Raw genomic sequence first — 169,551 nt, forward strand, 5'->3', positions numbered from 1 at the left:
ACCGCGCCGCGCTCAGCCGGGCCGCGACCGCGCCGCGCTCAGCCGGGCCGCGGCCGCGCTCAGCGCGTGCCGGGACCACGTTCAGGCCGGCCAGCGACAGCGGGGCGCATGAAGCGGATCGCGGGGCGACCGTCCTCCGACGAGATCGTCACCGCCACCCCGTACACCTCGCGGATCGCGTCCACGGTCAGCACCTCCGTGGGCGTCCCCGCGGCCACCGCCCGCCCCCGGTGCAGCAGCACCACCGAATCGCAGAACATCGCGGCGAGGTTCAAGTCGTGCAACGCCACCACCGACGTCACCGGCAACGCGCACACCAGCGCCAACAGGTCCAACTGAGAACCGATGTCGAGATGGTTCGTCGGCTCGTCCAGCAGCAGCTCGCGCGGCTCCTGCGCCAGCGCGCGAGCGATCTGCGCCCGCTGGCGCTCACCCCCGGACAGCGTCCGCCACGACTGATCCAGGTGCGGCACCAATCCGGTGGCACCCGCAGCCTCCAGCACGGCCGCCGAGTCGACCGCGGAGGGAGCGGAGTAGCCCCGCCGATGCGGCACCCGCCCGAGCGCGATCACGTCCCGCACGGTCAGATCGACGTCGGTTGCGGCCTGCTGTTCCACCACGGCCAACCGCTGCGCTACCGCTCGCCGCGGCAGCTCGGCCAGGGGCCGGGAATCCAGCGTCACGACCCCGGCGGACGGCCGCCGAAGCCCCGCGAGCACGCGGAGCAGCGTCGACTTCCCCGACCCGTTCGGGCCGAGCAACCCCACAGTGGTCCCCGGCGGAGCGTCCAGGTCGACGTCGTCGACGATCAGCCGCCCCGCAGCCGACCAACTCACGCCCTGCGCGCGCAGGCTCATCGAGCCCTCCGCCCCAGGATGATCGCGAACGCCGGAACACCGATCAGCGCGGTCACGACGCCGACCGGAATCTCCTGCGGCTCCAGCAGCGTCCGCCCCAGCGTGTCGACCCAGACCAGGAAGATCGCACCGACCAGCGCCGAGGTCGGCAACAACCGCCGGTGCGTCGGCCCGACCAGCGCCCGGGCCGCGTGCGGCAGCACCAGCCCCACGAAACCGATCGCGCCTGCGGCGCTCACCAGCACCGCCGTCAGCAGAGCGGTGACCCCCAGCAACACTGCTCTCACCACACCGGTGGGGACGCCCAGCGTCGCGGCGGCGTCCGCACCGAACGCGAACGCGTCCAGGGACAGGGCCAGCCCGGCGCAGACGATCAGTCCCACCGCGAGCACGGCGGCGCACAGCGCCACGTCACCCCAGCCCGCACCGCTCAGCGAACCGAGCAGCCAGAACAGGACGCCACGGGTCTGCCGGGCGTCCGCGGAGGAGATCACGACGAACGACGTCACGGCCGCGAACAGCTGGGTTCCGGCGACGCCGGCGAGGATCAGCCGGTCGGTGGTGCCACCGGCGACCCGCGCGAGCGCCAGCACCAGCGCGAACGCCACGACCGCGCCGGTGAACGCACCGAGGCCGAGCCCGACGCTCCCGGCGCCGACGCCCAGCACGAGGACCAGCACCGCACCGGTCGACGCCCCCGACGAGATGCCGAGCACGTACGGATCGGCGAGCGGATTACGCAGCAGCGCCTGGAGCACCGCGCCGCAGACGGCGAGCCCGGCACCGCACACCGCGGCCAGCAGCGTGCGGGGCAGGCGTAGGTCCCAGACGATCGCGTCCCGGATCGTCGAGAGCCCGGACCCCGGCCCACCGACGTGTTCGGCGATCACCGCGGACACGTCGTGCACCGACAGGTCCGCCGGGCCGATCGTGATCGCCACGGCGATCGACACGATCAGCACGCCCACCCCGGCGACACCCCGAGCCCAGAACACCTACTTCATGCTCCGTACCCCAGTGAAGTCAGTCCCGCCGACACTTTCTCCACGGCCTGCACCGTGCGGACACCGGGATCCATGTCGGAACCGCTCAGCACGATGTACCGCTTGTTCTTCACCGCGGTGAGTTTGCTCGCGACCGGGTCGGACTCCAGGAACTTCACCTTCGCAGCGGCGCTGTCACCGTCGTCACCGCGGGTGAGGTCGGCCAGCACGAGCACGTCCGGATCGCGGTCGAGAATGCTTTCCCAGCCGGTCTCCGGCCAGAGCTGCTTGCTGTCGGCGAACGCGTTCTTCGCGCCGACCGCGTCGGTGACCAGGCCCGGTGTGCCGCAGCACCCGGCGATGTACGGCGTCTTCGTGCTGGAGTACCACCACGCCAGCGTGACGTCCTTCGCGTCGAGGCCGCCGGTCGCGGCGGCCATCCGCTGCCGTAGCGACGTGTTCAGGTCCGCGCCGCGGTCCTGCACGTCGAACAGGATGGAGAGGTCGCCGATCTCGCGGTAGAGATCGTCGATCGTCAGCGCGCGGGTCTGGGTGGCGTCCTGCCCGGTGCATTCGCTCGACGACAGGTACGTCGGGATCTTCACCTGGTCGAACTTCGCGCGGTCGGCGACGCCTTCGGCCGTGTAGGTGTACGCGAACGTCGTGTAGACGAAGTCCGGTTCCTCTTCGAGCAGCCGCTCGAACGACGGGAAGTCCTTGGAGATCCGCGGCACCTTCTCGTTGGCGGCCGCGAAGGCGGGCAGCACCGGGTCGCTCCACGAGGCCGTACCGGCCATCCGGTCCTCCAGGCCGAGCGAGAGCAACAGTTCGGACGCCGGTTGGCTGATCGAGACCGCCTTGTCGATCGGCCGGTCGATGGTCACCGTGCGTCCGCAGTTCTCGACGCTGATCGGGTAGTCGCCGTCGGGCGCCGTGGACTCGGCGTCCTGACCGCCGCAGGCCGCGAGGAGCAACAGGCTCGCGGCGAGCCCATGACGTAACCGCATGAGGTACCTCGTAGATCGCGGACCCGATCGCGAGGCCCGTAGCCGATCCGCCGCCCGAGTGGACGTCGGTCGCCAGCAGGTCTTCGGACTCGGGTTCGTCCGACCGCGGCGCCTTCCCAGGCGGGAAGCCCAGTGGCCAGTACCACGGCCGTCCCCCTCACCGCTGCGCGTCAGCCCCGGATTCGCACCGGGTTCCCTGACCCACCTCGTGGGTTGACTGGCTTCCCGACGGTAACACGCACGTCTTCAACGATTCTGTTGACGAAATGCAGGGCGCTTCGAAACGATGGCACCGAGCCGAACGAGGACGGGAGCCCCCGCATGTCCTATGTCCGCAACAAGCCGAGCATCTCCAGCGAAGCGGCAGCCGTGTTGATCGCCGCCGCACGCGCGAAAGCCGACGAGTTGGGCGTCGCGATGTCGATCGCGGTGGTCGACGAGAGCGGGGACCTCAAGGCATTCGACCGCATGGACGGTTCGGTGCACGTCTCCATCCAGCTCGCCCAGGACAAGGCGTTCACCGCGATCGGGTTCGGGCTGAGCTCGGACGGGTGGTACGACTTCATCAAGGACGACGGCCCACTGGCCCTGGGGGCGCCGGCCGCGATCGACCGGCTCGTGACGTTCGGTGGTGGCTATCCCGTGGTTCTCGACGGGGCGATCGTCGGTGGCATCGGGGTCAGCGGCGGCCACTACTCGCAGGACATGACGGTCGCCCAAGCCGGCCTCGCCGCCCTGGGTGACTGACCCCGAACTAGGCGTCAGATGGAGCCGGTGGCGCGGGCGGCGGCCCGCGCCGCCGCTGCCCGTACGGACGGCGCGAGCGCCTCGGCGATGCGGGCATAACCCGCACTGGAGGGGTGAAAACGGTCGGCGCTGAACAGCGACACGTCGGTGGCGAACCCGGCGGAAGTGTCCAGTGCGTGCGCGGCGATCACCGCGCCCGCCGCCTCGGCCGCCCGGATCTGCGCCTCCTGCAGCGCCAGGCTCGCGGCGCGCACCGTCGGACGCATCGGCACCGGCACCCACGGCACGACGCTCAGGTCGGGCGCCGGCGCCACGACGACCTCGGCGCCTGATTCGCGTAGCGCCCCGACCGCCGCCCCGAGCCGGGCGGCGGCTTGCTGCGGCGGCACCAGGCCCGTTAGGTCGTTCGCACCGATGACGACCAGTGCCAGATCCGGCTTCCACGCCACAGTGCGCTGCACCTGCGCGGCCAGGTCCTGGCTACGGGCCCCCGGCACGGCAAAGACACGGACGTCCGTCGGGTGGCCGTCCTCGATCAGACGTCGGGTCAGCCGCGCGGCGACGGTGTCGTCGGCGCGAGCCGCGCCCTGCCCGTAAGCGATCGAGTCGCCCAGTACGGCGAAAGAGAGTGCCACGTCCGGTCCAACGTTCCGCGACGGTCGGAATTGCTTACTGGATCGTGTGAGTTAAAGCTCACAGTACTAGCCGCTCGGCTAGCGGGTAGGCCGGAGGGAAGGCACGATCTGACTTGGTGTCGTCTCCGTTCCGACCGAGGATCCACATTGGCAACCCTGCTGTACCGACTCGGCCGCGGTTCGTTCCGCCGGCGCAAACTCGTGGTCGCCCTCTGGCTGGTGGTGCTCGTCGCCCTGGGTGGTGCGGCGGTTGCCTTCAAGGGCGCGACCACCAACGACTTCGCGTTACCGGGCACCGAATCGCAGCGTGCGCTCGACGCCCTGGCCCGTGAGTTCCCCGCGGCCAGCGGTGCCACCGGCACGATCGTCGTGGCTGCTCCGGAAGGCAAGACGCTCACCGATCCGTCGTTCGCGGCGGCGATCAAGGGCCTGGTGAAGGAGGCCGCATCGCTGCCGGGTGTGGTCGGTGCGGTGGATCCGTACAGCGCGCAGGCGCTCACCCCGGACGGTCGGTACGCGCTGATCCAGGTGCAGTTCGACAAGCGCGCCGACGAGGTCACCGAGGAAGAGCGCGCCGCCTACGAGGAGTCCGGGCAGGCCGCCTTGGATTCCGGGGTGCAGGTCGAGCACGGTGGCGAGGTCATGAGCTCGCCGCCGGAGGTCGGTGGTACCGAGGCGATCGGTGTGGTCATCGCCCTGGTCGTCCTGCTGATCACGTTCGGCTCGCTGGTCGCCGCCGGGATGACGATGCTCAACGCGCTGATCGGCGTCGGCGCCGGCATGGCCGGACTGTTCGCGCTCACCAGCGTGATCGAGTTGAACAGCACGGCGCCGATCCTTGCGCTGATGCTGGGTCTGGCCGTCGGTATCGACTACTCGCTGTTCATCACCTCGCGGCACCGCCAGCACCTGACCGAGGGCCTCGACCCCGAGGAGGCGGCGGGCCGGTCCGTCGGTACCGCCGGGTCCGCGGTCGTGTTCGCCGGCATCACGGTGATCATCGCGCTGGCCGGCCTGTCGGTCGTCAACATTCCGTTCCTCACCGCGATGGGCCTGGCCGCTGCCGGCACCGTCGCGGTAGCCGTCCTGGTCGCGGTGACGCTGCTCCCCGCGCTGCTCGGCTTCGCACGGCTCCGCGTCCTCCCCCGCAAGGCCCGCACCGAACTGGCCGCCGCATCCGGCGCGGGCCCCCACGGCGCCGGCCCGCACGGCGCCGCCACGCACGCCGCGGAACACGCCGCCGTGGAACACGCCGGCAAGCACGCCTCCGGGGAGGTCGCGGCGGCGGACAGCCCCGGCGCGGGGAAGCACGAGAAGCCCGTCAAGGAAGCGTTCGGGTTCCGGTGGGCGCGGCTGATCATCAAGCTGCGGGTACCGGTGATCATCCTGGGCATCCTGGGGCTGGGCCTGCTGGCGATACCCGCCAAGGACATGCGCCTGTCGCTGCCCGACCCGAGCCAGGCCGCCGAGGGCACCCCGGCCCGCGCCGCCGCCGACCTGATCAGCGAGGGCTTCGGCCCGGGCTTCAACGGACGCCTCGCGCTCGTCGTCGCCACCGATTCGCCCGAGCAGACCGGCGCCGCCGTACAGAAGGTGAACCAGGCCCTGGCCGGTACGCCGAACCTCGTCGCGGTCGCCCCGCCGAACCTCAGCCCAGACAGGCAGACCGCGCTGCTCGGCATCATCCCGAAGGACGGCCCGACCGCGGCCAGCACCGAAACGCTGGTGCACGACGTGCGTGACCGCACGGCCGGCATCGACGGTGCAGACGTCTCGCTCACCGGCCAGACCGCGATCGGCATCGACGTCTCCGAAAAGCTCTCCCACGCGCTGCCGATCTACCTCGCGCTCGTCGTCGGACTCTCGGTTCTGCTGTTGATGTTGGTTTTCCGCTCGATCCTGGTCCCGCTCAAGGCGGCCGCGGGCTTCCTGCTCACGGTCGGGACGACGTTCGGCATCACCGTGTGGATCTTCCAGGAGGGCCACCTGGCAGACCTGGTCGGAGTCTCGACGCCGGGACCGCTGGTGAGCTTCCTGCCGATCCTGCTGATCGGCATCCTGTTCGGCCTGGCCATGGACTACGAGGTGTTCCTGGTCTCGCGGATGCGCGAGGATTTCGTGCACGGCGAGGGGGCGCAGGAAGCGGTCGTCAGCGGCATGGGTCACGGTGCGCGGGTGGTCACGGCCGCCGCGCTGATCATGACCAGCGTGTTCGCCGGCTTCGTCCTGATCGACGACCCGACGATCAAGTCGGTCGGGTTCGCGCTGGCGCTCGGTGTCGCTGTCGACGCGTTCATCGTCCGGATGACGATCGTGCCCGCGGTGATCTCGCTGTTCGGCCGGGCCGCATGGTGGCTTCCGCGTTGGCTCAACCGGATCCTGCCGAACGTCGACATCGAAGGCGAGAAGCTCCGCGAGCACCTCGCCGAGGCGCCCGAGAAAGAGCTCGAGAAGGTCTGAGTATGCAGAAGGCCCCCACTGCGGCGGGGGCCTTCTGCGCACGTGGCTCACAAAAGCGAATCGCTGGGTATTCGCGCGGCTTCGAAGAACGAATGAACCGCCCATGCGCGTTCTTACTCGCGGGTAACCTACGCTTCGTGAGCGCGACGTTGCTGCCCCGGCGGTTGGACGCGCGGCGTAACCGTGAAGTGATCCTGCGGGTGGCGGTGGAAGCATTCGACCGCTGCGGCGAACTCGTGTCGCTGGATGAGATCGCGCGCCGCGCGGGCCTCGGGCGCGCCACCGTCTACCGCCACTTCCCGGACCGGAACGCGCTGGGGTCCGCCGTCGCCGCCGAGCGGCTGGCGGACCTCGCGCGCCGGATGGAGAGCGCGTCGTTCCGGGAGTTCCTGCACGCGACGCTGGTCGAGCAGCGCTCGCTCGTCGGGCTCCTCCGCGAGCTGCCGGAACGGGCCCAGCGCCGGTACTCCGACGCCCTGCTCACCCTGCTGCGGCCGGCGTTCCGTCGCGCGCGGGAGGAGGGGCGGCTGCGTTCCGATCTCGAGCTGGCCGACCTGCCGATCGTCTTCGGGATGGTGGAGAGCGCGACCGAGCGGCTGGTTCAGGCCCTTCTCGACGGACTCTTCGAGAAGGCTGCGTAGTCAGGGGCCTACTCTAGGGCGCGTGACTGCGAACCCGGTTTTTCGTCTGGTCGTGTCCGGTGGCGGCACCGGCGGGCACACGTATCCGGCGCTGACCGCCGTGCGCGCGCTGCAGACGCGCCTCGGCGGCGCTGTCGAGGTCCTCTGGATCGGCTCGGCGAACAGCCTGGAGTCGCGGGTGGCCGAGGCCGAGGGCATCCCGTTCGCAGTGGTGGCCACCGGCAAGATCCGGCGCGACCGCAATCCGATCAAGATGCTGTCGGGCAAGAACATGAAAGACATGGCCAAGGTGCCCGTGGGGGCGAACGAGGCCCGGTCGCTGGTGGCGAAGTTCAAGCCCGACGTCGTGCTGGCGACCGGTGGGTACGTGGCCGTGCCGGTGGGCCTGGCCGCGAAGATGACCCGTCGGCCGCTGGTCGTGCACGAGCAGACCGTGCGGCTGGGGCTCGCGAACCGCGTTCTGTCCCGGGTCGCCGCGAAGATTGCTCTGTCGTCGGAGTCGAGTGTGGAGCTGCTGCCGGAGAACGCGCGGGCGGCGGCAGTGGTCACCGGCAATCCGGTGCGGCCGGCGGTGCTCAGCGGTGAGCCGCAGAAGGCGATCGAGGCGCTGGGCCTGCAGGGGTTCGATCCGGCGCTGCCCACGGTGTACATCACCGGTGGTGCGCAGGGCGCGCAGCAGATCAACCGGCTCGTGGCCGAGATCCTGCCGTGGCTGCTCACGCAGGCCAACGTGCTGCACCAGTGCGGTCCCGCGAATCTCGACGAGTTGCAGGCCCGCGCCGCGACGCTGCCGGTGGAGTTGGCCGCGCAGTACCACGTGACGGGGTACCTCGGGAGTGAGCTCCCGGACGTGCTGGCGTTGGCTGATGTCGTCATCTCGCGGAGCGGCGCGGGGACGGTGGCCGAGCTGACCGCGCTGGGCAAGGCGTCGGTGCTGATTCCGTACGCGGCGGCCGCGGGGAACGAGCAGGCGCACAACGCGCAGCACCTGGCTGACCACGATGCCGCGGTGGCGTTGATCGGGGATCTGACGGCGGAGCAGCTCCAGGGCGCGGTGGCGCCGTTGCTCTCTGACCCTTCGCGCCGGCGTCAGGTCGCGGACAACGCCCGCGCGCAGGGCCGCCCCGACGCGGCCGACCGCCTGGTAGACGTGCTGCTGGAGGTCGCGAAGCGGCCTTGAGCCGCCCGGCGGCTCACGGCAGGCGGGTCACGGAGGCCACTCGGCGGAGGAGTTCGGGGACCACCAGTTCGGAGGACTCGGGACTGAAGTGCAGGCCGTCGGGGCGCAGCGTCTGACCGTCGATTTTATCGGGGCAGCTGTCGCCGTCGCAGAGCAGGTCGTTGAGCGAGAGCGCCGTCACCCGGCCGGAGAACTCGTCCGCCACGGACTTCCGCAGCGCGGTGTAGGCGTCGACGACGGCGTCGTTCGCGGTACGGGTGCACTCCGCGTCGCTGTGGCCGAGCCGCCGGCACAGCGACTCGGACATCGGTGTCGTGTCGATCCACACCACCCGTGCGCCGCCGGAGGTCAGCCGCGCCATCGTGAGGCGCAGCTGTTCGGCGACGAACGCCTTGTGTGCGTCGGTGTTCGCGGTCAACGGGTCGCCGTCGGTGCCGCGCACGCGGTAGGTCTCCCAGCGCGAGTGCACCAGGATGACGTCGGGCTGCTGCTCGTCGAGCAGGCGTTGCTGCACGGTGGGCACCACTTCGGGGCAGATCGCCCCGGTGCTCCACGGCGAGCCGTCGGTTTCCACCATGAGCATGCCTTCGACCGAGCAGGAACTCACGCTGGCGTCGGTGTACGACCAGTTCCGTTCCTTCGCGGCCTTCATCAGGCCGGGGGCGAGGCTCTTGATCACCGAGTCGCCGACGGTCGCCAGCCGGAGCTGGGTGGTGGGAGTGGGTCCGACCATGACCCGCGGCGTCGAGAGCGTCTGGACGTCTCTCGGTTCGATCGGCGCCGGGGCGGTGGCGGCTCCGGTGCTGGCGAGCGTGACCGCGACGACCGCGGCGATCGCGGTGGGTGCGGCGAACGCGATCCGGAATCCGGTGAAACGCTTCCCGCGCCGGATCGGTTGCTCCACCAGGTAATACGACGCCACGGCGAGCGCGAGTGTGCCACCGACTTTGATCGCGACCTCGACGGCGCCGGTGGTCGTTCCGGCGTCGTCGACCCAGCAGTAGACCGGCCAGTGCCACAGGTAGATGCCGTACGAGAGCCGCCCGACCCAGACCACCGGGGCGAGCGTGAGGACGCGGGCCGGGTGGTCGATGGTGCCGAGCACGAGCACGGTGGCGACGACCGCGAACGCGACCGCACCACCCCGGTAGAACCCGACCCACTCGTCGGGCATGAACACGAACGCGGCGAGCACGGCCACGCCGGCCGCGCCCGTGAGCCGCCGCCCCGAAGCGGCCCCGCTCAGACGGGCGACAGCTCGCCGCAACGGGACCGCTGCAGCGACAGCCGCGAATGCGGTCCCTATTCGGCGACCGGGAACGCCCCGGAAGGGGACCGCTCCGGCGAGGCGGAGGATGGCGGCCCCGGCGCCGATGAGGAGTTCGTGGACCCGGGTGTCGGTGCCGTAGTAGGCGCGGGACGGGTCGTCGGCGTTGTAGCGGACCGCCATGAGCACGGCGGACACGGTCGCGAGCACGGCGACGACCAGGCCGAGCCCGCGCAGGCCGAGCTTGCGCAGCACGACCAGGGTCAGCAGCGGCCACACCAGGTAGAACTGTTCCTCGATCGCCAGCGACCACGCGTGCCGCAGCGGCGACGGCGCGGCAAAAGCGTCGAAATACGACTGACCGGACCCGATCAGGTGCCAGTTCGCGCCGTAGAAGATCGTCCACAGACCATCCGCCCGCAGCGTGCCGAGCTGCGACGGATCAACGGTGCGCCACCCCACCGCCATCACCGCGGTCACGACCAGCAGCGCCGCCGGCAACAACCGACGCACCCGCCGGAGCCAGAACCGCCCGAGATCGACCCGCCCCTGGGCGCGCCACTCCTCGACCAGCAACGTCGTGATCAGAAAACCCGAAAGTACGAAGAACAGGTCGACGCCGAGAAAGCCGCCGGGGAGCCAGGGCGCACCGAGGTGGTACACGAGCACCGCGCCGACCGCGATCGCGCGCAGACCGTCGAGAGCCGGTTGGTAGCCGAGTGCCCTTCGTTGTGGAACGTGGGCAGATCGGACGAGCGCGGCTGAAGAGGTCATCCTGGCGGACGTTAACCAGCAAACCTGTGGAGCAAACGTTACGTCAGAGCGGTGTATGTCTCAGGTCGTCGGGTCGCGAAGAACGGGAACAGCGTGAGCCAGTCCCGCCGCTGGTCCAGGTCGAGCGTCGCGACCAGCACAGCGTCGCCGTTTCGGGGGGCCTCGACCAGGAGCCGTCCGTACGGATCGGAGATGAACGACGACCCGTAGAACGTGATGCTCCCCTCGTCGCCCCAGCGGTTGGGCACGACCATGAACAGCCCGTTGCTGATGCCGTGTCCGACGATGACGTGCCGCCAGATCGGCGCGGTGTCGAAGCCGGGGTGATCGGGTTCGGAGCCGATCGCGGTCGGGTAGGCGAGCAGGTCCGCGCCGCCCAGCGCGTAGAGCCGGGCGACTTCCGGGAACCACTGGTCCCAGCACGTCGGCATGCCGATCCGGGCGTTCCCGAAGGAGATCGGCGCGTACGTCTCGGAGTCGTTCGGACCCGGCCGGAAGTACCGGTCCTCGTAGTACCCCACTGTCTGCGGGATGTGTGTCTTCCGGCGCCGGCCGAGCAGGGCACCGTCCGGCGTGACCAGAATTGCGGTGTTGTAGCCCAGTTCGTCGTCGCCATTGTTCTGTTCGAAGAGTGAGGCGTGCACGGCCGCACCTGCGGCTTTGGCTGCGGCGGCGGCGAACTGGCGGGTCGGGCCGGTCTCCAGATCCTCGGCGGAGGCGGTGGCGTCCCCGTCGGGGACCGTGTCGGCCGGATAGCGGCTGAGCGTGAGTTCCGGCAGGAACACCACCTGCGCACCGGCCTCGGCGGCGGTGAGCACGCCGTCGAGGAGGACGCTCCGGTGTTCGTCCGGGTCGGGGTGCCAGCGGGTCTGCACCAGACCGACGGTCAGCGGGGTGCGCTCCGGGGCCTGCGTGCGGGCGGGGGAGTCGGTGGCCGGCGCGACCTGAAGATCCATGCCCTACGCCTTCGGCTGCTGCTGCGTGATGCAGTGGACGCCGCCGCCGAACCGGAAGATGTCCCTGGCGTCGACGAGGATGACGTCCCGGCCCGGATACACCTGCGAGAGCACGGCCGCGGCCTTCTCGTCGCCCGGATCGTCGAACGCGCACCCGACGACGAACCCGTTGCCCAGGTAGTGGTTGACGTAGGAGTGGTCGACGGGGCGGCCCTCGAATTCCGCGACGGTCGGCGACGGCAGCTCCACCACGTCCAGGCGCCGGCCCTGGGCGTCGGTGGACGTACGCAGGATTTCGGCGACGTCCTTCATCGGTGCGTGGTCCGGGTGGCCCGGGTCGGGCTGGGTGTGGACGAGCACGGTGCCGGGCTGCGTGAACGTCGCGACGACGTCGACGTGACCGCGGGTGCCGAACTCGTCGTAGTCGGCGGTGAGGCCGCGCGGTAACCAGATCGCCGTGGCGGTGCCGAGCCGCTGGTGCAGTTCGGACTCGACCTCGGCGCGGGTCCAGCCCGGGTTGCGGTCGGGATCGAGCTGCACGGTCTCGGTGAGCAGGACGGTTCCGGCCCCGTCGACGTGCAGGCCGCCGCCCTCCTGGGTGAGCGGTGACCGGTCGACCTCCACGCCGGCGGCGCGGCCGACCAGCGTGCCGAGGTGCCGGTCACGGCCCCAACTGGCCCAGGACTGGGCGCCCCAACCGTTGAAACGCCAGGCGGTCGCTCGCGTCCGACCGTCCTGGTCGAGCACGAAGGTGGGGCCCGAGTCGCGGAGCCAGGCGTCGTCCAGGGCGATGTCGACCAGTTCGACCCCGGGGTCGAGGAGACTTCTCGCTGTCGTGTGGTCGGCCTGGTTGACCAGCATCTTGACCGGCTCGTAGCCGACTATCACGTTGGCGACCCGCGCCCAGGCTTTGCGCGCATCGGCCAGGGAGGGGCTGTCCTCCTCGCCGAACGTCGCGTTCGGCGTCGGAAAGGACATCCAGGTGGCTTCGTGCGGTGCCCACTCCGGGGGCATGCGTACGGGTCTGACAGATGAGTTACGGCGTCGTTTGGGCCTGCGTACCCGTCCGGTCGTTCGTAGCGAGCCGGTGTTCAGCACAGGATCCAGCCACCCCCGCTGTTAGAGCCGGTGCACCTCTGTGACGACCCACGCGCAGGTCGGGTGCGGCGGAACTGATGCTAGGGGGAGCGTGCGGCGTTCGCAGCCGGATCGTGATTTCAATATCACTCTCCGAAGTGTTGTTGCACCTTCGGTTGCTTTTCGGTGCCCGTTGGTCTCATCGATTGCGTGACAGACGTAACTCCGGAGGCCGACGCGCGGCTGCTCGAGAAAACCCTGTTCGAGGTCAAGAAAGTCATCGTCGGTCAGGACCGACTCGTGGAGCGGCTGCTGACCGCACTGTTCGCGCGTGGACACATTTTGCTCGAAGGCGTGCCCGGGGTCGCGAAGACACTGGCCGCCGAGACACTCGCCACCGCGATGGGTGATTCATTCCGCCGTATCCAGTTCACGCCCGATTTGGTGCCCTCGGATCTGTTGGGTACCCGGATTTACCGGGCCAGCCGGGAGAGCTTCGACGTGGAGCTCGGCCCGGTGATGGCCAACCTCGTCCTCGCCGACGAGATCAACCGCGCGCCGGCGAAGGTGCAGTCGGCGCTGCTCGAGGTGATGGCCGAGGGGCACCTTTCGATCGGCGGCCAGACGTACCCGACCCCGCGTCCGTTCCTGGTGCTCGCGACGCAGAACCCGATCGAGAGCGAGGGGGTGTACCAGCTGCCCGAAGCGCAGCGTGACCGGTTCCTGATACGGGTGGTCGTGGGGTATCCGGGCGATCGCGAGGAATCGGCGATCTGGGCGCTGCTCCGCCGCGACACGAACGGCACCACCGCCCGCCTCACCGTCGGTGTCCTCGTCCTCGACACCGCCGAGCACACCGTCGCCCTGAAACGACAACCGCTGACCCTGACGAACAAGGAGTTCGGCGTCCTCGAGTACCTGATGACGCGCCCCGGGCACGTCGTCTCCAGCGAGGAGCTGCTGGAACACGTCTGGGACGCCAACGCTGACCCGTTTACCCAGACCGTCCGCGTCACGGTCGGCACCCTGCGCCGCAGGCTCGGCGAGGGCTCGATCGAAACTGTCGTAGGCCGTGGCTACCGTCTACGCGAGGAGGGATGGTGAAACGACCTGATTTCTTCCGCTCGATCCGTTTCCGGCTCACGGTGATCTACTCGACGCTGCTGTGCGCGCTGGCCGGTGGTGCACTGGCCATCACGTACTTCGCCGTCGCGCAGACCACTGAGCCGCAGCCGGTCACCCAGCGCACCGCGAAGGTCTACGGCGAGGGCGGCTACCTGGGCACCACCACCGTGGCCGAGGTCGAGGAGATCGAGGCGGCGGTCACTACAACACGTTGCAGAATTTGCGTAATTATTCGCTGTACGCGTTCGGTGGGCTGTTCGTCGCCAGCCTCGGCATCGGCTGGGTGCTGTCCGGGCGTGCGTTGCGGCCGGTTGGCGCGATCGCCCGCACCGCGCGTGACATCCAGGCCACCGACCTGTCTCGGTGCATCCACCTGAATGGGCCGCACGACGAGCTGCGCGAACTGGCCGACACGATCGACTCGATGCTCGACCGGCTCGACGACGCGTTCTCCGCCCAGCGTCAGCTGATCGACGACGCGTCGCACGAACTACGCAGCCCGCTCGCGCTCATCCGCACCCACCTGGACGCGTCGCTCAACGCCGACGACGCGTCGCCGGAGGAGCGCCGTCGGCCGGTAGCGGTAGTGGATCGCGCCACCACGCGGATGTCCCGTCTGGTGGAGGACCTGCTCGCGACCGCGCGTCGGGACGCGAACGCGATGACCGACACCGATGTGGACCTGTTTGCGCTGGCCCGCGAAGCGGGCGAAGAATCGTTCCTTCCGGAACGTCCCCTCGGTCTGCGGTACGCGACCCTCCCCGGTCTGCACTGCATAGGCGATGCCGACGCTCTGCGGCGCGCCGCCGGCAACCTGCTGTCCAACGCGGCGCTCACCCAGTGCCGGCGCAGGCCGGTCGGCGGGCCCTGCGCGCCGACCACCCAGCCGTAGAACGGCTCGCCGGGCGTTGCGGGGCGGTGGCCGCGGCGGGTGCTGCCCGGCCGGGAGTCAGGGCATGCAGGGGTACCTCGCCTCAGACGTCACGCGTGCGGAACGCGGCGACCGCGGCGGCCAGAGCTGCCGCCGTGTAGGTGGCGACCAGGGTGAGAGTGGGCCAGGTGCCCTCCGTCGGGGCGGCCAGTTTCTGGAGCGCGGTGGTGGGGGTGGCGCCGGTGATCCAGGGTTCGGCGTCGCCCAGGAGCGGGCCGAACATCGTCGGGAGGAGCAGTAGCGCGGCGATCGCGGTGATTCCGCCGACGGCACTGCGGAGTGCGGTGGCCAGCGCCAGACCCAGCAGTGCAGTCGCGACGTGGCACGCCGCAGCGCCCAGTAACGCCGGAATCGGTTCGCCCAGCGGATGCTCTGCCCGGTCGAGCAGCGCGGCCGCCGCGCCGAATGCGGCCACTGCCGCGACCAGGGCGACAACTCCGACGACAACCGCGGTGACCAGCGCTTTTGCGGCGAACACCAGCCCGCGCTCCGGACAGGCCGTGCACGTCGTCCGAATGGTGCCGGACGTGTACTCGGTGGCCATCGCCAGCGCGCCGAACGCTCCGGCGGCGACCAGGCCGACCGCGCTGTTGCCCAGCGCGGCGGCCACCACGGTCTCGCCGGGGTGCAGGCTTCCGGTGAGCGCCACCAACAGCGCTGTACCGATCAGCACTCCGACCATCGCGATCAGCGTCCACATCGTCGATCGCAGCGTGCGGATCTTCGTCAACTCGCTCGTGACGACGTTCATGCCGCACCAGCCCTGGCGCGGAAGGCGGCGGCGTTCTCGGTGAGCCGGGCGTAGGCGTTTTCGAGCGTGTCGCGGTGCGGGGTCAGCTCGTGCAGGGTGAGGCTGTGCTCGGCCGCGAGCTCACCGATCGTCGCCGCGTCCAGGTCCAGGACCCGCCAGCCATCGGGATCTGGCTGCACTGTCGCACCGGCGTCGCGAAGGACGTCGTGGAGGCGTTCGGACTCCACCGCGCGCACCGTGGCGTACGCCTGCGAATTGGCCGCGATGAACGACTGCATGTCGGTGTCGGCCAGCAGCCGCCCGCCCGCGATCACGACGAGGTGGTCGGCGGTCAGCTCCATCTCGCTCATCAGATGGCTGGACAGCAGCACCGTGCACCCGTCCGCGGCCAGCAGTCGCAGGAGGTTCCGCAGCCAGCGGATGCCGTCGGTGTCCAGCCCGTTGACCGGCTCGTCGAGGATGAGCACCCGCGGATCGCCGAGCAGCGCGGCGGCGATGCCCAGGCGCTGGCTCATGCCCAGCGAATAGGTCCTGGTGCGGCGACCGGCGACGTCGACGAGTCCGACTTGGTCGAGGACGTCGCCGACGCGTCGCCGGGGGAGCCCGTTGGCCTGCGCGAGGTACAGCAGGTGGTGGTAGGCGCTGCGTCCGGGGTGCACCGCGCGCCCGTCGAGCAGTGCGCCGACGGTCCGGAGCGGAGTCCGGAGGTCGCGATACGGGCTGCCGTCGATGTCGGTCGTGCCCGCGGTGGGGGAGTCGAGGCCGAGTACCAGGCGCAGCGTCGTGGACTTCCCGGCGCCGTTCGGTCCGAGGAAGCCCGTGACCAGTCCGGGGTGGACGTCGAACGAGAGGTCGTCGACGGCCACGGTGTCGCCGTAGCGTTTCGTGAGGTGTCGCGTCCGAATCATGAGGCGACGGTAGGAGCGGCGCGGCGGGGGCGAATCCGCCTCGAGGAGACGGCGGCTACTTCGGTGGGAGTACGTCTCCGACGGAGACGAGGCCGGTTTCGTAGGCCAGCACGACCAGTTGCACCCGGTCGCGCAGGTTCAGTTTGGTGAGGGCGCGGCTCACGTGCGTCTTCGCGGTGAGCGGGCTCATCTGCAGGCGAGCGCCGATCTCGTCGTTCGTCAGCCCGCGGGCGACGAGCGCGACGACGTCCCGTTCGCGGTCGGTGAGCACGTCGAGGCGTTCGACGTCGGTGAGCTTGCCGCGCAGGCGCGAGAACTCGTCGACCACCGCGCGGGTGACGGCCGGGTCGAGCAGGCTGCCGCCGGCTGCGACGAGCCGGATCGCGGAGTACAGGTCGTCCGGGTCGACGTCCTTGAGCAGGAAGCCGCTGGCTCCCGCGGTGAGGGCCTCGAAGACGTACTCGTCCAGGCCGAACGTCGTGAGCACGAGGACGCGCGTGCCGCCGAGGTCGGGATCCGCCAGGATCTGGCGGGCGGCTTCCAGGCCGTCGTGGCCCGGCATCCGGATGTCCATCAGGACGACGTCGGGCCTGGTGCGACGCGCACAGGCCACCGCCGAGGGCCCGTCCGCCGCCTCGCCGACCACCTGCAGATCGTCGGTCAGGTCGCACAGAGCCCGAAACCCGGCCCGCACGACCGTCTGATCATCAGCCAACACAATCCGCACCATCACTCCCACCCACCCTCGTTGCTTCGAGGGGGAAGGTCGCCCGTACCCGGAAGCCGCCGTTCGGTGCGGGGGCCGTGGTCAGGTGGCCGCCGGTGGCGGTCACGCGTTCGGTCATGCCTCGTAGGCCGAAGCCGGTGGTGGGCGGTGGGTCGGCGCAGCCCACGCCGTTGTCGGTCACCTCGACGACGAGCGTGTCGCCGTCGCGGCGCACGACGACTGTCGCCGAGGACGCGTTGGCATGCCGGACGACGTTGGTCAGCGCCTCCTGGACGATGCGATAGACGGTCAGCTCGAGAACGGCCGGCAGCGGCGTCGCGTCGGAATGACGTTGCAGTTCTGTAGTGAGGGACGGCGACCGCACGCCCTCGACCAGCTCCGACAGGGAAGCCAAGTCGGGAGGTGGGCCGGCGGTCGCGTCGGAACCGTCGTCGCGGAGCAGCGCGACCGCGGTGCGCAGCTCGGTGAGCGCGCTGCGACTGGCGGCGCGGGCCTGCTGGAGCGCGGCCCGGGCGACCTCCGGACGCCGCTCGACGGCGGCGACCGCGACTCCCATCTGCACCGTGACACCCGCCATGACGTGCGCGACGACATCGTGGACCTCGTGCGCGATCCGCATGCGCTCCCGAGCGATCCGACGATCGGCCTCCTGCTCGCGTTCCGCGACGAGACGCGCCTCCCGAGCGGCCTGCTCGTGCTGGAGCTCGCGGCGGCTCCGAACCACCTCACCCAACAGCAGTGCGACGACCGGCCACGCGACCGCGGTCATCGGGGCGCTGGACGGCTCGGCCGTCCACTGCAGTGCGGCGGACCAGACGACGGTGGACGCACCGATCACGAGTACCCGGCGTTGCGCGGCCACCGTGTAGAGCGCGACCGCAGTTGGTACCCAGAGTGATTCGCCGTGGTAGTCCGTCAGGGACCAGGTGGTGAACGCCGCGGCACAGACCAGGAGTGTCGGCAGTGGCCAGGAGTGGCGCACGAGTAATGCCGCGGCCGACACCGCGACCAGAATGAACCCGAGCGCACCGGGCTCGGGGGTACCGGGCGGGTTCCACCAGACATCCATGCCGGTCAGGACCGTGACCGCGCCGACGGCCAGGACCTGGGTCTTCCTCATCGCATCACCGTAACCGTCGTGCAATTTGCGGAAAGACAGTTGCGAGGATCGGATATCGTGGAGGTGGGTCAGGGTGCGAAGCGCTACAGGGGTCGGTGAGCGCGATGACAGTCCGAGAACGATGCCGAACTAAATCCTTTCGACGACGTCTGCACACCGCTGCGTGCGTGGCGGGCCACGACGCGTGCGGGGAACGAACCGACGCGCGTCGGGTGCTGAACGCGGCGTACCGCGCCGCGTACCGGAGCCATGTCGTGTCCGCGCTGCTCGATCCGATCAAGCCGAAGTAGGGGCTACTCGGTCGGGCGCAGGTGCCAGGTGTCTCCGGTTCTGGCGGCGGTGAGAGTCAGGCGCCAGCCGAGGTCGACCTGGTCGGCGAGGCCTTCGGGGAGGGGGATCGGTCCGAGCGTGCGGGTGTCCGGGGCCTCGAAGGTGATCGAGTCGGCGGCGATGCCGATCACGCGTAGTGGGGCTTCGCGGAGCCATTCGTCGATGGGGTCGGTGGGTGCCGGCTCGTCTTCGAGCCAGAGCTGGAGTTCTTCGAGGAACTCGTCGGTGCTTTCGTCGTGCTCTTCGGGTTCTTCGTTCGGTTGAGCAACGGCGGGGGGCTCGGTGGGCTCGGGGGCCTTGGTGGACTCGGGGGCCTTGGTGGGCTCAGGGGCCTTGGGGGTCGGGATCGGGTCGCCTGCCCGGAAGGGGAGGCTCGCACGTTCGCCGCTGGGGCGGTCGAGGGTGCTGGCGGGTCGCATCGCCGCCGCGAGCTCCGCCGGGAGCCCGCGGCGAGCCGGAGCCTCCTTTTCGTCCGCGGCGCGCGCCGCAGGCGCTTCGCGACGCGGAGCCGCGGCGGGCGCATCGTCGCGCGGCGGCCTCTCGTCGCGCTGGGGCGCAGCGGGGGCTTCGTCGCGCTGGGGCGCGGGCGATGTATCGCGGCGGGCCGCGGGGTGGGGCGCTTCCCGCCGGGGGGCGGCGGGCACCTCATCGCGCTGGGGCGCGGCGGGGGCTTCGTCGCGCTGGGGCGCGGGCGGTGTCTCACGGCGGGGAGGGGGCTCGGGCGTGTTGTTGCGCGGCGGCGCAGCGGGCTCTCCGCGGCGGGGCGCGGCGGGCGCGTCGTCGCGCGGCGGCGCGGCCGGTGTGTCGCGGCGGGCCGCGGTTGGGGGCGCTTCGCGGTGGGGGGAGGAGGCGGCTAGGGCTGCGGCCCGGGTGGCCAGGGCGGCGTCGACTACCACCCACTGCACGCGGTGCTGCTTCACCGCCGCGCCCAACCGCGCCCACAGGTCGGTGTCGCGCGGATCCGACACCGCGCCCTGCGTCCTCGCGGCGACGCCTCGCCGCACGTACTCGTTGTCCGTGAGCACCAACACGGCCGTGGGTCGCGTCAGACACTCCACCGCGCTCACCACCGCGAGCAAGCTCATCCGATCCCGCTCGGCACCGCCCTCCACCCCCGAGAGCTCACGCCGTGACGGCCCATGGGTGAGCAGCACCCCCCACCCACCGCGTGCACCGGACGCGTAGACGACGACCCGCTTGTCGTCGGCGGCAGTGACCTGCTCGACCACGCTGTGCCTCCCGAATGTCCGTGTCCCCGACCATTTTGCCGGGTGCCACGGCCCGGTGCTCATTCGGAACACCACCAGTCTCATCAGAAACTCGTGAAACACGCCGTTCCTGTCCTACGTGGACGCTGGGGTCGCCCCGCTGCGATGACCGCAGAGCCGGGCGCCACCACCTGAGCAATCGGACAGTCATCGGCGCGGTGGCCACCGGCCCACTCGCGGTCGTCACTGGTGGCGCCTCGACGATCGTCGGCACGACCGGCGTCATCGGCCTGGGTCTGATCTACGCATTGATCGCGGCCGCGCTCATCGCATTCAGCCTGGCCAGCCCCGCCGTGGTGAGCCATACCGGCATCGCCGCAGGTCTCCACACGTACGTCGCACGCGGGCGGGGAGCGGCTGGGGCTCGGCGTCGCCGTGCTCATGGCGGTGTCCTACACCGCGCTCTCGGTCAGCTATTTCGGCATCGTCGGATTCGAAACAGCCAACCAAATCAAAGAAGATGCCGACGCCGACGTTCCGTGGCTACTCGTGATCATTCCGGCGGTCGCGCTCGTCGCATTCCTCGGCGTTCGCTCCGTACGAGCGCCATCGTCGGCGCGGGCGTGTTGGGCGTCGTCATTGTTGCGCATTTGCTTTTCGACGTGACGGCGGTCCGTTTTCCGGCGACAGGGGGGTTCAGCGCGGCCACGCTCGATCCGGTCGCGCTGTTCACCGGGGCGGTCGCGGCTGCGGTCGGCTTCTCGGTGACGGCGTATCCGGGCACCGAGACGCCGATGGCGTACGGCGGTGAGCTGCGCGCGACAAGTCGGCAGATCACCAACGCGACGTACCTCGCGGTCGCGATCGCGGGGGTCGCGAACGTGCTCGCGGCGTTGACCGTGACGTCGGCGCTCGGACCGCAGACCGTCGCCGACAGGGGTCTGGAGAGGGGCAGCGAGCCGGTCTTCGCGTTCCTCACCGACCCCCTCGGCGCGGGCGGAGAGGGGCTGTTCGGGATGGCGAACCTGGTCGCGGTGTTCGGCGCGGCCCTGATCCTGCATCATGCGGCGTCGCGCTCGCTGGCGGCGGCCGGCGTGCTGCCGACGGTAATGGCGAAACGTGACGAGCGCAGCGGCGCGCCGGTGAACGCGGCGCAGGCGATGCCCGGCGCGCAACCAGCGCCGCAGGCGTGGTCCGTGCCGCCAACGCCCGCAGGTAGGGGCGCCGACGGCGGCGGAGCGCCGCTGCCCGGGGTGCAGCCGGGGTCGGGCCCGCAAGCGGGGGTGGGGGCGCAGGGGGCGCGGATTCCGGCTCAGCGGGCGCCGGTGCAGGACGAGAGCGCGCCTCGGGGCTGGCCGCCGCAGCGCTAGCGGTCGGTGGAAAGCAGTGCCTCCACCCGCTGAATCAGCTTGCTCGGCGCGAACGGCTTCGTCACGTAGTCGTCGGCGCCGGCGGCGAGACCGGCGTCGACCTCCTCCTGGCCCGCCGACGCGGAGATCATGACGACGAGCGTGTCGCGGAGCTCCGCGTCGGCCCGCACGGTCGTGCAGAAGCTCAACCCCGACGTGTCGGGAAGCTGGACGTCGAGCAGTACCAGGTCGGGGCGCGACGACTGAAGCATCGCCAACCCCTCGGCGCCGGTCCGCGTCGACGCCACCTCGTGCCCGGCCGACTCCAATTTGCGCGCCATCAGCTCACGCATGTCGGGTTCGTCCTCGACGATAAGAATGCGCGCCACCCTCTTATTCTACCTAAAAGTGGCAAAACATCCGCAGCATAGGCTGCTTCGCATGAGTGACCTCTCCGACCTGTCGGCAGCGACCGCGGACTTCGCGGCCGCCCGTGACTGGCAGCCCTGGAACACGCCGAAGAACCTGGTCATGGCGCTGTCCGGCGAGGTGGGGGAGCTGATCACGCTCTTCCAGTGGCTCACACCAGAGGAATCGGCCACGATCATGGCCGACGAGAAGCTGGCGGGCGAGGTGCGTGACGAGCTCGCCGACGTGCTGCTCTACCTCGTCCAACTCGCCCGCGTACTCGACGTCGACCTAGCCGAAGCAGCCAAGGCAAAGCTGGCCCGTAACGAAACCCGCTTCCCGCCGCCGTCGGTTGTCGAATAACCCACGCTCATGGTTGGCAAATTTCGCACCCCATGGCGTAGGTAACACGACAACCACGCTCAGGGCTCGATCAACGCGGCGAGCCCGTCCAGCACCCGCTCGAGTCCGAACTCGTACGCATGCGCCGGGCTGTACGCGGCCCCGTGCGTCTCACCGGCCGCAGCCCCCACCCGAGCGGCGAGCGGATACCGCGACGCGTCGAAAACCAGCTCCAGCAGCGGCTGGTTCGCCGCCCACCACTCGCCGTCGCTCATCGCGCTCTCGTACCGCGCGGCTCGAACGTCCGCCGCGGCCCGGGCGCACGTCTCCACGAACCCGAGGACGAACGTCAGCGCGGCGTCCATCGCGACGTCGTCCAGCCCGAGACCCTCGAACGCGGCCAACTCGTGCTCGTACTTCGCCATCAGGCCTGGCCCGAGCACGGGACGGCTGGTGGAGACGGTGGCCACCCACGGGTGCGCCTCGAACAGAGCGCGATTTTCGGACGCCACAGCCGTGACCCGTGCGCGCCACCCGTCACCGAAGGGTGTTCGTGACATCGAGCCGTACACGTCGTCGAGCATCAGGTCGACGAGCTCGGCCTTGCCCGGCACGTACGTGTACAGCGTCATCGGCGCCACCGCGAGCTCCGTGGCCACTCGCCGCATCGTCACGGCGTCCAGGCCTTCGGCGTCCGCGATCTCCAGTCCAACTGCAACTACGCGGTCGACGCTGAGCGTCGGGCGAGGGCCGCGGGTGCTTTCCCGGTGGGCGGACCCTCGCCAGAGCAGGGCGAGCGTGCGGGCGGGGTCGCCGGCGCTGCTGCGTTCCGTAGGCATCGTGCACCTTCTTCGTACGCCGTATAATGTACTGCGTACGAATAATACCGAGGGGAGATCTGGTGCGAGTCACTGCGTCCGCCGTGTCGCTGAACGTCGACGACGTTCCCGCGTCGAGTGAGTTCCTGCAGAAACATTTCGGGTTCCGGGAGGAGATGTCCGCGGACGGCTTTTCGTCGTTGATGCGGGACGACGCCGCGATGAACGTGATCTATCTGCGGCGCGGCCTGGCTACGCTGCCGAGCGATTTCCGCGATACGGGGGCGTCCGGTGTTCTCGTGGTGTTCGTCGTCGACGACGTGAACTCGGAGGCGTCCCGCCTCCGAGCGGAAGGTGTGATGCTCACGCACGAGCTCACCGAGGAACCGTGGGGTGAGCGGTTCCTGCAGGTCACCGACCCCAACGGCGTGATCGTCCAGCTCGTCGAGTGGGTCACGCCGGCGGCGTGAAGCAGTGCGGCGAGGGGCGCAGTGCGCCCCTCGCCGCGGTGGGCGCGCCTCCCGCACCCGGTCGGAGGCGCGCCCCCGTGCCGCGCCTCCAACCCCGCTCCTCCCAGCCACGCAGGCCGCCACAGCGCCCGTCGGTTCCCGCCCGGCCCGCCTCGCCCGGCCGCGCCCGCACGAGCCTTGCGCCCGCGCGAGCCTTGCGCCCGCGCGACCCGCCTCGCTCCGCCTCGCCCGGCCTCGCTCGCGCGGGCCTTGCGCCCGCGCGGCCTGCGCCTTGTGCGGCCACGCCGCCCGGCCCGCGCCGCCCCCAGCTCAGCGCGTCGGCGACTGCCCGGCTCGCGCCGTGCCCGGCTCGCGCCCGGCTGGCGCCGTGCCCGGCTCAGCGCGTCGGCGTCGGCGCTGCCGGCGAAACAGTGCCCGACGGCGAAACTGACGGCGAAACGGTGCCCGACGGCGAAACAGAGCCCGACGGCGAAACAGAGCCCGACGGCGAAACAGAGCCCGACGGCGTCGGCGAAACAGTGCCCGACGGCGCCGGCGAAATCGGCACACTCGTCCCCGCCGTAGGAACCCGCGGATTCAACCCCGGCAACTGCTCCGCGACCGGCGCACGCCCCGAGTCGCAGTACATCGGATCAACCGACGGATCCACCGTCCGCGGATACACGTTCTCGGCCACCCCACCATCGGTGCGCGTGCGCTGCAACGAAGGGCAGTTCTCCGGCAACACGACCGGACTCCCGTCCTGGTCGAACACCTGCGCATCCCGGATCAGCTGCCCGTCCGGCCCATAGACTCGCAGGTCAGAAGCGTTCTCCAGCGGCCCGCCCGAGTAATAGGTGCCACCGTCGTAGTAATCCGACCCACTAGACGTAGTCACCACCGCCAACCCCACGAGCGCCACGAACACCCCACCGGCGAGCACCGCACGACGTCCCCAGCGACCGAACCCGCCACTGCGCCGCCCGAGCCACACCGACCCGTACACCGCCAACGCCGCGAACACCAGGAACACCACCGCGTCGCTCCCGGAATCCGGCAGCACCCCGGAGAACCCACCGACGAAGATCGCGGCCACGATCACCGCGAAGAAGTAGCCCCGAAGCACCCACCATCCCGGCCGCAACTCCGGCAGGAATGCCACGAACTGCCTATACGCCGGCACCGTCTCCAGCCGCGCACGCACCCGCTCCGAAATATTCCGCAGCCGACTCGACGCGTTCGCCCTCGGCGCGGGAGCCAACCCCGCCGAGGCCCGTAACTCGGCGGCGTACGCCTCGGGCTGCCCGAGCCGCTGCTCGAGCGACGCCGCGGTGAGCGTCTCCGGCGACTCCGCACTGATGTCGGCGAGGTGAGCGGAAAGATCCTCGATCAGCTCGTTCCGCTCGTCCTCCGGAAGATCGGCCAGCGCTGCCCGGACCCGCTGGAGGTACCGGTCCGCCTCCGTCCCCACTGTAGGAGCGGTCATGCCACTGCCTCCCCGGTCAACAGGTCGTCCATGGTCCGGGCGAATCCGCCCCAGATCTTCGTCGACTCCGTCAACTGGAGCCTCCCGGCATCGGTGATGCCGTAGTACTTCCGGTGCGGGCCTTCCTCGCTCGCTACCACGTACGAGGTCAGGCACCCGGCCTGGTAGAGACGCCGCAACGTCCCGTAGACCGAAGCGTCCCCGACGTCCGCAAGGCCCGCGCCCCGCAGCCGGCGCAGCACGTCGTACCCGTAACCGTCCGCGTCCCTGATGACGGCGAGTACGGCCAGGTCGAGCACGCCCTTGAGCAACTGTGTGGTGTCCACGTCCACCTCCTGCGGACGGGACACTACTGCGCATTGCGCTATACCGGCAAGAGGGGTGTGAAGGTGACCATGAGCAATAGTTCCCTAACGTATGGTAGCGACCGGCAAAGGCAAACACGCCGAAGAAATTGCGCCAGTCAATTCGCCGCGCGTCCAAAAAAATTCTTATCGACGCCATTCAAGTCGCATTCGAGGCGGTTGGCACGCGGTATCGGGGCGACAGTCCGATGTCTACGAACGAGTAACGCCCGGACGGCGTGTCGACGTCGTCCGGGCGTGTGGGGAGCGGGCGAGGTGTTCGCGCTACTCCAGCGTCAGCCGGAGAAGGCGGGCTGCTCGGTGTTCGGGGCGGGACGGTTGGCGGGCGCCGAATCGTCGTCGCCATCCTGCTCGGAGAAGTGGCCGCGGTAGCGCTCGATGACTTCCTTGGGCAGGCGCCCACGAGCGTTCACGTCGATACCGCTGGCCTCGGCCCACTCGCGGATCGCGGCGTTCTCGGCCCGGCTGTTCGTCGCCCCGCCGACACTGCTGACCTGCTTGCGTCCCTTGCGGACCGTGGTGCCACCGGTACGGCGACCGGCCTGCACGTATTCCTCGAGGATCTCGCGGAGCTTCGACTGGTTGACCGCACCCAAATCGATTTCGTACTCGACGCCGTCGATCCCGAAGTTCACTGTCGGACGGTCGACAGCATCCGGGTTGATTTCTGAGTTATCGAGGTCATCAGTGAGAATGACCAGTTCTTTCCTCGCCATGCCGGATATAATACAGCACCTTGTTCGGAGTCGAGATAAAGGGGTAGGAAATGCCGACTCCGTGCGCAACACAATTCTCTCGTCCGCGTCAGCTGTTGACTCCTGATTTGTCCGCATTATCGTAGGGGGGTTCGTGCCGCGTCCGAAGGGGGTGCGGCGGGAAGAGGGGGGTACGTCATGGCGAAGAAGAAGAAGGACAAGAAGAAGAGCGGCAAGAAAAAGAAGAAGTAGCCGCTCGATCCGGTGCGGGCGTCCTCCGGGGCGCCCGCACTGTCCTTGCCCCGTAACGGAAGGCACCGATGAGCTGGCACACCCCCGAGCGACAGCTGTTACGGGCCACCACCCGACGCTTCACCGAGCGAGAGATCGTCCCGCACCTGCCCGCCTGGGAAGAAGCCGGCGAGCTCCCACGCTCCCTGCACCGCGCGGCCGCGAAGGCCGGCCTGCTCGCCGTCGGGTTCCCGGAGAGCGTCGGGGGCAGCGGCGGTGATCCGATCGACGTGCAGATCATCGTCGAGGAGATGATCCTCGCGGGTGGGTCGTCCGGGCTGATAGCCGGGTTGTTCACCCATGGCATCGGCCTGCCGCACCTCGTCGCCGCGGGTGTTCCCGACCAGATCGACCGCTTCGTCCGCCCTGTGCTCGCGGGGGAGAACATCGCCGCGCTCGCCGTCACCGAGCCCGAGGGTGGCTCGGACGTCGCCGCGATCCGTACGCGCGCCGTCCGCGATGGTGACCACTACGTCGTCACCGGCGCGAAGTTGTTCATCACGTCGGGCATCCGTGCGGACGCCGTCACCACCGCGGTGCGCACCGGCGGCCCGGGGGCGGGCGGCATCTCGCTGCTCGTGATCGAGCGGGGAACGCCCGGCTTCACGGTCTCGGCGCCGCTGAAGAAGATGGGCTGGTGGTGCTCCGACACCGCCGAGCTGCGTTTCGACGGTGCCCGCGTGCCGGTGGCGAACCTGGTCGGTGCCGAGGACTCCGGATTCGGCCAGCTGATGACGCAATTCGCGGCCGAGCGGCTCGGGCTCGCCGTGCAGGCGTACGCCACTGCGGCGCGGTGTCTGGCGCTCACCGTCGACTGGGTGAAGATCCGCGAGACGTTCGACCGGCCGCTGGCGTCGCGACAGGTGGTGCGCCACAAGGTCGCGGAGATGGCGCGCCAGGTGGATGTCGCGCGGACATACACGCGCGCAGTGATCGACGACTGGCTCGCCGACCCGACCCGCGGTGACCTGGTGTCCCGCGTCGCGATGGCGAAGAACACGGCGGTCGCGGCCTGCGACGAGGTCGTGGACACCGCCGTGCAGCTGCACGGCGGCATGGGCTACCTCCGGGAAACCGAGGTGGAGCGCCACTACCGCGACGCCAGAATCCTAGGAATAGGCGGCGGCACCACCGAGATAATGACCGAGCTGACAGCCCGACTCCTGCTCGCCTGAGCGCTGCACGTCTTGTGCCCCTATGAGGGCACAAGACGTGCAGCGCCCGGCGCGGCGGGCGAGCCGCTAGGCGGGGATGTTCACCTTCAGGGGGGCCTCGGTGGCGGCGATTACCTCGTCGACTGTGACACCGGGGGCGGTCTCGACCAGCTCCAGGCCGTCGCCCGTCACCTCGATCACCGCGAGGTCGGTGATGATCTGCTGCACGCACGCCTTACCGGTCAACGGCAACGAGCACTCCGACAGGATCTTCGCGCTGCCGTCGCGAGCCACGTGCTCCATCACCACGATGACCCGCTTGGCGCCGTGCACCAGGTCCATCGCGCCGCCCATGCCCTTGATCATCTTGCCGGGGATCACCCAGTTCGCGATGTCACCGGTGGACGACACCTGCATCGCACCGAGGATCGCGACATCGATGTGCCCCCCGCGGATCATCGCGAACGACATCGCCGAGTCGAAGAACGACGCCCCGGGCAGCAGCGTCACGGTCTCCTTGCCGGCGTTGATCAGGTCGGGGTCCTCGTCGCCCTCGTACGGGTACGGGCCCACACCGAGGATCCCGTTCTCCGACTGCAGCGTGACGTGCACACCGTCCGGCACGTAGTTCGGGATCAGCGTCGGCAGCCCGATGCCGAGGTTCACGTACTGCCCGTCGCGCAGTTCCTGCGCCGCCCGCGCGGCCAGCTGCTCACGAGTCAATCCCATTGCTCAGGCCTCCGACCGGGGACGAGTGGTGCGCTTCTCGATCTGCTTGCCCTCGGTACCCACCGGCCCGACGACCCGCTGCACGAACACACCGGGCACGTGCACCTGCTCGGGGAGGATCTCACCCGGCTCGACCAGTTCCTCGACCTCGGCGATCGTGATCCGCCCGGCCATCGCGACCAGCGGGTTGAAGTTCCGCGCCGACTCGTGCATCACGAGGTTGCCGTGCCGGTCGCCGATCGCTGCTCGCACCAGTGCGAACTCGGTGACGATGCCCTCTTCGAGCACGTACTCCCTGCCGGAAAACTCGCGGACCTCCTTCGGCGGCGACGCGACCGCCACCGACCCGTCCGAGCCGTACCGCCACGGCAGCCCACCGTCGGCGATCATCGTCCCGACGCCGGCGGGCGTGAAGAACGCCGGGATGCCGGACCCACCGGCCCGCAGCCGCTCGGCGAGCGTGCCCTGCGGCGTCAGCTCCACCTCGAGCTCACCGGCCAGGTACTGCCGGGCGAACTCCTTGTTCTCGCCGACGTAGGAGCCGATCACCCGGGAGATCCGGTGGTCCTTGAGCAGAACGCCCAGCCCCCACACGTCGACACCGCAGTTGTTCGAGACGACCCGCAGGTCGTCGACGCCGGTCGCGTGCAGGGCTTCGATCAGCACGTGCGGGATCCCGCACAGCCCGAACCCGCCAACGGCCAGTGACGCTCCGGCCGGGATGTCCGCGACCGCTTTCGCCGCGGACGACACCACTTTGTTCGCGCTGATGACACACCTCCGCTACCTCGACCGTCTTATATTGCGTGACGCTATCTCACGAGGTCAGTGTGTCGAAAGCACGCCAGATCAGTATCAACGTTGTGCCGTGAACTCTGACGCCTTCACGAACGGTTCGATCGGCCGCGCCTCCGCTCCGGCCACCACCCGGTTCGTGGTGCCGCCCAACAGTTCGACGCTCGTCTCGACGACGTCGCCCGGCGCCAGGGGCGCGTGGAAGTCGCGGCCGTGGCGGCCCCAGAGCTCGGCCAGGCAGCCACCCTGGCAGGTACCGCTACCGAGCAGGTCACCCGGCCGGATCTCGGTGCCCCGCGAGGCGTAGGCGGCCAGCGCCGGGAACGTCCAGGCCATGTTGTCCAGGCGGTCGCTGCCGACCAGCTCGCCGTTGACCCGCACGTCCATCCGCAGGTCGAACGACGACCCCGACGCACGCGGCGCCAGTTCGTCCGCCGTGACGAAGTACTGGCCGAGCGCGGTCGCGGTGTCCTTGCCTTTCGCCGGGCCCAGCTGCAGCCCCATCTCGTGGAACTGGACGTCACGCGCGGAGAAGTCGTTGAGCACGACGTAGCCGGCGATGTGGTCGGCCGCCTCGCCGACGGTCAGGTCGCGTCCGGTCCGCCCGACGACCGCTGCCACTTCCAGCTCGAAATCGAAGTCGACGCAGTTCGGCGGCACCGGGATGTCCGCGACCGGCCCGGTGATCGCGTACGGGTTGCTGAAGTAGAACGTCGGAATCTCCCAGAATCGCGGATTGAGCGTCGCGGCGGGGTCGAACAGCTTGACGATCCCGGCGGGGTGCTCGGGGAACGTCGAGAAGTCGCGGAACGTGGTGGGTTCGAGCGGCGCGAGCAGTTCGGCGTCGGCCTCGGGCGTGACGGTGGCGCGGTCGCGTAGTGCGGCGTCGGTCACGGCGGCCAGGCGTCCGTCGAGCAGCGGGATCAGGTCCCGCTCGCCGGGCAGGTCGACCAGGTCACCGCTCGCGTCGACGACCGCGAGCTGCGGGCCGGACTCGGTGTTCCGCCGGACGATCTTCATCGACGCCTCCTCGGTTCGGTATCGCGATCACGCTAGGACGCCGCCCGTGGGGCACGGAAATAGTCGTTCCGACTAGTGGTGATCGGTGTCCTCGATGGTTCGCATCGACAACATGCATTTCCGCGCGTGCGTTCCGCGACCGTACGGTTTCCGGGTCCCCTTCGCCCTGCGGAAAGGCGCACCGCACCGCGCCGCGCCGCACCGCACCGCGCCGCACCGCGCGGCACCGCACCGCGCCGCACCGTGCCGCACCGTGCCGCACCGCACCGCGCCGCAAAACCGCGCACCGCACCGCGCCGCACCGTGCCGCACCGCACCGTGCCGCACCGCGCCGCACCGTGCCGCACCGCACCGCACCGCACCGCGCCGCAAAACCGCGCACCGCACCGCGCCGCACCGTGCCGCACCGCACCGTGCCGCACCGCACCGCACCGTGCCGCACCGCACCGCACCGCACCGTGCCGTGCCGCGCAACCGCGCGCCGCGCGGTTTGCGGGGGTGTGGGGGCGGAGCCCCACACCCCCGGGGCTACTTGACCAGGGACAGGTCGATTTCGGGGTAGAGGGGGAAGTCGCGCAGGAGGTCGCTCGTGCGGGTGCGCGCCTCGGCCGCAACCGCGCCGTCGAGTTCGAACTTCGCCTTGCTCGAACCGTCGGTCTTCACCGCAGCCAACACGGTCGCGATGACATCGGCGATCTCGGTGATCTGGTCCGCGCCCATGCCGAGCGTCGTCACCGCCGGCGTACCGAGCCGCAGCCCACTCGTGTACCACGGCCCGTTCGCGTCGAACGGCAACGAGTTCCGGTTGAGCGTCAACCCCACCGACCGCAGCGCGCTTTCCGCCTGCCGCCCGGTGAGCCCGTAGCTCGCCGCGACGTCGACCAGCACGATGTGGTTGTCGGTACCCCCGGTGAGCACCTCGACCTTGCGCTGCTGCAACTGGTCGGCCAACGTGCGCGCGTTGTCGACGATGTTCGCCGCGTACTGCGCGAACGACGGCTCGAGCGCCTCGGTGAACGCCACCGCCTTCGCCGCGATCGCATGCGGGAGCGGCCCGCCGAGCACCGTCGGACAGCCCTTGTCGACGGCGTCGGCGAATTCGGACGTGCAGAGCACCATCCCGCCGCGCGGACCGCGCAGCGTCTTGTGCGTGGTGGACGTGACGACGTGCGCGTGCGCAACCGGGTCGTGGTTGCCGGAGAACACCTTGCCGGCGACCAGCCCGGCGAAGTGCGCCATGTCGACCATCAGCACCGCGCCGACCTCGTCGGCGATCTCCCGCAGCGCCGCGAAGTCGATCAGACGCGTGTACGCGCTGTACCCCGCGAGCAGGATCAACGGGCGTACTTCGCGCACCTGCGCACGCACCGCATCCAGGTCGAGCAGCTTCGTCTCGCGGTCGACGGTGTACGAGCGGGCGTCGAACAGCCGCGCCGACACGTTGAACCGGTACCCGTGGGTGAGGTGACCACCCGAGTAGTAGTCCATACCGAGCAGCTTCTGGTCGAGCACCTCGCGACGCAGCTCGGCCCATTCCGCGTCGGTGAGCGCGGACGCGTTCTTGCGCTCGAACCGCTCGATGATGCCGCTCTCCACCCGGGTGGCGAGGATGCTCAGGAACGCGACGAGGTTGGCGTCGATACCGGAGTGCGGTTGCACGTAGGCGTGCTCGGCGCCGAACAGCTGCTTGGCCAGGTCGGCGGCGTGCGCCTCGATCGTGTCGACGTTGTCGCAGCCGGCGTAGAAGCGGTGGCCCGGCGCTCCCTCGGCGTACTTGTCGGTGAACAGGTTGCCCTGCGCGAGTTGGACGGCCAGCGAGCTGAAGTTTTCGCTCGCGATCAGCTTGACGTTCGAGCGCTGGTCGGTGAGCTCCTGGACGACGGACCCGGCGACCGTCGGGTTGACCGTCGAAATCTGGTCGAGGGAGGCGAAGAACGCCAGCGCACCGGGGTCCGGTGTCGCTCCGTCGAGGCTCGCGAGGTATCGGAGGGCGCTGAGCTCGGGCATGGTGAGGGCGTGACCTTCCGGATCGGGGTTGTCGGGCGCCGATGATACGGACCCCCACCGACAACGACCGCCCCCATGGGCTCTCACCTGCAACTTTGGTGATACCGACGTGCTCCTCTACTGCACCTGTGGACATCTCCCCACGGGGTTGTCCGGTGACGTAGCGTGGTGACACTAACCCTGGCGGGGGTGGTCTGCTGTGACAGTCAGTGCGGTGGTCGATGGGTACCGACTCGATGGACTCCGTTCGGCCGATCCACAGGTCGCGGAGATCCTCACTGCGGAGTACGAACGGGTGCGCCTCGGCGTGCAGCTCACCGCGAGCGAGAACTTCACGTCCGCGGCCGTGCGCACGGTGCTGTCCTCGACGCTCGGCGACAAGCACGCCGAGGGGTATCCGGGTCGGCGGTTCTACGGCGGGTGCGAGTACATCGACCAGGCCGAGGAACTGGGCCGGTCACGGGCGTGCGCGCTGTTCGGTGCCGAGCACGCGAACCTGCAGCCGCACTCCGGCACGCTGGCCAACCTCGCGGCCTACGCCGCACTGCTGGTGCCGGGGGACACGGTGCTGGCGATGGAGCCCCGCTACGGTGGTCACTTCACGAGCGGCAGCAGCCGGAACTTCTCCGGGAAGTGGTTCCGCACGGTCGGGTACGGCGTCCAGCGCTCCGACGAGCGGCTCGACTACGACGAGATCCGCGATCTGGCCCGGCGGCACCTGCCGAAGCTGATCGTGTGCGGGCCCACCGCGTACACCCGCTTGATCGACTACGCGGCGTTCCGCGAGATCGCCGACGAGGTCGGTGCCTACTTCCTGGTCGACGCCGCGCAGATCAGCGGGCTGGTCGCCGGGCGGGCCGTGCCGTCGCCGGTGCCGTACGCGGACGTGGTCACCACGACGTCGCACAAGTCACTGCGTGGTCCGCGGGGCGGCATCATCCTCTGCACGCGTGCGCTGGCCCGTCGCGTCGACAACGCGGTGTTCCCGTTTTTGCAGGGAGCGCCGCAGATGAACAACGTCGCCGCGAAGGCGGTCGCGCTGGGCGAGGCTGCAGAGCTGACGTTCGTCGACTACGCGCAGCGGGTACTGGCCAACGCCTCGGCGCTCGCCGACGGACTGGAGAACGCCGGGCTGCGGCTGGTCACCGGCGGCACCGACAACCACATGGTGCTCGTCGATCTGGGCGACGGACGGATCAGCGGCGCGGAGGCCGAACAGCGCTGCCGTGACGTCGGCATCCTGCTCACCAAACACGTGCTGCCGTTCGACCACCGGCTGCCCGAGGAGGCGTCCGGGCTGCGCTTGGGAACGCTGGCGTCCACCACGCAGGGCATGACCGAGGCCGACATGGAGTTCGCCGCCGACCTCATCGTGCGGGCGATCCGCGGAGACGAGTCGGTCGGCGACGACGTAGCGGATCTCGCGGCCCGCTACCCCTGTTATTCACCACACTGAGTGGCATGGATGTGCTGGAGTCGCTGCGGCGGATCTGCCTTGCGTTGCCGGAAGCCACCGAACGGCTCAGCCACGGCTCACCGACGTGGTTCGTGGGCAACCGACGTTCCTTCGTGACGTTCGCCGATCACGTCCACGGCGACGAGCACGTCGCGTTCTGGTGCCCGGCGCCGCCCGGCGTGCAGGAGGAGATGATCGCGACCGACCCGGAGCGGTTCTTCCGCCCGCCCTACGTGGGCCCGAGCGGCTGGCTCGGCGTCCGGCTGGACGTCGCTGTCGACTGGGACGAGATCACCGAGATCGTCACCGAGGCGTACCGCGTCGTCGCCCCGAAGAAGCTCGTCGCCCGCCTCGATCAGCCGTGATCATCATTAATCCGAATTGGTCCCGGTAGGTCACGACTGCGGCTAGGTTCTGACATCACCGTCGGACCGAACCGGAGGCTCCCCCATGTTTCACCGCCGCTCGTTATCCGATCCCCGCCCGAGACGCGTTGCCGCGGTGCTCACCGCCGTCGCGCTGGGAGTCGCCGCCGCGGCACCGGCCGCAGCCGACCCGCCGACGCCCGCCCAGTCCGGCGCCGCACTGTCGAAGAAACTCACGTCGGCCGTGACGGCTCAGGGGGCGCTGGCGCACCTGCGCCAGTTCCAGAAGATCGCCGACGCCCATCAGAACACCCGTGCGTCCGGTACCCCCGGCTACGACGAGAGTGCCGACTACGTCGCCCGGAAACTCGAGCACGCCGGATATCAGGTCAGCCGGCAGAGCTTCGAGTTCCCGTTCTTCCAGGAGCTGACGCCGTCGAAGTTCAGCCAGGTCAGCCCCACCGCGAAGACGTTCGTCAACGGCACCGACTTCGCTACGCTCAACTTCTCCGGCGACGGCGCGGCTCAGGGCACGGTCACCGCTGTCGACGTCAATCTGACGCCGCCGCGAGCGTCGACCAGCGGTTGCGAGGCCAGTGACTTCGCGAGCTTCCCGAAGGGCAAGATCGCGCTGCTCCAGCGCGGTACGTGCGACTTCGGAGTCAAGGCGAACAACGCGGCCGCCGCCGGTGCGATCGGCGTCATCGTGTTCAACCAGGGCAACGGTACCGAAGCGGCGAACCCCGACCGGTTCGAGCTGGTGCAGGGCAACGCCGGTGGTCCGGTGCCGATCCCGGCGATCACGGTGCCGTACGCGCTCGGTGCGCAGCTGGCCGGTGCGCCGACGACTGTCGTCCGCATCGAGACGGACACGCTGTCGGAGACCCGCACCACCGAGAACGTGATCGCGGAGACGTCCGGCGGACACGCGGACAACGTCGTGATGGCCGGTGCGCACCTCGATTCGGTGCCCGAAGGGCCCGGGATCAACGACAACGGCACCGGGAGCGCCGGGCTGCTCGAGGTGGCGTTGAAGTACGCGCCGCTTGCGAAAGAGGTGCCGAACAAGGTGCGTTTTGCCTGGTGGGGTGCGGAGGAAGGCGGGTTGCTCGGATCTGCGCATTACGTGTCCGCGCTGACGCCGGCGCAGGTGGCGGACATCGGGTTGTACCTGAACTTCGACATGATCGGGTCGCCGAACTACCTGCTCGCGGTCTACGACGGTGACAATTCGACGGGTACCGGGGCGCCGCCGGCCGGGTCCGGGGCGCTGGAGACGATCTTCCGGAAGTACCTGGCGAGTCGTGGTCAGCAGGTCGTCGACACGGAGTTCGACGGGCGGTCGGACTACGGGCCGTTCATCGCCGAGGGCGTGGGGATTCCGGCCGGTGGGCTGTTCACCGGGGCCGAGGAGAAGAAGACCGCGGCGGACGTCGCGAAGTTCGGTGGAGTGCCGGATGCCGCGTACGACCCGTGTTACCACCAGGCGTGCGACAGTCTGTCGCCGGTTTCGGACGGGGCGGACGCCGCTCTGTACAAGAAGCTCGCGAAGGCGTATGGGAAGAAGCTCGTCGGGAACGTGAACGTGTTCGCGCTCGATCTGAACACGGACGCGATCGCGGATGCCGTGGCGCGGCTGGCCTGGGACACCAGCGGCATCTCCAAGCCCGGCGACGCCCCCAAGGCCGCCGCAGCCGCCGCCCCGTCGGGCGGCCGTCAGGGCCCGCTGCCGACCAACTGAGCGAATGCACCACCCAGACCGGGCCCCGCGCAGAGCGCGGGGCCCGGTCTGCGCGCGCATCCGCGCGTCTGCGGCCCCGCGTGCCACGCATCAGCGCCCCGCGCATCCAGCGCCCCGCGCATCCAGCGCCCCGCGCGTTCGCGGCCCCGCGCGCCTAGGGTGCCGCGCCTAGGGTGCCGCGCGCCTAGGGTGCCCCGCGCCGGGGCCGCGCGCCGGGGCCGCGCGCCGGGGCCCCGCGCCGGGGCCCCGCGCGTCGGGTGGGTGTTGCGGCGCGTCGGGGGAGGGGTTGTTCGCGTGATCGCGTAATGGGACTAATCTCCTAACTCGGGATTAATCGACGTCATCCCGTGGAGAAGGCATGCGCGTTCGCACCCGCCGCAACGGTCCGACGCGGTCCGTCGGAGTTCTGACCACGCTGGTCATCGCCGTGGTGACCGGCGTCGCCGCCAACCAGATGACCGCAACCGCGACGCCGACCCGAGCGATCCGCCCCGCTCCGGCCCCGAGCGTGCCACCCACGCCCACTCCGCGCGCCACACCGCCCGGCACGCCCCCGGCGACGACCCCGCCCGCCCAAGCCGGCCTGGCCGCCGGACGGGCCATCGCCACCCAGGTGACCGTCGACGGCGTCCTGTCCCACCTCCGCGCCTTCCAGCAGATCGCGGACGGCAACGAGGGGACCCGGGCATCCGGCGTCGGCCACGGCTACACGCGCAGCGCCGACTACGTCGCCGGACATCTGGAACAAGCCGGCTACCGCGTCACCAGACAGAAGTTCGACTTCCCGTACTTCGAAGAACAGCGCCCGACCACGTTCCGCCGCACCACCCCCACCCCCCACAACTACCGCGCGACCACGGACTTCCAGATCCTCAGCTACTCCGGCTCCGGCACCGTCGAGGCGCGCGTCCACCCGGTCGACGTCAAGCTCCAGCTGCCGCGCGCATCGACCAGCGGCTGCGAAACCGCCGACTTCGCCGACTTCCCGCGCGGCGAGATCGCCCTCGTGCAGCGCGGAGCCTGCGACTTCACGGTGAAGGCCCGCCACGCGGTCGCGGCGGGCGCGGCCGGGCTCATCATCTTCAACCAGGGCAACGGCAGCCGCACCACGAACCGCGACCGGTTCGACGCGTTCGGCGGCACCCTGCAAACGCCGTTCCGCATTCCGGCCATCGGTGTCTCCTACGCGATCGGCGCCGAGCTCGCAGCGTCGCCGCGGCGTAGCGTCCGCATGGAGACGGACACGCTGTCGGAGACCCGCACCACCGAGAACGTGTTGGCAGAAATGCCCGCGAAGCGGGCGGGGCGCACGGTGATGGTCGGCGCACACCTGGACTCGGTGCCCGCCGGACCCGGGATCAACGACAACGGCAGCGGAAGCGCCGGAATTCTCGAGGTGGCGCTGCGCTACGCGGAGCTGGCCCGCAAGAGCCCGACGCCGAACAACCTACGTTTCGCCTGGTGGGGTGGCGAGGAGTCCGGGCTGCTCGGGTCACAGCACTATGTGGACGCGCTGACCTCGGCGCAGCGGGAGAAGATCGCGCTGTACTTGAACTTCGACATGATCGCGTCGCCCAACTACGAGCTGGGTGTGTACGACGGCGATCGTGGTCCGACCGGTTCCGGCGCGATCGAGAAGTTCTTCCAGGGGTTCCTCACCGAGCACGGGCAGAAGTCGACGCCCAGTGCGTTCGACGGTCGGTCGGACTACGGGCCGTTCATCGCGAAGGGGGTCGGGATCCCCGCGGGTGGGATGGACACGGGCGCCGAGGGGATCAAGCCGAAGTCGGCGGTGGCGAAGTACGGCGGTGTGCCCGGCATCGCGTTCGACCCCTGCTACCACCAGGCCTGCGACGGTTTGACCGCGGTGAACGACAAAGACCGTCGCGACGACTACCGCCGGCTCGTGCGTGCGTACGGGAACCGGCTGGTCGGGAACGTGAACGTCGTGCCGCTGGATCTGATCAGTGACGCGATCGCGACCGCGGTGGGGCGGTATGCGTTCGACGTGTCGGATGTGGTGGGGGCGGGGACGCCGGCGCCTTAGAGTTCTGGCGCTCGGCGCTTTGGGCGCGCCCTAGGTGAACGAGCGGGCGCTGGGGCGGCCCTGGCCGCCGTCGACGGCGATGTTGGCGCCGGTGATCCAGGAGGCGCGGTCGGAGAGCAGGAACGCGGCGACGTCGCCGATCTCCTCGGGGTGGCCGAGCCGCCCGAGCGGGAACTCGTTCGCGCGGAAGTGCTCGAACCGCTCCGGGTCGTTCGCCTTCAGGTATGCCCAGCCGCCGCCCTCGAACAGGATCGAGCCGGGGCTGATCGCGTTGACCCGGATGTGGAGGGGCGCGAGTTCCAACGCGAGGGTCGCCGCGAGGTGGATCTCCGCCGCCTTTGCCGCGGCGTACGCCGTGCGCGGGCCGGGCTTCACGCCCGTCACGGACGCGACGAACAGCACCGAAGCGTTCCGGGCCTTCTCGAGGTACGGGAGGGAGGCCTTGGTGAGCGCCGCCGCGTGACCGACGTTGAGCGCGTACGTGCCGAGGAAATCGTCGACAGTGCTGTTGCGCAGGTTGCCGTTGCCCTGGGTGCCACCAGCGTTGGCGACGACGCGGTCCAGGCCACCGAGCGACTCCGCGACCTGGTCGACTGCGGCGCTCAGCGCGTCGGAATCGGTCACGTCCGCCACCACCGTGGTGACCGGACGACCGTGGCGACCGATCTTCTCGGCGGCGTCGGCCAGACCGTCGGGCCCACGCGCGATCAGGCCTACCCAGGCGCCTTCGCGGGCCAGCGAGTCGGCGATCGCCAACCCCAGCCCGCGGCTGCCGCCGGTGATCACTGCCCGTGCGCCGTCCAGACCCAGATCCATGGACGCCACGGTATGTGGTTGCGGAGCGTAGTCACAGTGGGGCTGTGGATTCGCCGGGTTCGTGGTGCGTCGCGCCGATACCCTACTTCCATGGCGATTGCCGAAGAGCTCATCGCGGGGGTTGTCTCCAGCGTGCTCGCGGTGCTGCTGGTGGAGATCTACCTGTGGTTACGCAGGAGGTACCGGCGGCGGGCGTTGCGGTGGCTGGTCGGGACCGACACGGTTTCGGTGATCACACCGGTCTATCCATGGGCCGAGAACTCCCATCCGGCGGGGTTGCTGACCACGTACGACGCGATCGGGTTGGCGCACGTGCTGGAGGCGTGCAACCGGGTCGGCACGGTGCCGGTGGTGACGCGCAGTGGTGAGTCCTCGGAGAATTCGCCGCTCGACGTCGTGGCGATCGGTGGGCCGTCGGGCAACCAGGTGACCTCGACGTTCCTCAAGGCCTACTGCCCGGGGTTCGAGGTTCTCACCGATCCGGAGACGGGGTACCTGTCGTACCGCTGCGGCGATCGGGTCTTCGCGCGCACCGAGGACGAGACGTTCGCGTTCATCGTGCGGCTGTCGCCTCGCGAAACAGGGCTGCCGGGCACCGCGCTGATCGCGTGGGGGCACTCGGCGGTGTCGACTGCTTCGGCGGGCTATTACCTGGCGCGGTATGCGCAGTCGTTGCGCAAGGTCGGGAAGGGATCGTTCTTCGTGGCGATCTCGGTGCGGTGGGTGCTGGGGTATCGCGCGTTCGATACCCGGCCGATCGATCTGACGCGTGCGGCGTTCGCGCCGCTGGTGGGGGAGTCGCGCGGGGCGCGGTCGGTTGTGGAGTCTCGGGCGGAGGCGCCGGTTTCGGCGCCGCCGGCGCTTCCGGCTTCTGCGCGGCCGGCGTCCGTGGGTTCGGCGTCCGTGGGTTCGGGTTCGGCTTCGGAGGAGCCGGCGGAGGAGCCGGCGCCGCGGCGGCGGTTCGGTCGGGGGAGTCGGTCGGCGCCGCCTGCACCACCGGCGACCTCGGCGGCGCGGTCGAGCGCGACCGGGCGGTCGCGGGTGGCGGAGGCGCTGGACGACGTTCGCGCGGAGACGACAGTGGTGACGACGCCGGAGCCGCGCGTCGGCGCGGCGGAGGCGGGTTCGGCGCCGAGCGAGCCGGTGGCTACTGGGGCGGAGTCGGAGCGGCTGATCGAGGATCTGCCTCCGCGCAGGGTGTCTCGGTCGGGCGACGGGGTATCCGGCGACGCTCGGCCGGGCGACGCGCCGTCGAGCGCGGCCGAGAATGCGTCGACCAAGCGGCCGCTGAGGCGAGCATCCAGCACCGCGCCGTCCGACGGCACGGACGAGCCCGAACCGCCAGCGCGGCGGAAGAAGTAGCACCGCGGACAGGCAAGATCCGTGTCGGAGGCGCGACAGTCCGTCGGGGTGGCAAGCCACCGCCCGGGGTCGGACGCTAGTCTGCGCTGACGAGGGGGCGGTAGCTCAGTCGGTCAGAGCAGGGGACTCATAATCCCTTGGTCGTGGGTTCGAGCCCCACCCGCCCCACCACCAGGCAATACGTGAGTACTAAGTCCTGCGTAGCGGTGCAACAGAGAAGTATTCTGCCCGCATGGCGGTCACCCCTCGTGCTCCGAGCGTCGCCGTAGATGACCTTTCGGCGCTGCTTCCGGACTGGCAACGACACTTACGGGCGCTCAACCGAGCGCCGTCCACGATCTCCTCGTATCAGACCGTTGGTCGGGCGTTCGTGGCCTACCTCGTGGCTCACGGGATGCCGACGCGGGCGTCCGCCGTGAAGCGCGAGCACATCGAGCACTACCTGGGGCACCTGGTCGCCAATGGCTCCGCGGGGAACGCCGCGAAGCACTACCGAACGCTGCAGCAACTCTTCCGGTGGCTGGAGGAAGAGGGCGAGATCGACGCGTCGCCGATGGCGAAGATGCGTCCGCCGGCTATCCCTGAGCAGCCGGTTCCGGTGTTCACCGAGGCCGAGTTGGCTGCCCTGCTGCGCTCTGCCGACGGGAAGCGGTTCGAGAACCGGCGCGATACCGCGATCATCCGGTTCTTCCTCGACTCGGGCGCGCGGTTGTCCGAAGTGGCGTCGCTGGAGCTGGGTGACCTGGACTTCGACGCGGACGTTGCGATCGTGATGGGCAAGGGCCGACGGGGGCGGGCGGTGCCGTTCGGGGTGAAGACAGGGGAGGCGCTGCGGCGGTATCTGCGGCTGCGGTCTCGGCACGCTGAGGCGAATCTGGACGCCCTGTGGATCGGGCGGAAGGGGAAGATGACCGGGAGCGGGATCACGCAGATGCTGGAGCGCCGTGCGGCGGATGCAGGGATCGAGAACGTGCACCCGCATCGGTTCCGGCATACGTTCGCGCATCGGTGGTTGGCAGATGGTGGGCAGGAGCAGGACTTGATGCGCCTCGCCGGCTGGCGGTCGCGGGAGATGGTGGGCCGGTATGCGGCTAGCGCCGCCGATGAGCGAGCACGTGCGGCACATCGCCGGATGGCGCTCGGAGATCGGCTCTAGCGTGACAGGCCGACTGCTGCGCTTCCGCTATCTGGGCTTACGCCGATGTCTGAGAGGCTCACTCTGATGAGATGGTTTGAACTGCGCGTGCTCCTGATTGGCGTCTTATTCGGGTTCGGAACGAATCTTCTGACGGCTGATCCGGAGCAGTGGTGGGCGCCGTTCAGACTCGTCAACGAGTTCGCGCCGTTTTGGGTGCCGACGGCTCTACTCTCCCTCATCGCCATAGAGCTCAGCGGTCGCTGGTGGCGAAAGCGTCGCATTCACTGGCATAGCGAGGATAGTCCCTATCCGGGGCTGGGCGTATTCTCGTCTGATTATTCGAAAGTCTTCTTCGGCAGGGAGAGCGAGACTGAGGAGATCCTCAAGCGGATCACCCGCAACTCGCACAATGACGAGCGGCGGGCGCTCGCGCTAGTCGGACCCTCGGGCGCAGGCAAGTCGTCCATAATCCAGGCAGGTGTCCTACCGCGTCTTTCAACCAAGTGGGCCGTGGTTGGCCCTATTGTGCCTGGCGCGGATCCATTCCTGCAGTTGGCAATGCTGCTCGGGTCCAAGCAGGATGAAGAGGAAGTCGAGCGTGACAGGACTCAGCAGGACGCACGCCTTCTGGCAGATGAAGCACGGCGCATCGAACTCGGGGACCTGTCGGTGCCGCAGTATTTTCTGTCCCGACTGTCTGTTGCGCGCGCCGGCAAACGAGACTTGGTAGTTGTGCTCGACCAATATGAAGAAATTGTAACTCGATCCGCGCCGGGAACGAGTGATCTATTTTCTGCCTTGATAGTTGCCGGTCTGCGTGCCGACAGTGGTCTCCATCTGTTGGTCGCGCTGCGGCCCGAATACTTAGGCTCGCTAGAGGGCTCCGCGCTCGCCCCGCTAGTCGCGAATCCGTACCCCATAGGCCCTTTGAGTCCTGCTGGCATGCGGAGGGCGATTGTAAAACCGGCAGAGGCCGCCGGACTCACAATTGATCCGAGCCTCGTGGAGACGATGGTAGCTGAGGCGACCGTGGGCGATGCGCTCCCATTGCTTGGACATTTGCTCCGTCGTTTGTATCTAAATCCGTCGACTCGCGGTGCAATCACTCTTGAGACTTACGAGCAGGCCGGTCGTATCAGCGGATCAATAGCAAGGCACGCTAACGAGATATACGAGTCCGTGGTCGCGGTATTTCCCGCGGAAACGGTCGAGCGTCTGCTGTTGCGGTTCGTGGCATGGGACGGTCAAGTCGAGGTCAGGCAACAGGTAAGCCTACGATCTCTCAATCCTGAGGAACTCCGAATCGCTGAAGAGTTCCGCATGGCACGATTGCTCATTCAGGACGCGGATGGTCTATCCTTGGCTCTGGCTCACGATGCTCTGCTCCGACATTGGGACATTCTCATAGATCTCGTTGAGGCGAACCGAAGCCTATTGTTTCGTCGAACGTCGCTGGAGCAGAGGGCGCTTGACTGGGAGCGGCGTGGCAAGAGAGCCGATCTGCTCTCGAGCGAAGCCCTCGCGGACATCGCAGCGGCCGAGGAGCGGATTCCGCTGAGCGAGTCTGCGGGGGAATTCATCCAAGCTTCGCGCGATGCTCTAACGGAGGAGCGCATTAAGCGAGCCGACGAGGCGGCTTCTTGGGCGCAAGAGATAAGTGACAGTGATCCCGAACTCGCCTTGGCTGTGGCGCATGCGGCGGTGACGGAACTAGCGCCTTCTAGGCGTGCGGTAATGACACTCTGGGGACTGACCCACGAACAAAGGACTGACCGAATCGGATTCGGGCCCACGGCCGGTGTGCTGGACATGGTGTGGACCGCGCCAGACAGACTTTTGACCGTGTCCGGGGAGGGATTGCTCTGCGTGTGGGATCGGTCTGGCGCCTTAATCTCATCCACTGAGCTTCCCGATCGCCTTACGCCCATTCGGGCCTCATTTTCCAAAAATGCCAAAATGCTGGCGACGCTCTCAGGCTCGGGGAAACTGGTGGTCTGGAAGGTCGGCAGGACGTCTAACCATCTGGACTTCGTTGGATCGTTAAGTGTCGACGATGCCCGTGACTCGAAGTTCGCATGGTCGCAAGACGGCACTCTTTTGGCGACGCAATTTGGCTGGGGGCCGCTCACTGCTTGGCGAATTTATGAGGACCGGGTTGAAAAACACTCTTTCGGAAAATCTGAAGAAGACCTTCGTCGGGCCGCTCAATTCCAATGGGCACCAGATGGTGAGTTGCTGGCGCACTTTGGCCTGAGTCGCACCGAGTCGATTCTGAAGGTTATCACGCTTGACGGCGATATCGTCGCAAGACTTCCAGTAAAAGGGCTGATGCCGAAGTTTTTTTGGTCCCCCGATTCAGAGTCGGTGCTCGTTATCGATGACACGCGTGCCAGCAAGACGGACCTTTATAAGAATGGTCGTCGTGGCCGTGTCTTCCACGTATCCTCAGGCAAGGTGACGGCGCAGTTCACGGTGAAAGAGACGATAACTGCTGCGGCGTGGCATCCGGACGCGATCCAGTACGCCGCCGCTTCGGGCTATGGACCGCTTTCGCTAACAATCCGCACGGGCAAAGAGATCGTTGCCACTATTGAAGGCGGACGCCACGGTAACGTGGATCTGATGGCTTGGAGCCCAGACGGTTCGTATCTGGCCGTCGGCCAGTCAGTCGGCCCTGGTCTGGAGATCTATGATTTAGAGGGCGAGATACTTAACCACACCGCAAGTGGCTCTATCACGGATATCTCCTGGAGAGGCGACAGAGAATTCGGACTGGCAGGATCGAGTAGTGGCACCTGGCTTGTTGGCCGTTCCTCCGGCGTGCAGCCAAGCTCGATTGACCTAGGTAAAGGATTTCACAGTCTCGACCCAGGAGGCGAACATGCCGCAACGTGGTCCTGGAGTTCCGCCCTTGTGATCCAGGACCTGAAATCCGGAGTGGAGTCGCAAATCGTAGAGGCGCGGGATATGAAGGGCACCCAACTAATTTGGGCTAATGCAGGCGGTGATTATCTAATTCGCCTATTCGATGTGTGGGACGGGAGGACTGAGAGCATCGCGGTCGGGAAGTTGGGCGGGTCGGCGGCGGAGCTAAGAACCTTAAAGAATAGTGAACAGATGCCGCGTAGTTTCGCATGGTCTCCCGCCGATCGCCTAATCGCGGGTGGAAACGAGGCGGGCGACGTCTTTGTGTGGAGTATGGAGACGTCGGCGTGCTCGCAAGTAGCAAAAGTTGATAGTGCGATCGCCTTCGTGCGATGGTCCGCAGATTCACGACGACTGGCAGTAGTCTATGCCGACTCAAAGGTAAGGGTCCTCGACTCGGAAACAGGATCGGAGTTGGCTGAACTCGATGAGCACGGCAAAAAGATCGAACATGCTGTATGGTCGCTCGACGGCCAGTACCTGGCAACGGTGTTTAACGTTCCTGGGGAGAAGATCAGGCTTTGGGATCCAGCAGTCGGGGAGGCTTTAGCCATTCTCACCGTTCCTCGCTCCGAGGGAATACTTGATCTCTGGTGGGAGACGCCTGGATCGCTTGTGGCTTTTACGCGAAGCGCCAAGATTCTCGTTTGGACCTTGCCGACTCGCCTTGATGGTGTAGGTGCGGTTGCTGAGGAGATGCCTGCGATGCGGGAACTTTCGCTGGCCGAAAGGGGCAGGTATGGGCTCCCCTCATATCCTGCGGCTGAACCGCAGTGATCTCTCATCTCGCTCTAGCAAATCGGCGAGTCTTTCTGCGAGCTCATTTGTGATCTTGGAGTTGGTATATGGGGGAGTGGAGAGCATTGAGGTAATCCGCTTCAGGCGCTTCCTAATCCAGGAAAATTGCTGGCTTTCGGGTAGATCGAGGATCGGACGTAGCGCGTCGATGGCGTCTTCCGGCTCTCCGAGTTGAAGGTGTGCCGTTGCGAGGTAGACATGCGCCAGTGCAGCGTCGGAGATCGAACGCTTATGAGGATCACTCGTTGACCACAACTCGATCGCGGTCCGCGCACCGGTCGCGGCGCGGTCCGCATCACGTCCGCCGTTGAGCCAAACGAGGCTGCTTGCAACGTAGTAGTGCTGCTTCTCGATCGCGAAGCCAAAGATCCCAGCCTCGTCGGGAGCGGCAGACGAAGCCACCTCGCCAATAGCCCGATCGAGGAGGTCGTTCGCGGCTCGTGAGTCGCCGGTTACGGCCCGGCACTGCGCTTCTGCGCTGAGTAGGCGACTCAGCGCCTGCCCGCGACGCACGTAGCGCTGGCCATCGATTGCAGCGCGAAGCGCCCCGTCGTTGTCCCCGGTGAACCGGAGGATCAAGCTCTGGGTCCCACGAGTCCACGCCTTCAGCGCACCGTCGTTCGCTAGGTCCGCTGATCGCCACGCGGCTTGGGCGTGCACCTGAGCCGCATCAGGATGTCCCATATCGAGGGTCGCGTACGCGAGGATCCCGGACAATCGGCCCACCGTGGCGAGCGTGTCTGACACATCACGTGGACGGAGATGCCCTCGCTGGAGCGCCGCGTTCGCCTCGTGGCGGAGCTGCACCGCGGACTCAAGGATGGTCGCCGGCGGAGTGCCGAGATACTGAATCGCCAGATGCTGGGTGCGCTCGCCAGCCGTATCAACCGGCGATGGCTCCGCTAGACGCGCGATGTCACGCGACTCCATCAGCGCCGTTTCGAGCAGCTGACTCTTTGCCCGACGAGCCTCCCGACCGCTGGTCGCTTTGTTCCACGCGTCGGTCAGCTGCCCCTGTGCGTTCAATTCCGCATCGGCGATTTCGACAAAACGCTGATCGGGTAGTCGCTTGCCGTTCTCGATATTGCCGATGCTTCCGCGGTGCGTATAAGTGACCGCCGCCAACTGGCTCAGCGAGAGTCCACGTTCCATGCGAAGTGCGCGCAGGAGCTGTCCGAATCGTTGCGCGTCGGCCGCTTCGTGTTCGGCCACGTGGTTCCTTCTGTCGTCACCTGGTCGGTGCCGCGCTTGACGACAGCAACGACCTGTTCGTCAGGTGCTCCGCCTTTCACGCTACTGATGCGGCCAACGAATCGGTCCGGCAATGGAATCACGACTGACGCTCGGAAGAGGTGCGGTCGCATGGCGTATCACGCAGAAAGGCCCGGGGAGGGTTCACTCATCGACGGTGGCCCAACGGCCAACTGTTCCGAGTCCGGCCCGACACTCGCAGACCCGGGCCTGGCTCTGGCATGGCGCAACCGCCGGATCCTCTCGATGCGGCTGGGCTGGCCCGCCGGGGCTGTGGAGGTCTGCGAGCAGGTCGAGCGCGAGTGCCCGGACGGGTACCCGAACTACTCGCTGGGCGGGTCGCGCGAGCGTCCGGACGTGGGCTATTACGCGCTGCCCTGGAAGCCCGAACGCCTGGGCCAACGCCCCGTCTTCGGCATCGACGCGGACGCACTGATGACCGCGATTCGCACCCAAGAGCGGAAGCTAAGGCGGGGAGGCGCACCGTGTCGTTGCCGTTGACGCCGGTCGTCGGCTATATCCGCGCACTGACGCGAGAGGACGGGCAGACCCTTCGCGCCGACCTCGACGCGTACGCCTGCCGGGCTCGACTCCTCGTACGCGACGTCGCACGCGAAGCGCCCGGTGCGTCTGCAGCGATGCTGCCGGCCTTCGCCGGCTGTCTGGAGATGGTCCGAACGGAGATCGTGCGCGGGATCTTGCTGCCGACGTGGGGTCATCTAGCCCCGAACGGCGTACTCGGAATGGCGTTGTTCCGGGCGGCGCGTCAGGTGGGCACGCCTCTCTACGTCGCCGACCTCACCGACATCCCGCACTGGGCGGTGGAGATCGCGGTGTCCGCGCATCAGGTGCAGGCGGACCTGATCGCGACGGCGGGAGGGCCGTCGTGATGCACGGCCTGAGCGCGTCGCCGGCTGAAGCCGACCGGGAGACGCGCGACCTGAGCGTGATGCCGCCGCGGTGGCATCGAACGCTCACCCGCGAGGACGTCGAGACGGCGCGCGGAGTGCTGCCGATGCACCATCCGACGGGCCTGGATCCGCTGCGGCCGGTATGCGCGAGCGCCACCCACCTGATTGTTGTTCAGTCCTGGCCCTGTGAGCAGCACCGCTGGGCGCGGTGGGTGCTCGATGCCGACGACCGCGGGGAGATCACCTGACTGAGTGAGAAGGCCGGACCACCGTGAACCCTGGCAGGCGCGGGTGGTCCGGCTGGGGCGAACCCCGGTGTCGCACGATACCGGGGTAGACCGCACGGTCCGGCGTCGTCGGCCGGGCCGCTGGCCGCTCCCGGGAACGCTTCCGTTCCTGAGTGGAGTTGATGGTGGTGACGACAGAGCCGGGTCTGGAGACCGACGAGCCCTGCGAGGTCCTGCACGAGGGCGTGCCGTACGTGCAGGGCTGGATGGATGCGAATGACGCTTTGACGGCGCTGCGTGAGGCGCTGGAAGGCTGCGGCCTGGCCGAATCCATGCCGTATGCGCGAGCAGACGTCACTGTGGCTGGCATCGGCGTGGTCGAACTCGGTCGAATCACGCCGGAGATCGCCTGGCGTTTGGCCGCGCTACTCGCTCGCGCGCACAAAGCCGACGACGACGCGGATGGTGGGAGCCGCGCCGCGTAGCACTGTGGACTTTCCTGGACACCCGTACCGGCCCGTGTTCGCTGCATTACTGTCGGCTCCGGCGGTAAGCGGCTCCGGGAGGCACAGTTGCGGCAACGCCGCTCGTCGTCGACGACGCTGCAACTGTCGTTGCTGCTGGTCGGCATCCTGCTGGAGATCACCGCCAACTTCGCCGCGAACGCAGCCGAAGACTCCGCGGTGGCCCGAGCCATCCAGAACATCGCCACCCCGAGCCTGATCATCCTGCTGTTCGTCCTCGTCGTCGGTAACGGGGCGGTGCTCTGGTGGGAGAGCCCCCGCACGAAACGCCCGGAGTGGCAGTCCGACCGGGCGCCGTATCCAGGCCTAGCCGCGTTCGACGAAGACGACGCTGCCGTGTTCTTCGGTCGCGAAGCCCAGATCAAGGAACTCATCGGTCGCCTTCACGAGGCAACGGCCGACGCACAGGACCGCTTCGTCTGCGTGACAGGGGCGTCCGGAAGCGGCAAATCGTCTCTCGTCCATGCCGGTGTCGTTCCCCGATTACGGACGAGTCGTTGGAGTGTCCTCCCGACGCTGGTTCCGGCCGGCGAACCACTCGGCGGGCTCGCAGGGCTACTCGTCACGCTCGCCGGAGGCGAGCGGCCATCCCACCTGCACGACCTCCGCCACGATCCGGACGCCCTGATGCGGGCCGTGCGTCAGTGGCGTCGCGAGCACGGCAACCGCTACGGCCGGGTTCTGCTCGTCCTCGATCAGCTCGAAGAACTCGTCACGCTCTCCGGCCCCGCCGACCGCCGTCTGTTCCTTGACCAGATCGTTCACGCCATGACGTCGGACCGGCGTCTGTGGGTTCTGGCCACGCTCCGGCTGGAATTCCTGGACGACTTGCTCGCCGGCGAGCACCCGGAGCTGTTCGGGGCGCCGGTCGCGCTGGGGTCGATCGGCCGGGCGGAGATCGCGACTGTCATCGAGGAGCCCGCTCGTCTGGCTGGAATGACCTTCGACGACGGGCTCGTCGCCCGGATCGCCGACGACACCGGCACCCCGGACGCGCTCCCGCTATTGGCCTACGTCCTGCAAGAGCTGTACCTCGCCACTCGATCCGGCAAGGGGAAGGGTGCAGGAAAGGCGACCCGCGAGACTTATGACGCGCTCGGTGGCGTCGCCGGAGCGCTCGCCCGGCAAGCCGACCTCGTCCTCGCCGAACTCCGCGACCGGTACGACTCCGACGCGATCCTCTCCGCGTTGCTGCGCCTCGTCGCGATGGACGGCACCGAACCGACCCGCCGCCGCGTGCCGCTGGATGAGCTGAACGCCGATCAGCGGCAGATCGTGGAAGCGTTCGTTGACGCGCGTCTGTTGACTACCGACGCCGCCGACGGCAGGGCGTTCGTCCACGTCGCTCATGAAGCGCTCTTCCGCCAGTGGGCGCCGCTGCGGCAGGAGGTTCGGACCCGCGCCGAACACCTGACCCGACGGACCGAACTCGAGCGCTGGGCCACCGACTGGGAACGCGCCGGCCGCAGCGATGACTACCTGCTGACGGGCGAACGCCTCACGCTGGCGGGTCAGTGGCTCGATGCGATGGCCACTGCGGGGCAGGACGTCCCCGGGCCGCGCGCGCTGGTGGATGCCTCCAGGCGGCGAGACAGCGCCTTCCTGCGCCGGGTGTCGACGTCAGTAGGCCGCTACGCCCTGGCCAACGTCGACCGATATCCGGAACTCGCAGTCCTGCTCGCGACGGCGGCGCTGGCCGACTGCGCACGGACGCCGATCGCGGCGCGCGCGTTGATGTCCGCGCTGGCGTTCAGCCATGCCGAGTCGGTGCTGTCCGGCCACACGGACGCTGTCCGTGCGGTCGCGTGGTCTCCGGACGGGACTACAGTGGCCACCGGATCGCGCGACGGAACCGCGCGCATCTGGGATACCTCCACGCGAACCGTCTCCCACGTTCTGGCCGGGCACGACGGGATGGTCGACGGCATCGCCTGGTCGCCGGACGGAGCACAAGTTGCGACCGCGGGTAGGGACGCCACCGCCCGGATTTGGGACGCCACGACTGGCGATCCGATCGCGGTGCTGGAGTGCCCGGACTTCGTGCGCACAGTCGTATGGTGCCCGGACGGACGCGCGTTGGCCGCCAGCAGTCGAGACGAATGCGTCCGGGTCTGGGACACCGACTCGTGGGACCTCCGCACCACGCTGACGGGGCACCGTGGTGACGTCTGGGGGCTGAGCTGGAGCCCTGACTCGACACGGCTGGTCTCCGCGTCCCACGACCGAACCGTCATTGTCTGGGATGTCGGCACCGGACAGCCAGCGGTCACTCTCGTCGGACATCTCGACTTCATCGAAGCGGTCGCGTTCTCCCCGGACGGCCGGTGGATCGCAACCGGATCCGCCGATGAATCCGTGCGCATCTGGGACGCCGCAACGGGCACGGAACGCCGGTCGGTCGGTGGGCATCCGGACATCATTTGGTCGGTGGCCTGGACCCCGGACGGAACGCGCCTCGTCTATGCCCTCGGGGATGCCACCGTCCGAGTCTGGGACACGATTCGGCTCCGCGAAGTCGCCGCGCTCCGCGGCCACGACCAGACCGTGTGGCATGCCGCCGTCAGCCCTGATGGCACGCGAGTACTCACGGGGTCGGCCGACGCCACCGCGCGCATCTGGGCACTCCAACCGCCCGGTGCCGAACGGACGACCCTCGTCGGACACACCGCCCCGGTGACCGCTGTCGCGGTTGACGAGGGCGGAACCGTGGTCACCGGATCCGATGACGGCAGTGTGCGTCGCTGGGCACCCGAAGGCCCGATCATGCACCCGTTCGAGTCACCCGTGGTGGCTGTCGCCCCGTCCCCTACGACAGCCGTGGTCGCGGTGGCGTTGCAGGACGGGACCACGCACCTTCTCGATACGGCCGCAGGATCCGCACGCGTCGTCGCGGACGGTGTGCCGTTCGAATCCCTGTCTTGGTCTCCGGATGGGTCACGCCTCGCCTGCGGAGCCAAAGACAACACAATCCAGGTCCTCGACACCCGCGACCGGACGCCGCTGCTCACACTGCGCGGACATACGGATTGGATCGGAGCGCTCGCCTGGTCACCCAGCGGCCGGTTCCTCGCGTCCGGGTCCGACGACCGCACCGCCCGCGTCTGGGACCTCGAACACCCGGACACACCACTCGTGCTCACCGGACACCAGAACTACGTCGACGGCGTGAGCTGGGCACCCGACGAACAGCACCTCGCGACCTGCTCGGCGGACTGGACGATCCGGCTCTGGGAACCCGGAGCAGGGAATTAGCCGGTCCGAACCATGACGGGGCACGAACGGCGAGTGCGCGCTGTGGCGTGGTCACCGGATGGCCGGAGGCTGGCGTCCGCGTCCGACGACAGGACCGTCCGTCGATGGGACGTCGAGAGCGACGAGCCGGAGCAGATCCTCGGCGTGCACCGCGACGCCGTGACAGCGCTGGCCTGGCTACCCGACGGAGAACGGGTGGTGAGCGGATCGGCGGACGGCACCGCCCGGATCTGGGCGGCCGACGTCGACCTCGACTCGCTTACCCGGACAGCACGTGAACGTGTTTTCCGAGGTCTGACGGCAGATGAGCGCCGGGAGCATCTGCTCCCGGCCGACGACGAGTAGCTACAGCACTTCCTCGACCACGCGCATGTCCTCCTCGACGATGTACTCGGACGGATCGAGATTGAGGTCGTCGCGCTGGGAGGTGGACCAGTAGCGCTTGTTCGCCTCCTCGAAGGTCTCCTCGCCCTCGTAGGCGATCACCCAGATATGCGCGTTGCGCTCCCGGTCGACCCACGACCCGCCGATCTCGAAGCCCAGCTCCTTACGCAGCGGGACGACCTTGGTCCGCCACTTCTCCACCCACTCGTCCAACCGGTCCGGCCGAATCGTGTACGTCCTCAGCTGCACAGTGCGCACGGCGCAAACTTCCTTCCAATCGCCCGATTCGCCTGAGATTAGCGGGCTTAGGAGGAAGAGGGGCCACCTGTCATCGGGTAGAGGAATTCACTTTGATCGGCCGGGACGCGTGTTTCCTCCAGCACTGCGGGCCGACCAGCGACCGCGCACACGCGCGAGACGACCAGCAAGGGAATGCCGGGCTTCGCTCCGAGGGAAGCGGTCTCGTCCCCGAAGGGCATGCGGGCGCGGACGTGGTCCTGAAACGTCAACGAGTGTCCCTGCTCTGCGAGCCACCGGTAGGCCTCCGCCGGCTCGGGAAGGTGCGAGCGCTTCTGCCAAGGCGCGTCCAACTCAGCAGCGACCGGGAACGGCACCGCCAGCCAAGCCGATCGACGCCTATCGTCGTGGGCGTAGAGCGCTTCGCGGGTGAGCATCGGCGTCCCGATGTATGTTCCCGTCAGCAGGTCGGCGTGCGCTGCGGTGGCGTCGACTCGCAGGTAGACCGGCTTGCCGATCATCGTCCACTCTGCTGCGCCAAGCTCGGCGTAGTCGGCGGTCAGACTGCGGTCTTCGGCGTGCGCGGGACGTGCGTGCGGGTCGCGGACGATCGCGCCGAACGGGCGTCGGACTGAGACGAGCCCCTCTCCGGTGAGAGTGGCGACGGCCTGACGGATCACCGGTCGGGACACCCCGAACTCCCCGGCAAGCGCCTCCTCGGACGGTAGCGGCTGCCCGGCCGGGAACTGTCCGGACAGGATGCCGTCCCGGAGATAGTCCGCCACCTGTCGCCAGCGGGGGACAGGCGTGGTGATCCGCGGACGGGTCGCCTTCTCGCGCGGCATGGGCCACACCTTCTCTAGTTGTGTCGTCCCGACGCGGTCCGTCGGCATTCGCGCCGCTGGTCGGCGGTCCGAGCTAGTCCGCTTCTAGTCCCCAGCGCGACGGGAATCGAGGCTCTTGCCGCAACGTAGTACGTTAGTTGTACAACGTCAACGTACTACGTTTACGTTGTACCGAGCTCGACCGATTGGAGACCGCCGATGGTCCGACGCCCATGTGGATTGAACGATCCTCGATGCCTGCGGTGCCACCGCCGACCGGTTCGGGAGCTGCCGCAAGTGCCGCGCTCGTGCCCGTTGGCTCCGCCGAACCCACCGTCCCCGATGACCCACTCGGACGGCTCGGGGCCGCCGGACGTCATGGGACGACTTCCGCGCCCCAAAGACATCCCCAGCATGTCCCACCACGTGGTGATCCCGTCCCGGCCTTCCACGCGATCCTCTACCGCATCCACTCAGCAACTCGCACCAGAAAGGCACACCACGTGACCGCGATGACCACACCCCGGACCGACGCCCTCCCGACCCGCCGGACCGACCCACCGATGAACGGAGGTACACGCTGAACGACACACAGAACACCCCGACGCCCGACGGAGAGCCCGCCCACCGAACCCAGTGCTTCCCTCGCGTCCCGAGCGCCAATGAGTTCGACGATCAACTCACGCGCCTTGAAGAGCGTCTGACCGACCTTCAGCGGCACCACGCAAACCTCGTAGCCGCCGCCCGTGCCGCGCTCCTGGCCGACGCAGAAGGCGAAGCCGATCCGCTCTGGTACCTCCGCGACGAACTCCCACCCGCGCCCATTGGCCACCCGCTATCCGACGAATCCGACCCGCACGGCGGTGAGTCCCGATGACCGGGCGCCACCGCGACCGCTACGGATACGGCCTCGGGATCGGGTTCGTTCCGCCCTCCCTGGTCGGCATACTTCTAGGCTTCGCCTTCTTCCTCGTCGTCAAGACGGTCCACGCGCTTTCGCGGACCGTGTGGCGGTACCGGTCCGAGTTGGCTCCGCTGGTGATCGCCGGAGCGCTCACCGTGGCGGGCTGGTACTGGCACTACACCCATCCGCGCTGGGCGCTGCCGATCGCGGTGAGCGCCTGGGTCGTCGTACTCGTTCTCGTACTACTGCCCTCCCGCTGGGCGGTCGTCCGTCGGTCTTGGTTGCCGCGCCGGATCGAGCGGGCCTACGCGGCGCTGTGCGTCGCGCTCGCCGGAACCTGGCTCTCGGCCACGATCACGGCCGGACCCGGTACCGGACCGATCCCCGGACTCGGCCTGCTGTTCACTCTCGCCGGCGCGGTCCCGTGGTGGGTGCACCGGCGGCGTCGTGCTCGAATCCAGGTCGACCGGATGCTGTCGGCCTGGCCCGGCGTAGCCGACCAGATCGGCTTGACCGGCTCGAAGGTCGCGTCCGCGACCGTCGGCAAGTTCGGGTACGTCGTACGGCTGGCATTGCGCCGTGGCCAGACCGTTCAGCAGGCGGTCCGGGCGGCCGGCGGGATCGAGTCCGGGCTCGGCGCACGACCCGGCTCGGTCCGGATCGAGGCCGACCCGGTACGGGCCGACCGCGCGATCGTCCGGGTGATGCAGGTCGACCCGCTCGCCAGGTCGATCCCGTACCCGGAGCCGACCGGGCGCGGTTCGATCCTGCGTCCGTTCCCGCTGGGCGTGTTCGAGGACGCGACTGCCCTAGCGGTGCGCCTCGCGTACCGCAATGCGCTCATCGGGGGAGTGGTCGGCGCTGGCAAGTCCGGTGTGCTGAACGTGCTGCTGGCTGGACTGGTCGCCTGCCCGGACGTCTTGGTCTGGGGCATCGACCTGAAGGGAGGCATGGAGCTCCTGCCGTGGATGCCCAGCCTCGCCCGGCTTGCTGTGGAGCCGGACCAGGCGGTTCGGATGCTGCGGGACGCCGTAGCGGAGCTGGATCGGCGTGCGGCTGAACAAGCCGCCGCCAGCCAACGGCTCTGGCAACCCCGCCCGGCCCGTCCCGCGCTCGTCCTGGTCGTAGATGAGTGGGCCGAACTCCCCGCCGCCGCCGGGCCGCTGGCAGACTCGCTCGCCCGCCGCGGACGAGCCGTCTGCGTCACGCTGCTCGCCGCAACCCAGCGGCCGACGCAGAAGGCTATGCAAGGCGGCGCGATTCGGTCCCAGATGGACGTCCGGATCTGCCTGCGGGTCCGGGAAGCCCGGGACGTCGACCTGATCCTCGGACAGGGCATGAACACAGCCGGCTGGAACGCCCAGTCCCTCGACGCCCCCGGAAAGCTGCTGATCTCCGACCCCGATCACGTCCAGCCTCGTCCGGCGCGCGCCTATTGGCTGCCCGACGACGCCGTGAGCGGGCTGGCTGCCATTCACGCACCCGTCCGCCCACGTGATCTAGCCGAGCGCCCCCATGTCGAGCAGCCTCCGCCTGAGCCGTCCGCAGTGCCGTCTCCGACGATCCCGGCTCAGCGCGAAAGCAACGAGAAAACGACGACCGCCGAACAGAAGCTCTGCGACGCCCTCGCTGGCGCGCCCGAGGAAGGAACCGAGATCGGCGAGCTGATCCAGGTCACCGGAATGTCCCGGGCGTGGGTCTATCGACAGCTGTCCGCTCTGGCTCGCCAGCGCCAAGCCACCCAAGCCCAGCGTGGCCGGTGGCGCGCTACTCGCTAACGCCGAGTAGTTGTCTCTTGTCTCGCCCAACGTCTCGTCTCCGCCGTCTTGCGCGCCTGCGCGTATGAGACACATCCAGCGGAGACGAGACGAGCGAGACGGAGACGATCACAAGAAGTAACGACGAAAGGAGGAACCGACGGCGGAACAGTCGGATCAACAGCGCGAGGCTCTGGCCCGACAGCGAGCCCTTATTGCCCGCATCGGGGCGTACAGCCTCTGGGCACGGGTCGAAGATCGGACCGCACGAACAGAGGCCGCGCGACGGAAGTTCATGAGCCGCTTCGAACGCGAGGTGGATCCGGACGGCGAGCTACCGCCGGAGGAGCGAGCTAAGCGTGCGTCGGCGGCCCGGAGCGCCTACTTTTCAGCCCTCGCTTTGCGGGCGGTACGCAGGCGCGCTATGCGCCAACCGCGAAGACGCGACGATTGACCGCTTAGGCGGTGCGGCGGCATGAATTGGTCAGTGCGGTAACCGAGAACCGTCCCAGGCGAGCCGACGTCGCGCGGCGCCTGCCTCATGGCGCTCGCTTCCCGCTCCAACCAGAAGCGAAGAAGGAATCAACGTATCGGACATCTCGTCGACAATCCGTGCGAGGCGTCTTGATCACCGAGCACGCCAACGACGCTAATGTCTGCCAACCTCAATCTTCGCGGCTATCTCAACTCTCACACTGATTCAATCGCAATCCCATATTCCACAATCCACAGATGAGCTCGGACTCAACCTTTAGAGTGGCTCCGTCCAGGTCGACCGATCCGCCGTGTCTCTGTTGGAGATGTTGAGGGGGTTCAAGTGGATCGCAAGTTGATCGTGAAGCAGTTCGCGACCGAACCGGGATTAGCGTTCATCGAGGTCATTCGGACAGCATCGACACCGGTCGGGGCACGGGAAATCAAGGCGTTGATTGCGGATGCCGGCGTCGGGCCGGTCGAAGTCGACCGGTGGTGGAAGAGGTCTCAACCCTACCTGCGCCTGCATCCGCATATCGAGAAAACACCGAACAACAGGTATGAGTGGCGGATTGAAGCGGAAGAGTCTGCAGCATCACTAGGAAATTTGGCAGAGATTACTTTAAAGCGGATCCCGTCGTGGCTCACGCATGCGTACGTGGACAACGTTTCAGACAGCCTAGCGATTGCTGAGAGTTCGGGCCCGCGCAGCCAGGGCAGTTGGGCGCGACAACGTGAGCTTGGCAAAGCGATTCTGCTGGCAAGCATTGCGGCAGAGGTTGGAGCTCGCCAGGCCGACGGCGCGAGCGCCGTCGATGTAGTGGATTTCATCATGAAACATGCCGACCGCGCCTACATATCACGGTTCAACCAGCCAGGGGACACGACCAAGTTCGATTCCGATCGGCATGAGTCGATCGATTCCTCGAGACTCAAGGCGGGGGAGCTCGTAACGGTCGCTCGCCCCGGTTTCGTGTGGAATGGAGCGGGTGACGATACGGTGGTTGTCAAAGCTCGGGTTGTGGCGCAGTCGCGGCCTTGATGATGGCATTACTCGCAGGGGGTAGGTCCGGCCATCCGCTAGCAATAGTTAGGGGTGACTCGCACGATATACACGATCTTTTCATGAGGCGACCATTTAGACTGCTCGATTTCCAGCGCGAATACGTCTGGGAGAAGGACCAAGTACAGCGACTCGTGGCAGACTTGGAGCGTAAGTTTACGAGTCAGCACGATTCCCGAGACACCACGTTAGACGTTGCTTCTTATGATCCGTACTTTCTCGGATGTATGATTATCTGGGAGGACGCTGGTTGCACCTATCTCGCCGATGGTCAACAGCGTCTTACCACCCTTTTCATTCTATTAATATATCTCTCGCACTTGACGTCGCAGCGCGATGATTGTGTCGATCAATGGCGAACTCTCGATGGTCTTATTCGAACGGCTAAACTTGGCAACCATTCTTACGCAATTGATCTGGAAGAATATCAGGATCTCTTTGATGCCTTGGTTGCCGGTAGAGGCTATCCCGACGATGGGTCACCAGATATTCATCGCGTCCAACTGGCGTACAGTCACATAGTTGAGAGCTTTCCGATCGATCTGGGTGGCGAGAACTTAGCTCTCTTTGTTGAATGGCTTCTGTATAGGGTTTCTGTCGTGACGCTGTCAGCTGGTGATCGCGACCGTGCACGCGAGATGTTTCAGACTATGAATGGCACGGGCGTGAATTTGACTTCGCTCGACTATCTGAAGACTTACCTCCTAGGCGACGCGCCGGGCACTCAACAAGGACTGGACCGTCAATGGCACAACATGGTGGCAAGTATCGAGCGCGTAAAGAAAGGTGCCGCCTTGTCCTTTCTTCAGTCCGCGTTTCGTGCCCAGTTCCCCGAACTTCAACCTTACAGAGTGGATGGCATCGCACTGGACACGTCAACTCACGATTGGGTGAAACTTGAGGAGTCGAGGCTATGGCCAGAAGGCCGGAAGGGGCAGCGCGCTAAGTTCTTCGCGAAAACATTATTGCCCTTATCCGAAATTTATGTGACCCTTCTCAAGGCTGAAGGACGGCTGACAAAAGGGCTTGAAGCTGTCCGTTATAACTCTTTCAATGGAATCAATTGTCAGTTCGATTTAGTGCTGGCGGCCGTCCAACCTCTCGACTCTAGAGCGACTAAGGAACGAAAGGCGCGGCTAGTAGCTGAGTTTATTGACTTCCTGTTCGTGATGCGCGCCATCGACGATCCAGCAGACCATGAATCGGTTCCTAAGGTCATCGAAAATCTGCTAGGGCGGGCGCGTCTAACGGAATCCGAAGACGGCTTACGCAAGCTCCTAAAGGATGAATCGAGTCGGCACGTGGCCGATGCCCATCGCCTCGACACCCTTCAATATCGCGCTAGTAATCGAAGCTTGGTTCTTTATCTGCTGACCCGACTGACTGCGTGGGTGGAAGCTGGCATGGAAAAAGAACCGGACATTGAGGGTTACTTGGGCAATAGCGAGGTTGTGCGACATTACGAGATTGAGCATCTGTTCACTAGAAAGCCCGGTGTATATGATCCTGGCAGTGGATCGTTGGCGCTGCGCGCACGACTTGGTGCACTAGTTCTGCTGGATGGTCTCGATAATTCTAGTCTTGGCGGTCTTCCGTTCGATAAGAAGACTGCGGCCTATCTTAGTCAAAACACGCTTGCCGCGTCGCTTCACGAAGCCATGTACGATAAGGGACACGCTCGCTTTCTTAGGTTTGTGGCTAATCAAAAAATGAAGAATTTGTTCCAGCCATTCAGGTCTGGGGACGCGGTGGGAGAAGTAGTCGAAAGGCGTCAGGCTCTATACCGTGCTATATTTGAACGAGTCTGGTCGACAGAGAATTTCGCTGTACTCAGCTCGGCTACGGATGCCTCGGCGAAGCGGAACCGACGAAACTACGGCGTAGGCATCGCAGACCTACAACGGGCGCGTTTGATTGCCACTGGTGAGCGTTTAACGGCGCGCCGTCGTGGCAAAACTTTTGAAGCGACCGTGAGAGCGGATGGCCAGCTCGATACTGGAAGCGGAGAGTTCTTCGCTAGTCCGACGGCAGCGCAGAGGGATGTTTTGCCGGCGGGAGTCAAAGGAACGAACGGCTGGGTTTTCTGGTCGGTTGCGCGAACGGGCGAGACGCTTGGCGCCATCCGCGCGCTGTATGAATCTAGGAGGCAGTAGCGCATCGTGGGGGTCCGTACGCCTGCCATTCGACACGGCCGAACACGTCCATGCGTGGGATCGATGCATGACTGAGTCGGTCTACGATGGATTTGGTGAGCGCCCAATAGCGAGGTACTCAACGCTCTACGGCCTGTGCCGATCTGCGTCGTTACTGGTCCGTGTAGGGCTAAACCCATTAGTCCAGATCTTTGGCCGTGGGTTCGAGTTCCACCCGCTGCATCGACGGGCTAGTTTGCGCGCTCCCTGGCAGGGGAGCTTCATCGAGGCTGGGCTCCGGAGGCTCGCTCTGTGACCCTTGATCGGTCCGGTGGGTCCACCTCTCGACGCCGGAATTTACTTGACCTGTCGGCCGCCGATATTTGGGCTGGGGCGTATGCCGAGCCAATGCATTGCGTGCGTGACGAATATGAGAGCGAATGGTAGCCGGATTTTTGCCTAAGAGTTCAGCGATCTCGCGAGGAGCATAACCATCGACGAGATGGGCGAGTATTTGCCGTCGATGATGTGGTAGGTCGTTCAGTAGGCTAAGCACATACTCCTTCTCCTCGTGGAGGCTGCCGTTCTGCGGCGCGGGTCGGCGTCCCAGAGTGGAATAGGCTTCAGACTCACGGAGCCGCGTTTGGCGCATGCGAAAGAACATATGCCGAACGACTGTCTTCGTGTAGGGAACTGGTTCCAGTATGTTGGACCATCCCGTGAGCGTCGCAATCAATGCGTCTTGTGCCAAATCCTGCGCATCATCGACTGATGCTCCCAATGCGATCGCGAAGCGAATCAGGTGTGCATGGTTCGCTCGATAAAAGTCTTCATAGGCGGCGTCGCTTGACGTCGGCGCCTGGATGCTCTCGGGCATGAAGGTGCTTTTTTCCTTCCGATCGTGGAATTTTGCTGAGATACAACGTCTGTCGCATGTTGTCTCCTACTTCATGCCCTGCATGACTAGTTAGTGTCCTCGGGGAGGAGCGGCGTGCAAGCCGCGAGGCAGTTGTCTCCCGCAGGCGCGTTAGTCAGACCTCTGGTCATGGCGATGGTGCCGTTGGCCGAGGTTAGGGGTCGGTGGCCCGACCTAGTGAGGCGCCGTGCGGCGTCGGCCTGTCTCTGCCGGCGCGCAAGTAGCGGATAAGCTGGGTCTCCCTCATAGTGGCTGAACGAGCAGACGAGCAGCTATGTGGCATCGGGCGGTGGCCCTGACGCGGCGATGGTCTTCGGCCCCCTGGAGGCTAAGGGCGGCTGGCGGTCGCCGGAGTACCCCAAGCGATGAAGGTGCTCGCGCCAGAAGCCGGGATGCTGATGACAGCGCTTTCTGGTCATGCACCTCGACCTCGCCGACGTCGAGCAGATGTTGGCAGTGTGGGCCGAGGCTTTCCCCCACGATGATGTGCCGCCAAGGGTGCACCGCATCCTTGGGGACGCCTTCGGCGACAAGTGACTAACGAACCGACTCGCTAGCGCGTCAGTCCGATGTGGATTTCAAGCCCTGCGTTACAGCAAAGTATTCGACGCTCTACGGTGCGCGCCGGCCTACGTCTTCGCTGGTCCGCGCAGCGCTACACCCGTTAGTCCTCATAATCCCTTGGTCGTGGGTTCGAGCCCCACCCGCCCCACCCCCCGTCTCACTCAAGAGGTCGCCTGAGAGCTCGCGCGACATCCAACGCCGCGGCCCACGTTGGCCTCCGAAGTGCGGCACGCCGAAGGCCAACGTGGTCTCAATGGCGTCGCCCCGCCACTACCGCTTCTCCAGCCGCGAGCCGTCGCGGAGAGTGATTGACATTGTGTCGGTGGGCCCGTCGAGCTCCAGTCGGTGCCAACGCCCACGCGGAACGATTACCGCGTGGCCTGCGGACAGCGCTATCGCCGTCTCGGCCTCGCCTGGGCTCTGGGGCCGGAAGTAGAGCTGGCACGAGCCGGCGAGGACCGCGACGAGCTCCTCGGCTTCCGGGTGGATCTCCCAATGGTCGGCATGCGCGTCCGCATTGTTTTCCAGGTGGTAGGCGGCGACCTGCCAGCCGCCGGTTCCCGCGTCCATGACGCGTGGTCCGGCCGTGACGTTTCCGCCGGCGCGGAGATGGATGCCGGTGTCGAACAGATCGATGGAGATGGGGTTCATGACGGAGCTCCTTCCAGGGTGGACGCGGTGTCCGGGACGGGCGGGTTCCGGCGGTGCCGGGTGAGGGGGAGAACGGTTAGGGCCACCACGGTCGCGAGGAGCAGGAACGCGGCCGCTGCGGTCAGCGCGAGGGCATAGGCGTCGGTGAGCCGCGACGGCGTGGGCGTGTGGCCGGCGGAGTGCGCGGCGAGGGTCGCGAGTGAGCTGAGCCCGATGCATCCGCCCAGTTGACGGGCGCTGTTGAGCAGTCCGGACGCCATCCCGGCGTCGGCCGGGCGGACACCGGTCAGAGCGGCCGCGGCGACCGGTCCGAGACACATCCCCAGGCCGACGCTGGTGATCAGCGAGGGGCCGAGCACGTTACCCACGAAGGTTCCGGCGACGTCGATCAGCGAGAACCAGCCGAGCCCCGTCGCTGCCAGCAAGCTCCCGGCGATCAGCGTGCCGCGTGGCGACGAGCCGCTGGTGAGCCGGGTGGCGAGGACGACACCCGCGACGGTTCCTGCTGAGAACGGCAGGAAGGCGACGCCCGTCGTCGCGGCGGACCAGTCGAGGACCTGCTGGAGGTAGAGGGAGACGAAGTAGAACGCGGAGAATTGGCCCGCCGCTGCGAGGAAGACGAACGCGTTGGCGCCGAGCACCCACCGGTTGCTGAACAGGCCGAGCCGGACGAGTGGTTCGGATGCCCGGGTTTCCAGGACGAGGAAGGCGGTGAGCAGCGCCACTGCGGCGAGCAGCGTCCCGATCGTCGGCGCCGACCCCCATCCCAGCCGATCGGTCCGGACGACCCCCAGCACCAGCAGACCACTCCCGGCGGTGGCCAGTACGGCCCCGGGCACGTCCAATCGTCCCCTTCGTGCGGGCCGCGGATCCGTGGACGTGGCCAGCAAGGCCAGCAGCAGCCCTCCGGTCGCGATCGGGACGTTGACGAACATCACCCAACGCCAGCCGACGTACTCGGTGAGCAGGCCACCGGCGAGTACGCCCAAGGCGCCGCCGACCGCGTTCACTCCGCTCCAGAGGCCGAGTGCGCGGGTGCGTGCGGCACCTTCCGGAAACGTGACCGTGAGCATCGCCAGCGCCGACGGTGCGACGATTGCGGCCGCGATTCCTTGGACCGCACGCGCGGTGATCAACTGCCAGGGCTCCTGAGCCAAGCCTCCGAGCCCCGATGCGATCGCGAACGCCGTCAGGCCCCCGAGAAACAGCCGCCGACGCCCGTACAGGTCACCCGCTCGGCCCGCTAACAGTAGGAAACCGCCGAACGTCAGCGCGTAGGCGTGGACGACCCAGGCGAGATCGACCGGCGCGAATCCGAGGGCGGTGCTCATCGACGGGAGCGCCAGGTTCACGACCGCCATGTCCAGCGCAACGATCAGTTGGGCGAGACAGACCGCGAGCAAAGTGCTGATTGGCTTATTTTTATACACGTACATAAACTAGCCCGGGCCCGGACGAGATGTCGAGTGCGAGTGATGATGGGGTTATGCCCGACCTCCCTCCCTCGCCGAAACGCATCGGCCGTCCGGCTCGCATCTCGCGGGCGGCGATCGTCGAAGCAGCGGCGACCGTCATCGCGACCGACGGCTTCGAGAAGCTCACGATGCGACGGCTGGCGCAGGAGGTCGGCAGCACGCCGATGGCCCTGTACCACCACGTCCGCGACAGGGACGCACTTTTGGTCCTGCTACTGGACGAGATCGCTGCGCAGATCCCCCGTCCCAGCCTCCCGTCGGAACCCCTCCGGCGGATCGAGGTGGCGGCGACGGCGATTCACGACACCCTCGTCGGCGTGCCCTGGGTCGTCGAGGTGCTCACCGCCGACGACCTGCTGGGCCGGGCGGCATTGTGGTTCGTCGAGCAGATCATCGACGGTGCCATCGCCTGCGGCGCGACACCGGAGCGGGCGGTGTACGTCTATCGCTCGATTTGGTATTACACCGCGGGCGAGTTGATCATCCGGGCCGCCGCTACCCGCCGCCGCGCGGAGTCGCCGGCGCGGACGCGGCGGGAGCGCATCTTCGCGGACTTGGACCCGGGCGAGCTGCCTCGCCTGGCCGGACTCGGTCCGGACTGGACCCGGCTCACCACGGAGGACACTTACCGAGAAGGGTTGGTGGCCCTCATCGACGGTCTACTGCCACAGGCTCGACACTGAGCGTTTGGCCGGGCTCGTCCGCCGCATGCTCATTGCCGTACTGATCTGCGGAAACGCGCCGGTAGCGGGGTTCCCGACAGTAGGATGGATCGGTCTGCACATTGCCCCCAGCGGCCCACCACCGACGACATCCGTCGTGCGCACGATTTCTTCGCACGCGTGGAGCTATCCGTGGTGGGTAGAGCCGAATTGGGTTTCGTTGAATCATCGCTTATTGCGGATAGATGCAAGCGTCTTGCCCGTGCTTGCCACGAACCAGAAGTCATAGCCGCTTCTGTTCGGCGTAACGCCTGGCTTGAGATTAGCGACGACTGCTTTGGCCGCGCCACTCGGCGAGCCGAACCATGTTCCTGCGAGTGCGCCGGACGTCACGGTCAGCCCAGCTGTCGCGGGGTCGAACAGTCCCTCGACGCGCTCGCCCTGGTAGGTCGCATATATGGCGACGCCAGTTGTCGGCGGCGCTGATGGCTGAGCGCCGTTCGTCGCCGATCGATGGAACTGTTCGATCAGGAAGGCGACGGCCTCACCCAGACTTTCGTTTCGTGACTTCGCTATCAACGTGAGGTCACGAAGCGGTCCGGCTGCGATCTCCATGGATGGCATGGACTCACAATCCTCCTCAGGAGGAGAAGTCTGATAGGAGTATGAGGATTGGGGTGTCGAACCGTCGGACGCATCGCTCTGGTCATACTTGTGACTATGACCATCGTGCCGTTGGCTGAGGTGAAGGCGCACCTGTCCGAGCTGGTCGGACGGGTGCACGACCAGCATGAGCGTGTCACCGTGACCGTGCATGGCCGGCCCTCCGCTGTTCTCATAGCGGTCGAGGACTTGGAACGCTTGGAAGCGACTCTCGAAGTCCTGGGGGATCCGGCGATGCTCCGACGGTTGGCGGAAGCGGACGCTGAGTTGGCGCGTGGCGAGGAAGTTTCGGAGGATGAGTTGGCTGCGGTGATGCGGCAGCGCCGCGCGGCGTGGTGACGGCAGCCGGTGGACGGTACACGCTCCGGACCGCGCCGTCGGTGCGACGGGCGTTGGCGGACGGATTACCGGAGGCGGTAGCCAACGCCGCATATGAATTCATGACCCGACCGCTATGTGAGAACCCCTACCGCGTAGGCAAGCAACTGCTGCTGCCGCCGCTCGATGATCGGTATAGCGCGCGTCGCGGAACCTACCGGATCCTGTATCGCATCGACGACAAGGCGCGTGTCGTCACGGTCGTCGATGTCGCACACCGACGGGACGCCTACCGGACCTGACGGCGCCTGATCCACATTGGATACTCGGGCACTCGCAACAGCAAAGTATTCGACGCTCTACGGTGCGCGCCGGCCTGCGTCTTCGCTGGTCCGCGCAGCGCTACACCCGTTAGTCCTCATAATCCCTTGGTCGTGGGTTCGAGCCCCACCCGCCCCACCTGCGAACACACCCCTCGCGGGGGCCGAGTGGCCGGAGCGGCAAAGACGCACCGGCGACGCACCGCACTAGCCGGATGCGTCCGTCGGCACCCTGTATCGCAGCCGCGTCGAGTCCGCCCGCTGCACCGACTCGACGGTCTCGAGGAGCTCCTCGCCGTTCCAGAACTCGGTCGCGACGACCAGCCCCACACCTGCTCGCGATACCGAGCGTCACCTGCTCGTCGGGGCGGGAGGACCGGGCCGCGACTGTCTGCGGGTCTCACCCGGGAAGCCGATGCCCACCCCCGAACGCAGCCCGGCGGTCTACCAGCAGATCGCCGACCACATCCGCCAGCAAATCGCCGCCGGCCAGCTTCACCCCGGCGACGAAGTCACCTCCGAACGGCAACTCGCCGCCGACTGGAACGTCGCCCGCCCCACCGCTGCCCGGGCCCTCGAGCTGCTCCGCAACGATGGCGTCATCGAATCCCGCCGCGGCGCCCGCTCCTACGTCCGCGAAACCCGCGCCCGTGAAGAACTGCGCGTCCTTGTGCGGCAGTTGAGCGACAATCAGGTGCCGGCGGCCGTCGACGCGGTCCGGCGGATCCTCGCCCAGGTGCCGTAAGCGCCGGCGGCGGGCCCCGGTGCCCGCCCTGGTTACCTGCCCGCTCGAGCAGCCGCCAGCAGGGCAACCGCGCCGACCACAGCGACGCCGATCCCCACGCCTGGGTAGTACCGGTCGGCTGTTCGGCCGGCTTCGATCGCGCCGGCTACCAGCGCCACCCAAAGCAGCCGACTCGCGGTCCAGTCCCGCACCGACACGGGCGGGCGGTGCGCGCTTAGTTCATGCATTTCGGTTCCTCATTTCGTCGTCCGGTCCTGAACCGAGTGCGACGATAGGGGCGGCTGGATGCGAACGGTGATACGCGGTGGGATCGACGTTAATCAGCTGCACAGGCCACCCATGAGGGCCACGGAGTGCAGCGATTTCTGCCGAGCCGATTGATTCTGATACCTCCGCGTATTCGCAACCACAGCTTGACCAGTAGCAGAAGCCGTAGCTTGTTGCCCCCAATTGGTGGTCAGAGGAGCAGTGACCAGCAAGGATGGCGCACAGTGACCATCGCAGGCAGCGGCTACGAAGTAGGTAGCGTGCGGCCAGTCCTGTCGTCCGCGTCCTGAACCAGCGCAGACCCGGTAAGACCGGCGCCCCTTCTCTACCCGCACGGGGGGCGCCGACTACTTCCCTGGCGGGAGTGGCCGAACCTCGAGCCTCTCGACGTTCCCACCTAGGGTCGCGACAACTACGGCCAGCCGGTCGACGTCGATCACCGCCCTGTGGTCGTGGAATGGCTCCAGGCGTCCCTGCCGGAGGCTTCACAGCCGGGCGTCCAGAGCATGCCTCTCAGGGCGCTGCCGGATCTTCACGGCTAGGTGCTTCTCCGGGATGTAGCTGTTTCGGGCGAACAGGCGGCGCCAACCCGGGCTATGTCAGGTGCGCCGAGGCGAATGGATCGGCTGGGAAGCGTCGGCCACGGACCGATCAGATCAGGTCGGTCGCGGGAGGCCAGTAAGCGCACGATCGGCGTTCCCGGATGCGACCCCGGGGCGACCTGCTGACACCCGACAGAGCGCTCCGGGACTGCTCGGCGGAGCCACCGCCTCGGAGGTCGACGACACCACGCCGCAGATCCGACTGAAGTCGCGGCCAATATGCCATTTTGGGGTGTATTTCGGGGTCCGACAGGAGGAGATCGTCATGTCAGGCACCCTGGTCACGCGGAGCAAGCTGAGTCGACGCGCGCTGCTCGGCGGGAGCGCCGCCATCGGATTTTCCGCCGTCCTGATCGGTAATGCGCAGCCAGCCGCCGCAACCGAATACCAGTCCGGCTGGCGCTGGTGTCGCCGATGCCAAGGTCTCTTCTACGGAGGCGGTATCAACGACAGCCGCTGCCCCACCGGTGGAAGACACACCGCAGTGGACAGCTGGAACTACATCGTCCCGTTCGTCGACGTGCCCGGGCTCCAACGGAACTGGCGGTGGTGTCGCAAGTGCCAGGGAATGTTCTTCAGCGGCAACGCCAACACGGGGGTGTGCCCCGCCGGCGGGGGGCACGACGACTATCAGAGCTTCGACTATCGGATCGGTAGAAGCCCCGTCGGGCAGCCCAACTGGCGCTGGTGTCAGAACTGCCAAGGCCTCTTCTACGGCGACGTAGCGGCGAGCAGATGCCCAGTCGGCGGTCGCCACAGCACCGCGGGCAGTGGCAATTACGTGCTGGCCTCTATTAGCTGACCACCACCCTCGCACCCTGAGGGACACCGACGCCCCCCGTGCCGACGGCCGGGGGCGTTGTGCTGCGTTGGCGTGATCCCTGAACGATGGTTGGCCGAAAATCCGAGTTACGCGGCAAAGGGACGAATTCTGCTCAACTTGCTTCGAAGGTTCAGCGTCACGGCGTGACTAACGACGGCGTGACGGCGTTATTTCTCAGATGCCATTCGGGTGCGCCGACGTAGCGGGCAACCCCTACGGAGGAGTTCCCCATGGCCGAAGACCCGCAGATGCGCGGATGGTTTGACCGACTCGGCGACGACAAGCAGCGGATCTGGCTGCGGATCGCGGCCGGCTACGACCGCATCGACGCGACCAGGTTCGAAGATCTACCCGCCGAGCTGCCTCTTTGGCCAACGCCGGGCAGCTGGGTGGCGGGGCCGTTCCACGTGTCGGTTGCGGACCACCCGGGCCTAGGCCGGGCCGGCTACCAGCTGACGGACGCCTTCCGCGAGTTCCTCTGGGCGGAGCTTGATCGACGGAACGGCAACATTTGAGGCTCGCTCGCCACAGTCGTCACTACCTCGAGTGATCGCCTGCGCACACACTGTCCACGCTGGATCATCGGGTGGACGGTCCGGGCGATCGAGGGGGCAGTCATGGCAGACGCGAAACCGGTGCAACTTCAGCTCGTGGACCCCCCTACCACTCCCGCCCGAGCGACACGCCGAGACCCGGGTCAGGTCCAACGGTTGGCCGATCCCAAACCGGTCGGGCGCTCAGCCGATGGAGCCGGTCACCCCTCTTTCTGGAGCCTCGACCGGGCATACGCTCCGAGGATGACCACCACAGCGAGGGATGTGGCGGCTGCCCTTTGTGAGCGTTTGCCGGGCCTAGATGCCGCCAAGATGCACGCCCTGCTCTACTACGCCCAAGGCCACCAGCTCGCGATGCTTGGCCGAGCCATGTTCAGCGACGAATTATCAGCGTGGGATCGAGGTCCGACAGTCGCATCCGTTTGGGGGCGCGAGAAGGACGCGACAGACGGCTGGGATCGACTCGCCAGCGCAGACCTGACGACGATTGAGTACGTGGTTTCCCGGTATGGCGGCCTGACCGCCGGCGACCTTCAGCGGCTCGCCAAGGCGGAACCCCCATGGAAGATCGCGGACGCTGCCCGCAGGCCTGGCGAGAGCGTGCCGATCCGCCTTGAGTGGCTGCGCGAGTTCTTTTCCACGGATGGAAGCTCCCACGCCGGCATGTCGGCGATCAGCTCCGCCGAGCTCGCCGCCGTGCTAGCCGGCACCCGCAGTGTCGTGGAGGAGCTTTGCCGGGACGAACAGCCAGATCAGGCCTGCGGAGCAGTAACGGGCTGACGCGGTGCCGAAAGGCCCGCCCTTCGATCTCGTCAACTTCCAAGGCATCTTGAGGAAGTGGATCGAGGACGAGGAGCCCCCACCGCACATCGCGGACTACGTGCGCGCCTGGATTGCCCTGCTGAAGAACGCACTACCGTCCGAACGCACCCTCCGGCTGCCGGACGGTGACACCCCACAGGTGGGCGAGTTCTGGTATGCCGACATCCCTGCCAGCGACTACAACGGCCTCGTGGTGCGATGCGGGTACTGGAACAATCCACGATCAAACCAGATCACGTGTGCTTGGATCGCGTCGTGTCGGCCGCTACCGCCCGACTTGAACGACCCCTACCCCTGGCGCAGCCCTCATCAGCCCCGCTAGTCCCGCCAATTTCCAAACGCTGGTCTGACGAGAGAACCACGGCCTGTCATCAGGTCCTGACCACTATGCCCTCGCCGCCCGCCTGATCGCCCATGCCGACTACGTCAAAGAGCCCGGCATCAGCGACGTGATCTTCGCCCTCCGAGCTGTCGCTGCGGCGCAACTGGCTCAGGCGGCGGCAACAGCAGCGCTAATTGAGGACGAGAAACTCCGGAAGCCGTGGTCGCGGGTGATCGGGTGGTGAGCGAACGTAGCGCCGAATAGCTGTCGCGCTGGTGCGGCGCCGGCTATGCCGTGCTCGCACTCGACGGCGCCAATGCCCCCGACTGGTCCGACCCGCGGAAGGAGGGCCCATGCATGCAGCCGGGCGTCCACTGGTTCGGCGTGCTGCTCGATGACAGCAAGTTCGCTGTGCGGTTCTGGCTGTGCGACGAGCACCTCGAGCAGTTCCGCGAGCACTTCGCACTCATTGACCAGTACGGGTATGAGCCACCTAAGAAGCGGTCATAACGCCGTCTCTGCCAGAGCGCGGCTCGCCGCAGGCTCTTACTCGTCGTCCTGCGCGAGCTCCTGATCGCTGATCGGCCCCGGGTCACTCCCTTCCAGTTGGATCAGGCTTTCGCGCATCTTCGCGATCGCGTCCGCCCAGCCTTGTCGGTATGCCTCACGGGCGGCTGCTCGGCCTGCCCATGTTGCCTTGGTGTGGGTGGAGGCGACTCGGAGCTCCTTCTTGCTGATGCGGTCTACACGGACCGCGTGGTAGACGGTGTCACCAGCATGCTTTTCTGGCGGACGGTCCACTCGGATCCATCTGCAGTATAGGTTTGTCCCATATGCGGAATCTAGCGCTGTTCGCGAGGATTTGGAACCGTGCGATCCCGACTTAGAAGTCGCGCCACTCCAGCGTCGTCATCCCCACCGCGGCATCCGCGATTCGCTTCGCCGAGCCAGTCTTGAGGGCACCCCGCGACGAGTCGATCCACCCCTGAACGCTCTGATTGCCGGCACGGTGATACTCGACGGCCTGCATCAGGCACTCCAGCGCGTCGGCATCCCGAGCGACCTGAGCCTCGATCGTCTGGTCGGCCTCGAACTCAGAGATCGCATCGGCGAGAAACACGCTCACCCACTGCGGTGCCCCTGCAGCCTGGTCGATGGCAATGCGCTCGTTCGCGGCGGTCTCGACGTACCGGCGCCCGACCTTCGTCACGTCCCCCGTGCGGGTCTCCCCGGTGTCGTGGACCGTGCCGAGCAGCGCAGCACGGTTCGGATCAGCGCCCTCCATGGCCGCAAGGATCGCGGCGATCAGCGCCGTGCGGTGGGAGTGCTCAGCGACCGACTCGGAATTAGCGACCTGCGCGTGAGCCCAACCGGCGCGAGGGGTTCGCTTCAAGACGCCGAACTCGAAGATGAGGCGGGCGGCGGCGCGGCTCTCGGAGTCAGACATGAGCCGATCGTTCCAGGGCGACGGCCGCGGCGGGGCAGACCTTCTCTTGAAGCAGAAGCCCCGGCCGGCTTGAGTGCGGTCGGGGCTTCGGGTCGCCGAGGGCGGCGTTATGAGTCCACCCGAAAGTCTGACACGGGCGGGTCGTAGAGGACCGTCATCCCGTGACCGGGGTAGTAGATGCAATCTGATGGCATCCCCGAAACGTGGGCGCTCTTCGGCGTTTTCGGAAGCGGTCGCGGCAGCGTTGAAGGCGTCCGTCCGCCAGCCCGCCGGCGGCGCTTCGAGGTCCTCCGACGGGAGGGAGGCGCCGCGGGCCGCTTGACGTTATGCAGCGGCGACTCATCCCTTCTCCTTGAGGTGGGCATGCCAACGCAGAAGGGGCCAGTGGGGCCGCTGAATCCGGCAGCACCCACGTCTGCAGCGTCAGTGATCGCGACGAGCTATCCAGAACAGAGGGAGGACGCGGCCCGCGAAACGCTGAGCGCTGTTAGATTCCGTCGAACCTTCTTCGTGCCAGACCGATCGAGCGCTGGAAAGTCGACTCCAGGCGCTGCCCGCTCACATCAACAAAGTCAAGCCAGCTAGCGCGCCTGTTGACCACGGGTGAGAGCCTCCTACAAAGTCCGGCTCGCTCGGCTCTCGCTGATCATCTGGCTGCAAGGGGTCGGCGAGTCGTCGAAGCGTGGTCGATGCACCCGCCGCGTTCCGGCATCTTCCTCGCACGGCAGGAATTCAGAGCCGTCTGACGCTGCCTGAGGCTGGTAGGCGTCGGGCAGTCAAACCGCTCCGAAGCGCTCTCATCCAATGCGGATTTGGGGCTGTGGGCTACAGCAAAGTATTCGAGGCTCTACGGTGTGCGTCGGCCTGCGTCTTCGCTGGTCCGTGCAGCGCTACGCGCGTGAGTCCTCATAATCCCTTGGTCGTGGGTTCGCCCCCCACCCGCCCCACCACCAGTAAAGGCATTTGGCCATGTGGCACCCGACTTAGGCGGCCATGTCGGTCGGATCGGGGCCAGGATCGTGCCCGTCAGGCCGCCCGTGAATACTGCCGCCAGAGACTTGGTCTTGTCCGGAGGTAGCCGGGAGCGTCGTGGCCGAGTGGTCGGAGGGCGCACTTTCTACTTGTTGGCTGTGGCCCGTGACGGCAGCCGAACCGTTACGTCGGACAGCGACAGCACGCGCTGCGCCGTCGGCCGACCTGTTGGATGGTCTAGATCGATCCGCAATTTCGTGGGTGGCCAATCAACGTCTACGCTGCCGCATCTCGCTCGTAGCAAGAATGCATCGCGCTAGCCAGCCGGCTTCCTCGACGTTCAGTATCCAGCCACCGACAGTTATTACCGAGCCCGGCAGAGTCTTATCGAACGATATTGCGTTATCATCGACAGGAATTCCCTCCCACCCCATATCGCTATGATAGAGGGTCCCAGCGGGAGTTCCCCATTTCTGGTAGAAAACCATGAGCTCGCCATACCTGTTCTCGAACGCGCGCAAGAAGTCACCTTCCCTGGCACTTACCCCGCAGTTGATCGCAAGTAGTTCGTAGGGATCGAGATTTGTCATGTCCGCTCCGAAGCAAGGTCTAGTGCGCGTTCTGCCGAAGCTATCAAAGTGTCGTAGGTAATAACCTCAATCCTACTCAGGTGGCTATTGTAGGTGCGCAGTTTCTCTTCTAGTGCCTCGCCCGCAGGGCCAGCCTTGACGAAGTCGACGGACCCGATCACGACCGTTCCAAAAGCGCGTCGACTATCGATCCCGTGATCCCGAAGGATGCGATCGCGGTCCTCATCCAGTATTTGAAGATAGTTTTGCATTTGGGACACTGCTCGATGAATCGCGCCGCCAAGCATGGTCTGGCTTCCGTACCGAGTCAGAAGGCCCGCAACATTCGCCTTCTTGAGCTCGACAATATGCAGGGCTCCGTCGCCGCGCAGCAGCGGGATATCGACAACCGCATCGGATCGGAGACGGCGCGTGTCCAACTCACGCATGTAGGTCCCGCCGAACATCCAATAGTTCCCGGCTAGACAGCGATGAATATCGTGCTCGGTGCTGTCGGGATCAGAAATGGATCGTCGTAATTTGTCGAGAGCCTCCTGGCGTGATTTGACCTCGATCAGGTGGGCGATGGCCTTAGCGTGCGGCCAGGCTAGTATCTCGTCTAGCGAAGAGTCGCCTACCTCTTCAAATAGCAGCTCTACGCGGCTAAGAAAGATTAGGTGGTCGTGGCCACTTCGAGGCAGGCTTATCCCGCCTCGGCCCGAGCCGATGGACAGATGGTCCGTCGCTTTGATTAAACCCCGAATCCAGTCTTGGATGTCTGCTGTATCGGCACCACTACGTTCAGCAAGAAACTCATCAAGTCCTTCCGCGACACGACGAGCGCCCTCTTTTATCGTCAGCTGAACCATGTTATCGGCTGCTGTGCGCTGCTTTGGAACGTAGTAGACCTCGAGGACGGTGAGCGGAATTTTTCCCTCGGCATAGTCGGCGAAGTCCGCAAGGCGTTCAGCTAACGTTGCCTCCTCGTGTGATAACGCGGTGAGTGAGGCACGCCGAAGGAACTGGACTAGCCGCGCGCCGCGCTGATAACCTCCGCCGCTCCCTTCGGGTTGCATGAATTCGATCGCCGCGTCGATATATTCCAAGGTGTCTTGGCATTTGGTCAGCGGTCGTGACTCTTTAAGGAGCTGCCGTAGGGTGAATCCTGAACGGTATCCCATGAAGTTCATTCTGCTGGATGGGTGGGCTTGCGACAGGCTAATGGCTGCAATACCCGTCCCGATTGGGACGGAAGGGCACCGACTTCGGCGCTAGGTAAACATGTTTTATGGTCATGACGATGGTGCCGCTGGCTGAGGTGAAGACTTACCTGTCGGAGCTGGTCGGGCGTGTGCACGACCACCACGAGAGGGTGACGGTCACCGTGCATGGCCGGCCCTCGGCGGTGCTCATCGCGGTCGAGGACCTGGAGCGGCTCGAAGCGACCCTCGAAGTCCTCGGGGATCCGGCGACGCTCCGTCGGTTGGCGGAGGCGGACGCCGAGTTGGCGCGTGGCGAGGGAGTCTCGGAAGACGAGCTGGCTGCGGTGATGCCCAGCGCCGCGCGGTCTCGTGACCGGAGCCGCCAGCGGGCGGTACACGCTTCGGACCGCGCCATCGGTGCGGCGAGCCCTTGCGCAACGGTTACCGGAGGCGGTGGCCGTCGCTGCGTACGAGTTCATGACCGGCCCGCTGTGTGAGAACCCATACCGGATGGGCAAGCAACTGCTGCCCCCACTGGATGACCGGTACAGCGCTCGCCGGGGTACATACCGAATCCTGTACCGCATCGACGACAAGGCCCGCATTGTCACGGTGGTCGACGTTGCGCACAGGCGGGATGCCTACCGAACTTGAGGCCGTTCTCCCTGTGGACTCAACGGCGCTCGCAACAGCAGAGTATTCGACGCTCTACGGTGCGCGCCGGCCTGCGTCTTCGCTGGTCCGCGCAGCGCTACACCCGAGAGTCCTCATAATCGCTTGGTCGTGGGAGCCCCACCCGCCCCACCCCGACGCGGACCGGTCTCCGTCCCGCCTCTCTGGTCGTGGTCCCCACTCGGAACTGCTCCCTCACTATTCCGAGTTAGCGGGATAACTCGGAATAGTGATAGCCTTATTCCGAGTAGGAGGTGCCTTGACAACCTGGCCACCGCATCGGCGCGAGGTGCGCCCGTGGCGGCAATCCCAGCGTGCTGGACCCAAGGCCGATCGAATCCTGTCCGAAGTTACGGTCTCCCTTCCGCCGAACATCGCTGGCCTGCCGGTCGTGAACGCCCTGCCCGCTTCGGCGATCGCCCAGGGTGAAGACGCGCTGCGCGAGATCGCCGCGCTCGACCAGGCCCACGGTGAGGACCTCGGGGCACTGGGAGTGCTGCTACTACGGACGGAGTCCATGGCGTCCTCGAAAATCGAGTCGGTCGAGGCGAGCCTGGACGACTACGCACGGGCGCTGCACGGAAGCCGGGCCAACGCCTCGGCGACGTCAATGGCCGCGGCCACTTCGGCGCTCGGAGCACTACTGACCCAAATCGACGGACGGGAGCGGATCGACGCCGATTCGTTGTTGGCCGCCCACGCCGCGTTGATGGCTGACGATCCGACCGAACGCGACTACGCCGGGCGCTGGCGCGACATGCAGAACTGGATCGGCGGCAGCGATCATTCGCCGCGGAACGCGCTCTTCGTGCCCCCACCGCCGGATCTGGTCGAGTCATACGTCGATGACCTGCTGCGGTTCGCCAACCGCGATGACCTGCCCACGCTTGCCCAGGCGGCGATCTCCCACGCCCAGTTCGAGTCGATCCATCCATTCACCGACGGAAACGGGCGCATCGGCCGGGCGCTGATCAACGCCATCCTGCGTCGGCGTCGAGCCACCACGCGCGTGGTCGTGCCCTTGGCGTCGGCGCTGGTGGCTCGGCGGGAACGATACTTCGACCACCTCGGCGCCTACCGGGACGGGGATGTGGAGCCGATCGTCCGGGACTTCGCGCTGGCTTCGCGGATCGCGGCGGCCGAGTCGCGAACGACGGTTCAGCGACTGATGGAGATTTCACTGGAGTGGTCCGACGTCGTGGGACGGGTACGGGCGGGAAGCGCGGCGGCGAAGCTGTTGGCGATCCTGCCGGCGCAGCCAGTGGTCGCGGCCGACGACGTCGCGGCGGCCACCGGTGCGCCGCTTAGCAGCGTCTATGCCGCGATCGAGCGTCTGGACAAGGCCGGAGTGCTCCGTCCGCTGACCAACCGGAAACGTGAGCAGATCTGGGGGGCAACGCTGATCCTCCAGGAACTCGACGAACTCGGGGCCCGGATCGCCCGCGCTTGGGGCTGACTCCGTATGCAGCGGAGCGACGCCGGAACCGCCGCGGGTGACGTGTTCTAACGGTGTCGATTGGTGTTTGCTGGCGCGCTGGAGGGCGACGGTTGAACAGCTGCGGCCGAGGGGCGGCCGGGTTGGGGGATCCCTGGTGTCCGCCGCTGCAGTGGGGGGTGGCGGCAGCCCTGGGAACGACGCAGTGCGAAGCAGTGGTTGGGGCGCTCGCGGTGCTGATCCGCGAACACGGGCTGGCCAATCCGATCGAGGCATCGCCTGTATCGCGGGACGAGGTCAGCGTCGATCGTTAGGACTTTGGTGTTGACCTGCGGAAACGGACCGGCAATGGCGCCTCGGGCAGCAGGACAGGCCTGCAACCACCGACCCCGCAGAGCGACGAACCCGGTGACACGCGGGGAAGCCGTCATCAGGGGCGCGGAGCCGGCGACGGAGTCGGTTGCCGCTGGTTGGACGAGGTTGACTGAGACCCCGTTCGGGTTTCGTGTCACGATCTGGTTCGTGAGACGACGGACCGATTCGGCAGTTCACCTGCGTCGCGCGCGCGACTTCATCGACCGCCGGTTCGCTGACTCGGAGTTGCGCCTGGACGACATCGCCGCCGCGGCGCTCATGTCGAGATCGCACCTGGTGCGCGAGTTCGCCCGCCAGTACGGAGTGACACCCGGAGCGTATTTGAGCCTGCGGCGCCTCGAGAGGGCGCAGGATCTGCTGCGTTTCGCCAATCTGACCGTGACCGAGGTGTGTCACAACGTAGGTTTCACCTCGATTGGGTCGTTCTCAACGGCTTTCGCCCAGAGGTTCGGCGAGACGCCGTCGGCATTCCAGCGCCGCTGGAGCGCAGCGACCCAGCCGCGGATCCCCGGCTGCGAAATCTTGATGCGGTCTGCCCGCGACGGGGTGGTCGGCGCCGACAGAGTCACGCAGGAGAAGCGAGAGCGCGCCTCGGCCTCGTAGTTTCGGTCCGTGATTACCAATGTCGCCATCGTCAACGTCTTCGTCCAGGACCAGCAGGCGGGACTCGACTTCTACACCGACGTGCTCGGCTTCGAACTCCGTGACGACGTCACGCTCGATGACGGATTCCGCTGGTGCACCGTCGGTCACCCGCGTCAACCCGAGTTGCTTCTCAGCTTGGTCGAGTTCGGGCCTCCGCTGCCACCCGACCTCGCCGACGCGCTCCGCGAGGCTCAGCGGGCAGGTGGTTGGCGTGGTCTGGGGTTCAACGTCGACGATTGTGCCCGCACTTACCGAGACCTGGTAGCGAAAGGCGTCGAATTCGTCCAGGAACCGAGTCGACGTCCGTATGGGGTCGAGGCGGTTTGCCGGGACAACTCCGGAAACTGGATCGTCCTCATCGAAACCACCGTTCCGCCCGCCGACGGGGAGCACTCATGAGCGGTCCGAGCACGATCGAGTCCGTGGCGAGTGTCGTCGTTCCCATCACCGACCACGACCGGTCCATCGCCTTCTACGTCGGCACGCTGGGCTTCCGCCTCCGGGCCGACTTTTCCCCAGGCCCGGCCTTCCGATGGGTCGAGGTGGCTCCCACTGATGCGGCGACGACCATCGCGCTCGCCGTTCCCCGAGGCGGAATGTGGGGCACCGCCGGCGGGGAGACGAACATCAATCTCGCCTGTACCGACGTAGTCGGTGAACACGTTCGGCTCCGCAATCTCGGCGTGGACGTCGACGCCGAGATCCTGCGCGTCGGCGCCGAGGTGCCACCTATGTTCCGATTCCGAGACCCCGACCGGAACGTACTCCAGGTCGTCCAGACGGCCCGCAGCCGAACTATGACTCACTAAGCCTACGACGATGACCTGCGGAACGAACGGGCAATGGCGCCTGGTTCACCGGACCCTTCGGTAGGCACTCGGGTCGCAGGTGTGGATCGCCGTCGAGTCCGCAACGAGGCGGTAAGTGTAGGAAGCGCAGTCGACGAACGTCGCGATGCTGATGGCTTTGCCGGACCGTTCGAGGACACCTTTCGACGGGCCGTCCGAGCCGATTCCCGCGCGGTGGACGACCCACTCGATGTCCATCGCCTCGTCGGCGAGGTATCGCATGACCGCTTCGTTGTCCTCGTGCTGGCCGATGTAGCTGCGGGCGATGCTGTTCCGAATGGCCCAGAGGTGCGGCGGCAGTCGTCGGCCGGGCGGGGCGCTGAGGCCGCCGGCCTGGTAAGCGAATCGCGCGACCCCGGCGCGCCGTAGAGCGGGAACGAGGTTCCGCACGAATGCCGTGTTGATCTTCTGCGATCTCTGCATCCCTGCGTCGCCCAGCAGGCAGATGACGGCGTCGACGCCGTCGACGAGCCGGTCAAGATCGAGGTCGTCGGTGATGGATCCCTGGTGGATCTCGAGGTTCGGGCTGTCGCTCGCGACCTTGCCGGGGTTGCGTACCAGCGCCCTGACCCGGTGCCCGTCATCCAGCGCGATCGAGGTGAAGTGTTTGCCGGTCTGTCCGGTCGCGCCGAACACGAGGAACGTCTTCTGAGGGCTCATTGGGTTTCTTCCGTGAGTAGTGATGACACGTCATGTCATCAGCCCCACTATGACACGTCGTGTCATCGCTTACGATCGATCCATGCGATGGGCTCCTGATGCGCGCAGCAGGCTCGAACGAGCGGCGTTGGAGCTGTTCTCCGACCAGGGGTACACGGCGACGACCGTGCCGCAGATCACGGCACGCGCCGGCCTGACCACAAGGACGTTCTTCCGGTATTTCGCGGACAAACGCGAGGTGATCTTCGGCGGAAGCGAGGTCCCCGACGCGGCGGCGGCCCTCATCCGCGAAGCACCGCCCGAGCTGCGGCCGATGGACGTCATCAAACTCGTTCTTCATCAGGTGGTGGCCGCACGGTTCGATGGTCAGAAGGAGCGGACGGCCGCGTGGAGGCGAATCGTCAACGAGAACGACTCACTTCGTGACCGCGACGCGCGCAAGCGCGCCGACCTCGTCCTCGGCGCCCGCGCGGCGTTCGTCGACCGCGGCGAATCGCTAGTGAGCGCCACGCTTCATGCCGAGGTGGGAGCGCTCGTGTTCCACGTCGCTCTCGAGGAATGGCTGACCGAGCCGGAACCGCGATCGTTGGCGGAGACCGTCGACGACGTCCTGAAGCGGCTCGATGTCAAGATCGCGGCCGACGAGTCGCGTGACGTGCCGGCCGTTGATCAGATCACCGCCACGGGTCGCCCGTAATCCGCGATCGATGTCGTGCGGCGTGCTCCGGTCGAGCCGGGTCCCGTCCGCTCGCGCCGACGGTCGGCCTGACGGTTGTGGGGGTTTGAACGGAATATCGGTGCCAGAGATCGCAAGGAGTAACGGTCTGGGCTAGCGGCGTCCTATGCTGGGCGTTATGGGCAGAGAAGCCTTGCACGTGCGCTCCACGTCGTCACAAACCTGGTTAGCGTTTAATGCGGCTTTTGATGACAACCGTGGTTGTCTTGATGAGCGCATCACTGCGGAAATGTCCGAGCTTCCGTCCTACCGGGAAATGAGCCGGGTAGAACTCCGACCGCACGTCGAGCGCGGTCTCAACGGATTTCGTACGGTGCTGGTCGATCGCCGATCGCTGACGAAGGACGAACTGCGCCTCTACTGGTCGGTGACCAAGGGGCAGGCCGATTTCGGTGTGACCTTGCAGGACTCGCGCACTGCGTGGCACCTCGGTCTGGACATCCTGTGCGGGTGGGTGCGCGAGGAAATCGCTCGGGAGCTGCAACCGCGCGAAGTCCTGGTGGACTTCCTCGAGCTCTCGGTGTCCTGGTGGCGCCAGGGGTCGGATGCCGCGACCGAGTGCTATCGCTGGCTCTCGACGGCCGAACACGTCAGCCGGAACGTTCTGGTCGAGGAATTATTCTCCGACATTGCGTCCGCGCGATTCGGTTCCGGCGTCAGCGACCGGTTCGCCGCACTGGGGTTGGATCCGGACGCGCAGTACTACGCCATGCGCACGCGGCTGACCGGCGCCGAAGAGGTCGGTCGGTTCCGGACCGCTCTCGGAATCGATGCGGATCCTGCGATCGGTGAAGTCGCCCTGCTGGGGGATCAGGTCTGGGCCGTGGTCCGGGAACTCCCGGCGGAGCGGTTCACTTTTCCGGTGGGCTTCGCGCCGCCGGCATCGTGCGGTGATCTGACCGCGTCGTTCCGCGAAGCCGGTCGCGCGCTGAAGACCGCGACGACCCTCAATCAGGTGGGGGTTCACGGGCTGGACTCCGTCGGGGTTCACTCCGCGGTGATGCTCGACCACGCCGTGGGTGACGCTCTCCTGGCCCGCTACGTCGAGCCGGTGTTGGCGGTCGGACGCAGTGGTGCCGACGTCCTCGTGACGGTGCGGTCCTACATCAACAATCACCTGAGTTTTGATCGGGCCGCAGCCGACCTGTTCGTTCACCCGAACACGGTGCGCTATCGCGTCCGACGGTTCGAGCAGGAAACGGGCGTCTCGCTGCGCGACAACTCCACGTTCATCGCTGTCTGGTGGGCGCTGGAGCGGTACCGGCTCCGGCGGAGTTAACCAGGTCGCGATCGATCGAAGACTACCGACCGACTGATCGGTCGGCTAGCCTCGGGCCGACGATTTGGAATATTCTCCAGATCCGTCTCGAACAGTTGACACTGCTCAAAGCGCCGGAGAAAAGTGGCGGAGGTCCGAGAGAAGCGACGCTGCGGGAGCTCCCATGAGTGACCACGGGCTGCACTAGCCGGTGCCCGTCCTACCGGTCGGTCGGGTACGGTTCCGCGCCCGCGTCGGGCGTTTGCGGCGCTGACTCCGCCTTCTCTGGACGATCCGTCCGGCCGGCTCCGGCCCGGACGGGCCAACTCCGCTCTGCGTTGCCCGCCGGTGGTCGGGTCGGGCGGCCCGTCGCCACTGCGGTGACGACCCCGGTGACCTAGAGGAAAGGAGTCAGCTCGTGCTGACCTTCGGAACGGATCGAGTGGCCTTCGTGACGGGAGCAGCCCGCGGGCAGGGGCGGTCGCATGCCGTCATGCTCGCCAAGCAAGGCGTCAGCATCGTCGCGGTCGACATCTGTGCTCCGGTCGAGACCGTGCCCTACAAGGCGTCCACCAAGCAGGATCTCGACACGACGGTCGGGTTGATCAAGGCCGAGGGCGTCGACGCGATCGGGATCATCGCCGACGTGCGGGACTTGGAGGCGATGAAGTCCGCCGCCGCGCAGGGCCTGGAACATTTCGGCCGGATCGACTACCTCGTGGCCAACGCCGGCATCCTCTCGCTGGCCGGAAAGGTGCACGAATTCGACGCCGAGACCTGGCAGACCATGATCGACGTCAACCTGACCGGTGTGTTCAACGCCGCGCGGGCCGTGCTGCCCGCCATGCTCGACGCTGGTTTCGGCCGGATCGTCGCAACCACGTCGGGTACCGTCCGGCACACCGGGATGCACGTCGCGCACTACGCGGCGGCCAAGGCCGGGGTGCTGTCGGTGATCAAGTCCGTCGCGATCGAATACGCCGACAAGAACATCCGCGCCAACACCGTCTCGCCGAGCAACGTCGGGACGGACATGATCCTCAACGACGCGGTCTACCGGCTCTACTACCCCGACAAGGCGAACCCGACGCTCGAGGACGTCATGCCGAGGTTCGCCTCGATCCACGCGACCGGCAACGCCTATGTCGAGCCGGTGGACATCTCCTACGCGGTGGCCTACCTGCTCAGCGACCAGAGCCAGTGGATCACGGGCATCGAACTGCCGGTTCTCGCCGGGCGCACTGGCGGGTTCTGACCTCGTGAGCAGCCGTGTCGTCACCGTATCGTCCGCGGTCGGCGCTGGCGCGGACGTGATTCGCGACAGCACCGTCGACACCGGGCTTCCACCCACGGCGAGCGGCAGCGTCCCGGGTGAGCGTTCGGACGGACGTGCCCGGCCGGTCGGCTGCTGCAACCATCCCCTGGTCGACATCGGACTGCCGCCGGGCGGGATCGAGCAGCGGATCGTCCGCTGGACGCCCGGGCAAGCAGCGCCGCTCCACCACACTCACAGCGTCGACGTCGACGTCGTCCTGTCCGGCTCGATCGATCTCGTCCTGCGAGACGGGACAGTGCGGCTCGACGCGGGTGACGTGGTCACGGTCGACGGAGTGGTGCACGGCTGGAACGCCGGCCCGGAAGGGTGCGTCATGTCCGTGACCCTGATCGCCAGATGAGGTTCTGATGCGGTCGACACTGGTCATCGCCGAGATCACCGACGACGGGCCGGAACTGGCCACCGTCACCAGAGACCTGCCCGGGTTCGTGCGCGGCGCGAGGTACCGGTGCGTGGAGAACGCGGATGTATGGGTCTTCCTCGAACTGGAGGAGCCGCGTTTCGCCCGGGCGGCGGCCCGAAGACTGGCCGGCGGGCAGCGCGCCGTGCGTTCGCTGCACGAGGTGCACCGGATGGCCCGGGACGCCGACGGGACGCCGGTCCAGGTGCCAGGGTCCGCACGGTTGGAGACGCTGGGCGACTACTTGATGTCGGTGGTGCTCCCGGTGCCGCCCGGGCGTCGCGACGAGTGGATCGACTGGTACGACACCCAGCACATGCCCAGCGTGCTGAGTCTGGATCCCGGCATCGAGGTCGGTCACCGGTTCGTGCCGCTGGACGACGGTCAGCCCGACGCGCACCTCGTGCTCTACGAGTTTCCTTCGGCGGACGCCCTGGCCGCGTTCGCCGGCGGTGGGGTGCCGGTCGCGAAGAAGTCCGCCTACACCCAGCGCTGGCAGGTGGCCAACGTGCGCCGGACGTTCCGGATCGTAGCGCGTGTGGAGAGCTCGAAGTCGACCCACTAGTCGGACCTGCACAGGCTCCTGAACTGGACTTTCACCATTAACGACCAACTCGAATTGTTGACGACCGACTAGTCGGTCGGTAGCGTTGATCGAGCGACGAAGCATGCGGTCTTTCGCACCCACGGTCGGCGACGGCCCGGGGTGCGGCGGCCGATCAGAAGGGGAGCACGATGAGCCAGCTCGAGTACCAAGTCGCGTTGTCGGACGAGATGGTCGACGCCGCCCAACAGCTCGAAGGCATGCGCTTACGCGTCGAGCCGTGGAACGAAGAAGCGACGCTCGACACGATCCGGCACTACGCGCACGGCATCGGCGACCCGAACCCCCTCTGGAGCAGCGAGGCCTACGCCAAAGAATCGGTGTTCGGGGACGTGATCGCACCGCCGACGTTCCTCTACTCCGCATACGACGGCGCGATCGGTCTGGGCTTCGAGGGCGTGCAGCCGATCTACGCCGGTACGGAGTGGACCTTCCACCAGCGGGTCCGGCGCAACGACCGGATCCGGGCCGAGGCAGTGATGGGACCGGCGACCGTCCACTCCGGAGGCATGGCGCCGCGCTTCGCCATTCAGCGAGTCAACATCAGTTACCTCCGGGTCGGTGATGACGCTCTGGTGGCCGAGGCTGTCGCCTCGACCTTCCGGGTGCCGCGGGCAGGGGCCGATCAGGGTCTGCGGTACGAGGCACGTGCGGCCGAGGAGTACACCGACGCCGACTTCGAGCGGCTCGGCCGGGAGGCGCGCGAGGAGCCGATCCGTGGTGCCGAGACGCGCTACGTCGAGGACGTGCGGGTCGGAGATCCGATTCCGTCCGTGCTCAAGGGCCCGCTGCAGCAGATCACGATGACCGCCTACTACGCCGGCTGCATCGGCTCGCCGGGCTACAAGGCCGACGAGATGAGCTGGTGGTACCGCTACTGGGCGGTCAACGAGCCCGAGCGACTGCCCAACAACTACGACCCGACCTACTTCTCGGAGCGTGTCCTGCCGAGCCTGGGTCACCAGAACGCCGAGGTCGCTCGCGAGATCGGCATGCCGGGTGCGTACGGCAACGGTCCGCAGAAGTGCGGCTGGCTCGCTCACCCGGTGACCAACTGGATGGGCGACGAGGGTGAGCTCAAGCAGTACGCCGTCCGTCTGCGACGGCCGGACATCTTCGGTGACCTCTCCCGGTGCAGCGGCACCGTGACCGCGGTCGACCCCGCGTCGGGCGAGGTGCGGATCGCGTTGCGGGCCGTGAACCAGGCGGACGAGCTGACGGCCGAGGGAAGCGCAGTGGTCGAGCTTCGGCGTCGCGGCACCCGCTGACGGGTCACCCGAGCCCTACGACGGAAGGGATGCAGTGTCCACGACGGTGCAGATCCTGTTCAACAGCTTGTCCAGCATCGCGCTGTACACCCAACTCGCGCTCGGGTTGTCGGTCTTCCTGGGCGTGTTCGGAATCATGAACTTCGCCCAGGGCGACTTCGCGACGGTGGGCTCGTACGCGATCTTCAGCGTGATGGCCGCCGCCGGGATCGGCGTCTACGTGGCAGCGGCGATCGGACTGATCGCCGGAGGCATCCTGGGGCTGCTCTTCTATTTCGTCATCGTCAAAACCCTGCGGAACGCCCCCCAGGTCAACCAGATCCTGGCCACGTTCGGGGTAGGCCTGGTGCTGCAGGGCCTGATCCAGTGGCGGTACACGGCCACCCCCAAGTCGATCCCGGTGAGCAAGGACAAGCTGACGGTGGGCGGCGCCACGGTGCAGACGACGACGCTCGTCAACATCGCGGTCGCACTCGTTCTGATGGCCTTGCTGTTCGCGTTCCTCTACCGCACCGGAACGGGCCGGCAGATCCGGGCCGTGTCGCAGAACCGGGTCGGAGCCTCGCTGATCGGCATCGATGCCGGTCGGGTCTCGATGATCGCGTGCGTGGTGGCCGGGGTCCTCTCGGCCGGGGCGGCGCTGGTCATCCTCGACACGTCGTTCCTCACTCCCACGGTCGGTTTCGAATCGATCTTCAAGGCCTTCACCGTGGTGGTCGCCGCCGGGCTCGGGAATCTCCGTGGTGTCCTGGTCGCTGCGGTCGCGCTCGGCGTGGTCGAGTCGTTCGTCCAGTACGCGATCAGCGATGCGGCCGGTCAGTTGGTCGGCTTCGCGCTGATCGTGGGGATCCTGCTGATCCGTCCGACCGGTCTGCTCCGGGCGCAAACGGTGTGAGGGGACGGAGCAGGCCCGTCGGGCGGACGGGCCCGCTCGGTGGGCTACTTTCGGTCGATCACGGAAGCGAGTACGAGAAGGGGGCGGCCGGATGATGCAGTCCGACGCGGAACACACAGGTGAGGCAACATCCCGCCGGACGCAGATCTTGGACGCTGCGGTCGTGCTCTTCTCCCGAACCGGATACCACACGGCGACGATGGAGGACATCGCCGAGGCCGTGGGCATCGCCAAGCCCACGCTGTATCACTACTACAAGTCCAAGTCCGACATCCTGGCCGACATCCATGAGTCCTTCGTCCGGCGGGTGATTGCCAAACATCGGTCGCGGGCGGCTCTGGTGTCGTCGCCGCGCCTGCAGTTGCTCGGGATGATGCAGGACATCTTCGAGTTCCTCGAGGGCAATGCCAGCCACGTCCGAGTGTTCTACGAGCAGCAGGCGGAACTCGCTCCGGCGAAGCGGGAGCTGATCCATGACCTGCGCGTGGAGTACACCCGGGCGATGGAGGACGTGATCGAGGCAGGCATCGACGCCGGCGAGATCCGCAAGCTCGATCCCGTGCTGGTCAGCCGGGCCATCTTTGGCATGTGCAACTGGAGCTACCAGTGGTACCGGTCGTCGGAGTTCGGCTCGGGCGCGGACGTCGCGGCCTTCATGTGGGAGCTGATCTTCGGCGGCATCCAGGGGGGTGCGGCCCCGAGCGGCGCGGCCGTCAACGCCAAGCCGCGCAAACGGGCCAGATAACCGGGCCGACGTTCGAGGAGGAACCATGGCCAGTACCCGTGTCATCCCGCTGGACTGCGGATACATCACCGACGTCGAGCACTCCGGCCAGCAGTACCTGCGGGGCTTCGGACAGCACATCTGCACCCAGGCGGTGCTGTGGCTGGTCCAGTCAGTGCACGGCACGGCCGTCGTGGACATCGGTCCCGGAACGCCGGAACTGGTCAAGGAGCGGCACGGGCGGACTCTGGTCCAGGCGCCGGATCAGCATCCCTTGGCCGCGCTGGAGCGGCTCGGCGTCAAGCCGGAGGACGTCGACGTCGTGGTCCAGACCCACTTGCACTGGGATCACTGTCTCGGCCTGGATCTCGAATTGTTTCCCGGTGCGGACATCTTCATCCAGCGCGCGGAACTGGCCTACGCGGCCGCTCCGTACCCGGCCCACGCGGGGCTCTACGACGCCACCGTGCTCCACCGGCTGCTGCCGGCCTTCGACCGCGGCTATCGCAACGTCAAGGTGATCGACGGGGACTTCAAGCTGTTCAAGGACTGTCTCCTGATGAAGACGCCCGGCCACAGCCCGGGTACCCAGGCGACCCTGGTGACCACCGACTCCGGAGTGGTCGCCATCGCCTCGGACAATCTGCCGCTCCAAGCATCCTGGTCCGGGCGGACGCTCGAGGACTGGATCCCGCCCGGCGTCCACGTCAATCTCGACGAGTTCTACGCGAGCATGACCCGCCTGACGGCTGCCGCGGACGTCGTGTTGCCCAGCCATGACGCCAGCGTGCTGGGCCAAATCTTCGACTGACCAGTCGATCGAGTTGTCGGTCTGAGTTTCGACAGACGTTCCTGCCTGCATGCCCGGGTGAGGGCGGAAGCGGGTTCCGGTCTGCCTATCCGCTGCAAAATGCGGATTTTCGACCCGCCGAATCGAGTATTGACAGCGTGTGGACAGGTACTGAAACTGAGCCCGACCGACTGGTCGGTCGACAGACTTCCTGTGAGGGTGAGGCGTCATGTTAAGACGAGCAGCAACGGTGCTGGCTTCGGCGGTCGTGTTGTCCAGCGCGGTCGCGGCCTGTGGGTCGGGCGGGGGCGCTGCCTCCACCTCGGGTGACATCGAAATCGGCGTCTACGCGCCGCTGAGCGGAAAGCTCGCTTCAGCGGGAACGGTGCTCGCCAACGGGATCAAGCTGGGAATCGACCAGGCCAACGCGGCCGGCGGTATCGACGGCCGGAAGATCCACCTGAACGTGGTCGACGACACCGGCACGCCGTCGACAGCGGTTACCGTGGCGACGCAGCTGGCCGGCGACAAGAAGACCGTCGCCGTGATCGGGAGCTTTGGCTCCAGCATCGGGATGCCGTCGTCGGCGGCGCTGGAGAAGGCCCGGATTCCCAACATCCAGGCTGAACTCTCGACCCCCGCCGCCGTCGACCGCGGATTCAAGTACCTGTTCAACACGTATCCGCTGGGTACCCAGACCGAAGATCAGACGTTCCTGACAGCGGTCAAGAACAAGCAGATGACGCCGAAGCGAGTGGCGCTGATCTACCTCGACTCGCCGTTCGCCACCGCCTCCGCGGCTCACGTCGCCGAGCAGGCCTCGGACGCCGGGTTCTCGATCGTGAGCGACGAGAAGATCCAGGCGACGCAGTCCAGCTACGCGTCGACCCTGACCAAGGTCAAGGCGCAGAACCCGGACACGATCTGGCTGGCGGTCAACCCGGACGAGGCCAAAACGCTGCTCTCGAACATGCAGCAGATCAATCTCAAGCCCACGAATCTCTACGGCGAGGGCAACCCGCTCATCGATCCGACCGTGACGGCGGCGGTCGGCACCCTCACCGAAGGCGTACTCGTCGGGACGCAGTGGTGGCCGGGCTCGCCGACGAAGGCGAACGCCGACTTCCTCAACGCCTACAAGGCCAAGTACGGCGAGACGCCGGGCCAGATGGGGCCCGGCGGGTACCAGGCGGCGCAGATCCTCGTGGCGGCGCTGAAGACGTTGAAGCCGGCCGAACTGACCCGCGACAACCTGCGGAAAGCTCTGGCGAACCTGCAGAGCACCGACACGGTCTACGGCCCGGTCACGTTCGGCTCGAACGGCCAGCTGGAGTTCAAGTCGCTCTACCTGCTGCAGATGCAGGGCGGCACGGCCAAGGTCATCCTGCCCGCTGAGCAGGCGACCTCCGGGACGAAGCTCATCGGCTACCTCGGCAGCGCGTCCTGACCGACCGGCGTCCGGCGTCGAGGACCACCGACCGAGGAGGGATCACCAAAAATGACTACCAGTGCTCTGCAGCGCGAGGTGGAACACCACCCGCCTCGGCGGGCCGGTGCGCCGGTCGGTCGGTTCCACTCGGTGCGGGGAACCGGCGCAGGTGTCGCCGTATTGCTCGTCGTCACCGTGCTGGTTGCGGCCTCCGGCGACCCGTTCGGAGCGAGCTATTGGCTGACGACGTTGATGGTCGTCACGTTTGCCGTCACCTGGAACCTGATCGGCGGGCTCGGCGGCCAGCACTCGTTCGCCCATCCGATGATGTTCGGCCTGGGAGCATACGCCGCGACCGCCATGCTCATCTCTGTTCCCGGTGCGCCGTTCTGGGTGGACGTGCTCGTCGGGGCGGCGGCGGCCACGATCTGCTCGATACTGCTGACGCCGGCCTTCCGGGCCCGCGGACCGTACTTCGCGATCCTGACGCTGGCCGCTTCCGAAGGTCTGCGAGTCGCCGGCAACGCGTTCTTTCCGGGTGGGAGTTCCGGGCAGTACGTGCCGATCGAGAACAGCCCGACCGCGCAGACGGCGCTCTACTGGGGCATCGGAATCACGGCCGTCGCAATCGCCGTGCACTTCTACTTCGACCAGCGGCCGATCGGTAGCGCGCTCCGGATGCTCGCCATCGACGAGTCGGCCGCGGCGGCGATCGGGGTGCCGACGACGCGGGTGAAGGTCATCGCCTTCACCGCCGGAGCCCCGATGATCGGTGCGTTCGGGGCGGTGTACGTGGCCTCGAACACCTTCATCGACCCGGACACGGCATTCGACTTGAATTTCGCCGTGCTGGCCGTGCTGACCACACTCCTGGGCGGCAGCGGACTGCTCTGGGGCGCGGTGGTCGGCGCGATCGTGTGGCAGGCGCTGGCGCAGCGTATTCATGACTCCGGCCTGCCGCCCGGCCTCTCGATCATCGTCAACGGGCTCGTCTTGTTGCTGGTCATCCTGTTCATGCCGCAGGGCCTCGTCGGCACGGCCATCCGCTGGTTGCCCGAGAAGCTGCAGACCCGGCTGGCCGCGCGTCCGAGCGCCTGGACCCGGAAGGTGGACGCGTCGTGAGCGGCGAGCCGGTTCTCCGGGCCGAGGGGCTGTCCAAGCGTTTCCAGGGGCTGCAGGCTCTCGACGACGTGAACCTGCACGTCAATGCCGGTGAGGTCCTGGCGCTGATCGGCCCCAACGGGGCCGGCAAGACGACGTTGTTCAATGTGCTCGCCGGACGGCACCGCCCGACCTCCGGCCGTATCTTCGTCGACGGACGGGACGTCACCGCCGGCTCGCTCCGGCGCCGGGTGCAGACCGGGGTGGCCGCGACGTTCCAGATCCCACGGCAGTTCGACGAGGTGACGGTCGAGGAGGCGGTCGGCCTGGCCGCCCGCTACGGACGGCCGAAGAACCGGTCGACGGTGCAGGCGGACTCGGTCCAGCGGCACTGCCAGGAGTTCTCGCTCGATCCTCGGGCCCAGATCGGCCGTCTGGACCTGCATTCACTGAAGATGCTCGAGATGTGCCGGGCAGTGGCGGTCGCGCCGAAGGTGCTGCTGCTCGACGAGGTCGCTTCCGGTCTGGATCACGGGGAGCGGGAGGCGATCTCCGCGATGGTGGCGAGACTGGCCGCGACTGGCTGCGCCGTGATCGTCGTCGAGCACAGCGTCGAGTTCGTCCGCAGGCTGTGCTCGCGTGCGGTTGTCCTCTCGTTCGGCCAGGTGCTGGCCCGGGGGACCGTTGACGAGGTCCTGGCGGACGAAGCCGTGGCCAAGGCCTACCTGGGACAGGTGTCCGATGAGTCTGCTTGAGATCGAAAACTTGACGGCAGGGTACGGCCGGATCTCGGTGGTCCGGGACCTGTCCTTCAGCTGCGATGCCGGGGAGATGGTGCTGTTCCTCGGCCCGAACGGCGCCGGCAAGACGACCCTCCTGCGGGCGATCTCCCGGATGTGCGACGTCACGTCCGGCCGGGTGGCGATCGGCGGCGCGGACGTCTCCGCCGCGCCGACCCACGAGGTCGCCCGGCAGGGCATCGCGCACGTGCCGGAGGGACGCCAGTTGTTCCCCCGGATGAGCGTGATCGAGAACCTCGACCTCGGCTGCCGGGGCGCGGCCCGGCGACGCCGGGCCGAACTGGAGCACTACGTGCTCGATCTGTTCCCGGTGCTCGGCAACCGCCGTACGCAGCTGGCCGGAACGCTCAGCGGTGGCGAGCAACAGATGGTCGCTATCGGTCGCGCGCTCATGTCGGATCCGCGAGTGGTTCTGCTCGACGAGCCGAGCACCGGACTGGCGCCCGGAGTGTTCTCCACCGTGCTGACCGCACTCGGGCGCATCGTTGCCGACGGCAAGGGTGTCGTGCTGGTCGAGCAGGTCTTGCCGTCCTACCTGCCGGACAGCGGCACCGGGTACGTCCTGACCGAGGGCCGCATCACCCATCGGGCTCCGCTGAGCAGTATCGCCGAGATGGACAACCTCTGGGAGGTCTACCTCGGCGTGGCCAACGACAAGGGCTGAGACCAGCCGTTCTCCACAGACCGTTCCCGCGACACCCGCTCCGGGCGCCGCTGTCTGTAGAAGGAGTTCCCGCATGTCCATCGAGACCCCGGCGGCGCCCTATCCGACCCTGCTGAGCCCGTTGAAGCTCGGCCCGCGGACGGCCCGCAACCGCACCTGGATGACTGCTCACAGCACCCACCTGGTGAAGGGCAATACGTTCAGCCAGGAGCACATCGACTACTACGTCGAGCGAGCCAAGGGCGGCACAGCGGTCATCACGATGGAGGCGATGGCCGTCCACCCGACCACACAGCCCTACGAAGGCATGCGCGTCCACGCGTTCGAGGAGACGGTGGTCGAGCCCTACAAGCAGATGAAGGCCGCGCTGGCCGAGCACGACACGCTCGTGATGGCCCAGCTCTGGCACCGTGGCCGGCAGACCCACGGTGTCGTGAGCCGGCTCCCGGTCTGGGCGCCTTCCGCGGTGCCGTGCGGGCTGTTCCGCGAGATCCCCCACGAGATGACCCACGCCGACATCGACGAGATCGTCGAGCACTACGTTCGGTCGGCGCGCTACGCCGTCGAGGGCGGGCTGGACGGGGTCGAGATCCACGGCGTCACCCACGGCTACCTGCTCGGTCAGTTCCTTTCGCCGGCGACGAACCATCGCAGGGACGAGTACGGCGGCTCCCTCGAGAACCGCATGCGCATCGTTCTGCGGATCCTCGACCAGATCCGCGAAATCGTGCCCGCCACGATGATTTTGGGCATGCGGATCAGCGGCGACGAGGGCCTGGAGAACGGTCTGGGCAACGCGGAGTGGGTCGAGATCGCTTCGCGCCTCGCCGCGACCGACAAGCTCGACTATCTCTCGGTCACCCAGGGCAACTACCTCGACCGCATGAAGATGTACATGGTGCCGCCCGGCCCGCGTGGTTACCAGGTCGACGCCACCGCGAACATCAAGCGGGCGGTGGGCGATCTGCCGGTCGTCGTCGTCGGCCGGATCACCACACCGGACCAGGCCGAGGACATCCTGTCCGCCGGCAAGGCCGACTTCATCGGCATGGCCCGGCAGCTGATCACGGAGCCGAACTGGCTGAACAAGGCCGCGGCCGGCAAAGCGAACACGATCCGGCCGTGCGTCGGCGCGAACTGGTGTCTGTCCACGGTCATGTCGACGCGCTTGGCCTGCGCGCACAACCCAGCAGTCGGCGTCGAGCGCAAGCTCGGCACCGGCACGCTCACACCGGCCGAGCACCCGAAGGAGGTCGTCGTCGTGGGCGGCGGCCTGGCGGGACTACGGGCCGCGTACACGGCGTCGAAGCGGGGTCACTCCGTCGTGCTGTTCGAGGGCCGGTCCGAGCTCGGTGGCCAGGTGAACCTGCTGCGCGGCACCTCGTACGAGGAGTACGTCGGCATGACCGACTGGTTGATCGAACGGATCGCCGAGTCCGACGTCAAGGTGCGGCTGAACGAGTGGGTCAGCGGCGACGACTGGTACCTGCCGTACGACCACGTCGTCCTGGCTGCGGGGGCGGACTTCTTGAAGACGGGCATCAGCGCTGTGCAGCCGTTCCGCTGGCAGGAACCCGGTACCGAGGTACGGGGCATGGACCAGTTCAACGTCTTCACTGTCGAGGAGACGCTGCGGGCCAAGCGCGGCGACATCGCGCACCGGGCCGTCGTCTTCGATGACACCGGCACCCGGGAGCCGATGATCGCGGCCGAGCAACTGGCCCGGAGCGGCCACCCGGTCCGGTACGTCACCCGGCTCAACCAGGTGGGCCCGGATCTCGCCGGCAACCGGGACCAGGGCCCCTTCTACAGCCGGCTACGCAAGCTCGGCGTCGAGTTCACCACCCGGACGATCATCGACGCCCTCGACGGCGACGAGCTGACCCTCCGGGACCTGGACACCGACGAGACGTTCGTCTGGGGCGAGGTGGACGCACTCGTGGTCTCCACGGGTAAGGCCGCGCGGACGGGGCTCGCGGCGCAGCTCGAACGGGTCGGCTTCACCGACGCCTCGGTGGTGGGTGACTGTCTGGCTCCCCGCCGGTTCTTCAACGCGACGTGGGAAGCCGAGCTGGCGGCGCGGGCGATCTGATGGATCTCATCAAAAGCCTTGTCGAGCCCACCGGCGTCGTTCTGGTCGGTGCGTCGTCGGATCCCCGCAAGTCCTCCGGCCGATCGCTGGCCTACCTCCAGCGGTACGGCTACCGCGGCCGGATCCAGGTGGTCAATCCGCGGCACGACTCGGTCGCCGGGGTGCCCTGCGTACCGGCCATTTCCGCTCTCGAACCCGGCAGCGCGCAGGCAGCGATCGTCAATCTGCCGGCGGAGCGGGTGACGGAGGCGCTGACGGGGCTGGCCGCGGCCGGCGTCGAGACAGCCGTCGTCATCGGAAGCGGCTTCGAGGACCACGCCGGTGGACCGCGGCGGCAGCTGGAAGCGTTCCTGACCACGCCTGGCCGGCGGATGCGCGTCATCGGCCCGAACTGCGTCGGCACGATGAGCATCGCCAGCGGGACGCACCTGAACTTCTCGAGCGTGCTGCAGACGACCACCCCGAAGCGGGGCGGGGCGGCCCTGGTGACGCAGAGTGGGGCCAGCGGCAATGGCCTGCTGATGTCTCTGCTGCGCCGGGGTACCGGCCTGGCGCACTGGTTCAGCACCGGTGACGAACTCGACGTGGGCGCGATGGAGCTGGTCGCGGGTCTGCTGGAACGCGACGAGGTGGACCGGATCGGGCTGTTCCTCGAGGGCATCACCGACGTGGACTGGCTGCCGCGCGTCCGCGAGTTGGTGGAGGCCACGGGCAAGCACGTCTTCCTGGTCAAGGTCGCCGACAGCGACCTGGGCAAGGTGGCAGCCGGCGGGCACACCGGGCGGGTGGTGGGCTCCAAGGACATCTCCGGAGCAGTCCTGGCACAGTCCGGGTTCCGGCGGTTGCCGGGCCTCGCCGAGTTGGCCGACTGCCTGGTCGTGGAGCAGGTGGTCGGGCAGTTGCCCGCCGGAGCGAAGATCGCCGGAGCCTCGGTATCCGGAGCGGGCGGGGTCGTGCTGGCCGATCAGGTGCGCGCCGCCGGCACGCTGGCACTGCCCTCGTTCGGCACCGCGACGGCGACGGCCGTCTCGGCGATCAGCGGCGGGCGCGTCGCCGCGACGAACCCACTGGACGTCCCGTTCCTGGGGGAAACCGTGGTCTTCACCGACCTGCTCGTCGAGCTGTCGGAGCGGGGCGGGTGCGACGTCGTCGTCGGAGTGGCGTCGAGCCTGGCTCACGACCGGGAGGCGATGGTCACCGCGCTCAGCGCCCGCCCGGCCGACGCGGCGCCGATCGTCCTCACCCATCTGAGCGAGGACGATCCGCTCGACCCGGATCTGATCGCGAAGCTCGCCGACGCGAACGTCGCCGTGGTACCGACACCGGAGCGGTCGATCGGCGCGCTGGCCCGGACCGTCAGCGGTACCCCGGAAGCCGCGGCCCCGGCCGGCGGTGGACACGGGCCGATGCTCGGTCTGGAAGCGGTCGCCGCGGTCCTGCCGGCCGACTTCCCGTGGTCGCGATGGCGGCTCGTGTCCGACGAGCACGAAGCCGCCGAAGCCGCCGAAGTCTACGGCTTCCCGGTCGCGATCAAGGCCGCCGGACGGACGATCACGCACCGCTCGGACCTGGGCGCGGTCGAGCTCGTCCGGGACACCGCAGCGTTGCACGCGGCGTACACCAGGGTCGCCGCGGTATGCGCGGAACACGGGGACGCAGTGGTCGTGCAGCAGGGCGTGCCGAGTGGACAGGACCTCCTGCTGGCCGTTCTCCGCGATCCCGAGTACGGGCTCACCGTGGTGCTGCGGCCCGGCGGCGTGCTGGCCGAACTGCTCGACGAACAGGTGGTGCTCTGGCACGCCTGGGACGCCGCGAACCGGTCTGAGACCCTGCGCGCATCCCGGGTGGGCACGCTGCTCAGCGGCTATCGCGGCGGGGCCCGCGGCGATGTCGAGGCGCTCGAGCACCTGGTGGAGACCGTGCTCACCGCGTTCGCGGCGCACGATCTGCCGTTCGCCGAGTTCAACCCGGTCGTCGTCGCGCCCGGCGGTGTGTACGTGCTCGATGCGCTCGCGGCGCAAGCCTGATAGCCGAGCCCAGCGCACTGGTGACCGGAGGGACGCTCTCAGCGAATGGACGACGTACACGATCGCGGCCGACCGCTGAACCGGATGGGCGGCGGTCTTTACCACGCGTGATCCGGCGAGAACAGGAGACAGAGATGGACAAGGTGGTTTGCGATCCCGCTGCGGCGATCGCCGACATCGGTTCAGGTGCCCGGCTATCGGTGGGCGGATTCGGGTTGTGCGGCATTCCGAGCGTCCTGATCGGAGCGCTCGTCGACGCCGGCGTGACCGACCTGGACGTCGTGTCCAACAACTGCGGTGTGGACGACTGGGGGCTCGGGCTGCTGCTCAGCCGGCACCGGATCCGGCGGATGACGGCCTCCTACGTCGGCGAGAACAAAGAGTTCGAGCGGCAGTACCTCGCCGGCGAACTCGCGGTCGAGCTGGTGCCGCAGGGCACTCTGGCCGAGAAGCTGCGTGCCGGAGGTTCCGGCATTCCGGCCTTCTTCACCCCGACAGGTGCGGGCAGCCAGGTCGAGGAGGGTGGTCTGCCCTGGCGGTACGGGCCCGGCGGAGCGATCGTCGCCCGGAGCGGGCCGAAGCGTACCGAGCAGTTCGACCTGGCCGGCCGTGAGCGGACCTGCGTGCTGGAGGAGGCCATCACCACGGACTTCGGGCTCGTCCGGGCGTGGAAGGGCGACCGGCACGGCAACCTCGTCTTCCGGCAGTCGGCGCGCAACTTCAATCCGCTCGCGGCCATGGCTGCGGCGGTCACGATCGCCGAGGTCGAGGAACTCGTCGAGCCCGGGGAGCTGACCCCCGACCAGATTCACTTACCGGGGATCTTCGTGCACCGCGTCGTGCTGCTGACTCCCGAGCAGGCTGCGGACAAGCGGATCGAGAAGCGGCGCACCCGCCCCCGGCCGGCGGACGCCGTTGCGGCCGACGGCGTCGCCGCGACCGCTGTCCCGGCCGGATCGCGAATCGGGCGCACCCGAGACGAGATGGCGGCCAGGGCGGCGGCCGAGCTGTCCGACGGGGATTACGTCAACCTGGGCATCGGCATCCCAACCCTTGTCCCGGCCCACGTGCCCGACGACGTGGAGATCGTGCTGCAGTCCGAGAACGGCGTGCTGGGCACCGGGCCCTACCCGTATCCGGGCGAAGAGGACGCAGATCTGGTCGACGCAGGCAAGGCCACCGTGACCTTGCGGCGGGGTGCGTCGATCTTCGACTCGGCCCTGAGTTTCGGCATGATCCGGGGCGCGAAAATCGACGTCGCCGTCCTCGGAGCCATGGAGGTCTCCGCCGCGGGCGACATCGCCAACTGGATGGTGCCCGGCCGGCTGGTCAAGGGCATGGGCGGCGGAATGGACCTGGTGAGCGGAGCCAAGCGCGTCGTCGTGGTGATGGACCACACCGCCAAGGACGGCTCGCCGAAGATCGTGGAGACCTGCAGCCTTCCCCTGACCGGCCGGGCCGTGGTCGAACGGATCATCACCAACCTCTGCACGTTCGATGTCACGGCCGATGGCCTCGTGTTGCGGGAGATCGTGGACGGCGTCACGCTCGACCAGGTGCGCCGGGCCACCGCGCCCGACTTCACCGTTGATCCTGATCTGTGTTGAGCCCGGGCTGGGCGCCCGGCGGCTTCCGGTCAGCGAGCGCGGGGGCACGCTGACGAGCGGCCGTCCGGCGAGGACTGTGGTGGGGGTTTCCCTACCACCGCCACACGGATGACCGTCTGCCCGGCGGCCGCGCCCGAGAGAAGGCTTCGGTCATGGAGCTGAACCACACCGCGGTCGTCGACCTACGGGGCGTAACCAAGACGTATCCAGGCGGCACGCGTGCTTTGTCGGGCGTATCGGTGGCCTTCGAAGCTGGGACGTTCAACGCTGTCATGGGACCGTCCGGGTCGGGTAAGTCGACGTTCCTGCACTGCGCGGCCGGGCTGGACCGACCCGACACCGGGCAGGTGCTGCTGTCCGGCGACGAGATCAGTGGCCTGCGTGAGCCGCGGCTCACCCGGGTCCGCCGGACGCGGGTGGGTTTCGTTTTCCAGTCGTACAACCTCTTGGACTCGCTGTCGGTGTGGCACAACGTGCTGCTGCCGCAGCGGCTGGCCGGCGTCCGGCCGGACAGGCGCTGGGCGAAGGAGGTGATCCGACGGGTAGGCCTGGCCGGACGGGAAGATGCCCGGCCGGCGCAACTGTCCGGTGGCCAGCGACAGCGCACGGCGCTCGCCAGGGCGCTGGCCGCTCGTCCACGGGTGATCTTCGCGGACGAGCCGACCGGCGCGCTGGACCTGTCGTCCGGTCGTGAGGTGCTCGCGCTGCTGCGCGAGGCCGTCGACGAACTGGGCACGACGATCGTGATGGTCACGCACGACCTGGCTGCGGCGGGGTGGGCGGACCGAGCAGTCTTCCTCGCCGACGGACGGGTCGTCGCCGAACTCGCCGACCCGACCGCCGAGAAGGTCGCGGCGCAGATGATGGCGGTGAGCCACCGATGATCCGCGTCGCGCTCGGGACGCTGAGCCGACACCGCGGCGCCTACCTCGGGACGTTCCTCGCCGCGTGTCTGGCGATCGCGCTGCTGGCGGCCGGCGGAACGCTGCTGGCCTCGGTGCTCACCGCGAAGCCTCCGGCGAACCGGTTCGACGCCGTACCAGTGGTCGTCTCCGGCGCGCGGGAAGTCAGTATCACGACGACGACGTCCAAGAAGGACAAGGTCAAGACGAAGGTCAAGACGGAGCGCCTCACCGGAGCGGGGACCCTGCCACTCGGTTTGGCGCGGCAGATCGCGGGTCTGGCCGCAGTGGGCGCCGCCGTCCCCGACTACGCATTCGCCGCGCGGGTCCTCGACTCGGAGGGACGTCCGCTCCGGGGCGCGCAGGACGCACCCGTCGTCGGACACGGATGGAACTCGGCGCGCCTGACCCCATACCACCTGGTCGACGGCCGCGCGCCACGCTCTGGCGAGGCGGTCGTCGACGCCGACCTGGCCCATCGGGCCGGAGACACGCTGAGCGTGACGACCAGAACCGGCGTTCGGACGCTCCGTGTGTCCGGAACCGCAGCGCCGGACGGTCGGGACGCGCTCCCGGCCCAGGCCGCGCTGTTCGTCGCGGACGTCGACGTCGCCGAGGTGTCGGGACTGTCCGGGCCGACCGCGGTGGCGGTGTTTCCGGCGGCGGACGTCAGGAGTGGCGCGCTCGTGGCTGCGGTGCGCGCCGCCGCGGCCGGCGCCGAGGTCCTGACCGGAGACGAACGCGTGCGGGCTGATCTCCCCGGCGCTCAGCCCGACTACGTCGCTCCGATTTCGATCTTCGGATTCGTCATCGGAATGACCGCGTTCGCCGCTGCCTTCGTGCTCACCGGCACCGTGACGCTGAGCGTGCAACAGCGATTGCGGGAGCTGGCGCTCCTGCGCACGGCCGGGGCGACGCCGGGACGACTGCGCCAGTTGCTGGGCCTGGAAAGCGCTTTGTTGGCCGTCGTGGCTGCGGTCCCGGGCCTGCCGCTGGGCATTGTCATGGCCTGGATAGTGGCCGCGCGCTTCCGGCATCTCGACGCGGTTCCGGCGCAGTTCGTCGTGCGGGTGTATCCGCTGGTGCTGCTCGCGGCGGCGGGCGCGGGCATCGTCGTGACGTTCGTCGCCGCCCGGCTGGCCGGACGACGAGCGGTCAGGATCGCCCCGACTCAGGCGCTCGTGGAGACGGCGACGACCCCCACCGGCGGCATCGCGGTCCGCGTCGCGCTCGCGGCGGTGACGTCGGCCGGCGCGGTCGCGCTCCTGACGTTCGTTCCCCTGGACGGCCCACTCGGCATGGGCATGAGTTTCGTGGCCACGGCGCTCCTGCTCTGCGCGGTGGCGGCACTGGGCCCGCCGCTGACCCGGGTCTTGACCGAGCCGGTCGCCCGGCTCATCGGTACCGGGGGGACGACCGGCTGGCTGGCCGGCCTGATCACCCGCGCCGAGCGCCGCCGGGTCGCGGCGGTCGCCGTTCCACTCGTGCTCATGTTCGCGATCAACGCCGTGATTTTGCTGAACAGCGCTCTGCTCACCGACCTGACCGCAGCCGAGCAGGCGGCCCGCACGGCACCGTCGACCGCCCAGGTGTCCGCGCCAGGCGGGTTGCCGCTGGCGGCGGCCGCTCGGATCAGCGCCGTGGACGGTGTCACCGCCGCCGCCGCCACTCTGCCGACCAGGGCCGTCGTGGCGAGCGGCGGAAAGCCGGAGGACTACGCCGCGCAGGGCCTCCGCACGTCCGGCACCGGGCTGGTGCTCGACGTCGACGTACGCGAGGGAGCGCTTCGCGGCGCCGGGACGTTCGCGGCGAGCGCGTACCTGGCCGAGCACTACGGCTGGCGCGTCGGTGACCGCATCGACATCTGGCTGGCCGACGGTCACCGGACGACGTTGCAGCTCGCCGCGGTCTACCAGCGGTCCCGCGGCTTCGGTGACATGATCCTGCCCGCCGACGACGTGGCAGCCCACGATCCGGTCGGACTGGTCGGCTCGATCGCGGTGCGCTACCGGGGGGATGTCCCCGATCGTCTGCGTGATGCGCTCCCCGGCGTCCTCATCGAACCGACGGCTGACGCCGCACCCGCCGCGGACGCGCGGAATCAGCAGGGAGCGTGGGAGCTGATGGTCACGATCTCGCTCGGTTTCACCGCGATCGCGGTACTCAACACGTTCGCCATCGCACTCGCGGCCCGCCGGAGAGAGTTCGCCGACCTACGGCTCGCCGGTGCCACGACCGGACAGATCCGCCGCCTGGCCGACCGGGAGGCGCTGATCACGGTGGCGGTCGGTCTCGTGCTCGGAGCCGTGGTGACCGGGGCGGTCGTCGGCAGGTTCAGCATCGCGCAGGACGGGACTTTCCGCCCGGTCGTCGACGCGGGCACCTACCTGGTTCTGCTCGGGGGTGTCGGTGCGCTCGGACTGCTCGCCGGGGCGCTCCCGGTTCGGCTGCTGCTGCCCGGCGACGGGCTGCCGGATCTGGTCGCCTGATCACCAGGCGATCGCTGGTGGCTACGATCGACGCGATGGTGGGAGCGACCGCCCGGGCCGTGGCGTATCTGGCCGGCAGCCTGTTCGTCGGAGTGGCCGGCTTGGCGTGGACGCTCGTCTCGGTGCTCGGCGTCACGCTGGTCTCGCTCACCCACCTCGGTGGTCCGACGTTCCTGGCCGCGGCCTGGGTCACGCGCCGGTTCGCAGGCTTCGAGCGACGCCGGGCCCGCTGGGTGGTCGGCTCACCGATCGACCCGCCGTACGTCCCGATCTCCGGTGCGACGATCGGCCAGCGGGTCAGCGCCGTGGCCGCCCAACCGGCCACGTGGCGGGACGTGGCGTGGCTGGCCGGGCTCTTTCCGCTCGGCCTGGCCGGCGGCGTCACCGCGCTCGTCGTCGTGGTGGTCGACGTCGGTGCGATCACCGCGCCCCTGTGGGCCTGGGCGGTGCCGAACCCACACGCACCGTTCCCGGCCGACCCGCTGATGACCACGGTGGCGGGACGATTCGGGATGTCCGGCCTCGGTCTGACGCTGTTTCCGTTGGTCGCTTGGGTCCTGCCGACGGTCGGCCGGCTGTACGGCCGGGCGGCCCGAGCGCTGCTGGGGCCCGGTGCTCACCGGCAACTCGTCGAGGAGGCGACCCGGCTGGCCGAGACCCGCCGTCGGGTCGTCGATGCGCAGGCCAGTGAGCTGCGCCGGATAGAACGCGATCTGCACGACGGCGCCCAGGCCCGGATCGTGGCAGCCGGCATGACGCTCGCCCTTGCGGCCCGGAAACTGCGGTCGGGGCCGGCCGGCGCGGCCGCTGACGTCGAGCTGGCCCGTCATCAGCTCGACGAGGCGCTCACCGAGCTACGGCGGCTGGTCCGCGGCATCCACCCACCGATCCTCACCGACCGAGGTCTGCACGCTGCGATCGCTGCGCTCGCCGGCGACAGCCCCCTGCCGGTCACGGTGCTCGGGAGCGAGGCCGATCGGTACCCAGCGGCGGTGGAGTCCGCCGCGTACTTCGTCGCGGCGGAGGGCCTCGCGAACGCCAGCAAGCACGCTGGCTCGACGCAGTGCAGTGTGTCGCTGTATCGCGTCGGCGACACGGCGCACGTCCTCGTCACCGACGACGGTCACGGCGGCGCCGATCCGGCCGGCTCCGGTATCGACGGGCTCCGCCGCCGCGTCGAAGCACTCGACGGCACACTCGAGCTGACCAGCCCACCCGGCGGCCCGACCGTCCTGCACGCGGAGCTCCCATGCGCGTTGTGATCGCCGAAGACCTGCTCCTGCTCCGCGAGGGGCTCGTGCGGCTGCTGACCGACACCGGACACAGCGTGGTCGCTGCGGTCGACACCGCTCCGGCGCTCCTCGACGCGGTCGCCGAGCACCGGCCGGACCTGTCGATCGTCGACGTGCGCCTCCCGCCCGGCTACCGGGACGAGGGTCTCCGTGCCGCCCTCGACCTCCGTGCCTCCGAACCGCGTCCATCGGTGCTCATCGTCTCGCAGTACGTCGAACGTGCCTACGCCACGGACCTGCTCGCCGACGGTCACGGCGGGGTCGGTTATCTACTGAAGGACCGGATCACCGCATTGGACGACTTCTTGGACGCCGTCGACCGCGTGGCGGCCGGAGGCACCGCGATGGATCCGGAGGTCGTGCGGCAACTCGTCACCCGCCACCATCGCCGGAGCGGCCTGTCCGCGCTGACGCCGCGGGAGCGGGAGGTTCTCGGTCTGATGGCGCAGGGCCTGTCGAACTCCGCGATCTGCTCAGCCCTGTTCCTCGCTCCGGTCTCGGTCGAGAAGCACATCACGAACATCTTCACGAAGCTCGAGCTCCTTCCGGCCGAGGACAGCAATCGGCGCGTCCGCGCAGTGCTCACCTACCTCAACGGATAGCGGCCTTCGACCGCGCGACTCCTCCGCTGTCGCCGCCCAGGAACACGTCCTTCCGTGATCGGCCGCCGAGGCCACCTGCCCCGTTCCGGGCCCCGTCGGCATCGCGGACGTACGCCCCACCATTTCAGCCATGCACGCAGGGGAGTCTTGAACCTCCCTGCCCCGGCGGTCAATCTTCCGTTGCCTGCCCAAACGACTTTTCTCGCGTCGAAGTCGGAACAGTCGCCCGGGCTCGTCCTAGTCGCCTGCCGAGGTCCTCCGATCCCGGTCGGGAGCGAGGAGGAGAGCAGTGGACCCCACGGCTACTACGGAGAACGATCCGCATCCGTCCCCTCTGGGACATGCGACGGACCGTCAACGGACCTTGTTGAAAGTCACTCGGAGCGAGGGACGCGTCTCGGTGACGGAACTCGCCGACCGATTCTCGGTGTCGGCGGAGACGATGCGCCGCGACCTTTCCGCGCTCGAAGCGCGAGGTCTGGTGCGGCGCGCCTACGGGCTGGCCTATCCGGTGGAGACGGCGGCCTACGAGTCCGACCTGGTTGCGCGCGAGTCGGCGCACTCCGGAGAGAAGGAGAGGATCGCTGCCGAGGCGGTGCGCCATGTCGGCGACGCCGAGACCGTCTTCATCGACGAGGGATACACACCGCAGCTCATTGCCCGCCTGCTGCCGGACCAGCGGTTGCACGTCGTCACTGCGTCGCTGCCGATCGCCTCGGCGCTGGCCGGTCGCACGGACTACACGGTTTACCTGCTCGGGGGACGGTTGCGCGGAACCACTCTCGGCACGGTCGACCATTGGGCGACGGAGATGTTGAGCCGGTTCGTCATCGACCTGGCGTTCATCGGTGCGAATGCCATCTCCCGTGATCATGGCCTCACGACCCCCGATCCTGCTGTCGCCGAAGTCAAGGCCACTGCGGTGCGGGTATCGAGGCGAAGGGTCTTCACGGGCGTCAGCCAGAAATTCGCGGTCTCGAGCTTCTGCCGATTCGCAGAAGTCACCGACTTCGACGTCATCATCAGCGATCGCCGGCTGTCGTCGTCCGAAGCATCCAAAATCGCTGCCCTCGGCCCGGCCGTGCTGCGGGTGTGAAACGGGCGCCGGTTCGCTCGCGACCGGGCACATCTCGCGTCGCCGATGACTGGTTCCGCACGGAAAGAGCCAAGTGGCGACGACTGAACCGGGCATCGATTCCGGGCAGTGCGGAATTGCTCGGAATTGGCTCCTCGGACAAGTATCGACGACACGTTCGCATTCCTGCGAACGTTCCCCCCGCACGAATTGAGTTCCCGAATGCAAGCAGTCGTGATCGATCGCACCGGAACAATGGAAGTTCGGAGTCTGCCCGACCCCGTGCCCGGTCCGGGGGATCTGGTCATTGCTGTTCGTGGCGCTGGAATTTGCGGTACCGACATTCATCTCATCGACGGCGACTTGCCCTATCAGCGGTTCCCGGTCGTCCCGGGTCACGAGTTCTACGGGGAGGTCGTCGCTACCGGTGCCGAGGTCGACTCCGCGCTCGTCGGAACGCTGGTGGCAGTCGATCCGAACATCGCCTGCCACGCCTGTGCCGAGTGTCGGCGTGGCCGGAGCAACCTGTGCCTGAACTACGAGGCCCTCGGCGTCACGCTCGACGGGGGCACCGCGGAGCTCGTCCGCGCCCCGGCGAAGCTGGCCTACCAGTTGCCCGGCGACATCACCCACGCCGGCGCGTTACTCGTCGAGCCGCTTTCGTGCGCCATCCACGGACTCGACGTGTTACCGCGGCGGGTCGGCGATCGGTACCTCATCTACGGCGCGGGCACGATGGGGCTTCTCGTCGGCCTGCTCGCCGGTGACCTGAGCCCGGAGCCGGTCGCAATCGTGGAGCCCAATCCGCGTCGCCGCGCGGTGGCTCAGTTGCTCGGCCTGGCGGCCGTCGCCCAGCCCGATGACCTCGACCAGCAGTGGGACTCGGTGATCGACTGCACCGGCGTCGTCAGCGCGATCGAGGACGGCCTGACCCGGGTTCGCCCGGGCGGCACCTTCCAGTGCTTCGGGGTGGCCCAGACCGAGGCCGTGGTCAAGGTCCGGCCGTTCGAGGTCTATCGCAACGAGATCTCGATCGTCGGCAGCATGGCCGTCCTGCACAGCTTCGACCGCGCCATCCGCATCGCGCGGGCCTGGGGCGACCGGCTGGCCCCCCTGGTCACCCACCAGTTCTCGCTCGGCGAGTACGCCGAGGCCGTATCCACGTTCCGTGCCGGCGACGGTCTGAAACTCGCGATACACCCCAATGGAGAGGTTTCATCATGACCATCCCCCTGCGCATCTTCGCCGCCCTCTCGACGTCAGCACTGGTCATCGGCGGTCTCGCCGCCTGCACGAGCGACGACACGGCGACGACCGCGAAATCCGGCGACTCCGGGGCCATGACGATCCAGTTCGTCAACCCGCTCCCGAGCTACCCGACCTGGAAGCAATTCGGCCAGTGCATGAAGGAGCAGGCCGAGACCCGTGGAGCCGACCTCACCGAGAGCGGGCCGACCGGGCAGGCGATCGACGGGAACGCCATGATCCAGCAGGTCCAGCAGGCCATTGCCAACAAGAAGGACGCAGTGGTCACGATGCCGGTCAGCGACGGCTTCGCTCCACTGCTCCAACAGGCCCAGAAGGCCGGCATCCTGACCGGCACGATCTACGGACCCGGCGGCGCGGACAGCGGCGCCGACTACAACATCGGTCCCGACTGGACCCTCATCGGCCAAACCGTCGTGGGTGCGGTTGCGGCACTGCCGGGTAACCACGTCCTCGGACTCGTCGCTCCGGCGAACACCGGACTCGGCAAGTCGTGGATGGACGGCGTCAAGGCCGCGGCCGCCAAGACCGGCAACGTCAAAATCGTCGGTGAGGTCTACACGGGCGACGACGCGACCAAGGGGTTGCCGCAGGTCACCGCGCTCCTGACGGCCCACCCGGACATCACCCAGATCGTCACCAACATGGGTACGACGACACCCGGCGCGACGGCGGCCATCAAAGCCAAGAACCTCAAGGGCAAGGTCTTCCTGACCGCGGTGGGCCACGAGAACGGCGGCACCGAGGCGATCAAGGACGGAACGGCCAATCTCATGCTGCTGGAGGACGTCTGCTCGGAGGGGAAGCGGATCGTCGACGGCATCGTCGACCTCCACGAGAAGAAAACTCCGCAGAAGGTCGCCGTGCAGGTCGCCGTGGTCGGCCAGGACAAGGTCCAGGGCTACCTCGACAAGGGCTGGGTCTGATGGCCGCGGCGACCCTTCAACTGCGGGGAGTCCGCAAGTACTTCGGCTCGGTGTCGGCGCTCGAAGACCTCCGTCTCGACGCGTACGCCGGGGAAGTGCACGCCATCGTCGGTGACAACGGCGCCGGCAAGTCCACGATGATCAAGATCATCTCGGGCATCCACCGCGCTGACGAGGGCCAGATCCTCGTCGACGGCGACGACCTGGCGAACGTCAAGTCGACCGCCGAGGCGCAGGGGCGGGGGATCGCCGTGGTCTACCAGGATCTCGCGCTGGTCGAGTGTCTCGACATCGCTCACAACATGGCGCTCGGCAACCTCCCTCGCAAGTTCGGCGTCGTGCTCGATCGGCGGCGCATGGAGCGGGAGGCGGCCCAGGTGCTCAAGGACCTCAACGTCCGCGTCGGCAACGTGCGCACGCCGGTCGGGTTGTTGTCCGGAGGGCAGCGGCAGGTCGTGGCCATCGCCCGCGCCGTGCGGATGGATCGGCCGATCGTCCTGCTCGACGAGCCGACGGCCGCGCTCGGAGTCCAGGAGACGGCGCACGTCGGCGAGATCGTCGACGGGCTCCGGGCGTCGGGCAAGGCGATCATCATCGTCAGCCACGACCTGGATTTCGTCTTCTCGCACGCCGACCGTGTGACGGTCCTCCGGCTCGGCCGGACCGTCGGCACCAGGCGAGTATCCGAGGCCACCCGCGAGGAGGTCGTCGGCATGATCACCGGCGCTCTCCCTGCCGATCACGAGGGCGAGGTGGCGTGATGGGCATGCCGACGACGTCTCGGCCCGCGCGCGTCCACACTCCCACCGACCACGGTGGCGAGCGCGAGAGTCTGCTGACCAAGGTGCTGGTGCGCCAGGAGACCACGCTGTTGGTGGTGATGGTGCTGGTCGTGATCTTCGCGGTGTCCCGGTCGGACCTGTTCTTCACTCAGAGCAACCTGCTGGAGATCCTGCGGTCGAGCGTCATCTACTTCGTGGTGGGCTGCGGTGCCGCACTGCTCATCATCGGCGGTGGGCTCGACTTCTCCGCAGGCGCCGTGTTCACGCTCAGCGGCTTGGTGTCCTGCCAGCTCATGGTCGCCGGCGTTCCCTGGCCGCTTGCGGTGCTGCTCGGTCTCGCGCTCTGCTGCGCGGTGGGCGCCCTCAACTGGGCCGTCATCACCTACCTGCACGTCCCGCCGATCATCGCGACGCTGGGCGTCTATTACATGCTCACCGGTATCGACAACCTGGTGACCGATGGCCGCGACGTGCTGCCCCTGCCCGATGGCTTCCTGCGGCTCGGGCAGACCCGGGTGGCCGGCCTACCGAGCATCGTGGTGATCGCGGTCGTGATCGGAGCGGTCTTCTGGTTCCTGCTCGAGCGCACCCGGTTCGGGGTCAACGTCCGGGCGCTCGGAGGCAACCGCCAGGCTGCTGTCGGCAACGGCCTGCGGGTGTTCCGGCTCGATTTGGGGCTCTACGTGATCGCTGCCGCGACGGCGGCGATCGCCGGTCTTCTCTACTCGGCTCGCGTCGGAGCCGGTCAGGTCACCGCCGGTGGAACGTCGACCACCCTGATCGCGATCACGGCTGTGCTCATCGGCGGCGTCAGCCTCCTCGGCGGCCTGGGCAACATCCAAGGCATCGCGGTCGGCGCCGTGCTGCTGTCGATGATCGACAACGCGTTGGTGCTGACGGAGATCCCGCCGCAGTACAACAGCATCGTCATCGGGGCGATCCTCATCTGCGCGGTCGGGCTGGACCATTTGCGCCGCTCTCGTATTTACCGCAAGCGATGAAGCCACTGGGAGAACCCATGCAACCCATTGACCCGGTCATCATCGAACTGCTGGGTGAACCCGGCGCGCAGGGCTCGGTCGCGGATCTGAGCGCCGACCAACTCCGCCAGGCGGCCCGCGATTCGGTCGCGCTCTACAACGAAGGTGTCGAGCAAATCCCTGTCGACGCGGTCACCGACGAGCGGATCGGCGACTTCGCCGTGCGGGTCTACCGGCCCGACGATCCGACCGCGGTCTTCACCTACTTCCACGGCGGTGCCTGGATCACCGGTGATCTGGACACCATCGATCCCGTCGCGAGGCGGATCAGCCGCGACACCGGAGCGATCGTGGTCTCGGTCGACTACCGGATGCTGCCCGAACATCCGTTCCCGACGCCGTTCGACGACGCCTGGGACGCGACCGTCTGGGCGAGCCGCCTGCGGCCCGACCTGCCCTTCGTAGTCGGCGGTGACAGCGCGGGCGGCACGTTGACCGGCTGTGTAGCGCTCAAGGCCCGGGACGTGGGCGGCCCCCGCATCGACGTCCAGGTGCTCATCTATCCGGGCATCGACGACGACATGGACGCGCGAAGTGTCGTCGAACTGGGCGATACCTCGTACGTCTCGCGGGAGAACCTCGACTTCTTCGTCCGGAATTACGCCGGCACCGAGGCGGCCCTGGCCTCGCCGTACGCACTCCCCGGCCGGGCGGCCAGCCTGGCCGGGCTGCCACCGGCGGTGATCGCCGTCGCCGGGCACGATCTGCTGCGCACTTCGAACGAGAACTACGCCGCGCGTCTCGAGGCCGCCGGCGTGCCCGTCACCGTGCTGCTCGACCCGGAACAGGTGCACAGCTGGATCGACTACGCGCCTCGGGTGGCGTCGGCGAGCGCTGCATTCACCCGGCTCACCGACGCCGTGAACGAGCTCGTGACCCGCGCGGTCACTCCGGCCTGAGGAGACGACGTGCCCCGTCATCTGCGGCTGGCCCAGACACCGTTTGACGACGTCACCGGCGGTGCGAGGATCTCATGCGTGAGGACTCGATCTGTACTCGTGCTGGCGTTCGACGGCGTGCAACCACTCGACGTCGCCGGGCCGGTCGACGTGCTCGCCTCTGCCGCGCGATTCGTCGGCGACCACGAGCACCCGCCGTACGTCATTCGGACGGCGACGGTCGACGGGGAGCCCGTTCGCGCCGCCGGGGGGCTCCGGCTCATGCCGGACGTCGCCCTGCTGGACGCGGAGATCCCGGACATCGTCCTCGTGCCCGGTGGCCCCGGTGCCGCCGATCCCGACCCACGCATCCTCGCGTGGTTGCACGACCGAGCACCGCGAGCCGAGCGTGTGGTGTCGGTATGTACCGGCGCCTTTCTGCTGGCCGGGGCCGGGCTGCTCGAAGGCCGCCGAGCGACGACGCACTGGGATTCGTGCGACGAGCTCGCGCGCCGGTTCCCCTCGGTCGAGGTCGACCCCAGGCCGATCTTCGTGCGTGACGGAAAGATCTCGACGTCCGCCGGCGTCAGCGCAGGCATCGACCTCGCGATCGCGTTGGTCGACGAGGATTACGGACGCGCCGTCGCGAACCAGATCGCCCGGCTCCTGGTCGTCTATCTGCGCCGTCCGGGAAGCCAGGCGCAAGTCAGCGTGCAATTGGAGACCCAGGTGGCGCGTTCGAACCCGCTACGAGAGATCCAGTACTGGATCGCCGACAACCTCGAGGCCGACCTGTCGGTGCCGACCTTGGCGGACCGGGTCGGGCTCTCGACGCGGCAGTTCGCCCGCGCCTTCGCGGACCAGGTCGGGGTGACGCCCGGGCGGTACGTCGACCTGATCCGGCTGGAGGCCGCGCAGCGGATGCTGACCGACACGACCGACGGGGTCACTCGCATCGCGCACCGGTGCGGCTACGGCTCGGCGGAGGTGATGCGCCGGGCGTTCCTGCGTGATCTCGACGTGTCACCGACCCAGTACCGCAGCGCTTTCACCCCGTCGCCCGTCGCCATGACCGACCGAGCCGAGCACGCGGATCGGGAAGGCGCGTGACGGGCGTCGTCGGTCTCCTCGCCGGCATCCGCGACGTCGGGCGCGACCGCCGACGGGGCGGCTGGTCCCGTTTCGCCTACAGCCCGGCCGAGTTGACGCTGCGGGAGTGGTTTCTCGCCGAGGCGTCGCGGCGGTCGATGGACGTCGAGATCGACCGCAACGGTCTGCTCTGGGCGTGGCGCCGGGGGATCGGCGGATCCCTCGACGACGCCGTCGTCACCGGCAGCCACCTCGATTCGGTGCCGGGCGGTGGGCAGTTCGACGGTCCGCTCGGCGTCGCCTCCGCCCTCACCGCGGTCGACCTGCTCGACGCGCGCGGGGTCGCGCCCACTCGGCCGCTGGCGATCGTCGTCTTTCCCGAGGAGGAAGGCGGCCGATTCGGAGAGGCCTGCCTGGGCTCCCGGCTGCTGATCGGCGATCTGCACCCCGACCGCGCCCTGGCCCGGACCGACGCCGACGGCATCACGCTCGCGGAAGCGCTCACCGCCGCCGGCCTCGACCCCTCGCGGGTCGGCCGGGACGACAAAACGCTGTCCCGCATCAGCACCTTCGTCGAGCTGCACGTCGAGCAGGGGCGAGGCCTCATCGACCTCGACCGGCCGGTCGCGATCGGCTCGTCCATCATCGGACACGGGCTGTGGCGGCTGACCGTCACCGGTCAGGGCAACCACGCCGGCGCCACGCTCATGACCGACCGCCGCGACCCGATGGTCGCCGCCGCCGCCATCGTCGTCGCGGTCCGCGACACCGCCCGCGCCTTCTCCGGCGCCCGCGCCACGGTCGGCCGGATCCAGCCGACTCCCGGGGGCACCAACGTGATCCCGTCGCGCGTCGACATCTGGCTCGACGTCCGCCATCCGATCGACGCTGTCGCCGAACAGATCGTCACGTCGATCCTCGAGCGCGCGCGTCCCCTGGCGGCGTCCGAAGGCTGCGAAATCGCGTTGGTGAAGGAGTCCTACGGCGGCGCGGTCGACTTCGACCAGGCGTTGCGGAACCGGCTCGCTGCCGTGCTGCCCGACGCTCCCCACCTCGACGTCGGTGCCGGACACGACGCCGGTGTGCTGGCCGAGCGGATGCCGACGGCGATGCTCTTCACCCGTAACCCCACGGGCGTCTCCCACTCACCCGAGGAGGGTGTCGAGGACGCTGACGCCGAGGCCGGAGCGGCAGCGCTCGCCGACGTCCTCGAAGAGTTGCTGCGATGACGACCTACGACGTCGTGATCCGCGGCGGCCGGGTGATCGACCCCGAGACCGGCCTCGACGCCGTCCGCCACGTCGGCGTCACCGGCGATCGGATCGCCGCGGTGTCGGAAGCAGACCTGGTCGGCCGGCGCACCATCGATGCCCACGGCCTCGTCGTCGTGCCGGGGTTCGTCGACCTGCACAGCCACGCCCAGGGCGTCGGCGAGGCGCGCCTGCAGGCGCTCGATGGCGTGACGACCGCGCTGGAACTCGAGGCCGGCACGGCTCCGGTCGCCGCTGCCTACGCTCGGGCGGCGGCAGAGGGCCGGCCGATCAACTACGGCTGGTCGGCGTCGTGGGCCTGGGTGCGCCGGCACGTGGTCGGCGGGGCACCCTTACCCGGCGGCGCGGGCGGTCCACTCGACGACCTCGGGTCGCCGGCGATGCATTCGGCCGCCTCGCCCCGGCAGACCGCGACGATGCTCGACCTGCTCGCCCGTGAGCTCGCCGACGGCGCGCTGGGAATCGGCGTGCTGCTCGGCTACGCACCGGCGACCGACCCCGCCGAGATGGTCGCGGTGGCGCGGCTCGCCGCGGGCGCCGGCGTACCGGCGTTCACGCACGCCCGCCCCCTGGTCGAGCAGGACCCGCACGTCGTCGTCGACGGCGCCGAAGAGCTCACCCGGATCGCCGGCCAGACCGGCGCGCATCTGCACTACTGCCACATCAATTCGACGTCGACGCGCCACCTCGACCGGGTCCTCGCTCTCGTCGACGCAATCCGGGCCGAGGGTGCACGGGTGACCGCCGAGGCCTACCCCTATGGCTACGGCATGACGTCGATCGGATCGGACTACTTCCGTCCCGACCGATTGCACGTGCTCGGCGCGACGGGGACGCCGAGCGACGTGGTGTACGCGCGGACGGGTGAGACCGTTTCGTCGGTCGAGCGGCTGCTCGAGCTGCGTGCCTCCGACCCCGCAGGGCTCGCCTTCATCAGGGTGTTCGACGAGGGCGACACGGACCGGATCGCCAGGCTGTGCGCGTTGCCGGGGGCCGTCGTCGCCTCCGACGCCGTTCCGTTCGTGGTCCCGGACGGGCAGACGCTCGACGCCTGGCGGTGGCCACCCCCGGCGTACGTCCGCACGCATCCGCGCACTGCCGGGACGTTCGCGCGCACGCTGCGCGTCGCCGTCCGCGAGACCGGCCTGCTGTCCCTTCCCGAGGCGGTCGCCCGGTGCACCGTCGAACCGGCACGCATCCTCGGGGGAGTTCTGGCCCGCAAGGGCCGAATTCAGGTCGGCTGCGACGCCGACCTGGTGGTGCTCGATGTGGACCGGGTCACCGATACGGCGACGTACCAGGCGTCGGTGAGCCCGTCGCGGGGGTTCGTGCACGTGCTCGTCAACGGGGAGCCGGTCGTCAGCAACGGGGTGTTGCAGGAGTCCGCCCTACCGGGTCGACCGGTGCGTACCTGACGGTCTTCTCCATGGCCGAAACGGTGGGCTGTGCGACATTTCGATCGTGACCGCGGGCCACGAGAATTTGTCCTATGCAGATCGCCATCGTGCTTTACCCACGCTTCACCTCTCTCGACGTCATCGGTCCCTACGAGGTGCTGGCGCGGCTTCCCGAGACCGAGGTCGTCTTCGTCGCCGAGGAACCGGGCCTGGTCACCAACGACCTCGGCAGCCTCTCGGTCGACGCGGTCGCCCGGCTCGAGGACGTACCGGCCCCCGACGTCGTGCTCATCGGCGGCGGCCCCGGCCAGGCGGACCAGATGGAGGACGGCCGGCTTCACCAGTGGCTGCGTGCCGCCGACCGCACCAGCACCTGGACGACGTCGGTCTGCACCGGCTCGCTGGTCCTGGCTGCGGCCGGCCTCCTCGAGGGGCGCCCGGCGACGTCGCACTGGGGAGCACTCGAGCAGCTGAAGAAATACGGCGTCACACCGTCCACCGAGCGGGTCGTCATCGACGACAAGTACGTCAGCGCTGCGGGCGTCTCCGCCGGGATCGACATGGCCCTGACGCTCGCCGGCAAACTCAGGGGCGACGACGTAGCGCAGATGGTCCAGCTGATCATCGAGTACGCACCCGAGCCGCCGTACTCCGCCGGCTCGATGGAGTCGGCCCCACCGCAGGTCGTGGAGCTCGCCACGCAGCGGCTGGCGGGACGCTTTCCTGATGAGAGCTGACGCCTTCCTGGCCGAGCTGGCCGGGCGGCGGCTCGACGGGACCTACAAGTCCCTGCCGATCCCGTCCGGCTCGGCCATCAGCGCTGGTGAGATCGGTGAGCAGGGCTGGAACGTCCGATCAGGAGATCTCGACTTCCCGGTGCTGGTCATCAAGCACAGCGCACTGACGACGAACATCGGCCTCATGGCCGACTACTGCCGGGACAACGGCCTTCTCCTCGCACCCCACGGCAAGACGACGATGGCGCCGCAGCTCTTCGCCAGGCAGTTCGCGGCCGGCGCCTGGGGCCTCACGGCGGCCACTCCGGCGCAGTGCCGCGCGTACCGGGTGTTCGGCGTCTCGCGGATCCTGCTGGCGAACGAGCTCGTCGACCCCGGGTCGCTGCGCTGGGCGGCCGCTGAACTGGCGGCCGATCCGGGTTTCGACCTGCTCTGCAACGTCGACAGCGACGCGGGAGTGGACGCCGTCGAGGACGTGTTCGCGGCAATGGACCGGCCGCTCGGCGTTCTGCTGGAGCTCGGCTATCCCGGTGGCCGGACCGGCTGCCGGACGATCGAGGAGGCCGTGGCGCTCGCCGAGCGAGTGGTCGCTTCACCGTGGTTGGAGCTACGCGGGGTCACCGGCTTCGAGGGTCTGATGCCGGGCCACGACGTCGACGACGTGATGACCAAGTGCACCGTCTACCTACGGCGGATCCGTGAGCTCGTCGAGGTGCTGGACAGCCGTGGACTGCTGCCGGCGGACGAGATCGTGGTCAGCTGCGGTGGCAGTTCCTACTTCGACCTGGTGGCGGCGGAGCTGGGTCCCGCGCGGTTCACGCGGCCAGTACTTACCGTGCTGCGAAGCGGCTGCTACCTCGCCCACGACGTCGAGATGTACGAGAAGACCTCACCGTTCGGGGCCCGAGGAACAGGCCCGCGCCTGGAGCCCGCACTGGAAGTGTGGGCCACGGTGTGGTCTCGTCCCGAGCCAGATCTCGCGATCGTCGGCTTCGGCAAGCGCGACGCACCTTACGACTACGCACTACCGGTGGCCGAATCCGTCTACGCCAGGGGTTCGGACGTCGCCCGCGGTGTCGCTTACCAGGTTACGGCGCTCAACGACCAGCACGCCTTCGTGAGGGTGCCGACGGGGGACCCGCTGGCCGTCGGCGACCGGGTCGTGTTCGGAATCAGTCACCCGTGCACCGCCTTCGACAAGTGGCGCTATCTGCCGATGGTCGACGAGAGATACGACGTGGTCGACGGTGTCTTCACCTTCTTCTGACCTGACCCCGTTCGGCGGCGCCAGGCAGTCATGGCTGCCGACCACGCGCCGGCCTCGGCTGTCGTCACCGCCCGACGACTGAAAGGGCGGCGTCCACGATCGAGGCGACATCGATCCCGTGCAGGCGGTAGGCGTCTTCCAAGCCGGACGATTGTCCGAACTCGGTAACTCCGAGGTTGATCGTTCGGTCCCCGCGAAGCCCGGCGAGGAAGGCCAAAGTGTGGGGGTGACCATCCATGACCGTCACCAGTGAGGCGGGGTGCTCTGCAGGGAACAACGTTGAGCTGATGTCGCCACCGCGTCCCTGGGCGGACCGGAAGATCAGGTCGGGACTCGTCAGACACACGACACCCGCGGTCACACCCTGACTCGACAGGAGCTCGGCCGCGGCGACGACCTCGGGGACGATGGCGCCCACGCCGACCAGCGTCACCTGCTCGGCGGCGGGGGAGTGGGCGGTGATCCGGTAGCCGCCGGAAATGGCCTGGCGCCGACGACGTTCCAGCAACACCTCGTCCTGCGGGAGCGCGGTCAGTGCGGGATCGATCGGGCGGGTCGAGAGGCGGAAGTAGCTCGATATCCCGCCGGGGACGCCGACCTGGTTCATCGCCTCGAGCAGGCACCACTCCAGGTCCTGGGCGAAGGCCGGTTCCCAGGCGATGCACCCGGGCTGCTGGAGCCCGATGGACGGCGTCGTGATGGATTGGTGAGCCCCACCCTCGGGCGCAAGCGTGACACCGGACGGCGTGCCGACGATGATCGATTGCCCGCCGGCGTAGATGCCGTAGGACCAGGGCTCGAGGGCCCGTGAGATGAAGGGGTCGTACAGGGTCGCGATCGGGATCAGGCGCTCGCCCCACCGTGACCAGGTTGCACCCAGCTCGCCCAGCAGGCCGACCAGATTGACCTCGGCGATGCCTAGTTCGAGGTGCTGGCCGGTGGTTACCTCCGCCCACCTCAGCACACGCTCGGTGTCGTCGGCGAACCAGTCAAGGCGGTCTTGCGCCGACCAGACCCCGGTCTTGTTGATCCATCCGCCGAGGTTCGTCGAGGAGGCGACATCGGGGCTGCACGTGACCACCCGCGCCGCGGCGGCAGGCGCTTCGCGGGTCAGGTCGGCCATGAACCGCCCGAGCGCGGCCTGGGTCGAGATGGGTTTCCGGTGCGGACGGGAAAGGGCCGGCGGTAGAACGTCTGGCCGCCGGGACGGCACCGCGGGCCGCTCGAGTGCCGTGGCGCGCCGTGCGCACAACTCGGCGGCGGGCGAACCAGGTGCGAACGTGCGCCACGGGTCGTTCTGGTCCGCCCCGACCGCCTCGGCGAGGATGGTCATCTGCGCTTCGGACAGCAGGGCGGAGTGGTTGTTGGGGTGGCCCTCGGTGGGCAGCCCACGGCCTTTGACCGTGTAGGCGAAGATCACGGTCGGGCGGGTCGACTCCACCGAGTCGTAGGTGTCGAGCAGCAGACCGAGGTCGTGGCCGCCCAGATCGCGGATGGCCGCCGCCAGCTCGGCGGCGGGAAGTGACGCGAGCAGCGCCCGCAGCTCGGCCGAGCCCTGCTCGCCGGCGATGCGATCAGCCACCTGCGAGGTGTCGACGCGCAGCAGCCGCTGGTATTCCTCGTTGGGCATCGCTTCGAGGCGTGCCCGCAGCTCCTCCCCACCCGGTCGATCGAACAGCGCCGAAATGAGGCGACCCCACTTGAGGGTGATCACCTGCCAGCCGGCGGCCCCGAACATCCCCATGAGTCGATGGATCTGGACGTCGGGAACCACGCGGTCGAGCGACTGCCGGTTGAGGTCGACGATCCACAGCAGCTCACCCAGCCGCGCGACCGACGGGTCCGCGACCGCCTCCCAGATGGCTCCCTCGTCGAGTTCGGCGTCACCGAGCAGACTGATGAAACGCCCCGCCCTCGGCGCGGTGTCGAAGTGCGACGCAATGTATCGGTGCGACAGCGCTGCCCAGATGGCTGCGGTAGCGCCGATGCCCACCGACCCGGTCGAGAAGTCGACGGTGTCCGGGTCCTTCAGACGGCTCGGGTAGGACTGCAACCCGCCCTTCGCCCGGAGAGAGGTCAGGTACTTCGGGTCGAGGTCCCCGAGCAGGTAGTTGATGGCGTGCAGCACCGGCGAGGCGTGCGGCTTGACCGAGACGCGGTCGTACCGGCTCAGCTCGGAGAACCACAGCGACACCATGATGTCGACCATCGAGGCGCTCGACGCCTGGTGCCCTCCCACCTTGACGCCGCTGGTGTTGGGCCGACCGTGGTTGGCCGCGTCCACGATGGCGGTCGAGAGCCAGAGCACCCTCCGCGAAATCTCGCCCAGCACATCCGTGCTGACGGCGGTACCGGCGTCGACCTCGTGCTGCAGCTGGTTCATCGCTGGTTGTCTCCGTCAGGGGTGTTGTCGATCGCCATGGCCTCGGCGTTCACGACGTCGAGGTCGCCTGCGCAATGAACTGTGCGTACACCGGACTCCACGGGCAAGAGATCATGGGAAACCTGCGCAAGAGCGCACGGATGTTTCGTGTGGGACGCCCAGCGATGCATCATGCATTCATGCCGAAGCATGAATCCCGGATGACGCGGCGGACCGTCCAGCTGGACGAGCTCGACCGGCGACTGCTCGAGCTGCTGCGCAAGGACGCGCGCGCGCCCGTCAACCAGCTGGCGCGAGCCGTCCAGCTGTCACCGGCGCCGGTCAGCCGCCGGATCGCCCGCCTCGAGCAGGAAGGGGTCATTCGCGGCTACGTCACCGTCATCGACGACCAGGCTGCGGGTGACGTGCACGCCTTCGTGGAGATCCGGCTCACCGGCGAGACGGAAACCGGGGAGCTCGAGGAATGGCTACGCCAGATGGATGAGGTGGAGAACTTCTTCACCGTCGCCGGCGACCCGGACGTTCTGGTCCGTCTGCGGGTCCACGACGTCGATCACCTGCAGCGCGTCGTCAACGCCATCCGCCGCACCGGGAAGGTGACCGGCACCAAGACGATGATCGTCATGTACGACTGGACTCGCGGGGAGGACGTCGACGTCGGTTGACCGCTCGTGCCACGGGCGACGGCAGGTAGGCGCCGCGCGCCGCACCCTGGTCACGTTGACCTGAGCCATCAACCGGTCGCGGGTGGTGCGGTGGATCGCCGGACGACGAGTTCCGGGGGGAATCGTTCGATCTGGGTGCCGGCGGCGTCTCCGGCGATCTGTTGCAGTGCCAGCTCGGCGGCCCGCCGGCCGAGGTCGATGCCGGGCAGCCGGACGGTGGTCAGCGGCGGATCGAGGTGATCGGTGAGGGGCGCGTCGTTGTATCCGACGATCGAGACGTCCTCGGGGCAGCGCAGCCCGTGCTCCCGCAGGGCGTCGAGCGCGCCCACCGCGAGCTGGTCGTTGTGCGCGAACAGCGCTGTCGGCCGGTCGGTGCCGCGGTCGAGCAGTTGCCGGGTGAGTCGGTAGCCCTCCGCGACGGTCGGCTCGGCCGCGTAGTCCTCGACCGAGACGTCCCGCGCCGACGTCGTGGCCATGACCGATCCGAAGCCGGTCGACCGGCCGTTGAACGACGAGATGTCCGCCGGGCCGGCGAGCTGCGCGAGCGACTGGTGGCCGAGCTCGACGAGATGCCGGGCGGCGAGCTTCCCGCCGAGCACGTCGTCGTGGGTGACGGTGGGGAAGGCATCCGACTCGAGGCTCCGGACCGCGAGCACGACCGGGATCAACGGGAGGATCGCGCGGACGACGTCGGCGTCGTCGCGGTGCGCGGCCGACAGGATGATCGCGTCGACGCGGCGGGTGACCAGGTGCTCGAGGATCGAGGCCAGGGTCGCGCTGTCGTCGTGCGTCTCCGCGATGAGCAGGAGGCGGCCCTCGGCGCGCAGCACCTGCTCGATGCCGCGGAGGACCGGGGGGAGGAACGGGTTGGCCACGTCGGCCACGACCACGCCCACCATGCCGCTGACGTTCTTGCGCAGGCTCTGCGCGAATGCGTTGATGCGATAGCCGACGTCGTTGGCGACCCGGACGATGCGTTCACGGGTATCGGGGTGAACCAGGTCGGCCTTGGCCGGGTCCAGTGCCCGCGAGACCGTCGCCGGATGGACCTTGGCCAGCCGGGCCACGTCTTTCAAAGTGGCCGCGCCGCCGGCCTGCGACTTCCCCATGGCACCTCATCGTATGGAACGCGCCGGGCAGACGGTCGCCTGCCCGGCGCTGGTCGATCAGACGTGAGCCTTGCAGACCTCCGACGTCTCTCCGCCCTGACAGATCTCCTGCCAGGTGTAGAAACCGGCCTTCACGACGATGTCGATGTTGTCCTTGGTGACGTTCTGAACAGGAAGGAAGACGGTCGGCACCTTCTGGAACTTGTTGTCGAGTTCGCCGTTGACCTGCTTCTTCCACGCGCCGTCGTCCTTCAGGATCGACGACGTGACCTGGGCGGCGGCTTTGGCCTGCTCGTCGAGGTTCTTGAAGATCGTGTTGTCCAGCTTCCCCTGCGCGACGAACTGCACGGCGTCGAGGTTGGCGTCCTGACCGCCGGTGACCGGGATTTTTCCGACGAGGTTCTGGCTGGTCAGGGCAGCGATGATGCCGCCGGCCAGGCCGTCGTTCATCGTCACGAACAGGTCGACGCCGTTGTTCTGCTTGGTCAGGCAGTCCTCGGCGAACGCCTGGCCCTGTACCGGGTCCCAGTTGGTGATGTTCTTGTCGCAGACCACGGTGATCTTGCCGCTGTCGATCAACGGCTTCAGGAACTCGTCCTGGCCGGCCTGGTACTGGGTCGTGCCGTACTCGCCGGGATTGCCCTTGACCCGCGCGATCTTCAGGCCCTGTCCGGGCATCTTCGCGATGAGCTCGGCGGCCCGCTTGCCCTGGGCGACGCCGACCGCATGGGCGTCGAAGCTGACCTGCGCGTCCACCGGGCCGCCGACCGCATCGTGTTCGTAGAGGATCACCGGAACCTTGGCCTGCTCGGCGGTGGCCAGGGAGCCGGCGGCCAGGTTCGCGTCCGCGGAGACGAGAACGATGGCCGACGCGCCCTGGGTGATGGCGTCGTTGACCTGGTCCTGCTGTTTGTCGGGGTCGCCGGCGGCATTGAGCACGGTCACCGAGGTCCCCGGTGACAGCTGCTTCATGTACTTCTCGAACGCGGGCGCGTCTCTCTGTTCGAAGCGGGTCGTCGTGGTGTTGGGCAGGAGGAAGAACACTTTCTTGCCGCCGGAGTCACCGGAGTCGTTCGACCCGCACCCGGCCAGTAACAGGCACGCGACTGCGGAGACCGCGATCGGTGCGCGAAGAAAACGCAACATTGGGAGTCCTCGCTTCGGGGGTTTGCAATGGATTGCAGGAGGCCTTACAGAGCCGATCGGATCACCGACGCCGCGGTGTCGTGGGCCCGCTGCAGCGCGGACTCCAGCGGTAGCGCGCGGTGCGAGCGGGAGATGATCTCGACGCCCCACGGGCCGCGGTAGCCGAGTTCGGTCAGCGTCCGGATCAGACCGGTCAGGTCGAACGATCCTTCACCGCACAGCAGCCGTTCGTTGATCGTGTCTTCGAACAGCGTTCCGACTCTCGCCGCGGCGGCGTCGTTCAGTTCCGCGGCGAAGACGATGTCGGGCGTCAGGCTCGCCCGCAGGTCCGCGAGCGAGGTTCCGGCCCGGAAGACGTGCCAGCTGTCGACCAGCAGGCCACAGCTGGGTCGGTCGACGGCCCGGACCAGGTCCGCGCCCATGGGCACCGAGGCGACCATGGAGAACGGCATCGGTTCGAGAGCGACGCGCAGCCCGCGGCCGGCGGCCTCGTCGGCCAGGTCACGCAACGGGGAGATCAGCAGGTCGATCGACGTCAGCGCCTCGCCGAAGGCCGTGCCGATCTTGATGTGGGTGGCGCCCAGCGACTCCGCGGCGTCGAAGAGGACCGCGCGGACCTCGTCGGACCGTCGGCGACGCTCGCCGGTCTCCCACCAGTCGGTGAGCAGCTCGAGCTCGGTGTAGCGGAGGCCGGCCTCGTGGATCAGCTCGCCCAGCTTGGCGTAGCCGATCGTGTCCCGGACGTGCCGGACGTCGTCCTGGGCGATGCCGATCCCGGCCCACCCGGTCGTGGCGACCGCCGCGACCCGGTCGGCGATGTCGAACGGACTGCGCTCGTCCGGCGCGAGCGGCGCGACGTCGCCGGAGCTGGTCCAGCACGTGGCGATCAGCTCCACGGCCGTCACCACTCCACCGCGATGTACTTGCTCTCGGTGAACTCGAGCATTCCCTCGTGCCCGCCCTCCCGGCCGAGCCCGGACTGCTTGGTGCCGCCGAACGGCGCCGCCGGGTCCGACACCACCGGCCGGTTGAGGCCGACCATGCCACTGTCCAGACGCTCGCTGACCTGCAGGCCCGCCCGCAGATCGGTGGTGTAGACGTAGGAGACCAGGCCGTATTCGGTGGCGTTGGCCAGCGAGACGGCCTCGTCCAGATCGCGGAAGGACACGACCGGTGCGACCGGGCCGAAGATCTCCTCGCCGAGGATCGGCGCGTCCTGCGCGACGCCGCCGAGCACGGTCGGCAGGTAGTAGTAACCGCGTCGGTCGGGTGCCTGCCCGCCGGTCAGCGTCCGGGCCCCGCCGTCGACGGCGCCCTGCACCAGCGACGCCACCTTGTCCCTGGTCTTGGCGTTCACCAGGGGCCCGATCGTGTTGCCGGGCTGCACGCCCGGCCCGACCGAGAGTTCGGCCATGGCTGTCGCGAACCGGCCCGAGAATTCGTCGGCCAACGATTCGTGCACGATGAACCGGTTCGCGGCCGTGCATGCCGAGCCGCCGTTGCGCAGCTTCGCCACCATGGCCCCCTGGACGGCCTCGTCCAGGTCGGCGTCGGCCAGCACGACGAACGGCGCGTTGCCGCCGAGCTCCATCGCGCTGCTCACGACGGTTCGGGCAGCGTGGGCCAGCAGCAGTCGGCCGACCTCGGTGGAGCCGGTGAACGACACCTTCCGCACGCGGTCGTCGTCGAGCAGCCGGGAAGAGAACGCGTCCGCGTTGCGCGCCGGCACGACGTTCACGACACCGTCGGGCACACCGGCCTCGCCGAGGATCGCGGCGATCGCCAGCGCGGTCAGCGGAGTCTCCGAGGCGGGCTTGAGCACCACCGCGCACCCGGCGGCCAGCGCCGGGCCGATCTTGCGGGTGGCCATCGCGGCCGGGAAGTTCCACGGCGTGATCAGCAACGACACGCCGATGGGCTGCCGCAGCACGAGGATGCGGTTGGTGCCGGCGGGCGCCGTCTCGACGGTGCCTTCCAGCCGTACGGCCTCCTCGGCGTACCAGCGGAAGAACTCCGCCGCGTACGCCACCTCGGAGCGGGCGTCGGCCAGCGCCTTGCCGTTCTCCAGCACGATCAGGTGCGCGAGCGCGTCGCCGCGCTCGGTCATCAGCTCGTACGCGCGGCGCAGGACCTCGCTGCGGCGCCGGGGCGCGAGCGCGGCCCAGCCGCTCATGGCGGCGGCGGCCGCGTCGACGGCGGCGACACCGGTGTCCGTGTCGCCGACGCCGATCTCGGTCAGCGTCTCCTCGGTGGCCGGGTCCACGACGGCGAGGGTGGCGGCGGTGGCGGCCACCTGGCCGCCGACGATCGGCCCGGCCGGGACCGGACCGAGCACCGCCTCGATGTCCTTCAGGGTCTCCATGAGGATCCTCAGTACGCGTTGGCGACGAAGAGTTCCTGAGCGGGGAACAGCGTCAGGATCTGGGGGCCGTCAGCGGTGACGACGACTTCTTCCTCGATGCGGGCCGCCGAGAAACCGTCGGTGGCCGGGCAGTAGGTCTCCAGCGCGAAGACCATTCCCTCCTGCAGCTCGACTGGCTCGGCCATGCTGTTGAGACGGGAGATGATCGGCCGCTCATGTAGGCCGAGGCCCAGCCCGTGACCGAACTGCAGCCCGAACGCGGCGAGCTCGTTGGCGAAACCGAATTCGGTCGCGGCCGGCCAGACCGCCGCCACCTGATCGGTGGTCACGCCGGGCTTGATCATCTGGATCGACGCATCCATCCACTCCCGCGCCTTCGTGTAGGCGTCACGTTGGACCGCTGTCGCGCTGCCGACGTTGAACGTGCGGTAGTAGCACGTCCGGTAGCCGTTGAAGCTGTGGATGATGTCGAAGAACGCCTGGTCGCCGGGGCGGATCAGCCGGTCGGTGAAGTTGTGCGGATGCGGGTTGCAACGCTCACCGGAGATCGCGTTGACGGCCTCGACCTGGTCCGAGCCCATCTCGTAGAGCCGCTTGTTGGCCAGCGCCACGATCTGGTTCTCCCGGATGCCGGGCTTGAGCACGTCGACGATGTCCTGGTAGACGCCGTCCACCATGGCCGCCGCCTGGGTGAGCAGCATGATCTCGTCGCGCGACTTGATCTGCCGTGCGTCGAGCATCAGCTGCTGGCAGTCGACGACCGTCAGCCCCTGCCGCTGCATCTCGAACAGGAACGCCGGTTCCACGATGTCGACGCCGACGGGAGCGTCGGCCATACCGGCGTCCTCGAGGAGGCCTTTCAGCTCGCGGATCGCGGATTCCATGAGACCGGCCGACGGGGCGACGGCGCCGCGCATACCGAGCATCCCCGGCCGGCAGTTCTCCTCCGGCAGCCACCGGGAGTAGAGCTGGTGGTGCCGCACGGCCGAGCCGAAGTCCCACAGCCACGGCGCGTCCGCCTCGCGGGTGAGCAGCGCGTAGCGGGTCATCTTGTCGCCCAGCGCGCCGCCGATCCACGTCTGGGTGGTGTAGCGGATGTTGTAGAAGTCGAAGAGCAGGAACGCGCCGCACTCGGAGCCGCGCAGCGCTTCCTGCGCCCGGCCCCACCGGTAGCGGCGCAGCCGGTCGAAATCGACGCGCTCCTCGTAGTCCACGCCCATGTGGCCGGGCGCGGGCAGCGGACGGACAGCAGCCATCAGGCGTCCAAATTGGGGTTGTGGATGTGGATTTTGATGTTCGACTTGCGGTCCTCGGCGGCCGTGAGCGCGTCGAGTGAGTCCTCGAAGTCGAAGCGCCGGGAGATGATCTGCGAGAGATCCACCGGCAGTCGGCCGAGGAAGCGCAGCACCGCGTCCCAGGTGACGCCGGTCGACCCGACCTGGCCGCGGATGTTCAGTGACTTCTCCACGATCAGGCCCAGCCGGGTGGCCTGTTCGCCGCCGACGTTGATCCCGACATTGACGATCCGGCCGTTGTAGGCCGCGACCAGCAGTGTGTCCGCCATCGCGCGGGGGTTGCCGGAGGCCTCGACGACGCCGTCGGCGCCCCGGCCGCCGGTCAGCTCGAGGATCTGCTCGACCACGTCCCCCGCGGTGGGGTCGACGCTGTGTTCCGCGCCGAGCTTCGCGGCCAGCTCGCGGCGGGCGGGGTCGGGCTCCACGATGATCGTCCGGGCGCCCATGGCCGCCGCGGCCGCCGTCGAGCACAGGCCGATCGGGCCCGCGCCGAAGACGGCGACGGTGTCCGACGCGTCGAACCCCCGGGTGGCGCCGTAGGCGACCGTGAACGGCTCGACCAGCGCACCGACCGAGTCGCCGACGTTCTCCGGCAGTTTGTGCAGCCAGGCGGCGGGCACCGGGAAGTACTCCGACAGCGCGCCGTCGTAGGTGAAGCCGAAGTGCTCGTCGTCGGCGACCGAGCATTCACCGACGACCCGGTCGCCGACCGTGAAGCCGGTGACCGCGCTGCCGACCTCGGCGACGTCGCCGGTCCACTCGTGGCCCGGCACCACCGGGTAGCGGATCGGCAGGATGTAGTTGCCGGTGAGCAGGTCGAAGTCGGAGTGGCAGATGCCGACGGCGCGCATCCGGACCAGGACGTCGCTGGGACCGATCGCCGGCGGGTCGCGATCGACGATCTCGGCGACGTTCGGCTTTTGGTAGACGAGAGTCCTCATGATGTGTGTCCCCCTCAGAAAGCAGCGCGGACGGTGCCGCCGTTGACGCCGAGCGAGGAACCCGTGGTGTAAGCCGCCAACGGAGAGGCCAGGAAAACGACGGCACGAGCGACCTCGACCGGCTCGCCGAGCCGGCCCAGCGGGATCTCCCGATCGCGGATGAGTTCCTTGATCGCGGCGTCGCCCTTCAAGCCGTAGTTCGCCTCGACGGTCTCGAGGTAGCCGCCCTCGCGGAACCAGAGCGGCGTCCAGATCGGACCGGGGGAGACGTCGTTGACGCGCACCGCGGGAGCGTAGGTCCGGGCGAGGGTCTTGGAGAGGCTGACGACCGCGGCTTTGCTCGCCGCGTAGTCGACGAACACGGTCTCGGGTTGACCGGCGAGGTCCGAGGTGACGTTGACGACCGCACCGCTGCCCCGCTGGGCCATGAGCGGCACCAGACGGCGGCAGGTGCGGGCCATCGCGAAGAAGTTGACCTCGAACGTCCGGTGGAAATCCTCGTCGGTCAGTTCCTCGAACGGCAGCATCCGCCCGATACCGACGTTGTTGATCAGGATGTCCGGCGCGCCGCCGAAGTGCCGGACGGCCTCGTCGGCGGCGGCGTTGCACTCGTCGAGAACGGCCAGGTCGGCCGCGTAGGGACGGACGGTCTCGAGGCCGTCCGCGGTGACGTAGTCGGTGAGGTCGTCGATCGCGCGGTCGACCGCGAACACCGAGGCGCCCTCGGCGGCCAGCAGCCGGACGATCTCGCGTCCGATGCCGGTGGCGGTGCCGGTGACGTAGGCGGTGCGGCCGTTCAGTTGGAGGTCCATGGGTCTGCGTCCTCAGGCGGCCGGAGGCCAGTTGTCGAAGGTGGTCGGCGTGTGGGTCGGCTCGCCTTCCTTGATGAACGCGACCGCGAAGGCCAGGCAGCGGACGCCGCTGCGGTGGGCGTAGATCGAGTGCGGGACGTTCGGCGGGGTGTGGATTAGGTCGCCGGGGGAGACCTCGCTGACCTCGTCGCCGACGCGCATCGTGCCGCGTCCGGACAGCACGTAATAGAACTCGTGCGAGTTGTGGAAGTGCGGCTCGATGAACTTGCCGGCGTCGACCAGGAACTCGTTGACGAACTGCAGGTAGGAGCCCTCGGTCTGCTCCCGGAGCGCGTTGAACGGAAACATGAAGTGGCTGGCGACGGTGTCGTCGTGCTCCAGTACAGCCGGAACGTCGGCGGTCGATACGTACTGCATCGGTGTTGTCCCTCCGCGGGTCAGGTGAGGACGACGCCGCCGGTGGCGGCGAGCACCACTCCGGTGGCATCCAGATCGGTCAGTAGTCGGGCCGCTGCGGCGACGTGTTCCGGCGCGCCGAATCGGCCGAGCGGCACCTCGGCCATCCGCTGCGCCAGGTAGTCGTCGAAGCTCAGGTCCGCGGCCTGCGCCATCCCGCTGAACGCGGCGCGCATCAGCGGTGTGTCGACCGGGCCGGGGCAGATCGCGTGCACGCGCACACCGGTGTCGCGCAGGGACGCGGCGAGTCCTTCGACGTAGCCGACAGCGGCGAACTTCGCGGCGCAGTACGCGGCGTTGCCGGCTTCGGCGGTGAGCCCGGCCTGCGACGCGAGCACGACCACGGAGCCGGGCTCACCATTGCGCACCAGCGGTAGCAAGCCCTCGACGACGTGGTGGACGCCGGTTCCGTTGATGACCAGCGACCGGTCTCGGATACCGGGGTCGAGTTCGTCGATCGCCCCGGAACCGCCGACGCCGTGCAGGACCAGGAGCGCGGAGAGCCCGTCGGTCAATAGGGGATGAGCCGCGAGTGCGTCGACGGCGTCCGGTGCGGTCACGTCACACGGGACCGCCGGGGCGTCCAGTTCCTCGGCTGCGGCGTCCAGCGCGGGCGAGGGGAGATCCGACAGGATCAGCGGCCGGCCGTGTGCCGCCAGACCGCGCGCGGTGGCCAGACCCAGGCCGCCCGCGGCACCGGTGATCAGAATCGGGGCGGACGGTACCGATCCCGGTTCGCGGCCCGACACGACGGTGGTGAGGTCCAGCGACGCGCCGGTAGTGAAGGCCGAGTCCTTCTCGTCGGAAAGGTGGGTCACCACGGCGTTCAGGTCTCGCTCCGTGGTAGCCGGGCCGGTGAGCACGGTGTTCACCCGCCGGCGCGACGGCGCGGCCTCCAGCGCGGCGGTGCCCACGATGCCTTTCACCGCGGCGAGTGCGGCTCGGCTCACCGGCGTCGCGGAGCCACCGGTGCGGACCACGACGACGATCGGCTTATCCGGGTGAGGGGCGCCGAGGGCATCCAGGAGGACCCGCGAGGGCTCCTCGACGCCGGTGACCCAATCGGAGCCCGCTCGGGACAGGTCGACGACGATGCTCATCGGCTGACCACCGTCAGGCGCTCGATCGACCGGTCGATCGTGACCGCCAGCACCAGCAACGCTCCGGTCACCAGCAGCTGGACGTCGGTCGAGACGCCGAGCAGGTTCAGCCCGTTGCCGACCACACCGATCACCAGCGCGCCGAGTAGCGCGGCTGACGCCCGGCCCCGGCCACCGAACAGGCTGACTCCGCCGATCACGGCGGCGGCGATCGAATTCAGCAGGATCGCGCCACCGCCGATGCCGCCGCCGGACGAGACCGATACCCCGAGGATGCGGGACGCGGCGATGATGCCGCCGGCCGCGGCGAGCGCTCCGGCGATCGCGAACGAGAGGATCTTGATCCGGCGGACCTTGATGCCGGCGCGCAAGGCGGCCTCGGCGTTGCCGCCGGTGGCATACAGGTAGAGGCCGAAGCGCGTCTCGTTCAAGAGGTAGGACGCCGCCGCGAGCAGGACTGCGAAGATCAGCACCGGCACCGGGATGCCTTCGTTGGCGTTCAACACCCCGACCAGGACGAGCCCGGCGACAAGCGTGACGGCGATCGGAATCACCACGGTGCTCACCAGCGAGACCTCGATCTCGTGCCTGCGGTTGCGCTGATAGCTCGTCCAGCGCAGGCCGGCGACCGCGGCGACCGCGGCCAGGACGCACAGCCACGACCAGAGACCGGTGACGAACGTGCCGGCGATCTTCTCCAAGCCGGTGCCGAGCACGCTGTAGCGCCCGGACGTCGGCAGCAGGATCAGCTGCGTGCCGTTGAGCATGAGGCCCGCGCCGAGCGTGACGACGAACGACGGCACGAGGAATCGGGTGGACCAGAAGCCGGTCAACGTGCCGATCGCGGCACCCAGGGCGATCGCGATCACGACACCCAGCGCGGGGTTGAACCCCGACGAGACGACCAGCTTGGCCATGACCACCGCGCTGACGCCGCTGATGGCCGCGACCGACAGGTCGATCTCACCGGTGAGCAGGATGAAGACCAGACCGAGCGCGATCGTGCCGGTGACGACGGTCTGCACCAGCAGGTTCGTCAGGTTCCGGCTGGAAAGGAAGAACTCGCTCTGCGACGCGAAGTAGAGCACCAGGACGATGAGACCGGCGAGGACCGGAAGTGCGCGCAGATCGGTGGCCAGCAGTTCGACGAATCGCGCGCGGGCCCGGCTCGCCCGGCTCGGCGGCACGTCGGCCGGCGGGGTGAGGGTGCTGGGGACGGTGGTGGTCATCGGGCTGAGTTCACTCCCTCGTTACCGCCGACCATCGCGTTCACGATGGTCTCGCCGGACACGGACTTCGATTCGAATTCGGAGACCACGCGGCCGAGCCGCAGAACGACCACCCGGTCGGTGACCTCGACGACGAACTGGTGGATGTCGTGCGAGACGACCAGAACCCCGAGGCCCTCGTCGGCCAGCTGGCGGATCAGCAGACCCACCTGCTCGGCGGCCGTGTGGCTCAGCGCCGCGGTCGGTTCGTCGAAGAGGACGACGTTGGGCTTCCAGAGGATGGACCGGGCGATCGCGATGTTCTGCCGCTGACCGCCGGACATCGCGCCGACCGGCCGGGTCAGCGAGATGCTGTCGAGCCGTAACCGGCGGAGCACCTCCCGGGAACGCTTCTGCGCTTCCGCGCGCTTGACGCGGGATCCGAACACGCGCGGCCCGACGAGTTCCCGCCCGAGGAACAGGTTCTGGACGGCATCGAGGTTGTCGCAGAGCGCCAGGTCCTGGTAGACGGTCTGGATACCCAGTTGCTTCGCGTCGTTCGGGCCCTTCAGGTCGACCGCATTCCCCTGGAACCGGAATTCACCGGTGTCGGGTCGCAGGATGCCCGACATCGTTTTGATCAGACTCGACTTTCCGGCGCCGTTGTCGCCGACCAGGCCGACCACTTCGCCGGGCCGGATCTGCAGGCTGACGTCCTTGAGCGCCTGGACACCGCCGAATGCTTTGGAGATGTTCCGCAACTCCAGGAGGGGCTCGGTTCCCATGGACTCTTCTCCTCTCGTCACTGGTGGTCCTTGCAAACGGCGGACTGCTCGGCGCCCGTGCAGATCTGTGACCAGGTCCAGACTTTCGACGTGACCGCGAGATCGAGGTTGGCCCGGGTCATGTTCTGCACCGGCAGGAACACGGCGGGGACCTTCTGGAATTTGTTGTCGAGCTCGCCGTTGACCATGTTCTTCGGCACGCCCTTGCCGGCGAGGATCGACGCGGTGACCTGCGCGGCGGCTTTGGCCTGGACGTCCAGATCTTTGAAGATCGTATTGTCGAGCTTGCCCTGAGCGATGTATTGCACCGCGTCGAGGTCACCGTTCTGACCGCCGGTGACCGGGATCTTTCCGGTTAGGTTCTGACTCTCGAGCGCGGCCACGATTCCTCCGGCCAATCCGTCGTTCATCGTGACGAACAGATTGATCGCGTTGTTCTCCTTGGTGAGGCAGTCCTCGGCGAACGCCTGGCCCTGCACGGGGTCCCAGTTCGTGATGTTCTTCTCGCAGGCCACCGTGACCTTGCCGCTGGAGATCAACGGCTGGAGGTACTTGTCCTGGCCGGCCTGGTACTGATTGGTGCCGTACTCGCCGGGGTTGCCCTTCACCCGGGCGATCTTCAGGCCCTGGCCCGGCATCGTCGCGATCAGCTCCGCGGCGCGTTTGCCCTGCTCCTCGCCCACCTGGCGGGCGTCGAACAGCACCTGCGCGTCGGCCGGTCCGCCCACCGCGTCGTGCTCGTAGAGGACCACCGGCACTCCCGCCTGCTTCGCGGTCGTCAACGAGCCCGCCGCGAGGTTCGCGTCCGCGGACACCAGCACGATCGCCGATGCGCCCTGGGTGATGGCGTCGTTGACCTGGTCCTGCTGCTTGTCCGGGTCGCCGTTGGCGTTGAGCACCGTGACTTTCGTGCCGGGCGAGAGCTGCTCGACGTACTTCTTGAACGCCGGCGCGTCCCGTTGCTCGAAGCGGGTCGTCGTCGTGTTCGGCAGGAGGAAGAAGACCTTCTTCTCGTCGCTGCCGGAGTTGTTCGCGGATCCGCAGCCCGCGAGTACCAGCAACGTGACCACGAGAAGTGCGAAGCGCTTCATCACGACCTCCGCAGGTAGTCGGCGAGAGCGGACTCGTCGGCGTCGGCGTACCCGCCGGCGGCCGCGCGTTCGAGCTGCTCGAGATTGACCCGCGTCTGCGGGAGCGCGGCTCCGGCCTGCTCGGCGAGCGCGAGCGCCAACCGGAGGTCCTTGGCCGCGAGCTCCAGCCGGAACGCCACCGGCACCTCGCCCGGTTTCTCGAAGGCTTCCTGCCGGTAGCCGACGAACGGCGCCGCGATCGCGCTGTTGAGGAAGACCGCGTAGGCCGCCGTGCGCTCGATGCCGCAGCGCTCGGCGAGCACGAGGGCCTCCGACACGGCGCCGTTGAGACTGTGCACGATGGCGTTGACCACCAGCTTCATCGCCGCGCCACGGCCGCTGTCGCCGAGGTGGATGACCGGATCACCGAGGGACCGCAGTACCGGGCGAGCCCGGTCGACGGCCTCGGTCGGCCCTGCGGCCATGATCGTGAGCGTGGCCGCGGTGGCGGCCGCGACGCTGCCGGACACCGGGGCGTCCAGGAACGTGCACCCCCGGTCGGCGACCAGCGCGCTCAGACGCTGGACCGTCCCCGGAGAGACCGTGCTCATGTCGATGCACAGCGTGTCCGCGCCGAGCGCCGGCAGCGCGCCGTCCGGCCCGGTGTACGCATCGAGCAGGGCGTCGTCGGCGGCGAGCATGGTGATGACGACGGCGGCACCGCCGACGGCCTCGCGCGGTGTACCGGCGAATTTCGCGCCGTGGTCGGTGGCGAACCGCTCGGCCTTCGCGGCGCTCCGGTTCCACACCGTGAGCTCGTGGCCGGCCGCCGCGAGGTTCGTGGCCATCGGTAGGCCCATCCGGCCGAGACCGAGGAACGCGATCGTGGCCATCAGCTCGCCACCTCGCCTGTCGCGACCATGTCGACCGGACGGGTGCGCGCGGTCCACGGGTCGATCAGGGTTTTGATCCGAGCGCTGCGACGCTCCACGAGTGGCTGGATGCCGTCGGTGACCAGCTCGTCGAGACTCAGCGCCACCGGAGCGATGTCGGACCACGGAGTGTCGCGCCGGGCCAGCAGTTCGAGCGAGCGCGGCAGGTCCACCGCGCAGACGTGCGCGTTGGTGCCGATCAGTTCGTGCTCGACCAGGCTGAGCGTGCGCAGGTCCCACTCCGCCGGAGCGCCCTGCAGGCCCACCAGAACCAGGCGGCCGCCCTTCGGCAGCAGCGACGCGGCCGTCCGTAAGCCGGCGGGCGTGCCGGACACCTCGTAGATGACCGTCGGGTCCATGCCCCACTCGGCGATGGCGGCCTTCGGGTCGCTGCTCGCGTCGGTCTCGAGGACGTGAGTGGCACCCAGGTCCGCGGCGATCTTCAGCCGCTCGGCGTTGACGTCGAGCACTGCGACCTGGTCGACCTCGTGGGCGGCGGCGAACGTGAGGAAGGCCCCGATGCCGCCGGCTCCGACGATCACGGCCTGATCACCGTCCGCGAGCCGCCCGCGGCGCATCGCGTGCACAGCGATCGACATCGGCTGGGCCAGCGCCGCGGTGTCCTGGGAGATGCCGTACGGGGCGACCTTCAGGCAGATGGCGGCCGGAACCACGACGTACTGGGCGAGCGCTCCGTGACGCTGGAGGCCGACGGTCGAGTAGTTCTCGCAGAGGTTCGTGCGGCCGCGGCGGCACTGGACGCAGTGGCCGCAGGAGATCCCGGCGCCGGAGACGACCAGCTCGCCGGTCTCGAAGCCGCGAACCTCACCGCCGACCTCCCGGATGATTCCGGTCAGCTCGTGGCCCGGGATCATCGGGCCGACGTGTCCCGATACCGGGTGTCGCTCGTAAATCGGGAACATGTGGGGCCCGGAAGCGAACTCGTGGGCGTCGGTTCCGCAGATGCCCACGGCGTGGACTTCGAGTAACAGGTCGGCGGGGCCGCACGTCGGCACGGGCACTTCGTCGACACGAATGTCGCCCTTGCCGTAGAAAACAGCAGCACGCATTGGATGTCCCATCTGGGTGGATGCGATCGATTGCATTAAACGGAGCGGCGATTTATTCGTTCAATGCAATGGATTGCAGTCGAGTGTGGCCTGGGTCATGGCCGGTGTCAACGGGTTGTCCGAACTGTGAACACCAGGTTTCCCGGCTACAGGTTGATCGTGTGGCCGGCGAGGCCGTGGAACGCTTCCTGCAGCGCTTCGGAGAGCGTCGGATGGGTGTGTACGTTTCGGACCAGCTCCGGCACCCCGAGTTCCCACCGCTGCGCGAGCGTGAGCTCCGGCAACAACTCCGCCACCTCCGGGCCGACGAGGTGGCCACCGAGCAGCTCGCCGTACTCCGTCTCGGCGATGAGCTTGACGAAGCCGACCGGTTCGCCGAGGCCGTGTGCTTTCCCGTTGGCGGTGAACGGGAATTTGGCCACCGTGACGGCACGGCCGGTCGCTCGGGCCTGCTCCTCGGTGAGCCCGAAGCTGGCGACCTGCGGATGGCTGAACGTCGCCCGCGGCATCATCCGGTAGTCGCCGAGTTCCACCGTGGGCGCGCCGGCGATCGTCTCCGCGGCGACCACGGCCTGCGCTTCGGCGACGTGCGCGAGTTGCAGCTTCATCGTGACGTCACCGATCGCGAAGAGGTGCGGCACGCTGGTGCGCATCCGCACGTCGACGTCGATCGCGCCCTGGTCGCTGAGCCGGACGCCGGTCGACTCCAGACCGAACCCTTCGACGTTCGGTGCGAACCCGACCGACACGAGTACCCGGTCGACGGTGAGCTCGGAGGGGCCGTCGCGGTCGGTGCAGCGCACGGTCACGTTCTCGCCGTGGTCGGTGGCGCTCTCGACGCGGGCCGACGTCCGCACGGTGATGCCCAGCTTGCGGTACGCCTTGGCCATCTCGGCGGAGACGTCGGTGTCCTCGTTGGGCAGGACGCGATCGAAATACTCCAGCAGCGTGACGTCGACGCCGAAGGCACGGAGCAGGTACGCGAACTCCATGCCGATCGCGCCCGCGCCGATGATCGCGATCGAGCGCGGCAGGTCCCGTTCCAGGATCTGCTCGGCGTAGGTGACGACGTTGGGGGAGGGCTCCACGGCCGGCAGGCTCCGGACCCGTGACCCGGTGGCGATGATCGCGGAGTCGAACGTGAGCAGATCGTCGTCCACACGGATCTCGTGCGGTCCGGTGAAGACTCCACGGGCCTCGTATTCGGTGATCCCGTTCTTCTTCATCAGGTAGTGGACGCCTTTGACCCGGCCGTCGGCGACGTCGCGGCTGCGGTCGAACGCGGTCCCGTAGTCGACGGTGATGTCGCCGGTGATGCCGAAGGACTTCGCGCGATTCGTGAGCAGATCGGCGAGTTCGGCGTTGCGCAACAGTGCCTTGGAGGGGATGCAGCCGATGTTGAGGCAGACGCCTCCCCAGTACTTCTCCTCGACGATAGCGACTTTCTGGCCGAGCTGGGCCGCACGGATGGCCGCGACGTAACCGCCGGGGCCGGCGCCGAGCACGACGACGTCGTAGTGCGTTGGCATGCGAGTTCTCCTATGCTCCGGTCCGGCTCAGACCAGCAGCCGCAGCGGCGCTTCGACGGCGGCGACGAGCGCAGCCATCCACTGCGCGGCGAGGGCACCGTCGATGGCTCGGTGGTCCACCGAGAGCACGAGGCCGAGGGTGGTGGCGGTCGTGATCTCGCCGTCGATGACGACCGGTTCGGGGCGGGCGGTGCCGACGGCGAGGATCGCGGACTGCGGGGGGTTGATGATGGCGGCGAACTCGTCGACGCCGTACATGCCGAGGTTGGTGATCGTGATCGAGCCGCCCTCGAGGTCGCGTTGCTGGAGTTTGCCGGCGGCGGCCTGGGCGACGTACTGCTTGACCCCGCGAGAGATCGCGCTGGTGGAGAGCGATTCGACACCCCGCAGGACCGGGGTGACGAGGCCTCGGTCGGAGGCGATCGCGACCGAGATGTCGACGGTGCGGTAGCGGTGCAGGCTGTCGTCGGTCCAACTGACGTTCGCGTCGGGAACGGCGAGGTGGGCGGCCGCGACCGCGCGGATGAGCAGGTCGTTCACCGAGATCTTCTCGTCGGCGACGGCGTTGAGCTGGGCGCGGAGCGCGAGCAACGCGTCGACGTTCGCGGTGCGCTTCAGGTAGAAGTGCGGGATGTCCCGCTTGCTCGCGGTCAGCCGGGCCGCGATCGCGCGCCGCAGCCGTGAGTGCGGGATCTCCTCGTAGTCGGCCGCCGCCCCCTCCGAGACGGCCGACGGAGGTGCGTCCGTCGGCCGCGACGCCGCACCCGCCTGCGGCGGGGCTGTCTGCGCCGGGGCCGCGGGGGTGGAGCGGGTGGCCACGGCCTGTTCGACGTCGCGGCGGACGATGCGGCCGTTGGGGCCGGAGCCGCGGACGTCCTCGGGACGCAGACCGGCTTCGGCGAGCATCCGACGCGCGACCGGGCTGACGAAGATCCGGCCCGGGGCGTGGCCGTTCTCGGCGGGGGCGGATCCGACCGGCACCGGGTTGACGGACGGGTCGGGGCTCGCTGGATCGGGGTTGACCACCTCCAGGCCGGGGAGGTCGCGGCGTTCGGGGGCCGGCGTGGTGGTCGGCGGGGCGCTCACACCCAGGTCGGCGAGGAGGCGGTCGAGGTCGGCGTCGCGTTCGGCTTCGCTGCCGAGCAGTGCCACCGGCGCACCGACCTCGACCGTCGAACCGGCCGGAACGAGCGTGCGCAGCACGATCGCATCGTTCTCGGCCTCGACGTCCACGACCGCTTTCTCGGTCTCGATGACCACGATGGACTGACCGGCGGCGAAGGCCGCGCCTTCACCGACGAGCCACTCGGCGAGCACCGCCTCGGTGGCGCCGGCCGCGACCTCGGGCATGTGCAGCAGCGTGGCCATCAGATCTCCCCGTTCGCGTAGCGGTGCAGTGCGGCCACGACCTCCTCGGTGCGGGCGATCGCCGCCCGCTCGAGCACCTTGCTGATGCTCGGAGAAGCCACCGACCCGGTGACCCGCTCGATCGGCGCGTCCAGCCAGTCGAAGAGCCGCCGCTGGATCTCGTCGGCGAGCCAGCCGCCGTACGAGGTGCCGACCGCGCCCTGCTCGACGATCAGCACCCGGTTGGTCTTGCGGACGCTCGCCGAGATCGCGTCCCAATCCAGCGAAGCCCGGTCGAGCCACCGCAGGTCGATCAGGTCCGCGCTCACCTCGGGCACCTGATCCAACGCCTCCAGGCAGTGCCGGACCATCGCCAGATAACTGATGATCGTGACCTGCTCGCCTTCGCGGCGCAGCGCTGCCTTGCCGACCGGGAGCCGGTAGTCGAGGTCGTCGACGGGACCGGGCCCGGTCGAGGTGTAGAGATCGACGTGTTCGAGCACCACGACCGGGTCGTCGCAGGCCAGTGCGGTGTTCATCAGGCCGACGTAGTCGAACGGCGTGGACGGCGCCACGACCCGCAGCCCCGGGGCGGTCGTGAGGACCCCCGCCGGATCCATCGAGTGCTGCGAGCCGTAGCCGGTGCCGGCGGCGAGCTTGCTGCGCAGGACGAGCGGCACGGCGCTGTCGCCGCCGAACATGTGCCGGGCCTTAGCGACCTGGTTGAACAGCTGATCGGCGGCGACCCACATGAAGTCCGCGTACATGAACTCGACGACCGGCCGGAACCGGCCGTCGAGCGCCATCCCGCCGCCGAGGCCGAGAAACGCGTTCTCGCTGATCGGGGTGCCGAGCACACGCTCGGGGAACTTCTCGAGCGCCTTGCGGGTCGCGCCGTTGGTGCCGCCGCGCAGGCCGTCGACGTCCTCGCCGAGCACGACGATGCGGGGATCCTCCTCCAGCCGCCGGCCGATCACCTCGCTGACGACGTCGATGAAGCGCTGGTCGGCGATCGTGCCGTTGAAGTCCGCCTCGTCCGCGTAACGGCTGTCGGCCAGCTCGGACAGGTCGCCGCGGATCCCGACGTCGACGAAGTCGGGCTGCGGCCAGGCCGAGGCCTGGATCCGGCGCTCCCCGGGTTTGCCACCCGGCACGGCCTCCAGGAAACCGTCGCCGATTTCGCGCATGGTCCCGGTGATGCTCGCGTGCAGTTCGTCGATCTCGGCGGCGGTGATCACCTTGCGGCGAACGGCCTGCCTCTTGAGCAGCTCCAGCGGATCGCGCTCGCGCCAGGACTGCTCCTCGGTCTTCGACCGGTACCCGAACGCACTGCCGGGGTAAGCGCCGTTCTGGTGGAAGAAGCGATAGAGGTCCGCCTCGATCAACGTGGGTCCGTTGCCGGCCCGCATGTGTTCGGTCGCCTCGGTCATCGCGAGGTGGACGGCGAGGGGATCCATGCCGTCGACGCGCCAGCTCGGGATGTTGAACCCGAGTCCGCGGGCCGAGAGGCGGGGTTCGGCGGTGGCCTTCGTGACCGACGTCGAGACCGCGTACTGGTTGTTCTCGACGAAGAAGCAGACCGGGAGGTTCCAGGCGGCCGCGAGGTTGAAGGACTCCAGTACCGAGCCGATGTTGATCGCGCCGTCGCCGAAGTAGGTCACGCTCACCGCGTCCGTACCGCTGTGGCGTTGGTTGAACGCGAACCCGAGCGCCTGCGGGACCCCACCGCCGACGATCGCGTTGGTGCCCATCGCGCCGGCCTCGCGCCACTGCAGGTGCATCGAGCCGCCGCGGCCGCGGCAGAAGCCGTCGGCCAGGCCGCAGATCTCGGTCAACGTCCGTCGCAGGACCGTGCGGACGTCGTCGGTGAGAGCCGAGTCGCCCACGTGACCGAACGCCTTCGCCAGGAACTGGTGGTGACCGCGGTGCGAGCCGGTGATCAGGTCGTCGCTGCGCAGATCGATCAGCGAGCCGACCGCACCGCCCTCCTGGCCGATGCTGGAGTGCGCCGGGCCGTGCACCAGGCCGGCCGTGGCCAGTTCGAGTACGTACTCCTCGAAGACGCGGATCCACAGCGTCTCGACGAGCATTCGGCGTAACAGTGCGGGATCGAGTGCGTTCCAGTCGCTGGTACTCGTCGTCACTTCGATCCACGGCGAGGCAGCGGAGAGCTTCCGGTGCGAGGACATGAGGGCCTCCGGTTGCAATGGATCCATTCTGAGAAGAAACCGCAGCTTGGCTGCGAGGATGGCAACACCGTAAGCTACGAATGGATCCATTACAAGGAGGTGTCGTCGTCATGACCAAGCCGATCCCCGGTCTCACCCGCGTCGACCATTTCGGTGTGACCGTCCCGGACCTGGAGCAGGCCCGGGAGTTCTTCGTCGACGTACTGGGATGCGAGTACATGTATTCACTCGGCCCGTTCCAGCACGACGACGACTGGATGAGCCGGCACCTCGCGGTTGCCGACGACACGGTCATGCGGCGGCTGCACTTCTTCCGGCTGGGCGGCCAGGCGATCTTCGAGGTCTTCGTCTACGAGGCCGCCGATCAGGTCACCACCCCGCCGCGCAACAGCGACGTCGGTGGGCATCACGTCGCGCTCTACGTGGAGGACCTCGACGCGGCGGTCGCGGACCTGCGCCGCCGGGGGTTACGCGTGCTCGGCGAACCTACCGTCAGCAAGGGCCCGAGCGAGGGCCAGCGCTGGGTCTACTTCTTCGCGCCGTGGGGGATGCAGTTCGAGCTGGTGTCTTACCCTGGCGGCAAAGCGTTCGACCGGAGGCACCACGCGTGACAGACCCCGCTGCGGCGGTCGCCAGCAACCGCATCGCCCAGCACGTCCGCGAACGCATCCTCTCCGGCCTCCTCGCGCCGGGCGCGAGGATTCTGCAGGACGAGTTGGCCGACGAGCTCGGCGCGAGTCGCCTTCCGGTGCGGGAGGCGCTGCGAATCCTCGAAGCGCAGGGGCTGGTGACGCTCAAGTCCAACCGGGGCGCCTGGGTCACCAGCCTCGACGAGCACGAGTGCGAGCTCAACTACGAGATCCGCGAGCGGCTCGAGCCCCTGCTGCTGGCCGAAAGCATCGACGCGCTGACCGCCGACGACATCCAGCGCCTGAGCGAGATCCAAGACCGCATCGAGGCGACGACCGACGTCGAGACGTTCCTGGTTCTCGACCGCGAGTTGCACTGGGGGACCTACCGGCCGGAGCGCGCACCCGCGCTCGGCGCGATGATCAGCCGGCTGTGGGACACCACCCAGCACTACCGGCGGGAGTTCACCCGGCTCGCCGGTACCGAACGGCGGTGGATCATCAACTCCGAGCACCGGTTGCTCATTCAGGCGCTGCGCGATCGGGACCTGGTGACCGCGCAGCAGGTGCTCGAGACCCATATCCGCCGCACCCGCGCCGAACTGCTCCAGCACCCGGAAATCTTCGAGGCCGCCGCCGACGTCGGCCGTTGAGCGGCTCGCGCCGCGAGAACTGCGTGAAGCTCGGTCCTCGGGGTGTCGGTTAGCGGGTTCGGGAAGTGACTCCTTCGAAGAGCCGATGTGTGAGGCGAGTCGGCCGCGCCGGAGCCGGCGACCGCTTCCCGGTGGCCTCCCGGGCTCGTCCGCTCGCTGGCTCCTCTGGGCGACGCCGCGCCTCCGTGCGCACCGTCCAGGCGCGTAGCCAGCGTCGAACGGTTCGGTAGTGCTGCGGATCGTCGGCGACGACAGGAGCGTCCGGCAGCGCGGAGCGGGCTCCGGCCCGCGCCTGCCAGTCGTCGAACACCGCGCGGAACATGACATGAGTTTCGGGCTTCGGAACGGTCACAACCCCTCCTCGTTCGGCTGGCAGATTTCTCCGCCGCGTCCCGTTACCGTTAACGTGAACGGTAACGGCAGTGTCTCGCGTGGACCGGTCAGACGTCAATCGGTTAGGTCGCGCCGGTCGTGATTGAGTGAGGCCGTGGTGGCAGAGAAGGCGGCGCGCGCCGACAAGCGGGTGACTCTCCGAGACGTCGCCAGGGCGGCCGGCGTATCGCACCAAACCGTCTCGCGGGCGATCAACGGCAAGGGTGAGATCGATCCGGAAACCCAGCGTCGCGTGCTCGACGTCGTCCGCGAGCTGCGCTACCGGCCCAGCCGGTTCGGTCGCGGACTCGTCCGGCCCGACGTGGTGACGATCGGCCTCGTCGTCCCGGACGTCGTCAACCCGTTCTACCCGGAGTTCATCGCCGGGGTCATCGAAGCGGCGGGCGCTCGGGAGTGGCAGGTCGTCGTCGCCAGTACCGAGGGCGACCGTCCGCGCGAGCTGACGCTGTTGCGTTCACTCGGCCAGCAGGTCGACGCGCTCGTCGGGTACTTCAGCCATACCGACGCCGAACTGGAGCCATACATCGCCGGTGTACCGCTGGTCGTCGTCGACGGGACGCCGCACACGGGGACTCACGCGGTGGTGAGGATCGACAGCGAGACAGGTATCCGGACCGGACTCGAGCACCTGATCAGCCGGGGGCACCGCCACATCGGCATGGTCGACTGCGTCTCCTATTGCGACCCCGACGTGCGGAGCCGAACCTTCCTCGACGTCGCCCGCGCGCACCGCCTTCCGATCGACGAAAACTGGGTCATCGTCGCCGAGGAGTCGTTGACCGGTGGCGGCGCAGCATTCGAGGCACTACGAGCCAGGCATCCCGTCCTGACCGCGATTGTCGCCTTCAACGATCTCGTCGCCATCGGTGCGTTCCAAGCGGCTCGTCGGCTCGGCGTGGCCGTTCCGAAGGATTGCGCGATCGTTGGCTTCGACGGCCTGAGCATCGGCGAGCTGATCGAGCCACCGCTCACCACGCTCCACCTCGACAAGAGGCGGCTCGGCGAGCTCGCGGTGACGCAGCTCGATCAGCTGCTGGCGGGTGAGATGCCGCCGCCCGTCGTGCTCAGCCCGCGTCTACTCGTCCGCGGCACGACGTGACGAGATCCCGCGCACTCTGAGTCCGCGTGTGGTGGCGCTCATAGGCACGCGCGAGGATCCCGCAGTTGTGGGTTCGAGTCGGTCCAGCCACGAGCCTGGGCGCACCTGTCGCCGACGCGCATCTGCCGATCGGCAGATATTCGCCCGGCCGCGGAATCGGGATTCTGGAGGCATCGCCGCCCGAGCGGGCGGGTCGCCGAGGAGGCCTCATGTCCCTGGAAACAGTCGTTACGGAGCCCGTGACCCCGCGTGCCGAGGAACCGCCGCCGCGTTACGCGGTGCGGGCCGCTTACACCGCCGCTGCCGCCGCCACCATCGGCTTCATCCCACTGCACGCGGTCTGGGCGCTGGGCATTCCGCTGTTCGCCGACGCCGCGCTGTTCGAGCCCTGGTACGAGGACGGTGGCGGGGTGTATCTGCTGACGCTCAATCTGTTGGCGTTGTTGCCGGCCGTGTTGGCCATGGCTCTGATTCGCCCCTGGGGCCTCGTCTTTCCTCGTTGGGTGCCGGTCTTCGGCGGTGGTCCGGTGCCGCGGATGCTCCTGATCGCACCAGGGGCCGGACTGTCCGCCGCGCTTCTCGCTTACACCGTGTTCGCTGCCGTCCTGATGCCGTTCCAATGGGGCGACCCGGCCGCGATCTTCGATGCCCGGACCGGAATCTACGGAATAGGCCAGTTCCTCGTCTGGATCGCCGGACTAGCGATCGCGACCCACTCCTACGCCCGGCGCACGCGCCCCGACAGCGCCCATGAGGCCTAGATGGTTCCGGAGGCGAAGTTCGATGAAACGCTCGCGTACACGTCGTCGGGAACGTAGGTGACGGTCATCGGCCGCACCTCGGTGACCACCCCGGTGTCCAAGCTGTACAGCGCCGGGATCGCTTCGATCGAACCACGCCACACCGCGACGTCCACCAACGGAGAACGCTGCCGCAACTGCTCGATCGTGTAGGCGGCGTGCAGGCCGCTGACCTCCGCGCCGCTGGCGGCTCCGGCGTGCCGGGCCCGCAGGACGTTCGGCGTGATGCGCTCGGCGACGTCACGGATGTAACCGGGAGGCACCTTGCCTTCGTCGACGATCCGGCTCGCCGCGGCGACGGCACCGCACTCCTCGTGGCCCAGCACGACGATCAGTGACACCCGCAGCACGTCGACCGCGTACTCGACCGAGCCGATGACGGCCGCGTCCAGGGCGTGTCCCGCGGTGCGGACGACGAACAGGTCGCCGAGACCTTGGTCGAAGAGGATCTCGGCCGGCACCCGCGAATCGGAACAGCCCAGCACCAACGCGAACGGATTCTGTGATCGGCTGATCTCGGCGCGCCGAGCGGCCCCCCGGTCGGCGTCGGCCGCGCTCCGGCCTTCGACCCACCGGGTGTTGCCCTGCAGCAACCGGGCCCACGGCGACGAGGTGGCCGGTCCGATTTTGTACACGTGTTTCTCCGGATCAGTCCAAGATCGCGCGGGTGACCGCGACCTGTTCGGTCAGTACGCCTCGGATGAGGCCCTGCGTCTGGTTGATCTCCTCGACCGCGGTGTGGATTTCGGCCAGCGACGCCGTGACCTCGTCGACCCGGGCCTGGATCGTGTCGACCTTGGTGCTGACGTCGGTCGTCGCCCGCTCGGTTTCGCTGGACAGTTCCTTGACCTCCCCGGCGACGACGGCGAAGCCCTTACCGGACTCGCCCGCCCGGGCGGCTTCGATCGTCGCGTTCAGCGCGAGCAGCTTGGTCTGCGCAGCGATCGACTGGATCGCCCGCACCACCTCGTTGATCTCCGCGCTGGCCTGGCCCAGCACCGCGACCTGCTGGTTCGCCTCGTCGGCGAGGTGCTCGCTGCGCTCGGCGACGTTAGCGGCCGCGGTGACGTTGCGTTCGACCTCCGCGATCGATTCGAGGAGTTCACGTCCGGCGCTCTGCAACTGGTCCGCCGACGCGAAGCGTTCGAGCGCCGATCCGACGAGGAACGCGGTGTTGCGCAGGGCGGCTTCCCGACCCGGGTACATGATGAGCGTCCGGGTCGCGAAGAAGTCCATCGTGCCGACGATCTCGCCGCCCACCCGGACGGGAAGGCAGACACCCGACTTCACCCCGGCGGCCTGCGCGGCGGGCCGGCGGACGCAGTCGGTCATTTCCCCGAGGTCCTCGACGAAGTACAGGTCGCCGCGGGCCCACGTGCGGCCGGACAGGCCGACGCCCTTCGCGAACGAGGCTTGCCGGGTGACCTCGCGGAACTCCGCTCCCGCGTCGCCGGACTCGATCGAGAACCGCAGCACCTGCTGGTCCTGGTCGAGCTGCCAGAAGGAGCCGTACTGCCAGTCGAAGTACCGGCGGATGGTCTCCAGCGCGGAGCGGAGAGCCTGTTCCCGGCTGGTCGCCTGGGTCAGCTCGCGGATCACGTGCGAGACGGCCTCGACGTCCTGGGCGGCCTTCTCCTGCCGGATGGCCTCCTGCAGGTGGGCCAGTGCGCGGGACACGAGGTTCCCGACCGCGCGCAGCACCGCCAGCCTTCCCGCCGAGGGCTGCAGCACCTCGGTGGTGAAGAAGTCCATGGTGCCGACGACCCGGTCCTCGTCGATGAGCGGGAAACACACCCCGCTGCGGACGCCGGCGCGCGACGCGGCCGGGGCGCGCACGCAGTCGCTCAGGTCCGCGATGTTCGGCACGAACACGAGGTCGCGACTCTTCCACGCGCGCCCGGACAGCCCGACGCCCTCGGCGAAGGCCGCCTCGAGGGTCACCTTGCGGAACTCGTCGTTGACGCTGCCGCTCTCCTGCGCGAACCGCAGTTCGTTGCTGGAGGGATCGAGTTGCCAGTACGACCCGTACGCCCAGCCGAACAGCTCGCGGATCAGGGAGAGCGCACTCCCGATCACCTCGTCCGGGGTCTTGGCCTGCTCCACCGCCCGCATGATCGCGGTCAGCGCCTGCACGTCGGCCTGCGCCTCCGTCAGGTCGGCCTGAGGCTGCGCAGACCGCTCCGACGACCTCCAGCTGAATCCCATCGGTACCCTTCGCGAGAACGCCGTTTGATCACGCAATCCGGTATTTCTTTCGGCGAAGAAGCGCTGGACCTGAGGCTCAGGCGACGGTAGTCCCCGCCAACTCGACCAGCCGCGAGCTCGAGGTGTCGACCCGCACGGTGCTGCGCGACATCGAGGCGCTGTCCGCAGCGGGGGCACCGCGCTGCTGCACTCTTGGATTTCTACGGTAGCGTAGGTTACGGAAGCGTAACCAGAAGCCAGGGAGTGCCGGAATGACTGACCGCCTATCGACGACCGGCCTGCTCCTCGAACTCGAGCCGGTCGTGGAGACGAACCTCAACCGGCACATGGCCACGGCCAAGGAGTGGTTCCCGCACGAGTACGTCCCGTGGAGCCAGGGCACGGACTTCGACGGCGTCCTCGGCGGCGAGGCGTGGTCGGTCGAGCAGTCCACGCTGAGCGACGTCGCCCGCACGTCACTCATCGTCAACCTGCTCACGGAGGACAACCTCCCCAGCTACCACCACGAGATCGCGCAGATGTTCGGCCGCGACGGCGCGTGGGGAACCTGGGTGCACCGCTGGACCGCCGAAGAGGGCCGCCACGGCATCGCGATTCGCGATTACCTGCTCACGACCCGCGCCGTCGACCCGATCGAGCTCGAGCGCGCCCGCATGGTGCACATGGGCACCGGCTTCGAAAATGCCTATTTGGACGACACGGTGCTGCACGGCATCGCGTACGTGTCGTTCCAGGAGCTGGCCACCCGGGTCTCGCACCGCAACACCGGCAAGATCAGCGCGGACCCGATCTGCGACCAGCTGCTGGCCCGCGTCGCCGCGGACGAGAACCTGCACATGATCTTCTACCGCAACCTGCTCGGTGCCGCGTTCGAGCTCGCGCCCAACGAGGCGATGCGCGCCGTGACCGACGTCGTCAAGACGTTCCAGATGCCCGGCCACAGCATCGAGAACTTCGGTCGCAAGTCCGTCCAGATCGCGATGGCCGGCATCTACGACCTGCGGATCCACCACGACGAGGTGGTCATCCCGGTGCTGCGTAACCTCAAGGCGCTCGAGACCACCGGCCTCTCCGACGACGGCGAGAAGGCCCGCGACGAGCTGGTGGAGTTCCTCGGCGAGCTCGACCGCCAGGCGACCCGGTTCTCCGAGCGCCGCGACAAGATCAACGCGAGGAAGGCGGCCCGCTAACGCCGCACCGGCCGGCCGGGAAACGCCCGCTGGTCCAAGCGGCCGTCGACGACCACGGGTTCGCCGTTCACGAGGACGTGCACGAACCCGGTCGACGGCCGCACGGAGTCCTGGTACGTCGCACCGTCGGTGACCCGCTCCGGGTCGAAGACGACGACGTCGGCATCAGCGCCGACCTGGATCCTGCCCTTGCGCCGCAGAGCCGGGACGGCGTTCTCGAGCACCTGGGCCGGTCGCAGCGTGCACCTCGCCACCACGTCGGTCAGCGAAAGACCTTCGCGGGCGAGACGGAGCACCCGGCCGAACGTGCCGGCGCTGCGCGGATGCGTCCGCGCGAACGACGGCAGGGGCCACTGCAACGGGTCGTAGGACTTGCCGTCCTCGATGACGAACGGAACGGCGTCGGATGCGACGACGGCGTGCGGCAGTGCGGCGAACCGCAGTAGCCGATCCCGGGCATGCGACTCGTCGAACATCGTGATGAACGCCAACCCCGAAGGGTCGGCCGCCCGCAGCTCCAACAGCCGCTCCACCGACGCGACGGTCTCCCCGGTGCGGGCGTAGACGACGTCCTGCGGTGTGCCGGTCGCGCCGAGGACGTGCAGCTGATCGGGGCGGAAGTAGTCGGCACCGATCGCGCTCATCCCGGCGCCGTACGGGTAGATCTCGCTCGTCACGCGAGCGCCCTCGGCCCGGGCCGCCTCGACCAACGCCTGCACACGGTCCAGGTGTCGCGTCGAGGTGGAATTGATGTGGCAGTAATGCATGTGCGCGCCGGTTTCACCGGCGACCCGGGTGATCTCCTCTGCGCCGTCGATGACGACGTCCGGGTCCTGCTCGACGAGTGGCCGCGCGTGCGTGAACGTGGGCACCCCGGAGGCGGCCGCGAGCCTGGCGACCTCGAGGTACTCCCCGGGATCCGTCGCGGCGGCGTAACCCTGCAGAATGCCGATGCCGAGCGCTCCGTCGGCGAGCTCCTGTTCCAGCAGGCCGAGGAGCGCCGAACGGGAGGCGGGGCCGCGCCAGGCGTCGGACCCGAGGTCGTCGAGCGGACTCGGCGAGGAGGAGCTGAGCGGGATTCCGCCGGCGACGTGCATGCGGATGCGCGCCCACGAGGCCGAGAACCCGTAGTTGATCGGGCGACCTTCGGCCGCGGCGCGTTCGTAAGCCGCCGACACCGGCGCCGCACCCGCCTCGAGCTCGAGAGCGGTGGTGACGCCGTCGAGCGCCTGGAGGCGGCACTCGCCGATCGCCTGGCCGTGGCTGTGCAGGTCGACGAAGCCGGGGGAGACGACGAGCCCTTCGGCGTCGATCTGCCGGTGGCCGACGAGGTCCGCTTCGGACACCGCGGCGATCCGGTCACCGCTGATGCCGACGTTCCGGACGCCATCGAGCCCGGTTTCGGGGTCGATGACACGGCCCCCGCGAAGAACGACGTCGTACTCCATGGCCCGAGAGCCTAGGGGGCCGGTGTGGAGCGACCCCATCCCGCGTCCCTCGTGACGTCGCTCAGCAGCGGAAGCACGCGGTGGGGGATCGGCGTCGAGACCGTGAACGTCGACGTCGTCTTGCGGACGCCGTCGAGGAGGACGATCGCCGCGGTGAGCCGCTGCAGCTCCTCCAGCGAGGCGATGGCGACGTGGACCAGGAGGTCCTCACGCCCCGCCTGGATCTTGACCTCGAGTACCTCGGGCAGGTCGCGCAGCCCGTCGATGATCGTCGGCATTTCGCGTTGATCGATCTCGAGGCTCACCAGGGCCTGCACCGGCAGCCCGATCACCGACAGGTTGATGATCGGCTGGAAGCCGACCAGGATGCCTTCGTCCTCCAGCCGGCGGAGGCGGTGCTGGACGGTCGTGCGGCTGACGCCGAGGTCGGACGCGAGCTCCGCGACCCCGGCGCGAGCGTTGGCCATGAGGCGCGACAGAAGTTCGACGTCGAGCCGGTCGATCGTTGCCAAAGTGCAGACCTCCGCACCGGAACGCGCGGGAGTACCGCTGCGATCTGCATAGTTGTCTTTCAATCAGTTGACGTTCTCGTCGAGCATATCGAGACTTTGCCTGTCGTGTCGCACGCAACATCGGCCGAACGCCCTACGTTCTGCCCATGCGGAGATCCCGCCCCTGGGCCGAACGAACGGGCATACACAGGGAGCGCCATGAACGTCCTACAGGATCTTCAGAGCCGCGATTTCGAGCAGCTCGTCGTGTGCCGGGACCCGGCAACCGGCCTCGAATCCGTGATCGCCATCCACGACACGACGCTCGGTCCCGCGCTCGGTGGCGTCCGCATGCGCAGTTACGCCAGCACGGAGGACGCGGTCCGGGACGCGATGAGCCTCGCCCAGTCGATGACGTACAAGTCGGCGGTGGCGGGGCTGGAGCTCGGGGGTGGCAAGAGCGTCATCAACGCTCCGGCCGACGCTGCTGACCGGGAGGCGCTGCTCGCCGCGCACGGGCGGTTCATCGCCTCGCTCGGCGGCCGGTACATCCCGGGCGCGGACATGGGTACCGGGGCCGCGGACATGGAGTTGCTGGCCCGGTCCGTGCCGCGGGTCTCGAGTCGCCGGGATCCGTCGCGGTTCACGGCGCGGGGGGTGTTGCGCGCGCTGGACGCTGCGGTGGAATGGGGGAACCTGACGGTTCGCCGGGTGGCGGTTCAGGGCCTGGGGAAGGTGGGCTCGCACCTCGTCGAGCTGCTGTTGGCTCGCGGTGTGCAGGTGGTCGTGGCTGACGTCGACCCGGAGCGGGCGCGCCGGTACGGGGTGGACGTCGTTCCGGCGGACGACATCCTGTCGACCGACGCCGACGTCGTCTGCCCGTGCGCGGCCGGCGGCGTGCTGACCGAGGCGGCCATCGACCGGCTCAAGGCCCGCCTCGTGGTGCCCGGCGCCAACAACGTGCTGGCGCACGACGCCGACGCGGGCATGCTCGCGGCGCGGGGCATCGTGTTCGTGCCCGATTTCGTGGCCAACGCGGGTGGGGTGATCGCGTGCGAGGCCGAGGTGAAAGGCACCGACGACGGTATCGACGCGAAGATCGAGGCGATCGGCGACACGACCGTGTCCATTCTGGAGGAGGCGGCACAGCGGGGCACCGACGTGGTCACCGTTGCCACCCTCCTCGCCGACCGCCGCCTGGCGAAGTGCCGCCACCAGCGCCCGTACTTCCACCCCGCATCGACTTAACTCATCCGACGAGTATACGAGCGCACGTGGGTACGTGTGAGGTACGTTTGAGGCATGACGATTGATCCGCATGCCGATCGGGCCATGTACCGGCAGCTGAGTGACCTTCTGGGAGCGGGGATCCGCAGCGGCAAATATCAGCCGGGGATGCCGATCCCGTCCGAGGCCATGCTGATGGAACGCCACGGCGTCGCGCGTAACACCGTGCGCCTGGCGATGGAAGTCCTACGCGACCAAGGGCTCGTCGTGACGCGTCACGGGCGCGGCACGTTCGTCCGCACCGACGAGGACGAGTCAGCCCAGAACATCGCGTAGTCGCTCACCGCCCACGAATTCTTCGACAGGAGTGCCACGCGGGTCGTACGTGACGACGAGGTCGTGGCCTCAGGAAACCCGACGACCGGCCGATTGGCCAGCGTGTTGAAACCGCTCTTCGGCCTCGGCGTGTTCGCCCTGGTCGGCGCGGTCCGCAGCGGCTGGTTCGCCGAGGGCGACACGTTCTGGCAGATCCAGGCCGGCACCGAGATCCGGCAACAGCACACGGTCTTCCTCACCGACACGTTCTCCTGGTCGATGGCGGGCCGTGCGTGGCACCCCAACTCTTGGCTGTTCGACGTGCTGCTGTCGATGGCCTGGACCGGTGCCGGGTCGGTCGGGCTGGCCCTGTTCACGTTCTGTTGCGTCGCCCTCGTCGGAGTGAGCGTGACGTTCACCGCCCGGGCGCTGGGTGCGCGGACACATGTGACCACGGCGCTGCTCGTGGTGCCGCTGCTCCTCTGGCTGAGCGCACGGCCGCAGACGCTCACCTACGCGCTGCTGCCGGTCGTCGTCCTGCTGGCCGGGCGGCTGATGGAGGAGAGCGGCCGCCGGCTCGCGCTGGGCCTCGCCGCGCTCTACCTGCTCCTGACGCTGTGGGTGAACCTGCACCTGGCCGCGCTGGCCGCGGTCCCGGCTCTCGCGGCAGGCCTCGCAGCCGCCCTACTGACCCGCCGCCGCAGCAGCGGCACACCGGCCGCCACCCGCCGCACCCCAGCAGCCGCCTGCGGCTGTATGACGGCCGTTGCGATCCTGGGGGTCGTCGTGCTCGGGTGTGCGACCTCACCCTTCGGGTTCGGGGCGCTCGGCTCCGCACTCGCCACCCGCGACGCCTCCACCGAACTCATCCCCGAGTGGGCGCCACTCTGGCGCACCTCCTGGATGGCCGTTTTCACCTGGGCGGGGGCCGCGATCGCCGTCGCGCTGGCGATGGCGGCCTGGCGTCGCCCGCACGTCCCGATGTTCGCCGCCAGCGCCGGCCTGCTCCTTCTGGGAGGGGCTGAGGCGGCACGCTTCTCGCCGATGGCGCTCGTCGTCGCGATGCCCGCGGCCGCCGCCTGGGCGAGCGGCGTCGACTGGCGCGGAGGGCCAAGAACGCGCCGGGTCGCGTTCTTCGCCACCGGCACCGCGGTCGGACTGGTGGTTGCGCTCGTGGTGCTCATCGCGGTCCGCCTCCCGAGCTTCGGACGCCCGGCTCCCGACACGTATCCCACCGACACGACGGTGCAAGCGATCCCGGACGGCTGCCGGGTGCTCAACGAGTACGACGACGGCGGCTACCTGGTCCTGCGCCGCTCGGCCGACGGGGTCCGCGTCGCGATGGACGGTCGCAACGACGTCTACGGGGCCGCGCTCATCACCCGGATGCTGGAACTCACCGAGGGGCGTCCGGGCGCGCTCGCCGAACTGAATCGCGACAGCGTACGCTGCCTGCTGCTCGACCCTCGCCGACCGCTGGTCGCCCAGGCACGGAAAGCGGGTTGGCTCACCACGGCCACCGACAGCAACAGGGTGCTCCTGCTGAGTCCAGGGTCACAGTCCAATTAAGGCAAGCCTTACCTAAGATAGACGCATGACTATGCGGATCGCCGTCGTCGGCGCCGGACCGGCCGGCATCTACGCCGCGGACCACCTGATCAAGGCGTCAGAAACCGCCACGATCGACATCCTCGACCGGTTACCGACCCCGTACGGCCTGATCCGCTACGGCGTCGCCCCGGACCACCCGCGGATCAAGGAGATCATCACCGCGCTGTTCCGCGTGCTGAACAACCCGCGGATCCGCTTCCTCGGCAACATCGAGTACGGCGTCGACGTGAAGCCCGAGGAGATGCGCCGCTACTACGACGCGACGATCATCGCCACCGGCGCCGAGAAGGACCGCGCGCTCGACATCCCGGGCATCGACCTGCCGGGCAGCTACGGCGCCGCGGCGTTCGCCTCCTGGTACAACGGCCACCCCGACGTTCCGCGCGACTGGCCGCTGAACGCTCAGCAGGTCGCCGTCATCGGCGCCGGGAACGTCGCGGTGGACGTCGCGCGCATCCTGGCCAAGACCGCCGACGAACTGCTCGAGACCGAGATCCCCGAGAACGTCTACCGGCACCTGGCGGCCAGCCCGGTCACCGACGTGCACATGTTCTCCCGGCGCGGCCCGGCGCAGGTCAAGTTCACGCCGCAGGAACTGCGCGAACTCGACGCCTCGCCCAACGTCGAGGTCATCGTGCACCCCGAGGGCATCGAGTTCGACGAGGGCAGTCTCGCCGCGATGCGCGCGACGCGTCACGTCAAGATGTGTGTGGACATCCTGCAGAACTGGGCCGTCCGCGAGCCCCGCGACCGGCCGCGCCGGCTGCACCTGCACTTCCTCCAAGCGCCGGTCGAGGTCCTCGGAGACGGCAAGGTCGAGGCCCTGCGCACCGAGACGCAGGAACTCACCGGCGACGGCTGGATCCGCGGCAGCGGCCAGTTCACCGACTGGGACGTCCAGGCCGTGTACCGGGCCGTCGGCTACCTCAGCGAGGCACTGCCCGACCTGCCGTTCGACAACGGGAGCGGCACGATCCCGCACGCCGCCGGACGCATCCTCGATCTGGACGGCGAGCACATCCCCGGGATGTACGTGACCGGCTGGATCAAGCGGGGTCCGGTCGGCCTGATCGGCCACACCAAGGGCGATGCCGGAGAAACAATTCAAAGCCTTCTGGCCGACGATCTGCCGCCCGCGCCCGAGCGCGATGCCGACGCCGTCCTCGCTCACCTCGACGCACGCAACATCGAGTACACCACCTGGGTGGGCTGGCAGCGGCTCGACGAGCACGAGATCGCGCTCGGAACACCGCACAACCGCAAGCGCATCAAGGTCGTGGCCCGCGACGAGATGCTCCGGCTCAGTCGAGTCCCAGGGCCCGTGCGCGGCTGACCGCCGCACGTCGCGTCCGGACGCCGAGCTTGTCCAGCGCGGCGGCGACGTGCGTGTCCACGGTGCGGACCGACAGCACGAGCCGGGCGGCGATCTCCGCGTTGGTCAGGCCTTCGGCCAGCAACCGGACGACGTCGGCCTGACGGCTGGTGAGGCCGGCCGGATTGCCGCGGGTGGCCGGCTGCGGGCCCCGGGGCACGCGCGCGACGCCGAGTTCACGAAGCCGGGCCCTGATCCGCCCGGCCAGCGGCGTCGCCCCCAGTTCGTCGGCCGTCCGCAGGGCGGCCAGCAGATCGTCGGGGGAGTCCGCGCCGCGGGCGACGGCGAGCGCGCTCTCGTAGCGGCAGCCGGCGCGTGCCCACGCGTCCGCGGCCTCCCGCCACGCTCCGGTGTAGAACAGCGAGTGCGGGCTGCTGTAGGACTCGTCAGGTATCTGCACCCCGGCGTCCCTCATCCAGGATTCGAACTCCTCCAACCCCGGCGGCCGACCGAGGCCCGCGAGTCCCCGATACACGTCGACCAGTTCGGACGCGGCGCGAGGCAAATCCTCCTGGAGCCAGGCGAGCTCGAGCAGCGCGGCCGCCGCGGGGCACACGGCTTGCGGCTCGGTGAGCTGCTGAGCCAGCGTCCACGCCTGCCGCAGTAACGCCTCACCGCCCTCCTGCCCGCGCCGCACCCGGATCCGGCCGAGATAGAGCAGCGCATTGCACCGAAGGGCCAATTCGGCGTCGACGAACGACCCGGCCTCGCGTTCGACCCGGTCCCAGCGGTCGCGCATGAAGTCGACCTGGCTCAGGTTCAGGCGCAGAAATCGGAGGTAACCGAGGAACTCCGCCTCGTCGGCGAGCGCGATACCTGCGGTGAGAATTCGTTCGGCCTCGTCCAGGTCCACGACGTCCACCAGAAGCATCGACAGGTTGACGTACGCGCGGCAGGCCGCCTCGGTCCCTCCACCGGCCAGCGCGACCCGGAGGCTTTCCTCGAGATGCGTTCGGCCCTCGTCCCACCAGACCGATTGGCCGAGCGTGTTCAGCGCGTGCGAGAGCTGTCCGGCATCGCCGACCGCCTCTGCCATGGCCGCGGCCCGCCGAGCCAGCGGTTCGGCATCGAAATACCGCCCGGCCAGCGACGACAGCTGCGCCTGATTGTTCAACGCGAGCACGAGTGCCTGTTCTTCTCCGGTCTGCTCCAGGATCGCGACGGCCTCCGCGCCGCACGCGTCCGCCTTGATGCGATCTCCCACCCACCAGTACATCCGCGACAGCCATCGCACGCTGAGGCCGAGCGCGCGAACGTCGTCGTGATCCCGGCGGCGCTGGACGACCTCTTCCTGGACCCGGACTGCCTGCTCGTACAGCCCAGTGATGCTGCACTCGATCGCGTAGGCCTCGGCGAGGTCGGGGTCGAACGCATCGAGGCGGTCCACCACCAGCCGGTAGTGCGCGACGGCTTCGCGGTGCGCTCCGGTGGCGGCGGCCGCTCGTGCGGCGATCGGGCCGTACCGAATGATGACGTCGTCCGCTCCGGCTTCCGCGGCGTGGTGGACGATCCGCGAGACGTCGACGCCCGGACGCTCGAGCAGGGCCGCGAGCACGGCCTGGTTGCAGGCGATGCGCCGCGTGGCGGGCAACGAGTCCAGGATCGCTCGACGGGCCAGTTCGTGACCGAATGCGACAGTCGTCGGTGAGACGGTCAGCACGCCGCGCCGCTCGGCGTCCGCGAGGGCGGCCACGCCGCCCGGCACGACGGCCTCCACCAGCCACAGCTCGGCCGCCGAGGGGATCACCGCGAGTTGTTCGACGACAGCCCGGGTCGCTGGCTCGGACAAACGGCCCCGAACGGCCTCGGCGACGCTTCGCGGAACCCGCGCCGCGTCCCCCGAGGCCAGCACCTCGGTGACGAAGAACGGGTTGCCCGACGTCACCTCGTACACCTGCTCAGGATCCATCGATGTGTGCGCACCCAGGAGGCGCACGGCGTCGGGTGACAGCCTCGCGGGGCGCAAGCGTTCCGCGTTCGACGCCAGCCCGAGAAGCTGCCGCAGCGGCTCGTCGTCGGCGTCCCGATAGGTCAGCACCAACGCCGACGGCAGCGACGCGATCCGGCGGATCAGGAACCGCAGGACGTCGAGCGTGGCTTCGTCGGCCCAGTGGACGTCTTCGACGACGAGCACGGTTGGCTGCATCAACTCGGCGCGTAGGGCGTCGAAGATGCGGTCGCCGGACTCCAGCGCCTCGGTGAGTCCGGTACCGATCAGGTCGCGGAACGGCCCCAGCACGCGCGGCGTCGCGAGGTCGTCGCAATACCCGACGAGAAGCCGCATTCCGGCGGGAAGAACCGTCGGCAGAGCGGCGATCAGCGTTGACTTGCCGATGCCGGCCTCGCCACCGATGAGCACGACCGACCCAGCACCGACGGCCGCTAACGCCGAAAGTTCGTTCTCGCGCTCCAAGACCGGCACGGAGAGATTTTCCCCGATCTCGGTAGTGCGGGCCAGCGACCTCGGTAGTGACCACGGATCCGCCGGAGCATGGCTCTGTCTACAACGGAACTATGCCTTTCTACCCGTCGCGCAGCGACCCCCGCGGACCCTTCGACGGCCTCCCCGACACCCGACGACTGGAGAGCCTTCGGGTGACCAGAACCTCCTCCAAAATTCTCTCCGTGCTGCGCCGCACGCGGCGACGCAGGCCCAAGGACCGTCGCTAGTCCGGAAGCGAAGTCGGATGCACGACGAGCTCGCGGATGTGCACGTTGGCCGAACGTGCCACCGCATCGGCCGCCAGCGGGGACATCTGCGCTTTGCCGGCGAGGAGCATCTCCCGCCACTCGTCGTGCTCGATCCGGTCTCCCAGTTCGCTGTCGGTGACCCCGGGCACACCGAGCACGTTGAGCGTGAGCATCCGCTCCCACTCCTCGCGGCGCCCTTCCTCGAACGGCGCGACGAGCATGACTCCGGCGTTGGCGACGACCAGGTCGGCCGGGCCGAACCGTGTCCGGACCGCTGCGGCGGCTGCGTCGAGCTCCGACGGGCTGGTGACGTCCACCGGGATCGGCAGAGCGTTCGCGCCGATCGACGCGGCCAGTGCGTCGAGGCGGTCTTTGCGGCGGGCGAGCAGCGCGACGCGCGCACCGTCGGCGGCCAGGCGCTGGGCGGTGGCGGCGCCGATTCCGGAAGAGGCGCCGGTGACAACGGCGATACGTGGATCCATGGGACGACGGTCGCGTGCTGCCGGACCCCGAACCAGACCGGACACCGTCCTAGGACTGGTCAGGGCCACCCTCGTCGGCGCGGAGCGCGGCACACTGGGGCCATGGGGACGAAGAACGCCGGGCTCGGCGACTTCCTGCGCGCCCGCCGCGACCGGCTGCGCCCCGCAGTGCTGCCCGCCGGGCCGCGGCGCCGGGTGCCGGGGCTGCGCCGCGACGAGCTGGCGCTGCTCGCGGGCGTCAGCACCGACTACCTCGTCCGGCTGGAGCAGGGCCGGGACCTCAACCCGTCCGAGTCGGTGCTCGGCGCGCTCGCCGACGCGTTGGACCTCGACGCCGACGACCGCGCGCACCTGCACACGCTGGCCGCCGCCGCCCGGCGTGGCCGCGGCGACTGCCGCCGGCGCCGACCGCGCCAGCAGGTCCGCCCCAGTGCCCGCCGACTGTTCGAGGCGATCCCCGGCTCACCCGCGCTGATCCTCGGCCGTTGGATGGAGGTTCTCGACGGGAGAGCGTCGCCACGGAAGCGATCGCGTTCGTGCGAGCGCACACCGCGGGCGACGGCGCCGACCGAGACCTGTGCGAGCTGGCCGGCGAACTGCTGCTGGGCAGTGAGCTGTTCGCGCGTCTCTGGGCCGAGCATCCCGTCCGTAACCGGCCCTTCGGAACCACCCGCTTCGCGCATCCGCAACTGGGCGAACTGACGCTCGACTACGAGATGCTGGCGCTGCCCGACCCCGGCCAGTGGCTCGTCGTCCACACGGCGGCCGACGACTCCGCCCGGACCGCTCTCGATTTACTGAGCACCTTGGCGGCAGCCTGCTAATCCGTTGACTCGCCGAGACCTGCCAGGATAATTGCACGAGTGTCCGCGCCCGAACTGCGTAAAAGTATCGAGGCCCTGCTCGGCGAGCAGCGCGCCGATGGCTTGAACCGCCTTGCTGTGGAACTCGACGCGCTGGAGTCCACAGTCGGTGACGCGTGGACGGCCGATACGATTCTGCTGCCGCTATCCGGCCTACGAGCGCAGCAATTGGAAGCTGGCGCAGCAATCAATAACGAAGACTGGATTTACATCCGCTCAGATGACGGCAAAACGATACTCGCGGTCGACGAGTTCGCCGACGCCGCTCATAGCGACTACGCCGCCGCCGTGATCTACCCGGAACTCCACACGCGGCTCGTGAGCTGGTGGCTGACGCATGCGTGGAGAGTGCTCGATCTGGCAACTTGCGCGGTTGACGCTGTCTGGCAGTGGCGACTGCCGTCTGCGGCCGTCGCGTCTCGGGCGGTGCTGGAGGAGACGGGAAGTCTGCTCCGCGAGTCACAGAAGTTCGGGGTGGCCTGGGCGGAGGCGAAAAAGTTGGAACCCGATGCGCTACAACGCCCTGCTTCGGTCCGTAGATTGTTCACAGACGAACTGATTCAAGCGGGTTTTGGTACACGTCTCGATGGATCGTCGGAAAAAATACGGGCCACGAACGTTCTGACGCTGGTCGACAAGTTGGGCAAGACGCTCGAAGAGCCGCGAATTCGAGAGTGGTACGACTGGTTGTCGGATTCTTCGCATCCTGCGTTCGGCGCGCGCGTGCTGTATTCAACGCTGCCGATCAGCCACGCGAGCCGGGCGGTCACCGTCCGGTATTACTCACGCTCGCCGATGGTGAAGGTCGGACGCGACGGTAACTCTTCGCTCCACGTGGAGGTCGTTGAGCACATTGCGGACACGATCCTCCTCTGTGGGCTGACGGCTGTTGCTCTGCTGACGCAGAGCTTGGCCGTGGTCGACGACTTCGGCCTTACAACCGGCGCCGCTCGTTTCACCGAACGGCGATACTGGCGCAACTTCATCCCTGTTCGCGGCAACCGAAAATGCCCCTGCGGAGCGGGTAGCTGGTCGATGTGCGGGCATCGATGGGGGCTGCCGGCGCCCTCCGTTCTAGCACCTCGTGCCGGCGATACCTTGTCTCGCGATCCTCGATCTGAAAGGCCATGATGGCTGCACGCCTTGATCCGATCGTCTTGTTTCACAATGCTGCGGAGCAGGTACCGGCCTACGGGCACTTCCTGGATGCACGTGGCGTCGATCCGGATCGGGTGCGGACACTGGACGACTTCCGGAGCGTGCCGCCGGTCACCAAGGAGAACTACGTCCGGGCGTATCCGCTGCCCGAGCGGTGCCGCGGCGGCACGCTCGACGGGTGCGACACCGTGGCGCTGTCGTCGGGCTCCTCGGGGCAGCCGACGGTCTGGCCGCGCCGGCTCGTCGACGAACTCGCCGCGACCGAACGGTTCGCCGAGATCTTCCGGACGTTCGGCGCGGACCAGTACCGCACGCTCGCGGTGATCTGCTTCCCGCTCGGCAACTGGGTCGGCGGCATGTTCACCGCGGCGGCCTGCCGGCACCTGACGACGCAGGGGTTCCGCCTCACGGTGGCCACGCCCGGCAACGTCGTCGACGAGATCCTGCGGGTGATCGACGCGCTCGGCCCGTTCTACGACCAGGTCGTGCTCCTCGGGTACCCGCCGTTCGTCAAGAACGTGATCGATCGCGGTTCCGGCTGGCCGGCGAGGAAGCTCAAGCTGGTGTTCGCCGGCGAGGTCTTCAGCGAACGGTGGCGCGATCTGATCGCGGAACGAGCCGGCATCGCCGACCCGATCGCGCACACCGCCGCCCTCTACGGCACCGCCGACGCCGGGGTGCTCGGCATCGAGACGCCGCGCACCGTCCGGCTGCGCCGTGAGCTGAGCGGCACCACGTTCGGTGGTGGCCGGGTGCCGACGCTCGTGGAGTACGACCCCGAACACCGGTACTTCGAGACCGACGGCGGTGCCCTGCTGTTCACGGCCGACGGCGCCGTGCCGCTGATCCGGTACGACATCGGCGACGAGGGCGGGCTCCTTCCCGACAACGTGGTCTACGTCTATGGGCGGAGCCTGTTCGCGGTGTCGCTCTACGGGGCGAACGTCTATCCGGAGAACGTCGCCGAGGCGTTGGAGGCCGACGACATCGTCGGGTGGACGACCGGCCGGTTCGTGCTGCGGACGCCGGAGAATGGGAACGGCGACCGGCTCCTCGACATCACGGTCGAGCTCGCGCCGGGTTTTGCCGGCGAGGGCCGCGAGGCGCTGGTGGCCGAGGCGATCCGCGCCCACGTGCCGCGCGTCAACAGCGAATTCGCGCACTACGTCCCGGCTGACCGGCAACTGCCGACGGTCCGGTTCCGCCCGGTCGGCGACCCGGACAACTTCCCAGTAGGCGTCAAACACCGATACTCCCGGTAACCGAGAACCGGAATCGACGGTCCCGTCGTCTCCCTGGGCGTGGAAGTAATGACGGAGGCCGAACTCGTGCGGCGCGTCGCCGACGGTGACCGCGCCGCGTTCGACGAGTTGTATCGGCGTACCTCGCCCTGGTTGGCGGTGCGGCTGCGCCGCCGCTGCGCTGACGACGACCTCGTCGCCGACGTGCTCCAGGAGACCTACCTCGCGGTCTGGCGAGCAGCAGGCAGCTACGCCGGCTCGGTGACCGAGGGCAGCGCCGTCGGTTGGCTCTGGACGATCGCCGCGAACCGCCTCGTCGACGCGTTCCGTCGCCGTGCCCGCCAGGAGCGGGTGCCGAACGTCCCCCTGGTCGAGACGACCGCACCTGCCGCCGAGGACGAGGTGATGGCCACGCGCGTCGGCCAGGACCTCGAACAGGCCCTGCTGCGGCTCCCACCGGAACTGCGTCAGGTGCTGCAGGCGATGGTGCTCGACGGACTCTCGGTGCGGCAGACGTCGGTGCTGCTCAGCATGCCCGAGGGCACGGTGAAGACCCGCGCGCGACGGGCCCGGATCGCACTGCGGGAGGCGCTCTCATGACCCATCCGACTCACGCAGTCCTGACGACCTACGCGCAGGGCGGAACCGGCCTCGACGACGCCACCCTCTGGTCGATCGAGGTACACCTCGACACCTGCGCCGACTGCCGCGCCCACCTGACCACCCCCAGCACGACCGCCATCCTCGACCGGGTGGCACTCTCCCTCGACGAGGCGATCCGGACCGGCCCGCTCCCGGCCCGCCACCGCACTCCCGCGGTGAGCGTGCACCGACGCTGGCTCGCTTGGACGCTGTTTCCCTGGCTCGCTGTGACGTTCGCAGTGCTGGGTTGCGGTGTCCTCCTGAACGCCGTGCAGCCGAGCCTGCCCTCACTCGTGCTGCTGCTGGCTCCGGTGGCACCGCTGCCGGGAGTCGCGGTGGCGTGGAGTCTGCGCACCGACCCGGTCTGGGAACTGATCGCCACCACTCCCGCCGCCGGTCTGACCATGGTGCTCCGGCGGACGCTCGCGGTGCTCCTCGTGGTGCTGCCCGTGCTGCTGGTGGCGGGCATCGGAACCGGTACCTCGCCGGCCCTCACCCTGCTGCCGTGCCTCGCGTTCACCGCGGGGACGCTCGCGCTCGGTGCGTTCGTCGGGGTCCGGCGCGCTGCGATCGGGCTCGGCATCGCCTGGTCCGCCGCCGTCCTGCTCCCGAGCGTCGCGGCGGAGGCCCTACCCCCGGTCCTGCAGCCGGACAGCACTGCCGTCTGGGCGGTGACCACCGTGGCCCTGGCCGCGGCCATCCCGCTCGCCGCCCCCTACTTCCGCCGCTCGACCAGCGGCAACTGACCCCGGAGGAACGACAGTGCGTCCCGTGAGTGCTGCCGAAACGGCCCCCACCTTCCATCCCTGGCTCGTCCATGCCGACGGGCTCCGCGTGCGAGCCGGTCGTCACCTCGCCGTCGACGGCCTCGATCTGACGCTGAACGCCGGCGTCCATGGCCTGCTGGGCCCCAACGGCGCCGGCAAGACCACGCTCATGCGCGCCCTGTCCACCGTCGTCAAGCCCGCCGGTGGTGCGTTGACGCTGCTCGGCTCCTCGGTGGACAACCGCGCCGACCTGCGCGAAGTCCGTCGCGGGCTCGGTTACCTGCCGCAGCAGTTCGGCTTCTACCCGCGCTTCACGGTCCGCGAGTTCGTCGAGTACATGGCCTGGCTCAAAGAAATGCCCAAGAACTCCATTGCCGACGCTGTACAGCGCGCCATCGATCGGGTGGACCTCACGGCCAAGGCCGACGCGAAGATGAAGACGCTGTCGGGTGGGATGCAGCGCCGAGCCGGCATCGCTCAGGCCATCGTGAACGACCCCCAGCTGCTGCTGCTCGACGAGCCCACCGTCGGCCTCGACCCGGAACAGCGCCTGGACTTCCGCGACCTGCTGCGTGACCTCGGCACCGACAGCTGCGTGCTGGTCTCCACCCACCTCGTCGAGGACGTCGTCGCCGCCTGCACCGACGTCATCCTGATGAACGAGGGTCGGCTGCTCTTCCAGGGCACCCCCGATGAGCTGATCGCCAGCGGTGGGCAGAGCGACGCGGGCGACAGCGCCGCGGAACGCGGTTACTCCGCACTCCTCCGTCAGCACCGGAGCAACGCATGACGCGCATCTTCGGCATCGAGCTCCGCAGGTCGTCCGCTCTCGGTGCCGCGCTTCTGATCGCCGCGGCCGGCGCCATCGTTCTCCACGCGACCCCGGGACGCTGGTCCACCGGCTGGATGGCACTGGCCATGATCCAGCGCGAGTACCTCGTGGTGATGGCGCCGCTCGCGATGGCTGCCGGTGCCTGGCAGTCCTATCGCGAGCACCGCGCGAACGTCGCCGAGCTGTTCGCCAGCGCGCCTCGGCCGCGCCCGCAGCAGGTAGCGCCGACCCTGGCCGCCACCGGCGTAGCGGTCGTCGTCGCCTACCTGGTCACGCTCGCGGCGACCGCACCGCGGATCGCCGACACCGCGCGCTACCTCCCAGCGGCAGCAGTCGTCGTCGTGGCCGTCGGGCTGGTCGCGATGATCGCGTCGGTCTGGCTCGGGCTGGCGATCGGGCGCCTGGTCCCGGCTCTCGCGACCGCACCCGCGCTGGCAGTGGTCGGCTTCGCGCTGCTGGTCTTCGCGCCGCAGGCACTGCCGGACGGCGGGGCCACCGCGGCGTTCGCCCCGGCCATGGGGATGAGCCTGTTCAGCGATTACGACACGGTCAGCGGAGGAGTCAGCGCTGCCCAGGCGGTGTGGATGGCAGCGGTCGCGGCGGCCGGCGTCGTCCTCTTCGCGGTGCGCAACCGCGCGGTCGTCGCGGTCGCGGCACTGCTACCGCTGGCGGTCGGCGCGACCGTCACGGCCCTCGTCGTGCCGACCGGGGACGCCTACGACCGGGGGACGCTCGACCCGGTCGCCCAGCAGCTGGTGTGCACCGACGACGCGCCGCGGGTCTGCGTCAGCCGGGTGCACGAGTCGCTGCTGCCCGAGGTGGTGCCGAAGGCGCGGCACGCGCTGGGGCTGCTGTCGACGACGTCGGTCGTCGAGGCACACGAGGACACCACGACGTTCACCCCGGTCACGTCACCGAAGCGGCGGGCCGACACCGTGCTGATGACGATCGTCGTCGACAAATACGGCCGCCTTTCCCACCCGGGTCGCCTCGAACCGGCGATGCTGACCGGCGCGTTCGCCGGCCCGATCGGCTGCGGGGACAACCGGAACTACTCGGCCGCCACTGCGGCGGCGTACTGGCTGCTGGACCGGAAGCCGAGCGTCGGCGCCGGTGGCCTGGAGTTCGACGATCCGGAGGCCGTCTCGCTCTGGAACAACCTGAAGGCACTACCGAGGGCCGAGGCCGGCGCCCGGGTGACAGCTGTCTACGAAGCTGCTCAGCAGTGTCGGGACACCACCGGGCTGTTGACCCGGTGAGGTGGTTGTCCCTCTACGCCCGTTCGCGTCGGGTGCCAGCGGCGCTCGGCGCGGCGGCCGCGGGCGCGGGTCTCGCGTGGTCGCTGGTGGCGGGCTTCGGCAGCGGGGAGCGGGTGGGTCCGGTCGTGCTCACCCTGACCGTGCTCCTGCTGGTCGCCGCCGTCACCGCGACGCTCGGCGGCCCCGACGACAGCCTCGACCGCACTGCCGCGCGGCCCTGGAGTCGGCTGCGGGCGTCCCACCTGGTCGCCGCGCTGGGATGTGTGGTCGTGCTGATCGGCGCTGTTCGGTTCGGGCCGTTCGGGTTCGTCGTCCGCGACGCGGCCGGGCTGCTGGGCCTCACCGCCCTCGGGGCGGTCGCGGTCGGTCCCGCCCGGTCGTGGTTCCTGCCTCTCGGTTGGACGCTCGGCGCGGCGACGTTCCCAGGTACGGGGACCGTGGGGGAGGTGCTGACCTGGCAGCTGGCGGCCCCCGACAGCCGACCGGCCGCCACGGTCGCCGCGCTTCTCGCGACCGCCGGCCTGACCACCTACGCAACACGCGGACCCCGCCCCCGGACGTCGACCGAGAACCCTTAGGCCCCGAGCGCCGGCTGCGGATACGGGTTCTTCGGCAGCGCCGGGGGCCTGCCGATGCTCAGTTGCCGACGCCGAGGTCTGCCATCATCGCGGTGGGGTAGCGGTCGCCCTTCGCGGAGCCGGCGGGCACGGCCTTCTCGATTTCGGCGAGGTCGTCGGCGGTGAGTTCCAGCGCGAGCGCGGGCAGGGCCTCGGCGAGACGTTCGCGGGTGCGAGCCCCGATCACCGGCACGATGTCCGCTCCCTGCGCGGCCACCCACGCGATCGCGAGCTGCGCGACAGTGCACCCCTTCGCGTCGGCGACGCGCCTCAGAGCGTCGACCAAGCGCATGTTGTCGGAAAGGTTTTCGCCGGAGAAGCGCGGCATCATGTTGCGGTGGTCACCGGCGTTGCCGGGGCTCCAGTGCCCGGAGAGCAGACCCCGGCTCAGCACCCCGTAGGCGGTCACGCCGACGCCCAGTTCGCGCAGCGTGGGCAGGACCTCCGCCTCGACCCCGCGGGAGATCAGCGAGTACTCGATCTGCAGGTCCGCGATCGGGGTCACGGCGTGTGCCCGACGGACCGTCTCGGCGTTCACCTCCGAGAGGCCGGCGTGGCGCACGTAACCGGCGTCGATCATGTCCTTGATCGCGCCGACCGTGTCCTCGATCGGCACCGCCGGGTCGAGGCGCGCGGGGCGGTAGACGTCGATGTGGTCGACGCCCAGCCGGTTGAGCGAGTAGTTCAGGAAGTTCTTCAGCGCTGCCGGGCGCGCGTCGACCCCGACCATCGCGCCGTCGGGGCTGCGCAGGGCGCCGAACTTGACGCTCAGTACGTAGCTGTCGCGGTCGCGGCCACGCAGCGCTTCGGCCAGCAGCAATTCGTTGTGCCCGCTGCCGTAGAAGTCGCCGGTGTCGATCAGCGTGACGCCGGCGTCCAGCGCGGCGTGCACGGTGGCGATGCTTTCGGAGCGGTCGGTCGGACCGTAGGCGTCGGACATGCCCATTGCGCCCAGGCCCAGAGTTCGTGTGTTCATGTCGTCCACCGTGCGCGGTGATCGAGACCGCCGAAAGCGGAGCGCTCATCGTGGGAGCGCCGCTCCCTGGCTCGCGGCAACCGACCCGGGGCAGCATGGGTGACATGCAGCGTGAACAGCTCGCCGACTTCCTGCGCCGGCGCCGCGAGGCGATCCGACCGGCGGAGGTCGGGCTCGCCGACGGTCCGCGCCGCCGCACCCACGGCCTGCGCCGGGAAGAGGTGGCGATGCTCGCCGGCATGTCGGTCGACTACGTCGTCCGGCTCGAGCAGGGACGCAGCAGCCAGCCCTCCACCCAGCTGCTCGGTGCGCTGGCTCGCGCGCTGCGCCTCTCCGACGACGAGCGTGACCACCTGTTCCACCTGGCCGGTCACCAGCCACCGCCGTCGGACGGTACGGCGCGGCTGGCCCGTGCCGGTCTGGTGCGCCTGCTCGATCTGCTGGGCGACGCCCCGGCGATGGTCATCTCGGACCTGGGGGAGGTGCTGGCGCAGAACCGGATGTCGACGCTGCTGGTGGGTGACCAGATCGGCTGCAACCTGTTGCTCCGCTGGTTCACCGATCCGGCCATCCGTGCCACGCACGCGCCGGCGGAGGTGGGGCACCACTCCCGCCAGCACGTGGCCGATCTGCGGGCGGCGGTGGGCCGCCGAGCCGGCGACCCGGCCGTGGCCGCGCTCGTCGGGCGGCTCGAGGCCGCGAGCGAGGAGTTCCGGCTGCTCTGGGTCGAGCACGAGGTGGCGGTCCGGCGCGCGGACCAGAAGACGATCGTGCACCCGAGGGTGGGTCCGATGCTGATGGACTGCGAGACGCTGGTGACGCCCGACCAGGGTCAGCACCTGGTGGTGCTCACCCCGGCGAACGCGGACGCCCGCGAGCGGCTGGATCTGCTGCGGGTCGTCGGCCTCGAGGAGTTCAGTGCCAGTCGCTGATCTGGACGTCGTTCGGCGCAGGCGCGCCCGTTCCGGTCTCGACCAGTGACTTCAGGCTCAGCAGGTACGAGCCCCACTTCGTGCTGCAGTGATTCATGAACTCGACTTCCTTCTCCCATCCTCGGTGGGAGAAGAGGACGATCGTGTAGTCACCGTCCTGGCGGAGGTCCCAGTCGATCGTCGTCCCGACCCACTCGGGCGGGCCGTCGACCACCCTCCACGAGACGTGCTCGGCCGGTCGTGTTTCGACGACCTCCATGTCGAAGCCGCCCGGCAGGAACCGGAACTCCAGCACCCCGCCGTTGTCTCTCGTGTCTTCGGTCCACCAACCGGCCAGCCCGTCGACAGTGGTGAGCGCGTCGTAGACCTTTTCCGGCGACGCATCCTTGACGCCGATCCGGTGCAGAATGTCCGCCATCGTCAGTTCTCCTCCGTGCGCTGTTGGATCGCCTCGGCGATCCGCTTGATCCGCTGGAGCCGGGCGTCCCATGCCGTTCCGACGGAGGACAGTTGCTCGGCGGCGCGGGCGAGCTGCTCCTCGTCCACGCGGTACCGCCTCTCCTTGCCTGCCGGAGCCGCGTGCACCAGGCCGACCCGGTCGAGCACTCCGAGGTGTTTGGCCACTGCCTGCCGGGTGACAGGCATGTGCTGACTCAGCGACGTGGCGGTTCCGGCGCCGTCGGTGAGCAGCAGGTCGAGCATCCGGCGCCGGGTCGGGTCGCCGATCGCCGACCAGAGGTCGTCGTCGATCACTGCAACTTCTCGGCGTAGGGCGCGATCCGCGGAACGAAGTGGTCCCAGCCGGAGACGTGGTCCTGGTACGTCTCCTCGAGGACCGCGGCGTCCCAGCCCATCTCCCGGAAACCGGTCTCGACCATCGTGAGCGTGGTGCCGCTGCCGGACGGCGTCAGCGTGAACGTGACCAGCAGCGAGTTGCCCTCGATCGCGTCCTCGCCGGTCGGCTGCGTCCAGCGGAACGAGAACAGCGTCGGAGGCCGGACGTCGACGACGGTCAGCCCGACGACCTTGTCGCCGAACGAAATCTCGCCCGACGACCCGGGAGCCACGTCGTACCGCGCCTCGTCCGGCCACCACTCCGTGACGTGCACGGGATCGCTCACGACGTCGAAGACGATGTCCGGCGAGGCCTCGATGTAGATCTCACGCTCTAGGGACGCGAATTCCATGGTGCCCTCCTGCAACCTTTGGTTGCTCATCACCGTAGAGCGCAGGAGAGCTTCGCGCAACCATTGGTTGCACATCAGGCTGTCGCGCGTCGCTTCCGGTACGGCAGCACGAACATGTACAAGCCCGTGCCCATCAGCAGGAACAGCGGCGGCAGCGGGAGGTACAGGATCCAGGCCGGGCCGGACACCGCCACGGACACAAAGCACAGGGCGACGATGGCGAGGAAGACGATCGACGTCCAACGGTGGATCTGTCGCCAGTTCATCGGGACCTCCGAGAAGATGCGGTTGATGCCGGTCACGCTAAGTTCGCGCGACCGGCCCGTGCTTCTCGATTCCTGACCGGTTGGTCGGCCTACAGGCCCAGGCGGGCCAGCTTCTCGTCGTACTGGATCTCGATGTCGGCGACGTCCGCGTCGCTGGCCCAGATCGCTTCCAGCGATGCCTTGGTCTTCGCGTCGAGCGCGTCGTAGCGGTCCCGCCACTTCTCCGCCCCGTCGGTCCAGTACCCGACCGTTTTGTACGCGGTGGCCGGCAGGCTCAGCTCCCGACGAAGGTACTTCCGGACGTTACGCATCTCGCGTGTCTCGCCGGCCACCCACACGTAGCCGACGCCGTCCGGGCGGGGCATCGAGCGCACGATCTGCTCGAGTTTGCTCGGGCCGTGCGCGTTGCCGCCGTGCAGCCAGGTGACGTCGGTGCCTTGCCGGACGTCGAGAGGGATGTGGTGTTCTGGACCAGGAACCTCGAGGATCGCGCGCGTCCGCACCCCGGCAGGGGTGTTCTCCAGCAGCCGCGCAGCGGCGGGCAGCGCCGCGAAGTCGGCGACGAGCAGCTGCCAGGTCATGTTCGCGGGCGGGTCGTACATGCCGTCGGGGGTGTTGATGCCGACCAGGTCGCCGGGGGTGGCCTTCTTCGCCCACTCGGCGGCGACGCCACCGTCGTGGATGACGAAGTCGATCGAGACCTCGTTGGTGACCGGGTCGAACGCCCGCACGGTGTAGGTGCGCATCGTGTTCAGGTCGATCGAGGAGTAGTCGAGGCATCCGTCGGTGACCGTGGGGAGGATCGGGACGCGTTCGCCGTCGGGCGGGAAGATCAGGCGGATGTACTCGTCGCCGATACCGGTGGTGGCATAGTCGTCGAGCGCGGCGCCGCCGAAGACGACGCGTCGCAGGGCCGGGGTGAGGTCTTCGGTGCGGACGACTTCGCCGGTCCACACACGCATGGGCAGCGTGGTTCCGCTCATGCCGCTTAGGCTAAGCTAACCAGCCCTCTACGGGCTACGGTGTCCGCTTCTCCGCGGCCTCACCGTCGTCGATCTCGGCAGCCCGCGGGGACTCCGCGGCTCCTGCGGCTCCCGCGGAGTTCGCGGCTCCTGCGGAGTCCGCGGGCTTTGCGGAATTTGTGGCTTCCGTGGATGCGGAGTCGGCTGGTTCGTTGCGGATGGGGACCTCGCGGACGGTGAGGAGGGCCATTGCGATGGCGCCCAGGACCAAGGCGATGTCCGCGACGTTGCCGACGAAGAACCCGTTGTAGTCGATGAAGTCGACGACGTGCCCGCGCGCGAACCCCGGCTCGCGGAAGAGACGGTCGCCCAGGTGCGAGGTGGCCCCGCCGAGCACCGCCCCCAGCGCGATCGTCCAGCCGAGTGACGTCAATCGCCGTGCGTAATAGAGGATGCCGACGACGGCGGCGGCGGCAGCGATCGCGAACACCCAGGTGAACGACTCACCGATCGAGAACGCGGCACCGGGGTTGTAGACGAGCCGGAAGTCGATCAGCGGCGGGATGACGGTGATCTCGCGACCGTCGTCGAGCGAGTGTTCCGCCCAGTACTTTGTCGCCTGGTCGATGACGAGGACAACGGCCGCCCAGACGAGGAACCACCCATAGCGCGATCTCACGGTCCCGACGATACGGTCCGCGCCGAACGCTATCGCTGCCACAGTCGGATCGTGCCGTCGTCGCTGCCCGACGCGAGGGTGCGGCCGTCCGGACTGAACGCGACCGCGTAGACCGTGCCGCTGTGTCCGGTGAGCGGTTCGCCGACCTGCTCGCCGCTGGCGGTCTCCCACAGTCGGACGGAGTAGTCGAGGCTTCCGGACGCGATCGTGGTGCCGTCGGGGCTGACGTCGACGGCGTACACGGTTCCGGTATGGCCGGTGAGGCGCTTTTCCGGGCCGATGCGGTCGAGGTCCCAGATGCTGACGTCGTTGTCGACGCCGGCCACGAGGACCCCGTCGGCGCCAAAGGCGATCGCTTGCACGGTGCCGGTGATGAGTTCGGCGGTCGGTTGGTCGGAGATCTTGCTCCAGAGCTTGATGCCGCCGTCGACGGCTGCGGCCAGGAACGTGCCGTCGGGGCTGTAGGCGACCGCGACGACGCTCTTGCCGTTGACGACCAGCGGGGTGGCCGCCTGCTTTGCCGAGTCGACGTTCCAGCGTTGGAGGGCGCCGTCCAGGCTTCCCGAGGCGAGGACCTCGCCGCTGGGGTCGAAGGCCACCGAGAGCACGGCACTGGGCTGGCCGATCAGCGGGTTGGTGTACGGGCCGCGCGTGTCGACGTTCCAGAGGCGGATGCTTCCGTCCCGGCTGCCGGAGGCGAGCACCGTGCCGTTGGGGCTGAACGCGAGGGCGGTGATGGGCTCGGTGTGGCCGGCGAGGGGCTTGCCGACCCGTTCGCCGCTGGCGACGTCCCAGAGTTGGATGGTGCCGTCGAGTCCGCCGGAGGCGAGGATGCGGCCGTCGCGGTGGAAGGCGAGGGCGCGAATTCTGTTGCCGGGGTCGGTGAGGATGCGTGATTCGTTGACGTCGTTGTCGCCGAGGACGACGAAGAGGCAGACGGCTAGGGCTACGGCTACGGCGCTGGCTGCCGCCAGGGTGACGGTGGTGAGTCTGCGTCTTCGGGGGCGATGCCGGGCAGCTATGGCCGGCCGCGCGACCGGCGGCATCGTGGCGGGCGTGGTCCGGCGCTCGGCCGGCCGGGGCTGCCCGGCGCGAGCTTCGGTGGCGCGGGGTTCGGTGGCGCGGGGTTCGGTGGCGCGGGGTTCGGTGGCGCGGGGTTGGGCGGCGCGGCCCTCGGGGGCGTGGGGTTCTTCGGCTGGAGATTCTTGGGAGGCGCCGGGGGAGCGGGGAGGTGCGGGGGAGATCGGGCGTTGGGGAGGGAGGGCGGGTTCTGACGGACGGCGGGCCGGGCGCGTGACGGTGGCCGCGTCGCGCATGGCGGGCAGCCGGACCGTGCTGCCGTTCAGGCCCGGCGGCCGGATCAACCGCGTCACCGACCCGGTCGCGGACGCGAGCAGATCCGCCTGCAGACACCCGGTCGCCACGACCAACTCCGGCTGATCGAGAACGATCGGCGAATGGTTCAACGCACGGTGCAGGTTCTGCGTAATCCCGGGCAGCCGCGTGGCACCCCCGACCAAGAACACGGCGTGCAAATCGTCAGCCGTCAATCCCGCATCCCGCACGACCGCCCGGCAGCTCCGCAGAGTGCGATCGATCAGCGGCCGACACAACTGATCGAGCTGTTCCCGACCCAACGGAATTTCGTCCTCGAGAAACGGCACCCGAATGAACGTCCCGGCCGTCGTCGCGAGTAGTTCCTTCGCAGTTCGCACATCATCCAGGAACAACCACCGCGCCCGCCGTTCCGCCGACGACTCCGGATATTCCAATTGAGTCCACTGCTCGCTGTAACGCGAAAACACCGCAGCGAGGTACGTGACGATCGCATGATCGACGTCGAGCCCGCCGGCGTCGGCGAGACCGTCACTCGCCAGCACCGAATACCCACCCCGTGCCTCCGCCCGCACCACCGTGGCGTCGAACGTGCCGGCACCGAGGTCGTACACCAACGCGGTGCTGCCGGCCGGTAAGCAGTCCGGGTGGTCGGCGACAAAAGCCGCAGCCGCCGACAACGGTTCCGGAATCAGGCGCACTTTGCGCCACCCGGCCCGCGCCGCTGCGTCCACCAGCACCCTGCGCCGGGACCGCGCCCACACCGCGGGATGGGTCAGCACCACCTCGTCGACCGGCGTGTACCCGGTGACCCGATCGGCCTCCGCGGCAACGTGCGCCAGCACCGCCCCGACCACTTCCGCAACCGGCCATTCCCGACCTCCGAGCAGCAGATTGCCCTCGTCGAGATGTTTTTTCGGATGTGGTTCGAACGACTCCGGATAACGCTGAGCCGTGTACACCGCAGCCCGGCCGACCAACAGCGAACCGTCCGGCGAAGCGCACACCGCGGACGGCAGTTGCTGTTGACCGGAAAACAGCAATGGCCGGGTGCGGCCGTCGCTTTTCGACAGCACCGCTACCGTATTGGACGTCCCGAAATCGACGCCGAGTCGAAGTCCCCCCACTGGCACGCCGACAGAGTAAACACATTCGGCGACGACGATGGGGCGGCCGGGGCCGCCCCATCCTTAATTGTTTCCTTTACTTCTGCGACATTCCCGCGTCGACGGGAAGCGACACCCCGGTGAGGAAACGACCGGCGTCCGACGACAGGTACATCAGCGCCTCGGTGATGTCGTCCACGTCCACCCACGGAATCGGCAGCATGTTCATCGGGGTGGCCGCCTCGGCGAACTGCTCGCGCGTGATGTCGGGACCGCCGAACAGCGCCTTGGTCTCGGTGTTCTGGATCATCACGGTGTCGACGTTCGTCGGGTGGATCGTGTTGACGCGGATCTTGTGCGGCGCCAGTTCGTTCGCGAGCGAGCGCGCGAGGCCGACCAGGCCGTGCTTGGCCGCGGAGTAGTGCGGCAGGTTCGCCATGCCCTTGAGGCCGGCGGTCGAGCTCGTGAACACGATCGAGCCGCCGTCGCCCTGGCGCACCAGGTGGGGGATCGCCGCCTGTGCGGTGAAGAACTGCCCGGTGAGGTTGATGTCGATCATCGTCCGCCACATGTCTTCGGACATCTCCGCGGCCGGGGCGAACGTCGCAATGCCGGCGTTCGAGCTGACCACGTCGACGCGGCCGAGCTGCGCGACGCCCGCATCGACAGCGGAGATCAGCGCCGCGCGGTCGCGAATGTCGACGATCGACGCGACGATCCGGCGGTCCTGCGCCTCCACGAGGCGGACGGTCTCGTCCAGGTCGGCCTGCGTCGCCCCGGGGTAGCCAACCGTGTCGACGTCATGGGCGATGTCCACCGCGATGACGTCCGCGCCTTCCTGGGCGAACTTGATCGCGTGGTTGCGCCCCTGCCCCCGTGCGGCACCGGTGACGAACAGGACCTTGCCTTCGAAACGTCCAGCCATGTGGCTCATCTCCTCTGGTCAAGGCAATTATGTCACCGAGTGCATTAATCGCCCACCGTCACGATCCGCTGAGCTGCTCCGTCCTGGAGGCATGACACCTTGGCGCTGGATGCGGGCCGGGCTGATCCTGCTAGCCGCTCTCGATGGGCTGGTGGGCGCTTGGCAGTACTTTTTCCCGCGGTCGTTCTACGACGACTTCCCGACCGTTTCGAACGATCCGCCGTACAACGAGCACCTGATGGCTGATATCGGCGGGCTCAACCTCGCGATCGTGACCGTGGTGGTGATCGCGGCGGTCGTGCTGGAGTACCGCCTGGTGATGGCCGCCCTGGCCGGCTTCGGCGTCTACTGCGGGACGCATTTCGCCTACCACGTGACGAACTTCGACGGTTTTCCCGTGCGCGACGCGGTCGCGGTGGGCACCGGGCTCGGCATCGAGTTCGTCCTGACGATCGCCCTGTTGTTCCTGGGCTACTACCTACGAACGCAGGCGCTGAGGCATGCACGCTCCGAGGGCTTATAACCCGCCAAAGCGTGCACGCCTTGGGCCGGGCCGGGCCGGTGGCTGGGTGGGCGGCGACGGTTACGCTGGAACCTGACGTTGACGTCAGAGGCAGGGAGGTCTCGGCCATGCGTATCGGAGAGCTGGCGTCGCAAGCGGGGGTGAGCGTGCGCGCCCTGCGCTACTACGAGGAGCAGCGGCTGCTCGAATCCGAGCGCACGCCGAGCGGTCAACGGGTCTACGACCGCTCGGCGGTCGAGCGGGTCCGCTTCATCCAGCAGCTGTACGCCGCCGGGCTCTCGAGCAAGGCGGTGCTCGAGATCCTGCCGTGCGTACACACCGGCCACGTCACGCCCGAGCTCATGGCCCGCCTCACCACCGAGCGCGACCGCATCGCCCACCAGATCGCCGAGCTCAGCGCCACCCGCGACCGGCTCGACGGAATCATCAGCACCACGATCGCCTACCGAGACGGCCAAACCTGCGCAAGCTGATCCGCCCGGGTTCGGCCCGCCGGACGGCTCGGCCCGCCGGACGGCTCGGACCGCCGGACGGCTCGCCCGCCGGACGGCTCGCCCGCCGAGCGACCGAGGCGGCCGCCGCTGAGCGCGGCGCGCGTTAGAACAGCGCCATCTGATCCGGTGACGGCTCCCGGCGAGCCCGCAGACTCCGCGGGTACTTCGGCGGCTCGGGCTCCGGCTCGGGCGGAGGCGTCCGCCCGGTCAGTGCCCACAGCGACGGCCCGAGAATGATCCCGCGCCCAGCCAACGCCTGACGCATCGTGCCGTACGAAAGCGGCAACCGCGCCGAATCCAGGGCGGGCAGCGACAGGTCAGCGCGCATCCGCATCAACCGGCGATTGACCTCCACCCGCTCCCGAGCCTCCGCCGACACCAGGTTCCGCGCGGCCACCTCACCCACCACGGCGCGTACGGCGTCGACACCGGCCGCCCACGCGGCCTCGACGCTCCCGAACGCCCCGAGCAGCCGCGACGCCAGGATCGAGCCGAACCCCCGCACCCCCGGCAGGTTGTCGGACGGATCCCCGCGCAAGGCCGCCAAGTCGCCGTAGAGCGCCGGCGACACCCCGTACAACTCCTGCAGCCCGGCCGGCGTCACCATCACGGCCTCGTCCAGGCCCCCGTTACGCACCCGCAGCACCGACGTCTGCTCGTCGATCAGCGCGAACGCATCCCGATCGCTGGTCACCAGCACCGAGCGCCATCCGCCCCCACGTGCCGCGGCCGCAGCGCTCGCCAGTACGTCGTCGGCCTCGAAGCCAGGAGGCACGACGGTGCAGAAACCCGCCGCCCGGAGCAGATCCGGCGCAGCCGTGATCTGTTCGGACAAGTCCGCAGCCTTCTCCGGCCGGTGCGCCTTGTACGGCGGGTAGTCCGCTTGGCGGGCGGAACGCTCCGAACAGTCGAACCCGACCACCACGGCGTCGGGCCGGAGCTTCGCCGTGGCCCGTGCCACGTACCCGACCAGACCCTTCAGTGCCCACACCGGACGGTCGTCCTCGTCGAGCAGTTTCCCTGTCGCGGCCGCGTGGTACGCGCGATGCAACAAGCTGTTGCCGTCGAGCACGAGCAGCAGCGGTGGGGAAGACACGACCCCTAGCCTAGGAGGTCTTTCGTGACCGTGCGGGCGGCACGGAGAGCGGTGACCGCAGGCTCCCGCTCCCGCCCGTGCTCGGCTTGGTGCCGAACGACGACACGACCGTGATCGAGCCCCGGAACCGAACGTTCCACGATCTCGGCTGTCGACTCTTCGGCTCGAGGGCACCCGTGCGGGAACCGGGGGTAACTGGACCAGCGAAATCACAATGACCTCTCCGGACACTGCGAAGTTGCTCCTGGTGGGCGGGCCGGCACGCTGTGACGGGCGAGCCGGTCACCCGGGACGTTCGCTGGACCGATCCGACCGACGGGACAGTCCGGTTACCCGAACACCGCTTCGGACAGGACGTGCGCCCGTGCAACGCCGCGGCCGAGGTGATTTTCGCGCACAAGACCGGTCCGGCCGAGGCCGCCGGCGGTGCTGCCGGGATCGTGCGCTCGCTGTCGGGTAAACCGTGGAGGCACTACGCCGTGGTGGTCCAGTCGAACCTGAGTAGCCGCTTCGTCGATCCGGCTCGCCCAAAAGACCCACCGGGGGCCGATCCGGTGGAGTACTCGGAGAAGTTCGGCGAACTCGGTCGGGCGATCGACGGACGGATCACTTCGCACTCCTCCGTCAAAACGCTGCACCGCGCAGGCCGTAGTCACTTTCTGTTCCTTCACATCGACGCCCAGCGAGGTGCCGTAGTACCGTCAGCGAGTGGGCTGAACCGACCTGACCAGCGTGAATACGTGCGGCGAACCCAAGCTGTTCACGGTGTGTCCACCGACACGGTTAATCGGTTTGCGCTTCGTGCGCTCCGTCGCGTAGATTTCCCAAGGCCCGCAGGGGAGACGGACACGCACCGGACGCGCAAGCGAACGGGTGGACGGCCCGAGGGAAGGCAGCCAGTCGCACCGGCCGGAAGGTCGGGGTGTGGCGCTGCGCCGGGCGAAGCGGCCGATTTGGCGCCGCGAGAACGACCGGATACGGTAGTAAAAGCAAGACGCCGAGCAAATTCAGCCCGGTGGGCCGTGCTTTTTAAGGCGGTAGTAGGGCCCCGATAAGAAACAGAGCGAATTTGGTTCTGACAATCGGATCGGGTACAGTAAGAAACGCAGGACAAGCCCTGAGTGAGGCTCTGACGAGCGGATCCGGTGCGCGTGTGTTGTTTGAGAACTCAACAGTGTGTTTGAAAGTTAGTGCCAGATGTTTGACCTCGGCTCACCTTTTTTGGTGGGTTCA

The 169,551-nt window shown here is 68.3% G+C and carries 163 protein-coding genes, 1 tRNA gene, 4 pseudogenes and 1 riboswitch; of the genes and pseudogenes, 97 read left to right on the plus strand and 71 right to left on the minus strand.

Translation table 11 applies throughout. The features are described 5' to 3' along the window. Positions 1–59: 59 nt before the first annotated feature. From ACGFY5_RS07235 to ACGFY5_RS07245, 3 genes are read right to left on the minus strand one after another with little or no spacing between them, the layout of a single operon-like run. The gene (locus ACGFY5_RS07235; RefSeq protein ID WP_392718243.1) at positions 60–857 is read right to left on the minus strand and encodes an ABC transporter ATP-binding protein; all 798 of its coding nucleotides are present in this window, start codon (positions 855–857) and stop codon (positions 60–62) included. Beyond that, positions 854–1,852: a FecCD family ABC transporter permease gene (locus ACGFY5_RS07240; RefSeq protein WP_392718245.1), complete on the minus strand. Its 999-nt coding sequence runs from the start codon at positions 1,850–1,852 to the stop codon at positions 854–856. The genes ACGFY5_RS07235 and ACGFY5_RS07240 overlap by 4 nt, the downstream gene beginning before the upstream one ends. Before the next feature lie 5 nt (positions 1,853–1,857). After that, on the minus strand, positions 1,858–2,847 hold the full coding sequence (locus ACGFY5_RS07245; protein WP_392718247.1) for an ABC transporter substrate-binding protein: 990 nt from the start codon (positions 2,845–2,847) through the stop codon (positions 1,858–1,860). A gap of 56 nt (positions 2,848–2,903) precedes the next feature. Continuing rightward, a riboswitch (cobalamin riboswitch) is annotated at positions 2,904–3,084 on the minus strand. A gap of 84 nt (positions 3,085–3,168) precedes the next feature. Here ACGFY5_RS07245 and ACGFY5_RS07250 point away from each other — a divergent pair. Further along, positions 3,169–3,594 carry a heme-binding protein gene (locus tag ACGFY5_RS07250; RefSeq protein WP_392718249.1) on the plus strand — a complete coding sequence of 142 codons (426 nt, stop codon included), beginning with the start codon at positions 3,169–3,171 and terminating at the stop codon, positions 3,592–3,594. A gap of 14 nt (positions 3,595–3,608) precedes the next feature. Here ACGFY5_RS07250 and ACGFY5_RS07255 read toward each other — a convergent pair whose 3' ends face one another. Next, complete coding sequence (locus tag ACGFY5_RS07255) at positions 3,609–4,229, minus strand: SGNH/GDSL hydrolase family protein (protein ID WP_392718251.1); 621 nt, start codon at positions 4,227–4,229, stop codon at positions 3,609–3,611. A gap of 147 nt (positions 4,230–4,376) precedes the next feature. On the opposite strand from ACGFY5_RS07255, the gene ACGFY5_RS07260 reads away from it, so the two are divergent. From ACGFY5_RS07260 to ACGFY5_RS07270, 3 genes are all read left to right on the plus strand, one after another. Continuing rightward, positions 4,377–6,689 (plus strand): MMPL family transporter, encoded by a 2,313-nt coding sequence (locus tag ACGFY5_RS07260; RefSeq protein ID WP_392718253.1) that lies wholly within the window; start codon positions 4,377–4,379, stop codon positions 6,687–6,689. 137 nt (positions 6,690–6,826) lie between these two features. Further along, complete coding sequence (locus tag ACGFY5_RS07265) at positions 6,827–7,330, plus strand: TetR/AcrR family transcriptional regulator (protein ID WP_392718254.1); 504 nt, start codon at positions 6,827–6,829, stop codon at positions 7,328–7,330. 22 nt (positions 7,331–7,352) lie between these two features. After that, entirely contained in the window at positions 7,353–8,510 is a 1,158-nt protein-coding gene (locus ACGFY5_RS07270; RefSeq protein WP_392718256.1) for a glycosyltransferase, read from the plus strand. A gap of 13 nt (positions 8,511–8,523) precedes the next feature. Here the strand turns inward: ACGFY5_RS07270 and ACGFY5_RS07275 are convergent, their stop codons facing one another. The 3 genes from ACGFY5_RS07275 to ACGFY5_RS07285 are packed head-to-tail and all read right to left on the minus strand — an operon-like array spanning position 8,524 to position 12,521. Beyond that, entirely contained in the window at positions 8,524–10,551 is a 2,028-nt protein-coding gene (locus tag ACGFY5_RS07275; protein WP_392718258.1) for an acyltransferase family protein, read from the minus strand. 38 nt (positions 10,552–10,589) lie between these two features. After that, positions 10,590–11,507, minus strand: a complete 918-nt coding sequence (locus ACGFY5_RS07280) for a nitrilase-related carbon-nitrogen hydrolase (RefSeq protein ID WP_392718260.1) — start codon at positions 11,505–11,507, stop codon at positions 10,590–10,592. Positions 11,508–11,510: 3 nt separating this feature from the next. Further along, positions 11,511–12,521: an agmatine/peptidylarginine deiminase gene (locus ACGFY5_RS07285; protein WP_392718262.1), complete on the minus strand. Its 1,011-nt coding sequence runs from the start codon at positions 12,519–12,521 to the stop codon at positions 11,511–11,513. A 273-nt stretch (positions 12,522–12,794) separates the two neighbouring features. Between ACGFY5_RS07285 and ACGFY5_RS07290 the strand changes: the two are divergent. Continuing rightward, a pseudogene (locus ACGFY5_RS07290) lies at positions 12,795–13,610 on the plus strand (AAA family ATPase); the annotation flags it as partial. Positions 13,611–13,929: 319 nt separating this feature from the next. Next, positions 13,930–14,601: a histidine kinase dimerization/phospho-acceptor domain-containing protein gene (locus ACGFY5_RS07295; protein ID WP_392718264.1), complete on the plus strand. Its 672-nt coding sequence runs from the start codon at positions 13,930–13,932 to the stop codon at positions 14,599–14,601. Between the two features lie 82 nt (positions 14,602–14,683). Here the strand turns inward: ACGFY5_RS07295 and ACGFY5_RS07300 are convergent, their stop codons facing one another. The 4 genes from ACGFY5_RS07300 to ACGFY5_RS07315 are packed head-to-tail and all read right to left on the minus strand — an operon-like array spanning position 14,684 to position 18,146. Next, positions 14,684–15,391, minus strand: a complete 708-nt coding sequence (locus tag ACGFY5_RS07300; RefSeq protein ID WP_392718266.1) for an ABC transporter permease — start codon at positions 15,389–15,391, stop codon at positions 14,684–14,686. After that, on the minus strand, positions 15,388–16,299 hold the full coding sequence (locus ACGFY5_RS07305) for an ATP-binding cassette domain-containing protein (protein ID WP_392718268.1): 912 nt from the start codon (positions 16,297–16,299) through the stop codon (positions 15,388–15,390). Before ACGFY5_RS07305 ends, ACGFY5_RS07300 begins: the two co-directional genes overlap by 4 nt. Positions 16,300–16,354: 55 nt before the next feature. Next, the gene (locus tag ACGFY5_RS07310; protein WP_392718270.1) at positions 16,355–17,029 is read right to left on the minus strand and encodes a response regulator; all 675 of its coding nucleotides are present in this window, start codon (positions 17,027–17,029) and stop codon (positions 16,355–16,357) included. Then, complete coding sequence (locus ACGFY5_RS07315; RefSeq protein ID WP_392718272.1) at positions 17,007–18,146, minus strand: sensor histidine kinase; 1,140 nt, start codon at positions 18,144–18,146, stop codon at positions 17,007–17,009. The genes ACGFY5_RS07310 and ACGFY5_RS07315 overlap by 23 nt, the downstream gene beginning before the upstream one ends. Before the next feature lie 167 nt (positions 18,147–18,313). Between ACGFY5_RS07315 and ACGFY5_RS07320 the strand changes: the two genes are divergently transcribed. After that, the gene (locus tag ACGFY5_RS07320; RefSeq protein ID WP_392718274.1) at positions 18,314–18,436 is read left to right on the plus strand and encodes a hypothetical protein; all 123 of its coding nucleotides are present in this window, start codon (positions 18,314–18,316) and stop codon (positions 18,434–18,436) included. Positions 18,437–18,439: 3 nt separating this feature from the next. Here the strand turns inward: ACGFY5_RS07320 and ACGFY5_RS07325 are convergent, their stop codons facing one another. After that, positions 18,440–19,705 carry an RNase H family protein gene (locus ACGFY5_RS07325; RefSeq protein WP_392718276.1) on the minus strand — a complete coding sequence of 422 codons (1,266 nt, stop codon included), beginning with the start codon at positions 19,703–19,705 and terminating at the stop codon, positions 18,440–18,442. A 414-nt stretch (positions 19,706–20,119) separates the two neighbouring features. On the opposite strand from ACGFY5_RS07325, the gene ACGFY5_RS07330 reads away from it, so the two are divergent. Both ACGFY5_RS07330 and ACGFY5_RS07335 read left to right on the plus strand, forming a co-directional pair. Further along, on the plus strand, positions 20,120–20,350 hold the full coding sequence (locus ACGFY5_RS07330) for a hypothetical protein (protein ID WP_392718278.1): 231 nt from the start codon (positions 20,120–20,122) through the stop codon (positions 20,348–20,350). Continuing rightward, positions 20,347–21,054: a hypothetical protein gene (locus tag ACGFY5_RS07335; protein WP_392718280.1), complete on the plus strand. Its 708-nt coding sequence runs from the start codon at positions 20,347–20,349 to the stop codon at positions 21,052–21,054. The genes ACGFY5_RS07330 and ACGFY5_RS07335 overlap by 4 nt, the downstream gene beginning before the upstream one ends. Here ACGFY5_RS07335 and ACGFY5_RS07340 read toward each other — a convergent pair. After that, the gene (locus tag ACGFY5_RS07340) at positions 21,051–21,422 is read right to left on the minus strand and encodes a response regulator transcription factor (protein ID WP_392718282.1); all 372 of its coding nucleotides are present in this window, start codon (positions 21,420–21,422) and stop codon (positions 21,051–21,053) included. The genes ACGFY5_RS07335 and ACGFY5_RS07340 overlap by 4 nt on opposite strands. A 52-nt stretch (positions 21,423–21,474) precedes the next feature. Here ACGFY5_RS07340 and ACGFY5_RS07345 point away from each other — a divergent pair, with 52 nt between their 5' ends. Next, complete coding sequence (locus ACGFY5_RS07345; RefSeq protein WP_392718284.1) at positions 21,475–21,804, plus strand: nucleotide pyrophosphohydrolase; 330 nt, start codon at positions 21,475–21,477, stop codon at positions 21,802–21,804. Between the two features lie 59 nt (positions 21,805–21,863). Here the strand turns inward: ACGFY5_RS07345 and ACGFY5_RS07350 are convergent, their stop codons facing one another. Further along, positions 21,864–22,622, minus strand: a complete 759-nt coding sequence (locus ACGFY5_RS07350) for a TetR/AcrR family transcriptional regulator C-terminal domain-containing protein (protein ID WP_392718286.1) — start codon at positions 22,620–22,622, stop codon at positions 21,864–21,866. A 62-nt stretch (positions 22,623–22,684) separates the two neighbouring features. Here ACGFY5_RS07350 and ACGFY5_RS07355 point away from each other — a divergent pair, with 62 nt between their 5' ends. Further along, on the plus strand, positions 22,685–23,071 hold the full coding sequence (locus ACGFY5_RS07355) for a VOC family protein (RefSeq protein WP_392718288.1): 387 nt from the start codon (positions 22,685–22,687) through the stop codon (positions 23,069–23,071). A 376-nt stretch (positions 23,072–23,447) separates the two neighbouring features. Here ACGFY5_RS07355 and ACGFY5_RS07360 read toward each other — a convergent pair whose 3' ends face one another. From ACGFY5_RS07360 to ACGFY5_RS07370, 3 genes are all read right to left on the minus strand, one after another. Continuing rightward, on the minus strand, positions 23,448–24,536 hold the full coding sequence (locus ACGFY5_RS07360; protein ID WP_392718290.1) for a DUF1700 domain-containing protein: 1,089 nt from the start codon (positions 24,534–24,536) through the stop codon (positions 23,448–23,450). Further along, positions 24,533–24,862 carry a PadR family transcriptional regulator gene (locus tag ACGFY5_RS07365; protein ID WP_392718292.1) on the minus strand — a complete coding sequence of 110 codons (330 nt, stop codon included), beginning with the start codon at positions 24,860–24,862 and terminating at the stop codon, positions 24,533–24,535. Before ACGFY5_RS07365 ends, ACGFY5_RS07360 begins: the two co-directional genes overlap by 4 nt. Positions 24,863–25,176: 314 nt before the next feature. Further along, the gene (locus ACGFY5_RS07370; protein WP_392718294.1) at positions 25,177–25,617 is read right to left on the minus strand and encodes an Lsr2 family protein; all 441 of its coding nucleotides are present in this window, start codon (positions 25,615–25,617) and stop codon (positions 25,177–25,179) included. 299 nt (positions 25,618–25,916) lie between these two features. Here ACGFY5_RS07370 and ACGFY5_RS07375 point away from each other — a divergent pair, with 299 nt between their 5' ends. Beyond that, on the plus strand, positions 25,917–27,062 hold the full coding sequence (locus ACGFY5_RS07375) for an acyl-CoA dehydrogenase family protein (protein WP_392718296.1): 1,146 nt from the start codon (positions 25,917–25,919) through the stop codon (positions 27,060–27,062). Between the two features lie 66 nt (positions 27,063–27,128). On the opposite strand, the gene ACGFY5_RS07380 is transcribed toward ACGFY5_RS07375, so the two are convergent. The 4 genes from ACGFY5_RS07380 to ACGFY5_RS07395 form a co-directional block, all read right to left on the minus strand. Further along, the gene (locus ACGFY5_RS07380) at positions 27,129–27,770 is read right to left on the minus strand and encodes a CoA transferase subunit B (RefSeq protein WP_392718298.1); all 642 of its coding nucleotides are present in this window, start codon (positions 27,768–27,770) and stop codon (positions 27,129–27,131) included. A 3-nt stretch (positions 27,771–27,773) separates the two neighbouring features. Continuing rightward, positions 27,774–28,541: a CoA transferase subunit A gene (locus ACGFY5_RS07385; protein WP_392718694.1), complete on the minus strand. Its 768-nt coding sequence runs from the start codon at positions 28,539–28,541 to the stop codon at positions 27,774–27,776. Positions 28,542–28,625: 84 nt separating this feature from the next. After that, entirely contained in the window at positions 28,626–29,585 is a 960-nt protein-coding gene (locus ACGFY5_RS07390) for a fumarylacetoacetate hydrolase family protein (protein ID WP_392718300.1), read from the minus strand. Positions 29,586–30,113: 528 nt separating this feature from the next. Then, positions 30,114–31,592 (minus strand): glycine hydroxymethyltransferase, encoded by a 1,479-nt coding sequence (locus ACGFY5_RS07395; RefSeq protein WP_392718302.1) that lies wholly within the window; start codon positions 31,590–31,592, stop codon positions 30,114–30,116. A gap of 199 nt (positions 31,593–31,791) precedes the next feature. Here ACGFY5_RS07395 and glyA point away from each other — a divergent pair, with 199 nt between their 5' ends. The 4 genes from glyA to ACGFY5_RS07415 all read left to right on the plus strand — a co-directional run bounded on the left by glyA (position 31,792) and on the right by ACGFY5_RS07415 (position 37,201). After that, positions 31,792–33,048 carry a serine hydroxymethyltransferase gene (gene glyA / locus ACGFY5_RS07400; protein ID WP_392718304.1) on the plus strand — a complete coding sequence of 419 codons (1,257 nt, stop codon included), beginning with the start codon at positions 31,792–31,794 and terminating at the stop codon, positions 33,046–33,048. Between the two features lie 5 nt (positions 33,049–33,053). After that, positions 33,054–33,413 carry an MmcQ/YjbR family DNA-binding protein gene (locus ACGFY5_RS07405; protein WP_392718307.1) on the plus strand — a complete coding sequence of 120 codons (360 nt, stop codon included), beginning with the start codon at positions 33,054–33,056 and terminating at the stop codon, positions 33,411–33,413. A gap of 136 nt (positions 33,414–33,549) precedes the next feature. After that, on the plus strand, positions 33,550–35,154 hold the full coding sequence (locus tag ACGFY5_RS07410) for a M28 family peptidase (protein WP_392718309.1): 1,605 nt from the start codon (positions 33,550–33,552) through the stop codon (positions 35,152–35,154). Positions 35,155–35,512: 358 nt separating this feature from the next. Next, a complete protein-coding gene (locus tag ACGFY5_RS07415) occupies positions 35,513–37,201 on the plus strand; it encodes a M28 family peptidase (RefSeq protein WP_392718311.1) in 1,689 nt (562 codons plus the stop codon). A 30-nt stretch (positions 37,202–37,231) separates the two neighbouring features. Here the strand turns inward: ACGFY5_RS07415 and ACGFY5_RS07420 are convergent, their stop codons facing one another. Continuing rightward, on the minus strand, positions 37,232–38,017 hold the full coding sequence (locus tag ACGFY5_RS07420) for an SDR family NAD(P)-dependent oxidoreductase (RefSeq protein WP_392718313.1): 786 nt from the start codon (positions 38,015–38,017) through the stop codon (positions 37,232–37,234). 90 nt (positions 38,018–38,107) lie between these two features. Between ACGFY5_RS07420 and ACGFY5_RS07425 the strand changes: the two genes are divergently transcribed. From ACGFY5_RS07425 to ACGFY5_RS07440, 4 genes are all read left to right on the plus strand, one after another. Next, the gene (locus ACGFY5_RS07425) at positions 38,108–39,379 is read left to right on the plus strand and encodes a hypothetical protein (protein ID WP_392718315.1); all 1,272 of its coding nucleotides are present in this window, start codon (positions 38,108–38,110) and stop codon (positions 39,377–39,379) included. Positions 39,380–39,473: 94 nt separating this feature from the next. After that, a tRNA-Ile gene (locus ACGFY5_RS07430) sits at positions 39,474–39,550 on the plus strand. Between the two features lie 61 nt (positions 39,551–39,611). After that, a complete protein-coding gene (locus tag ACGFY5_RS07435; RefSeq protein WP_392718317.1) occupies positions 39,612–40,535 on the plus strand; it encodes a tyrosine-type recombinase/integrase in 924 nt (307 codons plus the stop codon). Between the two features lie 66 nt (positions 40,536–40,601). After that, a complete protein-coding gene (locus tag ACGFY5_RS07440) occupies positions 40,602–44,219 on the plus strand; it encodes an NACHT and WD repeat domain-containing protein (RefSeq protein WP_392718319.1) in 3,618 nt (1,205 codons plus the stop codon). Here the strand turns inward: ACGFY5_RS07440 and ACGFY5_RS07445 are convergent. After that, positions 44,193–45,452 (minus strand): helix-turn-helix domain-containing protein, encoded by a 1,260-nt coding sequence (locus tag ACGFY5_RS07445; protein ID WP_392718321.1) that lies wholly within the window; start codon positions 45,450–45,452, stop codon positions 44,193–44,195. The genes ACGFY5_RS07440 and ACGFY5_RS07445 overlap by 27 nt on opposite strands. A gap of 150 nt (positions 45,453–45,602) precedes the next feature. Between ACGFY5_RS07445 and ACGFY5_RS07450 the strand changes: the two genes are divergently transcribed. The 5 genes and pseudogenes from ACGFY5_RS07450 (at position 45,603) to ACGFY5_RS07470 (ending at position 50,750) form a co-directional block, all read left to right on the plus strand. Then, positions 45,603–45,992: a hypothetical protein gene (locus ACGFY5_RS07450; protein WP_392718323.1), complete on the plus strand. Its 390-nt coding sequence runs from the start codon at positions 45,603–45,605 to the stop codon at positions 45,990–45,992. Then, on the plus strand, positions 45,977–46,381 hold the full coding sequence (locus tag ACGFY5_RS07455; protein ID WP_392718325.1) for a hypothetical protein: 405 nt from the start codon (positions 45,977–45,979) through the stop codon (positions 46,379–46,381). Before ACGFY5_RS07450 ends, ACGFY5_RS07455 begins: the two co-directional genes overlap by 16 nt. After that, a complete protein-coding gene (locus ACGFY5_RS07460; protein ID WP_392718327.1) occupies positions 46,378–46,650 on the plus strand; it encodes a hypothetical protein in 273 nt (90 codons plus the stop codon). The genes ACGFY5_RS07455 and ACGFY5_RS07460 overlap by 4 nt, the downstream gene beginning before the upstream one ends. 152 nt (positions 46,651–46,802) lie before the next feature. After that, entirely contained in the window at positions 46,803–47,114 is a 312-nt protein-coding gene (locus tag ACGFY5_RS07465; RefSeq protein ID WP_392718329.1) for a hypothetical protein, read from the plus strand. Between the two features lie 87 nt (positions 47,115–47,201). Next, positions 47,202–50,750: pseudogene (locus ACGFY5_RS07470) on the plus strand (AAA family ATPase). Here ACGFY5_RS07470 and ACGFY5_RS07475 read toward each other — a convergent pair. The 3 genes from ACGFY5_RS07475 to ACGFY5_RS07485 form a co-directional block, all read right to left on the minus strand. Then, a complete protein-coding gene (locus tag ACGFY5_RS07475; RefSeq protein WP_392718331.1) occupies positions 50,751–51,047 on the minus strand; it encodes an NIPSNAP family protein in 297 nt (98 codons plus the stop codon). A gap of 47 nt (positions 51,048–51,094) precedes the next feature. After that, complete coding sequence (locus tag ACGFY5_RS07480) at positions 51,095–51,871, minus strand: GntR family transcriptional regulator (protein WP_392718333.1); 777 nt, start codon at positions 51,869–51,871, stop codon at positions 51,095–51,097. Positions 51,872–52,310: 439 nt separating this feature from the next. Continuing rightward, a complete protein-coding gene (locus tag ACGFY5_RS07485; RefSeq protein WP_392718335.1) occupies positions 52,311–52,682 on the minus strand; it encodes a hypothetical protein in 372 nt (123 codons plus the stop codon). A gap of 41 nt (positions 52,683–52,723) precedes the next feature. On the opposite strand from ACGFY5_RS07485, the gene ACGFY5_RS07490 reads away from it, so the two are divergent. The 3 genes from ACGFY5_RS07490 (at position 52,724) to ACGFY5_RS07500 (ending at position 58,201) form a co-directional block, all read left to right on the plus strand. After that, the gene (locus ACGFY5_RS07490; protein ID WP_392718337.1) at positions 52,724–54,532 is read left to right on the plus strand and encodes an FtsK/SpoIIIE domain-containing protein; all 1,809 of its coding nucleotides are present in this window, start codon (positions 52,724–52,726) and stop codon (positions 54,530–54,532) included. A 796-nt stretch (positions 54,533–55,328) separates the two neighbouring features. Further along, on the plus strand, positions 55,329–56,027 hold the full coding sequence (locus tag ACGFY5_RS07495; RefSeq protein ID WP_392718339.1) for a hypothetical protein: 699 nt from the start codon (positions 55,329–55,331) through the stop codon (positions 56,025–56,027). 83 nt (positions 56,028–56,110) lie between these two features. Continuing rightward, positions 56,111–58,201 (plus strand): DUF262 domain-containing protein, encoded by a 2,091-nt coding sequence (locus ACGFY5_RS07500; RefSeq protein ID WP_392718341.1) that lies wholly within the window; start codon positions 56,111–56,113, stop codon positions 58,199–58,201. Between the two features lie 178 nt (positions 58,202–58,379). Here ACGFY5_RS07500 and ACGFY5_RS07505 read toward each other — a convergent pair whose 3' ends face one another. The 3 genes from ACGFY5_RS07505 to ACGFY5_RS07515 form a co-directional block, all read right to left on the minus strand. Beyond that, positions 58,380–59,057 carry an RNA polymerase sigma factor gene (locus ACGFY5_RS07505; RefSeq protein ID WP_392718343.1) on the minus strand — a complete coding sequence of 226 codons (678 nt, stop codon included), beginning with the start codon at positions 59,055–59,057 and terminating at the stop codon, positions 58,380–58,382. A gap of 873 nt (positions 59,058–59,930) precedes the next feature. Further along, positions 59,931–60,311: a cupin domain-containing protein gene (locus ACGFY5_RS07510; protein WP_392718345.1), complete on the minus strand. Its 381-nt coding sequence runs from the start codon at positions 60,309–60,311 to the stop codon at positions 59,931–59,933. Continuing rightward, positions 60,308–61,747 (minus strand): MFS transporter, encoded by a 1,440-nt coding sequence (locus tag ACGFY5_RS07515; RefSeq protein ID WP_392718347.1) that lies wholly within the window; start codon positions 61,745–61,747, stop codon positions 60,308–60,310. Before ACGFY5_RS07515 ends, ACGFY5_RS07510 begins: the two co-directional genes overlap by 4 nt. A gap of 50 nt (positions 61,748–61,797) precedes the next feature. On the opposite strand from ACGFY5_RS07515, the gene ACGFY5_RS07520 reads away from it, so the two are divergent. After that, positions 61,798–62,469 carry a TetR/AcrR family transcriptional regulator gene (locus ACGFY5_RS07520; RefSeq protein ID WP_392718349.1) on the plus strand — a complete coding sequence of 224 codons (672 nt, stop codon included), beginning with the start codon at positions 61,798–61,800 and terminating at the stop codon, positions 62,467–62,469. Positions 62,470–62,673: 204 nt separating this feature from the next. Here ACGFY5_RS07520 and ACGFY5_RS07525 read toward each other — a convergent pair whose 3' ends face one another. Further along, positions 62,674–63,063 (minus strand): hypothetical protein, encoded by a 390-nt coding sequence (locus ACGFY5_RS07525; RefSeq protein WP_392718351.1) that lies wholly within the window; start codon positions 63,061–63,063, stop codon positions 62,674–62,676. 105 nt (positions 63,064–63,168) lie between these two features. On the opposite strand from ACGFY5_RS07525, the gene ACGFY5_RS07530 reads away from it, so the two are divergent. Both ACGFY5_RS07530 and ACGFY5_RS07535 read left to right on the plus strand, forming a co-directional pair. Beyond that, positions 63,169–63,450 carry a type II toxin-antitoxin system Phd/YefM family antitoxin gene (locus ACGFY5_RS07530; protein WP_392718353.1) on the plus strand — a complete coding sequence of 94 codons (282 nt, stop codon included), beginning with the start codon at positions 63,169–63,171 and terminating at the stop codon, positions 63,448–63,450. A gap of 41 nt (positions 63,451–63,491) precedes the next feature. Then, positions 63,492–63,731 carry a type II toxin-antitoxin system RelE/ParE family toxin gene (locus ACGFY5_RS07535; RefSeq protein WP_392718355.1) on the plus strand — a complete coding sequence of 80 codons (240 nt, stop codon included), beginning with the start codon at positions 63,492–63,494 and terminating at the stop codon, positions 63,729–63,731. Positions 63,732–63,956: 225 nt separating this feature from the next. Here the strand turns inward: ACGFY5_RS07535 and ACGFY5_RS07540 are convergent, their stop codons facing one another. Continuing rightward, a complete protein-coding gene (locus ACGFY5_RS07540; RefSeq protein WP_392718357.1) occupies positions 63,957–64,079 on the minus strand; it encodes a hypothetical protein in 123 nt (40 codons plus the stop codon). A gap of 85 nt (positions 64,080–64,164) precedes the next feature. On the opposite strand from ACGFY5_RS07540, the gene ACGFY5_RS07545 reads away from it, so the two are divergent. Beyond that, on the plus strand, positions 64,165–64,494 hold the full coding sequence (locus ACGFY5_RS07545) for a GntR family transcriptional regulator (protein WP_392718359.1): 330 nt from the start codon (positions 64,165–64,167) through the stop codon (positions 64,492–64,494). 32 nt (positions 64,495–64,526) lie between these two features. Here ACGFY5_RS07545 and ACGFY5_RS07550 read toward each other — a convergent pair whose 3' ends face one another. Beyond that, on the minus strand, positions 64,527–64,721 hold the full coding sequence (locus tag ACGFY5_RS07550) for a hypothetical protein (RefSeq protein ID WP_392718361.1): 195 nt from the start codon (positions 64,719–64,721) through the stop codon (positions 64,527–64,529). A gap of 907 nt (positions 64,722–65,628) precedes the next feature. Between ACGFY5_RS07550 and ACGFY5_RS07555 the strand changes: the two genes are divergently transcribed. The 5 genes from ACGFY5_RS07555 to ACGFY5_RS07575 all read left to right on the plus strand — a co-directional run bounded on the left by ACGFY5_RS07555 (position 65,629) and on the right by ACGFY5_RS07575 (position 68,394). After that, the gene (locus ACGFY5_RS07555; protein WP_392718363.1) at positions 65,629–66,165 is read left to right on the plus strand and encodes a hypothetical protein; all 537 of its coding nucleotides are present in this window, start codon (positions 65,629–65,631) and stop codon (positions 66,163–66,165) included. A gap of 251 nt (positions 66,166–66,416) precedes the next feature. Continuing rightward, positions 66,417–66,701 (plus strand): hypothetical protein, encoded by a 285-nt coding sequence (locus tag ACGFY5_RS07560; RefSeq protein WP_392718365.1) that lies wholly within the window; start codon positions 66,417–66,419, stop codon positions 66,699–66,701. 282 nt (positions 66,702–66,983) lie between these two features. Beyond that, positions 66,984–67,520, plus strand: coding sequence for a Panacea domain-containing protein (locus tag ACGFY5_RS07565; protein WP_392718367.1), 537 nt, complete (start codon positions 66,984–66,986; stop codon positions 67,518–67,520). Positions 67,521–67,569: 49 nt separating this feature from the next. Continuing rightward, positions 67,570–67,884, plus strand: a complete 315-nt coding sequence (locus ACGFY5_RS07570) for a hypothetical protein (protein WP_392718369.1) — start codon at positions 67,570–67,572, stop codon at positions 67,882–67,884. A 357-nt stretch (positions 67,885–68,241) separates the two neighbouring features. After that, complete coding sequence (locus ACGFY5_RS07575) at positions 68,242–68,394, plus strand: hypothetical protein (protein ID WP_392718371.1); 153 nt, start codon at positions 68,242–68,244, stop codon at positions 68,392–68,394. A gap of 36 nt (positions 68,395–68,430) precedes the next feature. Here the strand turns inward: ACGFY5_RS07575 and ACGFY5_RS07580 are convergent, their stop codons facing one another. The 4 genes from ACGFY5_RS07580 to ACGFY5_RS07595 all read right to left on the minus strand — a co-directional run bounded on the left by ACGFY5_RS07580 (position 68,431) and on the right by ACGFY5_RS07595 (position 72,053). Further along, on the minus strand, positions 68,431–68,685 hold the full coding sequence (locus ACGFY5_RS07580) for a hypothetical protein (protein WP_392718373.1): 255 nt from the start codon (positions 68,683–68,685) through the stop codon (positions 68,431–68,433). An 82-nt stretch (positions 68,686–68,767) separates the two neighbouring features. Continuing rightward, positions 68,768–69,331 (minus strand): HD family hydrolase, encoded by a 564-nt coding sequence (locus ACGFY5_RS07585; RefSeq protein ID WP_392718375.1) that lies wholly within the window; start codon positions 69,329–69,331, stop codon positions 68,768–68,770. Positions 69,332–70,572: 1,241 nt separating this feature from the next. After that, on the minus strand, positions 70,573–70,893 hold the full coding sequence (locus tag ACGFY5_RS07590; RefSeq protein ID WP_392718377.1) for a hypothetical protein: 321 nt from the start codon (positions 70,891–70,893) through the stop codon (positions 70,573–70,575). Next, positions 70,890–72,053 carry a Shedu anti-phage system protein SduA domain-containing protein gene (locus tag ACGFY5_RS07595; RefSeq protein ID WP_392718379.1) on the minus strand — a complete coding sequence of 388 codons (1,164 nt, stop codon included), beginning with the start codon at positions 72,051–72,053 and terminating at the stop codon, positions 70,890–70,892. Before ACGFY5_RS07595 ends, ACGFY5_RS07590 begins: the two co-directional genes overlap by 4 nt. Before the next feature lie 119 nt (positions 72,054–72,172). Here ACGFY5_RS07595 and ACGFY5_RS07600 point away from each other — a divergent pair, with 119 nt between their 5' ends. From ACGFY5_RS07600 to ACGFY5_RS07625, 6 genes are all read left to right on the plus strand, one after another. Further along, the gene (locus ACGFY5_RS07600) at positions 72,173–72,571 is read left to right on the plus strand and encodes a type II toxin-antitoxin system Phd/YefM family antitoxin (RefSeq protein ID WP_392718381.1); all 399 of its coding nucleotides are present in this window, start codon (positions 72,173–72,175) and stop codon (positions 72,569–72,571) included. Between the two features lie 13 nt (positions 72,572–72,584). Further along, positions 72,585–72,728, plus strand: a complete 144-nt coding sequence (locus ACGFY5_RS07605; protein ID WP_392718383.1) for a type II toxin-antitoxin system RelE/ParE family toxin — start codon at positions 72,585–72,587, stop codon at positions 72,726–72,728. A 409-nt stretch (positions 72,729–73,137) separates the two neighbouring features. Then, positions 73,138–74,202, plus strand: a complete 1,065-nt coding sequence (locus ACGFY5_RS07610; RefSeq protein WP_392718385.1) for a Fic family protein — start codon at positions 73,138–73,140, stop codon at positions 74,200–74,202. A gap of 501 nt (positions 74,203–74,703) precedes the next feature. Then, complete coding sequence (locus ACGFY5_RS07615; protein ID WP_392718387.1) at positions 74,704–75,159, plus strand: helix-turn-helix transcriptional regulator; 456 nt, start codon at positions 74,704–74,706, stop codon at positions 75,157–75,159. 9 nt (positions 75,160–75,168) lie between these two features. Beyond that, a complete protein-coding gene (locus ACGFY5_RS07620) occupies positions 75,169–75,600 on the plus strand; it encodes a VOC family protein (RefSeq protein WP_392718389.1) in 432 nt (143 codons plus the stop codon). Continuing rightward, positions 75,597–76,010, plus strand: coding sequence for a VOC family protein (locus ACGFY5_RS07625; protein WP_392718391.1), 414 nt, complete (start codon positions 75,597–75,599; stop codon positions 76,008–76,010). Before ACGFY5_RS07620 ends, ACGFY5_RS07625 begins: the two co-directional genes overlap by 4 nt. A 45-nt stretch (positions 76,011–76,055) precedes the next feature. Here the strand turns inward: ACGFY5_RS07625 and ACGFY5_RS07630 are convergent, their stop codons facing one another. Continuing rightward, a complete protein-coding gene (locus ACGFY5_RS07630; RefSeq protein WP_392718393.1) occupies positions 76,056–76,709 on the minus strand; it encodes an NAD(P)-dependent oxidoreductase in 654 nt (217 codons plus the stop codon). Positions 76,710–76,791: 82 nt separating this feature from the next. Here ACGFY5_RS07630 and ACGFY5_RS07635 point away from each other — a divergent pair, with 82 nt between their 5' ends. The 31 genes from ACGFY5_RS07635 (at position 76,792) to ACGFY5_RS07785 (ending at position 111,453) form a co-directional block, all read left to right on the plus strand. Next, the gene (locus ACGFY5_RS07635) at positions 76,792–77,406 is read left to right on the plus strand and encodes a TetR family transcriptional regulator (RefSeq protein WP_392718395.1); all 615 of its coding nucleotides are present in this window, start codon (positions 76,792–76,794) and stop codon (positions 77,404–77,406) included. A 157-nt stretch (positions 77,407–77,563) separates the two neighbouring features. Then, positions 77,564–78,724, plus strand: coding sequence for a PucR family transcriptional regulator (locus ACGFY5_RS07640; protein WP_392718397.1), 1,161 nt, complete (start codon positions 77,564–77,566; stop codon positions 78,722–78,724). A 397-nt stretch (positions 78,725–79,121) separates the two neighbouring features. After that, positions 79,122–79,958: a mycofactocin-coupled SDR family oxidoreductase gene (locus ACGFY5_RS07645; RefSeq protein ID WP_392718399.1), complete on the plus strand. Its 837-nt coding sequence runs from the start codon at positions 79,122–79,124 to the stop codon at positions 79,956–79,958. Positions 79,959–79,962: 4 nt separating this feature from the next. Next, complete coding sequence (locus ACGFY5_RS07650) at positions 79,963–80,379, plus strand: cupin domain-containing protein (RefSeq protein WP_392718401.1); 417 nt, start codon at positions 79,963–79,965, stop codon at positions 80,377–80,379. 7 nt (positions 80,380–80,386) lie between these two features. Continuing rightward, complete coding sequence (locus ACGFY5_RS07655) at positions 80,387–81,004, plus strand: hypothetical protein (RefSeq protein WP_392718403.1); 618 nt, start codon at positions 80,387–80,389, stop codon at positions 81,002–81,004. Between the two features lie 170 nt (positions 81,005–81,174). Next, on the plus strand, positions 81,175–82,311 hold the full coding sequence (locus ACGFY5_RS07660; protein WP_392718405.1) for a MaoC family dehydratase N-terminal domain-containing protein: 1,137 nt from the start codon (positions 81,175–81,177) through the stop codon (positions 82,309–82,311). A gap of 34 nt (positions 82,312–82,345) precedes the next feature. Next, positions 82,346–83,206: a branched-chain amino acid ABC transporter permease gene (locus ACGFY5_RS07665; protein ID WP_392718407.1), complete on the plus strand. Its 861-nt coding sequence runs from the start codon at positions 82,346–82,348 to the stop codon at positions 83,204–83,206. A gap of 91 nt (positions 83,207–83,297) precedes the next feature. Then, positions 83,298–83,951: a TetR/AcrR family transcriptional regulator gene (locus tag ACGFY5_RS07670; RefSeq protein ID WP_392718409.1), complete on the plus strand. Its 654-nt coding sequence runs from the start codon at positions 83,298–83,300 to the stop codon at positions 83,949–83,951. A 25-nt stretch (positions 83,952–83,976) separates the two neighbouring features. After that, positions 83,977–84,741 (plus strand): N-acyl homoserine lactonase family protein, encoded by a 765-nt coding sequence (locus tag ACGFY5_RS07675; RefSeq protein WP_392718411.1) that lies wholly within the window; start codon positions 83,977–83,979, stop codon positions 84,739–84,741. A gap of 208 nt (positions 84,742–84,949) precedes the next feature. Then, complete coding sequence (locus ACGFY5_RS07680; protein ID WP_392718413.1) at positions 84,950–86,167, plus strand: ABC transporter substrate-binding protein; 1,218 nt, start codon at positions 84,950–84,952, stop codon at positions 86,165–86,167. A gap of 51 nt (positions 86,168–86,218) precedes the next feature. After that, the gene (locus tag ACGFY5_RS07685) at positions 86,219–87,271 is read left to right on the plus strand and encodes a branched-chain amino acid ABC transporter permease (RefSeq protein ID WP_392718415.1); all 1,053 of its coding nucleotides are present in this window, start codon (positions 86,219–86,221) and stop codon (positions 87,269–87,271) included. Then, positions 87,268–88,005, plus strand: coding sequence for an ABC transporter ATP-binding protein (locus ACGFY5_RS07690; RefSeq protein ID WP_392718418.1), 738 nt, complete (start codon positions 87,268–87,270; stop codon positions 88,003–88,005). Before ACGFY5_RS07685 ends, ACGFY5_RS07690 begins: the two co-directional genes overlap by 4 nt. Further along, on the plus strand, positions 87,992–88,714 hold the full coding sequence (locus tag ACGFY5_RS07695) for an ABC transporter ATP-binding protein (RefSeq protein WP_392718420.1): 723 nt from the start codon (positions 87,992–87,994) through the stop codon (positions 88,712–88,714). Before ACGFY5_RS07690 ends, ACGFY5_RS07695 begins: the two co-directional genes overlap by 14 nt. 73 nt (positions 88,715–88,787) lie before the next feature. After that, positions 88,788–90,806: an FAD-dependent oxidoreductase gene (locus tag ACGFY5_RS07700; protein WP_392718422.1), complete on the plus strand. Its 2,019-nt coding sequence runs from the start codon at positions 88,788–88,790 to the stop codon at positions 90,804–90,806. Next, positions 90,806–92,833 (plus strand): acetate--CoA ligase family protein, encoded by a 2,028-nt coding sequence (locus tag ACGFY5_RS07705; RefSeq protein ID WP_392718424.1) that lies wholly within the window; start codon positions 90,806–90,808, stop codon positions 92,831–92,833. Before ACGFY5_RS07700 ends, ACGFY5_RS07705 begins: the two co-directional genes overlap by 1 nt. Positions 92,834–92,967: 134 nt before the next feature. Continuing rightward, positions 92,968–94,440 carry a 3-oxoacid CoA-transferase subunit B gene (locus ACGFY5_RS07710; RefSeq protein ID WP_392718426.1) on the plus strand — a complete coding sequence of 491 codons (1,473 nt, stop codon included), beginning with the start codon at positions 92,968–92,970 and terminating at the stop codon, positions 94,438–94,440. Between the two features lie 152 nt (positions 94,441–94,592). Continuing rightward, positions 94,593–95,324 carry an ABC transporter ATP-binding protein gene (locus ACGFY5_RS07715; RefSeq protein WP_392718428.1) on the plus strand — a complete coding sequence of 244 codons (732 nt, stop codon included), beginning with the start codon at positions 94,593–94,595 and terminating at the stop codon, positions 95,322–95,324. Next, positions 95,321–97,831 carry an FtsX-like permease family protein gene (locus ACGFY5_RS07720; protein WP_392718430.1) on the plus strand — a complete coding sequence of 837 codons (2,511 nt, stop codon included), beginning with the start codon at positions 95,321–95,323 and terminating at the stop codon, positions 97,829–97,831. Before ACGFY5_RS07715 ends, ACGFY5_RS07720 begins: the two co-directional genes overlap by 4 nt. A gap of 17 nt (positions 97,832–97,848) precedes the next feature. Then, a complete protein-coding gene (locus tag ACGFY5_RS07725) occupies positions 97,849–99,093 on the plus strand; it encodes a sensor histidine kinase (protein WP_392718432.1) in 1,245 nt (414 codons plus the stop codon). Next, positions 99,081–99,725 carry a LuxR C-terminal-related transcriptional regulator gene (locus ACGFY5_RS07730; RefSeq protein ID WP_392718434.1) on the plus strand — a complete coding sequence of 215 codons (645 nt, stop codon included), beginning with the start codon at positions 99,081–99,083 and terminating at the stop codon, positions 99,723–99,725. The genes ACGFY5_RS07725 and ACGFY5_RS07730 overlap by 13 nt, the downstream gene beginning before the upstream one ends. A 289-nt stretch (positions 99,726–100,014) precedes the next feature. Continuing rightward, on the plus strand, positions 100,015–100,821 hold the full coding sequence (locus ACGFY5_RS07735; RefSeq protein WP_392718436.1) for a DeoR/GlpR family DNA-binding transcription regulator: 807 nt from the start codon (positions 100,015–100,017) through the stop codon (positions 100,819–100,821). A 234-nt stretch (positions 100,822–101,055) separates the two neighbouring features. Further along, positions 101,056–102,024 (plus strand): alcohol dehydrogenase catalytic domain-containing protein, encoded by a 969-nt coding sequence (locus tag ACGFY5_RS07740; RefSeq protein WP_392718696.1) that lies wholly within the window; start codon positions 101,056–101,058, stop codon positions 102,022–102,024. Next, positions 102,021–102,992 carry a sugar ABC transporter substrate-binding protein gene (locus ACGFY5_RS07745; protein WP_392718438.1) on the plus strand — a complete coding sequence of 324 codons (972 nt, stop codon included), beginning with the start codon at positions 102,021–102,023 and terminating at the stop codon, positions 102,990–102,992. Before ACGFY5_RS07740 ends, ACGFY5_RS07745 begins: the two co-directional genes overlap by 4 nt. Beyond that, complete coding sequence (locus ACGFY5_RS07750; RefSeq protein WP_392718440.1) at positions 102,992–103,753, plus strand: ATP-binding cassette domain-containing protein; 762 nt, start codon at positions 102,992–102,994, stop codon at positions 103,751–103,753. The genes ACGFY5_RS07745 and ACGFY5_RS07750 overlap by 1 nt, the downstream gene beginning before the upstream one ends. Positions 103,754–103,758: 5 nt before the next feature. Beyond that, positions 103,759–104,775, plus strand: coding sequence for an ABC transporter permease (locus tag ACGFY5_RS07755; RefSeq protein WP_392718442.1), 1,017 nt, complete (start codon positions 103,759–103,761; stop codon positions 104,773–104,775). A gap of 17 nt (positions 104,776–104,792) precedes the next feature. Then, positions 104,793–105,713 carry an alpha/beta hydrolase gene (locus ACGFY5_RS07760; RefSeq protein WP_392718444.1) on the plus strand — a complete coding sequence of 307 codons (921 nt, stop codon included), beginning with the start codon at positions 104,793–104,795 and terminating at the stop codon, positions 105,711–105,713. 78 nt (positions 105,714–105,791) lie between these two features. Continuing rightward, complete coding sequence (locus ACGFY5_RS07765; protein ID WP_392718446.1) at positions 105,792–106,802, plus strand: GlxA family transcriptional regulator; 1,011 nt, start codon at positions 105,792–105,794, stop codon at positions 106,800–106,802. Next, positions 106,799–108,010 (plus strand): allantoate amidohydrolase, encoded by a 1,212-nt coding sequence (locus ACGFY5_RS07770; protein WP_392718448.1) that lies wholly within the window; start codon positions 106,799–106,801, stop codon positions 108,008–108,010. The genes ACGFY5_RS07765 and ACGFY5_RS07770 overlap by 4 nt, the downstream gene beginning before the upstream one ends. Then, entirely contained in the window at positions 108,007–109,467 is a 1,461-nt protein-coding gene (locus ACGFY5_RS07775) for an amidohydrolase family protein (protein WP_392718450.1), read from the plus strand. Before ACGFY5_RS07770 ends, ACGFY5_RS07775 begins: the two co-directional genes overlap by 4 nt. A 74-nt stretch (positions 109,468–109,541) precedes the next feature. Then, complete coding sequence (locus ACGFY5_RS07780) at positions 109,542–110,186, plus strand: DJ-1/PfpI family protein (RefSeq protein ID WP_392718452.1); 645 nt, start codon at positions 109,542–109,544, stop codon at positions 110,184–110,186. Further along, a complete protein-coding gene (locus ACGFY5_RS07785) occupies positions 110,176–111,453 on the plus strand; it encodes an amino acid deaminase (protein WP_392718453.1) in 1,278 nt (425 codons plus the stop codon). The genes ACGFY5_RS07780 and ACGFY5_RS07785 overlap by 11 nt, the downstream gene beginning before the upstream one ends. A gap of 64 nt (positions 111,454–111,517) precedes the next feature. Here the strand turns inward: ACGFY5_RS07785 and ACGFY5_RS07790 are convergent, their stop codons facing one another. Continuing rightward, entirely contained in the window at positions 111,518–113,836 is a 2,319-nt protein-coding gene (locus ACGFY5_RS07790) for a pyruvate dehydrogenase (protein ID WP_392718455.1), read from the minus strand. 179 nt (positions 113,837–114,015) lie between these two features. Between ACGFY5_RS07790 and ACGFY5_RS07795 the strand changes: the two genes are divergently transcribed. After that, a complete protein-coding gene (locus tag ACGFY5_RS07795) occupies positions 114,016–114,501 on the plus strand; it encodes an Lrp/AsnC family transcriptional regulator (RefSeq protein ID WP_392718457.1) in 486 nt (161 codons plus the stop codon). Between the two features lie 68 nt (positions 114,502–114,569). Here ACGFY5_RS07795 and ACGFY5_RS07800 read toward each other — a convergent pair whose 3' ends face one another. The 17 genes from ACGFY5_RS07800 to ACGFY5_RS07880 all read right to left on the minus strand — a co-directional run bounded on the left by ACGFY5_RS07800 (position 114,570) and on the right by ACGFY5_RS07880 (position 133,852). Continuing rightward, positions 114,570–115,610, minus strand: coding sequence for a LacI family DNA-binding transcriptional regulator (locus ACGFY5_RS07800; protein WP_392718459.1), 1,041 nt, complete (start codon positions 115,608–115,610; stop codon positions 114,570–114,572). 57 nt (positions 115,611–115,667) lie between these two features. Beyond that, positions 115,668–116,756 (minus strand): sugar ABC transporter substrate-binding protein, encoded by a 1,089-nt coding sequence (locus tag ACGFY5_RS07805; RefSeq protein ID WP_392718461.1) that lies wholly within the window; start codon positions 116,754–116,756, stop codon positions 115,668–115,670. 44 nt (positions 116,757–116,800) lie between these two features. Continuing rightward, complete coding sequence (locus ACGFY5_RS07810) at positions 116,801–117,661, minus strand: sugar phosphate isomerase/epimerase family protein (RefSeq protein ID WP_392718463.1); 861 nt, start codon at positions 117,659–117,661, stop codon at positions 116,801–116,803. Further along, positions 117,658–119,118: an NAD-dependent succinate-semialdehyde dehydrogenase gene (locus ACGFY5_RS07815; protein ID WP_392718465.1), complete on the minus strand. Its 1,461-nt coding sequence runs from the start codon at positions 119,116–119,118 to the stop codon at positions 117,658–117,660. The genes ACGFY5_RS07810 and ACGFY5_RS07815 overlap by 4 nt, the downstream gene beginning before the upstream one ends. A gap of 8 nt (positions 119,119–119,126) precedes the next feature. Next, entirely contained in the window at positions 119,127–120,374 is a 1,248-nt protein-coding gene (locus ACGFY5_RS07820) for a M24 family metallopeptidase (protein WP_392718467.1), read from the minus strand. Next, positions 120,374–121,354 carry a zinc-binding dehydrogenase gene (locus ACGFY5_RS07825; protein ID WP_392718469.1) on the minus strand — a complete coding sequence of 327 codons (981 nt, stop codon included), beginning with the start codon at positions 121,352–121,354 and terminating at the stop codon, positions 120,374–120,376. Before ACGFY5_RS07825 ends, ACGFY5_RS07820 begins: the two co-directional genes overlap by 1 nt. A gap of 14 nt (positions 121,355–121,368) precedes the next feature. After that, positions 121,369–122,166 (minus strand): SDR family NAD(P)-dependent oxidoreductase, encoded by a 798-nt coding sequence (locus tag ACGFY5_RS07830; protein ID WP_392718471.1) that lies wholly within the window; start codon positions 122,164–122,166, stop codon positions 121,369–121,371. Between the two features lie 12 nt (positions 122,167–122,178). Further along, positions 122,179–122,583, minus strand: a complete 405-nt coding sequence (locus ACGFY5_RS07835; RefSeq protein WP_392718473.1) for a cupin domain-containing protein — start codon at positions 122,581–122,583, stop codon at positions 122,179–122,181. 20 nt (positions 122,584–122,603) lie between these two features. Continuing rightward, complete coding sequence (locus ACGFY5_RS07840) at positions 122,604–123,722, minus strand: SDR family NAD(P)-dependent oxidoreductase (protein WP_392718475.1); 1,119 nt, start codon at positions 123,720–123,722, stop codon at positions 122,604–122,606. Then, on the minus strand, positions 123,719–124,951 hold the full coding sequence (locus ACGFY5_RS07845; protein WP_392718477.1) for a sugar ABC transporter permease: 1,233 nt from the start codon (positions 124,949–124,951) through the stop codon (positions 123,719–123,721). The genes ACGFY5_RS07840 and ACGFY5_RS07845 overlap by 4 nt, the downstream gene beginning before the upstream one ends. Then, positions 124,948–125,715 carry an ATP-binding cassette domain-containing protein gene (locus ACGFY5_RS07850; protein ID WP_392718479.1) on the minus strand — a complete coding sequence of 256 codons (768 nt, stop codon included), beginning with the start codon at positions 125,713–125,715 and terminating at the stop codon, positions 124,948–124,950. Before ACGFY5_RS07850 ends, ACGFY5_RS07845 begins: the two co-directional genes overlap by 4 nt. Before the next feature lie 17 nt (positions 125,716–125,732). Next, on the minus strand, positions 125,733–126,806 hold the full coding sequence (locus ACGFY5_RS07855) for a sugar ABC transporter substrate-binding protein (RefSeq protein WP_392718481.1): 1,074 nt from the start codon (positions 126,804–126,806) through the stop codon (positions 125,733–125,735). Next, positions 126,806–127,678, minus strand: coding sequence for an NAD(P)-dependent oxidoreductase (locus ACGFY5_RS07860; RefSeq protein ID WP_392718483.1), 873 nt, complete (start codon positions 127,676–127,678; stop codon positions 126,806–126,808). Before ACGFY5_RS07860 ends, ACGFY5_RS07855 begins: the two co-directional genes overlap by 1 nt. Further along, positions 127,678–128,787, minus strand: coding sequence for a zinc-binding dehydrogenase (locus tag ACGFY5_RS07865; RefSeq protein ID WP_392718485.1), 1,110 nt, complete (start codon positions 128,785–128,787; stop codon positions 127,678–127,680). Before ACGFY5_RS07865 ends, ACGFY5_RS07860 begins: the two co-directional genes overlap by 1 nt. A gap of 146 nt (positions 128,788–128,933) precedes the next feature. After that, positions 128,934–130,316: a dihydrolipoyl dehydrogenase gene (lpdA, locus tag ACGFY5_RS07870; protein ID WP_392718487.1), complete on the minus strand. Its 1,383-nt coding sequence runs from the start codon at positions 130,314–130,316 to the stop codon at positions 128,934–128,936. A 27-nt stretch (positions 130,317–130,343) separates the two neighbouring features. Next, positions 130,344–131,684: a dihydrolipoamide acetyltransferase family protein gene (locus ACGFY5_RS07875; protein ID WP_392718489.1), complete on the minus strand. Its 1,341-nt coding sequence runs from the start codon at positions 131,682–131,684 to the stop codon at positions 130,344–130,346. Beyond that, the gene (locus tag ACGFY5_RS07880; protein WP_392718491.1) at positions 131,684–133,852 is read right to left on the minus strand and encodes a thiamine pyrophosphate-dependent enzyme; all 2,169 of its coding nucleotides are present in this window, start codon (positions 133,850–133,852) and stop codon (positions 131,684–131,686) included. Before ACGFY5_RS07880 ends, ACGFY5_RS07875 begins: the two co-directional genes overlap by 1 nt. A 110-nt stretch (positions 133,853–133,962) precedes the next feature. On the opposite strand from ACGFY5_RS07880, the gene ACGFY5_RS07885 reads away from it, so the two are divergent. The 4 genes from ACGFY5_RS07885 (at position 133,963) to ACGFY5_RS07900 (ending at position 137,387) form a co-directional block, all read left to right on the plus strand. Further along, positions 133,963–134,463 (plus strand): VOC family protein, encoded by a 501-nt coding sequence (locus ACGFY5_RS07885; protein WP_392718493.1) that lies wholly within the window; start codon positions 133,963–133,965, stop codon positions 134,461–134,463. Next, positions 134,460–135,134 carry a GntR family transcriptional regulator gene (locus ACGFY5_RS07890; protein WP_392718495.1) on the plus strand — a complete coding sequence of 225 codons (675 nt, stop codon included), beginning with the start codon at positions 134,460–134,462 and terminating at the stop codon, positions 135,132–135,134. The genes ACGFY5_RS07885 and ACGFY5_RS07890 overlap by 4 nt, the downstream gene beginning before the upstream one ends. A 487-nt stretch (positions 135,135–135,621) precedes the next feature. Then, on the plus strand, positions 135,622–136,626 hold the full coding sequence (locus ACGFY5_RS07895; protein ID WP_392718497.1) for a LacI family DNA-binding transcriptional regulator: 1,005 nt from the start codon (positions 135,622–135,624) through the stop codon (positions 136,624–136,626). Between the two features lie 209 nt (positions 136,627–136,835). Further along, the gene (locus tag ACGFY5_RS07900; protein ID WP_392718499.1) at positions 136,836–137,387 is read left to right on the plus strand and encodes a hypothetical protein; all 552 of its coding nucleotides are present in this window, start codon (positions 136,836–136,838) and stop codon (positions 137,385–137,387) included. Here ACGFY5_RS07900 and ACGFY5_RS07905 read toward each other — a convergent pair. Together ACGFY5_RS07905 and ACGFY5_RS07910 are read right to left on the minus strand one after the other, a co-directional pair. Next, positions 137,384–138,061 (minus strand): carbonic anhydrase, encoded by a 678-nt coding sequence (locus ACGFY5_RS07905; RefSeq protein WP_392718501.1) that lies wholly within the window; start codon positions 138,059–138,061, stop codon positions 137,384–137,386. The genes ACGFY5_RS07900 and ACGFY5_RS07905 overlap by 4 nt on opposite strands. A 13-nt stretch (positions 138,062–138,074) precedes the next feature. After that, positions 138,075–139,631: a GAF domain-containing protein gene (locus ACGFY5_RS07910; RefSeq protein WP_392718503.1), complete on the minus strand. Its 1,557-nt coding sequence runs from the start codon at positions 139,629–139,631 to the stop codon at positions 138,075–138,077. A gap of 35 nt (positions 139,632–139,666) precedes the next feature. On the opposite strand from ACGFY5_RS07910, the pseudogene ACGFY5_RS07915 reads away from it, so the two are divergent. Together ACGFY5_RS07915 and ACGFY5_RS07920 are read left to right on the plus strand one after the other, a co-directional pair. Beyond that, positions 139,667–139,810, plus strand: a pseudogene (locus tag ACGFY5_RS07915) (HTH domain-containing protein); the annotation flags it as partial. A gap of 72 nt (positions 139,811–139,882) precedes the next feature. Beyond that, entirely contained in the window at positions 139,883–140,821 is a 939-nt protein-coding gene (locus tag ACGFY5_RS07920; protein WP_392718505.1) for an acyl-ACP desaturase, read from the plus strand. Here ACGFY5_RS07920 and ACGFY5_RS07925 read toward each other — a convergent pair. Both ACGFY5_RS07925 and ACGFY5_RS07930 read right to left on the minus strand, forming a co-directional pair. After that, on the minus strand, positions 140,818–142,269 hold the full coding sequence (locus ACGFY5_RS07925) for an amidohydrolase family protein (RefSeq protein WP_392718507.1): 1,452 nt from the start codon (positions 142,267–142,269) through the stop codon (positions 140,818–140,820). The two genes, ACGFY5_RS07920 and ACGFY5_RS07925, sit on opposite strands and share 4 nt — an antisense overlap. Positions 142,270–142,280: 11 nt before the next feature. Next, positions 142,281–142,781 (minus strand): Lrp/AsnC family transcriptional regulator, encoded by a 501-nt coding sequence (locus ACGFY5_RS07930; RefSeq protein ID WP_392718509.1) that lies wholly within the window; start codon positions 142,779–142,781, stop codon positions 142,281–142,283. Positions 142,782–142,979: 198 nt separating this feature from the next. On the opposite strand from ACGFY5_RS07930, the gene ACGFY5_RS07935 reads away from it, so the two are divergent. From ACGFY5_RS07935 to ACGFY5_RS07950, 4 genes are all read left to right on the plus strand, one after another. Continuing rightward, a complete protein-coding gene (locus ACGFY5_RS07935; protein WP_392718511.1) occupies positions 142,980–144,008 on the plus strand; it encodes a Glu/Leu/Phe/Val dehydrogenase in 1,029 nt (342 codons plus the stop codon). 54 nt (positions 144,009–144,062) lie between these two features. Further along, positions 144,063–144,323 (plus strand): GntR family transcriptional regulator, encoded by a 261-nt coding sequence (locus ACGFY5_RS07940; protein ID WP_392718513.1) that lies wholly within the window; start codon positions 144,063–144,065, stop codon positions 144,321–144,323. Between the two features lie 102 nt (positions 144,324–144,425). Next, the gene (locus ACGFY5_RS07945) at positions 144,426–145,871 is read left to right on the plus strand and encodes a hypothetical protein (RefSeq protein WP_392718515.1); all 1,446 of its coding nucleotides are present in this window, start codon (positions 144,426–144,428) and stop codon (positions 145,869–145,871) included. Positions 145,872–145,896: 25 nt separating this feature from the next. Beyond that, complete coding sequence (locus tag ACGFY5_RS07950; RefSeq protein WP_392718517.1) at positions 145,897–147,246, plus strand: FAD-dependent oxidoreductase; 1,350 nt, start codon at positions 145,897–145,899, stop codon at positions 147,244–147,246. On the opposite strand, the gene ACGFY5_RS07955 is transcribed toward ACGFY5_RS07950, so the two are convergent. Together ACGFY5_RS07955 and ACGFY5_RS07960 are read right to left on the minus strand one after the other, a co-directional pair. After that, positions 147,215–149,707 carry an AAA family ATPase gene (locus ACGFY5_RS07955; protein WP_392718519.1) on the minus strand — a complete coding sequence of 831 codons (2,493 nt, stop codon included), beginning with the start codon at positions 149,705–149,707 and terminating at the stop codon, positions 147,215–147,217. The two genes, ACGFY5_RS07950 and ACGFY5_RS07955, sit on opposite strands and share 32 nt — an antisense overlap. Before the next feature lie 244 nt (positions 149,708–149,951). After that, the gene (locus ACGFY5_RS07960; protein WP_392718521.1) at positions 149,952–150,458 is read right to left on the minus strand and encodes an SDR family oxidoreductase; all 507 of its coding nucleotides are present in this window, start codon (positions 150,456–150,458) and stop codon (positions 149,952–149,954) included. Positions 150,459–150,560: 102 nt separating this feature from the next. On the opposite strand from ACGFY5_RS07960, the pseudogene ACGFY5_RS07965 reads away from it, so the two are divergent. The 9 genes and pseudogenes from ACGFY5_RS07965 to ACGFY5_RS08005 all read left to right on the plus strand — a co-directional run. After that, a pseudogene (locus tag ACGFY5_RS07965) lies at positions 150,561–150,752 on the plus strand (helix-turn-helix domain-containing protein); the annotation flags it as partial. Between the two features lie 191 nt (positions 150,753–150,943). Continuing rightward, a complete protein-coding gene (locus ACGFY5_RS07970) occupies positions 150,944–151,282 on the plus strand; it encodes a hypothetical protein (protein WP_392718523.1) in 339 nt (112 codons plus the stop codon). A 39-nt stretch (positions 151,283–151,321) separates the two neighbouring features. Further along, entirely contained in the window at positions 151,322–152,452 is a 1,131-nt protein-coding gene (locus ACGFY5_RS07975) for a hypothetical protein (RefSeq protein ID WP_392718525.1), read from the plus strand. 26 nt (positions 152,453–152,478) lie between these two features. Beyond that, on the plus strand, positions 152,479–153,741 hold the full coding sequence (locus ACGFY5_RS07980) for a phenylacetate--CoA ligase family protein (protein ID WP_392718527.1): 1,263 nt from the start codon (positions 152,479–152,481) through the stop codon (positions 153,739–153,741). 48 nt (positions 153,742–153,789) lie between these two features. Next, the gene (locus tag ACGFY5_RS07985; protein WP_392718529.1) at positions 153,790–154,320 is read left to right on the plus strand and encodes an RNA polymerase sigma factor; all 531 of its coding nucleotides are present in this window, start codon (positions 153,790–153,792) and stop codon (positions 154,318–154,320) included. Continuing rightward, positions 154,317–155,108 (plus strand): hypothetical protein, encoded by a 792-nt coding sequence (locus tag ACGFY5_RS07990; RefSeq protein WP_392718531.1) that lies wholly within the window; start codon positions 154,317–154,319, stop codon positions 155,106–155,108. The genes ACGFY5_RS07985 and ACGFY5_RS07990 overlap by 4 nt, the downstream gene beginning before the upstream one ends. 16 nt (positions 155,109–155,124) lie before the next feature. After that, positions 155,125–155,919, plus strand: coding sequence for an ABC transporter ATP-binding protein (locus ACGFY5_RS07995; RefSeq protein ID WP_392718533.1), 795 nt, complete (start codon positions 155,125–155,127; stop codon positions 155,917–155,919). Then, entirely contained in the window at positions 155,916–157,220 is a 1,305-nt protein-coding gene (locus ACGFY5_RS08000; RefSeq protein ID WP_392718535.1) for a hypothetical protein, read from the plus strand. The genes ACGFY5_RS07995 and ACGFY5_RS08000 overlap by 4 nt, the downstream gene beginning before the upstream one ends. Beyond that, entirely contained in the window at positions 157,217–157,798 is a 582-nt protein-coding gene (locus ACGFY5_RS08005) for a hypothetical protein (RefSeq protein WP_392718537.1), read from the plus strand. The genes ACGFY5_RS08000 and ACGFY5_RS08005 overlap by 4 nt, the downstream gene beginning before the upstream one ends. Before the next feature lie 58 nt (positions 157,799–157,856). On the opposite strand, the gene ACGFY5_RS08010 is transcribed toward ACGFY5_RS08005, so the two are convergent. Then, positions 157,857–158,813 (minus strand): aldo/keto reductase, encoded by a 957-nt coding sequence (locus ACGFY5_RS08010; RefSeq protein ID WP_392718539.1) that lies wholly within the window; start codon positions 158,811–158,813, stop codon positions 157,857–157,859. Positions 158,814–158,917: 104 nt separating this feature from the next. Here ACGFY5_RS08010 and ACGFY5_RS08015 point away from each other — a divergent pair, with 104 nt between their 5' ends. After that, positions 158,918–159,745 carry a helix-turn-helix transcriptional regulator gene (locus ACGFY5_RS08015; protein WP_392718541.1) on the plus strand — a complete coding sequence of 276 codons (828 nt, stop codon included), beginning with the start codon at positions 158,918–158,920 and terminating at the stop codon, positions 159,743–159,745. On the opposite strand, the gene ACGFY5_RS08020 is transcribed toward ACGFY5_RS08015, so the two are convergent. From ACGFY5_RS08020 to ACGFY5_RS08055, 8 genes are all read right to left on the minus strand, one after another. Further along, a complete protein-coding gene (locus tag ACGFY5_RS08020) occupies positions 159,729–160,163 on the minus strand; it encodes an SRPBCC domain-containing protein (RefSeq protein WP_392718543.1) in 435 nt (144 codons plus the stop codon). The genes ACGFY5_RS08015 and ACGFY5_RS08020 overlap by 17 nt on opposite strands. Before the next feature lie 2 nt (positions 160,164–160,165). Next, positions 160,166–160,498, minus strand: a complete 333-nt coding sequence (locus ACGFY5_RS08025; RefSeq protein ID WP_392718545.1) for an ArsR/SmtB family transcription factor — start codon at positions 160,496–160,498, stop codon at positions 160,166–160,168. Then, positions 160,495–160,932: an SRPBCC family protein gene (locus ACGFY5_RS08030; protein WP_392718547.1), complete on the minus strand. Its 438-nt coding sequence runs from the start codon at positions 160,930–160,932 to the stop codon at positions 160,495–160,497. The genes ACGFY5_RS08025 and ACGFY5_RS08030 overlap by 4 nt, the downstream gene beginning before the upstream one ends. Before the next feature lie 74 nt (positions 160,933–161,006). After that, entirely contained in the window at positions 161,007–161,198 is a 192-nt protein-coding gene (locus tag ACGFY5_RS08035) for a hypothetical protein (protein ID WP_392718549.1), read from the minus strand. A gap of 89 nt (positions 161,199–161,287) precedes the next feature. Continuing rightward, positions 161,288–162,181 (minus strand): siderophore-interacting protein, encoded by an 894-nt coding sequence (locus ACGFY5_RS08040; RefSeq protein WP_392718551.1) that lies wholly within the window; start codon positions 162,179–162,181, stop codon positions 161,288–161,290. Between the two features lie 34 nt (positions 162,182–162,215). Continuing rightward, positions 162,216–162,839, minus strand: coding sequence for a signal peptidase II (locus tag ACGFY5_RS08045; RefSeq protein WP_392718553.1), 624 nt, complete (start codon positions 162,837–162,839; stop codon positions 162,216–162,218). A gap of 29 nt (positions 162,840–162,868) precedes the next feature. Continuing rightward, positions 162,869–165,250, minus strand: coding sequence for an Hsp70 family protein (locus tag ACGFY5_RS08050; RefSeq protein ID WP_392718556.1), 2,382 nt, complete (start codon positions 165,248–165,250; stop codon positions 162,869–162,871). Positions 165,251–165,377: 127 nt separating this feature from the next. Continuing rightward, a complete protein-coding gene (locus ACGFY5_RS08055; protein WP_392718557.1) occupies positions 165,378–166,205 on the minus strand; it encodes a mycofactocin-coupled SDR family oxidoreductase in 828 nt (275 codons plus the stop codon). A gap of 91 nt (positions 166,206–166,296) precedes the next feature. Here ACGFY5_RS08055 and ACGFY5_RS08060 point away from each other — a divergent pair, with 91 nt between their 5' ends. Together ACGFY5_RS08060 and ACGFY5_RS08065 are read left to right on the plus strand one after the other, a co-directional pair. Further along, the gene (locus tag ACGFY5_RS08060) at positions 166,297–166,728 is read left to right on the plus strand and encodes a hypothetical protein (RefSeq protein ID WP_392718559.1); all 432 of its coding nucleotides are present in this window, start codon (positions 166,297–166,299) and stop codon (positions 166,726–166,728) included. 107 nt (positions 166,729–166,835) lie between these two features. After that, on the plus strand, positions 166,836–167,201 hold the full coding sequence (locus ACGFY5_RS08065) for a MerR family transcriptional regulator (RefSeq protein ID WP_392718561.1): 366 nt from the start codon (positions 166,836–166,838) through the stop codon (positions 167,199–167,201). 124 nt (positions 167,202–167,325) lie between these two features. Here ACGFY5_RS08065 and ACGFY5_RS08070 read toward each other — a convergent pair whose 3' ends face one another. After that, the gene (locus tag ACGFY5_RS08070; protein ID WP_392718563.1) at positions 167,326–168,318 is read right to left on the minus strand and encodes a 5'-3' exonuclease H3TH domain-containing protein; all 993 of its coding nucleotides are present in this window, start codon (positions 168,316–168,318) and stop codon (positions 167,326–167,328) included. Between the last annotated feature and the right edge of the window lie 1,233 nt (positions 168,319–169,551).

The organism is Cryptosporangium sp. NPDC048952, assembly GCF_043197895.1.
Taxonomy (GTDB): domain Bacteria; phylum Actinomycetota; class Actinomycetes; order Mycobacteriales; family Cryptosporangiaceae; genus Cryptosporangium.

Coding starts and splice junctions, on each gene's coding strand:
- ACGFY5_RS07405 (WP_392718307.1), top strand. CDS start 33,054: ATGGATGTGCTGGAGTCGCTGCGGCGGATCTGCCTTGCGTTGCCGGAA.
- ACGFY5_RS07555 (WP_392718363.1), top strand. CDS start 65,629: ATGTCAGGCACCCTGGTCACGCGGAGCAAGCTGAGTCGACGCGCGCTG.
- ACGFY5_RS07850 (WP_392718479.1), bottom strand. CDS start 125,715: ATGGGAACCGAGCCCCTCCTGGAGTTGCGGAACATCTCCAAAGCATTC.
- ACGFY5_RS07395 (WP_392718302.1), bottom strand. CDS start 31,592: ATGCCCGAGCTCAGCGCCCTCCGATACCTCGCGAGCCTCGACGGAGCG.
- ACGFY5_RS07855 (WP_392718481.1), bottom strand. CDS start 126,806: ATGAAGCGCTTCGCACTTCTCGTGGTCACGTTGCTGGTACTCGCGGGC.
- ACGFY5_RS07820 (WP_392718467.1), bottom strand. CDS start 120,374: ATGGCTGCTGTCCGTCCGCTGCCCGCGCCCGGCCACATGGGCGTGGAC.
- ACGFY5_RS07860 (WP_392718483.1), bottom strand. CDS start 127,678: ATGGCCACGATCGCGTTCCTCGGTCTCGGCCGGATGGGCCTACCGATG.
- ACGFY5_RS07885 (WP_392718493.1), top strand. CDS start 133,963: ATGACCAAGCCGATCCCCGGTCTCACCCGCGTCGACCATTTCGGTGTG.
- ACGFY5_RS07440 (WP_392718319.1), top strand. CDS start 40,602: ATGAGATGGTTTGAACTGCGCGTGCTCCTGATTGGCGTCTTATTCGGG.
- ACGFY5_RS07795 (WP_392718457.1), top strand. CDS start 114,016: ATGCCGAAGCATGAATCCCGGATGACGCGGCGGACCGTCCAGCTGGAC.
- ACGFY5_RS07245 (WP_392718247.1), bottom strand. CDS start 2,847: ATGCGGTTACGTCATGGGCTCGCCGCGAGCCTGTTGCTCCTCGCGGCC.
- ACGFY5_RS08010 (WP_392718539.1), bottom strand. CDS start 158,813: ATGAACACACGAACTCTGGGCCTGGGCGCAATGGGCATGTCCGACGCC.
- ACGFY5_RS07720 (WP_392718430.1), top strand. CDS start 95,321: ATGATCCGCGTCGCGCTCGGGACGCTGAGCCGACACCGCGGCGCCTAC.
- ACGFY5_RS07835 (WP_392718473.1), bottom strand. CDS start 122,583: ATGCAGTACGTATCGACCGCCGACGTTCCGGCTGTACTGGAGCACGAC.
- ACGFY5_RS08035 (WP_392718549.1), bottom strand. CDS start 161,198: ATGAACTGGCGACAGATCCACCGTTGGACGTCGATCGTCTTCCTCGCC.
- ACGFY5_RS07815 (WP_392718465.1), bottom strand. CDS start 119,118: ATGGAGACCCTGAAGGACATCGAGGCGGTGCTCGGTCCGGTCCCGGCC.
- ACGFY5_RS07235 (WP_392718243.1), bottom strand. CDS start 857: ATGAGCCTGCGCGCGCAGGGCGTGAGTTGGTCGGCTGCGGGGCGGCTG.
- lpdA (WP_392718487.1), bottom strand. CDS start 130,316: ATGCCAACGCACTACGACGTCGTCGTGCTCGGCGCCGGCCCCGGCGGT.
- ACGFY5_RS07640 (WP_392718397.1), top strand. CDS start 77,564: ATGGGCAGAGAAGCCTTGCACGTGCGCTCCACGTCGTCACAAACCTGG.
- ACGFY5_RS07775 (WP_392718450.1), top strand. CDS start 108,007: ATGACGACCTACGACGTCGTGATCCGCGGCGGCCGGGTGATCGACCCC.
- ACGFY5_RS07390 (WP_392718300.1), bottom strand. CDS start 29,585: ATGAAGATCGTCCGGCGGAACACCGAGTCCGGCCCGCAGCTCGCGGTC.
- ACGFY5_RS07590 (WP_392718377.1), bottom strand. CDS start 70,893: ATGACAAATCTCGATCCCTACGAACTACTTGCGATCAACTGCGGGGTA.
- ACGFY5_RS07985 (WP_392718529.1), top strand. CDS start 153,790: ATGACGGAGGCCGAACTCGTGCGGCGCGTCGCCGACGGTGACCGCGCC.
- ACGFY5_RS07350 (WP_392718286.1), bottom strand. CDS start 22,622: ATGCCTACGGAACGCAGCAGCGCCGGCGACCCCGCCCGCACGCTCGCC.
- ACGFY5_RS07730 (WP_392718434.1), top strand. CDS start 99,081: ATGCGCGTTGTGATCGCCGAAGACCTGCTCCTGCTCCGCGAGGGGCTC.
- ACGFY5_RS08000 (WP_392718535.1), top strand. CDS start 155,916: ATGACGCGCATCTTCGGCATCGAGCTCCGCAGGTCGTCCGCTCTCGGT.
- ACGFY5_RS07990 (WP_392718531.1), top strand. CDS start 154,317: ATGACCCATCCGACTCACGCAGTCCTGACGACCTACGCGCAGGGCGGA.
- ACGFY5_RS07935 (WP_392718511.1), top strand. CDS start 142,980: ATGAACGTCCTACAGGATCTTCAGAGCCGCGATTTCGAGCAGCTCGTC.
- ACGFY5_RS07545 (WP_392718359.1), top strand. CDS start 64,165: ATGCCCACCCCCGAACGCAGCCCGGCGGTCTACCAGCAGATCGCCGAC.
- ACGFY5_RS07755 (WP_392718442.1), top strand. CDS start 103,759: ATGCCGACGACGTCTCGGCCCGCGCGCGTCCACACTCCCACCGACCAC.
- ACGFY5_RS07575 (WP_392718371.1), top strand. CDS start 68,242: ATGCAGCCGGGCGTCCACTGGTTCGGCGTGCTGCTCGATGACAGCAAG.
- ACGFY5_RS07800 (WP_392718459.1), bottom strand. CDS start 115,610: ATGGGGAAGTCGCAGGCCGGCGGCGCGGCCACTTTGAAAGACGTGGCC.
- ACGFY5_RS07520 (WP_392718349.1), top strand. CDS start 61,798: ATGCCCGACCTCCCTCCCTCGCCGAAACGCATCGGCCGTCCGGCTCGC.
- ACGFY5_RS07635 (WP_392718395.1), top strand. CDS start 76,792: ATGCGATGGGCTCCTGATGCGCGCAGCAGGCTCGAACGAGCGGCGTTG.
- ACGFY5_RS07715 (WP_392718428.1), top strand. CDS start 94,593: ATGGAGCTGAACCACACCGCGGTCGTCGACCTACGGGGCGTAACCAAG.
- ACGFY5_RS07275 (WP_392718258.1), bottom strand. CDS start 10,551: ATGACCTCTTCAGCCGCGCTCGTCCGATCTGCCCACGTTCCACAACGA.
- ACGFY5_RS08040 (WP_392718551.1), bottom strand. CDS start 162,181: ATGAGCGGAACCACGCTGCCCATGCGTGTGTGGACCGGCGAAGTCGTC.
- ACGFY5_RS07675 (WP_392718411.1), top strand. CDS start 83,977: ATGGCCAGTACCCGTGTCATCCCGCTGGACTGCGGATACATCACCGAC.
- ACGFY5_RS08065 (WP_392718561.1), top strand. CDS start 166,836: ATGCGTATCGGAGAGCTGGCGTCGCAAGCGGGGGTGAGCGTGCGCGCC.
- ACGFY5_RS08060 (WP_392718559.1), top strand. CDS start 166,297: ATGACACCTTGGCGCTGGATGCGGGCCGGGCTGATCCTGCTAGCCGCT.
- ACGFY5_RS07780 (WP_392718452.1), top strand. CDS start 109,542: ATGCAGATCGCCATCGTGCTTTACCCACGCTTCACCTCTCTCGACGTC.
- ACGFY5_RS07685 (WP_392718415.1), top strand. CDS start 86,219: ATGACTACCAGTGCTCTGCAGCGCGAGGTGGAACACCACCCGCCTCGG.
- ACGFY5_RS07750 (WP_392718440.1), top strand. CDS start 102,992: ATGGCCGCGGCGACCCTTCAACTGCGGGGAGTCCGCAAGTACTTCGGC.
- ACGFY5_RS07530 (WP_392718353.1), top strand. CDS start 63,169: ATGACCATCGTGCCGTTGGCTGAGGTGAAGGCGCACCTGTCCGAGCTG.
- ACGFY5_RS07840 (WP_392718475.1), bottom strand. CDS start 123,722: ATGAGCATCGTCGTCGACCTGTCCCGAGCGGGCTCCGATTGGGTCACC.
- ACGFY5_RS07830 (WP_392718471.1), bottom strand. CDS start 122,166: ATGGACCTCCAACTGAACGGCCGCACCGCCTACGTCACCGGCACCGCC.
- ACGFY5_RS07910 (WP_392718503.1), bottom strand. CDS start 139,631: ATGGGATTCAGCTGGAGGTCGTCGGAGCGGTCTGCGCAGCCTCAGGCC.
- ACGFY5_RS07630 (WP_392718393.1), bottom strand. CDS start 76,709: ATGAGCCCTCAGAAGACGTTCCTCGTGTTCGGCGCGACCGGACAGACC.
- ACGFY5_RS07785 (WP_392718453.1), top strand. CDS start 110,176: ATGAGAGCTGACGCCTTCCTGGCCGAGCTGGCCGGGCGGCGGCTCGAC.
- ACGFY5_RS07550 (WP_392718361.1), bottom strand. CDS start 64,721: ATGCATGAACTAAGCGCGCACCGCCCGCCCGTGTCGGTGCGGGACTGG.
- ACGFY5_RS07285 (WP_392718262.1), bottom strand. CDS start 12,521: ATGCCCCCGGAGTGGGCACCGCACGAAGCCACCTGGATGTCCTTTCCG.
- ACGFY5_RS07360 (WP_392718290.1), bottom strand. CDS start 24,536: ATGACCGCTCCTACAGTGGGGACGGAGGCGGACCGGTACCTCCAGCGG.
- ACGFY5_RS07920 (WP_392718505.1), top strand. CDS start 139,883: ATGACTGACCGCCTATCGACGACCGGCCTGCTCCTCGAACTCGAGCCG.
- ACGFY5_RS07380 (WP_392718298.1), bottom strand. CDS start 27,770: ATGGGATTGACTCGTGAGCAGCTGGCCGCGCGGGCGGCGCAGGAACTG.
- ACGFY5_RS07280 (WP_392718260.1), bottom strand. CDS start 11,507: ATGGATCTTCAGGTCGCGCCGGCCACCGACTCCCCCGCCCGCACGCAG.
- ACGFY5_RS07370 (WP_392718294.1), bottom strand. CDS start 25,617: ATGGCGAGGAAAGAACTGGTCATTCTCACTGATGACCTCGATAACTCA.
- ACGFY5_RS08030 (WP_392718547.1), bottom strand. CDS start 160,932: ATGGAATTCGCGTCCCTAGAGCGTGAGATCTACATCGAGGCCTCGCCG.
- ACGFY5_RS07500 (WP_392718341.1), top strand. CDS start 56,111: ATGAGGCGACCATTTAGACTGCTCGATTTCCAGCGCGAATACGTCTGG.
- ACGFY5_RS08020 (WP_392718543.1), bottom strand. CDS start 160,163: ATGGCGGACATTCTGCACCGGATCGGCGTCAAGGATGCGTCGCCGGAA.
- ACGFY5_RS07760 (WP_392718444.1), top strand. CDS start 104,793: ATGCAACCCATTGACCCGGTCATCATCGAACTGCTGGGTGAACCCGGC.
- ACGFY5_RS07510 (WP_392718345.1), bottom strand. CDS start 60,311: ATGAACCCCATCTCCATCGATCTGTTCGACACCGGCATCCATCTCCGC.
- ACGFY5_RS07505 (WP_392718343.1), bottom strand. CDS start 59,057: ATGCCCGAGAGCATCCAGGCGCCGACGTCAAGCGACGCCGCCTATGAA.
- ACGFY5_RS07845 (WP_392718477.1), bottom strand. CDS start 124,951: ATGACCACCACCGTCCCCAGCACCCTCACCCCGCCGGCCGACGTGCCG.
- ACGFY5_RS07375 (WP_392718296.1), top strand. CDS start 25,917: ATGAGCTGGCACACCCCCGAGCGACAGCTGTTACGGGCCACCACCCGA.
- ACGFY5_RS07435 (WP_392718317.1), top strand. CDS start 39,612: ATGGCGGTCACCCCTCGTGCTCCGAGCGTCGCCGTAGATGACCTTTCG.
- ACGFY5_RS07745 (WP_392718438.1), top strand. CDS start 102,021: ATGACCATCCCCCTGCGCATCTTCGCCGCCCTCTCGACGTCAGCACTG.
- ACGFY5_RS07710 (WP_392718426.1), top strand. CDS start 92,968: ATGGACAAGGTGGTTTGCGATCCCGCTGCGGCGATCGCCGACATCGGT.
- ACGFY5_RS07790 (WP_392718455.1), bottom strand. CDS start 113,836: ATGAACCAGCTGCAGCACGAGGTCGACGCCGGTACCGCCGTCAGCACG.
- ACGFY5_RS07525 (WP_392718351.1), bottom strand. CDS start 63,063: ATGGAGATCGCAGCCGGACCGCTTCGTGACCTCACGTTGATAGCGAAG.
- ACGFY5_RS07600 (WP_392718381.1), top strand. CDS start 72,173: ATGGTGCCGCTGGCTGAGGTGAAGACTTACCTGTCGGAGCTGGTCGGG.
- ACGFY5_RS07250 (WP_392718249.1), top strand. CDS start 3,169: ATGTCCTATGTCCGCAACAAGCCGAGCATCTCCAGCGAAGCGGCAGCC.
- ACGFY5_RS07420 (WP_392718313.1), bottom strand. CDS start 38,017: ATGGATCTGGGTCTGGACGGCGCACGGGCAGTGATCACCGGCGGCAGC.
- ACGFY5_RS07960 (WP_392718521.1), bottom strand. CDS start 150,458: ATGGATCCACGTATCGCCGTTGTCACCGGCGCCTCTTCCGGAATCGGC.
- ACGFY5_RS07605 (WP_392718383.1), top strand. CDS start 72,585: ATGGGCAAGCAACTGCTGCCCCCACTGGATGACCGGTACAGCGCTCGC.
- ACGFY5_RS07950 (WP_392718517.1), top strand. CDS start 145,897: ATGACTATGCGGATCGCCGTCGTCGGCGCCGGACCGGCCGGCATCTAC.
- ACGFY5_RS07865 (WP_392718485.1), bottom strand. CDS start 128,787: ATGCGTGCTGCTGTTTTCTACGGCAAGGGCGACATTCGTGTCGACGAA.
- ACGFY5_RS07940 (WP_392718513.1), top strand. CDS start 144,063: ATGACGATTGATCCGCATGCCGATCGGGCCATGTACCGGCAGCTGAGT.
- ACGFY5_RS07805 (WP_392718461.1), bottom strand. CDS start 116,756: ATGTTGCGTTTTCTTCGCGCACCGATCGCGGTCTCCGCAGTCGCGTGC.
- ACGFY5_RS07595 (WP_392718379.1), bottom strand. CDS start 72,053: ATGGGATACCGTTCAGGATTCACCCTACGGCAGCTCCTTAAAGAGTCA.
- ACGFY5_RS07415 (WP_392718311.1), top strand. CDS start 35,513: ATGCGCGTTCGCACCCGCCGCAACGGTCCGACGCGGTCCGTCGGAGTT.
- ACGFY5_RS07705 (WP_392718424.1), top strand. CDS start 90,806: ATGGATCTCATCAAAAGCCTTGTCGAGCCCACCGGCGTCGTTCTGGTC.
- ACGFY5_RS07740 (WP_392718696.1), top strand. CDS start 101,056: ATGGAAGTTCGGAGTCTGCCCGACCCCGTGCCCGGTCCGGGGGATCTG.
- ACGFY5_RS07490 (WP_392718337.1), top strand. CDS start 52,724: ATGACCGGGCGCCACCGCGACCGCTACGGATACGGCCTCGGGATCGGG.
- ACGFY5_RS07825 (WP_392718469.1), bottom strand. CDS start 121,354: ATGAGGACTCTCGTCTACCAAAAGCCGAACGTCGCCGAGATCGTCGAT.
- ACGFY5_RS08015 (WP_392718541.1), top strand. CDS start 158,918: ATGCAGCGTGAACAGCTCGCCGACTTCCTGCGCCGGCGCCGCGAGGCG.
- ACGFY5_RS07345 (WP_392718284.1), top strand. CDS start 21,475: ATGAGTGACCTCTCCGACCTGTCGGCAGCGACCGCGGACTTCGCGGCC.
- ACGFY5_RS07875 (WP_392718489.1), bottom strand. CDS start 131,684: ATGGCCACGCTGCTGCACATGCCCGAGGTCGCGGCCGGCGCCACCGAG.
- ACGFY5_RS07680 (WP_392718413.1), top strand. CDS start 84,950: ATGTTAAGACGAGCAGCAACGGTGCTGGCTTCGGCGGTCGTGTTGTCC.
- ACGFY5_RS07560 (WP_392718365.1), top strand. CDS start 66,417: ATGGCCGAAGACCCGCAGATGCGCGGATGGTTTGACCGACTCGGCGAC.
- ACGFY5_RS07655 (WP_392718403.1), top strand. CDS start 80,387: ATGCGGTCGACACTGGTCATCGCCGAGATCACCGACGACGGGCCGGAA.
- ACGFY5_RS08055 (WP_392718557.1), bottom strand. CDS start 166,205: ATGGCTGGACGTTTCGAAGGCAAGGTCCTGTTCGTCACCGGTGCCGCA.
- ACGFY5_RS07310 (WP_392718270.1), bottom strand. CDS start 17,029: ATGGTGCGGATTGTGTTGGCTGATGATCAGACGGTCGTGCGGGCCGGG.
- ACGFY5_RS07625 (WP_392718391.1), top strand. CDS start 75,597: ATGAGCGGTCCGAGCACGATCGAGTCCGTGGCGAGTGTCGTCGTTCCC.
- ACGFY5_RS07305 (WP_392718268.1), bottom strand. CDS start 16,299: ATGATTCGGACGCGACACCTCACGAAACGCTACGGCGACACCGTGGCC.
- ACGFY5_RS07670 (WP_392718409.1), top strand. CDS start 83,298: ATGATGCAGTCCGACGCGGAACACACAGGTGAGGCAACATCCCGCCGG.
- ACGFY5_RS07585 (WP_392718375.1), bottom strand. CDS start 69,331: ATGTCTGACTCCGAGAGCCGCGCCGCCGCCCGCCTCATCTTCGAGTTC.
- ACGFY5_RS07480 (WP_392718333.1), bottom strand. CDS start 51,871: ATGCCGCGCGAGAAGGCGACCCGTCCGCGGATCACCACGCCTGTCCCC.
- ACGFY5_RS07515 (WP_392718347.1), bottom strand. CDS start 61,747: ATGTACGTGTATAAAAATAAGCCAATCAGCACTTTGCTCGCGGTCTGT.
- ACGFY5_RS07880 (WP_392718491.1), bottom strand. CDS start 133,852: ATGTCCTCGCACCGGAAGCTCTCCGCTGCCTCGCCGTGGATCGAAGTG.
- ACGFY5_RS07700 (WP_392718422.1), top strand. CDS start 88,788: ATGTCCATCGAGACCCCGGCGGCGCCCTATCCGACCCTGCTGAGCCCG.
- ACGFY5_RS07565 (WP_392718367.1), top strand. CDS start 66,984: ATGACCACCACAGCGAGGGATGTGGCGGCTGCCCTTTGTGAGCGTTTG.
- ACGFY5_RS07425 (WP_392718315.1), top strand. CDS start 38,108: ATGGCGATTGCCGAAGAGCTCATCGCGGGGGTTGTCTCCAGCGTGCTC.
- ACGFY5_RS07900 (WP_392718499.1), top strand. CDS start 136,836: ATGTCCCTGGAAACAGTCGTTACGGAGCCCGTGACCCCGCGTGCCGAG.
- ACGFY5_RS07300 (WP_392718266.1), bottom strand. CDS start 15,391: ATGAACGTCGTCACGAGCGAGTTGACGAAGATCCGCACGCTGCGATCG.
- ACGFY5_RS07660 (WP_392718405.1), top strand. CDS start 81,175: ATGAGCCAGCTCGAGTACCAAGTCGCGTTGTCGGACGAGATGGTCGAC.
- ACGFY5_RS07695 (WP_392718420.1), top strand. CDS start 87,992: ATGAGTCTGCTTGAGATCGAAAACTTGACGGCAGGGTACGGCCGGATC.
- ACGFY5_RS07925 (WP_392718507.1), bottom strand. CDS start 142,269: ATGGAGTACGACGTCGTTCTTCGCGGGGGCCGTGTCATCGACCCCGAA.
- ACGFY5_RS07315 (WP_392718272.1), bottom strand. CDS start 18,146: ATGAGGAAGACCCAGGTCCTGGCCGTCGGCGCGGTCACGGTCCTGACC.
- ACGFY5_RS07450 (WP_392718323.1), top strand. CDS start 45,603: ATGGCGTATCACGCAGAAAGGCCCGGGGAGGGTTCACTCATCGACGGT.